At 38.3% G+C, this 230,686-nt stretch carries 208 protein-coding genes, 2 tRNA genes, 3 pseudogenes and 1 other annotated feature (2 of these 214 only partly in view); of the genes and pseudogenes, 172 read left to right on the top strand and 41 right to left on the bottom strand.

The features are described 5' to 3' along the window. Window positions 1–81, top strand: partial view of a DEAD/DEAH box helicase gene (locus EM4838_RS12420; RefSeq protein WP_071866483.1) — the final stretch only. The gene continues 3,114 nt to the left of window position 1, outside the view; only the last 81 of its 3,195 coding nucleotides appear in the window; the start codon falls outside the window, past its left edge; the stop codon is at window positions 79–81. Window positions 82–218: 137 nt separating this feature from the next. On the opposite strand, the gene EM4838_RS12415 is transcribed toward EM4838_RS12420, so the two are convergent. Continuing rightward, window positions 219–941: an HAD family hydrolase gene (locus EM4838_RS12415; RefSeq protein ID WP_071866482.1), complete on the bottom strand. Its 723-nt coding sequence runs from the start codon at window positions 939–941 to the stop codon at window positions 219–221. 753 nt (window positions 942–1,694) lie between these two features. On the opposite strand from EM4838_RS12415, the gene spxA reads away from it, so the two are divergent. From spxA to EM4838_RS12345, 14 genes are all read left to right on the top strand, one after another. Then, window positions 1,695–2,093 (top strand): transcriptional regulator SpxA, encoded by a 399-nt coding sequence (gene spxA / locus EM4838_RS12410; RefSeq protein WP_019723016.1) that lies wholly within the window; start codon window positions 1,695–1,697, stop codon window positions 2,091–2,093. A gap of 161 nt (window positions 2,094–2,254) precedes the next feature. After that, the gene (locus EM4838_RS12405) at window positions 2,255–2,905 is read left to right on the top strand and encodes an adaptor protein MecA (protein WP_071866481.1); all 651 of its coding nucleotides are present in this window, start codon (window positions 2,255–2,257) and stop codon (window positions 2,903–2,905) included. 119 nt (window positions 2,906–3,024) lie between these two features. Beyond that, a complete protein-coding gene (locus tag EM4838_RS12400) occupies window positions 3,025–4,020 on the top strand; it encodes a competence protein CoiA (protein ID WP_071866480.1) in 996 nt (331 codons plus the stop codon). A gap of 131 nt (window positions 4,021–4,151) precedes the next feature. After that, window positions 4,152–5,963 (top strand): oligoendopeptidase F, encoded by a 1,812-nt coding sequence (gene pepF / locus EM4838_RS12395; protein ID WP_071866479.1) that lies wholly within the window; start codon window positions 4,152–4,154, stop codon window positions 5,961–5,963. 1,905 nt (window positions 5,964–7,868) lie between these two features. Continuing rightward, window positions 7,869–8,897 (top strand): zinc-dependent alcohol dehydrogenase family protein, encoded by a 1,029-nt coding sequence (locus EM4838_RS12390; RefSeq protein ID WP_071866478.1) that lies wholly within the window; start codon window positions 7,869–7,871, stop codon window positions 8,895–8,897. Window positions 8,898–9,273: 376 nt separating this feature from the next. Beyond that, complete coding sequence (gene abc-f, locus EM4838_RS12385) at window positions 9,274–10,746, top strand: ribosomal protection-like ABC-F family protein (protein ID WP_071866477.1); 1,473 nt, start codon at window positions 9,274–9,276, stop codon at window positions 10,744–10,746. 297 nt (window positions 10,747–11,043) lie between these two features. Next, window positions 11,044–13,083: a BglG family transcription antiterminator gene (locus EM4838_RS12380; RefSeq protein ID WP_071866476.1), complete on the top strand. Its 2,040-nt coding sequence runs from the start codon at window positions 11,044–11,046 to the stop codon at window positions 13,081–13,083. Further along, a complete protein-coding gene (locus EM4838_RS12375) occupies window positions 13,080–13,361 on the top strand; it encodes a PTS sugar transporter subunit IIB (protein ID WP_071866475.1) in 282 nt (93 codons plus the stop codon). Before EM4838_RS12380 ends, EM4838_RS12375 begins: the two co-directional genes overlap by 4 nt. Before the next feature lie 26 nt (window positions 13,362–13,387). Further along, a complete protein-coding gene (locus tag EM4838_RS12370; RefSeq protein WP_071866474.1) occupies window positions 13,388–14,752 on the top strand; it encodes a PTS ascorbate transporter subunit IIC in 1,365 nt (454 codons plus the stop codon). A 12-nt stretch (window positions 14,753–14,764) separates the two neighbouring features. Continuing rightward, complete coding sequence (locus tag EM4838_RS12365; RefSeq protein WP_071866473.1) at window positions 14,765–15,619, top strand: transketolase; 855 nt, start codon at window positions 14,765–14,767, stop codon at window positions 15,617–15,619. Between the two features lie 6 nt (window positions 15,620–15,625). Beyond that, the gene (locus tag EM4838_RS12360) at window positions 15,626–16,573 is read left to right on the top strand and encodes a transketolase family protein (protein ID WP_071866472.1); all 948 of its coding nucleotides are present in this window, start codon (window positions 15,626–15,628) and stop codon (window positions 16,571–16,573) included. Between the two features lie 354 nt (window positions 16,574–16,927). Continuing rightward, window positions 16,928–17,194, top strand: a complete 267-nt coding sequence (locus tag EM4838_RS12355) for a hypothetical protein (RefSeq protein ID WP_019722328.1) — start codon at window positions 16,928–16,930, stop codon at window positions 17,192–17,194. Window positions 17,195–17,554: 360 nt separating this feature from the next. Next, entirely contained in the window at window positions 17,555–18,148 is a 594-nt protein-coding gene (locus EM4838_RS12350; RefSeq protein WP_071866471.1) for an RICIN domain-containing protein, read from the top strand. A 75-nt stretch (window positions 18,149–18,223) separates the two neighbouring features. After that, a complete protein-coding gene (locus EM4838_RS12345; RefSeq protein WP_071866470.1) occupies window positions 18,224–18,823 on the top strand; it encodes an RICIN domain-containing protein in 600 nt (199 codons plus the stop codon). Between the two features lie 101 nt (window positions 18,824–18,924). Here the strand turns inward: EM4838_RS12345 and EM4838_RS12340 are convergent, their stop codons facing one another. Together EM4838_RS12340 and EM4838_RS12335 are read right to left on the bottom strand one after the other, a co-directional pair. Further along, a complete protein-coding gene (locus EM4838_RS12340; protein ID WP_023520411.1) occupies window positions 18,925–19,593 on the bottom strand; it encodes a DsbA family protein in 669 nt (222 codons plus the stop codon). Window positions 19,594–19,707: 114 nt separating this feature from the next. Continuing rightward, a complete protein-coding gene (locus tag EM4838_RS12335) occupies window positions 19,708–20,283 on the bottom strand; it encodes a CYTH domain-containing protein (RefSeq protein ID WP_071866469.1) in 576 nt (191 codons plus the stop codon). Window positions 20,284–20,413: 130 nt separating this feature from the next. Between EM4838_RS12335 and yjbM the strand changes: the two genes are divergently transcribed. From yjbM to mgtE, 4 genes are read left to right on the top strand one after another with little or no spacing between them, the layout of a single operon-like run. Next, window positions 20,414–21,118: a GTP diphosphokinase gene (gene yjbM / locus EM4838_RS12330; RefSeq protein WP_019722324.1), complete on the top strand. Its 705-nt coding sequence runs from the start codon at window positions 20,414–20,416 to the stop codon at window positions 21,116–21,118. Next, window positions 21,096–21,893 (top strand): NAD kinase, encoded by a 798-nt coding sequence (locus EM4838_RS12325; RefSeq protein ID WP_010734258.1) that lies wholly within the window; start codon window positions 21,096–21,098, stop codon window positions 21,891–21,893. Before yjbM ends, EM4838_RS12325 begins: the two co-directional genes overlap by 23 nt. A 2-nt stretch (window positions 21,894–21,895) precedes the next feature. Further along, complete coding sequence (locus EM4838_RS12320; RefSeq protein ID WP_071866468.1) at window positions 21,896–22,795, top strand: RluA family pseudouridine synthase; 900 nt, start codon at window positions 21,896–21,898, stop codon at window positions 22,793–22,795. A 17-nt stretch (window positions 22,796–22,812) separates the two neighbouring features. Further along, a complete protein-coding gene (gene mgtE, locus EM4838_RS12315) occupies window positions 22,813–24,174 on the top strand; it encodes a magnesium transporter (protein ID WP_071866467.1) in 1,362 nt (453 codons plus the stop codon). Window positions 24,175–24,239: 65 nt separating this feature from the next. Here the strand turns inward: mgtE and EM4838_RS12310 are convergent, their stop codons facing one another. Beyond that, on the bottom strand, window positions 24,240–24,881 hold the full coding sequence (locus EM4838_RS12310) for a copper homeostasis protein CutC (RefSeq protein WP_071866466.1): 642 nt from the start codon (window positions 24,879–24,881) through the stop codon (window positions 24,240–24,242). A 193-nt stretch (window positions 24,882–25,074) separates the two neighbouring features. Here EM4838_RS12310 and EM4838_RS12305 point away from each other — a divergent pair, with 193 nt between their 5' ends. From EM4838_RS12305 to recD2, 4 genes are all read left to right on the top strand, one after another. Further along, window positions 25,075–25,932: a methyltransferase domain-containing protein gene (locus EM4838_RS12305; protein WP_071866465.1), complete on the top strand. Its 858-nt coding sequence runs from the start codon at window positions 25,075–25,077 to the stop codon at window positions 25,930–25,932. A 229-nt stretch (window positions 25,933–26,161) separates the two neighbouring features. Further along, entirely contained in the window at window positions 26,162–26,665 is a 504-nt protein-coding gene (locus EM4838_RS12300) for a tRNA (cytidine(34)-2'-O)-methyltransferase (RefSeq protein WP_019722320.1), read from the top strand. 317 nt (window positions 26,666–26,982) lie between these two features. Beyond that, window positions 26,983–27,636: a histidine phosphatase family protein gene (locus tag EM4838_RS12295; RefSeq protein WP_071866464.1), complete on the top strand. Its 654-nt coding sequence runs from the start codon at window positions 26,983–26,985 to the stop codon at window positions 27,634–27,636. Window positions 27,637–27,654: 18 nt separating this feature from the next. Further along, entirely contained in the window at window positions 27,655–30,201 is a 2,547-nt protein-coding gene (gene recD2 / locus EM4838_RS12290; protein ID WP_071866463.1) for an SF1B family DNA helicase RecD2, read from the top strand. A 118-nt stretch (window positions 30,202–30,319) separates the two neighbouring features. Here recD2 and EM4838_RS12285 read toward each other — a convergent pair whose 3' ends face one another. Further along, window positions 30,320–31,324, bottom strand: coding sequence for a diacylglycerol/lipid kinase family protein (locus EM4838_RS12285; RefSeq protein WP_071866462.1), 1,005 nt, complete (start codon window positions 31,322–31,324; stop codon window positions 30,320–30,322). Window positions 31,325–32,026: 702 nt separating this feature from the next. Between EM4838_RS12285 and EM4838_RS12280 the strand changes: the two genes are divergently transcribed. Then, complete coding sequence (locus tag EM4838_RS12280) at window positions 32,027–32,530, top strand: QueT transporter family protein (RefSeq protein ID WP_065096665.1); 504 nt, start codon at window positions 32,027–32,029, stop codon at window positions 32,528–32,530. A gap of 121 nt (window positions 32,531–32,651) precedes the next feature. Here EM4838_RS12280 and cbpA read toward each other — a convergent pair whose 3' ends face one another. Beyond that, a complete protein-coding gene (gene cbpA, locus EM4838_RS12275; protein ID WP_071866461.1) occupies window positions 32,652–33,296 on the bottom strand; it encodes a cyclic di-AMP binding protein CbpA in 645 nt (214 codons plus the stop codon). A gap of 158 nt (window positions 33,297–33,454) precedes the next feature. Here cbpA and rpmG point away from each other — a divergent pair, with 158 nt between their 5' ends. From rpmG to EM4838_RS12260, 3 genes are all read left to right on the top strand, one after another. Next, window positions 33,455–33,607, top strand: coding sequence for a 50S ribosomal protein L33 (rpmG, locus tag EM4838_RS12270; protein WP_005878997.1), 153 nt, complete (start codon window positions 33,455–33,457; stop codon window positions 33,605–33,607). 17 nt (window positions 33,608–33,624) lie between these two features. Next, a complete protein-coding gene (gene secE / locus EM4838_RS12265) occupies window positions 33,625–33,795 on the top strand; it encodes a preprotein translocase subunit SecE (protein WP_065096667.1) in 171 nt (56 codons plus the stop codon). A gap of 175 nt (window positions 33,796–33,970) precedes the next feature. Then, on the top strand, window positions 33,971–34,879 hold the full coding sequence (locus tag EM4838_RS12260) for a helix-turn-helix domain-containing protein (RefSeq protein ID WP_071866460.1): 909 nt from the start codon (window positions 33,971–33,973) through the stop codon (window positions 34,877–34,879). A 126-nt stretch (window positions 34,880–35,005) separates the two neighbouring features. Here EM4838_RS12260 and EM4838_RS16630 read toward each other — a convergent pair whose 3' ends face one another. Then, window positions 35,006–35,167 carry a hypothetical protein gene (locus EM4838_RS16630; RefSeq protein ID WP_169823215.1) on the bottom strand — a complete coding sequence of 54 codons (162 nt, stop codon included), beginning with the start codon at window positions 35,165–35,167 and terminating at the stop codon, window positions 35,006–35,008. A gap of 362 nt (window positions 35,168–35,529) precedes the next feature. On the opposite strand from EM4838_RS16630, the gene nusG reads away from it, so the two are divergent. Both nusG and EM4838_RS12250 read left to right on the top strand, forming a co-directional pair. Next, window positions 35,530–36,075, top strand: coding sequence for a transcription termination/antitermination protein NusG (nusG, locus tag EM4838_RS12255; RefSeq protein ID WP_010734272.1), 546 nt, complete (start codon window positions 35,530–35,532; stop codon window positions 36,073–36,075). A gap of 125 nt (window positions 36,076–36,200) precedes the next feature. Then, on the top strand, window positions 36,201–37,049 hold the full coding sequence (locus tag EM4838_RS12250) for an alpha/beta fold hydrolase (RefSeq protein ID WP_373865794.1): 849 nt from the start codon (window positions 36,201–36,203) through the stop codon (window positions 37,047–37,049). Between the two features lie 88 nt (window positions 37,050–37,137). Here the strand turns inward: EM4838_RS12250 and EM4838_RS12245 are convergent, their stop codons facing one another. The 3 genes from EM4838_RS12245 to EM4838_RS12225 form a co-directional block, all read right to left on the bottom strand. After that, window positions 37,138–37,773, bottom strand: coding sequence for an ATP-binding cassette domain-containing protein (locus EM4838_RS12245; RefSeq protein ID WP_071866458.1), 636 nt, complete (start codon window positions 37,771–37,773; stop codon window positions 37,138–37,140). Window positions 37,774–39,107: 1,334 nt separating this feature from the next. Then, window positions 39,108–39,959, bottom strand: coding sequence for a hypothetical protein (locus EM4838_RS12230; protein WP_071866455.1), 852 nt, complete (start codon window positions 39,957–39,959; stop codon window positions 39,108–39,110). Between the two features lie 210 nt (window positions 39,960–40,169). Next, window positions 40,170–40,496, bottom strand: coding sequence for a hypothetical protein (locus tag EM4838_RS12225; protein ID WP_130029207.1), 327 nt, complete (start codon window positions 40,494–40,496; stop codon window positions 40,170–40,172). A gap of 685 nt (window positions 40,497–41,181) precedes the next feature. Here EM4838_RS12225 and EM4838_RS12220 point away from each other — a divergent pair. From EM4838_RS12220 to EM4838_RS12195, 6 genes are all read left to right on the top strand, one after another. Further along, entirely contained in the window at window positions 41,182–42,018 is an 837-nt protein-coding gene (locus tag EM4838_RS12220; protein WP_065096675.1) for an ABC transporter permease, read from the top strand. Next, entirely contained in the window at window positions 42,011–42,790 is a 780-nt protein-coding gene (locus EM4838_RS12215) for an ABC transporter permease (protein ID WP_010734275.1), read from the top strand. The genes EM4838_RS12220 and EM4838_RS12215 overlap by 8 nt, the downstream gene beginning before the upstream one ends. A gap of 60 nt (window positions 42,791–42,850) precedes the next feature. Further along, window positions 42,851–43,891 (top strand): ABC transporter ATP-binding protein, encoded by a 1,041-nt coding sequence (locus tag EM4838_RS12210; protein WP_065096676.1) that lies wholly within the window; start codon window positions 42,851–42,853, stop codon window positions 43,889–43,891. Window positions 43,892–43,913: 22 nt separating this feature from the next. Beyond that, on the top strand, window positions 43,914–44,975 hold the full coding sequence (locus tag EM4838_RS12205) for an ABC transporter substrate-binding protein (protein WP_023520403.1): 1,062 nt from the start codon (window positions 43,914–43,916) through the stop codon (window positions 44,973–44,975). Window positions 44,976–45,084: 109 nt separating this feature from the next. Next, entirely contained in the window at window positions 45,085–46,809 is a 1,725-nt protein-coding gene (locus tag EM4838_RS12200) for an adenine deaminase C-terminal domain-containing protein (protein WP_065096677.1), read from the top strand. Further along, on the top strand, window positions 46,806–48,116 hold the full coding sequence (locus EM4838_RS12195; protein ID WP_071866453.1) for an amidohydrolase: 1,311 nt from the start codon (window positions 46,806–46,808) through the stop codon (window positions 48,114–48,116). The genes EM4838_RS12200 and EM4838_RS12195 overlap by 4 nt, the downstream gene beginning before the upstream one ends. Before the next feature lie 113 nt (window positions 48,117–48,229). Here EM4838_RS12195 and sdaAA read toward each other — a convergent pair whose 3' ends face one another. Both sdaAA and sdaAB read right to left on the bottom strand, forming a co-directional pair. Further along, window positions 48,230–49,102, bottom strand: coding sequence for an L-serine ammonia-lyase, iron-sulfur-dependent, subunit alpha (gene sdaAA, locus EM4838_RS12190; RefSeq protein WP_071866452.1), 873 nt, complete (start codon window positions 49,100–49,102; stop codon window positions 48,230–48,232). Window positions 49,103–49,117: 15 nt separating this feature from the next. Further along, entirely contained in the window at window positions 49,118–49,786 is a 669-nt protein-coding gene (gene sdaAB, locus EM4838_RS12185) for an L-serine ammonia-lyase, iron-sulfur-dependent subunit beta (protein ID WP_010734281.1), read from the bottom strand. A gap of 320 nt (window positions 49,787–50,106) precedes the next feature. Between sdaAB and rplK the strand changes: the two genes are divergently transcribed. The 4 genes from rplK (at window position 50,107) to rplL (ending at window position 52,626) form a co-directional block, all read left to right on the top strand. Continuing rightward, a complete protein-coding gene (gene rplK, locus EM4838_RS12180; RefSeq protein ID WP_010734282.1) occupies window positions 50,107–50,529 on the top strand; it encodes a 50S ribosomal protein L11 in 423 nt (140 codons plus the stop codon). A gap of 101 nt (window positions 50,530–50,630) precedes the next feature. Then, window positions 50,631–51,320: a 50S ribosomal protein L1 gene (gene rplA / locus EM4838_RS12175; protein ID WP_071866451.1), complete on the top strand. Its 690-nt coding sequence runs from the start codon at window positions 50,631–50,633 to the stop codon at window positions 51,318–51,320. A 79-nt stretch (window positions 51,321–51,399) separates the two neighbouring features. Next, window positions 51,400–51,525 (top strand) — a sequence feature (ribosomal protein L10 leader region). A 170-nt stretch (window positions 51,526–51,695) separates the two neighbouring features. Further along, window positions 51,696–52,199, top strand: coding sequence for a 50S ribosomal protein L10 (gene rplJ, locus EM4838_RS12170; RefSeq protein ID WP_071866450.1), 504 nt, complete (start codon window positions 51,696–51,698; stop codon window positions 52,197–52,199). A 58-nt stretch (window positions 52,200–52,257) separates the two neighbouring features. Further along, on the top strand, window positions 52,258–52,626 hold the full coding sequence (gene rplL, locus EM4838_RS12165; RefSeq protein ID WP_010734285.1) for a 50S ribosomal protein L7/L12: 369 nt from the start codon (window positions 52,258–52,260) through the stop codon (window positions 52,624–52,626). Between the two features lie 332 nt (window positions 52,627–52,958). Here the strand turns inward: rplL and EM4838_RS12160 are convergent, their stop codons facing one another. Continuing rightward, the gene (locus tag EM4838_RS12160; RefSeq protein ID WP_010734286.1) at window positions 52,959–53,216 is read right to left on the bottom strand and encodes a hypothetical protein; all 258 of its coding nucleotides are present in this window, start codon (window positions 53,214–53,216) and stop codon (window positions 52,959–52,961) included. Window positions 53,217–53,861: 645 nt separating this feature from the next. On the opposite strand from EM4838_RS12160, the gene EM4838_RS12155 reads away from it, so the two are divergent. The 9 genes from EM4838_RS12155 (at window position 53,862) to EM4838_RS12110 (ending at window position 63,402) form a co-directional block, all read left to right on the top strand. Then, entirely contained in the window at window positions 53,862–55,370 is a 1,509-nt protein-coding gene (locus tag EM4838_RS12155; protein ID WP_192923824.1) for an RNA-binding domain-containing protein, read from the top strand. 386 nt (window positions 55,371–55,756) lie between these two features. Beyond that, entirely contained in the window at window positions 55,757–55,951 is a 195-nt protein-coding gene (locus tag EM4838_RS12150; RefSeq protein ID WP_019722298.1) for a hypothetical protein, read from the top strand. A gap of 123 nt (window positions 55,952–56,074) precedes the next feature. Continuing rightward, window positions 56,075–56,425 (top strand): hypothetical protein, encoded by a 351-nt coding sequence (locus EM4838_RS12145; RefSeq protein ID WP_071866449.1) that lies wholly within the window; start codon window positions 56,075–56,077, stop codon window positions 56,423–56,425. Window positions 56,426–57,037: 612 nt separating this feature from the next. Continuing rightward, window positions 57,038–57,715, top strand: coding sequence for a TVP38/TMEM64 family protein (locus tag EM4838_RS12135; RefSeq protein WP_071866447.1), 678 nt, complete (start codon window positions 57,038–57,040; stop codon window positions 57,713–57,715). An 80-nt stretch (window positions 57,716–57,795) separates the two neighbouring features. Beyond that, window positions 57,796–58,989 (top strand): MFS transporter, encoded by a 1,194-nt coding sequence (locus tag EM4838_RS12130; RefSeq protein WP_071866446.1) that lies wholly within the window; start codon window positions 57,796–57,798, stop codon window positions 58,987–58,989. Between the two features lie 186 nt (window positions 58,990–59,175). Further along, a complete protein-coding gene (locus EM4838_RS12125; protein WP_071866445.1) occupies window positions 59,176–60,408 on the top strand; it encodes a Fic family protein in 1,233 nt (410 codons plus the stop codon). Between the two features lie 192 nt (window positions 60,409–60,600). Beyond that, window positions 60,601–61,302, top strand: a complete 702-nt coding sequence (gene nagB / locus EM4838_RS12120) for a glucosamine-6-phosphate deaminase (protein ID WP_023520342.1) — start codon at window positions 60,601–60,603, stop codon at window positions 61,300–61,302. Between the two features lie 142 nt (window positions 61,303–61,444). Further along, window positions 61,445–62,158: an MgtC/SapB family protein gene (locus tag EM4838_RS12115; protein ID WP_010734293.1), complete on the top strand. Its 714-nt coding sequence runs from the start codon at window positions 61,445–61,447 to the stop codon at window positions 62,156–62,158. A gap of 107 nt (window positions 62,159–62,265) precedes the next feature. Further along, complete coding sequence (locus EM4838_RS12110) at window positions 62,266–63,402, top strand: AI-2E family transporter (RefSeq protein WP_010734294.1); 1,137 nt, start codon at window positions 62,266–62,268, stop codon at window positions 63,400–63,402. Window positions 63,403–63,465: 63 nt separating this feature from the next. Here the strand turns inward: EM4838_RS12110 and EM4838_RS12105 are convergent, their stop codons facing one another. The 3 genes from EM4838_RS12105 to EM4838_RS12095 all read right to left on the bottom strand — a co-directional run bounded on the left by EM4838_RS12105 (window position 63,466) and on the right by EM4838_RS12095 (window position 67,403). Then, window positions 63,466–65,253, bottom strand: coding sequence for a glycoside hydrolase family 35 protein (locus EM4838_RS12105; protein WP_071866444.1), 1,788 nt, complete (start codon window positions 65,251–65,253; stop codon window positions 63,466–63,468). A gap of 12 nt (window positions 65,254–65,265) precedes the next feature. After that, entirely contained in the window at window positions 65,266–66,429 is a 1,164-nt protein-coding gene (locus tag EM4838_RS12100; protein ID WP_071866443.1) for a glycoside hydrolase family 88 protein, read from the bottom strand. A 266-nt stretch (window positions 66,430–66,695) separates the two neighbouring features. After that, on the bottom strand, window positions 66,696–67,403 hold the full coding sequence (locus EM4838_RS12095; RefSeq protein WP_029593931.1) for a GntR family transcriptional regulator: 708 nt from the start codon (window positions 67,401–67,403) through the stop codon (window positions 66,696–66,698). 216 nt (window positions 67,404–67,619) lie between these two features. Here EM4838_RS12095 and EM4838_RS12090 point away from each other — a divergent pair, with 216 nt between their 5' ends. The 5 genes from EM4838_RS12090 (at window position 67,620) to EM4838_RS12065 (ending at window position 74,950) form a co-directional block, all read left to right on the top strand. Then, on the top strand, window positions 67,620–68,543 hold the full coding sequence (locus EM4838_RS12090; RefSeq protein WP_081367413.1) for a PTS sugar transporter subunit IIAB: 924 nt from the start codon (window positions 67,620–67,622) through the stop codon (window positions 68,541–68,543). 17 nt (window positions 68,544–68,560) lie between these two features. Further along, a complete protein-coding gene (locus EM4838_RS12085; RefSeq protein WP_010734299.1) occupies window positions 68,561–69,358 on the top strand; it encodes a PTS mannose/fructose/sorbose/N-acetylgalactosamine transporter subunit IIC in 798 nt (265 codons plus the stop codon). Continuing rightward, window positions 69,351–70,151 (top strand): PTS system mannose/fructose/sorbose family transporter subunit IID, encoded by an 801-nt coding sequence (locus EM4838_RS12080; protein WP_029593929.1) that lies wholly within the window; start codon window positions 69,351–69,353, stop codon window positions 70,149–70,151. The genes EM4838_RS12085 and EM4838_RS12080 overlap by 8 nt, the downstream gene beginning before the upstream one ends. Before the next feature lie 137 nt (window positions 70,152–70,288). Then, window positions 70,289–73,306 (top strand): polysaccharide lyase 8 family protein, encoded by a 3,018-nt coding sequence (locus EM4838_RS12075; RefSeq protein ID WP_071866442.1) that lies wholly within the window; start codon window positions 70,289–70,291, stop codon window positions 73,304–73,306. A 777-nt stretch (window positions 73,307–74,083) separates the two neighbouring features. Beyond that, window positions 74,084–74,950 carry a helix-turn-helix domain-containing protein gene (locus EM4838_RS12065; RefSeq protein WP_071866440.1) on the top strand — a complete coding sequence of 289 codons (867 nt, stop codon included), beginning with the start codon at window positions 74,084–74,086 and terminating at the stop codon, window positions 74,948–74,950. A 221-nt stretch (window positions 74,951–75,171) separates the two neighbouring features. On the opposite strand, the gene EM4838_RS12060 is transcribed toward EM4838_RS12065, so the two are convergent. Then, a complete protein-coding gene (locus tag EM4838_RS12060) occupies window positions 75,172–76,080 on the bottom strand; it encodes a cation efflux transmembrane domain-containing protein (protein WP_071866439.1) in 909 nt (302 codons plus the stop codon). 171 nt (window positions 76,081–76,251) lie between these two features. On the opposite strand from EM4838_RS12060, the gene EM4838_RS12055 reads away from it, so the two are divergent. After that, complete coding sequence (locus EM4838_RS12055) at window positions 76,252–76,884, top strand: NAD(P)H-binding protein (protein ID WP_071866438.1); 633 nt, start codon at window positions 76,252–76,254, stop codon at window positions 76,882–76,884. Between the two features lie 320 nt (window positions 76,885–77,204). Here the strand turns inward: EM4838_RS12055 and EM4838_RS12050 are convergent, their stop codons facing one another. Continuing rightward, window positions 77,205–78,212: an NAD(P)-dependent oxidoreductase gene (locus EM4838_RS12050; protein ID WP_071866437.1), complete on the bottom strand. Its 1,008-nt coding sequence runs from the start codon at window positions 78,210–78,212 to the stop codon at window positions 77,205–77,207. A gap of 39 nt (window positions 78,213–78,251) precedes the next feature. Next, window positions 78,252–79,280, bottom strand: coding sequence for an AEC family transporter (locus EM4838_RS12045; RefSeq protein ID WP_071866436.1), 1,029 nt, complete (start codon window positions 79,278–79,280; stop codon window positions 78,252–78,254). 286 nt (window positions 79,281–79,566) lie between these two features. On the opposite strand from EM4838_RS12045, the gene EM4838_RS12040 reads away from it, so the two are divergent. Genes EM4838_RS12040 through EM4838_RS12030 form a run of 3 tightly spaced genes read left to right on the top strand, consistent with a single transcriptional unit; the run spans window position 79,567 to window position 83,089 of the window. Next, on the top strand, window positions 79,567–80,907 hold the full coding sequence (locus EM4838_RS12040; protein WP_071866435.1) for an aminotransferase class III-fold pyridoxal phosphate-dependent enzyme: 1,341 nt from the start codon (window positions 79,567–79,569) through the stop codon (window positions 80,905–80,907). A gap of 18 nt (window positions 80,908–80,925) precedes the next feature. Beyond that, window positions 80,926–82,026 carry an alanine dehydrogenase gene (ald, locus tag EM4838_RS12035; protein ID WP_071866434.1) on the top strand — a complete coding sequence of 367 codons (1,101 nt, stop codon included), beginning with the start codon at window positions 80,926–80,928 and terminating at the stop codon, window positions 82,024–82,026. Window positions 82,027–82,054: 28 nt separating this feature from the next. Next, the gene (locus EM4838_RS12030; protein ID WP_071866433.1) at window positions 82,055–83,089 is read left to right on the top strand and encodes an NAD(P)H-dependent amine dehydrogenase family protein; all 1,035 of its coding nucleotides are present in this window, start codon (window positions 82,055–82,057) and stop codon (window positions 83,087–83,089) included. Window positions 83,090–83,164: 75 nt separating this feature from the next. Here EM4838_RS12030 and nrdF read toward each other — a convergent pair whose 3' ends face one another. The 3 genes from nrdF to nrdH form a co-directional block, all read right to left on the bottom strand. After that, window positions 83,165–84,130: a class 1b ribonucleoside-diphosphate reductase subunit beta gene (gene nrdF, locus EM4838_RS12025; RefSeq protein ID WP_010734316.1), complete on the bottom strand. Its 966-nt coding sequence runs from the start codon at window positions 84,128–84,130 to the stop codon at window positions 83,165–83,167. Window positions 84,131–84,180: 50 nt separating this feature from the next. Next, complete coding sequence (gene nrdE / locus EM4838_RS12020) at window positions 84,181–86,340, bottom strand: class 1b ribonucleoside-diphosphate reductase subunit alpha (protein WP_071866432.1); 2,160 nt, start codon at window positions 86,338–86,340, stop codon at window positions 84,181–84,183. A gap of 181 nt (window positions 86,341–86,521) precedes the next feature. Beyond that, the gene (nrdH, locus tag EM4838_RS12015) at window positions 86,522–86,746 is read right to left on the bottom strand and encodes a glutaredoxin-like protein NrdH (protein ID WP_010734318.1); all 225 of its coding nucleotides are present in this window, start codon (window positions 86,744–86,746) and stop codon (window positions 86,522–86,524) included. A 646-nt stretch (window positions 86,747–87,392) separates the two neighbouring features. Between nrdH and EM4838_RS12005 the strand changes: the two genes are divergently transcribed. The 5 genes and pseudogenes from EM4838_RS12005 to EM4838_RS11985 all read left to right on the top strand — a co-directional run. Beyond that, window positions 87,393–88,211, top strand: coding sequence for a GH25 family lysozyme (locus EM4838_RS12005; RefSeq protein WP_071866431.1), 819 nt, complete (start codon window positions 87,393–87,395; stop codon window positions 88,209–88,211). Window positions 88,212–88,447: 236 nt separating this feature from the next. Beyond that, complete coding sequence (locus tag EM4838_RS12000; protein WP_010734320.1) at window positions 88,448–89,083, top strand: GntR family transcriptional regulator; 636 nt, start codon at window positions 88,448–88,450, stop codon at window positions 89,081–89,083. 196 nt (window positions 89,084–89,279) lie between these two features. Then, window positions 89,280–90,473: a quaternary amine ABC transporter ATP-binding protein gene (locus tag EM4838_RS11995; protein WP_019723090.1), complete on the top strand. Its 1,194-nt coding sequence runs from the start codon at window positions 89,280–89,282 to the stop codon at window positions 90,471–90,473. Further along, a complete protein-coding gene (locus EM4838_RS11990) occupies window positions 90,466–92,196 on the top strand; it encodes an ABC transporter permease/substrate binding protein (RefSeq protein WP_071866430.1) in 1,731 nt (576 codons plus the stop codon). Before EM4838_RS11995 ends, EM4838_RS11990 begins: the two co-directional genes overlap by 8 nt. A 55-nt stretch (window positions 92,197–92,251) precedes the next feature. After that, a pseudogene (locus EM4838_RS11985) lies at window positions 92,252–92,617 on the top strand (HAD hydrolase family protein); the annotation flags it as partial. A 203-nt stretch (window positions 92,618–92,820) separates the two neighbouring features. Here the strand turns inward: EM4838_RS11985 and EM4838_RS11975 are convergent. Beyond that, a complete protein-coding gene (locus tag EM4838_RS11975) occupies window positions 92,821–94,755 on the bottom strand; it encodes a BglG family transcription antiterminator (protein WP_071866491.1) in 1,935 nt (644 codons plus the stop codon). A gap of 247 nt (window positions 94,756–95,002) precedes the next feature. Here EM4838_RS11975 and EM4838_RS11970 point away from each other — a divergent pair, with 247 nt between their 5' ends. From EM4838_RS11970 to EM4838_RS16505, 12 genes are all read left to right on the top strand, one after another. Continuing rightward, window positions 95,003–95,464: a PTS sugar transporter subunit IIA gene (locus tag EM4838_RS11970; RefSeq protein ID WP_071866428.1), complete on the top strand. Its 462-nt coding sequence runs from the start codon at window positions 95,003–95,005 to the stop codon at window positions 95,462–95,464. After that, window positions 95,461–95,784: a PTS fructose transporter subunit IIB gene (locus EM4838_RS11965; RefSeq protein ID WP_005225262.1), complete on the top strand. Its 324-nt coding sequence runs from the start codon at window positions 95,461–95,463 to the stop codon at window positions 95,782–95,784. The genes EM4838_RS11970 and EM4838_RS11965 overlap by 4 nt, the downstream gene beginning before the upstream one ends. Before the next feature lie 18 nt (window positions 95,785–95,802). Then, the gene (locus tag EM4838_RS11960) at window positions 95,803–96,903 is read left to right on the top strand and encodes a PTS fructose transporter subunit IIC (RefSeq protein WP_010734326.1); all 1,101 of its coding nucleotides are present in this window, start codon (window positions 95,803–95,805) and stop codon (window positions 96,901–96,903) included. 218 nt (window positions 96,904–97,121) lie between these two features. Further along, window positions 97,122–99,797 (top strand): mannosylglycerate hydrolase, encoded by a 2,676-nt coding sequence (gene mngB / locus EM4838_RS11955; RefSeq protein ID WP_071866427.1) that lies wholly within the window; start codon window positions 97,122–97,124, stop codon window positions 99,795–99,797. 575 nt (window positions 99,798–100,372) lie between these two features. Further along, window positions 100,373–103,147 (top strand): sigma 54-interacting transcriptional regulator, encoded by a 2,775-nt coding sequence (locus EM4838_RS11950; protein ID WP_071866426.1) that lies wholly within the window; start codon window positions 100,373–100,375, stop codon window positions 103,145–103,147. Window positions 103,148–103,230: 83 nt separating this feature from the next. Continuing rightward, complete coding sequence (locus EM4838_RS11945; protein WP_066025589.1) at window positions 103,231–103,650, top strand: PTS sugar transporter subunit IIA; 420 nt, start codon at window positions 103,231–103,233, stop codon at window positions 103,648–103,650. 10 nt (window positions 103,651–103,660) lie between these two features. Further along, a complete protein-coding gene (locus EM4838_RS11940; protein WP_071866425.1) occupies window positions 103,661–104,131 on the top strand; it encodes a PTS sugar transporter subunit IIB in 471 nt (156 codons plus the stop codon). 17 nt (window positions 104,132–104,148) lie between these two features. Further along, a complete protein-coding gene (locus EM4838_RS11935) occupies window positions 104,149–104,934 on the top strand; it encodes a PTS mannose/fructose/sorbose/N-acetylgalactosamine transporter subunit IIC (RefSeq protein ID WP_066025554.1) in 786 nt (261 codons plus the stop codon). Continuing rightward, window positions 104,918–105,739, top strand: coding sequence for a PTS system mannose/fructose/sorbose family transporter subunit IID (locus tag EM4838_RS11930; RefSeq protein WP_066025588.1), 822 nt, complete (start codon window positions 104,918–104,920; stop codon window positions 105,737–105,739). The genes EM4838_RS11935 and EM4838_RS11930 overlap by 17 nt, the downstream gene beginning before the upstream one ends. 12 nt (window positions 105,740–105,751) lie before the next feature. After that, window positions 105,752–106,801, top strand: coding sequence for an SIS domain-containing protein (locus tag EM4838_RS11925; RefSeq protein ID WP_071866424.1), 1,050 nt, complete (start codon window positions 105,752–105,754; stop codon window positions 106,799–106,801). Between the two features lie 10 nt (window positions 106,802–106,811). Beyond that, on the top strand, window positions 106,812–107,819 hold the full coding sequence (locus EM4838_RS11920) for an SIS domain-containing protein (RefSeq protein ID WP_071866423.1): 1,008 nt from the start codon (window positions 106,812–106,814) through the stop codon (window positions 107,817–107,819). Window positions 107,820–108,149: 330 nt separating this feature from the next. After that, window positions 108,150–108,311, top strand: coding sequence for a hypothetical protein (locus EM4838_RS16505; RefSeq protein ID WP_157811376.1), 162 nt, complete (start codon window positions 108,150–108,152; stop codon window positions 108,309–108,311). A gap of 190 nt (window positions 108,312–108,501) precedes the next feature. On the opposite strand, the gene EM4838_RS11915 is transcribed toward EM4838_RS16505, so the two are convergent. Further along, window positions 108,502–108,574, bottom strand: a tRNA-Lys gene (locus EM4838_RS11915). A 381-nt stretch (window positions 108,575–108,955) separates the two neighbouring features. Here EM4838_RS11915 and EM4838_RS11910 point away from each other — a divergent pair. From EM4838_RS11910 to EM4838_RS11870, 9 genes are all read left to right on the top strand, one after another. Continuing rightward, complete coding sequence (locus tag EM4838_RS11910) at window positions 108,956–109,531, top strand: DUF1836 domain-containing protein (RefSeq protein ID WP_071866422.1); 576 nt, start codon at window positions 108,956–108,958, stop codon at window positions 109,529–109,531. After that, window positions 109,521–110,378, top strand: a complete 858-nt coding sequence (locus EM4838_RS11905) for a DegV family protein (protein ID WP_071866421.1) — start codon at window positions 109,521–109,523, stop codon at window positions 110,376–110,378. The genes EM4838_RS11910 and EM4838_RS11905 overlap by 11 nt, the downstream gene beginning before the upstream one ends. A 363-nt stretch (window positions 110,379–110,741) precedes the next feature. Further along, window positions 110,742–111,812 (top strand): baeRF3 domain-containing protein, encoded by a 1,071-nt coding sequence (locus EM4838_RS11900; protein ID WP_071866420.1) that lies wholly within the window; start codon window positions 110,742–110,744, stop codon window positions 111,810–111,812. 256 nt (window positions 111,813–112,068) lie between these two features. After that, window positions 112,069–113,076 (top strand): DUF1002 domain-containing protein, encoded by a 1,008-nt coding sequence (locus tag EM4838_RS11895; RefSeq protein WP_071866419.1) that lies wholly within the window; start codon window positions 112,069–112,071, stop codon window positions 113,074–113,076. Between the two features lie 301 nt (window positions 113,077–113,377). Continuing rightward, a complete protein-coding gene (gene yycF / locus EM4838_RS11890; RefSeq protein WP_019723593.1) occupies window positions 113,378–114,082 on the top strand; it encodes a response regulator YycF in 705 nt (234 codons plus the stop codon). Between the two features lie 4 nt (window positions 114,083–114,086). Beyond that, window positions 114,087–115,928: a cell wall metabolism sensor histidine kinase WalK gene (walK, locus tag EM4838_RS11885; RefSeq protein ID WP_071866418.1), complete on the top strand. Its 1,842-nt coding sequence runs from the start codon at window positions 114,087–114,089 to the stop codon at window positions 115,926–115,928. After that, window positions 115,925–117,232 carry a YycH family regulatory protein gene (locus EM4838_RS11880; protein WP_071866417.1) on the top strand — a complete coding sequence of 436 codons (1,308 nt, stop codon included), beginning with the start codon at window positions 115,925–115,927 and terminating at the stop codon, window positions 117,230–117,232. The genes walK and EM4838_RS11880 overlap by 4 nt, the downstream gene beginning before the upstream one ends. A 2-nt stretch (window positions 117,233–117,234) precedes the next feature. Further along, window positions 117,235–118,107, top strand: a complete 873-nt coding sequence (locus EM4838_RS11875; RefSeq protein WP_010736689.1) for a two-component system regulatory protein YycI — start codon at window positions 117,235–117,237, stop codon at window positions 118,105–118,107. 54 nt (window positions 118,108–118,161) lie between these two features. Next, the gene (locus EM4838_RS11870) at window positions 118,162–118,971 is read left to right on the top strand and encodes an MBL fold metallo-hydrolase (RefSeq protein ID WP_071866416.1); all 810 of its coding nucleotides are present in this window, start codon (window positions 118,162–118,164) and stop codon (window positions 118,969–118,971) included. A 172-nt stretch (window positions 118,972–119,143) separates the two neighbouring features. Here EM4838_RS11870 and EM4838_RS11865 read toward each other — a convergent pair whose 3' ends face one another. Then, window positions 119,144–119,806 (bottom strand): CPBP family intramembrane glutamic endopeptidase, encoded by a 663-nt coding sequence (locus EM4838_RS11865; RefSeq protein ID WP_071866415.1) that lies wholly within the window; start codon window positions 119,804–119,806, stop codon window positions 119,144–119,146. Between the two features lie 700 nt (window positions 119,807–120,506). Here EM4838_RS11865 and groES point away from each other — a divergent pair. The 6 genes from groES to tnpA all read left to right on the top strand — a co-directional run bounded on the left by groES (window position 120,507) and on the right by tnpA (window position 126,133). Next, window positions 120,507–120,791: a co-chaperone GroES gene (gene groES, locus EM4838_RS11860; protein ID WP_019723198.1), complete on the top strand. Its 285-nt coding sequence runs from the start codon at window positions 120,507–120,509 to the stop codon at window positions 120,789–120,791. 36 nt (window positions 120,792–120,827) lie between these two features. Next, window positions 120,828–122,453 carry a chaperonin GroEL gene (gene groL, locus EM4838_RS11855; RefSeq protein WP_010736685.1) on the top strand — a complete coding sequence of 542 codons (1,626 nt, stop codon included), beginning with the start codon at window positions 120,828–120,830 and terminating at the stop codon, window positions 122,451–122,453. 335 nt (window positions 122,454–122,788) lie between these two features. Beyond that, entirely contained in the window at window positions 122,789–124,195 is a 1,407-nt protein-coding gene (locus EM4838_RS11850; RefSeq protein ID WP_071866414.1) for a PTS sugar transporter subunit IIC, read from the top strand. 72 nt (window positions 124,196–124,267) lie between these two features. Further along, window positions 124,268–124,540, top strand: a complete 273-nt coding sequence (locus tag EM4838_RS11845) for a hypothetical protein (RefSeq protein WP_071866413.1) — start codon at window positions 124,268–124,270, stop codon at window positions 124,538–124,540. Window positions 124,541–124,556: 16 nt separating this feature from the next. Continuing rightward, on the top strand, window positions 124,557–125,480 hold the full coding sequence (locus tag EM4838_RS11840) for a LacI family DNA-binding transcriptional regulator (protein WP_071866412.1): 924 nt from the start codon (window positions 124,557–124,559) through the stop codon (window positions 125,478–125,480). Between the two features lie 197 nt (window positions 125,481–125,677). Continuing rightward, window positions 125,678–126,133 carry an IS200/IS605 family transposase gene (gene tnpA / locus EM4838_RS11835; protein ID WP_100917284.1) on the top strand — a complete coding sequence of 152 codons (456 nt, stop codon included), beginning with the start codon at window positions 125,678–125,680 and terminating at the stop codon, window positions 126,131–126,133. A 154-nt stretch (window positions 126,134–126,287) separates the two neighbouring features. Here the strand turns inward: tnpA and EM4838_RS11830 are convergent, their stop codons facing one another. Then, window positions 126,288–127,040 carry a MerR family transcriptional regulator gene (locus EM4838_RS11830; protein WP_071867836.1) on the bottom strand — a complete coding sequence of 251 codons (753 nt, stop codon included), beginning with the start codon at window positions 127,038–127,040 and terminating at the stop codon, window positions 126,288–126,290. A 191-nt stretch (window positions 127,041–127,231) separates the two neighbouring features. On the opposite strand from EM4838_RS11830, the gene EM4838_RS11825 reads away from it, so the two are divergent. The 3 genes from EM4838_RS11825 to nadE all read left to right on the top strand — a co-directional run bounded on the left by EM4838_RS11825 (window position 127,232) and on the right by nadE (window position 130,608). Next, window positions 127,232–127,591, top strand: a complete 360-nt coding sequence (locus tag EM4838_RS11825) for a DUF1827 family protein (protein WP_023520312.1) — start codon at window positions 127,232–127,234, stop codon at window positions 127,589–127,591. Window positions 127,592–128,295: 704 nt separating this feature from the next. Further along, window positions 128,296–129,768: a nicotinate phosphoribosyltransferase gene (locus EM4838_RS11820; protein WP_010736679.1), complete on the top strand. Its 1,473-nt coding sequence runs from the start codon at window positions 128,296–128,298 to the stop codon at window positions 129,766–129,768. A 12-nt stretch (window positions 129,769–129,780) separates the two neighbouring features. Beyond that, a complete protein-coding gene (nadE, locus tag EM4838_RS11815) occupies window positions 129,781–130,608 on the top strand; it encodes an ammonia-dependent NAD(+) synthetase (RefSeq protein WP_071867837.1) in 828 nt (275 codons plus the stop codon). Window positions 130,609–131,324: 716 nt separating this feature from the next. Here nadE and EM4838_RS11805 read toward each other — a convergent pair. Then, window positions 131,325–132,215: an ArsR/SmtB family transcription factor gene (locus EM4838_RS11805; RefSeq protein ID WP_019723205.1), complete on the bottom strand. Its 891-nt coding sequence runs from the start codon at window positions 132,213–132,215 to the stop codon at window positions 131,325–131,327. Window positions 132,216–132,418: 203 nt separating this feature from the next. Here EM4838_RS11805 and arfA point away from each other — a divergent pair, with 203 nt between their 5' ends. The 9 genes from arfA (at window position 132,419) to EM4838_RS11760 (ending at window position 142,917) form a co-directional block, all read left to right on the top strand. Further along, the gene (gene arfA, locus EM4838_RS11800) at window positions 132,419–133,924 is read left to right on the top strand and encodes an arabinosylfuranosidase ArfA (RefSeq protein ID WP_071867838.1); all 1,506 of its coding nucleotides are present in this window, start codon (window positions 132,419–132,421) and stop codon (window positions 133,922–133,924) included. A 13-nt stretch (window positions 133,925–133,937) separates the two neighbouring features. After that, the gene (locus EM4838_RS11795) at window positions 133,938–135,209 is read left to right on the top strand and encodes an ABC transporter substrate-binding protein (RefSeq protein WP_071867839.1); all 1,272 of its coding nucleotides are present in this window, start codon (window positions 133,938–133,940) and stop codon (window positions 135,207–135,209) included. A 213-nt stretch (window positions 135,210–135,422) separates the two neighbouring features. After that, window positions 135,423–136,319 carry a carbohydrate ABC transporter permease gene (locus EM4838_RS11790; RefSeq protein ID WP_010736673.1) on the top strand — a complete coding sequence of 299 codons (897 nt, stop codon included), beginning with the start codon at window positions 135,423–135,425 and terminating at the stop codon, window positions 136,317–136,319. 14 nt (window positions 136,320–136,333) lie between these two features. Then, window positions 136,334–137,197, top strand: coding sequence for a carbohydrate ABC transporter permease (locus EM4838_RS11785; protein WP_010736672.1), 864 nt, complete (start codon window positions 136,334–136,336; stop codon window positions 137,195–137,197). Between the two features lie 4 nt (window positions 137,198–137,201). Next, window positions 137,202–137,777, top strand: coding sequence for a DUF624 domain-containing protein (locus tag EM4838_RS11780; RefSeq protein WP_071867840.1), 576 nt, complete (start codon window positions 137,202–137,204; stop codon window positions 137,775–137,777). Then, a complete protein-coding gene (locus EM4838_RS11775) occupies window positions 137,774–139,306 on the top strand; it encodes an alpha-N-arabinofuranosidase (protein WP_071867841.1) in 1,533 nt (510 codons plus the stop codon). Before EM4838_RS11780 ends, EM4838_RS11775 begins: the two co-directional genes overlap by 4 nt. Next, a complete protein-coding gene (locus tag EM4838_RS11770; protein ID WP_071867842.1) occupies window positions 139,303–140,268 on the top strand; it encodes a glycoside hydrolase family 43 protein in 966 nt (321 codons plus the stop codon). Before EM4838_RS11775 ends, EM4838_RS11770 begins: the two co-directional genes overlap by 4 nt. Window positions 140,269–140,533: 265 nt before the next feature. Further along, window positions 140,534–142,390: an LTA synthase family protein gene (locus EM4838_RS11765; RefSeq protein ID WP_071867843.1), complete on the top strand. Its 1,857-nt coding sequence runs from the start codon at window positions 140,534–140,536 to the stop codon at window positions 142,388–142,390. Between the two features lie 95 nt (window positions 142,391–142,485). Next, a complete protein-coding gene (locus EM4838_RS11760) occupies window positions 142,486–142,917 on the top strand; it encodes a hypothetical protein (RefSeq protein WP_019723602.1) in 432 nt (143 codons plus the stop codon). A gap of 59 nt (window positions 142,918–142,976) precedes the next feature. Here the strand turns inward: EM4838_RS11760 and EM4838_RS11755 are convergent, their stop codons facing one another. Beyond that, window positions 142,977–144,134 carry an AI-2E family transporter gene (locus EM4838_RS11755; RefSeq protein WP_071867844.1) on the bottom strand — a complete coding sequence of 386 codons (1,158 nt, stop codon included), beginning with the start codon at window positions 144,132–144,134 and terminating at the stop codon, window positions 142,977–142,979. Continuing rightward, complete coding sequence (locus EM4838_RS11750) at window positions 144,134–144,496, bottom strand: PTS glucitol/sorbitol transporter subunit IIA (protein WP_071867845.1); 363 nt, start codon at window positions 144,494–144,496, stop codon at window positions 144,134–144,136. Before EM4838_RS11750 ends, EM4838_RS11755 begins: the two co-directional genes overlap by 1 nt. 136 nt (window positions 144,497–144,632) lie before the next feature. Between EM4838_RS11750 and EM4838_RS11745 the strand changes: the two genes are divergently transcribed. The 4 genes from EM4838_RS11745 to EM4838_RS11740 all read left to right on the top strand — a co-directional run bounded on the left by EM4838_RS11745 (window position 144,633) and on the right by EM4838_RS11740 (window position 146,497). Beyond that, the gene (locus tag EM4838_RS11745) at window positions 144,633–145,652 is read left to right on the top strand and encodes a lactonase family protein (RefSeq protein ID WP_071867846.1); all 1,020 of its coding nucleotides are present in this window, start codon (window positions 144,633–144,635) and stop codon (window positions 145,650–145,652) included. Window positions 145,653–145,663: 11 nt separating this feature from the next. After that, window positions 145,664–145,825, top strand: coding sequence for a hypothetical protein (locus EM4838_RS16625; protein WP_019724465.1), 162 nt, complete (start codon window positions 145,664–145,666; stop codon window positions 145,823–145,825). A gap of 98 nt (window positions 145,826–145,923) precedes the next feature. Then, window positions 145,924–146,094, top strand: coding sequence for a hypothetical protein (locus EM4838_RS16725; protein ID WP_161325703.1), 171 nt, complete (start codon window positions 145,924–145,926; stop codon window positions 146,092–146,094). Window positions 146,095–146,200: 106 nt separating this feature from the next. Further along, entirely contained in the window at window positions 146,201–146,497 is a 297-nt protein-coding gene (locus tag EM4838_RS11740; protein WP_071867847.1) for a bacteriocin immunity protein, read from the top strand. A gap of 132 nt (window positions 146,498–146,629) precedes the next feature. Here EM4838_RS11740 and EM4838_RS11735 read toward each other — a convergent pair whose 3' ends face one another. Beyond that, complete coding sequence (locus tag EM4838_RS11735; RefSeq protein ID WP_034686954.1) at window positions 146,630–147,250, bottom strand: NAD(P)H-dependent oxidoreductase; 621 nt, start codon at window positions 147,248–147,250, stop codon at window positions 146,630–146,632. 117 nt (window positions 147,251–147,367) lie between these two features. Next, entirely contained in the window at window positions 147,368–147,676 is a 309-nt protein-coding gene (locus tag EM4838_RS11730; protein WP_071867848.1) for a rhodanese-like domain-containing protein, read from the bottom strand. Between the two features lie 194 nt (window positions 147,677–147,870). Here EM4838_RS11730 and EM4838_RS11725 point away from each other — a divergent pair, with 194 nt between their 5' ends. The 27 genes and pseudogenes from EM4838_RS11725 (at window position 147,871) to EM4838_RS11600 (ending at window position 180,248) form a co-directional block, all read left to right on the top strand. After that, complete coding sequence (locus EM4838_RS11725) at window positions 147,871–148,515, top strand: TetR/AcrR family transcriptional regulator (protein ID WP_071867849.1); 645 nt, start codon at window positions 147,871–147,873, stop codon at window positions 148,513–148,515. A gap of 15 nt (window positions 148,516–148,530) precedes the next feature. Then, window positions 148,531–150,258, top strand: a complete 1,728-nt coding sequence (locus tag EM4838_RS11720) for an ABC transporter ATP-binding protein (RefSeq protein WP_071867850.1) — start codon at window positions 148,531–148,533, stop codon at window positions 150,256–150,258. Beyond that, entirely contained in the window at window positions 150,255–152,132 is a 1,878-nt protein-coding gene (locus tag EM4838_RS11715) for an ABC transporter ATP-binding protein (protein ID WP_071867851.1), read from the top strand. Before EM4838_RS11720 ends, EM4838_RS11715 begins: the two co-directional genes overlap by 4 nt. A 244-nt stretch (window positions 152,133–152,376) precedes the next feature. Continuing rightward, the gene (locus EM4838_RS11710) at window positions 152,377–153,231 is read left to right on the top strand and encodes a VOC family protein (protein ID WP_071867852.1); all 855 of its coding nucleotides are present in this window, start codon (window positions 152,377–152,379) and stop codon (window positions 153,229–153,231) included. A 194-nt stretch (window positions 153,232–153,425) separates the two neighbouring features. Further along, a complete protein-coding gene (locus tag EM4838_RS11705; RefSeq protein ID WP_071867853.1) occupies window positions 153,426–154,445 on the top strand; it encodes a serine hydrolase domain-containing protein in 1,020 nt (339 codons plus the stop codon). 45 nt (window positions 154,446–154,490) lie between these two features. Continuing rightward, entirely contained in the window at window positions 154,491–155,444 is a 954-nt protein-coding gene (gene manA, locus EM4838_RS11700) for a mannose-6-phosphate isomerase, class I (RefSeq protein ID WP_071867854.1), read from the top strand. A 278-nt stretch (window positions 155,445–155,722) separates the two neighbouring features. Continuing rightward, complete coding sequence (rbsK, locus tag EM4838_RS11695; RefSeq protein ID WP_071867855.1) at window positions 155,723–156,631, top strand: ribokinase; 909 nt, start codon at window positions 155,723–155,725, stop codon at window positions 156,629–156,631. A 22-nt stretch (window positions 156,632–156,653) separates the two neighbouring features. Further along, window positions 156,654–157,049, top strand: a complete 396-nt coding sequence (gene rbsD / locus EM4838_RS11690; protein ID WP_010736652.1) for a D-ribose pyranase — start codon at window positions 156,654–156,656, stop codon at window positions 157,047–157,049. 17 nt (window positions 157,050–157,066) lie between these two features. Further along, window positions 157,067–157,954 (top strand): ribose/proton symporter RbsU, encoded by an 888-nt coding sequence (gene rbsU / locus EM4838_RS11685; protein ID WP_071867856.1) that lies wholly within the window; start codon window positions 157,067–157,069, stop codon window positions 157,952–157,954. 230 nt (window positions 157,955–158,184) lie between these two features. Beyond that, window positions 158,185–159,792, top strand: a complete 1,608-nt coding sequence (locus EM4838_RS11680; protein WP_233433784.1) for a PTS transporter subunit EIIC — start codon at window positions 158,185–158,187, stop codon at window positions 159,790–159,792. Window position 159,793: 1 nt separating this feature from the next. Beyond that, window positions 159,794–161,824 carry a BglG family transcription antiterminator gene (locus EM4838_RS11675; protein WP_071867858.1) on the top strand — a complete coding sequence of 677 codons (2,031 nt, stop codon included), beginning with the start codon at window positions 159,794–159,796 and terminating at the stop codon, window positions 161,822–161,824. 14 nt (window positions 161,825–161,838) lie between these two features. After that, window positions 161,839–162,282, top strand: a complete 444-nt coding sequence (locus EM4838_RS11670) for a PTS mannitol transporter subunit IIA (protein WP_071867859.1) — start codon at window positions 161,839–161,841, stop codon at window positions 162,280–162,282. A gap of 156 nt (window positions 162,283–162,438) precedes the next feature. Next, on the top strand, window positions 162,439–162,576 hold the full coding sequence (locus tag EM4838_RS16885) for a hypothetical protein (protein ID WP_233433736.1): 138 nt from the start codon (window positions 162,439–162,441) through the stop codon (window positions 162,574–162,576). Window positions 162,577–163,438: 862 nt separating this feature from the next. Continuing rightward, window positions 163,439–165,592, top strand: a complete 2,154-nt coding sequence (locus EM4838_RS11665) for a SpaA isopeptide-forming pilin-related protein (protein ID WP_233433783.1) — start codon at window positions 163,439–163,441, stop codon at window positions 165,590–165,592. Beyond that, window positions 165,585–167,225, top strand: coding sequence for an immunoglobulin-like domain-containing protein (locus tag EM4838_RS11660; protein ID WP_233433735.1), 1,641 nt, complete (start codon window positions 165,585–165,587; stop codon window positions 167,223–167,225). The genes EM4838_RS11665 and EM4838_RS11660 overlap by 8 nt, the downstream gene beginning before the upstream one ends. Window positions 167,226–167,279: 54 nt before the next feature. Then, window positions 167,280–167,936, top strand: a pseudogene (locus EM4838_RS11655) (IS607 family transposase). Further along, window positions 167,872–169,071, top strand: coding sequence for an RNA-guided endonuclease InsQ/TnpB family protein (locus EM4838_RS11650; protein WP_100917283.1), 1,200 nt, complete (start codon window positions 167,872–167,874; stop codon window positions 169,069–169,071). The pseudogene EM4838_RS11655 and the gene EM4838_RS11650 overlap by 65 nt, the downstream one beginning before the upstream one ends. Before the next feature lie 178 nt (window positions 169,072–169,249). Further along, entirely contained in the window at window positions 169,250–169,459 is a 210-nt protein-coding gene (locus EM4838_RS11645) for a hypothetical protein (protein ID WP_373865796.1), read from the top strand. A 13-nt stretch (window positions 169,460–169,472) separates the two neighbouring features. After that, on the top strand, window positions 169,473–170,306 hold the full coding sequence (locus EM4838_RS11640) for a VirB6/TrbL-like conjugal transfer protein, CD1112 family (protein WP_071866875.1): 834 nt from the start codon (window positions 169,473–169,475) through the stop codon (window positions 170,304–170,306). A gap of 21 nt (window positions 170,307–170,327) precedes the next feature. Then, complete coding sequence (locus tag EM4838_RS11635; RefSeq protein ID WP_071866876.1) at window positions 170,328–170,711, top strand: PrgI family protein; 384 nt, start codon at window positions 170,328–170,330, stop codon at window positions 170,709–170,711. After that, a complete protein-coding gene (locus tag EM4838_RS11630; RefSeq protein WP_373865797.1) occupies window positions 170,695–173,097 on the top strand; it encodes a VirB4-like conjugal transfer ATPase, CD1110 family in 2,403 nt (800 codons plus the stop codon). The genes EM4838_RS11635 and EM4838_RS11630 overlap by 17 nt, the downstream gene beginning before the upstream one ends. Further along, on the top strand, window positions 173,094–175,019 hold the full coding sequence (locus tag EM4838_RS11625; RefSeq protein ID WP_071866878.1) for a peptidoglycan amidohydrolase family protein: 1,926 nt from the start codon (window positions 173,094–173,096) through the stop codon (window positions 175,017–175,019). The genes EM4838_RS11630 and EM4838_RS11625 overlap by 4 nt, the downstream gene beginning before the upstream one ends. Continuing rightward, entirely contained in the window at window positions 175,016–175,531 is a 516-nt protein-coding gene (locus tag EM4838_RS11620; RefSeq protein ID WP_071866879.1) for a hypothetical protein, read from the top strand. Before EM4838_RS11625 ends, EM4838_RS11620 begins: the two co-directional genes overlap by 4 nt. Before the next feature lie 60 nt (window positions 175,532–175,591). Next, window positions 175,592–176,605: a hypothetical protein gene (locus tag EM4838_RS11615; RefSeq protein WP_071866880.1), complete on the top strand. Its 1,014-nt coding sequence runs from the start codon at window positions 175,592–175,594 to the stop codon at window positions 176,603–176,605. Between the two features lie 255 nt (window positions 176,606–176,860). Continuing rightward, window positions 176,861–178,633, top strand: coding sequence for a PTS mannitol transporter subunit IIBC (locus EM4838_RS11610; protein ID WP_071866881.1), 1,773 nt, complete (start codon window positions 176,861–176,863; stop codon window positions 178,631–178,633). A 12-nt stretch (window positions 178,634–178,645) separates the two neighbouring features. Then, window positions 178,646–179,083 carry a PTS mannitol transporter subunit IIA gene (locus tag EM4838_RS11605; protein WP_019723779.1) on the top strand — a complete coding sequence of 146 codons (438 nt, stop codon included), beginning with the start codon at window positions 178,646–178,648 and terminating at the stop codon, window positions 179,081–179,083. 13 nt (window positions 179,084–179,096) lie between these two features. Continuing rightward, entirely contained in the window at window positions 179,097–180,248 is a 1,152-nt protein-coding gene (locus EM4838_RS11600; protein ID WP_071866882.1) for a mannitol-1-phosphate 5-dehydrogenase, read from the top strand. 86 nt (window positions 180,249–180,334) lie between these two features. Here the strand turns inward: EM4838_RS11600 and EM4838_RS11595 are convergent, their stop codons facing one another. From EM4838_RS11595 to EM4838_RS11585, 3 genes are all read right to left on the bottom strand, one after another. Then, complete coding sequence (locus tag EM4838_RS11595; RefSeq protein ID WP_071866883.1) at window positions 180,335–181,036, bottom strand: type 1 glutamine amidotransferase; 702 nt, start codon at window positions 181,034–181,036, stop codon at window positions 180,335–180,337. Beyond that, window positions 181,029–182,381 carry a Mur ligase family protein gene (locus tag EM4838_RS11590; RefSeq protein WP_071866884.1) on the bottom strand — a complete coding sequence of 451 codons (1,353 nt, stop codon included), beginning with the start codon at window positions 182,379–182,381 and terminating at the stop codon, window positions 181,029–181,031. Before EM4838_RS11590 ends, EM4838_RS11595 begins: the two co-directional genes overlap by 8 nt. Window positions 182,382–182,580: 199 nt before the next feature. Continuing rightward, a complete protein-coding gene (locus EM4838_RS11585; protein ID WP_066025797.1) occupies window positions 182,581–183,981 on the bottom strand; it encodes a TrkH family potassium uptake protein in 1,401 nt (466 codons plus the stop codon). Between the two features lie 360 nt (window positions 183,982–184,341). Here EM4838_RS11585 and EM4838_RS11580 point away from each other — a divergent pair, with 360 nt between their 5' ends. The 4 genes from EM4838_RS11580 to EM4838_RS11565 all read left to right on the top strand — a co-directional run bounded on the left by EM4838_RS11580 (window position 184,342) and on the right by EM4838_RS11565 (window position 187,567). Then, entirely contained in the window at window positions 184,342–184,815 is a 474-nt protein-coding gene (locus tag EM4838_RS11580; RefSeq protein ID WP_023520277.1) for a hypothetical protein, read from the top strand. Continuing rightward, window positions 184,812–185,591: a DUF6681 family protein gene (locus EM4838_RS11575; RefSeq protein ID WP_071866885.1), complete on the top strand. Its 780-nt coding sequence runs from the start codon at window positions 184,812–184,814 to the stop codon at window positions 185,589–185,591. Before EM4838_RS11580 ends, EM4838_RS11575 begins: the two co-directional genes overlap by 4 nt. Window positions 185,592–185,796: 205 nt before the next feature. Further along, window positions 185,797–186,366, top strand: a complete 570-nt coding sequence (gene lepB / locus EM4838_RS11570; RefSeq protein WP_010736630.1) for a signal peptidase I — start codon at window positions 185,797–185,799, stop codon at window positions 186,364–186,366. 235 nt (window positions 186,367–186,601) lie between these two features. Continuing rightward, complete coding sequence (locus EM4838_RS11565) at window positions 186,602–187,567, top strand: peptidylprolyl isomerase (protein WP_071866886.1); 966 nt, start codon at window positions 186,602–186,604, stop codon at window positions 187,565–187,567. Between the two features lie 123 nt (window positions 187,568–187,690). Here EM4838_RS11565 and EM4838_RS11560 read toward each other — a convergent pair whose 3' ends face one another. Continuing rightward, window positions 187,691–188,290, bottom strand: coding sequence for a class I SAM-dependent methyltransferase (locus EM4838_RS11560; protein WP_071866887.1), 600 nt, complete (start codon window positions 188,288–188,290; stop codon window positions 187,691–187,693). A gap of 178 nt (window positions 188,291–188,468) precedes the next feature. Between EM4838_RS11560 and EM4838_RS11555 the strand changes: the two genes are divergently transcribed. The 8 genes from EM4838_RS11555 to upp all read left to right on the top strand — a co-directional run bounded on the left by EM4838_RS11555 (window position 188,469) and on the right by upp (window position 196,043). Beyond that, complete coding sequence (locus EM4838_RS11555) at window positions 188,469–189,053, top strand: thymidine kinase (RefSeq protein WP_010736627.1); 585 nt, start codon at window positions 188,469–188,471, stop codon at window positions 189,051–189,053. Window positions 189,054–189,055: 2 nt separating this feature from the next. After that, complete coding sequence (prfA, locus tag EM4838_RS11550; RefSeq protein ID WP_071866888.1) at window positions 189,056–190,129, top strand: peptide chain release factor 1; 1,074 nt, start codon at window positions 189,056–189,058, stop codon at window positions 190,127–190,129. After that, on the top strand, window positions 190,122–190,958 hold the full coding sequence (gene prmC, locus EM4838_RS11545; protein WP_071866889.1) for a peptide chain release factor N(5)-glutamine methyltransferase: 837 nt from the start codon (window positions 190,122–190,124) through the stop codon (window positions 190,956–190,958). The genes prfA and prmC overlap by 8 nt, the downstream gene beginning before the upstream one ends. A gap of 192 nt (window positions 190,959–191,150) precedes the next feature. Next, complete coding sequence (locus tag EM4838_RS11540) at window positions 191,151–192,176, top strand: L-threonylcarbamoyladenylate synthase (RefSeq protein ID WP_071866890.1); 1,026 nt, start codon at window positions 191,151–191,153, stop codon at window positions 192,174–192,176. A gap of 189 nt (window positions 192,177–192,365) precedes the next feature. Continuing rightward, the gene (gene glyA / locus EM4838_RS11535) at window positions 192,366–193,610 is read left to right on the top strand and encodes a serine hydroxymethyltransferase (protein ID WP_071866891.1); all 1,245 of its coding nucleotides are present in this window, start codon (window positions 192,366–192,368) and stop codon (window positions 193,608–193,610) included. A 130-nt stretch (window positions 193,611–193,740) separates the two neighbouring features. Further along, window positions 193,741–193,986: a hypothetical protein gene (locus tag EM4838_RS11530; protein WP_071866892.1), complete on the top strand. Its 246-nt coding sequence runs from the start codon at window positions 193,741–193,743 to the stop codon at window positions 193,984–193,986. Between the two features lie 269 nt (window positions 193,987–194,255). After that, window positions 194,256–195,197: an alpha/beta hydrolase gene (locus EM4838_RS11525; protein ID WP_071866893.1), complete on the top strand. Its 942-nt coding sequence runs from the start codon at window positions 194,256–194,258 to the stop codon at window positions 195,195–195,197. Between the two features lie 216 nt (window positions 195,198–195,413). Then, the gene (gene upp / locus EM4838_RS11520; RefSeq protein WP_010736621.1) at window positions 195,414–196,043 is read left to right on the top strand and encodes a uracil phosphoribosyltransferase; all 630 of its coding nucleotides are present in this window, start codon (window positions 195,414–195,416) and stop codon (window positions 196,041–196,043) included. Window positions 196,044–196,142: 99 nt separating this feature from the next. Here the strand turns inward: upp and EM4838_RS11515 are convergent, their stop codons facing one another. Next, window positions 196,143–196,385 carry a hypothetical protein gene (locus EM4838_RS11515; RefSeq protein WP_019723878.1) on the bottom strand — a complete coding sequence of 81 codons (243 nt, stop codon included), beginning with the start codon at window positions 196,383–196,385 and terminating at the stop codon, window positions 196,143–196,145. 121 nt (window positions 196,386–196,506) lie between these two features. Between EM4838_RS11515 and EM4838_RS11510 the strand changes: the two genes are divergently transcribed. The 5 genes from EM4838_RS11510 to EM4838_RS11490 all read left to right on the top strand — a co-directional run bounded on the left by EM4838_RS11510 (window position 196,507) and on the right by EM4838_RS11490 (window position 201,584). Continuing rightward, window positions 196,507–196,579: transfer RNA gene (locus tag EM4838_RS11510), tRNA-Thr, on the top strand. Window positions 196,580–197,051: 472 nt separating this feature from the next. Beyond that, a complete protein-coding gene (locus EM4838_RS11505; RefSeq protein WP_071866894.1) occupies window positions 197,052–197,762 on the top strand; it encodes a glucosamine-6-phosphate deaminase in 711 nt (236 codons plus the stop codon). 191 nt (window positions 197,763–197,953) lie between these two features. Further along, window positions 197,954–198,745, top strand: coding sequence for a MurR/RpiR family transcriptional regulator (locus EM4838_RS11500; RefSeq protein ID WP_071866895.1), 792 nt, complete (start codon window positions 197,954–197,956; stop codon window positions 198,743–198,745). A gap of 90 nt (window positions 198,746–198,835) precedes the next feature. Then, entirely contained in the window at window positions 198,836–200,404 is a 1,569-nt protein-coding gene (gene malX / locus EM4838_RS11495; RefSeq protein WP_071866896.1) for a maltose/glucose-specific PTS transporter subunit IIBC, read from the top strand. Between the two features lie 19 nt (window positions 200,405–200,423). After that, window positions 200,424–201,584: a MalY/PatB family protein gene (locus tag EM4838_RS11490; RefSeq protein ID WP_071866897.1), complete on the top strand. Its 1,161-nt coding sequence runs from the start codon at window positions 200,424–200,426 to the stop codon at window positions 201,582–201,584. A 585-nt stretch (window positions 201,585–202,169) separates the two neighbouring features. On the opposite strand, the gene EM4838_RS11485 is transcribed toward EM4838_RS11490, so the two are convergent. Then, entirely contained in the window at window positions 202,170–203,078 is a 909-nt protein-coding gene (locus EM4838_RS11485) for an ArsR/SmtB family transcription factor (RefSeq protein ID WP_010734611.1), read from the bottom strand. Between the two features lie 245 nt (window positions 203,079–203,323). On the opposite strand from EM4838_RS11485, the gene EM4838_RS11480 reads away from it, so the two are divergent. From EM4838_RS11480 to EM4838_RS11450, 7 genes are all read left to right on the top strand, one after another. Next, on the top strand, window positions 203,324–204,565 hold the full coding sequence (locus tag EM4838_RS11480) for an extracellular solute-binding protein (RefSeq protein WP_071866898.1): 1,242 nt from the start codon (window positions 203,324–203,326) through the stop codon (window positions 204,563–204,565). A gap of 158 nt (window positions 204,566–204,723) precedes the next feature. Then, the gene (locus EM4838_RS11475) at window positions 204,724–205,599 is read left to right on the top strand and encodes a carbohydrate ABC transporter permease (protein WP_071866899.1); all 876 of its coding nucleotides are present in this window, start codon (window positions 204,724–204,726) and stop codon (window positions 205,597–205,599) included. An 11-nt stretch (window positions 205,600–205,610) separates the two neighbouring features. Continuing rightward, entirely contained in the window at window positions 205,611–206,444 is an 834-nt protein-coding gene (locus EM4838_RS11470) for a carbohydrate ABC transporter permease (protein ID WP_071866900.1), read from the top strand. A gap of 20 nt (window positions 206,445–206,464) precedes the next feature. Then, a complete protein-coding gene (locus tag EM4838_RS11465; protein ID WP_071866901.1) occupies window positions 206,465–208,258 on the top strand; it encodes a glycoside hydrolase family 2 protein in 1,794 nt (597 codons plus the stop codon). A 30-nt stretch (window positions 208,259–208,288) separates the two neighbouring features. Continuing rightward, window positions 208,289–209,689, top strand: a complete 1,401-nt coding sequence (locus EM4838_RS11460) for a glycoside hydrolase family 43 protein (RefSeq protein ID WP_071866902.1) — start codon at window positions 208,289–208,291, stop codon at window positions 209,687–209,689. Between the two features lie 668 nt (window positions 209,690–210,357). Further along, complete coding sequence (locus EM4838_RS11455) at window positions 210,358–211,353, top strand: hypothetical protein (protein WP_071866903.1); 996 nt, start codon at window positions 210,358–210,360, stop codon at window positions 211,351–211,353. Between the two features lie 124 nt (window positions 211,354–211,477). Beyond that, the gene (locus tag EM4838_RS11450; protein ID WP_071866904.1) at window positions 211,478–212,020 is read left to right on the top strand and encodes a hypothetical protein; all 543 of its coding nucleotides are present in this window, start codon (window positions 211,478–211,480) and stop codon (window positions 212,018–212,020) included. A gap of 925 nt (window positions 212,021–212,945) precedes the next feature. Here EM4838_RS11450 and EM4838_RS11440 read toward each other — a convergent pair. After that, entirely contained in the window at window positions 212,946–213,899 is a 954-nt protein-coding gene (locus tag EM4838_RS11440) for a glycosyltransferase family 2 protein (RefSeq protein ID WP_071866942.1), read from the bottom strand. 205 nt (window positions 213,900–214,104) lie between these two features. On the opposite strand from EM4838_RS11440, the gene EM4838_RS11435 reads away from it, so the two are divergent. After that, entirely contained in the window at window positions 214,105–214,569 is a 465-nt protein-coding gene (locus tag EM4838_RS11435) for a methylated-DNA--[protein]-cysteine S-methyltransferase (protein WP_071866906.1), read from the top strand. Window positions 214,570–214,655: 86 nt separating this feature from the next. Here EM4838_RS11435 and EM4838_RS11430 read toward each other — a convergent pair whose 3' ends face one another. Then, the gene (locus EM4838_RS11430) at window positions 214,656–215,699 is read right to left on the bottom strand and encodes a YeiH family protein (RefSeq protein WP_071866907.1); all 1,044 of its coding nucleotides are present in this window, start codon (window positions 215,697–215,699) and stop codon (window positions 214,656–214,658) included. A 122-nt stretch (window positions 215,700–215,821) separates the two neighbouring features. Continuing rightward, complete coding sequence (locus EM4838_RS11425; protein ID WP_019723785.1) at window positions 215,822–216,790, bottom strand: TDT family transporter; 969 nt, start codon at window positions 216,788–216,790, stop codon at window positions 215,822–215,824. 289 nt (window positions 216,791–217,079) lie between these two features. Here EM4838_RS11425 and EM4838_RS11420 point away from each other — a divergent pair, with 289 nt between their 5' ends. From EM4838_RS11420 to sufB, 12 genes are all read left to right on the top strand, one after another. Beyond that, the gene (locus tag EM4838_RS11420; RefSeq protein ID WP_071866908.1) at window positions 217,080–217,901 is read left to right on the top strand and encodes a LysR family transcriptional regulator; all 822 of its coding nucleotides are present in this window, start codon (window positions 217,080–217,082) and stop codon (window positions 217,899–217,901) included. A 187-nt stretch (window positions 217,902–218,088) separates the two neighbouring features. Further along, window positions 218,089–219,276: an FtsW/RodA/SpoVE family cell cycle protein gene (locus EM4838_RS11415; protein ID WP_010734630.1), complete on the top strand. Its 1,188-nt coding sequence runs from the start codon at window positions 218,089–218,091 to the stop codon at window positions 219,274–219,276. Between the two features lie 6 nt (window positions 219,277–219,282). Further along, complete coding sequence (locus EM4838_RS11410; RefSeq protein ID WP_071866909.1) at window positions 219,283–219,639, top strand: arsenate reductase family protein; 357 nt, start codon at window positions 219,283–219,285, stop codon at window positions 219,637–219,639. A gap of 1 nt (window position 219,640) precedes the next feature. Beyond that, the gene (locus tag EM4838_RS11405; RefSeq protein WP_010734632.1) at window positions 219,641–219,979 is read left to right on the top strand and encodes a glycine cleavage system H family protein; all 339 of its coding nucleotides are present in this window, start codon (window positions 219,641–219,643) and stop codon (window positions 219,977–219,979) included. Window positions 219,980–220,363: 384 nt separating this feature from the next. Continuing rightward, the gene (locus EM4838_RS11400; protein ID WP_071866910.1) at window positions 220,364–221,398 is read left to right on the top strand and encodes a methionine ABC transporter ATP-binding protein; all 1,035 of its coding nucleotides are present in this window, start codon (window positions 220,364–220,366) and stop codon (window positions 221,396–221,398) included. Continuing rightward, entirely contained in the window at window positions 221,391–222,077 is a 687-nt protein-coding gene (locus EM4838_RS11395) for a methionine ABC transporter permease (protein WP_010734634.1), read from the top strand. Before EM4838_RS11400 ends, EM4838_RS11395 begins: the two co-directional genes overlap by 8 nt. A gap of 23 nt (window positions 222,078–222,100) precedes the next feature. After that, window positions 222,101–222,949, top strand: a complete 849-nt coding sequence (locus EM4838_RS11390) for a MetQ/NlpA family ABC transporter substrate-binding protein (protein ID WP_065097060.1) — start codon at window positions 222,101–222,103, stop codon at window positions 222,947–222,949. A 212-nt stretch (window positions 222,950–223,161) separates the two neighbouring features. Next, on the top strand, window positions 223,162–223,935 hold the full coding sequence (gene sufC / locus EM4838_RS11385) for a Fe-S cluster assembly ATPase SufC (protein ID WP_019724376.1): 774 nt from the start codon (window positions 223,162–223,164) through the stop codon (window positions 223,933–223,935). A 14-nt stretch (window positions 223,936–223,949) separates the two neighbouring features. Next, the gene (gene sufD / locus EM4838_RS11380) at window positions 223,950–225,239 is read left to right on the top strand and encodes a Fe-S cluster assembly protein SufD (RefSeq protein ID WP_019724375.1); all 1,290 of its coding nucleotides are present in this window, start codon (window positions 223,950–223,952) and stop codon (window positions 225,237–225,239) included. Then, a complete protein-coding gene (locus EM4838_RS11375) occupies window positions 225,236–226,471 on the top strand; it encodes a cysteine desulfurase (protein ID WP_071866911.1) in 1,236 nt (411 codons plus the stop codon). Before sufD ends, EM4838_RS11375 begins: the two co-directional genes overlap by 4 nt. Continuing rightward, window positions 226,458–226,928 carry a Fe-S cluster assembly sulfur transfer protein SufU gene (gene sufU / locus EM4838_RS11370; protein ID WP_071866912.1) on the top strand — a complete coding sequence of 157 codons (471 nt, stop codon included), beginning with the start codon at window positions 226,458–226,460 and terminating at the stop codon, window positions 226,926–226,928. The genes EM4838_RS11375 and sufU overlap by 14 nt, the downstream gene beginning before the upstream one ends. 4 nt (window positions 226,929–226,932) lie before the next feature. Beyond that, entirely contained in the window at window positions 226,933–228,324 is a 1,392-nt protein-coding gene (gene sufB, locus EM4838_RS11365) for a Fe-S cluster assembly protein SufB (RefSeq protein ID WP_071866913.1), read from the top strand. 140 nt (window positions 228,325–228,464) lie between these two features. Here sufB and EM4838_RS11360 read toward each other — a convergent pair. Next, a pseudogene (locus EM4838_RS11360) lies at window positions 228,465–229,537 on the bottom strand (ISL3 family transposase). Window positions 229,538–229,802: 265 nt separating this feature from the next. Between EM4838_RS11360 and EM4838_RS11355 the strand changes: the two are divergent. The 3 genes in view from EM4838_RS11355 to EM4838_RS11345 are tightly spaced (at most 26 nt apart) and all read left to right on the top strand, a layout consistent with a single transcriptional unit that may run on beyond the window. Beyond that, the gene (locus EM4838_RS11355; protein ID WP_071866914.1) at window positions 229,803–230,189 is read left to right on the top strand and encodes a hypothetical protein; all 387 of its coding nucleotides are present in this window, start codon (window positions 229,803–229,805) and stop codon (window positions 230,187–230,189) included. A gap of 26 nt (window positions 230,190–230,215) precedes the next feature. Continuing rightward, window positions 230,216–230,620 (top strand): hypothetical protein, encoded by a 405-nt coding sequence (locus tag EM4838_RS11350; RefSeq protein ID WP_071866915.1) that lies wholly within the window; start codon window positions 230,216–230,218, stop codon window positions 230,618–230,620. Window positions 230,621–230,644: 24 nt separating this feature from the next. Next, a protein-coding gene (locus EM4838_RS11345) for an ATP-dependent nuclease (protein WP_071866916.1) crosses the window boundary here: on the top strand, window positions 230,645–230,686 show its beginning. 2,028 nt of this gene lie beyond the right edge of the window; 42 of the gene's 2,070 nt are visible here — the first part of the coding sequence; its start codon is at window positions 230,645–230,647; its stop codon lies beyond the right edge, outside the window.

Raw genomic sequence — 230,686 nt, 5'->3', positions numbered from 1 at the left:
CAAGGAAACGAAGAACAATTGACGAAATTAACAGAAGACGATATTCGTTTGATTCTAAGTATTGGTGAAAATGACGAATAAAGTGTAAAGATCATTTATTGAGTAATTACTCTCCTATACAGGAAACAGTAAATAAGCCAAGGAAGATAGCCTCGCAAATCTGCGCAGTTATCTTCCTTGTTTTTTTCTTGTTTATTTATTCGCAGATGCTTATTTGATCAGACAAGCTGAGCCTCTCCTACAGCAGTTTTTATAGCGGATAGTAGTTGATCGAATTCGTTGATCTCTACATCACACACCGGACGCTCGTTGATGGAACGCTTGCGGTGATTGAACCATAACGTCTGCCAATTGGCACTCTTAGCACCTAACACATCGTTTTCGTAATTATCGCCAACGTATAGTGTTTCATTAGGTGACATATTGAAAGTTTTCTCGGCTAATTGGAAGATTTCCTTTTCTGGTTTTTGAAAGCCAGTTGCTTGAGAAACTAGCATACAATCAGCAGGAATCCAATTTGTTAATTGAAGTTGATTTAATTTTTTTGTTTGATGATCAGTTGGTCCATTGGTGATGATCCCTAATGGAACATTTTTTTCTTTAAGAAAATCAAGTGTTTTTTTTACTTCAGGATGAAGAGAGATATTTGCTAGTTCCTCTTCGTAGACTTCTTGGAAAACTAAGCATTTTTCATCAGAGATAGGTGAATAACCTAGATCGATCAAGGACTGACTAATGCGGTGTGCACGCATATAATCAAGTGTCCATTCTCCAGCCATGACTTTTGGAAAATTCTCATCGCTGTGATGGCGGAAACGCATATATAATCCATGCATATCTTCTTCTGTTACTTGAGGTACCACACTTTTAACTGAATTCTTAAATGGTTGTTGCTGATCATACATTGTATCGTCAACATCAAATACAACTGATTTAATCAAATTATTACACGCCTTTCAAAATTCTATCTTTTCACAAATCCTCGCTTATTGTATCAAAAAAAAGCCAAGAAAAACGTTGGAATTTAAAGGTTTTTATTACTATATTTCTAATTACTTGACAGAATAAGGTTTGTGTATTTTAGTTTTTTTAACTAAAAATAATTAATTTTATTATAAAGAAATCTACAAATCTATTTCGACTTTGTCAAATGAATTATAATAGTAAAAATAAATAGAACAAAAGATAATTTGTTTTTTTAATACAGAAAAAATAAAATTAGTAAAATATAAAATAACGTCAGTGTGTAAGATAACGAGTGATTTTTCACTTCTTCAAAGAGGTTGTGGGTAAGATCAATTTTATTGTGGCTCTAAAATCAACATTTTATTAGTTTTACATATTTTCTGAGTTTTTTAAATTGTCTGTTATTAAAATAAATAAAAAACATTAAATGCGAAAAAAGCGTTCTCATTTTTTTACTTTTGGAAAAGATTAGTACAGTTTTAGATGCTGTGTTATGTGTTTGTAATATTGTAAAAGTATTTGAAAACTCTAATTTTTTAACTGATAATAAAGTAGAAACCTTGGTTTAACTGTATATCTATCTTAGATAACTTTCATTTTTTTAAAAAATAATTTTAAAAAAAGCTAGCTATTTAAATGTTGATTAGGTATAATAGAAACAGATGGAAGATATTCAGGATCTTCTGTTACAAAAATGTGGCTATAATCACAAAAAGGAGTGATGCACGTTGTTAACACTATATACTTCCCCAAGTTGTACTTCCTGCAGAAAGGCTCGTGCGTGGTTGCAAGAGCATCAGATTCCATTTGTAGAGCGAAATATTTTTTCAGAACCTCTTAATAGTTCTGAATTAAAAGCAATTTTACAAATGACGGAAGACGGAACAGAAGAAATTATTTCTACCCGTTCAAAAGTTTTCCAAAAGTTAAATATGGATCTTGATGAGTTACCATTACAAGAACTTTTAGAGCTTGTACAAAACAATCCTGGTTTGTTACGTAGACCAATTATGATCGATAACAAACGTCTACAAGTCGGCTTTAATGAAGATGAAATCCGTCGTTTCTTACCACGAGATGTTCGTCAATTAGAATTACGTCAAGCCCAGCTAATGGCTGGTTTATAGAAAACGCAGAATGAAACTTAGGAGGATGTGATGTCTTCCTGAGTTTTTTTTATTAAAATAGATTGTGTTTTTTGAGGACTTAATGATTTTTTCTTTACATTTATTCTTATTTCGCTACAATTAACCTATATGGATAGTTGGGATAAAGTGAGGTGTAGCAAATGGAAATGGAACATATCAATGAGAATACGATTCGTGTAATGATCGGTCATGAGGATCTAGAAGAACGTGGGGTCTCATTTTTAGATTTATTAGGTAACCACAGAGAAATAGAAAACTTTTTTTATAGTATTTTAGAAGAAGTGGATATTGAAGAGGAGTTCCAAAGTAGCGAAGCTGTCACTTTCCAAGTTTTGCCAAAAGGGGATGGCCTAGAACTGTTTATCAGTAAGAATATGCCAGACGAAGAGATAGGTCAAAACAATGAATCGACGTTGAATAGCGCAGATGTTAGTGAGTTTCTTCAAGGCCAAATGCTTGCGAATGAAGAGGAAAGCGACTTAACAGAATCAACTACTGCAAGTGAACAACGAGCAATCTTTGTATTCAGTGATTTTGAGCAAGTGATCCAGCTTGCGAATGATGTTCAATTAGAATCTGCTTGGACAGATCTATACCAATTAGAAGAACGTTATTATTTAGTTGTTCACTTTTGGATGGAAAATCTAAATCAAACAGATGTTGAAAATCAATATGCACGTATTTTAGAATTTGCTGAAAAAAGTGCACGAACCCCTGAAGCATTGAACGAATACGGACAGCAATTGATGGAACGTAATGCTCTGGAACGAGTAAAATTTTATTTTGAATAAAGCGTAGGATAAAAATACCTAGCGATAGTCGAAATCGCTAGGTATGTTTTGTCGAGGGTCTCAACATTCGTTGAGACTTTTTTTGTTGGCGTATTTACCCAGTGAAAGGGAGTGAGTCGATGCTGCTCGCCAAAGACAAAGAAGGGTCTGTTTTTTTAGCAACTGATGCAACAAAAGAGTGCGATTACTATTGTCCAAAATGTGGGAATCAAGTATTTTTAAAAAGAGGAATGAAGAGGGTCGCCCATTTTTCTCATCGCGATACTCCAGACTGCCAAGTGTTTAGTGAGGCGGAATCTAAAGAACATCTTTATTTAAAAACACAATGTTTTCAATGGCTGAAGAAGAGTTATCCAAGAGTAGAAATGGAAGGTTATTTATCGCAACTGATGCAACGTCCGGATATTTTGGTTGGTCATCATGCGTTTGAGATCCAATGCTCTCCATTGTCTTATGAGCGAATGATTGAAAGAACGATCAATTACAAAGCAAATGAGTACATTGTTTGGTGGCTATTAGGAATGAAATTTTTCAAAAAGAACGATCGGTTAAGTTTAGAAAAAAAGTTTTGCTACTACGACGATTTACGACAGCTCCACTTTTGGCAAATCGACTGGTCCACGCAAAAGGTTTACTTATATAGTCAGATCCTCACAGATTTATCGGGGAAAATCAGCTTTGAACGATTTTCTTGGTCTTTTTTTGAAAAGGAACTATTGACGATATTAGAAGTCGAAAGTGGCACATTACGAAAAATGCCAAGCTCTCCTTCCGTGAAAACAAAAGACTGGTTAGCAAAACAAATCATTCGAAAAAATAAAAAGGTATTAGGAGTACAAGAACAGTGCTACCTAAGAAAGAAGCATGTGCTTTATCTTGAGTCATGGATCTATGAAAACAGTGATTTCTTTTGCTTTTTTTCTGAACAAGTATTCTTTTATCGCTTGCTGTTTTCACAGATGAAATGCCAAGAGAGTGATAAGAAAACAAGTTCTTTCGATAAGTGGTATCAGGAAATCAAGGAATATAAAAATGAGTGGTTATTTCCTTTGATTGATGAGGAAAAAATATATCGCTTATTTTATGAAGAGTGTAAACGTTTAGTACAAAAATAATAATCAGTGAAGAATTCCATATACAAAACATGAAAGAGTTATGATAAACTCAAAAGAGTAAGTAAAAAAGTAACTATTATTTTTTATTCAGAAAAGCATAGTTGCAAAGATGAACAAAAGGAGTGGAACAGATGAGCGAAACAACGAAGTTACCAAATAGAGAAGATTTGCCTGAGAAATTGACATGGGACCTAACACCAATCTTTTCAAGCGATCAAGAATTTGATAAAAAGTACGAAGAATTGACTGAAGAATTAAAAAATTCTGAGCATTATAAAGGAACATTAGGTAATGGAGCAACAGCATTTTTGGAGGCGCTTGAATTTGTCTTAACAATGTATCGTAAAGTTGAGCTTATTTATGTCTATTCCCATTTAAAAAATGACCAAGATACGACAAATACGACGTATCAAGCATTGTATGCTCGCGCTGGAAGTTTACTTTCAAAAGTGAGTGAAGCAATTGCTTGGTATGAGCCAGAAGTATTGCAACTTTCTGATGAGCAAATTTGGCAATATTTTGAAGAAGAACCAAAATTAGAAGTTTATCGTCATTATGTCAAACAAATGGTTGATAACCGCTCGCACATTTTATCAGCAGATCAAGAGGCATTACTTGCTGGAGCCGGAGAAATCTTTGGTGCTTCAAGTGGTACTTTTGCAGTGTTGAATAATGCTGATTTAGAGTTCCCAACAATCACTGGTGAGAATGGTGAAAAGATCCAATTATCGCATGGTGTATATGGTCAATTATTAGAAAGCACCAATCGCGAAGTACGTGAAGCGGCCTTCAAAGGGCTATACAGCGTATATGCACAATTTAGAAACACCTTTGCTTCCACACTTGGAACACATATCAAAGGGCACAACTTCAAAGCAAAAGCACGTCAATATGCTTCTGCCAGAGAAGCCGCATTGAGCAATAACCATATTCCTGAAAGTGTGTATGATACTTTAGTTACTGTCGTGAACAAACATTTGCCGTTATTGCATCGATATATGGAACTACGTAAACGACTATTAAACGTAGATACATTACACATGTATGATCTGTATACGCCGGTATTAGGTGAAGCACCAATCAAATTTACGTATGAAGAAGCAGTAGAAAAAGCGATCGAATCACTTGCGCCAATGGGAGAAGAATATCTTGCTGTCGTAAAAGAAGCATTTTCAAACCGTTGGATTGATGTAGTCGAGAATAAAGGAAAACGTAGTGGCGCTTATTCTTCTGGTAGTTATGATACCAACCCTTACATTCTGATGAACTGGCATGATACGTTGGATCAACTATTCACTTTGGTCCATGAAATGGGACATAGTGTCCACAGCTATTTCACACGTTCGAATCAACCTTTCGTCTACGGCGATTACTCAATCTTCTTAGCCGAGATTGCGTCAACAACAAATGAAAATATTTTGACCGAACATTTATTAGCGACCGAAGAAGATCCTCGGGTTCGTGCCTATGTCTTGAATCATTATTTAGATGGTTTTAAAGGAACAATCTTCCGTCAAACACAATTTGCAGAGTTTGAACACTTCATGCACCAAGAAGATGCAAAAGGAACACCTTTGACGAGTGAGTACCTAAGTGAAAGTTATGGCGAATTAAATGCTAAGTATTATGGTCCGGCTGTTGAAAAAGATCCAGAAATCAAAGATGAATGGGCACGTATCCCACATTTCTACTATAATTATTATGTCTATCAATACTCAACAGGATTTTCTGCTGCATCGGCTTTAGCGAAGAAAATCTGGGAGAAAGAACCAGGCGCATTAGATGCTTACCTAACGTATCTAAAAGCAGGAAACAGCGATTATCCAGTAGAAGTAATGAAGAAAGCTGGTGTGGACATGACTCAAGCAGCTTATATTGAAGATGCAATGGCCGTGTTTGAACAACGATTAAATGAATTAGAAGCATTAGTGGAAGAATTATAGAAATCGTGTGTTGAGTGATCTATTGATCGAATCTTTTTAGATTCGTTCTGATACTACCAAAAACCGGAAAAGTGTGTGAGTTTCTCACTCAACGCTTTTCCGGTTTTTACTGTTAAAAATAACATGAAAATTCAAAAATTAAGGTTTAGATTTTCGGTTTATAGTATACTGACAGGGATAGTATAGTTTGTGCGGTGGCTAGCCTTAAGAAAAGAGGTGATGCCTATGTTGATCTGTGGCTTTCTCCTAGAAAGGAATAAGCATGTCTGTGTTTGAGGCATTGATGTTTGCATTGTCATTTGCAACATTGGTCTTGATCGTCAGCGACAAAGACAACAAAAAATAACCGCTCCTTAAACTCTGACCAGTTTAACGGTTATTTTTTGAATCGATATTAAGCTAGCCATTGTTTTGAACGATACTATCTGAAGGGGAGCTGTGATACAGCTCCTCTTTTCAAAACTATGATACCATAGCGAGTATATAAAAGCGAGTTCAATTTCTTTTGTTCTGATAGAAAAACAAAAAAGGTGAAAATAGCAATACAATAAATAACAAAAAAATCTAAAAATTAAGGTTTGTATTTTGGGTTTATAGTATACTGACAAGGATAGTAAAGTTGATGCGGTGGCTAGCCTTAAGAAAAGAGGTGATGCCTATGTTGATCTGTGGCTTTCTCCTAGAAAGGAATAAGCATGTCTGTGTTTGAGGCATTGATGTTTGCATTGTCATTTGCAACATTGGTCTTGATCGTCAGCGACAAGGACAACAAAAAATAACCGCTCCTTAAACTTTGGCGAGTTTAACGGTTATTTTCTGTAACTAACCAAGCTAGCCACCAGTCAAACGGTGCTATCTGGAGAGAGAGTTGTTGATGCAACGCTCTTTTTTCAAAGTCATGATACCATAGCGAGTATATAAAAGCGAGTTCAATTTCTTTTGTTCTGATAGAAAAACAAAAAAGGTGGAAATAGCAATAAAAAAATAACAAAAAAATCTAAAAATTAAGGTTTGGATTTTCGGTTTATAGTATACTGACAGAGATAGTAAAGTTGATGCGGTGGCTAGCCTTAAGAAAAGAGGTGATGCCTATGTTGATCTGTGGCTTTCTCCTAGAAAGGAATAAGCATGTCTGTGTTTGAGGCATTGATGTTTGCATTGTCATTTGCAACATTGGTCTTGATCGTCAGCGACAAAGACAACAAAAAATAACCGCCACTTAAACTTTGGATGGTTTAACGGTTATTTTTTGAATCAATATTAAGCTAGCCATTGTTTTGAACGATACTATCTGAAGGGGAGCTGTGATAAAGCTCCTCTTTTCAAAACTATGATACCATAGCGAGTACATAAAAGCGAGTTCAATTTCTTTTGTTCTGATAGAGAAACAAAAGAGGTTAAAATAGCAATACAATAAATAACAAAAAAATCTAAAAATTAAGGTTTGGATTTTCGGTTTATAGTATACTGACAGAGATAGTAAAGTTGATGCGGTGGCTAGCCTTAAGAAAAGAGGTGATGCCTATGTTGATCTGTGGCTTTCTCCTAGAAAGGAATAAGCATGTCTGTGTTTGAGGCATTGATGTTTGCATTGTCATTTGCAACATTGGTCTTGATCGTCAACGACAAAGACAACAAAAAATAACCGCCACTTAAACTTTGGAAGGTTTAACGGTTATTTTTTGTAACTGAAATAAACTAGCCACCAGTCAAACGGTGCTATCTGGAGAGAGAGTTGTTGATGCAACGCTCTCTTTTCAAAGTCATGATACCATAGTGAGTACATAAAAGCGAGTTCATTTTCTTCCGTCTTATTGGTAAAAGATTGGTTATAATTGTTTTTATTTGACTTGGAGTTGGCTCAAGGGGATATACTAGAAGCAATCAATCTAAGGAGTGGAAGCGATGAAAGCAACAGTATTTTTAGAACCAGGAAAGATGGCTATCAAAGAAATGCCTAAGCCAGAATTGAACCAAGAGAATGAAGCAATCATTCGTGTGGTACGCGCAAGTGTATGTGGTTCTGATTTATGGTGGTATCGTGGCATCTCTAAAAAAGAACCAGGGTCTGCTGCGGGACATGAAGCGATTGGTATCGTAGAAGAGGTAGCAGAAGGTGTTACAAATGTTCAACCGGGTGATTTTGTGATTGTGCCTTTTACCCATGGTTGCGGGGAATGTGAGGCTTGTTTAGCTGGGTTTGATGGCGATTGTTTATCAGATACTTCAGGTTCAACAGGCTATCAGGCAGAGTATATTCGTTATCGCAACGCAAATTGGGGATTAGTAAAAATCCCTGGTAAACCAGAAGATTATTCCGATGATATGTTAAATTCCTTTGTTACGTTGGCGGATGTGATGGCGACTGGCTATCATGCAGCAGTGAGTGCTGAGGTGAAAGAAGGAGATACAGTCGTTGTGATTGGAGATGGTGCTGTAGGGTTATGCGGAGTAATTGGAGCAAAATTGTTAGGCGCATCAAAAATCATTGCGATGAGTCGACATGAAGACCGTCAACAGCTAGCTTTGACATTTGGAGCAACGGATATCATTGCGGCTCGTGGAGAAGAAGCAATCGCTGAGGTCATGAAATTAACAGGTGCTGGCGCAGATGCAGTGTTAGAGTGTGTAGGAACGCAACAAGCGGTTGAAACGGCAGTAAAAGTTGGGCGACCAGGTGCAGTTGTTGGACGTGTGGGGGTTCCGCATGTAGATGAGTTGGATACGAACGCTTTGTTCTATCGTAATATCGGCTTACGCGGAGGGATTGCGGCTGTGACGACTCACGACCGAGCTTCACTATTAGAAGCAGTCTTATCAAATAAAATCGAGCCAGGTAAAGTCTTTACGCAACAATTCGAATTAGATCAAGTTCAAGCTGCTTATGAGGCAATGGATGAACGAAAAGCAATCAAATCATTATTAGTTATGTGATGGTTCCTCCGTTCGTCAAGTGAGAGGAAATCATTCTTTTCTCCATCCTTCAAGAATTGAAGGATGGTTTTTCAGAAATTTGATGTCTGTCACGCTTTTAAAATCGTTTGTCAAACGGTTTCAATCATGATAAAATAAATGTAATTAGAGAAAAGGAGCGATGTGCCATGTGGTTGTTTTATTTGGATCAAGTATTTTTAAACAATTAATTGAATCGTTTAAAAACAACTTGTAAATGACAATTCACGGGAACTTTGCTGTTTTTCTATGCTTTTTTAGTATGGACAAAATTCTTGAAGAAGCAGTCTTTCACAGGCTGCTTCTTTTTTGTGTTTCCGTTAGAAGGATGTTCATTTGCACAAAAGGAGTGCAAACAATGGAAGCATTAGCAATGCAATTAAAAGAGATTGAGATTACGTATAACGGAAAAGAAGTGTTAACAATTAATGAGCAAGCGATTTATGAGAATGCGCGGATCGGTATCGTCGGAGATAATGGTAGCGGGAAATCGACGTTACTTAAATTATTAGCTGGAGAAATCCTACCAGAAAAAGGAAGAATAGATCGAAGGGTTGATTTTAAATATTTTGCACAGATCGATACCCTTGATCAGCATCCAGTCGAAGAAATCGATTTTGAGTTACTCAGCCGTTTCCGAGTACCCAATCAACTGGCTCACTTTAGTGGTGGTGAAGAAGCGAAATATCGTTTGGCGCAAGTATTATCTACGTACACACCAGGTTTGTTGTTAGATGAACCAACGACTCATTTAGATCAACGAAGCGTGCAATTGTTGATTAAAGAACTTCGGTATTATTATGGAACCTTAATTTTTGTTAGCCATGATCGCTTATTTCTCAATGAATTAGCTGACAAAATATGGGAAGTATCGGGACATACGATAAATGAGTATCAAGGGAACTATGATGACTATCTAAAGCAAAAAGAGCAAGAAGTAATTGCTCAAGAAAGAGCGCATGATGACTATTTGAGAGAACGTAAAAAATTAGAAAACAGCATGATCAAAAAAGAGCAGCAAGCCAAAAAAATGGCACAATCTTCCAATCAAAAAAGCAGAAGCAATAAAAATAGTCGGAAACCTGACCGTTTGGCAGGAACAAAACAAAAAGAAAGTGGTCAAAAAGGCATAATGAAAGCGGCGAAGTCAATGGAGAAACGTTTAGAAAAATTAACGGCAGTCGCAAGAGTACAGAAAAAGCATCCGATTGATTTCCCGCAGACAAAAACAACTGTTTTACACAATAAGTTCCCAATCGCAGGTGAATCAGTGACGATCCATTACGGTGAAAAAATCCTGCTTGATGAAGTTAACTTTGCCTTTGCTCTAGGAAAAAACATCGCGATTATTGGTCCTAATGGGAGTGGGAAGTCTAGTTTACTCAGTCATATCTTGCAGCAAAACAATGGAATAAAGCTTAGTCCAAAAATTACTTTTGCTGTCTATGAGCAAATGGATTATCACTATGTTGAAGATATGACTGTCCTACAGTACATGATGCGTCAGACCGAATATCCAGAAAGTTTGATCCGAAGTATGCTTCACCATTTAAGCTTTTCACCGGAGGCTATCCAACAATCAGTTTGTTCGTTAAGTGGAGGAGAAGCTACACGGCTGTCACTAGCAACCCTGTTTGCTAAGACTTCAAATGTATTGATTCTAGATGAACCGACTAATTTTATTGATCTGCGGACAATGAATGCGCTAGAGTATTTTTTGAAACAATATCACGGAACAGTTTTGTTTACGTCGCATGATCCTTATTTTGTTCAACAAGTGGCAGATCAAGTCTATGAAATAAAGGATCGAAAACTGATTCGACGAGATTGAATCAGCATAAAACGAGTTTACTGTTGTTGCTAAGCGAGCGTCAAAGGGAGTGCCAAAAATAGGTAACTGAAATAAGCAGTGAAATCCGGAAATCGTTTTTCCTATTTTTGGATTTCGCTGTTTATTTTTGTAAGAATTTATTTCTGGCGAGTTACCTTTTTTATTTTAATTTTAATACACGCATGCGCCACTGACTTTGTTCGGTCCATCGAAATGGAAAAAGCACGAGTCAAATTGCGCTGAAGTGTGATAGCGTTTCCAAGGAAAAGTCATTATAGTTGAAATGGGGGGACAGGAATGATCAATTACCGCTTGAGTTATCTGTTTGAGGAAACGAACAGACAAAAATTGATAAAACTGACGAACTTGGAGGAAGAGACTCTAAAAATAGAATTAACAAAAATCAATCATTTTTGTGAAAAAAAGTTAGGGCAAAAAATAAACATTTCTGGAGAGGAGGTACGGGTTCCGGAGGTGATTCGGCGACGATGGTCTGAAGTCCTCTTTGAAGTGTCAAAACAGGAACTGTATTTTTCGGAAGAGGAAAGACAAGCCATGATCTATCTTCTTGCCTTTTCGATGGTTGATGACTTATCTGTTTATTATTTTCAAGAATTATTCAATGTAAGTAAGAATACAGTTTTGAAAGATGTCAGAAATTTAAGAATGAAACTTCAAGAAGAAGACATTCGCCTGATTTATTCTAGAAAAAAAGGCTTCTACATAGATGGCGCTGAACTTGATGTTCGCCGCTTAGCTTATTCAACTGTAGGAGTACTAACAGACACCAAGAACGGCCACTGGTTACTTTTTGAGGGGATCTATGGCATTTCTAGAACGAATTATGTTGTGGTGAGAGACCGCCTGCTTCGTATTTTAGAGGAATTTGATTTAATCATCGTTCCTAGTCGTTTTGAGGAAATGTTGTATTTTATTAGTTTTTTATTGTCACGGATCACAAAAAAAGCAGTTTTTCTAACTGAAAAAGACAAAGAGATGCTGACCTCTTTGAATGTCTATCAAGCAAGCAAAAAATTTTTAATAGATTTTGGTCAAATCAAAAATCAAGTAGAAGAAGAATGTTATTTGACTGTGCTGTTAAAGACTGTCTTACAAGGCGATATCGAGGATCATTCTGTAGAATTTTTATTGGAATGTGCAAGAGAGGTCATCCATGAGATGGAACGTTTATCCGCTGTCCGTTTTGTGGACTATCGGAAATTATTGATGAATTTCTTTTATCATCTTGTTCCCGCTTATTTTCGTATCCGCTATCGATTCACATTGAATAATGTGTTGATCGATGAAATCAAAACCCAATATCGAGAATTATTTGAATTGACTCGTTTAGCGCTTTATCCGCTCAAACAATTAGTTGGCGAGATTCCTGATACAGAAATTGGTTATTTTACGATTTTATTTGGTGGAGAGATCAGAAAACAAAAGGAGCGACATGATTACCAAAGATTAAAGGCGATGATCGTCTGTCCTAGTGGCATCAGCTCTGGCTTGATCATGGAATCGGAATTACAAGAGCTATTTCCACAAATCGAATTTTTGCCGGCACGATCAACAGAAGAATATCAGATGCTTCGTTTTTCGGAAGACATTGATATGGTGTTTTCCAGTGTCCCACTAAAAACACCGGTGACCAGTTATGTTGTGAAACCCATCATGACTCCTTTAGAAAAAAATGAATTAGTCAAAAAGGTCCAACAAGCATTTTATGTTTCAGGAAGAGGTGTGCATTCGATCGAAGAAATTTTGGAAGTGATTTTTCCATATATTGATTTGAAAGAAGGCATGACGAAGAGGAAACTGCGACAGATTGTCGAGAGAAAAATAAACAAAGAATTGAACAGAAGGGAAGATCAACGGCCAATGTTATCAGAATTATTAACAAAAGAAACCATACAATTTACGGACAAACAACTGACATGGCAAGAAGCCATCACCGAGGCAGCTCAGCCTTTGTTAACGACCAATAAAATCGAAGAAAAGTATGTGGGGGCGATGATCGAAAAGGTCATTGAACATGGGCCCTTTATCCATATTGGAAAAGGAATTGCTTTACCTCATGCACGACCAGAAGATGGCGTAAAAGAAATTGGGATGTCTTTACTGAAGGTAACTGATCCAGTCTTGTTGAGCGATGATGAAAAGCATCCTATCCAGTTATTTATCTGCCTAGCCGCGGTGGACAACGAGATGCACTTGAAAGCTTTAGCTAGCTTGACGAAAATTTTGTCGAATAAAGAACGTTTAACGTCATTACTCGAAGCGAAAGATGTAGAAGAAATCATCCATGTGATCAAAGAAGGAGAAGATGAAAAATGAAATTTGCAGCAGTATGTGGTTCAGGATTAGGATCAAGTTTTATGGTGGAGATGAATATCAATTCAGTATTAAGTGATCTAGGGGTAAGTGGAGTGGAAGTTGCTCATTACGATCTAGGAAGTGCAGCACCAGAATTAGCAGATGTCTTTTTTATTGGTAGAGATTTAGCAGATAGCGCACAACATTTAGGTGAAATCGTCGTATTGGAGAGTATCATCGATCTAGATGAATTGAAAGAAAAAGTAGCGGAGACATGTAGACAAAAAGGATTACTATAAAAAATTTTTTGGGGGAGGAAAAATAAATGAATAGTATTTTAGATCTATTGATCGATATTGCGAGTACACCAGCAATCTTAGTGGCATTGATTGCTGTATTGGGGAATATGTTGCAGAAAAAAGATGTGGCAACGACTGTTAAAGGCGGAATCAAGACTTTTGTAGGATTTCTGGTTGTGACAGCTGGTGCAGGAGTCATAGAAAGTTCGTTGGCGCCATTTGGAGAAATGTTCCAAGTCGCATTCAATATGCAAGGAGTTGTTCCTAATAACGAAGCGATCGTAGCGTTAGCTCTAACTACCTATGGAACATATACAGCACTTATTATGTTAGCGGGAATGGCATTCAATATTTTGATTGCGAGAATCACTCGGTACAAATACATTTATTTGACAGGGCATGCAACGTTATACATGGCATGTATGATTGCAGTCATTTTAAGTGTAACAGGCATGAGTACGTTTAGTCTGGTTTTATTCGGTGGGTTAGCGCTAGGCATCTGTAATACGATTTTTCCAGCAATCGCACAACCGTTTACACGTCAAATCACAAAAAATGACTCTGTAGCTTTAGGTCATACAGGGAACTTTGGCTACGCATTGAGTGGTTTGATCGGTAAGTATGTTGGAAATAAAGAAAAATCAACAGAAGACATCAATTTTCCTAAAGGGTTAGCTTTTTTACGTGACTCAACAGTGAGTATCACGATTACGATGGCAATCGTCTATGTGATCGTTGCGTTGTTTGCCGGAAGTGACTATATTACTACCACATTGAGCGATGGCACGAATTATATTATTTATGCTTTACAACAAGCGGGTTCATTTGCCGCAGGTGTTTTTGTGATCTTAGCCGGTGTACGTTTGATTTTAGCTGAAATCGTTCCTGCATTTAAAGGAATCTCTGAAAAATTAGTACCGAATTCGATTCCAGCGTTGGATTGTCCAATCGTGTTCCCTTATGCACCAAATGCCGTATTGATTGGCTTTTTAACAAGTTTTGTTGGTGGATTAGTTAGTTTAGTGATCATGGTCTTTACCGGGACAACAGTGATCATTCCTGGCGTAGTTCCTCATTTCTTCTGTGGCGCGACAGCCGGTGTTTATGGAAATGCCACTGGGGGTGTACGTGGCGCGGTCATCGGTTCCTTTGTCCACGGGATCATCATTAGCTTCATGCCGATCTTGTTGATGCCAGTAATGGGCGATCTTGGGTTCCAAGGTTCGACTTTCTCAGATACAGATTATGGTGTTTCAGGGATCTTTTTAGGAAACTTAGCAAATATGGGCGGACAAATTGCAGTTATTTCTGGTGTGGTCGCTGTACTTGCTGTTTTGATCGGTTTGACACTTTTAAAGAAAAGTAAAAAATCAGATACAGTCGCAGAGTAAGGGGGTATCATTTTGACCATCAAAGAAGAGCAACTAAAAGAACTGGAATTATTAGCAACTAAAATACGATTAGATACATTGATCAGTATCAAACATATGGGGCAAGGGCATTTAGGTGGTTCATTTTCGATCGTTGAGTTGTTAGCCGTCTTATACGGTAAGCAGATGAAGATCGATCCTAAAAATCCACAATGGGAAGAACGTGATCGGTTGGTCTTATCTAAAGGACACGCAGGAGCTGGATTATACAGTGCTTTAGCAAATGTTGGTTATTTTGACAAAGAATGGTTACTGACGATCAATGAAGGTGGAACAAGACTGCCTTCTCATCCGGATCGCCAAAAAACACCTGGTGTTGATGCAACTACGGGTTCTTTAGGTCAAGGGACTTCAATGGCTGCGGGGATCGCTACAGGTTTTAAGCACGCTAACAAAGACAACTATGTGTACTTGATCGTGGGAGATGGAGAGTTGAATGAGGGCCAGTGTTGGGAAGCATTCCAATATATCGCCCATTTTAAATTAAATCATTGTATCGTGATCATCGATGATAATAAAAAGCAATTAGATGGAGCCACAAAGGACATCCTTGACCCGTTCGATTTACAGAAAAAAATGGAAGCATTCGGTTTCTATACCTTAAAAGTAAAAGGTTCCGATATACAAGCCATTGATGCTGCAATCAACAAATGTAAAGAAGTAACTGATCAAGCAGTTTGTATTGTACTTGATAGCGTGAAGGGGCAAGGGGTTCCGTATTTTGAAACTTTAGCTGCCAATCATTCCGTGAAATTCAATACGGAACAAGTCAACCAAGCAGCAGATCAAGCAATCCGAACATTAGAAGAAAAAATCGAGAGGATGTGATAAGGGATGTTCCATTTAACTAAATCGACAGCGATCGAAAAAGAATTACGAACTTGTGTCGTGGAAACCATCAATGAATTGATGGAAAAAGACGAGAAAGTCATTGCGTTAGATGCTGATCTAGGTTCTGCAAGTGGTTGGACAGCGATTGGAAAGGAACGCCCTGACCGCTTTATCAATATGGGGATTGCCGAAGCAAATATGGTGGGCGTCGCAGCAGGATTAAGTTTGACGGGGTACACGCCATTTATCCATACTTTTGGTCCATTTGCGACACGCCGGGTATTTGATCAACTGTTTATTTCAGGAGGCTACGGCGGGAATACCATCAATATTTATGGTTCAGATCCGGGATTTGCCGCAGGGCATAACGGGGGAACTCATACGACTTGGGAGGATGTAGCCTTAATGAAAGCCATCCCTCATTCCGTAGTATGTGATGCGGCAGATGACGTACAAATGGCATGGATCATCAAAGAATTTCATCAACTGTCAGGAATCCATTATGTACGAGGAAATCGTAAAGGCGTCACGCCTGTTTATGAGAAAGGTTCAACATTTGTATTAGGCAAAGGAAATGTTTTGCGTAAAGGAACGGATTATCTGCTGATTGCAGCAGGGCAACTCGTTTCTGAAACATTACAAGTCGCTGAACAATTGATGGAAGAAGGAATCAGCTGTGAAGTGATCGATATGTTTACCATCAAACCGATTGATCGAGAGTTGATCCTCAGTGAAGTAATTGGTAAGAAAAAAATCGTAACCATTGAGAATCACTCGATTACTGGCGGTTTAGGTAGTTCAGTCGCTGAAGTTCTTGCAGAAGAAGGGATTGGCGTTCCGCTGAAACGAATCGGTGTCAATGAACGTTTTGGTCAAGTTGGCACACCAGATTTCTTGCAACAAGAATTTGGGTTGGATGTTGAGAGTATTAAAAAGCAAATAATGGAATAAGTCAGCGTGTTGAATACAATTATTTGATAGCGAAAAGGAGTAATGAAGGGTAACCCTTTTTTACTCCTTTTTTGAGTTGATGATCTATTAGTAGTACAATGGATTTGGATAGGATAAATATGTTGTCTTATGTTATAAATGTGAGGAAATGAAGCGTGTTGATTAACGAATAAGGAGATGATCTATGAACATCTACAGCTTTTCTAATTAGAACGAAACATGTACATATATTCTTTAGGATTTGTTATTTAGAGGTAAAATGCTTTCTGGCTAGAGCATAAAAAAATTTTATTGACCGATTATGGAAACAAAAAGAGAAACCCGATCAATAAATATTAGATGGAGGAACAGAAATTGTCGAAATCAATAAAAAATATCCTTATAGTAGGAGTAGGTGTGGCTATGTATTTATTTACTGCATATGTCTATCGCCATGTGAGCGTGTTTGCAGAGCCTTTGGATCAAATGTATCAATCGGATTCTACCATTGTTCAAGGGTTTGCCAATTTGATGATCTTTCTATTATTTACTCCCGCACTAAGAGTCATTAGTCTTCTTATCTGCTTGGTTTTGTTAGTTGTTGTCAATAAAAAAAGAAAGAAGGATCATTCTGCTGTTTAAGGAAGTTAGTCCGGCAGTGTGTATTATTTATAACTTAATAGAAGTAATTAGAGAATTGTAGGTGTTTCAAGTAGCCGACGATTCTCTTTTTTATACAGTTGGCAAACAATATATTTTTATGTTTAATAATAAAAATAAAAAAACATGAAAAAAATCATAGTAAATTTACTTTTTATTGTGCATGAAAGAGCAATAAAGCCTATAAAACAAGCGCTTTTTATTATAATTAACGCACTTATTAAATAAAAAATAAATAGTGTTGTATTACCACTCAAAATAAATTTACTAAATAAAAACATGGCATACTGTGTTCAACAAATCGATTTGTATCAAATAAAAAAACAAAAAGGGGAACAAAAAATGAAAGTGTTCACAAAATTATTGGTAGGAGCATTTGTAGCAACAACGTTAGGAGTAGTCGGAGGAAGTCAAACAGTCTCGGCAGATTTGGATCAAAACATACCAGGTTCTAATGTTGCGGACGCCTTTAAAAATAAAGTGGTGAGAATTGAAAGTGCAATGGATTTGGGAAGGACGTTAGATTGGGATCAATCCAATCTTGACCAAGTGATCATGTACAATAATACTGGCTCATGGAATCAAAAATGGAATATGTTTTATGATGCTAGTGCAGATACATATACTATCTCAACTGATCCTCACCAGATCAATGGCCATATCAGATCAGCAGAATTGGCTGTATCTGACAAAGTTTTTGATAGTCAAGGAAATCCAAAGATTGCTACGACTGGATTAAAAGTAAATTGGAAACTCTACAGAGTAGGTGATGCTGTGGGTGCGGGTGTTTATGTTTTAAAAAATGTTGAATCGGGTAAAGTATTAGATCTGGAAAATGGCAGCCCGTACGACACGAAAGGCCTAGTCGCACGTGAAGGACAAGGTACTGGAACTGCTAGTCAACGATTTGTTCTTAGAGTAGTGGGCAACCTTTGATCCTTAGCTAGCTTTATTTCATTTAAATTGAAGAAAAACAAAAAAAAAGACAAAAAACAAAAAGGGGAATAAAAAATGAAAGTGTTCACAAAATTAATGGTAGGAGCATTTGTAGTAACGACATTAGGAGTAATCGGAGGAAGTCAGACTGTCTCGGCAGGCATAGAAGAAAATATACCAGGATCTAATGTTGCTAACTACTTTAACAACAAAGTTGTAACGATTCAAAGTGAAATGAATAGAGGGAGGGTATTGGATTGGGATCAAAGTAATTTAGACCAAGTGATTATGTACAGTAATGCTACCTCATGGAATCAAAAATGGAATATGTTTTATAATTTTGCTACTGAGACGTACACTCTCTCAACTGATGCTCATCAGTTCAACGGATTTATCAAATCAGCATCCTTATCTGTATCTGAAAAATCTTTTGATAGCAAAGGAAATCCAAGAATTGCAACGACAGGTCTAAATTCAAATTGGCGATTGTATAAAGTAGGTGTAGATGATCTTTTAGGTGATGGACTTTTTGTATTACAAAATACTGAAACAGGTAAAGTACTGGATATTGAAAATGGCACTCCTTCACAAGGTCAGAAATTAGTTGCTACCGAAGGAGAGGGTCGTGGTACGTCAAGTCAAAGGTTCCGTATTCATATTGTAGGAAATGTTTAACCATATACAATATATTTGATTTGAAAAAATAGTAAAAAAGACATAAAACAGTTTACCTTGTTTTGTGTCTTTTTATTTTGTGTGATACACACATCTATTATTTAATTTGAAAGCAAAGATAAATGGCTATTTCCGGAATGAAGTTGTGGATTCGTTGCTTGCAATGGATGGCTTTCAAACAGCTGATAGCTGTCTTCTTTTCCTTGACAGATCGCCATGATTTGGCGAACACTGTTCATGCCTTCAACTAATACTCCAAAATTTTGTTCACGATTATAATTATAAACAACAGCAGATGGATGTTTCTTTATTCCCATTTCACGGGCCATTTTTTGGTCTGAGAAAAATGCTTCTTTGACAAATTCAGATTGGCGATCTTCTTTGAACATGTTTAGATCTCCAATTTCTGAAAAAATCGATTCAGAAAGCTGTTGAGAATATGGAATTTTTTTACAACTGACTGCTTCTTGTAATCGGCTAAGAAATTGTCTTCCTTTTTTCTTTCCTTGAAAATGCGCAGCTTTGCAATCTAATGCGGCTGAATAAGTAATGGAAAATAGTTTGTTGCGCTCTTCAAGATTAGTTTGAGAAATCCCGTTAGTCTGCATGACATCCCCGATTGTCTGCAAGTTAACTAGTGGAAGAAAACGAAATTGTACTTTGTCTTTCGGCTTCTTTCCATATTCCTCATCAATAAATTGAACGAGCTGTTGCTCTAAATGAAAGCAGTTTTTCCCCAATGGATTAACAAAAAAATAGATTTCGATCATACGAATCTCCCCCAAATTAGATTCTATGCAAATCATGAATAATATTCACAACGTATAACTTACCAGAAAATCCCGAAAAAATGAACTCATGAGCCTTATGAAAATGATAGAGTTCTAATTTTTGGCCTCAAACATTCGTTGGATTTTATTTTTTGAAGGATGATAAGGAATTCCTTGACGTTGAAGGAAGTGCTCAAATGCTACTTTTCCACTGGCAGCATCAGTGACTTCTAATTCTAATTCATAGTCGTGAAGTTGTTCCCCCCAACTTTCGTCAATGGCTAACAAGCCTTCATCAATAGGAAATTCAACACGCTTAGTCGTCAGTTCTCCGATTTTGAACAATTGATTGGAATCGATCGATAGCTCATGAAGTTTTTTTAAAACAGCGCCCGTTCGTGGCAGTGTCTGTTCCTCGATCATTTTAGTGGCTTCTTGGAGCGTATAGGTGTCTGTTGTTTCCAATTTTCCTTCTGTAGTTGGTGTTTTTAATGTGTACTCCGCATAGGTATCTAATAAGCGGATACGTAACCCACAACCACGCTGTTTTAATTGGAAATCAGGCGTATCATAATAAATATTGGTTTGGATATGGAAGGATTCCGTTGTAAGTTGATAGTGCGAAAGCAAACGCGTGTAATCTTCCTTAGTTAGCAATGTTTTAAATTCGATCTCTAACATTTCAGTCATTGGCTTCGCCCCTTTTCTTTTATTTTGCCTAATTTTTTGTTTTTGGTCAACTTCAAAGACAGAAGGTGCAAAAAAACTATGTTTATATGTTAGAATATCTATGAATGTTAACAAAGTAGAGGTATAGATTATGGAACGAGACTGGGAAGAGTTTTTAGCACCTTACGAACAAACAGTATCAGAATTAAAAGTAAAACTAAGAGGAATACGTAAACAATTTAGAGAACAAAATCGCCATGTCCCAATCGAGTTTGTGACGGGGCGGGTCAAACCGGTAGAAAGCATCGTTACCAAGTCTCAATTGCGTCATATCCCAATGGCGCGTTTAGAGGAAGAAATGTCAGATATTGCTGGGTTAAGAATCATGTGTCAATTTGTAGAAGATATCCATCAGGTGGTTGAGATCATCCGTAACCGAAAAGATATGAAAGTATTACAGGAACGGGATTATATCACCAATAAAAAAGCGAGTGGGTATCGCTCGTATCATTTAGTGATCGAATATCCAGTCCAATTGATCAGTGGTGAAAAGAAGATCTTAGCAGAAATTCAAATTCGAACGTTAGCGATGAACTTTTGGGCAACGATCGAACATTCGTTGAATTATAAATACCAAGGTGTATTTCCGGAAGAAATGAGTGAACGATTACAACGTGCAGCAGAAGCCGCGTATCAACTCGACGAAGAAATGTCGAATATCCGTGAAGAGATCCAAGAAGCACAACGGTTATTCTCACATGGCAGAGGCAAATCTGAAGATGCCTATTATCGCTCATTGATCAATCAAGAGAATAAACATGAGGAGGCAAAAGATGAAGGTAGCGATCGTTCATAACAAGGAACCAAAAACATTAGCAGTCACCGAACGATTGAAAAATCTTTTGGCTCAAGCAAATATCAAGATCGATGATCAACAACCAGAGTTAGTGATTTCAGTTGGCGGGGATGGGACGCTTTTAGCCGCGTTCCATCAATTTAGCCATGCTTTGAACGATGTGCGCTTTTTAGGCGTCCATACAGGTCATTTAGGCTTTTATACGGACTGGCGAGACTATGAATTAGAAGAACTAGTCGATAGCCTGAAAACCAATCGTGAACAAAGTGTCAGCTACCCGTTGTTAGATGTTCGAATCAGCTATTTAGATGATAAGCCTGATCAACATTTTTTTGCTTTGAATGAGTCAACAATCAAGCGTTCTAACCGAACGATGGTAGCAGATGTATATATCAAGAACGAACTATTTGAAAGCTTCCGTGGTGATGGTTTGGCGTTGTCTACGCCTACAGGATCGACTGCGTATAATAAGAGTGTTGGTGGGGCTGTGATCCATCCAAGTATCAATGCGTTTCAATTAGCAGAGATTGCTTCATTGAATAACCGCGTTTTTCGTACGCTAGGTGCGCCAATGGTCATTGCTCAAGATGAATGGGTAGAAATTCGTTTAGAGAATACCGCAGATTATTTGGTGACGATCGATCAATTGGACGTTTCAAAAAATAATATACGAGCCATTTATTATCGGATTGCAGAAGAAAGAATCCACTTTGCTTCTTATCGACATATGCATTTTTGGCACCGTGTGAAAGATGCCTTTATTGGTGAGGTTTAGCAATGGAGTTTACATGGATCTATGAAAAAGAGCAAGCGCAACAAGTAAAATATTTTTTAAAAGAAAAAGGGATCTCCAAAGGGCTACTAGCGAAAATCAAGTTTCAAGGCGGCACGATCATGGTCAATGATCAGGTTGAGAACGTCTTGTTTTCTTTGGCTCAAAATGATAAGGTAACCATTGTGATTCCAGCAGAAGGCGAGCATGAAACGGTTCTTTTAGACGAAACACCGATCGAGATCGTTTATGAAGATGAACATCTCTTAGTCGTCAATAAACCAGCTGGAGTATCCTCGATACCGGCACAATACCATCCTAACGGTACGATGGCGAATCGAGTGAAAGCTTATTATAAACAACAAGGCTATGAAAATCAGGTGATCCACGTAGTGACTAGACTAGATCGAGATACTTCAGGATTGATGCTTTTTGCAAAGCATGGTTTTGCTCATGCAAAATTAGACGTACAGCTTCGCGAAAAGAAGTTCGTCAAAAAGTATCAAGCCTTGGTCAGTGGCGATGTGGCTACGTTAAAAGCGCATGGGCAGATCGATTTACCAATTGCTCGTGATATGACATCATTATTAAAACGTAAAATTTCTTCTACGGGGAAAAGTGCGCAAACGGAATACTGGTTAGAAAACAGATCAGCAGAGATTGCACTCGTTGATATCCAATTGCATACGGGGCGCACGCATCAGATCAGAGTGCATTTTTCTGCGATCGGGTGTCCTCTTTTAGGCGATGACATGTATGGGGGAAGGATGGATCAAGACATAGTTAGACAGGCTTTGCATTGTTATGACTTACGGTTCTATCATCCGTTTACAGAAAAATTATTAGAATTCAAACAGCCTTTAGCAAAAGATATGGCAACAATAGTGAAACGATTTGAAGATTAAGGTGAGGTGAGATTGGTTTGGACGAAAATCAAGAATTAGAGGAAAGATTTGCCCAGTTAGCTCAAGATCTAAGAGAAAACAATATTCAGGATTTTAGAAATAACTTCTTGGAGATGCATATCTATGAACAGGGGCAATTCTATCAATCCCTTAAGGAAGCAGATCGTCAACAGATTTATACCTATCTTTCGCCAAAGGAATTGGCGGACATGTTCGATGTCATTGAAGAAGACAACGAATATATGAAGGAATATTTAGCAGAAATGCGTCCTAGTTATGCCGCGGAAATGCTCTCAGAGATGTATACCGATAACGCGGTCGATTTGTTGAATACATTAGATAAGAAACAAGTGGCGAAATATCTTAGCTTGATGACAGCAGAAGATGCGAGTGAGATCAAAGACCTCCTGCATTATGAAGATGAAACGGCTGGGGCGATCATGACGACCGAATTTATCTCGATCGTTGCGAACCAAACCGTTCGTTCGGCGATGTATGTCTTGAAAAATGAAGCAGATGTGGCAGAAACCATCTATTACATTTATGTAGTCAATCAAGACAATCAACTTGTTGGGGTTATCTCGTTGCGTGATTTGATCGTCAATGATGATGATGCGATGATTTCTGATTTGATGAGTGAACGGGTATTATCTGTTCACGTAGGCGATGACCAAGAAGATGTGGCACAAACTTTCCGTGACTATGACTTTCTTGCGTTGCCTGTCACGGATTATGATGATCATTTATTAGGGATCGTGACTGTCGATGATATCATCGACGTTATCGATGATGAAGCAGCGAGTGACTATTCTGGATTGGCGGGGGTCAACGTCGAAGAAATCAATGAGAATCCAGTAAAATCAGCTTCTCGCCGCTTACCTTGGTTGATCACTTTATTATTTTTAGGTATGTCAACTGCCTCTTTGATCAGTCATTATGAAGAATTAGTCAGTGAAGCAAGTATTTTAGCTGTCTTTATTTCTTTGATCACAGGAACGGCTGGAAACGCCGGTACACAATCGTTAGCGGTCGCTGTACGTCGCCTAGCGATTTCAGATGAAAAAGATCAGGGCTTTGTTCGGTTGATCGTGGCGGAAGTATTGACGGGTTTAGTGACCGGCGCTGTGACTGGCCTAACGATCTTCTTGATCGTAGGATTTTGGAAGCAGAACTTTATTCTAGGCTTTGTTATCGGTATTGCGATGCTATTTGCGATCACAGTGGCAAATCTTGCGGGAAGTTTGATCCCGATGTTGATGGATCGTTTAGGCTTTGACCCTGCCGTTGCCAGTGGGCCATTTATTACCACCTTGAGTGACTTGACCAGTGTATTGATCTATTTCAATATCGCTTCGTTGTTTATGGGGTATTTTATGTAAGATAATAGAGTAAAATAAGCGAAACGATTCTTATCTCAGACAAGAGTCGTTTCGCTTATTTTTGTTTATTCAGATAAAGGAACGATTTTGGTACCGTGGACTTCGTGGACTTCTAAAGCATCAGCAACTACTTGTGCATTTTCTGAAGTGATACCACCACCAGGTAAAATGATGATTCGTCCGTCTGCATGAGTGATCAACTGTTTTAAGTGTGCAAAATTATCTTCGATGTTTGTACCGGCAACACCACCATGTGTCAAGATACGATGAACGCCATGTTCAACCAACCAATCGATGGCTTCGTATTGACGTTCTTGAGGAATCGCATCAAACGCCATGTGGAAAGTGATCTGTAAGCCTTCTGCGGAGTCGATCAAGACTTCCAGTGCTTCTTCATCTAACCATCCAGAAGGAGTCAAGCAACCGATCACTACACCGTCAGTGCCTAGTTTTTTGGCTTCAATCAAGTCAGTGTGCATGATTTTCAATTCGATATCATTATAAACAAAATCGCCACCACGTGGTCGAATGATCGTCATGACAGGAACACTTTTTTCATTAGCGTAGCTCAATACTTCTTCAATGACACCAGTACTTGGTGTCGTGCCACCTACTGCTAGGTTGTCACATAATTCGATCCGATTGGCTCCATTTGCGATGGCTAACGGGATCGATGTATAATTCTCCGCACAAAATTCTTTGATCATATTCTTGCTCCTTTATTATGTCTACTTTTGTTGAAATTATACCATAGTTTTTACAGTTGCTAAAGCGCTCTTCAAACGGTAAGATGAAGGGGATAGCATGATAGGCAACATCGGATAACGAATGTTTTTAAAGAAAGTTTTTTATCTTTATATGACTATCTCACTACGTATTTTAAAGGAATGAATAATCACTATGTTAAAAAAAATAGACCAGAGTCGACTATTTTTATCAGAGAATGCCCAAATGTTCCGTTGCCCGTTATGTCAAGAACCCTTTTTATCGACCACGAATGGGCTTATTTGCCAAAAGAATCATCGTTTTGATTTATCTAAAAAGGGAACGTTGTATTTTTTATCTCACGCAATCAAAACCGAATATGATCAAGGCATGTTTGCTCCAAGAAGACGAATGATCCAATCAGGTATGTATCAACCATTGATCGAACAGTTAGCTAAGCATTTACCAAGTAATGCGACTGTTCTAGATGTCGGTTGTGGAGAAGGGAGCTTTTTGGCGGCCATCGATCAATTACAACCATTAAAACAAGCAATTGGCTTTGATATCGCGAAAGAAGGTGTCTATGCAGCCACTGAACAGCCGATGCAAGCATTTTGGTGTGTCGCGGATTTAACGAATTTGCCTTTTGCGGATCAACAATTTTCGACGATATTGAATATTTTCTCGCCTTCTCACTATCAAGAGTTTCAGCGAGTACTTGCAGATGACGGCATGGTATTAAAAGTCGTTCCACAATCAGGCTATTTAAAAGAATTACGCCAAGCTTTTTATCCAGATCAGCCAGAAAAACATCATTATTCTAACGAACGTGTTGTTGACAAATTCATGGAATCAATGGTGTCAGTGGAACGTCAACGTGTGACGTATGAATTTACGATTCCTGAAGAAAATCGCCGTGATCTCTTGGCAATGTCGCCACTGGAATGGCAAGTAGCAAAAGAAATAAAAGAGGCTCTGATGGAAGAACCCCTTAGAAAAATTACAATTGACGTAGAATTGTTAAAAGGAAATAAGAGAAAACGATTCCAATAAGAATATTATAGAGTTAAGGTTGCAAAAAGCGTTTAATGGTGATATAGTAGCAACAAGTTGTTTTTTCATTGGTTTTTATCAGGTTCCTGTTCTGATAAAAGATAGTGAAAAGAGCTTCACTAACGTAACGACTCGCAGTGACTGACACCGAGTTGATACGTTTTTTTTTATGCAAAAATCAAGATTTAGACTAAAATGGATTTCACATATACATGAGAGGATGGATAGTATGAACCACATTGTTTTATTTGAACCTTTGATTCCAGCAAACACAGGAAATATTGCACGAACATGTGCAGCGACTAACACACCGTTACACTTGATCGAACCACTAGGATTTTCAACAGATGATAAACAGCTGAAACGAGCGGGGCTTGATTATTGGCACGATGTGGATATCACGTATCATGCAGATCTACCAGCTTTTATGGCTTATTTAGGCGATAGAAAGTTACATTTGATCTCCAAATTTGCGAATAAAGTATACAGTGATGAAGACTTTGCAGATGGCGAAGAGCATTTCTTTTTGTTTGGGAAAGAAACAACTGGATTACCGGAACCCTTTATGCGCGAGCATGAAGAAAAATGCTTACGTATCCCCATGAATGATACACACGTCCGCTCATTGAATCTATCGAATACAGCAGCAATGATCGTGTATGAAGCGTTGCGTCAACAAGGTTTCCCAAATTTAGAGTTAACACATCATTACGAAAATGATAAGCTAGACTAAAGGTTGTGAAGAGAAGTGATGCTCCTATAAGAAAGCGAAGTTGAGAAAATAGTTTTTCTTGTTGCTCAACCTTCGTTTTGATAGAGTAGGAGCTTCCTTTTTCACACTCTTGATCAAGGGTGTGGATGAAATACGTGGATATTGCTGATCGAAAACAAGACTACATAAAGGATCGCACAGTTTTTTACAGTCGATTTTTAGCGATATTCAATTGGCGAAAGCCTCTATTTTTTAGAAACAAGCTTTTCTACACGGTCCAACGGGAAAATCCTATATGATAGTATATATACAAGTACGGAGTGAGGAGTCTAACATCTATGGAACTATACTTTACAAGACATGGTAAAACGGAATGGAATCTTGAAAGACGCTTTCAAGGAAGCCAAGGAGACTCACCGTTGTTACCTCAAAGCTATGAGGAGATCAAGACATTCGGCCAAATGGTCAAGTCTGTTCCTTTTGAAGCTATTTATTGCAGTACGACAAAACGTGCAAGAGATACAGCAAAAGGGATCAATCAAGAATTGGACCATCCGACAGAAATCATTTATACAGATAAATTAAGAGAATTAGGTTTAGGAAAACTGGAAGGACAGTCGATCGAAGAGATGTACAAAAAATTTCCAGAGAACTTACCTAATTTACGAAATCATTTAGATAAATATGATCCAACACCTTTTGAAGGAGAGCCGATCACCGAAGCAATCACGCGGATCGAAGCCGTTGTTGCGGATGCAGTCTGTCAACATCAAGGGCCTATTCTATTTGTTGGGCATGGTGCCTCTTTAACTGCTGCGATCCAGTGGATGACTGGTAAAGAATTAAGTCAGTTACGAGAAATGGGCGGTTTATTCAATAGTAGCTTGACGATTTTAGAAACAGGAGAACCAAACAATCTGTTACCATATGACCTTAAAGTATGGAATCAGGTGGATTTTTTAGGTAATGGACAGCCAGAGCCTTTACTATAAATAAAGGAGGCGGCCTCGATGGAGCCAGAAGAAATGCCTTATTTTGTCGGCACAGTTGCCGCTATCTTTTTTCAAAATCCTAGTAATTTTTATAAAGTATTGCTCATCCAAGTCAGTGAAACAAGTGTTGATTATCGGGAAAAAGAAATTGTCGCAACTGGTAGTTTTGGCGATATCCAAGAGAACGAAGTGTATCGTTTTTATGGTGAGCTAGTTGATCATCCCAAATATGGCAGACAGTTGAAAGTAGAGCGTTACGAACAGGAAAAGCCGACGACAGCCAACGGGATCGTCAACTACCTATCAAGTGACAAGTTTCCCGGTATCGGAAAAAAAACCGCAGAGAAAATCGTGGAACTGCTTGGTGAAGATGCGATTGAAAAAATCATCGAAGATCCTGCGCAATTGCAACAGATTTCAGGTTTAACGAAGCCAAAAAGAGAAATGATTGCTGAAACGATCCGTTTGAATCATGGAATGGATCAAGTGATCATGGGGTTGAACCGTTACGGATTTGGGAGTCAATTAGCCTTTAGTATCTATCAAGCTTACAAAAATGAAGCGTTGGATATCATTCAAGAAAATCCTTACCAATTAGTCGAAGAGATTGAAGGAATCGGCTTTAAACGTGCAGATAACTTAGCTGAACAAATCGGCATTGCTGCTGACTCGCCACGACGCATCAGAGCAGCGATCTTGCACCAGATTTTCCAACAGGCGATCCAAACCGGTGATACCTATGTGCCTGCTGAATCTTTATTGCAGCAGACGATCAAAATCTTGGAATCAAGTCGTCCAATCGAAATCGAACCGGATCAAGTAGCGACTGTCATTATTCAGTTAGTGGAAGAGGGAAAGATCCAACAGGAAGAAACGAATCTATATGAAAATAGTTTGTATTTTTCTGAATGGGGGATTGGCAATTCGATCCAACGCTTGTTGAGTCGAAAAAAGGAAATCAAGTACGAACCAAAAGAAATTAAAAAGAATATTCGACGAATTGAGAAAATGTTTGGTATCCAGTATGGGGATTCACAAGAAGAAGCGATTTCTGAAGCGATTCGCTCACCACTATTTATCTTGACTGGTGGTCCAGGAACTGGAAAAACTACAGTGATCAATGGCATCGTTCATCTGTTTGCAGAGTTAAACGGCTTAGATCTTGATCCGACGAAATATACACAAGAGATTTTTCCGATCCTCTTAGCTGCACCCACAGGACGGGCTGCTAAACGGATGAATGAAACGACTGGCTTGCCAGCTAGTACGATCCACCGACTTTTAGGTTTGAATGGTCGTGAGAAAACCCCGTCAATCAGTACAAAGGAATTAGACGGTGGCTTATTGATCGTCGATGAAATGTCGATGGTTGATACATGGTTGGCCAATACACTGTTCAAGGCGATTCCTACGAATATGCAAGTGATCTTAGTAGGGGACAAGGATCAGCTACCATCAGTAGGTCCTGGGCAAGTCTTGCATGATCTATTAGAAATCGATCAAATCCCTAAAATCGAATTGAATCAGATCTATCGTCAAGGCGATGGCTCAAGTATCATTCCTTTGGCTCATGAGATCAAAGAAGGAAGATTGCCAGCAGATTTTACGAAAAATCAAAAGGATCGCTCTTTCTTTGCAAGTGATGCGTATCAAATCGAACCATTGATTTCTAAAATCGTGGAAAAGGCGAAAAACAAAGGATTTACTGCACAAGATATTCAGGTGTTGGCACCGATGTATCGCGGTGCTGCTGGTATCGATGCCTTGAATAAAATGATGCAAAATATTTTCAATCCAGGCGGTGGAAATCGGAAAGAAGTTCACTGGAATGATACAGTTTATCGAATCGGGGATAAAGTACTCCATTTGGTCAATACGCCAGAATTAAATGTGTTCAATGGTGACATGGGGGTAATCACGGGAATTGTTTTAGCAAAAGATTCGGAAGATAAGGTGGACGAACTCGTCATCCAATTTGATGCCAATGAAGTGAGTTACAAACGAAATGAATGGAATAAGATCACCCTGTCTTATTGTTGCTCGATCCATAAATCCCAAGGTAGCGAGTTTAAGATGGTGATTTTGCCTATGGTCCATCAATACCAACGAATGCTCCAACGGAATCTGTTGTATACAGCGGTTACTCGTAGTAAGGAATTATTGATTTTGTTAGGGGAAGAACAAGCATATTTGACATGTGCAAAAAACGAATCCGCAGTTCGATTGACGACACTGAAGAAGCGGATCGAAGACAATGAAATGACTCTTAATCTGCGTACGAAATTAGCCGCCTATGAAGATTCCTTGACAGGTGATGATCCATTTGAAGAAGGAACGTATTCGGCAGCCATTGAACAAGTATCTGCGCCAACAAAACAAATAGAGCACCGGAAAGAGGAAACCGGCCAAGCGCAGGAAGTTTCGCTTTTTGCCATCGAAGAAGAAAAAAATGAAGTGAAAGAAGCTGAAACGCCAAAATCACCTGATAATTACATTCTCACAACCGAAGCTGTGGAACAGCAATGGATTGATCCAATGATTGGTATGGAGAACATCCGACCATAAACAGGCAACATCAGTTGGAAGTGTGAAGTATCAGCCCAGAAAAGACACCCGAAACGCTAACGTTTCGGGTGTCTTTTCATTGGAAAGGTAGACGCTCCATCTGAAAAACCTCCACAGATCAAGAGGTTGACTCTTCATCCCTCATTACTATTTTTTCACACCACAATAACTGTGTTTTATTTGTTAGTTGTAAATCAAACGATTGTTTTTCTAAATCTTCCCCATCTTCTTGACCATATTGGGGAATAGTAGAAACAATTCTAAGTTTGCTTGCTGTATAGTGATGGAAATACTTCGAGTGCATTTGCTTCTTCTGTAATAATAAAAGAAGCAACCAAGCAATTTTAAATAAATTTACTCGTTCGACAACCACGAAGTCGATCGTTGGTTTGGTTACATCTGCAGTAGGAACAATCGACACGCCTCCACCGAAATAGGGATGATTAGTCGCCGTACACAGAAAGGCCTTTTTAAAATTCACACGTTTCCCACCAATATCTACAAGAATCGGAAAGCCTTTTTGTGAGAAAAGAACATACAGTAAAGAAAAAATGTAAGAAAGCGAGCCTAAATTATACTTATTCAATCGTTTTTTTGCATTGGAATGATTCGTAGCATGAACGATTGCTGCATCTAAACCAATCCCAAAATTATTGAGTGCCAGACCTTCGCGATCGTTTACTTTTTCTTCATAATGCAACACATTTATTTTTTGTGGTTCTTTGGTTGCTAAAATCGTTTCTAAAGCTTTTTCTGGATCTCTACTTAACCCAATCCCACGAGCAAAGTCATTGCCTGAACCGGCTGGTATGAAGCCGACAGGAAAAGATACACATAAATGATGAAACGTATTCAGAACCTGATGAAGTGTACCATCTCCTCCAATGACGATGAGAAGTGGGTACCATCCGATAGTATCAGCATCGATATCCTCTTCCCATTCAATGAGGGTATCTTCGGCTAAATGTTCCGCTATAAGGGCATCGTGCCCTTTGTATTCACTATAGTGAACCGTATAGGAAAGTTTCTTTTTATCCAAAATTGGTAAAATCTTATCCGCTGTTTTCTTTCCGTTTCCGCTACCAGCAGCTTGGTTGATTAATAGGTGATAATGAAAATTCATTTTTTCCTCCTGGAATGCACCAAAGTATCGAATACTTGAGTTGAGAAAACAAGTCTTGTCGGGCTCCTTCATGAGTTCTCATTGGCATACGATAGCAAGGCGACATAGTCAAAAGGAGAGCAAGCAGTGTCAGATTTAATCAACAGCTGTGAATACTTGTGGTTTTAGTCATGTAAATAGATTAACGATGCTTCACTAAATCGTCTCACCATAAGTAAGCCGTGATTGTTTAATAGAATCAACCAGTGAAGGGTCAACAAAGCATCTCGTCATTATTGTCAAAAGAATTACAATCTTGGTTATTATAGCAGAGGTTTGGGGAAATGAAAAAGAAGTTAAGTTAGAAAATACAATAAAGAACAAACGAAAAAACGTAGGTAAAAGATAGAAACAAAGAATTGTCAGGGAAGTATTAGTCAACATTGACACTCATTTTTTTGATAAGAAGAGTGCGATTCCTTTATCTATCAAGCCTCAATCTCTCAACGATGCTGTTCAATAAGGTCTTGCGATAACTAATCGAGGTGTCTTACTTATTTTTACTTCTTTTATTTTTTATAACAATCTTTTCAGGTGAAGGTAAAAATGCTGAAATGCTGGGGTGGAGGGAAGGTTGTAATCTATAATTGTTATGTTATAATACGCCTTGCGGTTCGTCGACCATCCCGCATTAACAAAACTAGGAGAAATGAGGAATAGAATATGGAGAGAACAAAGAGTAGGCAACGACTGATGGTAGTTGTTGTCAATGGGCTGATCATGGCCTTGTATCTAGCGTTAACGATTTTGGTAGCACCTGTATCTTCAGGACCAATCCAATTTCGTATTTCAGAAAGTTTGAATCATTTGGTGGTATTCAATCGAAAATTATTATGGGGTGTCTTAGGTGGCGTGATCGTTTATAATGCCATTTATGGTTTTGGTGTCATGGATGTGATTTTTGGTGGTGGTCAAACACTACTCGCATTAGGACTAACTGCACTTATCCAAAATAAAGTGAAAAATGTCAAAGTGCGCTTAGCATTAAATACAGCGTTCTTTACAATTAGTATGTTTATGATTGCTTATATGTTAGTACCAACTGGCGGACAAGCGTTTTGGACAACCTATGGTACACTTGCGTTAAGTGAATTTATCGTGATGGCTGTTTCTGCGCCATTGATGTATTATCTAGACCAAGCAGTGAAATTCAACGATCGTGTATGATTGTTTTTAATAGAGTAAAAAGCCAGGAATTCCAAAAGTCTTAAATGATTTTGGGATTCCTGGCTTTTTTAAATATGATTTTTTCTAAATGATTAGTAAATATCAACCACTAAACAGGTTTTTATTTATTAGCATCTTGTAAATTTTCAATTTCGATCACTTTGTAATTTTTCTTTTCTAAGTGATTAACGATTGAATCACAGACACTTTTTTCTGTATGGGCTGGTAGAGTGATCAAGGTACGACGGATGTATTCATCTTTTTCGATGTCCAAAGTGATACAACTAGCAATGCTACTATATTTTGCGATGATCTTTGAAATCGCCGCTAAGTCACCTTGTTTACCTGTCGAAGCAATCGTCAAGACGTAGCTTCCTTGTTCTACGCTCCAAGACTGAGACAACATACCAAGTAAGGTACTGTGTGTCAAAATCCCATAGAAATGGTTTTGGCTATCAAGTACAGCAATGTATGGAAGCTCTTTGATCGTAAAGAATACTTTAAAGAAAGAAGTATCTAAATCAATGAATTTTGTTGCGTTTTTCAATAGATGAGTGACTGGTAAAGTCATATCGCCGCCATTTGCTTTGTGACGATAGATGTGCATTTTATAAATATTCCCACGGAAAATATTCCCGGAAGTATCAAGAATCGGTACACAACGGTAACCGGATGTTTCTAAAATTTCTAGTGCTTCTTCCAAGTTGCTTGTCTCAGAGACGGTAGTCAAATCTTTTTTCTTGTAAACAAGAGTTTTTAATAGCATAGTCATACCTCCAGATTGTTCATTTTTAAAATCCTTTAAGTAATCATATCATAACTAAAATAAAAACAGTAGAGCGTACGATCACTAATTGACATAAAATAATTTACATGATAATGTAGTATGGTATAAATTTGGTTTTCAGTGAGGAGGGGAAACGGATGGCAAAGAAAAAAGCGGCATTAGCATGTTCCGTTTGTGGTTCTCGAAACTATACTAAGTCGATTAGTGAAGGAAAAAGCGGCGAGCGTTTGGAAATCAACAAATTTTGTAAATATTGTAATCAATACACATTACATAAAGAGACAAAATAACAAGGAGGAGGCGTACGATGAAATTTCTTAAAAGTGTAAAAGATGAAATGAAACAAGTGACTTGGTCAAGTAAAAAACAATTACGTAAAGATACACTAGTCGTTATCGAAACATCGATCATCTTCGGACTAATGTTTTTCGTGATGGATACAGCGATTCAAAGTCTGTTTGCATGGATCTTGAAATAATTCAATAAGTTTATCTAAATAAAAGGCGAGCTATCCATGATTATCAATCAATTGGAAGCTCTATTTTTTTATATGTCACTTAGTTATTAAAATAAAAGGTGTGGCAATAGAAAGAATTTATTGTGAATAATTTAACAAACAACTAATCCATTAATTGATAAGTAAGGAGGGAACGATGGAAGTTCATGAATTATTAAAAAAAATGCGTGTGGATAGAGGCCTCTCTCAAAAAAAATTAGCCCATGGAATTGTTTCGCGGGAAACGTTAGCTAAATATGAGAATGGGAAAAATCATTTACCATTATTAGTCTTTTTAGAATTATTAGAACGATTGAATATGACGATCGATGAATTCATGTTTTATCTTGATGGAGATAAAGTATCTCAAAAAAATTTGAGTTTGAAGAAAATGTTCCGGAATCTAGAAAAAAATAGTGGTGCAATCAATTATCAATTAAAAAAACTAGCCCAAGAAGTAGAATACTCAGATGATTTAGTCGTCATAAGAAATTATCTTGCTGTCAAAACTTATAAATGGTATGAGGAAATCGATGGTGTAAAAAAATTAAATAAAAAAGATACTAACTATCTGAAAAGATTATCTGATTATTTAGAGAAAATCGATGAGTGGGGAAGATTTGAAATGACGACCTTTGCTACTCTCCTCTATTTATTTGAAACAAGTTACATCAAACAGCGATTAAAAGAAGTAGAAAAAAATGTGATGAAAAATGGAGAATTTGAGATCTTCCATTCCATATTATCAGGTATTTATAATAATGTGTTTTTACTGATGATTGAAAGAGAAGAGCTAAAATTAGCTAAGTATTATTTGGAAAAACTATTTGAGACTCGACGTAGAATTATTTTTCAGCGAGAAACTGAAATATATCATCGGTTTTATCAACTTTTACTTGCGCACATCGAAGGAGAGGCTGTCAGTAAAAAAATAAAGGATTATATTATGGGATTAGAATTGATTGGAGCGAGCAAGTTGAAGAATGAACTTTTAGCTGATTTACATAGATTTGAAACACAATACGAGATCGAACATATTTTTAATATATTAGATAAAAATTTTTAGAAGTAAACATAAACCGAAAAGTTTGCTATCTTTTCGGTTTTTTTTGGTTTATCTAGAAAGTGTTTGAACGGATCGGACTATCTGGAAATGTAGATATGTACTGATTTGAATCATACAACATGACTCTTATTTTGAATGGTTTTTAAAAGTATTCTTTAGTATTTTTACTTCTTTTTCCAAAGACGAGACTTTTAAGCTTAAAAAGAAAACAGTGATACAAGAGAGAATCAGTGTGAGAGAATCTAACCAATCAAAAATCGTTGCAATGAGTTGTCTTATTGTTTCCATCGGGATACCTCCTCTCGTAAATTTCTATAAAGCTCAATAAGATTCCTTACGACTATAATTGTACGTTGTAGGAATAAATAATATTGACTTGGGTATGTATTTTCCTATGCCTTTTTGTCTAATAACAAAAAATTTTTGATTCATCCTTATAAAATAAGCTTTTTAAGAAATTATTTTCAAAAAAAAAACAGTAGATAATACAATTTCTGTATCAAAATAAGAATAAATAACGCTTTTTAAATTACTAGGGAACAAAAAATAAGTCACTAGTAAAAACCATCAAACGGTGCTATAATCAAAGAGAGGAAAAGCTTCGGGGAACTGAGGTTTTTTTATTTTACAAATGAAATGAGGAGCCTTCAATGGAATCTTTTGAAAAAAATTGGTATGTATTACATACATACTCTGGATACGAAAACAAAGTAAAAGCAAATATCGAGTCACGTGCGCAAAGTATGAAAATGGCTGATTTTATTTTCCGTGTCGTTGTTCCTGAAGAAACAGAAACTGAAGTGAAAAATGGGAAAGAAAAAGAAATCGTTCATAAAACATTCCCTGGATATGTCTTAGTAGAAATGATCATGTCAGATGCTTCATGGTATGTTGTCCGTAACACACCGGGCGTTACAGGTTTTGTTGGTTCTCACGGAGCAGGAAGTAAGCCTGCACCTTTATTACCGGAAGAAGTAAATCATATCTTACGTTCAATCGGTATGAGTTTACGTCAAAACGAACTGAAAGTAGAAGTTGGCGAAGTTGTTAAGATCATCGAAGGAGCTTTTGCTGGATTAGAAGGTCAAGTGACAGAAGTCGATGAAGAAAAAGAAAAACTAAAAGTAAACATTGACATGTTCGGTCGTGAAACAAGTACAGAGCTTGATTTTGATCAAGTAGATAAAATCGACTAAACAGTGATCAGAATAATGGAGGAGTTGGGATGCCTAGTCATCTCAGCTCTTTTTTGTCTTGAATGAAAGGAGTGAGAAAAGTGATAAAACAAAATAAAGTGAATTTTAATCGGGTACTAAGTCGCATGGTGTTGCTGGTACTGCTAATCCTCTCTGGTTGTCAAACGCAAGAAAACAAGAGCCAAAAAGAAACTGCCTCCACGGAAACAACGAGGACAAGCCAAGTGAAATCTGTAGAAAAGGGGACTGTGCCTACCTTATTTGTTCACGGATATAAAGGAACAGTGAATTCATTCAAAGGAATGATCGATCGATTAGAAGGAGAAAGCAAAGGGCAACAAGAATTGACATTGACTGTAGATACCAATGGAAACGTTCAAGCGCAAGGGGAATTATCAAAAGAAGCAACCAATCCAATGATCCAAGTGCTTTTCGAAGACAATGAAAATAATGAGTGGAATCAAGCAGAATGGATTCGTGCATGTCTGGTTTATTTGCAGACAACTGATCAAATCAACAAAGTGAACATTGTCGGACATTCAATGGGTGGGGTCAGTGGCCTCCGTTATCTAGTCACGTATGGCCAAGAAACAACTTTACCGCAAGTTGAAAAGTTTGTAGCGTTAGGCGCACCTTTCAATGATTTTGTGGATGATAGCGGTCAGAATTTAGCTGATTTACTCGAAAATGGTCCGACAGTAGTGTCTTCAAGGTATCAAGATTATCAAACAATGATAGGGAATCTCCCTACCGACACACAATTTTTATTAGTTGCAGGGCAGTTGAGTGAAGTAGAGCTAAGTGATGGAACTGTTCCACTGAATAGTGCATTAGCAGTTTATGCCTTATTGAAACAGCATGGTAACCCTGTAATGGAAAAGGTCGAAGAAGGGGAAGGTGCTTCACATAGTATGCTTCATGAAAATGAAGAAGTGGATCGAGAAGTTAGTCGATTTCTTTGGGATATTGATTGAAGAAGAAAAAGCTGCATTCAGATGATCCACTAATAATATCAGATTTTTTTTAAATCCAATAGGGTGCATGCTATATAAATTTATTTCTTCATTTTATTTGAAGTAGCGTTTGATTTTCAAGTTCGTAGATATGATCTGCAAAGTCTTCCATCCTATCGTTATGACTAGAAAAAATTAGAATTCTTTGAGCATTTTCACTAAGGTAATTGTCTAACAAATTCAAAACATTTTCTCGACTGTTTTTATCAAGAGCATCAAAAGGTTCGTCTAGAATTAAATAGGTAGGTTCATCCATAAGCGCTTGAATGATTCTTAATTTTTGTTTCATACCAAGTGAATAATGTTTATACTTTTTATTCAGATCTTTTTCTAGATTCAATTGACTTGCTAAAAAACGAATTTTTTTTTCATTAGCTATTTTGCGGATATTTGCTAAATACAACAAATTTTCTGCACCAGTCCAACTTTTAATAAAATCAGGTGCGTTAATGAAAACTCCTGCATCAGGTATAAAATCTTGATCTAGGCCTATTATTTTTCCAGCAACTTTGACCATCCCGTTTGTTGGGGTAGAGTATCCTACAATGAGCTTCATAAGTACACTTTTTCCTGAACCATTTATTCCTTTAATAAAAGATTTTTTTCCTTCATTGAAGATAACATTCACATCTTGAAATAAAATTTTTTGCTTATATTGTTTTCCCAGATTAATTAATTCAATCAATAAAATTCATCTCTTTTCTTAAATCTAAGATTCAAAATCGTCATAGAAATACCTAGTATCGTTAAATCACAAAGCAAGTACAATAAATTTTCTATTGTACTATCTGAGATACGAATCAATCCAAAATTTAAAAGTAGATCTACTATCAAAACTGATAATAATAAAAAAGTTGATACTGGAAGAATAACTATATTATTTGATTTTAGCTTAAAGTAATCATAGTAAATTAGGAATATAAATAGTATGGTGAAATATTTAAAAAATAGGATAGTAAAAGTTATAATATTGACGTCTGAAGCTAGGCCATATATATATCCCCAAAAAAATAAAGTACTAAAAAAGCTTATAAATTGAATTGCGCTATTTAATAAAAGTACAGAAAAAATGTGTTTTATCCTTAGTAAAAAAAATCCTGATTTTTTATCTCTATATAAAATCATGGAATACATCGAAGCTGAAGATGTCAAATTATCTATAGTGAACAGTAAGGTAAATATATTCACTAAAAGATAAAAAACAATGAGTTTAGGATTTACTAATTCGATCAAGAACTTCTGATAGACAGACGAATTAAAAGTAATAATGCTGAATACTTCCTGTAAAGTGATATTGCTAGAAAAAATATAGATAACATAGATCACTTCTAATGAATAAACAATTGTGTAACATACTATTTTTTTTGTCATAGATCGATCTTCCGAGCTTTGATATGAAAAACAAGATGTCCAAGTCCCCAAAAAAGTAAATTTGAGAATAGAAAACCAAATATTCCAAAATGACTAAAATAGGTAGGTTCAGTTCCGTATCCTTGAAATTCGCTGAAACTTGTTATGTACGAAATAAAAGGGTTAAAGAAGGGTGATAAATTTATATTTACAAACGCATAAAAATAAAAACTATATATCATAATAATAGTAATGTACGGTGCCCAAATATTTTTGAAGGAAAAGGACGTTACTAACATGAGATACCCTGATAAGGATAATAATAAGATCAACGCAAGAGAATAGATTGAAATTATTTTGAAGTCCGCATTGCCAATTTTAATGTAACTTAATGTTGTAAATGTGATAGAGAGTATCGCCGTGTAAATGACATTACGATTAAATAATATAGCCAATTTATACCGGAAAAAACGAAAAATACTCTCGCATTTCACTACTTCCATTTGAATAAAACTATGTTTTTCAAATAAGTAAAAAAAGGATATCGTAAGTATTACTGACATTGATAGGAAATTAGAAAAAATCCATCCTGTAGTGATAATGGTTTTAGGCATAAAACTGACAAATAAAATTATTATTAAAGAAGAAATAGTCGGATAAATCAAAAACTTATAATTCAACATTCTGACTCCTTCCGTAAATCAATACTATACCAATAAATAATGGGATAGAGTTTGCAAGTAACAGAAGATATGTGTTAAATGTATAATAATCACCAGACGCCATAATCACTGTAGGATTAAAATACAACGAAATATCTTCAGAAAAAGCTGTCATCCCTGTACCGATAGCCGACATGCTATAGTAATATAAAGGTGCGGCTAATAAATATATTTTCGCTTCGGAAACGATCAATGAGATAGAAGTACCGAAGATAGTATATATAAATGGTATCCAGAAAAAACGAACAACTCCTTCTAGAAAAGACTGCAAAAACCTATGATTGACATAAAAATTGGATCCGAAAATATCTTCAAACATTGGACGTATCACAGTATCGTTAATAGAATCATGTAATGGAATAAAGCAAAATAAGTAATAGATAAAGAAGCCAAAAAATGTTGCCAATGCTATTTTTGTAGCCGTTGATAATATTTTCTTATAAACAAAATTTCTAAAATTTAAAACATGATAAATTTCAAATTTATAAATGGTTTGCCATTTTTGAGCAAATATTGCCGTTCCAATAGAAGCTACTAAAGGGATGAACATTTGAAATAAATTCGTTCCAAAAATCAGGCTATAATCAAAAGACCAAACAGACTCTGTTAAACTTCTCCAAAAGAAATCAAAAACATTATTAAAGGTTTGACCTTGATTCATTTCTTGTCTAAATCCTAAGTTTGTTACATAAAGAAAGGCATTTGAAATATATTCATTTAAAATAGAGAATACCATTATGAAAAATATGACTAAACTAAGTGAAATGTGGTATTTATTTAATCTCCAAAAATTATTCAAACATACATCTCCTTTTTTCAATCGGTATGTGACAAGAAGACGGTGTAAAAGTGTTCAGCCTCTATAAATAGGACGTAATCTCCAAAAATTTCTCTTTGAATGTTTGAGATTACGCCTTATTTAAAGAAGGCATCTCCTTTCTCGCTATTTATTTGATCTTAAGAGAAAAAATAGCGAAGTTATTTTGGCACGGATTCTTGACCATCATCTTTAAGGGGTCCATGTTCCTGAAATGTAAGTTGTAGGGTCAATGATGTTTTCTCTTTGTGAAGCTAAATGGACAGTTGAACCTGCTGAACCATTCCCAGGAAATGCAGAATTTGTAAGATAATTAAATAATCCTTGTCCTTTTCTTGACCCATTCTGATAAAGAGCAAACCATTGTTTGTGACTTTTTTGGTTGGAACTATTCCAATTAACGTATGTAGTAGCACTTGATGAAGTTTTGGTTACATTTGCAGATACTGCTGTATACGTATATGCAGTTGTTCCTCCAAAAGATTCAGCTTCAACTCGTTTTGTAAAATTTAAAAGCAAAATTCCTAAAATACTTGTCATTGTGACTAGTAATAGTTAGTTTTTCTTTGATAGAATTATGTGCTTGACCTCCAGTTAATTTTAGGATATATCCAAAAAAAATATATCATATCAATATAAAAATGCAAACCTTTCCATTGTGTTTTTTTGTTTTTTTTAATCTTTTTAACATGTATTTGTTATTGATATATTAGTTTTAGAGAAACGCTATTGGTAAATCTAATTGTTGTTTTATAAATGGATTTAACGTTCTGGAATAATGAATACCTCAAATGATTAACGACATGTAGATGCCTCGCGAGGTCGGGACAGAAGTGGATCGAGAAGTTAGTCAGTTTTTATGGAAGAGTTGAGTCTAATAAAAAGAGTAATTAACGAACGTTTTTGGATGAATGTTCGGTAATTGCTCTTTTTTGTTTTCCAGAAAACTGATTTTCTCTTTCAACTGAGATGTATTACTCAACACTTTTGATAATTAACTCGCATTAATTACGAATAATCGTTTGGAAAATAAACATAGATAACTAAAATAAATACAATTTTTTTGTATAAAACGGATAAACGCAGGTTTTTTACAATGTTTTTCATATAACTCATGTTTTTTTCTGAATATATTACAAAGTTTTCTTGAAAATGTTCGTATTTTTTCTTATAATGAGACAGAACACGAATGAGGGGGAGAACAATGAGGAAGAATGTTCCGTATTTGATCATTGCGCCGGGAACGATCTTATTACTATTTTTTATGATTTTGCCATTGGTCAATATTATATGGCCAACTATTTTTACTGAAACAGGTGCTAGTCTAAGTGCTTACACCAGTTTTTTGACAGATGATTTCAATTTGAAGATTTTTCTTCGAACAATTCGCGTTTCTGTCATTGTGACATTGATTTCTGCCGTTTTAGGTATTCCAACAGCTTATTTTATTGCAGGTGTGGGTAAAAAGTGGAAAAGTTTATTGATGGCAATGACGATGTTTCCATTATTGACCAATTCAGTCATCCGTAGTTTTGCCTGGATCAACATTTTAGGAAGGACAGGAGTGATCAATAATTTCTTGATTCGTATAGGACTGATCGAACAACCCATCGCCTTACTATATACGGAGTTTGCAATTATTATTGGGTCTGTCTATTTGTTCTTACCTACCATGGTCATGACACTTGTCGGCGTGATGGAAAATATTGAGAAAGAAACACTGGAAGCTGCCGAAACGTTAGGTGCGAGTCCGTTTAAAACGTTCTATAAAATCGTCATGCCACTTTGTATACCTGGAGTGATCGTTGGCAGTATTTTAGTCTTTACAGGCACGTTGACGGCTTATACGACACCACAACTTTTAGGTGGGAACCAAAATATGATGATGGCGACTTTCTTATACCAAAAAGCATCGACTTTAGGTGATTGGACTTCAGCAAGTGTCATTGCATTGATCATGATCGTTACGACTCTGATCGTGAATAAAGGATTGAATATGATTGCTGCACGTTTAGATCGGAGGGAAATGAATCATGCGTAAGCAAAAAGGGATGACGATCATCGCAGTATTAGTTTTTGCGTTTTTGTTTTTACCATTAGTGATTATTGTTGTAACGTCTTTTGGACAATCATCGACGATACAATTTCCGATTGATGGATTCTCATTAGAATGGTACAAGAAAGCACTAAGTTCTGAAACATTTATGAATAGCTTTAAATTGAGTTTAAGTATTGGCGTAGGGGCTACTCTGTTAGCTTTATTAGTAGGCGTGCCGACTTCTTACGCACTTTCTCGTTACCACATGAAGAGTAAACAGCTTTTTAAAAATTTCTTTTTGTCACCAACGATGATTCCGGGTATCGTTGTCGGCTATTCCTTGTTCCAATACATTGTGATCAAGTTTAACTTGCCGGTGATCCAAGCTTTATTGATTGGTCATTTTTTGATCAGCCTACCGTATATCATTCGCGTCGTAGGTTCAAGCATGGAGCAATTAGATTTTTCGATCGAAGAAGTTGCTTGGACATTGGGTTGTACCAAAACCCGCGCTTTTATGCAAGTCGTCTTACCAAATGTTTCTTCTGGAATATTTGCGGCGTTTATGCTGGCTTTTGTCAACTCATTCAATAATGTACCAGTTTCAATGTTTTTATCTGGACCAGGAGTAACGATGTTGCCCACTTCATTGTTGAGCTACATTGAATATACGTATGATCCGACTGTGTCGGCGATTTCAGTAATGATCATGGTATTAACCGTTTTCTTGATGTTTATTATTGAGAAAACGTTAGGATTGGCTTCAATCGCTTAACTGTTGAGTGAAGAAATCGAACGTACTTGAGAATGACTGGAAACTATGAGGGGGAGAACCGTGAGTTTTGTAAATTTGAACAATATCCGTGTGAGTTATGACGGAAAACAAAATATATTAGAAGATTTGTCTATTTCAATGGAAAAAGGAGAGCTAGTTTCTTTATTAGGCCCTAGTGGTTGCGGTAAAACAACGACGCTACGTGTGATTGCTGGATTGATTTCGCCGAATGAGGGCTCTTTTGTTCTGGAAGATCAAGAATTAGTGAAAGTTCCTGTGCATAAACGTAATTTTGGTATGGTATTCCAGAGCTATGCGTTGTTTCCTCATCTAACGATTGCTGAGAATGTCGCTTTCGGTTTGAAATTGCGTAAAGAAAATAAAGCGGATATCGCCAAGAAAGTAGCTGATATGTTAGCAATCTGTGGCTTGGAACAGTTGGGTGATCGTTACCCGAAACAACTGTCAGGTGGGCAACGTCAACGAGTGGCTTTGGCTCGAGCATTGGTTATTGAACCTAAGTTACTATTGCTAGACGAACCATTAAGTAATTTAGATGCGAAACTACGTGTCCAAATGCGGATCGAGATCAAACGTATCCAACAACAACTTGGTATTACAACAGTTTTTGTGACCCACGATCAAGAAGAATGCTTTTCGATCTCGGATAAAGTCGCGGTCATGAATAATGGCGTTATCGAGCAATATGATACACCGGAAACAATCTATCGACATCCAAAAACTCGTTTTGTTGCACATTTTATCGGTTTTGAAAATTTCTTTCCAGTTGAACAAATCGAAGGCATCCGCTATCAAGCTGCAGGGAATGTCATTGAGACACCTTATGAGCAACCGATAGCAGAGCGATTAGTAGCGACGATCCGTCCCGAAGATATTGAGATTGCCTCTGATGCGACACATAATCTTGTAAAAGGTGAAGTGAAAGTCAGAACATTTTTAGGGAAAAGTTACCAGTATGAAGTGACAACGGCTTTAGGTAAGTTCTTAGTAAACGGTACGGATAAACAAATTTACCAAGCAGGGGATCAAATCAACCTGCATTTCCCAAAAGATAAAATCGTTCTTTTGGAAGATAAATAAGTAGAGAAAAGGGGAAAAATCAGTGAAAAAAGGCTTTCTAGTAAGTTCAGTAGTTTTAGCAAGTATGTTTGTATTGACAGCTTGCGGTGGAGGATCTGAAACTAATTCTTCCGAAGCGAAAGAGTCAAAAGATCTAGTTGTATCAACATTTGGTTTAAGCGAAGATATCGTGAAAAGCGATGTGATGGATCCTTTTGAAAAAGAATTCGATGCGAAGATCACAATGGATCTAGGAAACAGTGGCGACCGCTTCAACAAATTAATCAGTAATCCTAGAGGAATCGACGTGATTGAGTTAGCGCAAGCGAACTCAGCGGATGGCGCTTCTCAAGAATTATTTGAAAAACTAGATGAATCAAAAATCCCGAATTTAGCGGACTTAACTGAAGGAGCGAAGGAAGTCTTTGATAGTGGTGCGGGTGTTCCGATTGCTGTAAACAGTGTAGGTATCGTTTACGACAGAGAAAAAGTTGGAAAAGAAATTACTAGCTGGTCAGATCTTTGGGATTCAGCATTAGAAGGAAAAATCTCGATCCCGGAAATTACTACGACTGCCGGTCCTTTGATGATGTATATTGCAAGTGATCATGCGGGTGTAGCGATTGAAGATGACAATGGCGAGGCAGCATTTGAAGCCTTAGAAGAATTGAAACCAAATATCGTTAAGACCTATGCAAGATCTTCTGACTTAGCAAACATGTTCCAAGCAGGAGAAATCGAAGCAGCGATCGTGATGGATTTTGCTTATGATATCGTCAAAGGGGATTCTGACACGATCGAATACGTGGTCCCTGAGAGTGGCACATATGCGAACTACAATACGATTAATATTCCAAAAGAAGCAGCGAATAAAGAATTGGCTTACTCATTCATCAACTATAGAATTAGCGAAGAATCACAAAAAACAAAGGCACTTTCATTAAATGAAGCACCGACGAATGATAAAGTGGAGTTGAGTGAAGAAGAAGCTGGTAATATGACGTATGGGGCAGTTGCTGATCGTGCAAAAAATATTGACTTTGATTTCGTGAATAGTCAAATGACTGACTGGATCGATCGTTGGAATCGTTTGATCAACCAATAAACATTTTCCTATCAACGGAAATCATTGAAAAAATAAACATTGGGGTGGTTGTGTCGGAAACGCACAGCCCCCTATTCGTGTCTAAGGACAATAAAAGTGAGGGAAAAATGTGAAGATTGACTTATTGATTAGAGATGCTCAAGTGTATAACACAGCCAAACAATGTTTTGAGAAGAAACATGTCACAGTCAGCGGTGAAAAATTTTATTACATCACAACAAAGGATCTGAGTCACTTGGAGATCCTTCATGAAATTGATGGCCGAGGGAAATACATGATTCCTGGCTTGATTGACAGCCACATGCACATTGAGAGTTCAATGACTACGCCAAGTATTTTTTCAAAGGCCGTTTTACCATTTGGTGTGACTACAGTGATTGCGGATGCGCATGAGATGGCAAATGTTTTTGGGCTTGAAGGGTTGACTGAATTTATGGCTGCAGAAACGGAATTAGATATTTTCCATGCTATCCCATCGTCCGTTCCTTCCACTACACCTGAACTAGAAACTACCGGTGGCATCATTGGGTTAGCTGAAACAGAAAAGTTGTTAGACAATCCAAAAGTGATTTGTTTAGGCGAAGCCATGAATTTTCACGGCATTGCCCATGAACCAACTTCGCTGATTCGCCAAATTATTGACCTATGTAAAGAAAAACGTCCGACGATGCCGTTAGAAGGACATTGTCCTAAAATTTACGAAGAAGAATTGGCAGCATTTATGTATAGCGGGATTTCTTCTGATCATACGCATCAGTTTCCAGAATCCTTAGCAGAAAAAATTGAGAACGGCATGTTTATCCAATTTCAAAACAAGTCGATCACACCGGAAAATATGGCGGTGATCACAGAAAATGAATATTATGACTATGCTTGTCTGATCACTGATGATGTGATGGCAGACGATTTACTCACTGGTCACTTAAATGAAAATTTGAGAAAGGCAGTAGAGGCGGGGTTACCGGTCGAACAAGCGATCTATATGACGACTTATACGCCTGCACGTAGAATGGGTTTGAATGATCGTGGATTGATTGGACCTGGACGAATGGCTGATTTTATTTTGTTAGATGATTTATCTACATTCGCTATTTCTGCGGTCTTTAAATCGGGCAAAGAAGTCTACAGGCAAGGTGAGGCGATCACTTATCCAGAAAAAATCGAACAATTTCCTGCTTCATACAGTCAAACGGTCCATTGTAAAAAGCTTTCTTTAGATGATCTAAGGTTGCCAGTCAAAACGGATTTGGCAAGTGTTCGTTGTAATGTTATTCGTAAACATGAGGTTGGTACGTTTACAGAACGGATCACGAAGGAAATTCCGGTGAAAGATGGATACCTCGATTGGGAAAATTCAGATTGCGCCTTATTGCTCGTGATGGAACGTTATGGAAAGAATGGCAATGTGGCGTATGCTTTGATGGAAGAACCCATTTCAAAACCAGGAAGTATTGCGACGACTTGGGCGCATGATCATCATAACGTGATGGTGATGGGGAATAACTGCCAAGACATTCTGCTGGCTCAGCAAAAATTGTTGGAATTACAAGGTGGCTATGTGGTAGTTAACGAGGGCAAATTAACAGCAACTTGCCCGCTACCGATTGGCGGGATCGTTTCACAAGCGCCAATTGAAGAGTTAGGCCAAGATTTAAAAACTGTGCGTAGAGAAATGCAAAATCTTGGCTACAAAAATATGAATGAGATCATGTCATTTTCTACGTTGTCATTACCAGTTTCACCTGCAATCAAAATGACAGATAAAGGAATGATGAATACGAAAACACAGGAATTTTATCCGTTGGTTTTTCCAAGTGATGGTGTTTTGTTATGAGTACATTGATAAAAAATGTCCACGTTCTAACGATGGATGATCAACTGACTGAATACAAAAACGGGTATGTACGGATTGAAGAAAATCGCATCATTGAGATAGGAGAATGGCGGAAAGGGATAGCGTCTGCGGAGGAAGTCATCGATGGAGCAGGGGGTATCTTGTTGCCGGGTTTTGTGAATACACATACCCATGCTGGGATGATTCCTTTTCGATCTTTAGGAGACGATGTACCAGATCGATTACGTCGGTTCTTATTTCCATTAGAAGCGTTCATGACCCCAGAGCTAGTGGCAGCTAGTACAGCCTATGCAATCAGTGAGATGTTGCTTAGTGGTGTGACAGGTTTTTGTGACATGTATTATTTTGAAGATCAAGTTGCGCAAGTATGTGATCAGTTTAAGATTCGTGCGATTCTTGGTGAAACGATCATTGATATGCCTGTGTGTGATAATGTAGAGCCTTCTGGTGGTTTGACTTATTGTGAGACATTCTTGCCAAAGTGGAAAGATCATCCATTGATTACGCCTGCGTTGGCTCCTCATGCGCCGAATACCAATACCTATGAAGGGTTGAAGCGGACAGTCGAATTGAGTGAACGATACGATGTGCCGATCACCTTGCATGTGGCAGAAATGGACTATGAAATGCAGGAATTAGCGAAGCAGTATCAACAAACCCCATTCGAGTTGTTGAAAGACTTAGGTTTTATGAACAGACCGTTGATCATGGCCCATTGTATCCATATGACAGAAGCAGATATTGCTTTAGTCGCTACAGCAGGAGAGCAAGTCGGAATTGCGCACTGTATCGGTGCGAACACAAAATCAGCGAAAGGTGTAGCGCCAGTTAAAGCGATGCTTTCTGCGGGTTTAACTGTCGGTTTAGGTACAGACGGTCCAAGTAGTGGCAACACTTTAGACCTCTTTGCACAAATGAAGCTATTTGCCAATTTTCATAAAACCTTTGAAAAAGATCGTGCGCTTTTCCCAGCGAAGGAAATTGTCCGTTTAGCCACTAGAGGTGGGGCGGAATTGTTAGATTTTAAAGAAACTGGCCAGCTTGTTGTAGGGAACAAGGCAGATTTTATTATCGTTGAGACGCAGTCTGTGAATATGTTTCCGATTTTTGATCCTTATTCTGCCTTAGTCTATTCAGCGAATGCTTCCAATGTGGCTCATGTGTGGGTGGATGGCAGACAGCTCGTACGTGATCATCAGTTAGTCCATCATGACTTAAAACAAATCAAAGCGGACCTCTATGAACAAATGGGGCAATTTGTGTTTGAAGCAAAGCGAAGGATGTAAGAAACAAACCGAATAACCATGGCAGCAAATTTGCTGCCATGGTTATTCGGCATATCTTTGGCGATAATGAATTTTTGTGCATTGTCTGATTCAGCTTTTGATATAAGAAGTAACTATGTTTGTTTTTCTAAGATTTCTTTCGTTAATCGTTTCGCGGTAGGTGTCACTGCAAGTCCGCCTTCTGCGGTTTCTTTGAAAATCGAAGGCATTTGTCTGCCCACTTGGTACATGGCAGCGACTACTTCATCAGGTGGGATCACGCTTTCGATGCCAGCTAAAGCCATATCAGCTGAGATGAATGCTTGTGACGAACCTAAAGCATTTCTTTTAACGCAAGGGACTTCGACGAGACCAGCTACAGGATCGCAGATCAAACCCATCATATTTTTAAGCGTGATTGCCACAGCTTGGGCGGCTTGGTGAGCTGTGCCGTTTTTCGCACAAACCAAGGCAGCGGAAGCCATCGCACTCGCCGATCCGATTTCTGCTTGACAACCACCTTCAGCCCCGCTGATCGATGCGTTGTTTGCAATGACCAAGCCAAAAGCGCCAGCTGTAAATAAGAAGTCGAGTTGTTGTTCATGGGTTAATTGCAAACGATCACGTACGGCCATCAAGACACCAGGGACAACTCCTGCGCTGCCCGCAGTAGGCGTTGCGCAGATCAATCCCATTTTGGCATTGACTTCGTTCACAGCAATCGCATTACGAACCGCGGTCAAGATTGTTTCGCCACTAAGGAAATCAGCGTGAGAAAGATAGTTGTCCATCTTTTTGGCATCGCCGCCAGTAATTCCTGTGACAGAAGTTACGCCGGCATTTCCTTCTGCGATAGATTGTTCCATCACGAGTAGATTCTTTTCCATGATCTTGATGATCTGCTCACGAGAACGACCGCTCATCTCCATCTCAACTGCGATCATCAATTCGGCAACGCTAGGGTAGTCTTGTGCTTGTTGGACTAATTCTTCAATTGATAAAAACATACCTCGTCTGCTCCTTTACTCGAAATAATTGACACTGTCAATATTTGGTAACTGTTTTAGTTTTTTTACGGTATCTTCTACTTGAGGATCGTCCACTTCCATGATCATAATGGCATTTTCGCCTTTTGACTCACGAGTAACTGTCATTGTACCGATATTGGTGTTGGTTTCTGAAAGAATATTGGTGACTTTAGCAATCATGCCAGGAACGTCTTGGTGGACGATGATCAAGGTCGGTGTTCCCATGCTTAATGAAATCTTGAAGCCGTTCAATTCAGAAATCTGGATGTTGCCCCCACCAATTGAGATACCTGTAACCGAAAGCTTTCGACTGCCTTTTTTCAACAACATTTTGACGGAATTAGGATGATCGGCTTTTTCACTTTTAGGTACGAATAATACTTCCATACCTGCTTCATGAGCCAACCTTAACGAATCTGCTAAACGAGAATCATCAGGTTCCATGCCTAATAATCCTCCAACTAAGGCAATATCAGTACCATGTCCACGATAGGTTTTGGCAAAAGACTCATATAGGTAGATGTCAACAGAATCTGGTTGATCACCAAAAATACTACGGACGATCTTTCCGATTCTTGCTGCTCCAGCGGTATGCGAACTGCTCGGTCCAATCATGACAGGACCAATAATATCGAATACACTTCTGTATTTTAGATCTTTCATTATTTCACCTCATTAGAATAGAAGAACTTATTTATTATATATATTATGTATTAGGTTCATACAGGCGTAAGTTTAGCATAAATAAGCGATTTATAAAGAGATTTCTTCACGTTTTAACCAGATATTTAGCTTTTTTTTGGATAAAGGTGAAAATAATCAGAAAAAATTGTTGAAAAAAAAGAATAATTTGCTATACTGTATCAGTGTGCATTCGTTATGTACATGATATGTCAATTGATTTTAAGATCAACTGACAATACGTGGGAGGAGAAATATGCATCTCCAATTAACCACATCACGGACTTAAGGAGGTATGTCTCGTGGCAAAGAAAGTAGAAAAAATCGTTAAATTGCAAATTCCTGCAGGTAAAGCAACTCCAGCTCCCCCAGTAGGTCCTGCACTAGGTCAAGCGGGTATCAATATCATGGGATTCACAAAAGAATTCAATGCTCGTACAGCTGATCAAGCAGGTTTGATCATTCCAGTTGTGATTTCTGTATACGAAGACCGTTCATTCACATTCGTTACAAAAACACCACCAGCTGCAGTATTATTGAAAAAAGCAGCGAAAATCGAAAAAGGTTCAGGCGAACCAAACAAAAATAAAGTTGCTAAAGTTTCTAGCGATCAAGTAAAAGAAATCGCTGAATTAAAAATGGAAGACCTAAACGCAGCTAACGTTGAAGCAGCAATGCGCATGGTTGAAGGAACTGCACGAAGCATGGGGATCACTGTAGAATAATCTGCACCCTAAGAAAGTAGCTTCTCAGTTGGCCCTGTATTGAAAGGTATAGGACACGTGGGAGGTACAACCGTTATAACCACAATCAAGGAGGAACCAAAATGGCTAAAAAGAGCAAAAAAATGCAAGAAGCATTGAAAAAAGTGGATTCAAATAAAGTTTATTCTGTCGCTGAAGCAGTAGCATTAGCGAAAGAAACAAACATTGCAAAATTTGATGCAACAGTTGAAGTTGCATACCGTCTAAACGTAGACCCTAAAAAAGCAGACCAACAAATTCGTGGAGCTGTTGTATTACCAAACGGAACTGGTAAAACACAAACTGTTTTAGTATTTGCTAAAGGAGACAAAGCAAAAGAAGCTGAAGCAGCTGGTGCAGACTTCGTTGGTGACGACGACATGGTTCAAAAAATCCAAAACGGATGGTTTGACTTTGACGTAGTTGTTGCAACACCTGACATGATGGCTACTGTTGGTCGTCTAGGACGTGTATTAGGACCTAAAGGCTTAATGCCAAACCCTAAAACTGGTACTGTAACAATGGACGTAACAAAAGCAATCAACGAAGTAAAAGCTGGTAAAGTAACTTACCGCGTTGACAAAGCTGGAAACATCCACGTACCAATCGGTAAAGTTTCTTTCGACAACGAAAAATTAGTTGAAAACTTTGCTGCGATCCATGATGTATTAGTGAAAGCTAAACCATCTGCAGCTAAAGGTCAATACATGAAAAACATTACTGTAACAACAACATTTGGACCTGGTATCCATGTAGACCAAGCTTCTTTCTAATCCAACGATTAGGACGTTGATTGATCCAACTGAAAAATAATTCTTGACTCAACTAGTTTAGCGTGCTAAGCTAGTTGAGGTTAATAATTAACTTGTACCGAAGACAGTAGGTGGCTTAGCCTTAATTTCCTACCGAGGACGTTTATTGAATATATTCAATAGTCCCTCTATGTCTACGGTGGCATAGAGTTTTTTGTTGTGAATCACTAAGAACGAAGTGATTAGATGATGAACAATACTCGTTGAGTTGAGCGAAAGGAGTTTCCTTTCGAGCGCAAGCGAGTAGAATCACTAAGAACGCAGTGATTAGATGAGGCACAAACGATTCAGTCGTAAAAAACTCTTCCATCAAAATTCAGGAGGTGAAACTCAAAAATGAGTGAAGCAATTATCGCAAAAAAAGCAGCAATCGTTGACGAAGTAAGTGCAAAATTTACAGAAGCAGCTTCTGTAGTCGTAGTTGACTACCGTGGATTAACTGTTGATGAAGTAACACGCTTACGTAAACAACTTCGTGAAGCTAACGTTGAAATGAAAGTTATCAAAAACTCAATCCTTTCACGTGCAGCTAAAAAAGCCGGCCTAGACGGCATGGACGAAGTTTTCACTGGCCCTACAGCCGTTGCATTCAGTAACGAAGATGTAGTAGCACCAGCGAAAATCATGGACGAATTTGCTAAAGATGCAAAAGCATTAGAAATCAAAGGCGGTATCATCGAAGGTAAAGTATCTACATTGGAAGAAATCACAGCATTGGCAAAATTGCCAAACCGCGAAGGACTTCTATCTATGTTGCTATCTGTACTACAAGCGCCAGTCCGCAACGTGGCTTACGCTGTCAAAGCAGTCGCAGACAAAGAAGATGGAGATGCAGCTTAATTGCCGCATAGCATAAACAATAAATAAAAAAAGAACATTTAAAATGGAGGAAACAAAAATGGCATTGAACATTGAAAACATCGTTGCTGAGTTAAAAGAAGCAACTATCCTAGAACTTAACGACCTAGTTAAAGCTATTGAAGAAGAATTTGGCGTATCTGCTGCTGCTCCTGTAGCTGCAGTTGCTGCTGGTGGCGGTGCTGCTGCTGAAGAACAAACTGAATTCACTGTAGAATTAACTGCAGCTGGAGACCAAAAAGTTAAAGTTATCAAAGCAGTTCGTGAAGCAACTGGCTTAGGCTTGAAAGAAGCTAAAGCTGTAGTTGATGGCGCTCCTGCACCAGTTAAAGAAGGCGTTTCTAAAGAAGAAGCTGAAGAATTAAAAGCTAAACTTGAAGAAGTTGGCGCTTCTGTAACAGTTAAATAATTTTATCGATTTTTGATTGGCTAAAAACCTTATTGATTAAGGTTTTTAGCCTTTTTTTGTTTCTTGAAATGCGCTGTGTTTCTAGTATAACTCGTGGCAACACAAGTAAAAACGTAAAAACCATTTGATCATGAGTAGTAGCAGAAAAGAAAGATGTTCATCAAGTCTATTGCTAAAACTTATTCGTGATTAGATATAGTTGGCGATAGATGATAGTAGCTAAAAGGAATTTGGGTACGTGTATAATCTTCTCGTAACTCAACTATTATCCAGAAGCGTTCTGGTAGTGTTTTTGTATAAAAAAACGACTCAAAATGAGTCGTTTTAACAGATTATTGTAATAGATCATTAATTTCTTTAAATTCTTTATCAAGTTCTTTTTCATCATATTTTTCGTATTTATCAGCTTCATGAAGAATTTTTTTGATTTCATGAATCGCCTTACGTTCAACTAACCATTTTTTTAGGTTGTGTTTTTTTTCTGGATTTTCAGATAACGTATCAAGTTCATTTAATTCTTTATCCAGTTTATTGACTGTAGCAACAATTTTGTCTAAAGCTTTTTCTTCTTTGTGTTCTAAATCTGACATTTATCTTCACGTCCTTTTTATTTGATAATTTAAGTATAGGACGTTGCCATAAATTCTTCCAAATAAAACCCTTATATATGCTTATTTGCATAATAGAGAAGAACATAATAAAAGTATATCATACTATATGTGAACAGCTTGTATGAACTAATGCTTATTGACGAAGTTAAAAATCATTCAACAAAATATTTTTGTCATTATATACAAAATAATCAATTTCATAACCGTCCATACACGTACCTTTATTATGATAACAAGTTTGTTGCCGCGATTTCTCATTTACATACTCAAAAATAAATTAGTGGTAACAACCTGTACCTTTAGCTCAGTTAGATAGAGTATTTAGCTCATAATAGAAGATGTGTAGGTTCGAGTTCTAGAGTATACAAAAAAACCTTTCATTAGAGTTATTCTCTATCTAATGATGGGCATAATATTCAGATTAAAATATATTAAACCTAAATTATATCTCGAATTTTTATATTGTCAATTCTTTTGAAATACTTTTGATTTATCTAGACTATTGAGCATAATTATATTGGAAAGGTTGAAATAGCAACATTTTTTAAAGAAGAATACTTTTGAAATACTTTTGAAATGCTTTTGAATTAAGATCAGGGGGTGTAAAAAATTAAGTTTATTGAATTGAAAGATGAAATCTTCACAGAACCAAAAGAAAATTTCCAACTTGAGTTTAAAAAGTCTCAAACTAAACTATCGAATGATGTATGGTCAACTTATAGTGCGTTTGCAAATACTAATGGCGGAATTATAATTTTAGGTATAGAAGAGCTAGTATCTAAAAAAGAATACCAAGTAGTTGGAGTCGACAACCCAGAAAAAGTTATTACGGAATTTTGGAATTGTATCCATGATAAACAAAAAGTTAGTGTTAATTTACTTACTAATGAAGATGTTCAAACATTCAAAGTATCAGGTAAATCTATTATAGAAATAAATGTACCCAAAGCACCGTATGAAAGAAGACCAGTTTATATAAACAACAACAAAAGTAAAACATATATTAGAACAGACGATGGTGATCGTATTGCAGATGATGCACAATTTAAATATCTAATCGTAGACTCGCAGAATGATATTGATAGTGAGCTGTTGCAAAACTATGACATAGACGATTTAAATCTTGAAACAGTGAACGAATATAGAAATCTACTTTATAAAAATACGAATAATTCTAAATATTTTGAGCTTAGTCATGAAGAATTATTAAAGAATATTGGAGTATTAAAAAAAGATAGACAAGATTCTAAGTCGCCATATAGACTAACAATAGGCGGATTATTATTTTTGGGCAAATATAATTCTATAACTGATAGATTTAAAAAATTTCAATTAGATTATTTTAAAAAACAAAGCTTTTTAGATACTGACTGGCGAGATAGGGTATCAAGTGGAGATATGAATTATCCTGAGATGAACTTGTTTTCGTTCTACAATTTAGTTATTCAAAAATTAGAACTCAGTGTGCCTGATTCCTATAGACAAGAAGAAAATATGACGAGAGGGTCCTATAGAACAGACTTATTACTTGCATTAAAAGAAGCATTAGTAAATACATTAATGCATGCTTATTATGTCTCTGATAAAGTAATTAAAATAATCAATTGTGATGATTACGTAAGTTTCTACAACCCGGGAGAAATGAAAGTTTCTAAAGATGAATTTATAAATGGAAGTTTTTCTGTAACAAGAAATTCGATTATCTCAACGTTATTTAGAAGAGTTGGAATTGCTGAAAAAGGAGGATCAGGAGGACCTAGAATTTTTGAGGTAGCTACAAAGAACAGCTTGCGTACTCCAGAAGTTGATACCAATTTTGATTCTACTGAAGTCAGGATATGGAAAATAAATATGTTAGAAAGTTTAAGTGGTCTGAACGAAGTAGAAACTAGCATAATTAAATATGCCATGGAAAAACCTGCTTTTAAAATTAAAGATATAGTAAATTCTACAAGCTATAAAGATCACACTGTTAGAAAAAATGTAAATAACTTAGTTGAAAAGGAGATGCTACAAAAGATAGGTAATGGTAAAGCCACCATGTTTGTTTTAAGCTCTTCTGAGGAAACTGGGGTGATGACGTTTAAAAGATTACTGAAAGAAATAGAAGTTGGTTTTATGAAGAGTAAGTAGATAAAAGTAAAATCTCCCTCAATGACACTTGTGAGATATTTTCCGTTTTTCAATTAATGTTCTGAATAATTTTTTATACTAAAATCACCGCGCAAACCAACTCCTAACTAAATGCCATTCCCATCCACCTTCGGGTGGTATTTTTTATAGCAGATATAAATAAAACGAATAAAAAAACTTTTTTTTATAGATTATAATTATATTGTGTTACATGATGTTAATCTGTTCTGCATTTACATAATCTTCTATCCAACTTGTTGGACAAAAGGCTTGTCGTTGTAACCCTCAATTAATATCGCCAGATCTTTTGTGTTTTCTGCCACTTTTTTCTAAGTTGCTTGAAAGAGTAGCCTTTACATAAATAATTTAACAAAGAAGGTATAGTTATGTATTATGTAGAAGTCCAAACGCGAGGAGTAAAAAATAAACAGTATGTTAAAACGGTACGCCATAATTATCCATTGTTAGGATCATGGGAAGAGGCTGAACCATTTTCAAAAGAATGTGCATTGCAAATAAAGTCAATATTAGAACAAGAACTAACTTGTGGAAAAGCAAATGTCACTATCATAGAAAAGTAAAAATGATTGAAACTTTAACCAGGCAAAGTAATAGAAGGACAACACGTGCTTAATTTCATAAAGCTTATCAGTGAGAAAGTGTGGATAGATAGACTTTAAAAATATATGTAAGAAGGGATAGGCATGACATATGAAGTTAAAGTCAGTAAAGAAATTCTGAATATATTTTCTGAGAATCAATCAAAAAGGTATCAAGAAATAATCTTATATAAAGTGAATGAGTATTTGACACACAACTTTTATCGAATCAAACTTGTTGATACACCTGTAAAACCATCGATTTATGAAATGAAAATCCGTTTAGGAAAAGAAAATTTTCGAATTGCTTTTATAATAGAGGATAAGGAGGTACAAGTTTTTTATATTAGTCGAACGTTAAAAAAAGAATTATTTGATAAAGAAGTAAACAGATTTGTTCATCGATTCAATAAAAAACACAGAATTACTAAGTCTATGAAGAAAGTAGAGGCATAGTAAAATGAACATGATTTGTAAAAAGCAATTAAAGCAATTTTTGAAAAGAGAATTTAAATCGAAGGATTGTTTTAAGTTAAAAATTCTTACGTTCAAAAAAGATCGCTATTTACTTATCAGTTATGATCAAGAACGATATACAATAGTTGAAGATGGATTCGAAAAGAGTAAGTATCAGTTCGACTTTTCAGATGAAGCAATAAAAGCAGTGATGAAAATGGCAAATATTGAATTTAAACGTAGCTATAGACTTTATGTACAATAAATCCTCTGATAGTAAAGTCTGGTGAATCGAAAAAATCCTCTTACGATGTAGAAACAAATAGGAAATATTAATGAAAAATTAGAAAGCCAGATATTAAAGCCACCAAGGTAAACTAAAAGCAGTGAATTATTGCAAAGTAAAAGTAATTAAATCTTTTCTATTCATTATTATGCACCGAAGCCTTTGATATGAGTGGTTTCGGTATTTTTTGAGCGAATTGTTTTGCCTTCAGCAAGTTTAGAATAATAGTGATAGAAAGTCTGGTATTTTAAGTATCACGTTTGTTCTGTTTCCTCATCTAATGATACACTAACAGTGAGTAAGTCTGATGAGAGGAAGAAGTCGCTATGAAAAAGCAATATATACGTAATACATTGATTGGTTTAGGATTACTGCTGATTTTGTTTGTTGGCTATCAACTTTATTTAGAGTATCGACCAGATATCCACTTATTGCTAGATCCACAGGCAAGCCGCAAAGAATGGATGCGAGAAATTCGTTCACACGGAGTATCTGCGGCGTTTATTTTGACGCTGTTGATCAGTTTGATGTGTGCGGTGCCAGGTATTCCTACTTCTGTGATCGGTGTGGTCGTCGGCCTAAGTTATGGTCCATTTCTAGGAACAGTTATCAATGTAACAGGCAATGCACTTGGAAATATCTTATCGATCATTTTGATGCAACATTTATCCTTTATGGATCATAGTAAAAAAGAGAATCGTTGGGTCAAAGCAATACGTCGGATGAAGCATCCAAAAATAGGAGTCATGATCGGCTATATGGTACCGGTGATTCCGTCTTCTGTCGTGAACTTTGCCGCAACCTCCTTAAATCTTTCGGTTCGTGAGTTATTATTATCGATCCTTATCGGCGTAGTGCCATCTTCCCTTTTATATGCGTGTGGCGGAGAAGCATTGTTTCATGGGGAACATATAAAAGCACTTGTTTTGGTCGCTAGTGTGTTAGTTTTAACAGTATTGGTGGTCATTATCTATCGTGATCGAAGAAAACATTTAGTTAAATAACCTTATTTATTTTATTTGAGCCTCCCTGTTTTCAATTATTCTAAGAAGTTGTAAACTAAGAAAGGAAATGGGGGAATCCGATGGAAATGAATAAGCAAACACCGCTTTCGAAATCATTGATTTTATTATTAGCGATCACCTGTGGGGTCGTCGTCGCAAATATGTATTATATCCAACCAATTGGCACAAAAGTAGCGGCAAATTTATCAGTCAATACGAGTGCTGTGGGTTTGTTGACGATGCTGACTCAATTAGGCTATGCATTAGGATTATTATTTTTAGTTCCATTAGGGGATGTTGTCGATCGACCTAAATTGATCATTCGCATGGCGGGATTATCTGCACTATCCTTATTAGCAGCCTTTTTTGCACCAAACTTTGCTTTATTTGCAGTTGCTTCTTTCTTGATTGGTCTACTATCGATCGTTCCGCAAATCATTATTCCTTACGGCGCCGTACTTGCAGGACCAGCAGCGCGAGGAAAAACCATGGGGATCTTATTGAGTGGTTTACTAATGGGCATCTTGCTCTCTCGAACTGTTTCAGGACTTCTTGCTAGTTGGTTTTCTTGGCGTAGTGTTTACCTATTTGCCCTTTGCCTAGTTGGAGCGCTAACTGTGCTACTCTATTTAAAATTACCGAGAACACAAGGAACGTTGGAAAAAGAGTCAACAGTCTCTTATCTTGCCTCACTAAAAAGTTTACCGAAACTCGTCAAAGAGCAACGATTGTTGCGTGAAGCTGCAATCAATGGCTTTTTTATGTTTGGAACGTTTTCGCTTTTTTGGTCAACGCTGATCTTTTATATCAGTAGTCCAGCTTATGGATGGGGAACTTTTGAAGCAGGGATCTTGGCAATCTTTGGTTTGTCGGGAGCAGTAGCTGCACCGATCGTTGGTCGCTTGGCGGATACTTATTCGGAAAGACGAATCGTTGGTATGGGCTTAGTGATGCAGACAATTAGTTTTCTCGCTTTGTTTGTTGCGGGTGACTATGTTGCCGTCCTATTAGTTGCAATCATTTTATTAGATGTTGGGAACCAGTTCGGGCAAGTAGCGAATCAAAGCAGAGTACAAGGGCTTGGCGAAGCAACAAGTAATCGCAACAACACGATTTTTATGTTTATGTACTTTATCGGTGGAGCAACAGGCTCTTTATTAGGCTCAGTGATGTGGCAGCATTATGGTTGGGTAGGTGTGACTGTTACGGGACTGATTTTCCAATTGTGCGCGTTTTTCTTTCAAGCAATTATTTATCCTGATAAAAGAAAATAAGATAGAATAAATTAATTAACTATATAAATTTCGTATACCAACTAAAGGAGAGGATAGGTTCTTTTTAGTTGGTATATTTTGTTATAGCATAATTATGGATTTAGATGTTGGTTATCAAGAAAAAATTGCATTCTATTTTAATAAATGGTATTTTTATTAAAATAGAGTGAAGGAGAAGTGGTGAAAATGAGCTATAAACCATTAAAAATTACTTTTTATGAAAATAGAAACGAATTTGAGGAAGAGTATAACTCTAGATTTAACTTTTTTTCTACTTTTAAGACTGGACTTAAAATTCATCCTTTTGATCGAGAGCAACGTATCACAACAGAAAGTTATGAACTATTTTACATACCATTATTAGAACATGAAAACTTAAAAGAAAGAATTCAAAAAAATTCATCAGAAATTGAAAGATACATTAGTATGCTTCCGCCGATTATCCAGAGAAACATCTTTAATTCGCAAATCATTGATGAAATAAAATCAACAAACGATATTGAAGGTATACAAAGTACAAGAAAAGAAATCGGAACAGCAATAAAGAAAAGAAATAGTGATGAAATAGTTAGATTTAAAGGAATAGTAAATATGTACATGAACTTGGGTGAGTCTGAGTTTGAGGAGATTCACGATATTGTGAAAATACGAAATATATATGATGAATTATTTCGTAAAGATATTCCAGAAGAGGATCAACCAGATGGACAGCTATTCAGAAAGGAAGTAGTCTATATAGGTTCTGAGAACAAACGAGTTCATCAAGGTAATCCTAACGAGGAAACAATCATAAGAGATTTAAATAATCTCGTTTTATTTATGAACAGAAAAGATATTCCTTTTTTATTAAAATGCGTGATTACCCATTACTATTTTGAATATATCCATCCTTTTTACGATGGAAATGGTCGGATGGGGAGATTTTTAATTTCAAATTATCTTTCTAGAAAATTAGATTTTTTAACTGGGATCACAATTTCAAATGCAATCACACATGACAAAAAAGCTTATGGAAAGTTATTCGAAGAAGTTTCAAATCCGAGAAATAAAGCGGATTTGACTCTGTTTGTACAAAATATGTATCAATTGATTATTGATGGACAAACTAAGGTGATTGAAGAGCTACAGATAGCAAAAGCCAAACTAGATAATGCAATTAATAATCTTAAAAAATTGGATCTGAAAGACAAAGATATGGTTGAAGTATTATTTGTATTGATTCAAGGTCATTTATATAATGAGGTAAATGAATATATTACGGACATTGAATTGAGAAAACACCTTAATATATCTTATCCTAAATTAAAACAAATCAATCAATATTTGATCGCTAAAAAGCTCATTGTACAGATTAAAAAGAAACCCTCAATCCATATCCTTTCAACAGAATTTCAAGAGAGGCTAGAGTCATTTTCATAAGAACAAAATTTTGTGACATGTTTTATTTACCTATTATTTATTTTCAAATTTGTAGGTGATCGTTTTGGTAAACGGAATAATGATAGTTAAACCTTAATAAATGATTTTTTTATATTTGGTCTATACAGATATTGTCATTTTGAAATAAAGGTGCTATAATTGGGCTATACCAAAACAAAAGGAGTAATCGTTATGGAAATCATTCGTGTGAAAAATGCTGAAGAAGGCGGAAAAAAAGCTTTTGAGATAATTAAAAATGGAATGGAAAATGGTGCGAAAGTTCTAGGTTTAGCAACAGGGAGTACGCCAATCACTTTATATAAAGAAATGACTTCAAGCGACATGGATTTCAGTAACATGACTTCTGTTAACTTGGATGAGTATGTTGGACTAGGTGGCTCAGATGATCAAAGCTACCGCCATTTTATGAATGTTGAATTATTCGACAAGAAACCATTTAAAGAAACATTCGTACCTGATGGAAAAGCAGCTGATTTAGATCAAGCTTGTCAATCCTACGACCAAATCATTGAAGAACATCCAATCGATATCCAAATTTTAGGGATCGGTCAAAACGGTCACATCGGTTTTAATGAGCCTGGTGCTCCATTTGATGGAAAAACAAGTGTTGTCGATTTAACTGAATCAACAATCAATGCCAATAAACGTTTCTTTGATAAAGTGGAAGACGTCCCAACGAAAGCAGTTTCTATGGGAATCGGCTCAATTCTAAACGGTAAAAAAATCGTCTTGATGGCTTATGGCGAAAGTAAAGCAGAAGCAATCAAAGGAATGATCAACGGACCTGTTACCACAGATATGCCAGCAAGTGCTTTGCAAAATCATGATGACGTGATAGTCATTGTTGATGAAGCAGCAGCAAGCAAATTATAATAGAAAAGGTTTCAGTCACTGGAGATCATCTGGTTTTTATCAGATGATCTGGCACAGTGGCTTTTTTTTAGGTCATAAAAAATAGTTATATTTTGTTTGTTTTTTTTAGTCGTGCTATATTTGATAAGAGGGGGGGATATTCATGGAGGATATGGTTTTATCCATACCAGAAATTATTATACGATTGAGTATCGCATTGCTTTTTGGCGGAGCAATTGGTTTTGAGCGACAATATAAAAACCGTCCAGCAGGGATGCGTACACATATTTTGGTTTGTATGGGGGCTTGTATTATTGCCTTGATCCAAGTGGAAATTGCTAGTGGTGCGTTGAGAAATGCATTAGAGTATCCTGAATTAGTTGGGACCCTCCGTTCAGATGAAGCTCGCTTGATTGCACAAGTTGTCAGTGGCGTCGGCTTTTTAGGAGCAGGTACGATCATTGTTACGAAACAATCAGTGACTGGGTTAACGACCGCAGCATCACTTTGGGCAATCGCAGGATTGGGTATTGCAATCGGAATGGGTTTTTATGCCATTGCACTCACTAGTTTCGTCGGTATTGTGTTTGCATTGACTGTAGTGAAGCGCATCATCCATGTACCAACAACAAAAAAATTAGTGATCCAATTTATTCATCGAAAAGAAACCAAGGATTTCTTGAATGATTATTTTGAAAAAAGAAACATTACGATCGAGGATGTCAATTTTGATGTAAAATTTGTGGATGATTACCGTATTTATAAAAACGTGTATACGATCGATTTACCAAAAGGATTGACGTATGCAGAAGTGATCGAAGAATTATCCACGTATAAAAATATTACTAACTTACATCTGGTTAGTTTATCTACCTGAGTAACCACTTTTTTTAAATAACAAGAAATAAAAGAAAAAATAGCGCTTTACCGATGAATAAATGATAAAATAAGAGTATCTGTAAGCATGAAATTTGGAGGATATCTATGTATTCAAGGTTCAAAGAGTCAAAATTGTTATTTTGGACAGTGGAATTAGTCTTAACGATTATTGGCGTTTTCTTTATTTTACGTATGCCAAATGTGTTTCACCCGATTTTGAGAATGGCATCTGCAATCATTATGCCACTGATCATTGCTGGATTTTTCTATTACATGTTTAATCCAGTTGTCTTATTTTTAGAAAAACATCGAGTACCACGCGTGTTGGGCTATCTATTGACATTGATTGTCTTATTAGTGATCGTCTTTTTGACCATCATGAACATCTTGCCTCAATTGGTTGATCAAGCAGTGCAATTAACTAGAAGTATTCCTGCGTATGCAGACGAAACTAGTCGTTGGTTGACTGAGATCATGCAAAGAGAAGAGTTTCGTTCATTGAATCTAGAAGAACAGTTTGCGTCTGCCAACTTGTCGTTGAGCAACTTGTTCAATATCTTGTTGGTTAGTCTGACAGGGAGCGTTTCAAGAATTCTTTCTTTTATGATGCAATTCTTTATTTTATTGTTTACTGTCCCATTCATCTTATTATTTATGTTCAAAGATGGACATAAATTTATCGATGCGTTGTCGCCTTTCTTTCCTCAAGCAATTCGAGGAGAATTACGCCAAACGGTCAGAGAGTTGAATGAAACGTTATCTGCTTATATCAGTAGCACGATCGTGGATGCAGTGATCATTGGCGTGATGAGTTTTATTGCAATGACGATTTTCAAGCAGCCATATAGTTTGTTGCTGGCAGTCGTTTGCGGAGTGACGAATATCATACCGTACGTTGGCCCTTTTATTGGTGCAGTACCAGCTATTATTGTCGGACTGTTTATTTCGCCATTTCAAGCACTCTACATGGCGTTATCCATTCTTGTTATCCAACAATTGGATGGCAATGTGATCAAGCCATTACTCTTCGGAAAAACAATGAACATTCATCCACTAACGATCATTTTAGTATTGATCGGTGCAGGAAGTGTTGCTGGGATCATGGGAATGTTAATCTGTATCCCTGTGTATGCGGTGATCAAAACATTAGTATTGAATATTCGTAAGATTTATTTATTGCGGAAGTTTGAACAAGTTCCAGCAGAAGAACAACCCAAGAAAATTGAATTAGAACATGAATAACTGTCAACGAAAAGAGACGAGGGTCATCAGATGATGACCCTCGTCTTTGTTTAGTTATCATTATCAAACACTTTGCTCAACTTTCGGTTCTATGAGAAAATCTAAAGAGTGGATCTCGACACCTTCTGTTTCGAAGATCACCACTTCATTTGCCCCTTGGTTAAGGAAATCTTTTGGACAATAAAGTGAATAGATGGGGCCACGATTCCAATAACGCCCTAAGTTGATCCCATTGACAAAAACAACACCTTTTCCATATGCGGAACAATCAATATACGTATCTACAGGTTCTGTTACATCAAATGATACCTGGTAAAACGAAGGGTGAGCTGGATTTTTGCCAGCTTGATAATCGATCAGCTGAAGTTGCTCGGCTGATAGTGGCAAAGGATAATGTAGATAGCCTTGATGGAAATGGATATCTTGCATGATTCCGCCACGAATCCCTTTTGTTTGGGTCGGGTTATTCAATTTTGAGCCATAATTGACTCTTCCATGATTTTCTACTAATACATCTAATTGGATTTCTTCGCTTTCTGTCTTTCCTTGGATCATGAACTCTTCACCGATCGTTGTTTGGTCTTGCGTCAATTGATAGGTTTCGTCCACATAAACGGAAACTCGATCACTTGCTTCGATGATCCGAACTTTGTTTTCATGGTAATAGTTTTTCAGCACTAAGGAATATAAGACATAGCCATATCCATTGCTGACTTGTTCCATCGTCATAGGATATGCGGTAGGTACCGCTTTTGCTAGTGTTTCTTTTGTATTTAGTAAAGAAACGCTAGTATCAATTGGGTAACTCCCAAGAGAGTCTAATTGTTTTGTACGTGGTTCTGCTTGCCATACGTCGGGGCAAACTTCTTTGATTGCTTGTTGGACAGCATAATATTTTTCTGTAGGTTCACCAGCTTCAGTGAGCAACGCATCGTAGTCATAGCTTGTCAATTGCGGTAAGTCGGTATTTCCACGAGCAGAACAGCCATTATAAAAACCAAAATTGGTGCCTCCATGGAACATGTACAGATTCAAAGAACCAACTTTTAACATATCTTTGACTTCATTCGCTAGGTCTTGAGCATCTCGTTTGATGATCGGCTCGCCCCAGCGATTGAACCAACCATCCCAATATTCCATACACATCAAGGGCCATTTTTTCCCATGCTTCTCAAAAAAGGCTTGCAAGACCGCACTATTCTCTTTAGAATGACTACCAAAATTACCAGTGACGAATACATCATCTTCAATCAGCGTTCCAGCATCCAATACTTCATTCCAAGCACCATCAGAAGTAAATAGAGGAACAGTGATTCCGGCATTCTCTAGTAGTTGCTTCGTTTCACGTAGATACGCTTTTTCCATTCCATAAGAACCATATTCATTCTCGATTTGGATCATGATAACAGGGCCACCGTTTGAAATCTGCAAAGGTAGGATCTTAGGCAGTAAGGCATCATAGTATTTTTTGACTTTTGTCATAAATCGTTCATCCGTCGAACGCAAACGAATACCTGGTTCTTTTAATAACCAAGCGGGTAGACCGCCAAACTCCCATTCTGCACAAATGTATACAGAAGGACGTAGGATCACCATTAGTCCGAGTTGTTGAGCAAGTGCAACAAAAGCAGTGAAATCATTCATTCTTTCGAAGTTGAATTCGCCTTCTTTGGGTTCATGGATATTCCAAGGAATATAGGTTTCGACAGTATTTGCGCCCAATGCTTTCAAGTTATATAAGCTATCTTCCCATTGTGATTGAGGAAGACGAAAATAGTGAATGGCGCCACTGATCAATTTGATCGGTTGCCCATCTAAAAGAAAGTCTTCTTTTATTTCAAAAGTTTGCATGTTGGTTTCTCCTTACCAATATTTTTTCCACGAGGGTTTTGCTAAACGCATCAGAGCTTCTAGGTAGAAATAATCGCCCCAAAGATTAGGTTCATCGATTCCTTTACCTTCTGCATGGGCATATACCCCATGTAGTAGTAGACCTTCATTATCAGGTTCGGACAAGGATGTGTAATGTTCGCCTAATTGGTAGAGCATTCCTTTCGCTAATTCTTCAGACTGAGGATACGCTTCCATTTTTGCGGCTTCTAATAATCCACAGGCGGTGATCGCTAAGGCTGAACTATCTTTGTCCGAAGGGTGTTCATCTGTGAAATCAAAATCCCAATAAGGAACAAGGTCTTCTGGTAAATGTGTCAAAAAGACATCAACGATTGCTTCATAATTTGTAGGTAAAGACGAAGATCTTAAATAACTTTCATTTAAAGGAATCCCAAGAACAGCCCAACTTTGTCCACGTGCCCAAATCGACGCATCGCTATTTCCCTGATGTGTGGCACCGTGAGTTGGTGTACCAGTTGAAGGATCAAAATAATACGTATGGAAAGTTGTTGCGTTTTCTCTAACAACGGTACGTAACACTGTTTCGTAATGTTTCTTTGCTACTTCTCGGTAATGATCATTACCTGAAATCTCAGAAGCTTGGAATAATAAAGGTAAGTTGATCAATGAATCGATGATCAAGCGATATTCTTTAGGATCGCCGTATGCGCCCCAAGCTTGAATGAATTGTCCTTTTTCTTGGAAACGTGCAAGTAAGACATCTGCGGCTTGAAGCAATTCTTCTTTGCATAATAAGCTGTTGGTCAAACGATAGCCTGCACCAGCAGATAAACTATATAAGAAACCAATATCATGATGATCTAATACGTGATGTGTGGTTAAACGCTCTTTGAAACTATGGATATTTTCCATGGCGCGTACGAGAAATTTCTCTTTGCCAGTCCATTCATAAGCCAACCATAACATGCCAGTCCAAAAGCCATTCGTCCAGTCATCATTAGGTTTGATCCGATAGATCCCATTTGTTGCGCAAGCCGACGGAAAATCTAGACCGTAGCGTGTCATATTATGTTCGATTTTTTTGCAACACCAATCAATTTGTTTCGCTAGCCAGGCGCTATCGACAGACTTGCTTATGGAAATAAGGGAATCTTTTGTTTGTTGTAATCCCATCATACCACTCCTCTTAATTTGTTAACATATTAACTTTAAACTAGTATAACCTAAATAATCAGAAAAAGCGAATGGCAAAATAAAAAAACAGAAAAATCGGAAAATAAATAACCTTATTTATTTTTTAAGTAGGTAACTCTGATCATGGATAGATATATATAGTTAAGAAGGAATCCACAAAACGTTCAAAGAACGGTCTGATGGATTCCTTCTGGTTTTGCTTATTTAATTCAATGGATGCGAAATTACGGCTATTACCGTTCTACTTATTCTGCTTCTACTTCGATTTTTGTTTTGAAATATTTCCAGTGTTTGTAACTGATGATATATTCGGCTACGCTACGGTCAGCTAGGAAAGAATGCTTGACTTGTTTGACGACTGGTTCGCGAAAGCTTAACTTTAACAAGTTCAATAATTCTGGATCATCGGGAAAGACGATTTCATTCGTCTCAACAGATGAAAGAGAGAAGAGGTCGATCCCAAAATCTTTTCTCACTCTCTCGTAGATACTGGAGTATTGAGATAAGTCTTTACTAATAGGTTCCTTGACCAAACGTTTTGGCAGATGAGTGATATGCACAAGGAAAGGGATATCCTCAAAATACCGCACTCGTTTGATGCGATAATAAGAACCATTTTTCGGTAGTCCAAGTTCTTCTAAAATGTCAGGTTCTTGCGCTTCTTCTATCGAAACGACCTTGACCTTTTCTTTATCTAATGAATGTAATTCGATATCAGAGAATTTGACTGATTGAGAGACTTTTGATTTAGAAACAAAGGTACCTTTTCCTTGGACGCGATAGAGATAGCCAGCGGTTGTAAGTTCGTTCAATGCTTTAACGGCTGTGATCGAGCTTACAGAATATTTTTTCTTGATATCTGCTTCTGAGTAAAACTTATCTCCAGGAACAAATAAATGATTTTTGATTTCAGCTAATAATTCTTGCTTAATTTGTTCATATTTGGGAATCACCACATGAGACCTCCTTTTTTGCGGTATTCAATTAATCTTACCATAACATGTTAACTTGTTTGTGGCAATGGATTAATTTTGGAACTAAATTTTTTAAGAAAAAAATATAATATGTTAAGATGTTAGGTTTACGTTTGAGTTGATATGTGATATAGTGTACGTAATCAATAGCTAACATGTTAAGTAGCTTAGATGTTTATTTAAGGGGGAAGAGAGATGAGAAATATCTTATTGGTCAGTCATGGTAGCATGGCCGATGGAGTCAAAGCCAGTTTAGAGATGATTGTTGGCGTGCAAGAACATGTTCATACACTTTCTTTAAGACCAGATGGCGATAATTTGCAATTTGAACATGAATTAACTGAGAAAATGAAAGCCCTTAACGGTTCGACCTTGATTATTGCAGATCTGCTAGGTGGGACACCATGCAACACAGCGCTAAAAAATTACTTAGAAGATGAAGAAGTTACAATTATTGCGGGGATGTCTTTACCTTTAGTCATGGAAGCGACCCTTAATCCACAAGCAACGATCGAGGCGTTGATCGATTTGGCACGCGGGGGTATCGTAGATGTCAAAAACAAGATGATCGCAACGGAAGCGGAAGAAACGCAAGTGGCAGAGGAAGATCTAGCACAATATAAGGAATTTAAAGGCAAAGCGAATATTGTCAATGTACGGATTGATGAACGCTTGATTCATGGGCAAGTGGCAGGAATTTGGTCCACAAGTTTGAATACACAACGGATCATCGTGATCAATGATGAGGCGGCAATGGATTCTTTACAAAAATCTTCATTAAGAATGGCAGCGCCTACATCTATGCGGCTATCCGTTTTAACTGTTGCTGCGGCGGCAAAAAATGTTCAATCTGGAAAATATGGCAAGCAACGTATTTTTTTACTTTTTAAAAATCCAACAGATGTCTTGCGGTATTTAGAAGCGGGCGGTGAGCTGGCTGCAATCAATGTAGGAAACATGAGTCACAAAGAAGGTGCGAGAGAAATCACGAAAAGCATCAAAGTCATGAAAGAAGAAGAAGCAGTGTTTGAAGCGATCGCAGCTAAAGACATAAAAGTGACCGCTCAATTGGTACCAAATGATCCAGTCGTCGATTTTATGGAAAAACTAAGAAAGTGATTTAGGAGGAAATAATCATGCAACATTTAGCCATGTATCAAATTATTCTTATTACAGTTTATGCTTTTATTGCAATCAATGATTCACTTATTTCAAATACGTTGACACAACCAGCCATTGCGGGAATGATCTCCGGGATGATCATGGGAGATTTAGAAACTGGCTTGATGGTAGGGGGAACCCTTCAATTGATGCGTTTAGGGATTGCGGCTTTTGGGGGCGCATCTGTACCCGACTTCTTTACTGGCGCTGTATTAGGAACGGCGTTTGCTGTCATTTCTGGTAAAGGCGCGGAATATGGGATCGGTCTAGCTGTACCAGTATCATTACTGATGCTACAGCTTGATGTCGTTGCTCGCTTCTGTAATGTCTTTTTGCTACACCGTGTAGATCGTGCGATTGAAGATATGCGTATCAACAGTATCCCACGGTTAGTATTATCTGGTTCATTCCTATGGGGGCTTTCTCGAGCAATCCCGATCTTATTGATGTTACTAGTCGGAGATGCGGCAGTCTCAACAATCACAGAAAATACACCTGAATGGTTGATGAATGGATTACGTACAGCAGGTGGCGTACTACCAGTTGTCGGTGTGGCCATCCTTTTACATTATTTACCAGCAAAACAGTATATTCCTTACTTACTTTTAGGTTTCTTCTTATCAGCATATCTACAAGTACCAATGCTTGGGATTTCAATCGTTGGTGTTATTGCTGCATTGTTAGTATTCAAACGAGATAACGAAAAAGAAGCAACTGCTCAAACAGTGACAACCACTGGAACACTTGAAGGAGGTTTTGATGGCGATGAGTAATCAAAAGTTAACGAAAAAAGAATTGAATGTCATCAGTTGGCGCTATATCCTTGGTAGCCAATTGAATTGGAACTATGAGCGTATGATGAGTACCGGTTATCTCTATGGTATTTTACCTGTACTGAAAAAATTCTATGGGGAAGACAAATCACAATTACAAGATATGATGAATACCCACAATCAATTTTTCAATACGAATGCGATTTTTGGGAACTTGATCATGGGGATCGATGTGGCAATTGAAGAAGAAGATGGTTACAAAGCAAAAGATACGATCGTCGCGTTGAAAACAGCGTTGATGGGTTCATTGGCAGGGGTAGGCGATTCATTATTCCATGTCATCTGGGGAACGATTTTTGGTTCAATCGCGGGTACATTAGCACAAAGCGGATCAGTCGTTGGCTGTGTGATCTGGATCATTGCCAATATCGCTTTACTTTTTGGACGAGCAGCATTATTACCACTTGGCTATAAGCAAGGAGTTAAATTAGTTACGACTCTGAAAAATAAACTAACAGCATTCACCAACGCAGCAACTGTTTTAGGGATCACAGTTATTGGTGCCTTGATTCCGTCAGTTATCAAAGCAACGGTTCCTTTCGTTTACAAACAAAATGGGGTGGAGTTAGTTGTTCAAGATACATTAGATGCGATCTTACCTTCATTAGTACCGGTTTTATTAGTCTTATTGACTTACTGGATGTTAGGTCAGAAGAAATTGAATTCAACTCGCGTGATCTGGATCATTTTGATTCTTTCGATTGCATTAAGTGCTGCCGGGATCTTAGCTTAAATGATTCATAAAAAATGAATGAAGTGATCGCAAGGTCGTGATCCGATCTGCAAGAAAGAATCGTTCGAAATAAGAATGCGCCTTTCTTGCAGATTTTTTTAGTTCAAAAAATATCTATAATCAAAAAGGAGAACAAAATGAAGCGTTGGTCAACAAAATTAGTGGTGACATTAGGGTGTAGTTTATTCGTTGGTATTGGGTTAGGGTACAGTCAACAAGTAGGTGCAGAAGGAACACAGACTGACATGCAAAAAAATACGACATCAGGAAACTATGAGTCAGATTTTTCGCAGCATTTGGGTACTTGGCAAGACATTGTTGGAAAAGCAGATAAATATACCAACGAGAATGGGTTACAGATCGCAAACCAGAAAATCAATCAACAATTTGAGTCTGTGTCGTTATTATTAGATGCAGGTGTCCGTAGCTCAGGTGATCTAGAATACACGTTTCTATATGAGGGACAGACCAATTTTGGACTAGTTTTTCGAGGAAACGATCAGACGACATCGAACTGGCAATCGTTTGCCTATATGCGCGATGGTGAATGGCAATTGGGGCAACCTGGGGGAAAGTGGTTGACAGCCATCAAAGGCCCTACACTGATTTCAGGACAAACCTATAAATTGTTACTAAGATATGAAGGAACATCGTTCCAAGCATATTTGAACGACCGTTTGTTGTATGAAAATCAAGAAGTTCTTTATTCTGATGGGACAACGATCAATGGGGACTGGTCAGGTTATTCAGGGATTCGGTTATTTGGGAATGAGAGTAAATTAACGATTTATTCCATGCGTAGTGGAGCGGTCAATAGTCTACAAGTGGAAGAACCGACAGAAGAATTTCAAACAATGAAAGAAAACTGGAAAGATCAACTTGTGTCAACAACGACCGATTTAGCTAATCCAGCGATTGCCAATTATGTAAACGCTCTTTCTAACGAAGCAGAAAAACTTTACGAGACAATGAATCAAGATCCTGACCGCACTTATCTATGGCCATTAGAATCTGGAAATACCGCTTCGGCAGATTTAACCACGCAATTTACAAAGTTGCAAAAACTAGCGTTAGCATACGGAACGAATGGGACAAGTTTTTATCAAGATGAAGTCATCAGTCAAGCGATTCAAAGTGGGTTAGATTTTATGATCACAAAAAAAGGCTATGATGGAACAAAGTATCATGGCAATTGGTGGGATTGGCAAATCGGAGTAGCTCAAAAATTTGTGGCGATTTTGATGGTACTGGATGAAGACGTGCCAGAGGAGAAACTTCAAGAGTATACGACTGTGTTGAGTAAATATGTACCCGATCCATTTAAACAACTCTACACAAAATCACAAGGAACTTTTGTCGCGCTTGATTTTATACCAAATTTTTCAACGACTGGTGCGAATCGCACAGATTTAGCGCAAACTGTCTTAGGACTAGGGCTCTTACAAAATGATCCAGCGAAAGTGACACAAGCAGTTGAGAGTATCACAGATGTCTTTAAATTGGTGACCCATGGCGATGGATTTTATCAAGATGGTTCATTTATCCAGCATGAAACGATCCCTTATACAGGCTCTTATGGGAATGTACTAGTCAAAGGCGTAGGCCAAATTTTATCGATCGTCAAAGAATCTCGCTATACGTTGACAGCTGATCAAATAAAGTCCTTTGTTGATAACGTACAATCGGCATTTATCCCATTAGTGTATCAAGGTGAAATGTTGCCTTTAGTCAATGGACGCTCCATTTCTCGAACGCCCGCTGCGACAAAAACGGGTTACGGATCAACAACGATGTATAATTTAATGATCGTGGCGAAATTTGCACCTGAAACACAGCAAAAAGCATTAAAGGAAGCAGTGAAATATTGGATGCTGTCTAATCCTGACTATTATTTGACAAATACGAGAGATTACAATGATTTGATGATGACAACGGAGCTATTGGCTAATACCACGGTGATGGGTAAGCAACTACCGTTCATCGGAACAAAGATGTACCATGCAATGGATCGATTTGTCCAACGAACAGAGAATTACCATTTAGGATTAAGCATGTATTCGAAGCGAATCTCTTCATTTGAAGCAGGAAATCTGGAAAATCAACGAGGCTGGCACACGTCTGACGGGATGATTTATCTTTACAATGATGACCAAGTCCAATTCGGTTCGAGTTATTGGCCAACAGTCGATCCTTATCGTTTACCTGGTACGACCATCGATACGGTACCTTTAGCAGATGAAGTTTCAGCATTTACTACAGTGACTTCAAATGAAACATGGGTAGGCGGTGCCGCGGCTGGAGATCAAGGTGTGGTAGGAATGGCTCTTAACAAAGAAGGAACAAAGAATAATGGAACGCCCTTACCGATGAATGTTCAAGGGAAGAAGTCATGGTTTACATTGGATGGGCAAATCATTGCCTTAGGTGCCGGTATTACAGGAGATACAACTGCCTCAATTGAAACAATCGTTGATAATCGCTTATTAAATGATTCGTATACGTATCAAGTGCTTTCGGATAAAGGAATGATTGATCAGTCACAACAAACGAAGGAAGCCTCTTGGTTATTGTTAGAATCAGATCATCAACATGCGTCGATCGGTTATTATTTCCCACAGAAGGAAACAGTCGATGTGATCAGTGAGACACGTACAGGTACTTATCGAGAAATCAATGAAGCATTTCCTAGTGATACACCATATACAGGTGACTACCGCACCTTCTCAATCAATCATGGACAGCAACCAAAAGATGCAGAATATGCTTATGTGATGTTGCCCGGCAAGACTCAATCGGAATTAGCAGATTATGCAGCAAAACAGCCAGTTGCGATTTTGCAAAATACCAAAGAAATCCAAGCAGTCGAAGTGAAAATATCTGGTTATTTAGGCATCAATTTTTGGCAAGAACAAGGCGGAGAACTGGTAGGAATCAAAACGAATAAACCAATTTCTTTACTAAAACAAACGAAGGCAGAACAAACAGTTTATACAATTGCCAATCCAACGCAACAAACTGAACCAGTAACACTTCGTGTACCAAGTGATTTTACTGACGTGGCGTCTACGAGTGAGGGGATTGTCTATGATAGTCAAACCAATACGTTTACCATTGATTTCGGTCAATTTGAAAGCAAAGAGATTGTTGTCAAATAGATCTACCTTTCTAGGTCATAATTAAACACAGATCAATTGAAAAAAACAGAAGCTTCCCAATCGTTTTCGTATTGGAGGAGCTTCTGTTTTTTATAAAGTATGCTCTTTCTTAAACCCACTTGAGATCACCGATGTCTGCATAAGAAAAGATCACTAATGGAACACGAGAAAGTCACTCATGGTCCATTAGTGAAGTTATATTTTTAATATTTCAGTACATATTCCTTATTTGAGAGAATTGACTGTAGATGATATAAAGTAAAATATTGCTATTAGTGATAATAATATTTCCAAAGTTATATAAAAATACTTTTCTATAACTTTCAGATTGTAATATCTAAGAATATGCAGAAAGCAGACACCGAATAATAGATTGAGGTAAAGTAATCCGCCACTATCTTTCAGATTAGTAACAAAATTTCCGACAATATTTATAATAATTGATAGTTTTAATAGCGCTAAAAACATTTCATTTTTAGTCCAGTTTTTATCGTGTACCAAATGTCCACCTACTTCTTTATAATAAATTCATATATAGCATCTATAGACTTTATACCTACTATTTTATCTATGGTCTTTCCTTACATAATCATCTAAGCCAAATAATTTAAACATTTCACTTTTACTATTTTAAAATAATCAACCTACATCGATTACTCCCAACAATTCTCCTTTCCTTTTTTCTACAAACATATAATATATTAAAAAAATGGTATAATTTATCGTGTGGCTCAAAGTCACATAGTTAGAAAATTCAGAGAAAGTGAGAAGAAAATCATGATTTGGAATTATGGAAATGTATATAGAATGATAAGAAAATCTAAAGGTATCTCACAAAATAATATATGCAATGGAAATCTAGAACGTTCAACCCTCTCTAAATTTGAGAGTAAGAATAGAGTACCGTCATTCGATACAATGCAGTACCTATTAGAACAAGTCAATGTATCGTTTAATGAATTTGAATATATTTGTAATGAATATAATAATAGTGAAAGACAAGAAATATTAGTTGATTTTTATTCCTTGGTATCTAATGCGCAACGAAGTAAGATAGATATGTTAATTAAACGATGTGAACGATATTTACAAAATAATAATGATTATAAAATTAACGAGATAAATCATATTTTACATATTTTTATAGAACTAAATGAATTAAATAAATTAACCGTTTCAGACATAAGTATGAAGTTGGCGACTATTGTGTGGGATAGGATTTCTTTGATTGATACTTGGACATACGATGATATCAGGACCATCAATTTTATTTTTTACTTTTTACCTTTAGAAACGATCAAAAGCATTGTTCCAAAAATGTTACGAAGTTTGGAGAAGTATAATAAATTAAAGGAAATATCAATTTTACGTTTGTCAATATTAACTAATTTTTCAACAATATTTTTAGAGAACGCTATGTATACTGAATGCAAAAATATACTAGATTATGCACATAGTTTTGCTGAAAATGCGAAAAGATATGATTACCTTGGGATTATTATGGTTAGAAAATCCATCTGTGAACAAAAGTCGGAAGAAGTGACTAAGTGGCTAGAATTTTTATCTATGGCGAGTGAAGAAGAAGTTGTTACCGAATTGAAAAAAGAAATCAGCCGACATTTGGTAAGGGGGTCTTCTAAATAAGGTTAGCTGAAATAAATCTGACATACAAGATAATTTTTTAACTAAATATAGTAACGTGGTTTTAAACAATGTGAATCATAAACTAATTTATCTGTATTCGGTGAGGAGAATATATGAATCTTAAAGCATGTAGTCAAACACAGATCAATTGAAAAAACAGAAGCTTCCCAATCGTTTTCGTATTGGGGGAGCTTCTGTTTTTTTATAAAGTATGCTCTTTCTTAAGCCCACTTGAGATCACCGATAAAGTTGATATTCAGCCATAAAGAATAGTCAGAGAAACCTTCAGTTACTTTGCGGTTGAGTTTATCTCTTAGATGATCTTGCGCGCGGATACTATCTAATTCACTATCGGGTAAAATCACGATATCTAGTTCAAGAATGACTTGATCCCCTACTTTTGCGATTCGTAAGACATAGGTTTCGATGGCGACATTTTGCAAGAGCTTATCAACTACTAACAATATTTTTTCGCGTAATTCATATTTTGGGGGTGCATAAGTAAGTTCTAATGTGGCATTTTTGATTTCAGTCACCGATAGATAAATATAAAAAATGGTGATTCCAATAGAAATCACTGGGTCAATCAGTTGTGCGATGGCAAGATATGGCGTTCTTGCTAGTAAACCAGAGACGATGATCGAGACCACGACTCCTAAACTGAATAGAAAACCGAAGCGCCATTGTTCCAGCTCCACCTTATAAAAGGAATGATTGATCGGATTTTTTTTCAAATAAAGATAAAAGACGAAACAAAAGAGTGTCCCAAACAAAGAAAAGGGCAAGCCAATCGCCAAATCAACATAGGTATCTGCATAAAGCAAACTGAAAAAAGACTCAATCAGGCCATAGGAAGAAATCAATAGGATGACACTGTATTGGATAAAAACAACCAAGGGCATCAGTGATTCCTTTCCAAATGGAAAACGTTCAAAATCTTGTGTCTGGATAAACTTAGCAATATATAATGCGATCAGAGACATCAGCGCACCGACCATCGTATAGACACCATCAAGCAAGAGGACATTGTAATTGATCATCAATCCCGTAAGTAGCGCTAAAAGACCATAAACGGTTCCTGCAATGATGGAGGCAGTTAATATTTTTTTTATTTTTTGCGTATTTTTCATATAACTAAAACCCTTTCTGGAATAGATGCTTTTTTGAGAATCATACTGATTGTAATAAAAGAGGCGAATAAATACTTGCGGTTAGAGTCGTTCTAAGCCTTATACTTTACTCATCTTATCAAAGGAGGAGCGTTGTACAAGTAAAAAATCAAAACTAGAGGTGGAAATAGATTGAAAAAGAACGTATTGATCCTTGGTGCATCAGCACCAATTGCTAGATATAGCTATGAATTTTTAAAAAATGATCCTACGGTGAATGTAACTTTATTTTTAAGAAATCCGGATAAAGTCTTTGATAAGGAGCGAAGTATCATTGGTGATGCGACGAATCTAGATGATTTGGTTCATGCAATGAAAGGCATTGATATCGTCTACTCTTGCTTAGGTCCTTACAACATGGTGCTTTTAGCTAAACATGTGATCGAGGCGATGAACCAGAATAAGATCAAACGCGTATATTGGATGGCAACACTTGGGATCTACGGTGAAGTTGACTTCAATGACGAAGAAGCAATTGCAGAGTTGGGCGACTATCGCGATCCTGATACTTATTTAGGGGATCAGCGTATTGCAGCAGATTTGATTGAGAACAGTCATCTAGACTTTACCATCATCCGCCCCAATTGGTTAACCGATAAAGAGATCATTGAGGATATTCGTATCGAGAATAGAAACGGAAAAAGTCTCATTGGTGAAATCAGCCGACAAACTGTAGGGAAGTACCTAGCAACTTTGATCAACGAGCCAACTACTCATATGTATGACTCTATTGCATTAACAGCAAAGGGAAAAATACACGAGTAAAAAATAATTGAGGTTTGACAGAAATTTTCAGCTTTGAAATAAGGCAGGACCCCCAGAAAGTATTCTTTGATTTTCTGGGGATTCTGTCTTACTATTTTTTGTGATGATCGAAAGGAAAGTAGTTAAAACAAACGTAAGATTCACTTTTGTCTGTGACCATACAAACAAATCAACGGCGGGAATCAAGTAGTCTCTTTTAAAATAAGGCAACTACCACAAAAATTGGAAGAGCAATTTTCATGGTTGTCGCCTTATTTGTTGAGGGGAAACACTTCTGTCCCAATATCGGATCGCTAGTTCTTTGCTGTCAATGCTCCAGCCTAACTAGAAAGCATGTTGGCACAGTCCAATTGATTGAACATTTTATAGAGATTGTCAAAACTTGTTTCGATCATATTTGATACTGCTTCATCGGTATTCGAACCAATATGTGGTGTAACGATCACTCGCGGATACATATCGATCAGCGCCTTAGCTGTTGCATCGATCAATAACGGATCTTCATCAAAATTTTTGTTGAAAATCAGCGCTTCATTAGGCAAGACATCTGTACCAAATCCAGATAGTTTTTTGCTCGTCAACGCATCAAGAATTGCTTGATTATCCTGTAATTCTCCTCTAGCAGTGTTGATCAAAATCGCATCATCCTTCATTTTTTCGATAAAATCTTTATTAATGAAACGTTCATTTTTACCGGGGATGTAAGGAATATGGATACTGACGATATCACTTTCTGCCAGTAAGTCATCAAGAGACTTAAATTCGATGGCTGCTTTTGCTTCTTCACTTGGATATAGATCATTCCCAATCACCGTTGCGCCTAATCCTTTGAAAAGTTTTGCTTCTGTTAGTCCGATGTTCCCCACGCCAACGATTCCAACTGTACAGTTTCGGACTTCTTTACTGAACATAAAGCGATCAATCGTAAAATTATAAGAAGCTGTTTTATTCGTTGTATGAGTTGTTCTACGTAAAAGCATCATTGCTAAAGTAACAGATAATTCAGCGATTGCATTTGGTGAATAAAATGGTACATACGCGACTTGCATTCCATGATCGTGAGCTGCCATTAAATCAATATGATTTGTCCCAACTGTACGTGTGAGTAGGAACTTGATCCCAAATTGGGCAAAACGTTCGATATTTATGCGATTTGCTAAACAGTTACCTCTAAGAATGACGGCATCCATTCCTTTTGCTTCTGTATAGTTTGTCTCATTCAATAAATCTTCTACGAGATTCAAATTGAATCCGTGGATATTCAACTGCTGAAAGAGAGATCTTTCAGCAGGACGAACACCATAACATACAACATTTAAATTTTTCATAGTATAGTTTCCTTTCGTTAATTAATTATATAATGTGGGTTAATTTCCAAGCAAGTTTAAGACGATGATCCAGATAGGGATCAACACGATCGAGAAGAGTGTAGAAAGCAAGGAGGCGTTAGAGGCAAGTACTGCTTCTTTTTCAAAGTTGATGGCATAAGCAACCGCAACTGTTGCAGCCGGAGTAGCCATCATAATGATTATCGTACTTAGACCAACTGCGTTCACTGGTAAAATATTCATTGCGTTCAACAGTAAAATTGAAAGTAAAATCACAAGTGGGAAGACAATGACTTTGATGAATGAATAGTACCAAGAGGTGTGACTGCTGAGGGTTTTTCCGAATGGCAGATCGCCTAATGTGATCCCGATTGCCAACCAAGCGAGTGGGGAGGCTAAACTAGAGAGGAACGTCAAAGGTTTAAATAGCCATGGCAACGTCTGATCGATTCTTAAAAAAGCAACAGATTCAGAACTAGACTGAGCAATTTGAGGTAAGCTATCTTGGAAGAGCCAAATAAATAATCCGATAAAAGTTGCCAATACGATTGGGTTCAAGATCATTTCTTTAATATTCTTGCGTGCCATTTTCAATCCACTCATTTTTAAATAAGCATAAGAGTATAAAAAGATACGATAACCAATGTTAAAAATCGATGCGTACAAAATCCCTTCTGCGCCAAAGACTGCACCGACAACAGGAATACCGAAAAATGTTGTTGACCCGAAAATAGAGAGTACACGCAATGTGTCTTCTTTATTTGGTGCATATCTAAAAAAGAAGAATTTACTTAGAAAAATCAAGAAAACGTGGACCAATATCCCAAGAATCAAAATGTTGATTCCTTGATTCAATACTTCATCATTCAAGTCCTGCATAAACGAATTAAAAGCTAATGCAGGAATTGCGACAGTTAAGACGACCTTAGACAATGTCTTTCCGACATCTGATGAGAAAATCTCGTGCTTTCTTAAAAAGTAACCTAATAATATAATAAACAGTGTGGAAGTGATCGCACTGATAATTTCCATGTTGATGACATTGCTCAATGTTTCTGATAGTGACATTTAAATTTTCCTCCTCAATTCTTGTGAATGTTTTAATTTGTTTATTTGAATCAGCTGTGCATGTTTACCAATCCTCCTCAATCACATCCTAGAGGTTAGAATCGTTCTAAGGTCAATATGCTTTACAAATAAAATTACAAAAGTATTTTTTCTTCTATATAAGTGATTTTTTACTTTTTTCAATGTAAGCGATTTTATTAAAATAATAAAAAAAGATTGACCTTAGAGTAGTTCTACCCTTTAGTCTTAACATGTAAACAGGAAAGCAGATAAAGGAGAGAATAATATGAACAATCGCAAGAAAAAGTATTTTTGGCATCCGATGACGGATACCCGAGCAAGTGAAGAAGAAACGATCGTTATCGAACGTGGAGATGGGAATTTTATCTATGATGATACAGGGAGAAAATTACTCGATGGTGTCGGTGGATTATGGTGTATGAACGTTGGTCATAATCGCCCTGAAATGAACCGAGCAATTGCTGATCAAATGGAAAAATTATCTTACTATCAATTGTTTACGAATATTGCCCATCCCAAGGCATATGACTTGGCAGAAAAAATCATTCAAATGACGCAAGAAGAAGAGATGGCGAAAGTATTCTTTACTTCTGGAGGAAGTGATTCAGTAGATACTGCGTTGAAAATAACAAGACAATACTGGCAAGCAGTAGGTAAACCGACAAAGAAAGTATTTCTGTCATTGGAAAAAGCCTATCATGGGATGCATTATGGTGGAACGTCGATAGGTGGTAACCCCATCTATCGGGAATTTATTGGTCCAGGTTTACAAGATTGTGTACGTGTTTCTTCTCCACATTTGAAGAAAAATAAATGGAATTGCCAAGATCCAGAAGAATTGACAAAACTCTGTATCGCTGAACTAGTTGAAACGATTGAACAGATTGGCGCAGATCATATTGCTGCATTTATTGCTGAGCCGATCCAAGGTGCTGGCGGTATCATCGTTCCACCAACTTCTTATTGGCCAGCTTTAAGGGAAGTTTGTGATACTTATGATATTTTATTGATTGCAGATGAAGTTGTGACAGGTTTTGGCCGTTCAGGATATCTTTTTGGTAGTCGTGGCTGGGGCATCAAACCAGATGCCATGGTTCTAGCAAAAGGATTATCTTCTGGGTATGTTCCACTAGGGGCAACTGTTTTTAACAAACGCATTGTTGAAGGCATCGAATCAGCGACCAATGGAGCTAATGTCATTATCCATGGGCATACTTACGGTGGACACCCGCTCGGCTGCGTGGCAGCATTAGAAGCTTTACGTATTGTGGAAGAAGAAAACTTAGTTGAAAATGCTCGTGAAGTCGGTGCATATTTATTGGAACGTCTAAAAGGTATTGAAGGAAAATATGACTGCATTAGTGATGTTCGTGGAAAAGGCTTGATGATCGCTATCGATTTTGAGAATACAGGGAAATATGATGTGGAACAAACAGCAAAAAATGTGCAAGCAGTTGCTGATTATGCCATCAATGCAGGTGTCTTGCTCCGTGATGAATTACAAACGATTATCATTTCACCATCGTTGACCTTTTCAAAGGAAAACGCAGATCAACTATTCGATGCGATTCATATGGGCTTTGAGGAGTGGCAAAAGCAACAATAATTCAAAGGAGGATATAATATGACAATCATTGGTGTACCAAAAGAAATCAAAAATTCAGAGAAACGTGTAGGCGTGACACCTGCAGGAGTAAAAGAGATAGTTACAGCTGGTCATACCGTTTATGTGGAAGAACGTGCAGGGGAAGGGTCAGGCTTTACAGATAGTCAATACCGTGAAGCTGGCGCTCAAATCAAAGCTGATCCAGAGACAGTCTGGTCGGCAGAAATCGTCGTGAAAGTCAAAGAACCACTAGCATCGGAATATCAATATTTTAGAAAAGACTTGATTTTATTTACGTACTTGCATCTAGCCGCAAATCTTGAATTGACCGAAGCGTTGATCAAGTCTGGGACAACCGCAATTGCCTATGAAATGGTTACGAAAAACGGAGCATTTCCATTACTCGCACCAATGAGTGAAGTCGCTGGCCGTTTAGGGGGTCTATTGGGTGCGGAGATTTTAGCGAAGCAAAGTGGAAAATTGATTTCAGGTGTAACCGGTGTTTTACCAGTTCAGGCAACTATTTTAGGTGGTGGGATCGCCGGAGTGAGTGCCGCGCATTACTTGCACGGATTAGGGGCAGATGTGACGATCTTAGATATCAATGTCGACCGCTTACGTGAATTGTCAGAGATGTTTAATGGGCAAGTAAAAACCCTCTACTCAAGCCCAACGAATATTGAGAAAATGGCATTGACTAGTGATATCGTGATTGGTTCAGTCTTATTACCAGGTAAAAAAGCCCCACATCTTATCACAGAAGAATTAGTGAAGCAAATGAAAGAAGGAACGATCTTGGTGGATATTGCGATTGACCAAGGGGGCTGTTTTGAAACGAGCCAGCCAACCACCCATGAAGAACCGACTTTCGTTAAACATGGAGTGATCCACTACTCGGTTGCGAATATGCCAGGTTTAGTTCCTCAAACGTCTACGTTAGCTTTAACGAATGTCACGATGAGATATATCAAAGGATTAGCCTCTCAATCACTGACTGACGTGATCCAAACCTATCCAGAAATCATTCCAGGTATCAGTACGTATAAAGGAAGACTGACCTGTCCTGAAGTAGGTGAGGTGTTTGAGCGAACAGTAGTTGATGTTCGTGAGCTTGTTTAAAAATCTTTAAAAAAAGTGAGGGAATAAAATGACTAAAAAAATTCGTATGGTCCAAGTCGGCTGTGGAAAAATGTCGAAAGAGATTATCAAATATGCCTTGGCAAAAGATATTGAAATCGTTGGAGCTGTAGACAATCGTCCAGAGGCAATCGGTCAAGATCTAGGCTTATATTTAGGCTATGAACAAGCCTTAGGTATTAAAATCTCCAGCGATCCTCATGAAGTATTTCAAAACTGTGATGCCGATGTCGCTTTAGTCACGATTGCTAGTTATATCAAAGATTTCATGCCGAGTTTAGAGATACCCTTGACCTATGGAGTCAATGTTTTAACGATCGGTGAAGAAGCTTTGTATCCTTGGACGACTTCGGTTGCAGAAACCAATCGTTTAGATAAAATCGCAAAAGCCAACAACGTGACGATTTCAGGAACAGGAATGCAAGATATTTACTGGGTGTCGTTTCCAACGCTGCTGGCTGCTGGCGTGAATGATGTACAAAAAATCAGTGGGGAAGTTAGTTATGATGTCGAACACTATGGAAAAGCGTTAGCGGAAGCGCATGGTGTGGGCTATGATCAAGAAAGATTTGACAAAGAAATTGCCAATGCAACCGATTTGCCTTCCTATTCTTGGATGACCGCTGAAGCGATCTGTGCCAAAATGGATTGGTCGATCAAACGCATTTCTCAAAAAAACGTTCCAATCATTTTAGATAAAGATATTCCGTCAAAAACCATGGGGCGGACAATCAAGGCAGGCGAAGCAATTGGGATGTCTGCCGTTGCAACGATCGAAACGGTACAAGGACCAGTTGTGGAAGTCGGTTGTACTGGAAAAGTCTATCAGACAGGTGAAGGAGATCTATGTACTTGGTCGATCGAAGGAACGCCAAGTATGCAATTTGAAGTAACCAAACCAGATACACCAAAGCATACGTGCGCTACGTTGATCAACCGGATACCGACAGTGATCAATTCCAATGCAGGCTATGTCACGATCGATCAATTGCAACCTGTCGAATATATGACGTATCCAGCACATCTTTATTTAGATAAAAAATAGGAAGAACTAAGGTTGTCAGTTGGTTAAAGAGAAACAAAAAAAGAGCGAGGATGCAATATCCAAGCTCTTTTTCGTTTAGTCTAAACCAATCAAGTAATCTTCATCTTTCATCGCTTCCACGTTACCTAATAGGTAGCCGTTTCCGACTTGAGAGAAGAAATCGTGGTTACTTGTACCAGTAGAGATCCCATTCATCACGATTGGGTTGACATCGTTTGCTGTATCAGGGAATAGTGGGTCCATTCCTAGATTCATCAATGCTTTATTTGCATTGTAGCGCAAGAATGTTTTGACTTCTTCCGTCCAACCGATTGGATCATATAATTCTTCTGTGTAGCGCTCTTCGTTTTCGTATAATTCATATAACAAATTATACATCCAGTCTTTCAATGTTTCTTGTTCTTCTTCAGGTAATTCGTTGTAACCTAGTTGGAATTTATAGCCAATATACGTGCCATGGACAGATTCGTCACGAATGATCAACTTGATGATCTCTGCCACGTTGGCTAATTTATTATTTCCTAAATAATAAAGTGGTGTATAGAATCCTGAGTAAAATAAGAAGGTTTCTAAAAAGACACTCGCAATTTTTTTCTCTAACGGCGTACCGTTTTTGTAGATCTCATTGATACGCTCAGCTTTTTTCTGTAAATAAGGATTGGTATTCGTCCATTCAAAGATTTCTTCGATTTCTTTTTTCGTATTCAATGTACTGAAGATCGAAGAGTAACTTTTCGCATGGACAGACTCCATGAATTGGATATTGTTCAATACCGCTTCTTCATGGGGCGTGCGGACATCTTTACGTAATTGATCCATCCCGCTTTCTGATTGGACGGTATCAAGTAAAGTCAATCCACCAAATACGTGACCAACTGTATCTTTTTCTAATTGGGAAAGCGTACGCCAGTCGTCTAAATCATTTGACAAAGGGATACGTGTGTCTAACCAAAATTGCTCAGTTAATTTCTCCCAAGTCGATTTATCAATGATATCTTCAATTTCATTCCAGTTTATCGCTGCATAATAAGTTTCTGACATGAGAATGCTCCTTTATTAAAATCCAGTAACGGTTCTATCACTAAGTGAAATTAGATCACACAGCTTTCACATTGGTTGCTGCCGATTTCTTCTGCATCGTCTGTAAACGTACGTACATAATAAATCGATTTGATTCCTTTGTGGAAAGCATAGTGTCTTAGAATATTTAGATCACGTGTGGATTGTTTTGTCGTTTCTTTCCATTCGTACAAACCTTCTGGGATTTCTGAACGCATAAACAACGTCATACTCATTCCTTGATCCACATGTTTTTGTGCTGTGGCATAAATATCGATCACTTTACGCATATCCATATCATAAGCAGAAGTGTAATACGGGATTGTTTCATTTGATAAATAAGGCGCTGGGTAATAGATTTTCCCAATTTTCTTTTCTTGGCGTTCTTCGATCATACGAGTGATCGGATGGATACTTGCACTCGTATCGTTGATATAAGAAATAGAACCATTAGGTGCTACAGCTAAACGATTTTGGTGGTACAAACCATCTTTCATGATTGCTTGCTTCAAGTTTTCCCAGTCTTGGGCAGTCGGAATAAAGATACCATCAAACAAAGCAGCAACTCGTTCAGATTTTGGTTGGAATTCGCCAGTGACATATTTATCAAAATAAGTGCCGTCTGCATAAGCTGATTTTTCGAAATTATGGAAGACTTGTTTTCTCTCACGTGCGATATTGTTACTTTCAACAAGTGTCCAGTAATTCAACAACATGAAATAAACATTGGTAAAATCAATTGATTCTTCGGAACCATATTCCATTTGCTCTTTGGCAAAATAAGTATGAAGTCCCATAGCACCAAGTCCGATCGTATGGTTCAATTTGTTCCCGTTTTGGATCGGTGGAACCACGTCAATGTCTGAAGCATCTGTGATATACGTCAATGCACGAGTCATCGTGCGGACAGAACGACCAAAGTCAGGGCTGTCCATCAAATTGACGATGTTTGTAGAACCTAAGTTACATGAGATGTCTGTCCCTAACTCTTCATATTCTTGCTTGCCATTGATGACAGAAGGTGTCTGTACTTGTAAAATCTCAGAACATAAGTTACTCATGATGATTTTACCGTCTACAGGATTTTCACGATTTGCTGTATCAATATTGATGATATACGGATAACCAGACTCTTGTTGTAATTTAGAGATCTCGTTTTCTAAATCACGGGCTTTGATTTTTTGTTTACGGATATTTGGATTTGCTACCAAGTTGTCATATTCCGCAGTGATATCTACATAAGAAAATGGCACACCATATTCTTTTTCCACACTATAAGGACTGAATAGATACATTTCTTGATTTTTACGTGCTAATTCATAGAATTTATCTGGGACGATCACACCAAGTGATAAAGTCTTCACGCGAATCTTTTCATCTGCATTTTCTTTTTTTGCTGAAAGGAACATCATGATGTCTGGGTGGAAGACGTTTAAATAAACGACACCCGCACCTTGACGTTGTCCTAATTGGTTCGAATAACTAAAGCTATCTTCAAACAATTTCATTACTGGAACAACACCGCTAGCTGCACCTTCGTATCCTTTGATCGGCGCTCCGGCTTCACGTAGGTTAGAAAGAGTGATCCCAACACCGCCACCGATTCGTGAAAGTTGTAAGGCAGAGTTGATCGAACGACCGATCGAATTCATATCATCCGTTACTTGAGTCAAGAAACAAGAAACAAGTTCACCGCGACGTTTACGTCCAGCATTCAAAAATGAAGGGGTTGCTGGTTGATAACGTTGGTGGATCATTTCATCAGCTAAAGCTAAGGCTAGTTCTTCGTCGCCATTCGCAAAGTACAACGCATTGAATGCGACACGATCTTCATAAGATTCCAAGTAGGCAGAACCATCATTTGTTTTTAACGCATATTGAGAGTAGAACTTATAGGCTGCCATGAATGATTTAAATGTAAAGTTTTGTTCGAATAGGAATTGATAAAGTTTTTCAATAAATTCACTACTATATAATTGAATGAACTCTGCTTCTAAATATTGGTTGTCGATCAAATACTGGATTTTGTCGATCACTGTTGGAAACATCATCGTATTTGGTTTGACATTTTCTTCAAAAAAAGCAGCTAAAGCTTCTTTATCTTTATTTAAAGGGATTTGCCCGTTGACTGGTCGATTGATTTCATTATTCAGCTTAAAGTAGCTGACATCTTTTAGATTTTTAAGACTCATACATACGCCCAACCTTCTTTTTGATTTTGATGATACATGTTTGACCACAAGATATAGTGGTGTTCATTGCTGTAAAAAAGGATTTGGGGAGGTTACGGAGAATATCCGTAAGTCCATCAAATCCATGGTGGCAGAGGATCAAGTAAATCCTCGATCTATTTGACAACTGTTTGAATGATTCTTAGCTAGCTAAGTGACGTAGTTGATCTGGTCTAAAACCAATGACAGTCGCTGCGTCAGAAGTGATGACCGGAACACTTTGGAATCCTTGGTCTTTTAACCATGAGATTGCTTCAGGTTGTTCATCGATATTTACTTCTTCAAAGTCGATTTTATTTTCAGCTAAAAAGCGTTTCACCATTTTACATTGCATACAATTATTTTTTGAAAAGATTTTTACGTTCATTATTATTTGCCTCCTGCCCATGTGTTTTCTCTATAATCAATAGTATAAATCTATTAGTAAAAAAGTCAATCAACAAACACTACATCTTGTGTTGTGGAAATTGTGGAATACTATGTTTTGTGGTTTTTGAAAAACAATGAAAACAAGTATCTCGTGCAGATTCGCTTGTATTAATACAGAAATGCTTGTGGAAAACTCCGTTAAAAAATATTTTTTTAACCTTTACTTGCCAATAAATGAATGTTCGATCGAAAAATCACAAACGAAAAAGGTATGCAAAAAGATGGAAAGAAGAAGAGAAATAATTGTAGATCAAAACCAGAAGAAAAAGGTATTTATACATTTTAGAGATAGAAATTTTTTCACAAAATGAAAAATGATCATGAAGCGTCTAGGGATCATCGAAAAGAGAAACTCGAATCAAAATAGCAAAAGTCAAAAGAGTACTTACTATATATAGTAGTAAGATGATAAATATTGTAAAAATTGAACTAACAATATTTTTATTTTTTAATAACAATGTTATGTTTAAAAATTAGTTAATTGTCATGTTATCTGTTTTTTTATTTCTTGATTTTTGGTTAAATGGAGCCAACAGGACGTCTTGTTGATGCTTTGAAAATTCAATAAAAGGAAGCGATCCAAGATGCGTACAATGATCAAATGGGTAGGTGTTATTTGTTTTACTTTACTAGTTTACGTTGGAGGAACAGCACAGGCAACTTTGATTCCAATCAAGCCTATGATTACTGAAAAAAATCAACATGAGTTAGGTAGCAGCAGCCAATTCTCAGAATCACTCACTCGAAGTCTGACAGACGATTCTGGAATCTCCGCTGCCGAATCAGGAAGACCAGCTAAAGATTTTATTGACATATCTTCTAATAACGGCAAGATATCGAGTGAAGAGTTTCAAACGATGAAAAACTATGGCATTAAGGGTGTAGTCGTGAAATTGACTGAAGGAGACTCGTATAAAAATCCGCTTGCTCCTGAACAGATTGCTTCAGCCGTTGCAGCAGGTCTAAAAGTAAGTGTCTATCATTATGCGTGGTTCAATGAAGAAGCTGATACAAAAGGGGAAGCCCAGTTTTTATTGGATTATATGAAAGAGTTGAACCTGCCATCATCAACTGTGGTTGTCAACGATAGTGAAAATCCAAAGATGAACTTGGACAAAGTGACAGATAATGCGTTGATTTTCCAAAAAGAGATCCAACAGGGAGGCTATCAAAACGTCATCCACTATTCGAGTGCTTCTTGGTTTACCGAAAACAAGCTAGATATGACACGTCTAGGAAAAGAAAATTGTTGGGTTGCACAGTGGCCGTATGATCCTTCTGATAAAAATCCTTTGCATACAGATACAGCAGCATGGCAGTGGGCAAGTGATCTGTATTTCCCAGAATTTCCTGCCCGTCATTTTGATGTAAGTACTGACTATTTGAAAAAATTTACAAGTTAAATGAAGTTTGTTTTTTAGCGTAAGAAACAAAAAGACAACCACGAAAATTTTTTGATTTTCGTGGTTGTCGCTTTATTCTCAAAGTGTGTGATACGAACTGTTTAGTTTGGAAAAATCAACTGACAACTACCGGATTTCTTGTATAGAAGAAAAAAATAAAACCAGTTTACTTTTGCTTCTTTGAAGCGTCCATAGTAAGATGTTAGCTGACAAGTAGATGAAAGAGGAAGAATAAAATGAGTGAAAAAACCAAACTGGTTCGCCCACGTTATCAACAGATCGCCGTTGACTTGGCTGAACGAATCGTAGAAAATCGTTATCAAATCGGCGAGAAGATCCATGCAAGATCCACTTTAGCAAGCACATATAACGCTTCTCCAGAGACGACTCGTAAAGCAATCAATGTTTTGGTCGATCTGGGGATCATGGAAGTCCGTCATGGCAGTGGTGCGTTTGTAGCATCTAAAGAAAAAGCAAAGGATTTCCTTTTACAATACCAAGATGTGCAATCGATCCAAGAAACAAAAGCAGAAATCATGGAAAGCGTGAAAAAACAACAAGAAGAGTTGAATCATTTTTCGCAACTATTGGACCAACTTGTTAGTCAAACGAAACGAATACATAAGATGAACCCACTTCTGCCTTTTGAACTTGCTTTGACAGAGGAAGCGGCTCACTTAAACCAATCCATCAGCGAATTGAATATCTGGCAAGCAACTGGTGCAACAGTGATTGCTATTTCCCACGATCAAGAGCTGTTGGTCTCTCCTGGCCCATATGCTAAATTCTCAGCGGGCGATACCGTCCACTTCATTGGGAACGAGTATACGCTGCAACGAATGACAAACTTTTTTTATCCAGATGGGCAGTGAACGATCGGATAAGAAAAATCTCATTTAATTCTAATTTTGGTCAATCCCTATACTGATAAGGGATTGGCCAATTTTTTGTGTAGTTTCCCTAAGAATACAGATACTTGAATTTTGACAAAGTGACTACATGGTGTTATCGTAGTGTGGTCACTTTTTTCAGAAAGAAAAATGAATTTACATACAAAGGAGAATTTGTTTGGTAAAAGTAGAAGTCAAAAACTTAACGAAAATATTTGGTAAACGAACACAAACTGCTTTGGAAATGATGAAAAAGCACCAATCGAAAACAGAGATTTTACAAAAAACCGGCGCAACTGTCGGTGTATATGAAGCGAGTTTTGATGTACAAGAAGGTGAGATCTTCGTGATCATGGGACTTTCGGGGAGTGGGAAATCAACCTTGATCCGTCTGTTAAATCGTTTGATTGAACCAACATCTGGCAATATCTTGATTGATGGAGAAGACATCTCAACACTTAGTAAAGAAGAACTTCGTGAAGTTCGTCGTCACAAAATCAACATGGTGTTCCAAAACTTCGGTCTCTTCCCGCATCGTACGATTTTAGAAAATACAGAATACGGACTTGAAGTTCGCGGTGTTCCTAAAGAAGAACGTCAAGCAAAAGCAGAAAAAGCGTTAGAGAACTCAAGCTTGTTATCCTTTAAAGATCAATATCCTAGTCAATTATCTGGTGGGATGCAACAACGTGTAGGGTTAGCCCGAGCATTGGCAAATGATCCAGAGATCCTATTGATGGATGAAGCTTTCTCAGCGCTTGATCCATTGATTCGTCGTGAAATGCAAGATGAATTATTGGAACTACAATCCAATGTGCAAAAAACGATCATCTTCATCACACATGATTTAAATGAGGCCTTGCGTATCGGGGATCGCATTGCGTTGATGAAAGACGGAGAAATCATGCAAATCGGTACTGGGGAAGAAATATTGACCAATCCAGCCAATGATTATGTGAGAGAATTCGTGGAAGAAGTCGATCGCTCGAAAGTCTTGACGGCGCAAAACATCATGGTTCCTGCACTAACAACAAACATTGAATCAGATGGTCCAAACGTTGCATTGACACGTATGCGTAATGAAGAAGTCAGCATGTTGATGGCTGTTGATAGAAAACGTAACTTAAAAGGGATCATCACAGCAGATCAAGCATTAGAAGCAAGACGTCAAAAACGTCCATTGATCGATTTCCTTGATGAAAATGTTACAGTGATCGGTAAAGATATGTTAGTTAGTGATATCTTCAATATTATTTATGATTCGCCGACGCCATTAGCCGTGGTTGATAATGGGAAATTAAAAGGTGTTATTATCCGAGGTAGCGTAATCGAAGCATTAGCAGCAACAAGTGAGGTGAGCGAACATGAATAATCTATTGAACTATCAAGTACCCGTCGCTGACTGGGTCGAAACGATCACTGATTGGTTGACAACAACGTTCGCAGGACTGTTCTCATTCCTTCAAACGATTGGTCAAGCAGTGATGACAGCTATCACGAATCTTTTATTAGTGATACCAGCACCACTATTTATTCTTTTAATGGCAGTTGCAGCGTTCTTTATTTCAAAAAAACGTCCCGGATTGACATTATTTACGTTGATTGGCTTATGGTTCATTTATAATCAAGGGTTATGGACAGATTTGATGAATACTGTCACATTGGTTTTACTATCTAGTGTGATCTCGATCATCATTGGTGTACCTCTTGGTATTCTCATGGCAAAAAATGATAAAGCGCAAGGAATCATTAAACCGATCCTTGACTTTATGCAAACAATGCCTGGTTTTGTTTATTTGATTCCAGCGGTTGCCTTTTTCGGAATCGGAATGGTTCCAGGGGTGTTTGCCTCAGTGATTTTTGCCTTACCACCAACGGTTCGATTTACGAACCTAGGTATTCGCCAAGTACCGAAAGAGTTAGTAGAAGCTTCTGATTCATTTGGTAGTACGAGTTGGCAAAAACTAGTGAAACTTGAATTACCACTAGCAAAAGGAACGATCATGGCAGGGATCAATCAGACAACTATGCTTTCTCTTTCAATGGTCGTGATTGCCTCAATGATCGGAGCGCCTGGTTTAGGTCGTGGTGTCCTTTCTGCTTTACAACGTGCACAAGTCGGAAACGGTTTTGTCAATGGGGTAGCATTAGTGATCTTAGCCATTATCATTGACCGTTTTACGCAACACTTGAATCAACCAAATGATCAAAAAGCAGCAGGTACTGCGAAACAAAAAAATAAAAAGCGCCAAGGAGTGATCATTGGTGCAGTAGTCGTCGTTTTATTAGGTGCGATCGGTGTTGGAAGTTTTAGTTCTTCAACAAAAGAAACAAACACGATCAATCTTTCTTATGTGGAATGGGATACAGAAGTTGCTTCAACGAATGTCGTAGCAGAAGTCTTAAAAGAGATGGGCTATGATGTGAAAGTGACGCCTCTTGATAATTCGATCATGTGGGAATCTGTTGCAAAAGGAGAATCAGATGGAATGGTGGCTGCTTGGTTACCTAAGACTCATGGTTCTCAATATGAACAATACAAAGATCAAGTCGATGATCTAGGTGCAAACTTGAAAGGTGCCAAAGTCGGATTAGCTGTTCCAGCATACATGGATGTTAACTCGATTGCGGATCTAACCGATGAAGCAGGCAAAAAAATCACCGGTATCGAACCTGGTGCAGGTGTGGTGAATGCTGCAGAAAATACGATTGCCCAATATCCAAATCTGGAGGGTTGGACAGTTGAAACCTCTTCTTCTGGTGCGATGACGGTTGCATTAGGACAAGCAATCAAAAACCAAGAACCAATCGTCTTTACTGGTTGGACGCCACACTGGATGTTTGCGAAGTATGACTTGAAATATCTAGAAGATCCAAAAAATGCGATGGGAGATGCGGAAGAAATCCACACCATCGTTCGCCAAGGCTTAAAAGAAGATCAACCAGAAGCATATGCTGTGTTGGACAAATTCAATTGGACAGAAAAAGACATGGAAGAAGTTATGTTGGAAATCAACAGCGGCAAAGACCCACAACAAGCAGCAAGAGAATGGATTGATAAGAACCAAGAAAAAGTTGCTAGTTGGAAAAACTAAGTAAATAAAAAAAATCGACTTTACTGAAACAAAAACTGTTTCGGTAAAGTCATTTTTTTTTAAAATCACCGTGTTTGATCCGCAAAAAAATTGTTTTGACCATGTCAAACAATTGGAAAAATTTAAAAAACAAGCCTATATCGTTGCTTCAGAAGCCGCTTGGTTCGATATCTCAAATCATAATGTCCATAAAGGAACAACAGTGACAGAATTGCAAAGAATTCTCCACGTCACACCAGAAGAAACCATGGTATTTGGCGATGGTCTAAATGATGTCGAATTATTAGAACGTGCAGCTTACAGCTTTGCGATGAGCAATGCCTTTGAGCAAATCAAAGAAGTTGCACAATTTGTGACAAAGTCGAACGATGAAGATGCGGTGCTCCATACCATCAAAAAAATGATTGCTTTACAAGCATGAAAACCCAGTGAGTTGATTTCAGAGAAAGAGCCTTCAACCATTTAATTGGAAGAAGACTCTTTTTTTGTCTGTAAATATTTAACGAATTCATCCAGTGTTACATTAACCGCTTTAGCTAATAAAATCATTGTGCCAAATTTTACACTGTTCCAGTCATCTGATTGATTTAGACGTGTAAAGCTACTAGCAGTGATCCCATTTTTTTATAATTGTTTCATATAACTCAAAAAGTTGTGATAACCACTTTTTTGCAAGATTGCTTGTTGAACATCTTCACGATCCATCAACTCTAATAAAAGATTATAGATTTCTTCGGTATCTTCATATTCGTCTTTTTGAATCGCAAAGAGAAAGACAAATCTAACCAAGTCACCATTTCCCCAATCAACGCCATCAGGAATGATTGCCACTGAAACAACCGAGCGTTTCGCCATCAATGTCATGGGATGGGGGATAGCTAGCCACTCGTTGATATTTGTCTGATTGATTGCTTCTCGTTTCTTCACACTGTCATAAAAATCTTTTGGCACAAAATCTTTTTGGTACAATTGCTGTGCCATTTTCTCTAACAGGGTCTCTTTATCTGCATGATTTTCATGAAGAAAAAATGCTTCTTGAAACAATGAATAGATGCCGTTTTTTGCTTCGCTTAGTGTTTCAATGAACGATTCGATTTTGCTGATTTCCTTGTCTAGTTGTGCCATGTTGATATAAATTGAAGGAACAGAAAACTGCTCTAATGGAACGGTTGTGATTACAAAATCAATTGCAGAAAGATCACATTGTTGTAGTTCAACATAAGAAAAGCGATCAACGACTTCGATCGTTTCTTGATAGTGCTTGATGATTTTCGCTTCAATAATACGGCTCATGGCTCGACCGGTTCCACAAACAAGGATGACGCGATGTTTATGATGATTTCTGATGGAACTCCTTTCCATAGCACCTGCGATGTGCAAAGCAATATAACCGATCTCATCAGAAGAAAAATAAAAACCATGTTTCATGCTTACCGTTTCTAAATGGGTCAAACATAAATCATAAGCCTGTGGAAAAGATTTTTTGATCGTTGCCAGTAATGGATTGCTGCGGCGTGCATCCATTAGATTCATATTGATAAAACCTTCTATATGAGAAGTCAGATCTTCTATTAGCATCTTATCTGTCTCTAATGCATAGTTTGACGTCTGTTTGATCGCAGTTAGTAATTCTTCGACGATAGCTTTAGCAGTTTCTGTGGAAGAATCGTTTGAATCGCCAGTTTCAACTAAACGTGGTGCATTCATCGCAAGATAGTAAATAAAGTATTGTTTTTCTCCTGCAGTCAATTGTATATCAAATGCATGATCGATTTCTTCTAAGAAATGACCAACTACTTTCTGGGCGTCTTTTTTGAGCGCAGGCACGTGCAAGGGAAATTCGTTGATCTCATGGCCAGCTATAAAGCGGCTGATTGCTAAAGCAAAATGAGAAAGAATGTTTTTATGATAGTAGTCAGAGTCTAACAAGTCTAAGGATGCCAGATGATTTAATGCCAATTCTTGTAAGTGGACTAGATTGATCGTATCAAACAACTCAAGTTCCATTTCTGTAAAACCGATCAAGTACTCTTGTAGATCTTTTTCAATCAACAGATCACTGATAGCCTGACGCTTGGCGAATTCGTTACCCAAGACTTCAAAGCCAATATTTGGACGATTTACTATTTTTAAGTGATAGGCGGCTAAATTGTCTCGAGCCGTTTTTAAGTATGAGTAAAATGTGTTTTTACTAATAAATAACCGATCGAGAAAATCATCCAGGGATAAAGGGTTTTCATTCTTGAATAATAGGAAAAGTAGGTAGGTTTGTCGTTCTTCACTAGTGGTTAGAAAGGACTCTGTGGTTGACATACTTTCTGTCCACCAGTCATGAAATTGTTCTTTTGAACCAATGGACAACAAATAGCCTTGCCCTCGAATCAACTTGATGGAGGCTCCCACGTTTGTTAATAAATCATTTAAATTCGCAATGTCTGTCCGAACCGTTCGTTCAGAAATCGAGAAGTTTTTCGTTAACTCCTTCATTGGTAGCGGCACCGTTTGTCTAGTTAATACTTCCAATAGATCATCTAATCGTTGATAAGCAAGTTTTGACAATTGTTTCACCTCCGTGCTCTTCCTCATCATACAATAGAAAGAATAAGAATGAAATGTTTCACTAGTACTGAAAATTTCCAGAAGAGTTGGCAGTCATTTTGGAAAACGCTTTACTAATGATTGCCACTTGAATTGGAAATTTGGTGTGTTTACATCGTGTATCAGAAACCGTAAATTAAACGTGTACAGAAAATAAACCACACGAATTACTATGATGGTTTCAGAATAAAGGAAAGGAGCAGATGAGATGGACTTTCAGGAAAAAAATATTCTCTTGAATGTGGCTGTTAGATCAAAAGAAGAACTGTTTCACGTGATTGCGAATCATGCCTATGAATCCGGAATCGTTACCGATGCAGCAGACACATGTGCGGCATTCATTGAACGGGAAGCACAATATTCAACCGGCTTACAAGAAGGCTTTGCTATTCCGCATGCAAAAGCTGAACCGGTTTTGGAACCGACCGTTTTGTTTATTCGCTTAGAACAAGCCATCGAATGGGAAACCTTCGATGATTCTGCAGTCAAAAATGTGTTTGCTTTGATGGTTCCTAAAAAAGATGAAGGAACGGTGCATTTGCAAATGTTGAGTCGCCTAGCAACAGCGTTGCTTGAAGATACATTCATCCAGCAGATTCAACAATCAAAAGATAAAGCTTATTTAGCAGAATTGATCAAAAAGGAAATGATGGGAGAGAAAATCATATGAAAATAGTAGGGATTTCCGCCTGTCCAGCAGGATTGGCACATACACCGATGGCCGCAAAAGCTTTAGAAAAAGCTGGTGTGAAACTGGGCTATGAGGTCAAAATTGAACAGCAAGGTTCGTTAGGGCAAGTCAACGAGATCACTGCAGCAGAAGCAAAAGAAGCAGATTTCTTGCTTTTAGCGACTGATCAAAAAGTTGTTGGGATGGAACGGTTTGAAGGAAAACCGCAAATTCGGGTAAATATTAATACGTGTATCAAAGCACCGGAAGCGGTGCTAAAGAAATGTGTCGCAGCTGTGGAACAAAGAAACGCAAACTAAAGGAAAGAGGCAAGGATGATGAAAAGAGTTCTAGCAGATGTAAAAGGCCACTTGATGAGTGGAATTAGTTTTGTACTGCCGTTGATTATTGGCGCTTCACTAGTTGTTGCCATTCCGAAAATGATTGCTCTTGGTATGGGGATAACAAGCTTAGATCCTTATGCTGGCACTGAAGGCTTTAAACATGCGCTTTATTTGATTGAACAAGTAGGGTGGACAGGAATCGGTTTGATCAATACTGTCTTAGCTGGGTTTATAGCGTATTCTGTTGGAGATAAAGCTGCTTTAGGGGCCGGCTTTATCGGCGGTGCGGTCGCTTCTAGCACAAATGCTGGTTTTTTAGGGGCAGTTATTGCTGGGTTCTTAGCAGGATACTTAGTGAAGTGGGCTAAAGAACATATCAAATTACCGGAGTCATTTGCTGGAGTGATGCCGCTGGTCATTTTACCCTTGATTGCTACATTATCCGTAGCGATCGTCATGGGCGCATTACTCTCTGAGCCATTGGCATGGATCAATACTAGCTTGGTTGAATGGATTCGAACCATGATTGAAAACGACGTCAACAAAATTTTGCTTGCAGTCATCATGGGGGCAATGATTGGCTCTGACTTAGGGGGGCCTGTAAACAAAGCTGCTTGGATGGCAGGAAATGTTTTACTAGCTGAAGGTGTGTATTTACCAGCAATTATCGTAAATGTTGCGATTTGTGCGGTGCCATTTGGATACGCCTTAGCAACTTTATTCCACAAAAATCGATTCAATAAAGAGCTATTGGATGCTGGCCGTAATAACTTTATTATGGGCTTTATCGGAATCACAGAAGGAGCAATTCCTTTTACATTAGTCAATCCATTACGGCTTGTACCGATCAACATGTTGGGAGGAGCAATCGCTTCAGGTTTGGGGATCGCGTTAGGAATGTATGACAAAATGCCGCCTGTTGGAGGGATTTATGGCTTCTTCACTGTTGGGAACGGTTGGGCGTATTTGATTGGACTATTTGCAGGAGCTGCTTTCATCGGTTTTGTCGCTCCTTTATTTGTGAATTTCAATAAGCAAGAAGAACAAAAAGAAGACATTACGCTTGATGATATTGAATTGAGCTTTGAAAATTGAGTAACAAAGCCGATTAGCTAAATAGTAGCGAAAGAAAAGGCACGAGCAGATGATTTTCTAAGAACGCTTTTAGCTTGTACGAAAATGGCAAAATTCGAAATATTTTACGTAAGGAACAAATTATGCGTACCAGATGGTAAAAAAATTGAGAAAAATTAATAGGCACTAACGACAACCATCGTTACGTGCCTTTTTTATAACGGGAGAGGAATGATTGAATGAAAAAAACAGTACATGTCGTACCCCACAGTCATTGGGATCGCGAATGGTATTTTACTACAAGTCGCTCGAAAATCTATTTGATGCACAATTTAAGAAAAGTCATTGAACAACTAGAAAAGGATGATCCCTATGAGAGCTTCATTTTAGATGGACAGGCTTCGCTGTTAGATGATTACTTGAAGTGGCGTCCGCAGGACAAAGAAAGGATTCAACAACTTGTTCAACAAGGGAAGTTGATCATTGGCCCATGGTACACTCAAACCGATCAATTAGTGATCTCGGGAGAAAGCATTGTTCGGAATATGTTATACGGCATGAAAATTTGTGAAGAATTCGGGACATACATGAATGTTGGGTACGTCCCAGATTCTTTCGGCCAAGCAGCCAGTATGCCACAAATCTATCGTGAGTTTGGTATCAATGATACGATGTTTTGGCGTGGTGTCAGTGATGACGACGTTAAACATACAGAGTACAAATGGCGTGGAGAAGATGGTTCGGTGGTCAATGTCTACCAGATCCCAAGTGGGTACTACATTGGCGGTGCCATTCCTGAACGAGAAGCAGAATTAGCAGAGTTCTTACATCAAGAACCGTTTAAAACGACTTGGGGACGCAGTGCTACGGATCAAGTGTATTTTCCAAATGGTTTCGATCAAGCACCAGTCAGAGAAAATCTTCCAGAATTGGTTGATCGAATGAATCAACTTTATGAGGATGAGTATGAGTTACAATTTTCAACGATTGAAAAATACATTGCCGCAGTCAAAGAACGCCATCCTGAGTTGGAAGAAATCGCCGGTGAACTGATCAATGGCAAATTGATGCGAATCCATAAAACGATTTTTTCTTCACGTCCTGATTTGAAGGCAATGAACACTCAGATCCAACATTACTTAGTCAATGTTATGGAGCCTATCTTAACGATGGCCATGCAATTAGGATTTGAGTACCCCGTGGAAACAGTCATAGAGATTTGGAAGTTAATGTTTGAAAATGCGGCGCATGATTCCATTGGTTCTTGTGTTTCTGATACGACCAATGAAGATATCTATATGCGCTATAAGCAGGCGCGAGATATTTCCATGAATCTTGTCGAATTGACTTTACGACAGATTTCTACTGCAATCAATAACCCACAAGCACAAGAAATTACTTTCACACTCTTCAACACCTATGATACAAGACGCAATGGGGTCATTGAAGCAGAAGTTTATTTGCCACAAAAAGAGTTTGCGATTCTTGATCAAGCTGGTCAGGCGTTGCCTTATACGATTTTAGAGCTTACCGACCAAACGGAGTATGTTTTGAATCAAGGAAATATTTTAAATCCAGTCAAGGAAATCTATTTGCCGGAGAAAGTCTATAAAGTGAAGATTGCCTTAGAAACGACGGATGTGCCGAGTATGGGTTATACCCAGCTGACGGTTGATTTGAAAGGTGATACAAGCGCACCATTGCAGGAGGTAAAAACCAATACGGTTGAAAACGAGTACTATCAGATCACTGTCAATAACAATGGTTCTTTGGATATTCTTGATAAAACCAATGAAGTGCTTTACAAAAACCAAGGGATCATTGAAGAAAATGGCGACGATGGTGATTCATTCAATTATTCACCACCTGTGAAAGATTTTGTGATTTCATCAATTGATGCGCAACCAACGATCACCATTCAGCAATCAGAAATCTACCAAAAGATCCATATAGCTTTCACGTTGAAGGTTCCGAAGGATTTAGCTGAACGTGCAGAAAAGAAAGTCTCGTCTTCACTGCCGATCCAATTGACGATGGTGTTGAAAAAACAATCACAACAAATTGATTTCAAATTAACGGTTGAAAACCAACAAGTTGATAGCCATCGGGTATGTGTGCTATTTAATACTGGGATTGCCTCGAAATTTTCGCTTGCTGACCAACAGTTTGGTACGTTGGAGCGTCCAGTTGTATTTGAAAAAGAAATGGCCCTTTGGGAAGCCAATAAAGAGCAATGGAATGAGCAACCGATTGCCATAGAAACTTGTCAATCCTTTGTCGGTTTATTCGATGCGTCCCATGGCGTAGCAGTTATGCCCCAAGGGGTACGTGAATATGAGATTGTGGGGGAAGCGTTTGATACGATTCGCTTAACGATTTTCCGGACCTATGGCTTCATGGGGAAAGAGAATCTACTGTATCGCCCAGGGCGTGCTTCAGGAGAATCAGTGATTGAGACACCAGCTGCACAGTGCCACAAAACGATGCATTTTGATTTCTCCATTGTTTACTTTGCTCAGGGATTTGACCAAGCAAATGTCGCACAACGTGCCAAACAAGCAGTAACACCGATCACTCTTTATCAATACGCAGAATTCCTGAATTCCCGATTGATTTTTACTTTAGGATCGGTTGAGCCAACTTTGCCGACAAACTTTAGTCTTTTTGAGATCAATGGCAATCTAACCTTGAGTGTATTGAAAAAGGCGGAAGAGCGTTCAGGTTACATTTTGCGTCTATACAATGGGCTTTTAGATGAAGTGGGACATGCGTCTATCACATTCAACCATCCAGTGAACGTAGTAGAAACAGTCAATCTAAAAGAAGCTAAGAAAGAAGCACTTTTGGTGGAAAATAATGCCGTCACTCTTGAAAAGATTAACCATGCAAAATTTGTGACATTGTATGTGGAATGATCGCTACTGAGAAAAAGTGACGCGAAGTAGTGAGTCCGCTTATGAGACAGAAAAGTGAAAAAGGTTCGTAAGTCCTATTAAAGTACTTACGAGCCTCTTTGTTTACTAATGCGAAACAAGCAAGAATCTGGCTCTTTGTCAATAAGGACTAATAAGTTGTGTAAAGTCAAATCTGGAAAGCGTAACTAGTTAACTTATGTCACGTGCCCATGACTTCAGCACAAAAATAACTGAAAAAAATGGGTCGAACTCTAATAAGGGTAATTGGCGCTTGGATCAAAAAAAATAAGGGACCACTGATCCTCACCAATATGGTAAAAGATGGAGTTGAAGTGGTGAATAGTACTATCGGATCGAAATTAATAGTGTTAAGCGAACATAAATGAATCGAAATAGTAATACAACTATTTACTGACTGTAACATAAGTATTATATATACAGAATAAAAGTGGCAATCGTTGTTCAGGATGCTACTTTTTGTGGTTTAAAAGAATAATTACTCTATTATGCATTGTATAGCAAGTCTTAGCCTTTTAAGTTATGATAATCAGATAAAGAGGACAAGGAGAACGACGATGAAAGAACAATTACTTGCTTACTTACAAAATCAAACAGCTTTTTTCTCTATCGAAAATGTAAGCGATATTTTCACCGCGAAGGATATTGCTGAGAAGTTTTTAGTCAAGAGAAACACGATCAGTCACTATTTAAATCAGTTAACGGAAGAAAGACATCTAGTAAAAATTACTACCCGGCCAGTGTATTTTTTTCATAAACAGGCATTTGAAATCCAAAATTACCCCTTAACCCAAAACGTATATGATAGTCTAGCTGCTGTTGGAGCAGAAAAGCCCTTTTTTGATCGAAAAGAAGATTTCTTTTCCAGTGTAATCGGCAGCAAAGGCAGTCTGGCAGAAGTGATTGAACAGGTCAAGATGGCAGCCTTCTATCCAAATGGTGGGCTTCCCTTCTTGCTGACGGGGGAAAGTGGAACTGGGAAGAGTTTTCTTGTAAAAATGTTCCATCATTATTGTGTGGAAAATGAATTATTAGAGAGCGATGCTCCGTTGATCACGATCAATTGCGCGCAGTATGCCAACAACCAAGATTTATTGACGAGTAATTTATTTGGACATGTGAAAGGAGCCTTCACTGGAGCAGAAGAAGATCGTAGAGGTGCATTTGAAGCAGCAGCCGGCGGGGTACTATTCCTAGATGAAGTTCATCGACTGAATGCCGAAGGACAGGAAAAATTATTCACTTTTATGGATCAGGGAGTTATCTATCGAATGGGGGATAAGAGCCGGTCAATCCCAGTGGATTGTCGGCTGGTGTTTGCGACGACCGAAGATTTGAAACAAACATTTCTAACAACCTTTTTGCGACGAATCCCAATTCAAGCAACACTGCCTGCTTTGGAAGAACGGACGATTTCCGAACGGAAACAGCTGACCTTGCAAGCATTCTTTGACGAGCAAAAGCGTATTGGCCTGCCCTTGGAGCTCTCGCCCCAAGTAATCGAAATATTAACGACTAGTCATTTTTCTGGGAATGTCGGTGAATTGAAAAGTATGATTAAGATTATTACAGCTAAAAGCTATACAGCCAGTCTAAAACGGGGGGTGAAAAAAATAGTGGTCACTGTGTATCATTTACCAGAACAGTTATTGCAGTTGACAAAGGAACCCAATGAATTAGTGATGATGCAACCGATTCTTATTGATGGGCAAACGCAAATCCAGCAACTAACTGCGGAAAGTGAGCCAGAACAGCAAAAAATCATTCAAACGTATGAACAGATTTTGTTCAATTATGTCCAAGCGGGACAGGACTTTGCAACAGCTGTCCCTCCTATTTCTAAAGTGATTGAAAGGCTGTTTGAAAATTTATTGTTTGACCATAAGCAGGAACAAAAACAGCGGACAATGATTTTTGTGACAGAGCATGTTCAGCGAATGATGGAGCAAATCGAGCATTCTTTCCAAATTAACTTTAACGGTAGTATGGTTTATACGATCAGTTATTATTTGTGGCTGCGCAGAAATGTGGAGTGGCTGCCAGATGATCAAGACAAACTTTTATTGACAGAAGACCTGTTGAAAAGTGTTAAGAAGCATTATTCTACAAGTGATCGCTACACAGAAAATCTGATAGGTTTAGTACAAAACGCATTGGATATTGAACTAACGAGTATGGACCGAATCATTTTTACACTTTATATCAACGATATGGGATATTCCAAAGAAACGTTGCTTCCACGAAGCATCATAGTAGCCCATGGCTATGCAACTGCTAGCAGTATCGCAAATGTTGCGAACCGCTTACTGAATGAATCGGTTTTTCAATCTTTTGATATGCCATTAGAAGTTACTCCTAAGCAAATTGCGGAAAGAGTCACCGCATATATTCAGAAAAACGACGTATCTAATGGACTAGTTGTCTTGTTCGACATGGGTTCTTTGAAAGAAATCTATCAATATATTCCAGAATTGAAGGTACCGATTGTCATGATGAACAATGTAACGACAAGTGTAGCCATCGCTGTCGGAGAATGCATTCAGCAGAACGTTTCGTTGAGAGAGATTCCTGAGCGGGTAAATGCTTGCCACCAAAATGAATGGGAGATCATTCTTCCGAAAGTTAAAAAAGAGAAAGTTGTCATTACGACTTGTTCAACTGGAATTGGAACCGCTGTTCAAATCTCCACCTTATTAGAAAAAAGTATTCCTGATCATTTACAGATTCGGATCCTTCCTTATGAATTCAACCAGTTGGAAAATAGTGAACATATGAAACAGATATTAACATCTTATGATGTTGTTGGTATTATAGGAACCACTAAACCTCGCCAAGAGCTGGCACCTTTTATTTCTTTAGAAGAACTGATTTCAGGCGCTGGGACAGAAGTGTTATTAAGTTGGTTAAAGGAAGAATTGGATGAAGAGATGATCGCCTATGTGAACAATCAATTAGTAAGAAACTTTTCATTGAATCGAGTGATTCAATCGGTAACGATTCTAGATACAGAAAAAGTAATTTCCCAAATGGAATTTTTCGCGGGAGATCTGGAACGCATGTGGCAGCAACGGATCACCAATGATCGCAAACTTGCGTTGTTTGTCCATACGAGTTGCTTGATTGAACGTCTTATTCGAAACGAAGCCATTGATAATTATCATGCTAGCAACACATTACTCCAGTGTCATGAAAAACAGCTGAATGAAATCAAAAAAGCGTTTAGTGTCATTGAGAAGGTTTACAGTGTCGCGATACCGGAATCTGAAGTTTGCTACATTTATGATGTTTTATTTGGAAACACTGATTATTCAATGGGTGAAGCGGACTTTTAATCAATAAGAAAAGCGTGCCACTTTTTTTGGCACGCTTTTTGCGTTTAGTAAGGTGTAACTTGGAGCAAAGTGAGGTGAAAGCAGTGGAACAAATCGTTATTTTAGCATCACACGGAAGATTTGCATCAGGAATCTTACATTCGTTAGAACTTATCTGCGGTAAAAAACAATCAGTCGTTGCGATTGACTGCTATGTGGAAGAAACATTTGATCTGACGACAACGGTGGATACCCTGATGCAAACATATAAACATTCTGAAGTGATCGTTATCACAGATATTTTCGGCGGTAGCGTGAACAATGAATTTTTGCGTTATATCCAACAACCAAATTTTTACTTGATTGCAGGCTTGAATTTGCCATTGTTGATTGAATTGACGACACAATTTCAAAGAGGAGGTGCAATCTCAGAAACGATCCACCAAACGCTGGCCAATTCGAAAGAGATGATCCAGTTTTGTAATGATAGTGTAGAAAAAGAAATCGAAGAAGAAGAATTTTAGGAGGGACAACATGATTATTTTGACACGAGTCGATCATCGACTATTACACGGACAAGTCGCATTTTCCTGGACGCAAAATTTAGGCGCAGATTGCATCTTGATTGCCAATGATGATGTGCCGACAAATGATATTCGTAAGACAGCGATCAAACTAGCAAAACCGCAAGGCATCAAACTGGTGATTAAAACAATTGAGGATTCCATCCAAGCATTACAAAGCGGCGTGACCGATAAATACAAATTGTTCATCGTAGTAGATTCCATCGAGGATGCCTATAGATTAGCAGAACACTATCCAGAAATCACTAAAGTCAATTTGGGTGGGATCAAAGCCAAAGAAGGAACTAAGAATATTGGAAAGGCAGTTAATATTTTACCTGCGGAAGAAGAAATTTTGAAAAAAATGATTGCTAAAGGAATTGCTGTCGATATCCGTCAAGTACCTTCGGATAAAAAAGTCGCTGTCGAAGATGTTTTATAAAGAAAGGAGCAAAAGAGATGCTGCAAGCAATATTACTTGGAATTGTTGCATTTATTGCGCAGTCTGAATACGCATTGGGAACGTCATTACTGTCGCGTCCGATTGTTACTGGGTTGTTTACAGGAATCGTATTAGGGGACGTAAACACAGGAATTATTATGGGTGCCACACTGGAATTAGCTTTTATTGGTTCGTTTTCTGTAGGTGCTTCTATCCCACCAGATGTTGTAACAGGAGGAATTCTTGGCACAGCATTCGCAATTACAGCTGGAGCGGGAACTGAGACGGCTTTACTATTAGGACTTCCAATCGCTACATTAACGCTAATCCTGAAAAATGTATACTTAGGACTGCTTATTCCAATGATGAACCAAAAAGCTGATTTATACGCGACTGATGGGAATTACAAAGGCGTGGAACGAATGCACTTATTAGCCGGTTTTGGCTTGTCTTTGATGTTAGCCCTTATAGTTACGATTTCCTTCATGGTGGGCAGCAATACGATTAGTAAGTTATTGGAGATGATTCCGGTATTTGTACAGAATGGATTATCAGTTGCAACTGGTTTGATTCCAGCCTTAGGGTTTGCCATGTTGGCTCGGTTGCTGATCAACAAACAAGTTGCTCCTTATTTCTTTTTAGGTTTTGCATTAGCAGCTTATTTAGAGATTCCTGTTACGGGGATTGCGATCTTTGGAGCGATAACTGCTGTTGTAGTTGTGAATTTAAGAAACATTCGTGAACAAGGGCAATCTGTTCAAATGACTTCAGGGGAGGTACTTGATGATGAAGAAGACTTCTAATGAGAAACCCGAGATTACCAAGAAAGAGTTGAATCATGTCTTTTGGCGTTCATTTCAAATGGAGTTCTCATGGAACTATGAGCGACAAATGAATTTAGCCTATGTCTATGCTATGATTCCGATTTTGAAGAAACTCTATAAAACAAAAGAATCTATGGCTGATGCGTTGAAACGACATCTGGAATTTTTCAACACGACCCCGCATATCGTCACGCTTATTTTAGGAATCAACGCGGCGATGGAAGAAGAAAATAGCAATGATCCGAATTTTGATTCATCAGCAATCGAAAACATCAAGACTTCTTTGATGGGGCCTTTAGCAGGGATTGGCGATTCTTTCTTTTGGGGAACGTTACGGTTAATTGCCACAGGGGTAGGAACTTCATTGGCATTACAAGGGAATATACTAGGTCCGATTCTGTTTCTATTGATTTTCAATGTCCCACATCTACTATTTCGTTATTTTGCGACTGGTTGGGGATATAAACTTGGATCGGGATTTTTAAAGAAAATTCAGGAAAACGGTTTGATGGAAAGCTTAACCTATGGCGCGGCGATTATTGGGTTGATGGTCGTAGGAGGAATGACCGCTACGATGATTGATATCAACATTCCGTTGCAGATCGGTTCAGGAGAGAATGCGGTTACGGTACAAAGTATCTTTGATGATATCGTACCGAAAATTTTATCATTAGGTGCATTTGGCGCTGTCTTTTATCTTTTGAAAAAAGAAGTCAAACCGTTGATTATCCTGCTTGGATTAGCAGTCTTAGGTATTTTGGGATCCTTGATTGGACTCTTTTAAGGAGGAATTGTTGTGGCAACAATGATGGACTATATACAGGAAGAGCAAGCAACATTAGTTAAGATCTTGCAGGAATTTGTTCCTAAAAAAGAAGAAAAAAGAGCTGCGATCGAACATCTATTGATTTTGGCAACAGGTTCTTCTTCAAATGCCTGTTTAGCAGCAAAGTACGCGATGGAGAAATTAGCGGGGATCACTGTCACTATTGAAGAGCCATACCACTTTAATCATTACGGACATCTTTCTAAAGAAATAGAGACAGTTTTGGCGGTTTCTCAAAGCGGAAAAAGTACCTCTACTATAGATGCAGTGGCGCATTTGTCCGAACAAGGTTTTTACACAATCAGTTTAAGTAGTGATTCCCAAAGTCTTCTGGCTCAAAAAGCAAACGAAAGAATTGATCTAGGAACTGGGATCGAAACCGTTGGATTCGTGACAAAAGGATATGTAGCAACGGTATTACAACTCTATTTAATGGGGGTATCTATTGGTTACAGTAAAGGAATACTATCCGATGAACAAGTGTCGATGACCAAAAACCAGTTAGAGGAGATGATTGAGGCCATTCCGCAAGTTATAGCTAAAACGATTGATTTTTTTGAGAAAAACGCAAGCATCTTTAAACTAGCGAATCGGTTTGTGGCAGTCGGTTATGGACCAAACTGGGGAACCGCTAAAGAATTTGAAACGAAATTCACCGAAACCATTCGAGTGCCTTCTCAAGGGTTTGAATTGGAAGCTTATATGCACGGACCTTATCTTGAAGCCAATCATCAACATGTGCTCTTCTTTATAGAAGCACCAAGCTCGAATCAATCAAGAGCCCAACTATTGCATGATTATATAGAATCTCATGTAGGAAAAGCTTATACGATCACCACAGCAGTAGCAAAGAATCCCGATACACTTGGGCTGGATGTAGCATGTGAAGAAACTTTTTCTTCTTTGCTTTTAGTTATTCCGTTCCAAATTTTCTCCTATCTCGGGGCAGGTGCTAAAGGGATCGATTTGAATAACCGTATTTTTGATGACTTTGATCAAGTTTTAAAAAGTAAAATTTAGAGGTGGAAAAATGCTTAAATTTAATGAACAACAACAAATTGATGATATCCAAGGAATGTTAGAGCTACGTCCTGAAATTGAAAAAATAGTCGATTTCCTTGATGAACAAGGCTTTGATGCGATTTATTATCTAGGGATTGGTGGTACGTATGCTTCTGCCATGCAAGCAGTTACCTACATCAATGGAAAAAGCGACCTACCAGTTTACGTCCAACATGCGGCAGAATATTATACAACCGGTAACCGTCGTTTGACTAAAGACTCGTTAGTTATCTTGTCCTCTGTTACTGGAACGACACAAGAAGTGGTTAAATCAGTTGAAGAAATCAAAAAAGTAGGAGCAACCTTATTAGGGTTTATTGATACAAAAGGCAGTATTTTGGCGGAACAATGTGACCATATCATTACGTATCCTGCAGCAGGAACAGAACAAATAAAATTCTTTATGGTGGCAGATCGGTTAATGAAAAACCATGGAGATTTTCCTGATTACGAAGCCTACTATCAAGAATTGGAACAATATTTAGCAAAAGGATTAGTAGAAGCTGAGAAGCAGGCGGATGAATTTGGGCGAGGATTTGCGGAGAAACATCGTCATGATGCCATGCATTATTTCATCGGTGCGGGAAATCAATGGGGTGCAGTCTATTCTTACGCCATGTGCTACTGGGAGGAACAAAGCTGGTTACGTTCAAAATCGATCCATGCTGCTGAGTTTCTTCACGGAACGTTGGAAATCGTTGATGAAACTACACCTGTCACAGTGTTTTTAGGAGAAGACGAACAACGCCCATTATCAGAAAGAGTCGCTAAATTGTTACCAAGAATTTGTGCAAACTATACATTGATCGATACGAAGGACTATCCTGTTTCAGGAATAAGTGAGAAATATCGTGGCCGAGTGCTTTCTCACTTATTGATGCATTGCGTGACACAGCGGATTGATGCCTATGTCGAACAAATGAATTGCCACCCGCTGGAAATTCGACGCTATTATCGCCAATTTGAGTACTCATAGAAAAAAAGGGTAAGATGATAGAGAAAAAGACAATTTTAATGGATCTCAGAGGGAGTCTGAAACATAATTTTTCTATGGAGTAGATAGGGAATCAATCTGAATAAGAGAAAGTGATCTATCTTTAAATGATATAATTGAACAATGTATAGAGCGTTTCGTTAACCAAATGTTAATGGAACGCTTTTTTGGTATGTTTTTGGGGGACAAAAAGAAGAAAATGTTTAGTTTGGGAACGCTATTACAAGTACTCGATGAAGAGGATGAGACGATTAGCGAGGGAAAGAAGGCAATTAATTTAGTTTAAAGTTAACTGGAAAAGGAGGGGGTTTTTTGAATCAAAAGGTTCCTAATATTTTTGAAAGATATGGTGGCAATCTATCTTTGAAAGATACCCGAAAAGCGGAAATTCTTTCTAAGAATTTAGACAGAAATATTTTGATTCTTGAAAAGAGCATAGATCATCTACTTAGAGGCGAAGCGTTTTGGGAGTAAATAGATAAGTGGTGAAGATAATGATAATCACGTAAGTATCCCAATAATCAACAGGAGAGAATAAAACCCTTGTACGCCTTTTTAAAGGTGATAAAAAAATGTTTAAAACAAAAAAATGCCACCACGTACACTCTTTTCCAAACTACCGAAGTAGCCAAGAGTGTACTGGTGACGTGGGTTTGGCACCCAATGGGCCGTGAGGGGCTCGAACCCGCGACCCGCTGATTAAGAGTCAGCTGCTCTACCAACTGAGCTAACGGCCCATATGAAAAAGTACTTTATTATAGTAGCACTAAGCATTTTAAAATGCAAGGTACGTACAATAAAAAATCTACGAAAACTTTACTACTTCCTAGAAATTCATTCATAGTTTATTCATAAATGACCGTTATGATAAATGTATCCCAACCAACAAAGTTCTTGCAAAAGAACAACCCATAACACTTTTTCATTTTTTTACTCCTTTCCCGTCATGAAAATGGCGGGTCTTTTTTTATTTCAAGAAGAACCTAGAACAATCCTCGTTTAAACACTTGTTATTGATGTTTATTTTTGTTATTAATTTATCTAGTTTGAGTAACTAGATTGAATGTTTTTGAAAACTTTGATAAGATATTAATGAGAACATTAAAGGAGCTTTCATAATGGAAAAAATGCGCCAGCAATTAATTGATTGGGCTGTCAGTATCGAAACGTTTCGTTTACCTCATTGGGAAGAACTTCCAGACTTGGAGCTATACATGGATCAAGTTAAGACCCTGGTGGATCGTCACTTATCACCAGTGATCCAAGGAGAAAAACATCCTTTGTTAACTTCTTCAATGGTTAATAATTATGTGAAACTAGGTTTGGTACCGGCGCCAATCAAAAAGCGATACAACAAACAACATGTGGCATTTCTGATTGCTATCACAACGCTTAAACAAGTGTTGACGATTCCTGAAATCAAAGAAGGAATTTTGTTTCAAGGAAAAACAGTGGGCATCCGTGAAGCATACAATCTTTTTTGTGATGAACAAGAAAATGCAATACGAATGGTCAGTCAATTAGCCCAAGGAAAACAACATGAACAATTATTGAATCAAGAACTTCCATTAGAATATGTTGCTGTACGTTCAGCGACGATTTCTTTTGCAATGAAGCTACTAGCGGAAAAAACGATCAGCCTAGAAAGCGAATATTTACAAGAGACAAAAAAGGAGAAAGAAAATGAAGAATAAGATTGCGATTTTAGTAGACTCAGGAACAGATGTGCCACAAGAAATCATCGATATGTACAATATTTATGTGATCCCTTTGAAAATCATTTATAAAGATAGAGAATATACAGATAAGGTCGATATCACTCCTGAAGAGATTTATAAGCGTTTACCTGAGGAAATTCCGGGTACTTCGTTACCTGATGGAGAATCAATCACTAAAATTTTTGATCAAATCAAAAATGATGGCTATGATAAAGTTCTAGCAATCACTATTTCAAGTGGTTTGAGCGGAACGAATAATGTGGTTCGTCTTGTTGCGCAAGAACAAGAAGGAATCCAAACACATGTATTAGATACTAAAAATATTGGGATCGGTGCTGGTTTTACAGCAATCCAAGCCGCAAAATGGATCGAAGAAGGCATGGAATGGGAAATGCTGATCGATGAATTAGTTGCATTAGCAGAACGGACGAAAGTCTTTTTCAATGTAGCAACACTTGAATACCTGCAAAAAGGCGGACGTATCGGTCTAGTTGCCTCAATTTTAGGAAATGCCTTAAAATTGAATCCCATTATCTCTTGTAATGAAGAGGGCATCTATTATACAGTAGGTAAAGCACGAGGCAGAAAGAAAAGTTTAGACAAAACAATGTCCTATGTGAAAGAAACTGTCGGGGATGCGAAAGTCTTCAACTTGGCAGTCGCACATGGTGCAGCGGAAGAAGAAGCAATTGAAATGAAAGCTCGCTTTGAACGTGAATTCCCAAATGCCCAAGAGATTTATTTTGGACAAATCTCACCGGCATTGGTTGTCCATACTGGCCCAGGTTTATTAGGGATCGGTGTACAAATACTTGAAGCATAATATGATCAAAGCGAAGTGATCATCAAAGAACAAATTTATTTTTTATCTAAAATAATTAGAAAAAAATAGTGGACAGGAAAAGAATCGTAAATAGAATCCCGCTCTTTAGAAGTTAGATATTGATCTGACTTCTCTAGGGCGGGATTTTTTATGGGGAAATTTAATTTTTGAATTTAATGGAACATGCTTCAAGAGTTTTTGGAGAAGAAAAAACACTATTCCGGCATTTTTGATTTTGTATAAAACATTAGGTTGACCTTAGAATCGCTCTAACCAATATCATTAAAGTAGGCATAGAAATGCGGATCATATCGATTGATCACTATGCCAGTTTATTTTTAGGTAGAAAGAAGGAGTTTAAAAATGAATTATTTAGAATTAAGTGCCCACAGAGAAAATCCAGCGGTAACGATCATGTTAGGGATGCCAAATGACGAGAAAAGTGCTGAAAAATATAAACTAGTGTTAAAAAATCTAGTCAAACAGATTATTTTAGAGTTGGAAGAAAGGGAAGGAACAGCGGCGAGAACAATGATTCGTAAAATCGATCAAGTGTTAAAAGGCTTTCAACCTACGCATAAAAGAGGAAGCATTGTCTATTTTATTTCGCCAAGCGTCAATGAACAAATCGAAGTACCGTTTGTGTTGGAGAGTCAATTTTTTATTGATGCGTATTTCCATACAAAAGAAATCTTACGAAGTGAAAGTAAAATGAACCATTATTATGTGTTAACGATTGGGATGGATTGTTCACGTCTACTAGAATATGTAGATGATACGCTGATACAAGAAGTGAAAGACGCACATTTCCCAATCAGGAATAAAGGCTACTGGACAAAAGACCGCGTATTGAATTCAATGGGAAGTGTTCAAACGAATTACAAAAAAGAGTTCTTCAAATGGATTGATTCTGAGTTACAACCTTATTTGAATCGTCATCCACACCCAATCATTTTAGCTGGAACAACAGAAAATATTGCGACATATAAACAGATGTCACATAAAGATGAACGGATTGTTGGAGAAATCTATGGGAACTTTACAGTTGATAGTGGCGAAAATGAGTTGGCAATAGGAGAGCAAGCAAATCAGGTGATTCACGAATACATTCGTCATCAAAAAGAGACGATACTACACACTATAGTAGGGATGGAAAACCAAGGGCGTGTAGAGCGTGATGTAGCCAACATCTACAGACAAGTAATTAAAGGAAAAGGGCAAAAATTGATTGTGGATCACGCTTACTATCAAGAGGCAGTGATTAGAGATCATCAAGTCAAATTAGTAGATATCTCACCGAGTGACGAAGGCTATGTCGAAGATATCATCAATGAAATCATTTATGAAGTCATGCGTTACGGAGGAGAAGTTATCTTTGCCGAAACAGAAGTATTAGAAAATCAATCGCCGATCCTGCTGCAATTACGCTATTAAAAATCGATTCATACAAATGGGAAACTAGGAAGCTTAGAAGAATAAGGAGATAGCCCAAGCTCAACACTCGGATACATTCGGAGGTTGGGCTTTTTGATGAAAGATAAAGTCTAAAAAGTTTTGAATAGCTAAGAAAACACCCGTAATCTTAAAAGATAGTATAAGATTCTTTTCAAATCAGCCTTGAGGCGTAGGTTATCTTATTGACCTTATAGTACAATGTTTAAAACAGAAAACAGCTACATGGAGGTTATGTATGAAGAAAACAAAACTTATTGCCACTCTCTTGGTCTCAAGCCAAGTTTTACTAGCAACACCAATCGTATTAGCAGACGAGACAGCAACAACGCAAAGTATTGTCCCAATTTCAGGAACGGTCGACTCGACAGTTGCTACGGATTCCTCCGAGTCAACAACGACAACCAGCTCTAGTGAACGATTACAGATCAATGCAGTAGCAATCGGTAATGCGTTAACGAAAGAACAAGAAACTTATACATTAGATAAATTAGGGATCAAAGGAGAAACACCGATCTATAAAACGTCCGGTACAGACTTGATGTCCTATATTCCTGACGGTGGATTTACCAAGGACTGGGCAGTTTACAGTTCTGTACGTATGCAGACGCTTGCTGAAGGCGAAGGGATCACTGTTGATATCGCGACACCAGAAAATATCACACGGATCACAGCCGCTCAGTATCAAAATGCAGCGTTAACAGCTGGGATCACCGATGCAAAATTGACGGTCGCATCTGCAGTACCAATCGATGGTTCAGGTGCTTTAGCTGGTGTGTACAAAATCGTAGAAGAGTCAGGGGGCATCATTAATCAAGACCGTGTCAGCGTGGCTCAAAATGAGATGGATGTTTTATCGTCTATCACAGAAGAAAACAAAGACAAAGATGGCTATTCCGATGAAGCATTAAATAAAGCACAGGAGCAAGCGAAAGAAGAATTAGCAGCTAAGACTGCTGATGGCAAAGAGCTGACACAAGCGGATATTCAAACGACAGTAGAAAAAGCTCTGAAGGATAATGGACTAGAAGATGTAATGACAAGCGATCAAGTCACAGAAATAACTTCGTTGATGAGTGAAATGAAAGATAAAAATATTTTTGAAGACTTCGTGAAGGAATTAGACTTGACTGAGGCAAGCAAGCAAATTCAAGAAAAATCAAAAGGGCTTTGGGAAAATATCAAAGGATTCTTTAGTGGCATATGGGATTCGATCACTGGCATGTTTTCTGGTGACTCTCAATAATCGAAATAGTTTTTTATATATGAAATATTTGATTTGAGCTACCCTATACGGATCTTTAATAGATGAAGCAAGAATAAACCGCTGTAACTTTTCCGAGTTAGCGGTTTATTTTTATAATCATCTAATCGCATACTTTAATAAGCTACAAGTGGGATTCGTGGAGGTTTGTAGGAATCCGAATCCGCCTGTTCAATCATGCAAATTTTATCAATAACGTCCTATTTTTTTAGAAAGATGAAACCTGATAAGAAATGCGGTATAATGGAACAGAATGACAATACTAACTAAGAGGTGGCTCTTTATGAAAAAAATACTAGTTGTCGACGACGAAAAACCGATTTCGGATATCGTCAAATTTAACTTAGCAAAAGAAGGTTATGACGTCTATACAGCATATGATGGGGAAGAAGCTTTAGCAAAAGTAGCCGAAGTGGAACCTGATTTGATTTTACTAGATTTGATGTTGCCAAAGATGGATGGCTTAGAAGTGGCTCGTGAAGTACGAAAAACGTTTGATATGCCGATCATCATGGTGACAGCTAAGGATTCTGAAATCGATAAAGTGTTAGGCTTGGAACTGGGAGCAGATGATTATGTGACCAAACCGTTCTCTAATCGTGAATTAGTGGCACGTGTGAAAGCAAATCTTCGACGTGGCGCTTCTGCTACCAAAGAAGTGGAAGAAGTCACACCTTCTGAACTGATCATCGGGGACTTAACGATCCATCCCGATGCATATATGGTGACGAAACGTGGCGAAACGATTGAATTGACTCACCGTGAGTTTGAACTGCTCTTTTATTTAGCAAAACACATTGGTCAAGTCATGACACGGGAACATTTGTTACAAACCGTCTGGGGCTATGATTATTTTGGTGATGTTCGTACAGTAGACGTGACCGTTCGTCGTTTGCGTGAAAAAATCGAGGATAATCCAAGTCATCCTAGCTATTTAGTTACACGCCGAGGCGTAGGGTATTACTTGCGTAATCAAGAACAGGAGTAATTGGATGAAAGGAAAAGTCCGTTTTTTTCGATCAGTAAACTTCAAAATAGCTATTACATTTATTTTGATTTTACTGATCTCAATTGAAATTATAGGTGCTTACTTTATTAGAGGATTGGAACGTTCAACGATCAATACCTTTATCAAAGATATGAACCAAACAGTCGAAACATTAGCGACAACGATCAGTCCAGAACTGAACGGGAAAAGCAATGAAAGTGCGACTATCGATGATGTCAATGGGAATATCAAGCGTTTTATTGAGACCAGTGCTTCAAGTGATATCATCGAGATCCGTGTCGTGGATGAAAAAGGCATCATTCGAGCAACGACAGAGGTAAGCGAACAAGGTTCAGTCGGCAAAAAAAATGATTACGTCGATATGAATGATTTTACAACCAAACGCTATGTCGCATTAGATGATGACGGAAAACGAGTAAATATCAATATTCAACCGATTTTGTCCCCGACCGGCGACGCCGTCATCGGGGCTCTTTACGTCAAAAGTGATATCGAACAAAAATATTCAGAAATCAATAATACAGCACTGATTTTCTTTACGGCTTCGTTAATTGCTGCATTTATCTCAATGGTTGTGTCTGTTCTGGTCGCACGTTCCATTACGCAGCCAATCGGTGAAATGCGTGAGCAAGCGATCCGCATTGCTCGTGGTGATTATAGCCGTAAAGTAAAGGTCCATGGTCAAGATGAATTAGGTCAGTTGGCTGAAACGTTCAACCAATTAGCAGAACGGATCGAGGAAGCGCAAGATACGATGGAAGCTGAACGAAATCGGTTAGACAGCGTCTTGTCACATATGACAGATGGCGTTATTGCAACCGATCGTCGAGGGAAGATCATTACGATCAATGATATGGCTGTCTCATTATTAGACTTGAAAAAAGAAGAAGCAATCGGACAGTCAATCTTGACTCTTTTAGCAATTGAAGAAGAATACACGTTACGAAAACTGTTAGAAGATCCGAATGAAATGATTTTAGATCGATCCACTGGAGCGAGAGAAGCTGACCAGATGATTTTACGCGTCGATTTTTCGATGATCCGTCGAGAATCTGGCTTTATCAGTGGGTTGGTTGCAGTTTTACATGATGTAACGGAACAAGAGAAAACAGAACGGGAACGTCGTGAGTTCGTATCGAACGTTTCCCATGAGTTGCGTACGCCTTTAACAAGTATGCGTAGTTATATCGAAGCACTGAGTGAGGGTGCTTGGAAGGACGAAGAAGTCGCACCGAACTTTTTAAAAGTGACCTTAGATGAGACTGATCGTATGATCCGCATGATCAATGATCTACTGAATCTATCTCGCATGGATACGGGGAATACCCAATTACAATTAGAATATGTCAATTTTAATGAACTCGTTAATTTTGTGTTAGATCGTTTTGATATGATGGTTGGTAATCAAGAAAAAAATTATACGATCCGTCGAGAATTTACGCAACGAGATCTGTGGGTCGAGATCGACACAGATAAAATCATCCAAGTTATTGACAATATCATGAACAATGCGATCAAATATTCACCCGATGGGGGAGCAATCACTTGCCGGTTGCTTGAAACACATAACAATGTGATTTTAAGTATTACAGACCAAGGACTAGGTATCCCTAAAAAAGATTTGAATCGTGTATTTGAACGTTTCTATCGAGTGGATAAAGCAAGAGCTAGAGCGCAAGGTGGAACAGGATTAGGCTTAGCAATCTCTCGCGAAGTAGTGAAAGCACATCGTGGCGCAATCTGGGCAGAAAGTAAGGAGGGACAAGGTTCAACCTTCTATATTTCTTTACCTTATGAACCGTATGAGGAGGAATGGTGGGAATGAAGATTTCTGAAAAATTTATACGAATTGGTTTGATCTTGATGGTTGCATTAAGCCTGTACTTCTCTTATGCAATTTGGTTGAGTCCAGCAGGGAAAACTTCAATCAACTTAGAAGAGAGCAATTCACAAGTGATTGAATCACAAAGCTATCGTAAAGCATCAGAAATTTATTTGCCTTTACACCTCACATGGTTTCAAACAGATACAGTGAAAGAAACGAATAGTGAGAACCTGATTTCTCAAATACATGGGTTGATCGAAGGTGCTCGTTTTGGCAAGCTGACAGAAGTCGTGGAAGCAGACCAAGAGAAGTTCAATCAAAAGAAGTCTCTCAATGAAGGAATCGAATTCTCTTATAACGCACCTTATCTACTCAGTGGCTATGTGAAAGCATTTGGTTTGAATATTGATCTAGGTTCAGTCCAAAATGAAGATGTCTATTTTACGAGTGTCCAATTTGATCTAAAAGACGAAAAAGTTAGTTTTATTGATTATGATCAGCGGACGATTTACGAAGCCAGTCTATCGATGGATTGGAAAGAAATAGAACATGATTTGAATTCTTCAGATGTCAACTGGACACCTGTATTCAGAACGCCAGAAAGTATTGAGACACAGCACAGTATCAAAGAACCAATGAAACTAAAAAAATACAGTTATATCTTATCTCAGCAACCATACACCGTCTTTCGGAATGCTTTTTTTTCCCAGCCAGACGCGGTTAAAAACAATGATGAAAGTACGGAATTGATTTTTTATGATGGCAATGAAACAATGACGATCCATTCAGAAAATCAGATCGTCGATTTTAGAGGAGATTTACCGACGATTGATGAACCAAATAATATTTTTACGGACAGTTTTCCTTATGTCAGCAAACTAGGTGGCGCGTTAGGCAATGTTCGATATTTTGATCGTAACAAGAATACAATCGATTATCGTATTTTTGTAGAAGGATTTCCCGTATTTGGTTCAGATAGTAAAGGAAAAGTTGGAATCGAAATCGGTAATGAGCAAGTGAATAATCAAGTAAGTATCCAAACGAGTTTAAATACCATCCAAGTCCCGATTCCTTCAGATGAAGAAGTCGAGTTGCCTAGCACCGACGATGTATATCAGGAATTAGTAGATAATGGGGCAGAAGAATCGAAAATCGAGTTGATTATTGTTGGCTATACATGGCAAAACATCGAAGAAACGAATCGGGTGGTTGATCTATTCCCAGAGTGGTATGTGAAATATCAAGGAGAATGGTATTCTGCAAATGACTTATTGACCAAACTACCTGAGAAGGAGGCGGAGTAACTATGGATTTCAAAAAAATTGAATGGATTTTCTTCGTCGCCTTTTTAGGATTGAATGTTTTTTTGTTTAGTAGTTACCATGAATCGATCAACCAAGAGCATACGGTAATACGCTCAGATCAGACAGAATCGATCAAAAAACGGTTAGCAAATGATGATATTACTTATACGGGTGATTTTTCTTCAGAAAGTAAGCAAGGATACTATTTAAGTGCGGAGGAAACGGAACTGAGTCAAACGTTGTTCAAGTATCGCCAAGATAATAATCGACGTGGTTTATTAGAGAGTGGCGTTTCGATCAATGATAATATATTGACTAAAACGTTATCGGACTCTGAATCTGAAAGCAAAGTGCTTGATCCAAATCGCATAGCAAGTTCACTCAATGACTTTTTAGATAACGAGGAAGATGTTTTATTTGGTAATGAGTATATCTATATGAAAAATTTCTCTGTATTAGAAGGTGATTCTCCTGAAATCACAGCGAGCCAAACGTATGAAGGATTGCCATTCTATGATGATACAGCTAAACTTATTTTTTCCCTCGAAAAAAAGGGGGATGAGTATCGCATTTTGAAGTATACTCAAACCCATTTAACGAATATTGAACAGTTGCGAGAAAAAACAGAATTGCATACGGAAGAAGAAGCCATTAATACATTGTATGTAAATAATAAAATCTCTCGAGGATCGAATATCCTTTGGCGTCAACTGGCTTACTCTCGTATTTTGAAAGTACGAGAGAAAAATGTGTATGTACCGGTGTGGTATGTCGCAATTGAAACGCCGGATAAGACCTATCAGATCGAAACGGTCAATGCATTTAGTAATACGATTATTACAAATAATTCGATCCCAAAGGTGGAAGATCATTAAAAAAGTAGGTATAATGAAAAAAGTTTACAAAGTAAGAAGGGAAGTAGTAGTAAAATGGCTGAAGGAAATACAGCTTTTAAAATCAGTATCCTTGCAAGTGGGAGTTCAGGAAACTCATTATATATCGAGAGTGACAAAAAGCGACTTCTGGTAGATGCAGGACTGAGTGGGAAAAAAATTACTTCCTTAATGGCACAAATCGGTCGGACGCCCGATCAATTAGACGGTATTCTTGTGACACATGAACATCGAGATCACATTCATGGGGTAGGTGTTTTGGCGCGTAAGTACCATTTAGATATCTATGCAAATGAAAAAACATGGGAAGCAATGGCTCCGATGATCGGAAATGTCCCAATCGAACAAAAACATTTATTTCAGATGGGGAAAGTCCAAACATTTGGCGATTTAGATATCGAGAGTTTTGGTGTTTCCCATGATGCAGCTTCACCACAATTTTATCGTTTCCATAAAGAGAATCGTTCGTTTGTCATGCTGACGGATACAGGTTATTGTAGTGATCATATGCGAGGGATCATTGAAAATGCTGATGGGTACTTGATGGAAAGCAATCATGATCTAGAGATGTTGCGTATGGGACCTTATCCTTGGAATTTGAAACAACGTATTTTAGGCGATCGTGGTCATTTATCGAATGAAGATGGTGCGTTAGTGATGACTGATGTAATTGGCGATCGTACAAAACGAATCTATTTAGGCCATTTAAGTAAAGAAAACAATATGAAAGAATTGGCCCATTTGACTATGGAAAATATTCTTAAGGAAAAAGATCTAGGTGTGGGATATGATTTCAATGTGTACGACACTGACCCGGATGCTGCAACAGAATTATTTTCAATTTGATCAATCAGTTGTGACGGAAGTGAACAGCTCATAGAAATAAGCGGTAAAGTCCGAAAATTTGAAGGAATTTTTGGGCTTTACCGCTTATTTCATAAGGAGTTACCTCCTGAATGCTATTTATTTTATTATAGGGAGTGCCTGATGATGAAAGTCACAGGTTTTTTTTATTATATTACAGTAAACCTTGTTGCAATGCCAATTGTACAATGACAACTAGAGTATTCATACCAATATGGGTGATCATTGGTGCCCAGATTCGCCCAGTGGATCGATATAGTAAACTAAAGAAAAATCCTAAAAAGAAGTAGACGAGTAAATGCCCATCATTGTGTGCTAATGCAAAGAGCAAGGAACTAACACTTGCACCTACCCAAAAGTTAGTATAGTGACCAACGATGCCAAGAATACTCCGACGAAATACAAATTCTTCCATGATTGGTCCGGCAATAGTTGTAGCAATAATAAAAGCAGGAGTATCTAAAATCAGTTGGATAATATTTTGCGTATTTTCAGATGGAGAGACTTCTCCAAAAAAGAAACTCTCGATCATAACCGCAATACTTTGTAAAATCAGAGCGATAAAGATACCAATGACTCCATATAAAATGATTTTTGAGCGAGAAGCAACTGGTACGTTTGCTTCGATTTCAATCGGTTCTTTATGCTTGAGGTACAAGAACCACAGAATGATTGCACCTAAGATATACGTAACTGTTGTTGCATTGATCAAACCTGACGTTGAATTTACAAGTCCGACAGATGTCAGAAGTAAAGGCGAGACAAACACTAGTCCGTAACAAAAAATGCTAAAAAAGCTATATTTTTTTAATGACATATGAAACCTCCTTGAGCTAAGTGAAAAGCCAAGTATAACTTTCTTTCTTGCTCTAATAATATAGGAAAAGCAACCTTTCGTTGAACTTTAAGTGAAGAAACTTAGTAGCTTAATCAACTTCTGTGTTACTAAACACTATCCATTATTCATTATACCATATCAAGATGTTTCTCTGATCAGTTAGTATTGATCGGCTTTTTCACGACCTGATAAACGGTGTTCAAGAAGCAACACTTCAACAATAAGTCAAAAAAATCCAAAATGTAAAAGCCATTTTTGATTTTTCTGTCTTATTACTCAGTGCTGAGCGCTTCTTTCACAACCTAGATAAACGGTGTTCAAAAGCCAGCTCCTTCAATATTAAGTCAAAACTTGAAAAAATATGAGAAGCTATTTTCTCAAATTTTTCCTTAACACTTGGAGCTGATTGGCTTTTTCACAACCTAGATAAACAGTGTTCAAGAAGCAACACTTCAATAATAAGACAAAAAAATCCAAAATGAAAAAGCCATTTTTGATTTTTCTGTCTTATTACTCAGTGCTGAGCGCTTCTTTCACAACCTTCTTTAAAAATTTTTTTTCTATGATTTAAAAAGCTTGCAAAAGAATAGGAGAATGAGTATTATTAAAAATGTAGGTTAGCACTCGATGTGATAGAGTGCTAACGGATTCAAAAAAAGAGTTATCGGAGGGATTTATCGTGTTAAAACCATTAGGTGATCGCGTCATCATTGAAGTCGCGCAAGAAGAAGAAAAAACTGTTGGAGGAATCGTTTTAGCTTCATCAGCGAAAGAGAAACCTCAAACTGGAACAGTTGTAGCAGTGGGTGAGGGACGTTTGCTAGAAAACGGCGAAAAAGTTCCTGCAGCTATTAAAGTAGGCGACCAAGTAATGTTTGAAAAATATGCCGGTACAGAAGTGAAATTTGAAGGAACAGAATATTTGATCGTCTCTGGAAAAGATATCATGGCGATTGTTGAGTAAGTACAAAACAAAAATAATTGATGAGGTGACGAAAAAATGGCAAAAGAATTGAAATTTGCAGAAGATGCACGTGCAGCAATGTTACGTGGTGTAGATAAATTAGCAGATACAGTAAAAGTGACATTAGGACCAAAAGGCCGTAATGTTGTTTTAGAAAAATCATATGGTTCTCCATTGATCACAAATGATGGTGTGACGATTGCAAAAGAAATCGAATTAGAAGATCATTTCGAAAACATGGGTGCAAAACTAGTTTCAGAAGTTGCATCTAAAACAAATGATATCGCTGGAGACGGTACAACGACAGCGACTGTCTTGACTCAAGCAATTGTCCGTGAAGGTTTGAAAAACGTCACAGCTGGTGCTAACCCATTAGGTATTCGTCGTGGGATCGAATTAGCCACTAAAACAGCAGTGGAAGAATTACACAACATCTCAACTGTTGTTGACTCAAAAGAGGCTATTGCACAAGTTGCTGCTGTTTCTTCTGGTTCAGAACAAGTGGGCCGTTTGATTGCAGATGCAATGGAAAAAGTCGGCAATGATGGTGTTATCACAATTGAAGAATCTAAAGGAATCGAAACAGAATTAGATGTCGTAGAAGGTATGCAATTTGACCGTGGTTACTTGTCACAATATATGGTAACAGACAACGACAAAATGGAAGCTGTTTTGGAAAATCCATACTTGTTGATCACTGACAAGAAAATTTCAAATATCCAAGATATCTTACCTTTATTAGAACAAATCTTACAACAATCACGTCCTTTATTGATCATTGCTGATGACGTGGATGGCGAAGCGTTACCAACATTGGTATTGAATAAAATCCGTGGAACATTCAATGTTGTTGCTGTAAAAGCACCAGGTTTCGGCGACCGTCGTAAAGCAATGTTAGAAGATATTGCTGTCTTGACTGGTGGTACAGTGATTACAGATGACCTAGGATTAGAATTGAAAGATGCAACAATCGAAAACTTAGGAAATGCTTCAAAAGTAGTTGTGGATAAAGACAACACAACAATCGTTGAAGGTTCAGGCGATAAAACAGCCATTGATGCACGTGTTCAATTGATCAAAAACCAAATCGCTGAAACTACTTCAGACTTTGACCGTGAAAAATTACAAGAACGCTTAGCGAAACTTGCTGGCGGAGTAGCAGTCGTAAAAGTCGGAGCAGCAACTGAAACAGAATTAAAAGAATTGAAACTACGTATTGAAGATGCGTTGAACGCTACTCGTGCTGCTGTTGAAGAAGGTATGGTCTCTGGTGGTGGTACAGCATTAGTGAACGTGATCAACAAAGTAGCCATGATCGAAGCAGAGGGCGATGTAGCAACAGGTATCAAGATCGTTACTCGTGCATTAGAAGAACCAATTCGCCAAATTGCTGAAAATGCTGGTTATGAAGGATCAGTTATTGTTGATAAATTGAAAAATGTTGATTTAGGAACAGGATTCAATGCAGCAACTGGTGAATGGGTAAACATGGTGGAAGCCGGAATCGTTGACCCAACAAAAGTAACTCGTTCAGCATTACAAAATGCAGCATCTGTATCTGCATTACTATTAACAACTGAAGCAGTTGTGGCAGATAAACCAGAACCAGCAGCACCTGCTGCACCAGCTATGGATCCATCAATGATGGGCGGCATGATGTAATAACTCCAGAAGAACCTTGTTCAATCAAGGTTCTTCTTTTTTTTGTCTTCTTAGAAAAAAAGCATAAATAGAGCAAAATACGAGTGTATAGTAATGAGATTGTGCATTCATATTGTTTAGATAGAAACGATATAAACCACTGAATAGATAATCAAATCATCATCGTTTTTTGTATGTTTATTTCGTAAATATTACCTTTGACGGAAATTTCATTTCTCTTGACATTTCTTTCACTCTTTCGCTAGCGAAGTTCACAAAGTTATGCTATATTTGTGATATCATTATAATGTATACGCATTCATAGTGATAGGAGATCGAATTGTAGGAGGATGAAAATGAATAAATTGATGGAATGGATGGAGAGATATATCTTGCCAGTTGCCACGAAGATTGGTTCGGAAAAGCATCTGGTTGCTTTACGTGATGCGTTTATTGGAACCATGCCGGCAACGATGGCTGGGGCAATTGCTGTGCTATTGAATGCGTTTATGCGTGATTTTCCTAACACGTATCTAGGTGACGGGAATGCCATTACGACTTTCTTTACACCAGTAATTGGTGTGAATGGGTTGATTTGGAATGGTACGCTAGCGATTATGGCGGTCGTATTCGCATTGTCACTAGGTGCAAATTTGGCAAAGGCATATGAAGTGGACCCTGTATCAGGAAGTATTGTATCTTTAGTTGCATTTATTATTGGATTACCTGATGCTGCCACAGCTGTTTTGACGTTGCCAGAAAAATTGTCACAAGATGCGATGGACATGATCACTACAGCAGGCGGCGTGATTGCTGATGGTGCTGATGGTGGACAGACGCTTTCAATGGGCGCTTGGGGTTATTTCAACTTTGGGAAATACATGGGCGGTTCTGGTCTTTTTACAGCTATGATCTTTGGTTTTATTTCTGTTATCATTTTTGCACTATTGATGCGTAAAAAAATTATTATCAGAATGCCAGAATCAGTGCCACCAGCAGTTGCACGTGCTTTTGCCGCAATCATTCCTGCAGTTGTTTCTTTATATGTTGTGGGAACGATCAATTATATCTTCCGACAAACAGCAGGAGTACCATTGATTGACTGGATCTCTGAAGCGATTCAAAAACCTTTGATGAATTTATCGCAAGGGTATGGTGCAGTATTTATTATCGTGTTACTTGTTCATGTGCTTTGGTTCTTTGGATTACATGGAACAAACATCATGTCACCAGTATTACAGACACTTTATGGTACAGCGATGGTCGAAAATACCAATGCTTTTCAAAATAATGAACCAATCCCTTTCAAATGGGTAGCAGGTTCATTTGAAGCATTCGTATGGCCTGGTGGTGCCGGCGTAACGTTGGTATTGATCGTCATGATTTTATTTTTATCAAAACGTGCCGATTATAAAACAGTTGGTAAGCTAGGGATTGCTCCTGGTTTGTTCAATATCAATGAACCAGTGATGTTTGGTCTACCAGTCGTATTGAATCCATTGTTGATGATCCCATTCATCGTCGCACCACTTGTAACGGCAACCATCGCTTACTTCGCGACAATGGCCGGACTGGTTCGCCCAGTGGTGGTAAATGTGATTTGGGTCATGCCAACGATTATCAGTGGGTTCTTAGCAACCGCAGGTGACTGGCGTGCCATCGTCTTGACGATCGTCAATCTCTTAGTCGCTGCTTTGATTTGGGCACCATTTATCTTGGCTGCAAACCGTTTAGATCCTAATCTAGGTGAACCAGAGGAATAAAAGAAGCAAACTCCTTGCTATGAGACGCGTTTCATACCGTATACTCAAAGCATAAATAAAGGAGGGCTTCTTATGAATACCTATATCAAAGCAACGCAAGGCACAAAGGATCAATGTTTTTACGCATTTGTTGAATTTAAAGATTCCATGCTCGTGTTGTCTAGTTTTCAAGGCCTTAATCGATCGGTGATCAAAAAAATCAATTTAGCAGATATTTCTGGTTTGACCAAGGATAATTATTGGGGTGGTCAACGAATCAGTTTCTACGACCAAGGAACATTGTATCAATTTTTCGAATGTGGACCCGCTGTGGTAGACTATCTACAAGAAAATCTTTTTGTATAGGTGGCGAACAGTAGTCATGGCAAACATCCGAGATATAGCCAAACGAACAGGATATTCTGTTTCGACGGTATCCCGTGTCATCAATCAACATCCTTATGTCGATGAAGCGAAACGAACAGAGATCTTGAAAGTGATCAAAGAATTAAATTATGTACCGAATGCCAATGCCAGACAACTAAGTTCTGGAAAAACTAAAAATATTGGTGTCATTTTACCTTACACAAATCACCCATATTTTGATCAGTTGCTCAGTGGAATCATTGAAGTCGCTTTTAGTGAGGGCTATAAAGTGACATTGTTGCCAACAAACTACCAAATAAAACGGGAACAACAATATTTAGAAGAGTTTGCGGCGAAAGCATTTGACGGATTGATCATTACATCAAGAGCAAATCCCTTAGAGTTGTTGCTTGATTATCAACGCTATGGCCCTATCGTCTTTTGCGAAAAGATCGAAGACTTGGAAGTAACGAGTGTCTATATTGATCGGAAACAATCGATTACTGATGGCTTATCCTTTTTAAAAGATCAAGGTGTCAAACGTGTAGGTGTCACCTTAGGAAGAACCGGTCGAATGAGTTACAATTCAAAAATCACATTGAAACTGTGTAAAGAGATTTTTCCTGAATTTAATGAAGCTGATGTCTACTGGCAGTGTATTGATACCGAACATGGGAAACAAGCAGGGGGATTTTTTAAGGAACGAGGAATTGATGGCATTTTCACGAATTCAGACACAGTAGCAGCCGGAGTTCTCCAAAGTTATAAAAACCAAAAAATACCGATCGTTGGTAGGGAAAATATGCTGATTAGTGAATTATTAAATTTTTCAACAATTGATCACCATCTGAAACAATGTGGTGAAACCGCTTTTCGTTTGTTTTTGAATGATACAGTCGAACAAGTAAAGATTCCGTATACTTTTATTCAACGTCCGTAAAATAAAAAAGACAAATCCACAAAAAGGATTTGTCTTTTTTTATTATTGTCTTTAGACCAAGTTGAGCTCGCAAAGCGAGTGAAACAGAAAACCACCTGCTATGCGGGTGGGGAATAAAAGGTTCTACCAAAAAGCCCTTCCTATCGTTAAAATATGATTGTTCAGGTCATATTGATAACGAAAGGAAGGGAAAAGAAATGGCTAATAAAGCAAATAGTTTAGCCCATACAAAGTGGCTGTGCAAATACCACATTGTATTCACACCAAAGTATAGAAGAAAAATCATCTATAATCAATATCGAGCAAGTATTCAAGAAATTATCAAACGACTATGTAAGTATAAGGGAGTAGAAATCTTGGAAGGACATATGATGCCAGATCACGTCCATCTATTATTGAGTATCCCACCAAAAATAAGCGTGTCAAGTTTTATGGGTTATCTTAAAGGAAAGAGTGCATTGATGATTTTTGATAAACATGCAAATTTAAAATATAAATTTGGCAATCGACATTTTTGGGCAGAAGGATATTATGTAAGCACAGTGGGATTGAATGAAGCGACCATAAGGAAATACATTCAAGAACAAGAGAAACATGATATAGCGCTAGATAAATTGAGCGTTCGAGAATACGAGGACCCTTTTAAGGGTTAGAGAGTAGAACAAACACCTTTTTAAAGGTAGGCAAAAGTGACAAAGGCAATATGGCTTGAACATGAAATGAGAAAGCCAGCGTCTTTAGGCGCTGGCCGGTGTTAAGGGCTTATAGCCCTAGAGCAAACCACCCTTTTGAAGGGTGGTTATGATTTTATGCATGAGCTTGGATGATCTCATTCAATGCTACAGCGGCGCCTTTACCACAACGAGAATCATAGTATTCAGTAAAACGTTCATCTGAGATATACAGCATACCTAATCCTTTGTGGGCTTCTGCTTGATACGTGGGCCAACTAAATGATAGCCATTTTTTATGTGCATCAAAAATTTCTTTTGCACGTGCCTGATTTGATTGGTCAGACAGATAAGACGTTAAGTTCGTTAGTAATTGTTGCTCAACTTCTTGCATTTCTTGGTATTTTTCTTGGGAAAGGTTTTGCCATTGTTCGTTCGCTTTATCGATCGTTTCTTCTCCGTATTTTCCACGGATCTCTGTGCCATAGTTTGTTTCATTTTCAGTTATTTTTTGTTTTTTAAATCCTTCAAATTTTTCTTGGTCAGTCATCTTTTTTCCTCCTTTGAATTGTGCTAATGTTTGTTGGACGGTTGCCAGGAGAGTATCAATTTCTGCTCGTTTCTCTAGTAGTTTTCTCTGATGTTCGATGAGTGCATGTTGATGATCAAAGGTAGGATCATCTAATAATTCGCGAATTTGGTTCAGTGGAAAATCTAAGGATCGATAAAATAAAATTTGTTGTAGACGATCGATTTCTTGAGAACCATAGATACGATAACCAGCTGAATTGATCCGTTTGGGTTTGAGTAAATCAATTTCATCGTAAAAACGTAGTGTACGACTACTTACTCCTGAGAGCTGTGCCATTTTCTTAATTGTGTATTCCATTGTTTTCCCTCCTGACAAAACTAGCATAATCCTTGACGTAACGAGAAGGTCAAGTGAAAAATCATCTTTTTTATCTAATTGATTATATGTTATACTATTAAACGAAGAGAGGGAAATCAAATTGTTTTTTTATCGTCTTTATGAAAGCGATTTATTTTGTTGATTAAAAAAATTAAGAAAAGAGGAAAAGTATGAAACTGATTGAAACCCCGATTACGAGTAACTTGAATATCAAAACTTTTTATCCAAAAATCGTTGATTTCTTTTTTAGAAATTCTGCTATTCGATTTTATAAACTATTTTCTTTAGATCGTACACAGATTTTGTTGATCGATACCTATAATCAAGTCCAATTAGTGATGATCAATACAAAAAAGAAAATCACTAAACAGGAAATTGATTATGCAATCAAAAAAGTGTTGAAAACAGAACGCTCAGCGGTCAATATCCATGTAGGTGTCAAGCAAGAATTAGAAGAAGCGGGTGTTCAGTTCAAACGGCCGAATAAGGACATCGTCATTGTAGAACAAGCCATTGCAACGATTGCATAGCTCGATCAATACAGCAAGAAAGTTATGGATGATCTTAAATTGAATAAGCGATAGGAAGTAAAGCGCCTAAATTCCAAGATAGTTTGATTTTTGGGATTTAGGCGTTTTTTTACAACTTAGATAAACGGTGTTCAAGAAGCAACACTTCAATAATAAGCCAAGAAAATCCAAAATGAAAAAGCCATTTTTGATTTTCCTGTCTTATTACTCAGTGCTGAGCGCTTCTTTCACAACCTGGATAAACGGTGTTCAAGAAGCTGACCTTCAACAGTAAGATGAAAAATCAAAAAATATGAAAAACTATTTTCTGATTTCTCATCTTACTGCTCAGGTCAAAACGCTTCTTTTACAACCTAGATAAACGGTGTTCAAAAAGCAACACTTCAATAATAAGCCAAGAAAATCCAAAATGAAAAAGCCATTTTTGATTTTCCTGTCTTATTACTCAGTGCTGAGCGCTTCTTTCACAACCTAGATAAACGGTGTTCGAAAGCCAACTCCTTCAATAGTAAGGCAGAACTTGAAAAAATATGAGAAGCTATTTTCTCAAGTTCTGCCTTACTACTTGGAGCTGCCCGGCTTTCTCACAACCTGTCTCTTATTTCTTTACTTTGTACAAAATAAAACAAGATTTCTTTTACTAGGGTATTTTTTTGTTATAATGGATAAGAAATGAAAATTGGCTAAGAGGAGCAATAAAAAAGATGACGACAACTTACTCAGATGACAGTTTGACGCTACATACGGATCTTTACCAGATCAACATGATGCAGACTTACTGGGAACTAGATAGAGCAGATAAACATGCAGTTTTTGAATGTTACTTCCGCGAGATGCCATTCAACCATGGTTATGCTGTTTTTGCAGGGTTAGAACGATTAGTAGATTATTTAGAAAATTTGACATTTACAGATACAGATATTGCGTATCTTCGTGAGATGGCTGTTTATCCGGAAGGTTTTTTGACGTATTTACGTGAATTCAAATTTAAAGCGACTGTCCGTTCCGCTCGTGAAGGAGAACTTGTTTTTGCGAATGAGCCATTGATCCAAGTGGAAGGTCCATTAGCCCATTGTCAATTAGTAGAAACAGCCTTATTGAATATGGTGAACTTTCAAACGTTGATCGCGACGAAAGCGGCTCGTATCAAATCAGTGATCGGTGACGATCCATTATTGGAGTTTGGTACACGTCGTGCGCAAGAATTGGATGCTGCGGTTTGGGGGACTCGTGCTGCTTACATTGGTGGAGCAGATGCAACGAGCAATGTTCGTGCAGGGAAAATTTTCGGGATTCCAGCAAGCGGTACCCACGCTCATTCTCTTGTTCAAAGTTATGGGAATGACTATGAAGCATTTATGGCGTATGCAAAGACACATAAAGATTGTGTTTTTCTAGTGGATACTTACGATACCTTGAAATCGGGTGTTCCTAGTGCGATCCGTGTGGCAAAAGAACTTGGCAACAAGATCAATTTCCAAGGTGTACGTATCGATAGTGGCGATATGGCGTATATTTCGAAACGGGTCAGAGAACAATTAGATTCCGCTGGTTTTACAGAAGCGAAAATCTATGCCTCAAATGATTTAGATGAAGCGACGATTTTAAACTTAAAAATGCAAAAAGCGAAAATCGATGTTTGGGGCGTGGGAACAAAGTTGATCACCGCCTATGACCAACCGGCTTTAGGTGCAGTCTTCAAACTGGTATCCATCGAAAATGAACAAGGTGAAATGATCGATACGATCAAATTGTCTAGCAATGCTGAAAAAGTTACTACACCAGGTAAAAAACAAGTATGGCGTATCACTCGTAACTTTGATGGAAAATCAGAAGGCGATTATGTGACGCTATGGGATGAAGATCCTCGACAAGAAGAAGAGATCTTCATGTTCCACCCGACACATACCTTTATCAATAAAACCGTTCGTGATTTTACAGCTCGGCCAATTTTACAAGATATTTTTGTTGAAGGAACGAGAGTCTATGACTTACCGACATTAGAAGAAATCAAAGAGTATACCAGAGGAAACTTAGATTCTCTTTGGGAAGAATACAAACGTGATTTGAATCCGCAAAAATATCCTGTGGATCTATCAACAGATTGCTGGAATCATAAGATGGCAATCATGGAACGAATGAAAAAAAGCGTCACACAATTAACGAGTGAACTATAGGAGGAATGGAAGATGAATCATTTACAACAAGCAATCATCGAAGAATTAGGCGTGAAATCAGTCATCGATCCTCAAAATGAAATTCGTGTGAGTATCGATTTCATGAAAGAATATTTGAAAAAGAATCCCTTCTTAAAAACCTTGGTTTTAGGTATCAGTGGAGGACAAGATTCTACTTTAGCTGGACGCTTAGCTCAATTAGCAATGGAAGAAATGCGGGAAGAAACGAAAGATGACAGTTACCAGTTCATCGGTGTACGTTTGCCTTATGGAGAACAGGCAGATGAAGAAGATGCTAAAGCTGCGTTAGATTTTATCCAACCAGACGTCCAATTACGTGTAAATATCAAACCTGCAGTAGATGCGCAAACGCAAGCGTTGATTGAAGCAGGTGTAGAAATCAGTGATTTCAATAAAGGAAATATTAAAGCGCGTCAACGAATGATCACGCAATATGCGGTTGCAGGACAACGCGCAGGGGCTGTGATCGGTACCGACCACGCAGCTGAAAATATTACTGGCTTCTTTACGAAATATGGTGACGGTGGGGCAGATATTTTGCCATTGTTCCGCTTGAATAAACGCCAAGGAAAAGCATTGTTGAAGGCTTTAGACGCGCCAGAACATCTCTATACCAAAGTGCCAACAGCTGACCTTGAAGAAGGCAAGCCGATGATTGCTGATGAAGTCGCATTAGGTGTCACATATGATGAAATCGACGACTATTTGGAAGGAAAAGAAATTCCTGCAGATGCACAGCAAAAAATCGAGCAATGGTGGAATAAAACACAGCATAAACGTCATTTGCCAATTTCGATCTTTGATGATTTTTGGAAATAAATGAAGTGAAAAAATAATCAAATAAACCGTGAATCCTTTGTTGATCAAGGGATTCACGGTTTGTTTTTGTTTGTATTCGTTTTTTGCTCTCCAGTGTATTTTCAAGATGGAAATTTTTATTGCTTTGCTTCATTCTCATAGAAAAGAATGCTTAATAATCAAATTGTCCACATTAGAAGAGTCAATATTGAAAGAAACAAAATAGGATTGGCTATCCTTGATTGGCACTCTTTGGCAGTCTGAAACAAATCGATGTTCCTTAAGAAAATCATTTGATAGCGACAATAGCATCTATTTCTACTTTGAATCTTGGATCAATCAATCCAGCTACTATTACTACTGTCATTGCCGGTTTATTTTCTCCATACAGTTTTATAAGTGTCGTCCTATCAATAATAAGCCAAAACCATCAAAAATGAAAAAGCCATTTTCGATGGTTCTGTCTTATTACTCAGTGCTGAACGCTTCTTTCACAACCTATGATAAACGGTGTTCCAAAAGCTGACCTTCAACAGTAAACTGAAAAATCAAAAAATATGGAAAGCTATTTTCTGATTTCCCAGCTTACTGCTCAGGTCAAGACGCTTTTTTCACAACCTAGATAAACGGTGTTCAAGAAGCAACACTTCAATAATAAGCCAAAACCATCAAAAATGAAAAAGCCATTTTCGATGGTTCTGTCTTATTACTCAGTGCTGAACGCTTCTTTCACAACCTTAACTATAATACACCTTCATCTTGATATCTTGATCGTAGTTGCCGAAGCCTTTGCCGAATAGGGTGCAGCCACCGACGTTTTTGGCGTCTTCTTTGACTTCGATGCGGAAGGTCCAGACGTCTTCGTTTCTTGGGATGTCATTGATCGTGATTTCAGATAATGGTTCGCCGTTGATATTGGTCAAATGTTTAGTGATACGGATTGTTTTCAATAGTCCGTATTGATTTAGATTATCTGGGTACCAGTCTGGGGTATGTTTTCCACGAATGTCTGCGAAATCTCCTGGGCTTGTCCAGTTACCTAATTCCACGCCGTTTAGGCTGAAAGTGATATCCGATGGCCAATTGTCGTTCGAAAAGGGAAACTCGGAAGACAGCTCAACGGACAATTCCAACATTTCCAAAGTATCTTCTTCGTTTAGGAAGTTTGGTGTTTGATATTCAACAAATCCGCTTGTAAACCACAGAATCCGTGCATCCATTCGTCGTGGATCGGCAAAGTAACGTGGTTCATCGACTTTGCCGATAAAATCATGGATCGTTGCCAGACCGCATGTCGGCTCGATTGAATAGCGGGTATAATGACCGATAGGGATCGATGTTTCTTTCGTATCAAAGGCATTGAAGATTTTTTCTGGAAACGTGATGTTGATTTTATCGACACGTAAGCTGGAAATTTTTTTTTGACCTATTTTTTCAGATTTGATGATATTTGCTTCTTCAAGTTTTTTTACATGCATTGTTGTAATCGCACTACTGATACCGAGTGCTTGGGCAAGCTCTTTGATATTCATTTTGTTTTTTGAAAGTAACTGGATGATTTTTATCCTTGTTTTACTAGCTAAAGCTTCATAAACAGGTAATGATTCTTCATTGATTTGGAGTTGCATGATTTTTCACCTCTTATTTAGGTTTTTGTTTAACTATATATTAACATAAATATTAATTTATAGGTTAATATCATAAAACTAATATATATAATTAATATTTATGTTAATTATAATGTAAAAATATTTTTATATTTAATAATATTATTATTGACAACGCTTTCAAAGAAAGATATGATTCATGTATAAATTAAAGGAGGGGACATATGGAAGCTGTAATGTCAGTTAGTCGTGTGCAAAAGATAGGGGAAATCGATCGTCGTTTGTATGGCTCGTTTATTGAACATATGGGACGTGCAGTGTATGGAGGGATCTATCAACCGGATCATCCGACTGCAAATGATAAGGGATTTCGCCAAGACGTCATGGAGCTGGTCAAAGATTTATCGGTACCATTGATCCGGTATCCAGGTGGGAATTTTGTTTCTGGGTTCAATTGGGAAGATAGCGTGGGTCCTATAGCGGAGCGGCCGAAAAGATTAGACCTTGCTTGGCGATCTTTAGAAACAAATCAAGTGGGTGTGCATGAATTTGCTGCGTGGTGTCAAGAAGTGGGCGCTGAGATCAATATGGCGGTCAATCTTGGAACACGTGGCTTAGATGCTGCAAGAAATCTAGTAGAATATTGCAATTATCCTAGTGGTACTTATTGGAGTGAGCAAAGAATAGCAAATGGACAAACCGAACCTTTTGCGATCAAGACGTGGTGTTTAGGCAATGAAATGGATGGTCCTTGGCAAATCGGTCATAAGACAGCAGCGGAGTATGGACGGCTGGCAGAAGAAACAGCGAAAGCAATGAAACTTGTCGATGAATCGATCGAAGTCGTTTTATGTGGCAGCTCGAATAGTCAAATGCCGACATTCGGTGAGTGGGAATTGACTGTATTGGATCAAGCCTATGAACAAATCGATTATCTTTCATTGCATCAGTATTATGGCAATCAAACAAATGATTTGAAAAATTATTTAGCTCGTTCAGTCGATATGGATCAGTTCATCTCTGGTGTTGTTGCGATGTGTGATGCAATCAAGGCGAAAAAACACAGCAAGAAACAAATCAATCTATCTTTTGATGAATGGAATATTTGGTATCATTCGACAGAACATGATCAAACAGTCAAGCCATGGCAAGTTGCCCCACCTTTATTAGAAGATCACTATAATTTTGAGGATGCTTTAGTATTGGGCTGTTTATTGATCACTTTGTTAAAACATTCTGATCGAGTAAAAATTGCTTGTCTGGCGCAGCTAGTCAACGTGATTGCTCCGATCATGACAGAAGAAGACGGTGAAGCATGGCGTCAAACAATCTATTATCCGTTTATGCAAGTCGCGACTTTAGGACAAGGTATTGCTTTACGACCTGAAATCACTGTCGATACGTATGCAACGAGTGAGTTTGATACAGTCCCATATTTAGAAAGTATTGCAGTGCTTAATGAAGAAAAAAATGAGTTGGTGATCTTTGCAGTGAATCGTGGAGAAGAAGAGATGAGTTTAGATCTACAATTTTCTGACTTAAAGATTGAGGAAGTCATCGAGTTTTCAGAGATGTCTGGCTATGAAATCAAAGCGGTCAATCAAGCAGGAAATGAGCAAATCAAACCTGTGTCTTCAAAAGCCTACGAACATAAAGAAAATCAGTTGAATTGCAAATTGAAACCGTTATCTTGGAATGTGATCCGTACAAGCTTGACCCCGAACAAATAAGGAGGAGATAGAGATGCGAGGAAAAAAATTGATTATTGGTTCATTGTTGTTGGCTGCGACTGGAATATTAGGTGCTTGTGGCGGTGGTGCTTCTTCCCAAAGTAAAAATGACGGAGAAGTCACACTCTCTTTTTGGAATGGGTTTACAGCTTCTGACGGGGAAATCTTACAAGAAATCGTCAATGATTTTAATAAGAATAATGACAAAAACATCACGATTGAGATGGATGTGATGACATGGGCTAATTTGAATGAAAAATTACCAACGGCTATTTCTTCAAAAAAAGCGCCAGATTTTGTTGCACTGAACTACGCTGATTTTGCTCAATATGTGGAGAATGGGGCTGTGCAGCCTGTAGATGATTTCTGGGAGTATGACGGTGTGGATAAAGGAGATTTCAAAGATACTGCGGTAGATCTAGGAATGGTGGATGATCAGCAATATTTTATTCCGATGCAAGTACAAGGGATGTATATGTATTGGAACAAAGAATTATTCAAACAAGCTGGCTTGGATGAAACAACACCACCAACTACTTGGACAGAATTAACAGAGATGGCTCCGCAACTGACCGATAGTAGTAAAAATGTCTCAGGTTTTGTCTTCAATAAAGATGGTACTGCGCCACTTTATAACTGGATGAAGGCAAATGGAGGAAAACTTGTCAGCGATGATTATACAAAATCTGAGTTCGCTTCACCAGAAAATCTTGAAACACTAACAGCCATCCAAAAAATGATCCATGTCGATAAAGCAGGACCAGAATCGATTTCAGGAGCAGAGATGGATAACTTGATGAACGCTGGGCAATTATCGATCATCATCAACGGACCGTGGTTGAATAACGGCTTGAAAGCAAACGAAATCGATTATGGTGTAACGACATTACCGCAAGCAAGTACGGACGGTGAAAAAACAGCGATTTTAGATGGTGTTGGTTATGCCATCCCAGCAAGTACAGATAGTGATAAAAAAGAGGCAATCTATGAATTCCTAAAATACTGGAACACAAGTGAAATCGGTAAAAAATGGAGTATTGAAAATGGCTTCCCTGCCTACTTATCATCAGTTGCAGAAGATGAAGAAGTGAAGAATGATCCTATCGTATCGGAACTATCCAAACAAATGGAATATGCTGAACCTTATCTACCAGGATTCACGAAAATCGCAGCAATCAATAATGATATCATCAATCCATTGATCGAAAAATTGTTGGCTGGTGAAGATCCAGAGCAACTCATGAATGATGCAGATGATCAGATCAATGATCTATTGAAGGAATAATCGAGTAACAGTTCACAATGAAATCAAAACAACAAAGGAAACAGAAGTAATCTCGTAGAAGATAAGGCGAAAGTCTATAAATTGCAAAAACATATTTATCGCTTTCGTTTTCCTTTTTCGAGAAAAACTTCTTTCCTTTCTTGGTCTGATTTTTTATCGCTTGAACTTTTCATCAAGGAATCCATCGAATAAGAAAGAGGGGAAATAGACGAAATGAAAGCATTCACCAGATACTGGAACCGACCGGATCGAGCGGCTTATTTGTTTTTAGTGCCATCCTTTTTGATTCTACTGTTATTCACAGTGGTGCCACTGATTGGTACATTTGCGATCAGTTTTACTGATTTGAACATCTTTTTTACTTCAAGAGAGTTCGTAGGCATGGATAACTTTTTGCGGATCTTTGGGGATGAACGTGCGGTCAATTCACTTTTCCATACGTTGTATTTTACCTTACTTGAAACACCAACACAGATTATCGTTGGTTTATTAGCTGCGGTGATCTTGTCAAAGAATACTCGTTTCAATCGCTTTTGTCGCTCAACTTTTTATATCCCTGTTATTTGTTCCTTAACATCCATTGCAATCATCTTTTCAATGTTGCTTGACCCAAACGTTGGGGCTATCCCTTACCTTTTCTCACAAGTAGGTTTGCCGATTCCACAATTTTTCCGTGATCCAACATTAGCAATGCCAACAGTTGCGCTGATGACGGTTTGGAAAAATTTCGGTGTCACAATGACGATCCTGATCACTGCTATTCAAGGAATCTCCCCTTCGCTTTACGAATCAGCGCAAATGGATGGAGCAACCAATCGTCAACAATTCTTTAATATCACGTTACCGCAGATCGTCCCATCTCTTGGTTTTTGTATCTTGACCAACTTGATTGGTTCCATGCAAGTGTTTGACCAAGTATATGTGGCAACGAACGGCGGACCACAATTCAAAACGGAAACAGCTGTCCAATACATTTATAGTCGCGGCTTCACCGCTCCATATGAGTTAGGCTATGCTTCCGCATTATCTTCAGTACTGTTTGTCATTGTAGCTGTGCTGGCAATTTCGACCAATTTATATATGTCAAGAAAAGAAAAACAAATGAAATAGGGGGGAGTAATAATATGCTTTCGGAAAGTTATACAGCAGTTTCAACGAATCGTCGGAAAAAGTTTGATGGAAAGAAATGGTTACGTGTCGTCGGAATGTTACTCGTATTATTGATTATCGCTTTTCCTTTTCTATGGTTGATCATTTCCTCGTTCAAATATGAAAAAGACATTATTTCTTTTCCCCCGAGAATTTTTGCAGATGAATATACCTTTGAGAATTATATCAAGGTTTGGACGACTATTCCGTTGTTAGATTACATCAAAAACACAGTAATCTTTGCAGGTGGGACAGTGATCACTTCTGTTTTCTTTGATTCTCTTGCAGGGTATGCTTTTGCTCGGATGCGCTTCAAAGGGAAATCGGTGTTGTTTTACTTTGTTTTGTTAACGATGATGATCCCATTTCAAGTCTTCATGATCCCACTGTTCATCCAAGCAAACTTTTTAGGTATGTTAGATACGTATGCCGGATTGATCATTCCTCGGATGACTACTGCTTTTGGGATATTTATGATGCGGTCGTTTTTTGTGACTTTACCAGATTCATTGGAAGAAGCCGCACGTATTGACGGGTTAGGTGAGTTCAAGATTTTCTTGAAGATCATGTTGCCTTTGAGCAAGCCAACACTTCTATCACTAGCAATCTTTACGTTGATGAACAGTTGGAATGATTTATTGTATCCACTGATTTTGACAACAAGTTCGAAAATGCGGACGTTACCTGCAGGATTAGCTTTATTCACTGGACAAAATATATCATTTTATGGACCGGTGATGGCAGGAACAGTTATTTCGATGTTGCCATTGTTGATCATTTATATTTTTGCTCAAAAATACTTTGTACAAGGAACTGCAATGTCTGGCATGAAAGAGTGAGAAGATGAAATTAGTCGAAACAAAATGGTATGGTCAATTGATCCAAATTTCCGATCATATCTTATTAGGGATTTTATGGGTCGTCGTTTCTTTGCCTTTAGTCACAGTAGTACCAGCCACAACAGGGGTCTTTACAGCGTTGAATAAATGGAAGAATGGCGAATCAGGGCATGTTTGCTATTCCTTTTTTCAGGGCTTTAAGCGTAAGTTTTTCCTTCAATTAGTGATGAGTGGCGTGACCATCATCAGTTATTTTGCGATGAATCTTATTTTGCAAGAATCTGCTATTTGGTTAGTGATTTGTGGGTATGTAACAATGTTGGTTTTTACGATGTTTTTACTTTCTTGGTGTAGTTCTCTTGCCCAAAATGACGCTCTTTCCGGAAAGGAACTTTTTCAAGAAAGTACGTTGTGGGTGTTGACCAACTTTTTGAAGAATCTTGTATGTTGTGGCATATTATTAGTTTTTCTTGTGCTTGTGTTTATGTTTCCACCGATTATTTTTGTATTAGCAGGTGGGGTTTGGTGGTTGATCAATCATTTAGTGGGAAACATAAATAGGAAAGGAGTGTGGCAATGAAAAAAGTTGAATTAAAGGTACGTCAAGGATTTTCTAAAGGAGCTATCAGTCCACGACTCTTCGGTTCTTTTGTTGAACATATGGGAAGTGTCGTGTATAACGGAATATTTGAACCAGGACATCCGACCGCGGATAAGAATGGCTTTCGACAGGACGTGCTTTCTTATGTAAAAGAACTGTCTTTAGGGGTGATCCGTTATCCTGGAGGGAATTTCACTTCAGGATATGACTGGCAAGATACGATTGGTCCAGTCACCGAGCGTCCAAAAAAAATCGATCTTGCATGGCAAGGAATCGAACCAAATACATTCGGGCTACATGAATTTTTCAAATGGTTAGACATGGTAGAAGCGGAGCCAATCATGACGGTGAATCTAGGCACAAAAGGAATCGATGATGCGCGTAATCTAGTAGAGTATTGTAATTTTCCTGAAGGAACCTCTTGGAGTGAGTTACGCAAACAAAACGGACAAGAGCAACCTTTTAACGTGAAACTTTGGTGCTTAGGAAATGAGTTAGACGGTCCTTGGCAAATTGGCGCAAAAAGTGCCTATGAGTATGGCAGGTTAGCCAATGAATCTGCCAAGGCGATGAAATTAGTCGATGAATCGATCGAAACGATTTTAGTCGGTAGTTCGACGCCACGCTTAGCGTCTTATCCTGAATGGGACCGAATCGCCTTAGAAGAAGCATATGAAAACGTAGATTATATCGCTTTGCATAATTACATCGATAAATATGACGAAGAAGATTTGACTAAACCTCCAAAAAATGAGCGAGCAGATACCAAAACTTACTTAGCTAAAGCGGAACGGTTTGATCGACAAATCGAAGAAATCATTGCGACGTGTGACTATGTGAAAGGCTATCTACGCAGTGACAAGACGATGTACTTAGCTTTTGATGAATGGAATGTTCATAGCCAACCAGAACAAACCTATCAAAAATTCCAAGAGGGGTCACCAATCGATTGGTGCCAGTTCACTATGGAAGATACATTACTGTTCGGCACATTGGGTCTTGCGATTTTACGGCATGCAGATCGTGTCAAAATTGCTTGCCAATCGCTTTTAGTCAATACCATCCCGCTTATCTTAACAGAGAAAAATGGGATCGCATGGGTAAATCCGACCTATTATGTGATGCAACATCTGGCAAAATATGCGAAAGGCACTGTATTAGATCAACAAACGTTTTGTCCCACTTATGACTGTGATACTGGAAAAGAAGTGCCGATCATTGATAGCGTCGTTGTCGAAAATGAGCAAGAAATCGTACTGTTTCTAGTGAATCGCACAGAAGAGAAAGTGTCCATTACGACAACGCATGATTTTGAGCTAGAGACTAAAGCAGTCCAACTAGTCGTAAAAAGTGATCATTTGCTTGATAAAAATACGAAAGACGCACCGAATACGATCCAACCGATAGAGCATGTAATCGATGTAAATGAAAAGAACACGATCCATATGGTGCTTGAAGCATATTCTTGGAATGTCATCAGACTAAAAAAATGTGAGGAACCTTTATGAAAAAAACAACTTATGCTAATCCAATCGTCCTTGAACGAGCCGATCCTTGGATCTACAAACATACGGACGGCTACTATTATTTTACGGGTTCTCTACCTGGTTATCAGTCCATCGAATTAAGACGTGCGAAAACGATCGATGGCTTGAAGCATGCAGAAACGTTACTGGTTTGGCATGCACCTAAAACTGGACCCATGAGTCAGTTGATCTGGGCACCAGAAATCCATTATATCCAAGGAAAGTGGTATATCTATTTTGCAGCCAGTGATCATGCAGAGATTCGTGATCGTGATCATCACCATCGGATGTTCGTTCTTGAAAACACGTCAATTGATCCAATGAATACTGAGTGGGAAGAAAAAGGGCAAATCAACACGGCTACAGATACGTTTAGTTTAGACGGCACGACTTTTACACATCAAGGAAAGTTGTATTATGTTTGGGCGCAATTAGACCCACGCATTCCGGGGAACTCCAATCTCTATTTATCAGAAATGGCAAATCCTTGGACACTGACCGGGAAACAACTATTATTAGCCATCCCAGAATTTCCTTGGGAAAAGCAAGGATTTGCAGTCAATGAAGGACCAGCCGTACTGGTTCGTAATGGGAAAATATTCATCACTTACTCAGGGAGTGCCACTGATGAAAATTATGCGATGGGTTTGCTGTGGGCAGAAGAGTCAGCGGATCTACTTGACGGTTATTCTTGGCATAAAAATCCTGAACCTGTCTTTGTCTCTTCGGAGAAAAATAAGCAGTTTGGACCGGGACATAACTCCTTTACTCGCTCAGAAGATGGCAAAGAAGATGTATTAGTTTACCATGCACGACCAGAAAAAAATGAAGGAATCGATCCTCTGAACAATCCCAATCGTCATGCCAACGCACAAGTATTTTCGTGGGACACAGAGGGGTTCCCAGTTTTTGGTGAACCAGTTGCGTATTCGGCTGATATTTGAGCATCATTTCAATCAAAGTGACATAAAGCCCTTCAAGAAATAAGCGGTAATAGCCACAATTTGTTGTTCAAAATTGTGGCTATTACCGCTTATTCTTTGCGAGTTGGAGAGACTAAGACACAGTTTCATTCCTTTTGTTTTCTATTTATTTTTTTATAAAATTGGTCGTTCAGACTACTTGTTTTTTGAACTTTACTTTCATTTGTGAAGCGACTAGAATAAAATAGGCGTTAAAGTAGTTTAGAAAAAGTGAAGGAGCGCTCTCTTGAACAAACATTTAGATAAGCTTTCAACCAAACAACAAAAAATTTTACGAATCACTACTCTGGGGGTAGTAACAGTCTTAGTGATACTTATAAGCAATTTGTATTTACAATGGTGCCAGAATAATCTTTCAGTTGATTTAGCCTTGAAATTTGCTTTTTCATGGCACACAGAAAAATTTTTACTTGCTTGTTTCGTATTACTTACTGTCTTCTTATTTATGGTCGCTTTCGCGGGTTCTTACTTATTTGGTCTGCTTTTTTATCTCGTAAGTATCGGTATATTAGGTTTTGCAAATTACTTGAAAATGAGCTATCGTCAAGAACCCATCTATCCAGATGACTTAAAGATGATCACAGAGTTCAATTTACTCAAAGACATGACCGGAACACCGATTTTTATTGGGTTGATGCTAATAGCGGCACTTGCCTTTGGTGGAGTGGTCTGGGCAATTGTCCGTAGTTTCAAAAAAGATCGAACATTCCAAATCTATCGTATCTTGACTTTAGTCATGACCGTTGCAATGATGGGCTATTTCAGTAACTTCAATAATCCCAATAATTTGTTGCGTAAAGCTTATAATCAAACGGCTTTGTGGATTCCTTATAGTCAAAAAATGAATTATTATAATACAGGATTCATTGGTGGCTTTTTGTACAATCTAAAAGTTGAACCGATGGAACGACCAGAAGGTTATTCAAAAGAAAAAATCAATGAAATCACTGAAAAATATCAAGCAATCGCAGACGAAAAAAATCAAACGGCAAGCGATGAGCAGCCAAATATCATTTATGTGATGAGTGAAAGCTTTTCTGATCCAAGTCATCTAAATGGTGTCACGGTGACCGGTGATCCCTTAGCGGATTATCGTGAAGTGGCAAATCAAACCTATAGTGGGCGAATGCTTTCGCAAAATTATGGTGGTGGAACAGCAAATATTGAGTTTGAAGCCTTAACGGGTCTATCCATGGCATTATTCAATGGTCAAATGACCACACCATATACGATGCTCGTTCCCAAGCTGGATCAATTACCATCGCTTGTTTCCACGCTTAATGCACAAAACTATCGAACAACGGCGATCCATCCTTATAATACATCGATGTATAAACGTGAAGATGTCTATCAGACGCTAGGGTTTGATACGTTTATCAGCGAGGGAAATATGACTTACACCGATACTATTGATAATAATCCATATATTTCAGATGAGTCTGCCTATAAAGAAATTTTAGACTTATTAAAAGATGAGGAAACGCCTCAGTTTGTCCATCTGGTCACGATGCAGACCCATATGCCTTATGCAGGCAAGTATTCGCAATTAGATTTTTCGGCTACAACAGAAGATGATACTGGAACAGACACACTCAACAATTATTTGCAAGATATTGCTTATAGTAGTCAAGCATTGAAAGCATTCACTGAGGCGCTGAAAGATACTCCAAGAAGAACGCTAGTCGTTTTTTGGGGAGATCATTTACCAGGGATCTATTCGGACGAGATCAAAAATAAAAATGAGAAACAAGCCTTACATCAGACAGAGTTTCTCATGTTCGATACAGCAGGTGAGTTAGAGAAACGTGAAACCAATGATGCTGTCACTAGCCCTTTTTATTTTGCAGCGAATCTTTTAGAACAAACGAATCAAAAGACCACTGGTTTTTATCAATTACTGCTTGAAATGGAGTCGGCTATTCCCGCGTTTGAACGAGAACTGTATTTTCAAAATGGCCAATGGGGAAAAGAAGCACAGTTGAATCAGGCGCAAGAGGAAGTATACGAGGCGTATCGCTTGATCCAATATGATCTAGTTTCAGGAGAACAATATAGTTTAGATGCAGGATTTTATGAAAAATAAACGATAAAAATAACATTTTATTGATGTAATGACTTGTTTTCTACTAGAATAAACAGGTAAAATAGAGAAAGAAAAAGAAGAAAGTAGGAAAACCTATGTTACCGAATCTCGGTTATTACGTGCAGACAGTCGATAAAATCGTGAAAGAAACAGAAGCAATCGGCGAAACGATGCACCCAAAATATGAAAAAATCAGAGAAGCAATCGATCAAAAGAAAACAGCTGAACTAACGCAAGCCGAGCTTGTTGAGACGGTTGAGTTATTTGATCAAGGTACTGAAAAATATCGTAATATGCTAAAGAAAATCAGTACGTTGCGTCCACCAGCCAAAGTAATGGGTATCCATAAGAACTTTGAAAAAGCCTACAAAAATTATGTAGCTGGTTGTGAAGAAATGACTCAAAGCATCCAACCAGAAAAAGGCATCGATGCTGAACAATTTGATGCGTCAGAAGCAAAACAAGACCAAGCGACAGATGATATTTCCGCAGCGATCCAAAAAATGACTAACTTATTGATGAAATAATCAAAAAGCCGAGACGACTGAGAATAGGTTTCCTATTCTCGATCATCTCGGCTTTTCATTTATTCTTGTTGCTTTTCTTCATAAAGAGAAGAAATCGTAGTGTACCATTCAAAAATGTGAGAAATCAATACTTTCGCTGCGGCATAGACAGGTATCCCTAAAATCACACCGACCACACCAAATAATTTTCCAGATGTTAATAGGACAAGTAAAATCGTCACTGGATGGATCGACAACTGATTGCCAAGTACAAGTGGCGAGATCAAACGGCCTTCGATGGTTTGCTCTAAGGCGAAAACGATCAATACTTTGACCAACATGATTGGTCCTGCAACGATGGCTAAAAATACCGCAGGGATCATCGCTAAAAATGAGCCTAAGTAAGGGATCAAGTTCAAGAAACCGGCAATGATACCTAAAGTGACAGCATAATCTAACCCAATGATCGCAAATCCGATCATAAACATGATTGCAACCGCAAAAGCGACAGTCAACTGTCCTCGAATATATGAAGAAACCTGATCATTCATCTCACCTAAGACTTTCAAAGTGGGGACTCTCATCCGAGTAGGTAAGAATTTCACCAAATAAGGCGCTAATTGTTTCCCATCTTTCAACAGATAAAACAAAATAAACGGCATCGTCAATACGGCAACAACGATCGTAGCTACAGCACCAACAAAACTACCTAAACTTTGAACCGTGCTTTTCGATAGATTTTGTAAAATATCACCAGCAGAATTCATGAATTGGTCGCCTGTATTTTCCAGTTGCTCTCTGAATTGGCTGAATAGTGGATCACGAAAAATCTCGGTTAATTTGTCATCGATGGTCTCGACGTATTGTGGAAAATTGCTGACAAAGCTGACGGTTTGTTCCTGGATTTTCGGAATGATCACTACACTTCCCCAGACGATCAAAGCGACTACAAGTATAAATAAACCGATGATGCTGTAGAGCCTTGGAATCTTTTTCTTTTCAAAATAATCGACGACAGGATTCATCAGGTAATATAGAATACCCGACAGAATGATCGGTAAACCAACGATTGCTAGAAACTGCCAAATTGGTTCAAAAAGATAAGAAACTTTCGTAAACAAGAAAACGATCAGTAAGACCAAAAGAACGACTAATAAAGCCGTGACTACTTGATTATTCAAAAACCAACGCCAAAACCATGAAACAGGTTTGATTTTTCTCTTTTTATCCTCTTCCATTAGTTCACCTGCTTATAATCGATGGTCGTGCCAACAGCGATTTCTGGTAGTTGATAGGGGGACAAATAGATTCCATTGACGATTCTGTCACCTGCTGGTGGTTCTTCAAAAACTAGAGTCACATGACCAACCGTTGTTAAGTTTTCATTGGCCAAAGGACCAACATGTTCGATAGTATATTCTTGCTGATCAAAAGAAATTTGATCACCTTGATTAAGTGAAAAATTCTCTTTTGTACTAAATTCTTGAATGATCGTATAGTCACGCAACGCGGATGTTGCCGACTGATCGAATAAAATCAGCATAGGTTCCTCTGAATTGATTGCTGAGGTGCCAATTTCTGATATCGTTGCTTGAGTCATCTCATTTCTCTCCTTTACTCCTAAAAAATCAATGATTCTATGGTTACAAAAACAGTATAACATATTCTCTTTGATTAACGTCATGAATGGATGTATGATAGAATAAATTAGAATTCTTAATTTGAGGAGGATCAAAATGATAAAAAAAATCATTCTAGGAACATATACAAGACGAAAAAGTGAAGGGATTTATCAAATCGAATTAGATACAGATAAAGGAACTTTAGAGAATCTAACATTAGTTGCTAAAGAAAATAGCCCAACGTATGTGGCAAAAAGTCAGGCAGGCAATCTGTATTCAGTAACCAGTGTTGATGGCTTAGGTGGGGTAGCTGCATATGATGATTCTTACAATTTTTTGAATGCGGTAACAGAAGCAGGCGCACCTTTGTGTTACGTGACAGTCGATGAGCAACGCCAACTGGTTTATGGAGCAAATTATCATAAAGGGGAAGTCAATGTTTACCGTATCACTGAAGACGGTAGTTTAGAGGCGACAGACGCAGTCTTTCACCAAGAACCGACTGGTCCACACAAAAACCAAGATCATGCCCATGTCCATTACACAGACTTAACACCTGACCAACGATTAGCGGTCTGTGATTTAGGAACTGATCGTGTGTACACATATGATGTAGATGAAAATGGTAAGTTAGCTTTAAAAGCTGTATTAGAAGTAGAGCCAGGAACCGGCCCACGTCATTTAGTTTTTCATCCTAATAATCAATTCGCCTATTTGTTTGGTGAGTTAGACAGTACAGTTCGTGTTCTTTCCTATGATAAAACAACAGGCGAATTCAAAGAAGTACAAAAAATCAGTACATTGCCTGAAGGATTCACCGAAGAAAATGGTGGTGCCGCCATCCGTATTTCAAACGATGGACGTTTTGTCTACGCATCAAATCGGGGACATAATTCGATTGCTGTATTTGCTGTGAATGAAGAAGGTTCACATGTAGAACACGTACAAACAATTTCAACTGAAGGAGATTTCCCAAGAGATTTCGCCTTAGATCCAGAAAATGATTACGTGGTATCTGCCAACCAGAATACGGATAATCTTACCTTGTATAAACGTGATGCTACAACTGGAGAATTGACATTGATCCAAAAAGACATCTATGCACCTGAGTGTGTCTGTGTTTACTTTGATTAAGGAGTAGTGACATGAATAAAGAAGAAGTGTTAGACCGTTTACGTGAAGAATTAGAGATTCCGTTTTTTCAAGGAAAAATCGAAGACAAAGAGTATAGTGAAGAAGAATACCAAAAGATCAAAAATGATTTGATCCAGTATTTTGATGACTATGTTCGTAATGTTGAAAATTAAAGAAGGAAATATAGCCTAGAGTAAAATGATTTCTATCTTATCTTGAACCAACACGCTAGCATGCCAAAGCTGTTTAGTGGGATAAAAATGGGGGACGTATGAAAGAGTTGAAAATGATTTTTAGTGCGTTTCTTTTGTCGCTACTTTTAAACTGGGGCTTATCCTATCTATTAAATCGTCCATTCAAATGGTGGATTACTTTAGGTATGTTCATAGGATTCTCCATTGCTTATTTAGTTGGTTCAAGAAAGAGTTCAAAAAACAAATAGATGTTTTTTGAACTCTTTCTTTTATTAACATCTGATTTCAACCAAAGTTTATTTTGCGTAAGACTATAGTAATATTCCTTGAAATTAAGAGAAGGAGCAACAGTAAATGAGTCATCTAAGATGGTTTTCTGGTGGAAACGATCGACGTAATAGAGCAGAAACAATCATTAATGAATTGATAGCTGATTTAGCGTTAGACCTTGGAAATGAATCTCTTAGAGAGGTTTTACAAGCTTATCTAGAAAAATTACAAAATGATGGAGCATCAGTGCCGTTCATTCTAAGCCGTATGAATTTAGATATATCCGATGCATTGAAAAAAGCTGGTGTATCTCTCAACGAGTATCAATCCGAAAAGCTACATGAACTGATGGCTATTTCTAGTATTAGATATGGTTATTAATTACTTTAAGCGTCGCCGAACAGCCACTTTACAACAAATAAAAAAGGATTTCACGAACATTCGCAATGAATGTTTAGTGAAATCCTTTTTTCTTTTCTCAATATTTTTAGAGAAATGTTTATCTAATAGTGACTAGAAGTCTTTACCAAATGCAGTTGCTTTATCTAAAGCAGCTTGCATCAATTCTTCTGCACGATCAGGTGTATAGTCGATCCCTTCGATAAATAATTGGTCGACTTGTTCAATACCGACAAAATTCAAGATTGCTTTTACATATTGAGAAGCAAAATCTTGACCATTGTAGATTCCGCCGTTTGATTGGATGTGTAGTGCTTTCTTACCAGTAACTAAGCCAACAGGACCATTTTCAGTATACTTGAAAGTTTTACCAGCAACATTGACAGTATCAAACCAAGCTTTTAATTTTGTAGGAATGTTCAAATTCCATAAAGCATTGGCAATAACGATTTTATCTGCTGCTAGGAATTGCTCTGTCAATTCATTGAAACGAGCAATTTTTTGTTGTTGGTTTTCAGATAGACTAGAGAAATCTGCACCTGCACGAAGCGCTTCCCATCCAGAAAGCAATTCTTCATCAATTTCTGGGATATCATCACGATAAAGGTCTAAAACAGTTACCTCGTCGTTTGGATGATTTTCTTTGTAGCTAGTTAAAAAACTAGTTAATGCGTTAACTGAACGTGATTCTTGTGCAGTTAATGGATGTCCTTTGATTACTAATACTGATGCCATAATCTCTCTCCTTTAGTCGTAATTGTTAACTTTACTGCTAACAATACCAGTTTACTTGAAACAGAAAAGGCTATCAAGTATTTTTACTGATAAAAAGTAAGTTATTTTCCAGTACGATCAAAGAGGACTAGTTAATTCACGATTTTCAAATAGTTTCATGTTGTCAACGACATAAGTCGCTTGCAGACCATTTTCTATTAGGTAACTAGTAACTTCTTGTGCTAAATGATTCGCTGCCCCAACAATATAATACTGTTTTTTTGTATCAAGATTATTTAATTGAGCGGATAAACTGGTAATAGGAATGGATATTGAATGACTTAAATGTTTTTTTATATACTCGTTCGTTTTACGGACATCTAAGATCACTATATCCCTTTTTTGATAGACGAAATAGAGTTCGTGGACGGTGATTGATTTGTTCATGGCATTCTTCCTTTTTATATAATGATCCTATTTTAGATGCATAGAATAGTAGAAACAAATCTTTTTACTCGATTTATTCTTTTTTTAATAATTATGAAAAAAGAATGTAAATGACTTGCAAAACAATCGGATGGTGTTATAATGACAAGGTGTCATATGACAGAGTGTCATTTTTATGTGGGGAGGAATCAACGATGCCGACACAGACTTTTTTTCATCTACCTGAAGAAAAACAGCAAAGACTTTTAGAAGCTGCCAGGGTCGAATTTTCAAGAGTGCCATTGAATGAAGCTTCGATTGCACAAATCGTGAAACTTGCGGGGATCTCTAGAGGTAGTTTTTATCAATATTTTGAAGATAAAGAAGATCTTTATTTTTATTATTTTGAAACCGTTCGTAGTGATAGTACAAAAAATATGATCCAACTAATCAAAGAATCGAACGGAGACTTATTTATCGGTTTTGAACTTTATTTTGGGAAAATGATTCGAGATATTCTAGAAGGTGAAAATGCCGCGTTTTACAAACATCTTTTTATGCACATGGATTACCGTGCCTCACGAAAAGTCGTGCCGCATCCACAAGGACATCGTCCATCACCACATAAAAATCATAAAAAAGCGTCCAAAGAGTTGATTGGTTTGATTGATCGTTCCAATCTTAGAGTAAAAGATGACCATGAAATGGAATTATTGTTTCAGTTAGTCATGAGTACACTATTTACAACGATTGCTCATGCCTATAAATCATTTTCAACCTCTGAGGAGTATTCTGTTGAACAAGCCATTGCAGAATTCAATCTAAAACTGTCATGGATAAAAAATGGCGCTTATAAATAGAAAGAAGGGGAACGAATGCTAAAAATTGTCAAACGAATTTCATTGACCTCAGCAATCGCTGCAACGGTTTTTATGATTATTCAAGTGTTAGCAGATCTTTATTTGCCAACGTTAACATCTAATATTATTGACAAAGGCGTAGCAAAAGGTGATGTCGACTATATTTGGCAGACGGGATTTGTCATGATCGGATTTTCTTTGATCAGTATTTTAGCCGCCATTGCCAATACGTTTTTTGCTACACGAGAATCTCAAAAGTTAGGAAAACAATTACGAACAGAAGTCTATCAAAAAGCCGAAAATTTGACGAAAGACAAATTCGACAAGTACGGAACAGCTTCATTGATCACTCGTACAACGAATGATGTGACGCAGATCCAATTGGTGATGCAAATGTTTTTACGGATGATGATCAATGCGCCGATCACTCTTGTTGGGGCAAGTATCCTTGCTTATCAAAAGGACCATCAACTGACAAGGATTTTCTTAGTCGTGATTCCTGTCATGATCATTTTGATCGGTGGTATCATGTATTTTGCTGTTCCGCTATTCAAGAGTATGCAAAAGAAAACGGACCGCTTAAACCTTGTTTTTCGTGAAGGATTAACCGGTGTACGTGTCATCAGAGCGTTTGACAAAACACGTTTTGAGGAAAATCGTTTTGATTTAGCGAATAAGGATTATACAAATACGGCAATCAAAGTCAACACGATCGTTGCATTGATGATGCCAATGATGACGTTGATCATGAGTGGGACGAACGTAGCGATCACATGGTTTGGTGGGCACTACATAGCGGATATGACCTTAGAGGTCGGAAATCTGATTGCTTTCATGACTTATGCGATGCAAATTTTGATTAGTTTCATGATGTTATCAGCGATCTTTATCATGGTTCCTCGTGCCCAAGCTTCGGCTGATCGGATCAATGAAGTACTTGAAGAAGACGCAGGTATCGTTGACCCAGAACAACCAGAAACGGTTGCTTTAGCTGGAAAAGACGCAAGTTTGTCATTCAAACAGGTGAATTACCGTTACCACGGTGCAGAAAAACTAGCGTTGGAAGATATCAACTTTGAAGCTTCATCCGGCGATATCGTAGCTATCATTGGTGGTACTGGCTCAGGAAAAACGACTTTAGTGAATCTGATCCCACGTTTGTATGATATTGAATCGGGCGAGATCGCGATCAATGGAACGAGCATCACTGATATGACGCAATATAACTTGCGTGAATTGATGGGATTTGTTCCCCAAAAAGCTGTCCTTTTTTCTGGAACGATTCGTGAGAATATGCAATATGGGAAAGAAGACGCAACAGATGAGATGATTTGGAAAGCATTAGAGATCGCCCAAGCAAAAGACTTTGTTTCTGAAATGGAAGATGGTTTAGATAGTCATGTCGAACAAGGTGGCGGAAATTTCTCTGGTGGACAAAGACAGCGATTAGCTATTGCGCGTGCCTTAGTAAAAGAAGCCGACATCTATGTCTTTGATGATTCATTCTCAGCACTAGACTTCAAAACAGATGCGAAACTCCGTCAAGCACTAAAAGAAAATATGACAGAAAGTATCACCGTTTTAGTGGCGCAACGAGTAAGTACCGTCATGGATGCAGATACGATCTTAGTATTAGATGAAGGAAAACTTGTTGGAAAAGGAACGCATAAAGAATTACTAGCAACAAATGAAACATACAAAGAAATCGTCAACTCACAATTGAGAGAGGAGGATTTAGCATGAGTAAAGGAAACAATCGATCTCCTCAAGGACCAATGGGTGGGGGACCAGGACGTAACATTGGTGCTAAAGGAGAAAAACCAAAAAACTTTTGGGGCACTGTTCGTCGGTTATTCGGCTATATGTCTAAGCGTTTAGTAGCGATCATTGCTGTATTTGTCTTAGCGATTGCAGCTGTCGTCTTCCAAATCCAGACACCAAAAGTATTAGGGAAAGCAACCACAGAAATTTTTAACGGTGTGATGCTTGGCGCAAGACAAATGCAAGAAGGGCAACAAGTCACTAAATTCCCAATCGATTTTGACAAAATTGGTCAAATCATTGCGACAGTGATTGTTATGTACTTGATTTCTGCCGTGTTCAACTTCTTGCAACAGTTCATTATGACTCGCGTGTCGCAACGTACGGTATATGAGTTAAGACATGATTTAGAGACAAAAATGAATCGTGTGCCGATCTCTTATTATGATACACATACGAATGGGGATATCATGTCTCGAGCAATCAACGACATGGATAATATCGCCAGCACGTTACAACAAAACTTGACTCAATTTGTCACAAGTGCGGTCACACTGATCGGGGTCATCGTCATGATGCTATCCATCAGCTGGCAACTGACATTAGTGGCGTTGTTGATGATTCCATTGAGCTTGATCATCGTGATGATCGTTGCACCGAAATCACAAGTTTTCTTTGCGGATCAACAAAAGAGTTTAGGATTATTGAACAACCAAGTCGAAGAAACCTATGCTGGACATACGATCGTCCAAACGTTCAACCATACAGCAAAAGACCAAGCAGTTTTTGAGATTGAAAACCAAAATTTATATGCCTCTGGTTGGAAAGCGCAGTTTATTTCTGCAATCATCATGCCATTGATGAACTTCGTCAAAAATCTAGGGTACGTCTTTGTGGCTGTACTTGGTGGGATCAAAGTAGCCAATGGGAATATGGCATTAGGGGATGTGCAAGCATTCTTACAATATACGACGCAATTTTCTCAACCAATCACACAATTGGCAAGCTTGATGAATACGATCCAATCAACAGTCGCTTCGGCTGAACGTGTCTTTGAAGTCTTAGACGAAGAAGAGATGACCAATGAAAAATCTGGTTTACCAGTCGAAGAAAATACACCGTACAAAGTTCGTTTTGAAAATGTGCAGTTTGGTTATACGCCAAATCATTTATTGATGAAAGATTTCAATTTGGATGTGAAGCCAGGTGAAATGGTCGCTATTGTCGGTCCGACTGGGGCTGGTAAAACGACTTTGATCAATCTATTGGAACGTTTTTATGATGTTTCAGGCGGAAGCATTCGGTATGACGGTGTCGATACGAGAGATGTTTCTCGTGATGTATTACGTGCGCAATTTTCAATGGTACTCCAAGATACATGGTTATTTACTGGAACGATCTATGACAATATCAAGTATGGAAATGATGATGCAACGGATGAACAAGTGATCGAAGCTGCGAAAGCTGCCCATGTCGATGAATTTGTCCGCAAATTACCTGACGGTTATGATACGATCTTAAATGAAGATGCAAGCAATATCTCACAAGGTCAACGTCAATTGATTACAATTGCCCGAGCATTCTTAGCAAATCCAGATGTCTTGATCTTGGATGAAGCAACCTCAAGTGTCGATACTCGTACGGAGATTTTGATTCAAAAAGCGATGAACCGTTTATTGAAAAATCGTACAAGTTTTGTAGTTGCGCATCGCTTATCAACGATTCGTGATGCGGATAATATTATCGTGATGAACCAAGGATCGATCGTTGAAACAGGAAACCATGATACACTCATGGAAAAAGATGGGTTCTATGCTGATCTGTATAATAGTCAGTTTACAGAAGAAGCTTCATAATAAGATAAAATAAGTTATAATAATCTTTATAGGATTATGGGAAAGCGGCGTTTAAAAAAATAAAAAAGTTTTATCAAAGATTCGCCGCTTTTCTTACATATAGAATGATTTTCCCTTCCCATTCTGATAATTAGCTAAAAAATAAGACAATCTAAGAATTAATTCAACAAAAAATAAGATATTGCTTGAAAGAAAAGAGAAGCATCGTTAAAATAAAGCTTAACGTAGAGGGGAGCAAGAAATTATGAAAGTTTTTGATTTGGGGTCTACTACTTATTTGAAAAGTATTGCGATACGTGTAAAAGACCGTGATAAAATGATCGAGTTTTATAGAGACACGATCGGTTTCGATTTAAAGAGAGAAGAAAATGAATTAGCGATTTTCGGTACAGTAGAAAATGACAGCGAGATGTTATTATTAGAGGAAAGTCCACGAGCAAATGATCACTTTGGGGAAATCAAAAAGCTCAATCGCTTTTCTTTGATCATTCCGACATTAGAAGAAATGGCAGATGTGCTGTATCGCATTCGCCAAACGAATCAAACGATCGAAGAAGCACTGGAAAGTGATGGCAGAATCGGTATTTTAATGAAAGATCCTGAAGGCAATATGTTAGAGATCTATCATGAAGAGACTCACACTTCACAACAACAAGCGGTGGAACAATTAGACCAAGAAGCGCTATTAAGACAATCAAATGAACGCTTTAAGAAATTGTCTGCTGGTACTTATTTCCAAAAAGTCCACCTAAATGTACTAGATATGGAAAAGGAACGAGAATTTTTATCAGAGCTTTTAGGTCTGACTGTGCATAAAGAGGAAGAGAAAGAATTTATCTTGAATAAAGGTGATTTTCATGTAGGACTGACTCAAGCTGAGAGTCCAGTGATTGCCTTACCGACTGATGAAATCTTAGGATTAGACTTTTTGAAATTTGTTGTTGATCCAGAAAGTATGCAACGTCTGATTGCACATTTGAACACAGAAACGATCGATTTTTACATTGACAAAAAACAAAAAGTTTTGACTTTGTATGATGCAATTGGCATCGAATGGTGGTTCGTGGACGAAACAAAAGCAACTAATGTTATCCAATGAACAGTGGCTAGGATCAGTCGATTGCTCGACCGTTGGAAAAAGCAGGAAAAGTTCAGCTGATGCTGAAAGTTTCCTGCTTTTTTATGTCAGCCACTAAATACTGGGATAAATGAGAAAAACAATTGATTCTTATGGAAGAAAGAATTATGCTTGGGGAGCAAACAAGCATATCCAGAGATAAATAAGGAGAAACTATGTACGCTAAAACGAAAGAATATATACTAAAAAAAATGAATGAGGGATATTATCCAGGGGTCGTCGCTGCTTTTATGAAAGAGGATCAGATTGAAAAAGTGATCGCAGGTGATGCGCAGATCATTCCTACAATCAGACCAATGACCGAAGATTTGCTCTTTGATGCAGCCTCCCTGACAAAAGTGATTGCAACGACAAGCCTTGTCTTGCGATTGATCGAAGACGGGAAAGTTGAATTAGATGAACCTTTGCATACGTACTTGCCGACTTTTGAGAATCAAACGATCACGATTCGCCACTTATTGACACATACCTCAGACATCCAGACATTTATTCCTGATCGAGATCATCTATCACAAACAGAATTGATTGAAGCTTATTTGAAACTTCAACCAGGCGATCAATTAGGAATCGAAGTTCGCTATACGGATGCAGGCACGATTCTTTTAGGATTGATGTTAGAGGAGATTTTCCAGGAAGAGGCGGTCGAGCTTTTTGAAGAGCAAGTACTAGCACCGTTAGGAATGATGAATAGCTTATTCTTACCACGTCCTTCAGAACGGATCGTTCCGACTGAACAACTTCCTTCTGGTGAGGTGATCCATGGCTTGACACATGATCCAAAAGCACGAGTGTTAGCAGAACATGCAGGTAATGCTGGTCTATTTATTGATCTTGCGGATTGTGAGAAGTTTGTCCGGATGTATCTGCAATACGGAAAGTTAGATTCTGGTCATTTTTTGGAAGAGACAACTATCCGTTCCTTATTGGCTGATCATACGCCAACTGGTAAAGGTGGTCGCTCACTCGGATGGGATTTAAAACAAGATAAAAAGGATGGGCATCCATTACTATTCCATACAGGCTATACAGGGACATTTCTATTGATCGACCCAATCGATCAAGAAGCCTTCATCTTTCTATCCAATCGCCTACATCCAAACGATCATCGTGAAGAATATCTAAAATGTCGGGATGAAATCATTGAAATTTATTTACAAGAGAAAGCGTTACACTGAAAATAATGCTATAATAGCAATTGAAAATCGAGAGGAGTTTGACGTATGCAAGAACCATTATTTTTAAAACCTGTTTTTCAAGAAAAAATCTGGGGAGGCAGTCGCTTACGTAGTGTGTTTGGCTTTGATATCCCTAATGATAAAATTGGCGAAGATTGGGCGATCAGTGCGCATCCTCATGGCGTGAGTGTCGTTGAAAATGGTCCATTCAAAGGTTGGAAACTAGATGATCTATGGAAAGAACATAAAGAATTATTTGGTCATCCATCAGAACCAGTTTTTCCGCTATTGATCAAAATCTTAGATGCAGAAGATGATCTATCTGTCCAAGTTCATCCGGATGATGCTTATGGTATGGCACATGAAGGAGAGCTAGGAAAAACAGAGTGCTGGTACATCATTGATGCCGAACCAGGTGCAGAGATCATCTATGGTCATCATGCAAAAACACGTGAAGAGTTAGCCGAAATGATCCAAGATAGTCGCTGGGATGATTTATTGAAAAAAGTTCCTGTCAAAAAAGGTGATTTTTTCTACGTACCAAGTGGAACGATCCATGCAATCGGTAAAGGGATCATGATTTTAGAAACACAACAAAGTTCAGACACAACTTATCGTGTTTATGATTATGATCGCAAAGACGACCAAGGAAACACTCGGGAATTACACATCCAACAATCAGTCGACGTAACAACAGTACCAGCAAAAGCTCCTGAATTACAGATCAAAGAGATCCGTCAAGGGAACTCTTCGATCGTCACTTACGTAGAAACAGAATTTTTCAACGTCTACGAATGGGACATCAAAGGAATCACATCCTTTAAAAAACAAGCACCGTATACATTGATGACAGTTATTGATGGTGCGGGAGAATTGGTGATAGACAACCAAACATACCCATTAGAAAAAGGAACAAGTGCGATCTTACCAAGCGATATCACGGAGTGGAAAGTTCAAGGAGAACTTTCGATCATCGCTTCTGAGCCAGGAAAAAAATAATAAGATAAAACTGTCGTTGCTAGGTTCAGCGACAACAATAAAGCGTACCAACCGAAAATGGACTTGCTATTTTTGGTTGGTGCTTTTTTTTTAGATCAGTGATTGGCTATCATTGATCTAGTGATATAAGAACAAAGAAGGTACAAATTACAGTTAGTTTTATAGTCGAAAAGTTGCTTGTTGAAATCACTTACAAAATATGTTATATTCTTCTCGTAGAGTTAAAACGTTTTAATAGAACGTTAAAATGATTTTCTTGTTAAAGGAGAGGGAAAACGATGAATACTGTTACAGTTATCGGAAGTATCAATTTAGATCGAACCATCCGTGTGACTTATATGCCAAAACCTGGAGAAACGATCCATACGAAAGAAACTTTTTCAGCTGGTGGAGGGAAGGGAGCTAACCAAGCGGTTGCTGCTAGACGTTCGGAGGCAAAAACTTACTTTATTGGTGGAGTGGGTAAAGACGAAGCAGGAAAAACGATGACAGAATTACTTGAACAAGAAGAAATCGATTTATCTGGTGTAGCGACATTAGAAAATCAAGCGACTGGACAAGCGTATATCATTGTTGATGACCAAGGTGAAAATAGTATCATGATCCATGCTGGTGCAAACAATGCGTTTACCGTAACACAAGTGCAAGAAAACAAAACAATCATCCAAAAAAGTGATTTTATTATTGCTCAGTTTGAAAGCGCTATAGAACCAACGATCGAAGCATTCAAAATCGCTCGAGAAGCTGGCGTGAAAACGATCTTGAATCCGGCACCTGCGCTAGAAAATGTTCCGGATGAGTTATTAGCAGTGACAGACATGATCATTCCGAATGAAACAGAAACGGAGATCTTAACAGGCATCACTATTACCGACGAAAAAAGTCTGAAAGAGGCGGCACAAGTCTTTCATGGATTAGGTATTGAAGCCGTGATCATCACGATCGGAAGTAAAGGCGCTTATTATGATATTGCTGACGGCGCTAGTGGGATCGTACCAGCTTTTAAAGTCCATGCAGTGGATACAACGGCTGCTGGGGATACCTTTATTGGCGCGATGAGCAGTATATTAGCCAAAGACTTCAGCAACCTAGAAGAAGCAATCAATTATGGTAATAAAGCCTCTTCTGTGACTGTTCAACGTTTTGGTGCTCAACCGTCTATTCCATATAAACATGAATTAATCTGATTGCGGAAAGGATGAACAAATAATGAAAAAAACAAAAGTAATCAATTCTGATATCTCACGAGTGATTGCACAAATGGGACATTTTGATAAATTAAGTATTGGCGATGCAGGAATGCCTGTACCTATGACCACTGAAAAAATCGATTTAGCAGTCACGCAAGGGGTTCCTAGCTTTATGGAAGTCTTACGCAATGTGTTGTCAGAATTAGAGGTGCAACGTATTTATCTAGCAGAGGAAATCAAAAAAGAGAATCCTGACATTCTTTTAGAAATCCAAAAAGAAATGCCGGAGACACCGATCACGTTTATTCCGCATAGTGAAATGAAAACTGAGTTAAACAATTGTCACGCATTTATTCGCACAGGTGAGATGACTCCTTATGCGAATATCTTGTTAGAAAGTGGCGTCGTATTCTAAAAAAGGAGATGTAATAAATGAATGCAACAGCATTATTGATCGGATTAGGACCATTACTAGGTTGGGGACTTTATCCAACGATTGCTTCGAAGATCGGTGGCCGTCCTGTGAACCAGATTTTGGGATCAACAATAGGAACTTTGATATTCGCACTTATTTTTGCCCTGATCAATGGCATAGCACTGCCATCTGGAATGGATCTTGTCTTTTCTATTCTTTCCGGTGTGGGCTGGGCGACTGCTCAAATCATTACTTTTCAATCTTTCACACTGATTGGCTCGTCACGTGCAATGCCTATCACCACAGCTTTTCAATTACTTGGGGCTTCATTATGGGGTGTTTTTGCGCTAGGCAATTGGCCAGGAACGACAGCGAAGATTCTTGGTGGATTAGCATTGATCTTGATTATTTTAGGCGCATGGATGACTGTTTGGACTGAGAAAAAAACCAAAGAAAATAGCAGTTTACTGAAAAAAGCGGTTTTATTATTAGCAGTCGGAGAGATTGGGTATTGGGCATATTCCGCAGCACCTCAAGCAACAACCATCGACGGAATGCACGCTTTCTTGCCACAAGCAATGGGGATGGTCTTAGTGGCGATCATCTACACCGCTGTATTAAGTATGAGAGGGCATGAAAAATCAGCATTTACGGAAGTTGTTTCTTATAAACAAATTTTTTCTGGCTTCTTTTTTGCCTTTGCTGCATTGACCTATTTGATTTCTGCACAACCAAATATGAATGGTTTGGCAACGGGCTTCATCTTGTCGCAAACTTCTGTTGTTCTAGCAACCTTAACTGGTATCTGGTTCTTAGGACAAAAGAAAACGAAAAAAGAAATGACTGTCACGATCATTGGGTTGGTCCTAATCTTAGCGGCTGCAACGATGACTGTTTTGATATAAGTGTTATTTTTAAAGAATTGGGAAGTAACTGCGGTTACTTGCCCAATTTTTTTTGTGGAAAATAGATAACGGTAACTGTTAGAATAGAGCTATCTGAAAAAAAGCATAAGCGCAGTCTGCTGAAGTAGAAAGGGCAGGTGATCAACGTGGGGGAGAATTTGAATGCGCTTCCTGCTAATGCAGTGGCGAAATTAACCTGGTTTCGTCAATTACTACATTATTTCAAACAAATGATCATGCCAAATCTAAGTATTTTTATTGCTTGGGGTTTGTTATCGATTGTATCAAATATCGTATCAGGTGATTTGCGCCAAACGCTTGTACATGTCACTGACTGGCTGATTTATCTGTTATTGCCTATTTTGATCAGTTACTCTGGAGCAAAGATTTTTGATCAAAAAGCAGCTGTAGCAGGTGGGATTGCTGTCATCGGTATGATAGTAGTTTCTGATCTTCCACAACTATTCGGAGCGATGATCATCGGTTTGATCACGGGAGGTATTTTTCATTGGGTAGATCGTTGGCTGGCGCCGAAAATCAAGCCTGGGTATGAGATGTTGCTGAATAACTTGATGATCGGTCTAATCGGTGGGGTTGTCTGTCTATTAGGCATACTGGTCATACAGCCACTTGTTGAAGGTAGTTTGTCTTATGTTGGACGCTTTGTTTATTGGCTCATTGAACAACATTTGTTACCAGTTGTCAGTTTAGTGTTGGAACCGTTAAAGGTCTTATTTTTGAACAATGTCATCAATCACGGCATCTTGACACCTTTAGGAATGGAGATGGCACAACATACGGGGCATTCGATCTTATTTTTAATGGAAGCCAATCCTGGGCCAGGAATAGGGATTTTGAGTGCATTTTTATTTGCTGGTGATCGAGAAAAAAGTGTCAAAGCAGGTGGAGCATTGATGATCCAAGCAGTGGGAGGGATCCATGAGATCTATTTTCCTTTTGTTTTGATGCAACCTGCGCTTTTTTTTGCAGTCATGGTTGGGGGAGCGACTGGAACGTTTGTGTTCCAACTATTTGCTAGTGGGTTGAATGCTCCGGTTTCACCAGGTTCATTGGTGATTATTTTAGGGAATACACCACCCTCACAATTAGCAGGTGTCATTTTAGGTATTATTCTCAGTGCGATTGCTACATTTGTTTGTGCCATACTGTTATTGAAAAAAACGAAACCTGTGGAATCGATCCTCCAAGAAAGGAGCCAACTAATGAATCATGAAGCGGTCAACCAAATCATCTTTGCTTGCGATGCCGGGATGGGTTCTAGTGCAATGGGCGCAGCCATTTTGAAGAAAAAACTGCATGCGCAAGGGATAGATATACCTATAAGCTATACATCGATTTACGATCTGCCGAATCACAAGAAACAATTGGTGATCGTACAAAGCGCCTTTCAATCTTTGGCGCAAGAAAAAGCCAAAGAAAGTCAGATCATTGCTGTCGATCATTTTTTAGAAGTTGAGTCGTATCTACCATTGATCAAGCAGCAACTTCATGAAATAAACATTGAACCTCAGATCAAAAAACAACAAGAAGTTGAACAACCTAGAACCAGAGTTGTGTTTTTATACCAAGGAAATCGACGAGGCTCACAAACGATGGGGATGACGATTTTAATGAAGCTAGCCAAGGAATATCAGTTCGATCTATCTGTAGAAAAAACAGCCATCGAAGACCTAGTACCTGAAAAAGAAGTGGTATATCTTGCGAATGAAAGTATGGCAAAGGCGTATCAACTGGAACAACAAGTGGAGCATTTGTTGATCATTGATCATTTTGTCAGTACCAAAGCCTATCTATCATTAGTAAAGGAAGTGGACTAAGATGTATTTGTCACCAAGGGAAAAAGAATTATTGACAGAACTCATCAATAGTCCAGCACCTGTATCTATACAAAAAATGGTCAATGTTTTACGTGTCAGCAAACGGACTGTATACCGCGAGTTGGAGCAATTAGAACGATCGCTCGAGGAAGTAAATGCTTCGCTGAAAAAAATAGCCCGAGGGTCATTTGCGATTGAAGCAACACCTGAAACAATGACACAATTGCGCCAACTATTGAACGAAAAAGAGATGGAACTATCGACAACCGAAAGGCAACATGCGATTTTATTAGAACTATTACTTACGAAAGAACCGTTGTCTTTAAGTTATTTTTTAGAAAAGTATTTGATTAGTAATACGACTTTTTATGCTGATATCAAGCAACTTGAAACCAGTATGAAACAACTGCCATTGTCGATCACGCGTAACCGTGGCTATGAAATCACTGGACCGGAAAAATACCGCAGATTGCTGATAGCGAATATCTTAGAGTTGGAGATCAATGCGTATGAAATATTTCACTTGCTGGAATTTGATACGACAACGAATTTCTTTTTTCAATTTATCACGACAGATAGTTTATTACTGGCGCGTCAAGTGGTACGAGAAGAATTGGTTCAACAAAAGAAAGAATTAAGTGACCGGAAACTGGAACATTTAGTTTTGATACTCAGCATTACGATCGACCGTGTCAAAAAAAATCAAGTGCTGACGAATGAAACCTACACTGGACTAGTGAATAAAGAGTTATTACGTATCGCCAAAGCTTTATTTTCTAAAATCGCTAAGGAAACGCAACAACTTTATCCAGTCAATGAAATCGTCTTTTTTGCTAGTCTATTAAATGATTTCTCGAATTCCTTTGATCAGGATTTCTTTGAAGAAACATTTGATACGCAACTCGCTTATCTTGTGAAACAATTGATCCAAGTAGTCAGTGAAGCAACAAATAATCCATTCTACCAAGATGAAACACTCTACAAAATGTTGTTGACCCATTTATCAGGAGTATTTTCTCGAGCGGTACTTCAAGAAGAACAATTGACTAATCCAATCTTGGAAAAAATCATGGTCCAGTATCAAGAGATCGCCCAAGCCATCCGTCAAGGAATCGAGCAGATTTTTCAAGAAAAGAAACTATCCGAAGAAGAAATTGCTTATATGGTTCTTCACTTTGCGAACTCGTTAGAAAAAACACCAAAGGACAGCACGATCAAAATCGCTGGTTTTTCACCTAGTGGCTTAGCTTCGACAAGTATGCTTGAGTTAAAACTAAAGAGATACTTCCCATTTGTTCAACATATCCATTTTTATCGAATTGCTGATTTAAAGAAAATCAATTTAGAAGAAGAGTATGATCTCGTCATTTCTACCTCGATCTTAAGTGGCTATGAGGGGAAATATCTATTAGTTTCACCATTACTTCTTGAGGAAGAAATTAAACAATTAAAAGCAGAATTTGCTCGTTTGACAGCACATCGAACGGAGCATATCCGGTTAGCTGATCAACCTTCTGTTATCGAAGATACTTATGAAGAAACGGTGTTGATGATGAGTAAAATCAATCAGCTACTCCAGTATTTCTTCATTCAAGAATTAGACAATCCAACGACAGTAGAAGCTACGTTGAAGGATATTTTCGACTATTTACCTACAGGGGTGGTCCAAGATAAAGAAAAAGTCTATCAGCGTTTAATGAAAAGATATCAACAAGCGCCGATCGGGTTACCTCATACCAACATGGGGCTTTTCCATACCTCTAGTTCTGAGATCACGGAACCTTTATTCTGTATTTTTCAATTGAAGCAAGTATTGGAGATCGAGGGAATGGACAAAACGAAAGTTGATTTATCAAGAATGTTAGTGATGCTAGCACCTTCCCCTATTGACGAAGCTACTGGAAAATTACTTGGAAAAATAAGTGGTGCATTGATCATGAATGATTTGAATACTGAGATTTTTCGATCAGGAAATGAGGCAATCATCTATCAGTTGTTATCTAAAATTTTGATCGATGAAATAAAAAAATAAAGGGGGCTCTATTGATGCTTGAGATTTCATCTGAACATATTTGGTTGAACCAACAGTTTGGTAGCTGGCAAGAAGCCATTCAGCAGATTGGTGAACAACTACTTGAAAAAGGAGTCATCCAAAAGGAATATATCGATGCGATGGTTGCTCGCCAAGAAGCAGCAAGTGTCTATATCGGTAACTTTGTGGCACTTCCTCATGGAAAAGCAAAAGATGAACAGATTGTTGAAGAGGGTATTTTTTTGTTCCAAGTACCTGATGGCGTTGACTTTGGTATCGACGAAGAAAAGAAAGTCGCAACGATTTTATTTGCAGTGATCATGCGAGAAAACCAACAATTAACAAGTTTACAAGAACTTGCCTTTTTTTGTTCCGATGTCGATCAAGTGATGGCATTGAGCGATGCCCAAACAGTAGAGGAAATCCAACAAATCTTAAAACAAGCTGAGGAGTTTTGACGTAAAATACGCGACGACCAATCAATTGATTGGTCGTTTTTTTTTCTATTTTTTTGGGAGAATCTCGCCAAAATCGTAATTATATAGTGAAGGAGGTGCGAGGAGAAGACATCACGTTTTCAGTTGATTTATCTCACTAAGGAAAGGAGTCAAAGAATGAAGAAATCCTCTGAATCACTATTTTTGATGCTACCGATCATTATTTTAATCACGATTTTTTTTCAAATGAAAGTAAGACCAGTCTCGGCAGAAACATTGCCTGACCTCCCCACGTATCAACAAATCACTGCCTGACCTCCCCACGTATCAACAAATCACTGCATCAGCCCCCAATCAAACTTTACTTACAGCTGAACAATCAATCCCACCAGATAATAGCTGGACAAGTTTCAAAAAAAACTATCAATTAGTCCAAAGGGCCAATGGGAAATTGATTACTATTGGCTCGACGAATTATATTGAAGCGGCGATCCATGAACATTCTCCAAGATTGGCTGATCCATTTGCAAATGAAAGTGTCGTTGTTGATCCAGCGATCCATATCCCTCATATCGATATCCATCTATCTAATGGTGGCAGAGAAATTGGTTGGTACGGCAAGCGAGTGAAGGGAGAGATTGCGCTTTGTCTGGAACAAGGAGTAGCGCTGAATATCGGAGAAAATAGCGGGTATAATTCAAGTATTCAAAATACAGAATTATTGAAGAAAATTTCTTTGATCAAATACTATGGGGTGATTGCGACAAACTACACGATGGAAAAAGAATTGATGACGCAACTCCTTGCTTGGGAGCAACAAGGAATCACCCCCACCAGTATTTCTGGTGTTTTGACAATGAACGATTACCAAACATTCAAACGAACAGTGATGGAACAAGTGGAACGGTTCTATACCCAACCGAGTTTTGATGGACAAATATTGGATATAAAAGCTGGCGAAAGCCAAACATTGACCGACACAACAGGAGCATTTTCGAATTATAGCTCATCGCCTGTTCAACAAATCAATGGAGTAACCATTGAAAAGCAAGGGAATCAAGTAACTGTCACTGCATCGAAAGAGGCGTCGGCGACAAGTGAGATCGCATTTGATTATCATATCCCCAGTAGTTATCAAGGAGCAATCGTCGTGTACCAACATCCTTATACACAAAATATGGTAGTCGGTAGAGTGCCGCAGCTGACAAGAACTTCCTTTCAGTTACGCGTGCAAAAATATGGACATGCAGGTATCCGCAAAGTCGATCAACAAACAAAACAACCATTAGTAGGCGCCGTTTTTCGTTTCACGACTGCGGATGGACAGATAAAAGAATTGACGACAGATTCTGATGGTGTTGCTATTTGGCATGATCTACTCGTTGATACGGTTGTTACGATTCAAGAAATCAAAGCGCCAGAAGGCTACGTTTTAAATCCAACGCCCCAGACTATCACTGTCAAAGTGAATGAATTAACGAGTATCACGTTAGCTAATCAAGAACAGACAGCTAATTTGATGGTCATCAAAGAAGATGCAGAAACAGGCAATCAGCCTCAAGGAGGTGCCCAATTGATCGGAGCTGTGTATCAATTAACGGCCAAAGACGGAGAAACAGTTGCGGAATTGACGATGGAAGAGGTTAATGGAAGTGCATCAGCTGAGCTAAAAGGGTTAAGACTAGGAACCTATTATTTACAAGAGACCATTCCACCGAAAGGCTATAACTTAGATCCGACGATCTACCCTATACATTTGACCTACGCAGGACAAAATGAAACAGTGGCTATCCATAGTAAAACAGTCACTGATCGCGTCATCAAGGGTCATGTCGAAGGGTATAAATTTGGTTCAAAACCTCTTATCCCCACTTCTATCTTCGAAATTTTACACGCATTAACAACCAATCAAACGAATCATAAACCACCACTCGAAGGAATCGAACTAACAGCCACCGCTCATACCACAGGAAAAGAATATGTCCAAGTCACTGAAAAAAACGGCTACTTTAAATTTATCGATTTACCCTATGATACGTATACGATCACTGAAACAAAAGGAACGGATGGCTATTTGATCATTGAACCATTTGAAGTGACGATCAGTGAGGAAGATTATACACATTTCTTTTTATTAGAAGATGAAATCATCGAATCACGCGTACATCTCATCAAGATCGATCAAGAAACAGGACAACAAATTCCCTATGCTGGCGCACAATTCAAGATTTTTGATACTTGGGCGAATGATGGACAAGGGGCATTTGTAGCAATGACGCGTCCGAATGATACAGAAAAAACTGAGATTTTTGAAACGAATCAAAAAGGGGAATTAGTGACAACTGAGAGCTTACCTTGGGGCGTGGATCGCTATGAGCTTCATGAAGTCAAAGCGCCAGAAGGCTATCTCCCGTTAGAAGAACCATTGATTTTCAGTGTAACAGTGGAAAATCATAGTGCATTGATTCGCTTAGAAGTCCCTAACCGTTTAGCAAGACAACCCATTGAGTTGATCAAACGAGATCGCTTGAATGAACAACCTTTGGTGCAAGTACCATTTGGCCTATATCAAGTAGAAAAATCAGAAAATGGCGAGGAAAATCTTCAATTTATTGAAGAATATCTCACGGATGATGAGGGGAGAATCGAAGTAGGCGATTTGCCCTATGGCACCTATCAATTTATTGAAGGAAAACCATTAGAAGGGTATTTACCATTAGAAGAACCTTTAGACTTTTCAGTAACTGTTGAAAAAGATGGTGAGTTGATCGTATTAGAAGCCTATAACGAACGAGAAAAATTAGCATTGACGAGTTTGTTCACATCTCTCGATGGAAGCAAGGAGCTTGACCCAACCAAAGACAATCAATTGAAAGACGTAGTCTGGATCAAAGGAGCAGCCATTGAAGTCGGTCATACGTATACCGTAGTGACGCAGTACCGAAAAGGTGACACCGGAGAAGTCATCAACGAAGCAATCTCAACCTACACAGCAAAGAGTAAAGAAGATCAGTTTGAAGTTTTTCTGGAACTGAAAGCCAATACGCTAAAAGCCAATGATCAGCTGATTGCCACTCATATTTTGTACTACGAATCTGAACAAGAAAATGAGGTTGCACGTGAAGATGATCTGACTAATAAAGAGCAGACTGTTTATTTCAATACACCAAAAAACGAGAAAAAAGAAGAAGCGAAAAAGCAGGATAATACTCGGAATTTACCTAAAACGAATAGTCGTACTTCTGTCTCTCTAGTAGGGCTAGGTAGCTTATTTCTAGGAGTGAGTGGTGTTTTGATCTATCAACAAAAAAGGGGTGGGTTGAATGACTAAAAGGAAAAAATACATGAGATTTGGCTTGTTCATATTCAGTTGTTCAGTTGTTTTATTAGTTACTGGTTGTAAATCACAACAAACAGAAGTCTCACCAACAGTGGGGCCCGCTTCAAACAAAACGAAACAGGCAATCAAAGTGAAAACACCAGAGGAGAGCCATCTGAAAAAAGAGGAGAACTCTTCTCAATTGTTTGAGTTTGCTTCTCAATTTCGAAAACCATTGGCTCTCCCCGCTGAAGCAACAATCAAGGATGAAACCAATCAGCTGAGGATCGCTTACCTTGAAGCAACAACAGTACCTCAAAGTCTAGAAAATTCAGTATCAAGAAGCAATCTCACGCATCGCCTCGCAGAAGACGAACAAAAAGTTACGCTATCGGAGGTTGTAGCAATTCCAGAGAGCGACAATCACTGGCAAAGTCCCTACGTGCATGTAAACGACCCATTGCAGATCTTACCAAGAGGAACAGCAATTGATCCCTTTACCTATTTTACTGTTGTTCAAGGAAGTGATCCCGTTCCAGTGATCCATTATACGCCCGTCAATCCTAACGAATCTGGCTATCAAGTGATGCAGATCACAGCAACTGATTCAAAAGGGAAAGTGAGTGTTGCGACAGTCACATTTCTGTTTAATCACTCCCCGACCATTCAACAAGTAAGACAAAGTCATCACGCTACGATCGGTTCAAGTATTGACTTATTGGCTGGCATTTCCGCTCACGATGAAGAAGATGGTGAATTGACCGCAGAGGTTCAAGTACAAACCACACTCCAGACAGAAAAAGAAGGAAGCTATGAAGTGATTTATTCTGTGAGTGATCAATTTGGAGCAAGTGCCAACCTGATAAGTAATATTACGATCACCAATGAAGCACCAATAATAAGTGGGCCGAACCAACTGATTTTACCTGTTGATCAATCATTCTCTTTATTTGATTATTTCTCCGTAAATGATCAAGAAGATGGTGCCATCAATCTTACTTCGGAAAACATCTTAGCATCCAATCTTGTCCCCTATGTACCAGGAAACTACTTCGTAAGAATTGGGAATGTCATTGACCGTTATGGCAAACGAGCGGCAGAGCGTACAATCTATGTTCACCTAACAAATGAAGCGCCGACTGTTACAAATACGCATATGACTCTTCCTGTATTTAGTGAACTGAATAAAGAAAGCTATCTAGCAAAACTATTTCTTGCAGATCGTGAAGATCCGGTTGATCAATTACAAGTGGCAATCGATCTGCCCTTTTGGGAGAAAATCGACACTTCCCGATTAAATACCTATCGTTTTCCTCTTCAAGTCCAAGATACGCATGGAAAAATCACCAAAACCTTTGGGAGCATCCAAGTAATCAATGAACCACCTGTATTTTCTGGGATAGAGGATAAGAGAATCATTGTAGGCGAAGAAAAGCCAGATTTATTAGCAGGGATCTCCGTGTCGGATCGTGAAGAGAGTATTGGAATAGAAGATGTTGAGATCATAGAAGAAATCGCTTGGGATACACCTGGAAGCTATCCTGTTTATTTGACGGTCAAAGATACATTTACAGAAACGACAGTATCTTTTCATGTCATTATTCAAGACAACAATCCAGAAATGCCAGAGAAATTGGGAGAATAAGGAGAAACTAAACAGCAGTGATTTTTATATACAAATATCCACAAAAGTAGTTTTATGTGCTGTGGTTTTTATGAGAGGAGAAATAATGATGGAGCACCAAAGCATATGGCAGAAAGATTAGGGGGTTCTGTGCAAACGCTACAACGTTGGGCTAACGATGGTATGTTAAAAGCACATCGGACACCAAAAAATCGAAGATAGTATACAGAAGACCAGTATTTAACTTACATCAAAGGCGATAAAACAAGTGGCAAAAAGAACATTGCTTACGCTCAATTGTCTAGTGTCGGACAAAAAGATGACTTGAACAATCAAGTGGAGTTTTTGAGAAATTATGTAAATGGAAAAGGCATAAATTTAGATGATGTATTTGTGGATATTGGCAGTGGTCTTAATTACAAGCGCAAAAATGGAGTCTGTTGTTAGACGAAGTAATGGCGGGAAACATAGACACCATTTATATCACATCCAAAGATAGATTTGTACGGGTTAAAAACATGGGCAAAGTTTCGTATGACGATTATTGTATGTTATAACCCAGATTATAGCCACAACAGGAATTAGTTGAAGATTTAATTTCAATCATTCACGTTTTTAGTTTCCGTATTTATGGAACTCCGTAAGTATAAAGATGAGATTGAAGGTGATGAAGTTGTTAGTGGCATACAAAACGGAAATTCTTCCAACAGAAGAACAAAAAGAAATTATTAATCGAACCATTGGCGTTGCACGTTTTGTAAAGAACTTTTACATTTACCACAACCAAGAAGTTTACAAAGCAAACGGAAAGTTTGTATCAGGTATGGATTTTTCAAAGTGGTTAAATAACGACTACATTCCGAACCATCCAGATAAGCTGTGGATCAAAGCTGTTTATGCGAAGTCAACGAAACACGCGATTATGGAGACAGAAAAAGCCTTTAGAAAGTTTTTTCAAGGAAGAGCTAATTTTCCTAAATTTAAAAAGAAGAAGCACCAAGATGTATCGATGTATTTCGTGAAGAACGATAAAAAGACAATCATCCGTTGTGAGCGTCATCGGATAAAAGTTCCCTCTTTGAATTGGGTAAAACTGAAAGAAAAAGGCTATATTCCTAAACACGATGACAAACATATCATAAAGAGTGGCACCATCAGCCAACAAGCAAACCGCTACTACCTGTCGGTCATCGTGGAACAGGACTGTACCGCTCAAGTACTGAACGATACTCCTACCGAAGGCGTGGGTATCGACTTAGGATTAAAAGATTTTGCGATTCTTTCCACAGGGAAAACCTATAAAAATATCAATAAATCAGGAAAAATTCGTAAAATCGAAAAACAATTAAAACGACAACAACGCAAGCTGTCGAGGAAATACGAAAGCGAAAAAAAGCGTGTCAACGAAAAACAATCAAAGAGAGGAGAAGCTACTCGCAAAAATATTGAAAAACAAGTCTTGAAAGTACAAAAACTTCATAAACGGTTGACAGATATCCGTAGGGACAGAGTGAATAAAATTGTGTCAGAGCTAGTAAAAACCAAACCAGCTTATATCACAATTGAAGATTTGAATGTCAAGGGGATGATGAAAAACCGGCATCTTTCAAAAGCTGTGAGAGAGCAATCTTTCTATGCTTTTCGTAAAAAATTAGCAGATAAATGTAAAGTCTATCATATTGAGTTAAGACTAGTCGATCGATTCTATCCTAGCTCGAAACGATGTCATGAATGTGGGCATAAGAAAGTGGATTTAAAGCTATCTGAGCGTACCTATCACTGTGAGAAGTGTGGATATGTAGCAGATAGAGATTATAACGCGAGCATGAATTTGAAAGATGTGAAGGAATACAAAGTGATTGCATAAGATCGGAACTTTGCATATGTACCGATGGCTTAGTCGGGAATTAACGACTGTGGAGAATGAGACAAACCGTAGTAGTGTGGAAGTGACGAGGCGGCATTCGATGAAACAGTAATTCTAACTACGTGAAGTAGTAGAGAAATCTCGATATAGATATATTTGTCTATATTTTGAGTAGCAGATGCAAATGGATTATTTCAATCAAGCAATGTCTTTATTTTCCAACGGGGTGATTACTGCAGGAAGCTTACTGACCGTTTGGGGCATTATCCAATTAGGCGTTGCAATCAAAGAGCATAATGGGCCAGGGATGCAACATGCCATTTTTCAAATCGTTGGGGGTGCTGTGATTTTAGCTGCTGGTGCGTGGATCACGAATATTTCAATGTGAGGAGCGAAAAAGGATGGACGGTGCGATCGAATTTTTACTACAAACGATTGCAGAACAATTAAGTTTATCGACGAATCATAAAAATAGTCTTTTACAAAATCTCGAACACTATTTGCCGGAAATCTATCATTACAGTGTGACGATCATGGAAAGTGTCATCAAACCTATTGCTTATTCCCTATTAGGTTTTCTATTGTTGATCGAATTTCAACAACTCGCACATCGACTATATGGCAAGCAGTCAGAGTTTGGTGGACTGGATCTTTTCTTGCCATTGTTTATCAAAATCGGATTGACCGTACTGCTTTTACGTCACTTGATGGTTTTCCTCAATGCCATTATGGATGTAGGTATTTTTGTTAGTCAAGGAATCAATCAATTGGAGATCCGAGGTGTGACAGATCAGACAATGGATATCTTCAACGTGATGGAGCAGATCGATCAGCTAGGTTTTTTTGAAAAAATGGTGTTGTTGATGATTTTACTCGTTCCCTTGATTCTATCGATCATTGTTAGCGTCCTTGCTCAAGTGCTGATCTTTTTACGTTTTTTAGAAATGTATCTTTATTTGAGTATCTCACCTTTACCGATTGTCGCTTTAGTGAATACAGAACTTGGTCATGTTGGAAAGAATTTTTTTAAACTATTTGGTGCGGCATCTTTACAAGGTGTATTGCTTTTTATCGTTTTGAACATCTATCCATTATTAGTGAGTACTGTTTTTTCATTTGATGAGACGCAGGGGATGATTGCAGTGATCAGTGCGATTGTCGGTAATTGTTTGGCACTATCCATGTGTTTGTTTTACACCATGAAATGGTCGAAAGCGATCATCGTTGCGGCCTGAGTGAGAAAAGGAGTGTGAAAAATGGCAATTGAAGTCGTGATCAGAAAAGAAATCAAAGAATATCAAGAGAAGATCTTTTTTGGCTTCTCTTTAAGACAGGTTATCGTTATCGCATTAGCTTTAATCGTGATTTTACCGGTCGGTCTAGTTAATCATTTTATTTGGGGATATTCAATTGATGATCTAGGAATTGTATTGATGTTTTTTACTAGTCCGATTTTATCGGTGGGGTGGATCAAAAAAAATCAGTTGCCTTTAGAAAAATATCTTTTTATTCGTTGGCGCCATCTTATCGCAACAAAGCACTATCCATATCAAAATGCTCGGTTGGAGGAAGATCATGAAGGGATTTCAACGAGGAAAATCAGTAAAACAGAGAAATATCGAAGTGAAAAAGGGAATTAAAAAGTCTTCCTTAACCAAACTATTACACAAGCAAAAGAAAAAAAGAGGAAAAAAAGAACGAAAATCAGCACCAGCCAAACATGCACAAAGGAAGATTCGTTATGAAAAAATGTATGAAAGTGGAATTTGTGAACTCACTTCTGGACGATATTCAAAAAGTATCCAGTTTTCAGATGTCAATTACCAAATTGCACCTGTAGAAGACCAACAAGCTATTTTTCAAGGGTATTGTACCTTACTAGATAGTTGTGATGACCGAACACATCTAACGATTACCTTGAAAAAAAAGCGAATGGAACAAAAGGAACTTGAAAAGCAATTGTTCTATAAAGAAACAGGGGAGAGACAGGACATCTACCGTCGAGAATTGAATGAAATGCTTCGACGAACCATAACAGAAGGAGGAACGAATTTTAGCAAACAAAATCTATTGACCTTCAGCACGCAGGCCACTGATTATGACCAAGCCAAGCATTCCTTGACACGTATCGAACAACAACTTAGTCATAGCCTTTCGGAAATCGAATCAAGTAGTCAAACACTTTCTGGCAAAGAACGGTTGCAACTGCTCCATGAATTGATCAAACCTAATGAATGGTTTCAGTTCAATTATACAGATTTAGTTTATAGCCGTTTGTCGACAAAGGCAGTGGTTACCCCTGCAAGTTTTAGCTTTAAAGCAAAAGACTATATCGAAATTGGCTCAGACTATGCCCAAGTCCTTTATTTGAAAGATTACCCCACCAAACTTTCAGATAAATTGATCTTAGAATTAATGGATATTGGCGAAGAGTTGTGTTTATCGATCCACATTGAACCAGTGGATTCTGAAAAAGCAAATCAGTTGGTTCAAATTAAAAAAGCTTATATGGAAGGAGACAAAACAACTGCTGAAAGAAAAGCGACACAAAAAGGCTATGATCCTTATTCAAGTATTCCGTATGAATTGACCAATAGTATCAAGGAAGCCGAAGCTTTATTAGACGATCTAGTCAAAACCGGCCAAAAATTATATTTTGTTACCTTACTCGTTTATTTCCGATCTCAGACCAAAGAAAAACTAGCTGATATTGCGGAACAAGTCCAACATGTTGGACGTAAAAATCGTTGTCATTTCAATGCATTAGACTATCTACAAGATGAAGGATTCAATTCAGTCTTACCTTTAGGCAAAAATTGGATCGAACAACAACGGACGCTGACGACAGAAAGTACAGCAATTTTTATTCCATTTTCAGCGCAAGATCTTGATCATATAGATGGCAAATATTATGGGCAAAATGAAATGACCAAAAATAGTGTAAGGATCGATCGTAAGCAACTAAACACGCCGAGTGGCATGATTTTAGGTAGCTCTGGTTCAGGCAAAGGTGTAGCAAAAAAATATGAAGAAATCACGACGTTACTTAAAAATCCCGAAGATGAAGTCATTTCGATTGATCCGGAAGATGAGGATACGATCATCGGCAATGATTTTGAAGCTCAAATCATCAATATCGCCCCTAATACCAATACATTCATCAACTTACTAGATATTTCAGAAGACTTGAGAGGAGAGGCAGATCCAGTAAAATTGAAATCTGACTTTTTGTTGACTGCTTGTGAAGCTTTGATCGGTGGTCCAACTGGTTTAAACTCAGCACAACGATCGATCATTGACCGTGTCACGCGATTGACGTATTTCAATTTTCAAAAAAACTCAGAAAAATCAGCACCGACATTGGCGGAAGATTGGTTTCCGCTTTTAAAAGAACAACCGGAAAAAGAGGCGCAGACATTGGCGTTAGACTTAGAGTTATATATCGATGGTTCACTTTCGATGTTTTCTAAACCAACTAATGTTTCTTTAAATAAACGTTTTGTGATTTACAATACGAAACAACTAGGGAACCAATTGAAAACTTTTGGGATGATGGTTGTTTTGGAACAAGTGTGGAATCGGGTCGTTCGCAATCGAGACCGAGGAATCACTACTTGGATCTATATTGATGAAATGCAACTCCTGTTAAATGATCCCTACTGTGAAAATTATTTTTTTGAACTATGGAGCCGAATCCGTAAATGGGGCGCGATTGCCACTGGTATTACCCAAAATGTCGAAACCTTATTATTATCAGATAAAGCACGCCGAATGTTAAGTAATACTGAATTTATCATTATGTTGAAACAAGCGAAAAGTGATCTAGATGAGCTGTCTTCTTTGTTCAATCTTTCGTATCAGCAACAAAAACAATTGCTCAATCCTATCAAAGGGGCAGGGCTGATACGCGCAGGCAACGCCATCGTTCCCTTCTCCAATACTGTTGATCCAACAACAAAACTTTATGAATTGATCACCACTGATCCTGTCGAACGTCACAGATTACGACAGGAAGTATCGCCATGAAGAAACATCAAGTAGGCATTGAAGAGACCACGAAAGCACGAAGTAAACGAAGGAGTAACAGACATTTTCTGCGTAGAAACACCAAAGATCCTCGCAGAGTCATGCTTGACTACCAGAAAAAAATAGTTGATTTCTCTTTACTTGGAAATAAAACTTCGATCAGTAGTAAAGTCAGCCTTTACCTATTTGTTGGTGTTAGCATTCTCATATTTTTTCTCTTTTTCAGTATGATCGGCTTCGTTTCGTCTGCTACGATCAAAATCAATGAGCTTGAATTGACGAAGGTCTGGAAATATTTGACCGAATTGGATGCGGAATTGACACTAGAATTAAACTCAACTAAGAGTTCGATTCTAGTAAATGAACGAGTAGTGGCTGCAAATGAAGTCGTGATCAGGACTGACATTGAAGAGGTGCTGATTTATTTAGATATGGTTTATGGCGATGACCAATTAGGAAATCCAGATGTTCTCAAAGAAACGATCCAAGGATTGCATGAGCAGATGTGGCAAGTAGACAGTGACGGGAGACAAATCGAAGTAACATCACAGCCATTGTCGCAAGTGATCACTTGGACGCCAGAGTGGAAAGAACGTAGACAGCTGTTAGCAGAAATTGGTCTTTATGCAAGTTTGACTGAATTAAGCAATCCATTGAAAGAAACAGACTCTTTACGCATAAAACAACGCTTTGGGTATTACGTAAGCAATCAAGAAAAAAGCTTACTTGAAGGACTGCTCATCCAGACAGAACCGAAAGAAAGTATAGTCGCTGTGATCGCTGGAGAAATTACAAGAGACCGAGAGAACGTAACCATCACAATGGACGATCAAACCATTACTTATCATGATGTAGATCTAACAGCTACTGAAGGACAGATGGTATCGGTGGGTACAGAGATTGGGCGAGTAAAACAAGAGGAACTGCATCTGTCTTACCAGAAAAAAGGTGAAACCGTCAATCCAGCTTTTTATCTCCCCAATGTAGTCGATAACAATGAGACACAGCTTGATCCCATTGAAACAGATACTGCATTCAATGAACAGAAATTTCGAGAAGTGATTCTACTACATTGTCACGCATTTAGTGATCATGCAGAAACAATCATCCAAGAAGCTAAAAAGAATAATATCTCCCCCATTGTTCTAGCAGCCATCATGATCCACGAAACTGCTTGGGGGACGAGCGAAGGAATTCGAGAAAAGAACAACCCCGGTGGCTTGATGCGAGAAAATGAGTTGCTTTCCTACGCCACACTTGAAGAAGGGATTGCCGCCACCGCTCGAACACTAAACCAATTGATCGTGAACCAAAGACTGCTGACAGTCGAGCAACTCGGAAGTGTGTATTGTCCTGTAGGTGCAAGTAATGATCCCCTGGGATTAAACCAATACTGGGTACCGGCGATCAAAGAATTATTTGTGCAACTGGGTGGCAGTAAAGAGATGAGCTTACTCTGGCAATCGAATCACACAGTGGGTCAAGAGGTGTTGACACAAGCCAGAACATTGTATCGTCAAAACGTTCAATACTCACAAGGCTTTGAACGAGGCACCTTTCCTTATCATGATTGCTCTTCTTTTGTTTTATGGGCGATGAGAAGTGTCGGCTTGCCTGTGCCACTAGGTAGCACTGAGACATTGTATTCTTTGGAAGGGACACTCCTGGTACCGATCAGTCGAGAAGATGTCAGAGCCGGTGATTTGTTTGTATGGGGGAAGAAAGGCCACTCTTTAGGTAGTTATGGGCATACAGGGCTATTTTTAGATGATGGTGGTAAAACGATCCTTCATTGCACACCTGCTACTGCACGAGGGTATGGTCAAGAAGGCGATATCGTCATCACTCCATTTGAAGGCTATGCGGGTGATCTCCAGCTGGCGCCTGTTTATTTCTATCGATTGTTGGGAGAAAACAAATGAACCCGAAATCCAGATTTCTTTATCTTATTATTGTTTTCTTACTGTTTAGCAGTGTGACTTTTAGTGTTGGCCGGTCTATAGGCTTTCGTTCACAAGAGTCTGAACAGAAAGCTGGCCCAGTTTCGGAAGCACAAGTCAGAGAGTTTTTACAAGCTTATTATACGTTTGAAACAGTCGGCGACAATTACTCTGCATATGTTGATGCTCTTTCTAACAAGATGAAAGATAAAGTAAAAACAGAACAAGGTAAAAAAACGCATAGTCCGCAGCGTTTTGGCTTCAGTCGCTGGCTCAAAAGCGAGCATTATTTTAAACAAACGAACGAGGAAATGGTTGAAGTCCTCTGTTTGGTTGATTTTACAACGTCTTTATTGAATGAAGAAGGCGGAGTTGTAAAAAAAGATATTCGCCATCGTGAGGGTGTCAAACTGACTTATCTCTACGACACTAAAAATCATCGCTATGTCTTGGATGATCTCGAACAGCTGTCTTCTTTTATGGAAATACAATGATTGAGTAAGGAAGACCTTACAAATGGACGCAACAAAAATGAATGAGGGGAGTGACAACGTATGGCGAAAGAAACTGTAATCATCGATCAGATCCATCACTTACAAGTAAAAGAGACTCAGTTGGATTTGTTTCAGGCTTTGGAAGATTTAGAAACTGAAAATCGACGAGTCTTGCTGGCAAACACACAAGGACAATGTCGCATACGTATTTATGATCGTAAGGGAGAAATGATGATAGAAAAAGTGCTGCAATTTCCTTTGACAGAGGAGATTGAAGAGATCTTAAGTCAACACTGGGAGCAAGAAACAGCCAATACAAAAAAGAAGAGTCAGTTCCCTCATTCAAGCAACACGCTGAAAAAAAATCAGTTGTTACAAATCGATTGGAAAAAAATCATCAAGCGATTACTTCTTAGTGGAGTAATCGTTTTTGCTGTGGTTCAAGGCAACATGTGGATCGAACAAAGAACGAATAACGAGCAAGCGACAACCAAAGAAAATCAGAAAAGTTCATGGCAGTCATTGGTAGAACTAGGTGCATATGAAGAAGCAGCTGAAGAATATCCCGCTCGGTATCAGCGATTGATCGATCACTTAGTAGAAGAACAGGAATTTTCTTGGGTAGAGAAGTTGAATGAGCAAAAGCCAACAGGAAATGCCACCTTTGATTTGGCTTTTTATCAAAACGATTGGGAAACAGTAATTGTGACCCACGTGGAACAATTGACGGAAAAGCGCCAAGTCAAGTTAGCGATTGCTTATTTGAAGCTAGAACAAGTACAAGAAGTCGTTGTCTTGAATCGCCACTTAAAACATCCGGAGGTCACGTTAGCACTGGATCAGTTTTATTTTGAAAAAAGTCTTGATTGGTTGAAAGTAAAAGAAATGGAAAAAGCGAAAGACGCATTTGAACAGATCCAAACGGAAGAATTAAAAGCGGTGATGGCGGCATACATAGAGCAAGGAACGATTATTTTAGATTTCATTACATTCTATGAGGCATCGTCCAACACGTCTGAAAATGTAGCGCTTTGGGAAGAGCGACTGGCTCGATTAGGAGAAGCAACGGAATAAAAAACTCACTTTGCAAAAAAGAGTCTAAAAGATCACGAGGATGCACTTTTTCGTAGGTATCTACAAAAAAAAGCTCCCTTAAATGAAGAAAATAATTGTTTCAGCGTCTCTAATCGGTACCAGAATCCTTTCATCAAATCACTCATTTTGCTCACTCCATGTTTTGGCACAAATGATTGTGACAAAATCCGACTATTTATCTAAACGGTAAGCGGATACAATTTGGTTAAAGAAAGAGATAAAGGAGCGATTGAAGTGGAAGAGACGATACCAAAAAATAAAATTTCATTCAAAGCAAAAGTACAAAAGTTAGGAAGTACCTTATCTAGTATGGTGATGCCGAATATCGGTGCGTTGATTGCTTGGGGTGTTTTGACTGCCTTATTTATTCCAGATGGCTATTTACCAAACGAAGCGTTTGCTACGATGGTCGGCCCAATGTTGACGTATTTAATTCCTTTATTGATCGGCTACACCGGAGGGAAAGTCATCGGTGGTGATCGTGGTTCAGTCGTCGGAGCAATTGCGACGATGGGTGTGATCGTCGGGACAGATATTCCAATGATGCTAGGTGCCATGATTATGGGGCCGTTAGGTGGCTTTGCCATCAAGAAATTCGACCAAGTGTTTCAAAAACATATCAAATCAGGGTTTGAAATGTTGGTCAATAATTTCTCCGCAGGATTGATCGGTTTTGCGTTAGCATTGATCGGCTTTTCTGCAATTGGTCCAGTAGTGGATACACTGACGCAAGCAATGGCAACAGGTGTTGAAGCAATTTTAAATGCAAATTTGATTCCATTGACGAGTATTTTTATCGAACCAGCGAAAATCTTGTTTTTGAATAATGCGATCAACCATGGCATTTTGACTCCTTTAGGAACAGAACAAGTGGCTACAGCCGGTCAATCGATCCTATTCTTGTTGGAAGCTAATCCTGGACCAGGTCTAGGTGTATTGTTGGCTTTTACATTATTTGGCAAAGGCGCGACAAAATCATCTGCACCGGGTGCAATGATCATCCATTTCTTAGGTGGAATCCATGAAATCTATTTCCCATACGTAATGATGAAACCGTTATTATTCTTATCAGTGATTTTTGGTGGGATGACGGGTAGTTTCGTTTTCCAATTGATGGATGCAGGATTACGTGCGCCAGCTTCACCGGGTTCGATCATTGCCATTTTAGCAATGGCACCGTTGAGTGCTTACTTACCAGTTATTTTAGGGATCGTCGCTGCAACAGCCGTTTCTTTCGGGATCTCTGCAGTCATTCTAAAAGCTGATGCGAAAGAAACAAGTGAAGATTTTGAAAAATCAGTGGAAGCGACTCGTCAAGCGAAACAACAAGCGAAAGGAACTGGAACAACTAGTCAGGGACAACCAGCTTTATCAGCGATCAAAAAAATCATTTTTGCCTGTGATGCTGGAATGGGGTCAAGTGCGATGGGTGCTTCCTTGTTAAGAAAAAAAGTCCAAGAGCATCACTTACCTCAACTCGTGACGAATCAAGCCATCAGTCAATTATCTGATGAAGCAGACGTATTGATCGTGACTCAAGTTGAGTTGCAGGAACGAGCAAAACAAAAAGCGCCACATGCTCATTTTGTTGCAGTAGAAAACTTCTTAAATTCACCAAAGTATGATGAGATCATCCAAGCATTAGGAAGTAAGGAAGAAACACAGCCAAACCAACCAGTCTCTACTACTCCAACAGATGATTTGGATTTATCTGAATTAAAAGATATCAAAGAGATTTTACTTGTTCATGACGATCGTGCAGGATCAGCGACAATGGGATTGTCCTTATTGAAAGATATTTTGAAGAAAAACCAACTGGAGATCCCTCTGAAAAAAATCAATATTGATGAGTTGACGGAGCAACCGAATACACTGATCGTTTCAAGAGAATCCTTGTCTGAGGAAGCACGTTCAGTGGCACCGCATTCACTTCATTTTTCAGTGGCGACGATGGTCAGTCCACAAAAATATGAAACGATTGCTCACTATTTGAAAAAAGTAGCGTAAGGAGGAAATAAAATGTCTGAATTAGCATTTGATATGATCGAGTTGAATAAGGCTTTTGCCACAAAGGAAGAGGCCATCCGATACTGTGGAAGAAAATTAGTGGAAGCCGGTTGTGTCGAAGAACCCTACATTGACGCAATGGTGGAACGTGATGCGATGTTATCCGTTTATATGGGGAATTTTATCGCGATCCCTCATGGAACAGATGAAGCCAAAGCATTCGTAAAAAAATCAGGGATCTGTGTGATCCAAGTGCCAGATGGTGTCAATTTCGGCACTGAACAAGAAGAGAAGATTGCGACAGTCTTGTTTGGTATCGCTGGCGTAGGTGAAGAACATTTGCAATTAGTGCAACAAATCGCTCTTTATTGTAGCGACATGGACAATGTTGTCCAGTTAGCAGATGCACTAAGTAAAGAAGAAGTCACACACAATCTAGCAATTGCCTAAGGAGAGAAGACGAATGAGAGCAGTACACTTTGGTGCCGGAAATATCGGCAGAGGATTTATTGGAGAAGTTTTAGCTGAGAATGGGTTTGACATCACTTTTGTTGATGTCAACGAACAGATCATCGATTCATTAAATGAAAAAGGACGTTATACGATCGAACTAGCTGACGAATCGAAAAAACAACTTATCGTTGAACGCGTTCGCGGATTGAACAACCAAAAACAGCCTGAACAAGTGATCAAAGAAATAGCACAAGCAGATCTTGTGACCACAGCGATTGGTCCCAATATTTTACCATTTATTGCTGAACTGATTGCAAAAGGGATCGAGCAAAGAGAACAAGAGGGCAATCAGCAACCACTAGATATCATCGCTTGTGAAAATATGATTGGTGGCTCTGAGCATCTAAAAATGGAAGTCTATAAATATCTGTCAGATACTCGCTTTGCAGATCAATCCATCGGATTTCCGAATGCAGCAGTGGATCGCATCGTGCCGATGCAACAACATGAAGATCCTTTGTTTGTACAAGTGGAACCTTTTAAAGAATGGGTCATTGATGATACGCAACGAAAAAATAAAGAGATTTCGTTAAATGGCGTACTATACGTCAAAGATTTGGAACCATATATTGAACGAAAACTATTTAGTGTGAACACAGGGCATGCGACTGTAGCTTACACCGGTGCATTATTAGGATATGCAACGATCGATGAGGCAATGCAAGATTCATTAGTCGTTGCCCAACTAAAATCAGTGCTACAAGAAACAGGAAGCTTACTGGAAGCAAAATGGGGCTTTGATAATAAACAACATGAAGCCTATATTGAGAAAATCATCCAACGTTTCCAAAATAAATATATCTCAGATGCCATCACTCGGGTAGCTCGAACGCCTTTACGTAAGTTAGGCTATCAAGAACGCTTTACTCGTCCGGTTCGGGAATTGCAAGAATACAATTTGACTTGTCCACATTTGACAGCTACGATGGGGATCATTTTCAACTATTATGATCCTGAAGATGAGCAAAGTCGTGAACTGCAAGAGATGAAAGTGCGAGAAAATATGGATCAGTTGATCCAAGAAGTCACAGGTATCCATGATCCGACAACGATCAGTAACATCAAGCAAAACGTGATGCGTTATGCGAAACAAGTGGCTTGATTCTTGATATGATCAATGGAATAAACAAGTGGATTGTAAAAAAACCTCTCAAAATATCTTAGATATTTTGAGAGGTTTTTCGCTGTTTACTTGATTGGAGCTGCGGCAACTGTTGGTAGATCAAGTTCTTTTCCATAACGTTTCTCTAATGCTAAGCGAACCAAACGCTCCGCTAAATGTTCATTACGTGCTAAGATCGGACCATGGAAATAGGAGCCGTAAACGTTGCGGTAAATGACACCTTCTGATTGATCTTCCCCATTGTTTCCTTGACCTTTGACGATTTTTCCCAATGGGCGTTCGCCTTCGCCAAGAAATGTTCGACCATTATGATTTTCAAATCCATAATAGGTTTCGTTGAACTCTTCGTTGTGGATCACGATGTCACCAATGAAGCGATTATTCTCTTGGCTTAAAGTGTAATGATCCAACGCACCGATTCCTTGGATTTTTTCACCGTTTGCGTCCATATAATAATGCCCCAGTAGTTGGTAACCGCCACAAATCGCAAGTACGACACCATCATTTTCAATATAATGAGTCAATGATTCTTTCTTTTCTTGAATATCTTTTGAAATGATCATTTGTTCAAAATCTTGACCACCTCCAAAGAAAACTAAATCATATTTCTCTGCCTCAAAGGGTTCATGGATGCTGACGATCTCAGTATGAGAAGTGACCCCCATTTTTTTGGCGATATATTGGAGCATCAAGAGATTGCCATTGTCACCATAAGTATTCATCAGATTCCCATAGAGATGGGCAATGCGTAATTCGTAGTTAGCCACGATTCATGCCTCCTTTGATAAAGCCTTGACTCGCTAATTCTTTTCGTAATTGTAAGACAGCTGTATAGGTCGCTAAAATATAGACATGATCCGTCGGTAGTTGCTTGATTTTCTCAATGACATCAGTCAATTCTTTTGATTGAGTCAATTTATCTTCAGCGATACCCGCTACTTTCAAACGTAGTGCCATATCTGTGTGGCGATCGCCACCAGCAATCACAGCAGGGATCTCCATATCTGCAAAGCGTTCAAATTCTCCGTCCCAGATCCAACTCACATCGATGCCATCTGCGTAGTTCGCATTCAATAGGGCAACTAGTGAAAATGGATACGGTGCATGTCCCATCATGTCGATGACTTGGTTGATCCCTACAGGATTTTTGACTAGGACTAAGGTACAGGACTTGCCATCGATTTCGATGACTTCTTGACGACCAAATACTTTTTCGTCATACCCTAAGCCTTGTCTGATTTTTTCAGGAACAACACCATAATATTCAGCCACCGCAGTAGCTGCTAAAGCATTATAGACATTGTACATGCCACCAACTTCGATGCCATATTCATTGCCATCAATGACGAAATCAGCTGATTTGTTGTCCATTCGTTTCATTTCTGTCAAACGATAATCCAGTTCTGGACGTTTAAAGTCACAATTTGGACAATAGTATTTACCTAAGTTTGCATAAGTGATCATTTTGTAGTGCAAGATGTGATGACATTTCGGACACAACACGCCATCTGTATTGTAGTGGGCCATCTGTTCATGATCTTCTTCGTGATCAAATCCATAATATCTTCTAGGGTTGACGGTCTCAACTGAATTGAAGATCGGTGAATCGCCATTACTGATAATCGTAGCATTTGGTGATTTTGCGGCACCATCTACGATCATTTTATAAGTGGTATAGATTTCACCGTAACGGTCCATTTGGTCACGGAAAATGTTTGTAAATAAAAATAGCTCAGGTTTGATGTATTCAGTCACTCTGCTTAGACTGGCTTCATCGATTTCTAATACCGCAAATTTCTTTTGGCCTTTTCCGGCTTTTGCTTGTAAAAAAGTCGAAACGATTCCTTGGACCATGTTTGCGCCAGTAGGGTTCGTCAAGACTTCATCAAATTGTTGTCGTAAGATATTGACGGTCAAAGCGGTCGTCAATGTTTTTCCATTTGTTCCAGTTACGACGACGACTTGATAGTCTTTTGCTAATGTATCTAAAATATGAGGATCGATCGATAAAGCAAGTTTACCAGGTAAACTTGATCCTCCTTTAAAAAAGGTTTTTAGTCCCCATTGTGCGGTTTTACCAACTGCAATCGCAAATTGACTGCGTATTCCCATTATGTAACCTCCAAAACGTCATAATTACAAATAAATTCAACTAATCATACCATATGTTGAAAAAAAGGTTAAATTGCTTTGTCTTATTTTACAAAAGTTTATACTGTTCGCAAAACAAAAAAGAAAGAAGCAAGAAAACGAAAAACGATCGCTTCCTTGCTTCTCACATATCGGTTTTTTTAGGTAACGATAGACTGGCTTACCCGATAATGATTTTCTCTGTAGGATATTCATAACCTAAATCTCGTGTTTCTTTTGGCACAAATAACATTAATGTATACAACATCCCAATACGTCCAATAAACATCAAAGCACCAATCGTGATTTTACCGACTGTTGATAGATCACCGGTAATTCCTAGCGATAACCCCGTTGTACCAAAAGCAGAAGTCACTTCCACGATAATCGAGATCAATGGTTGTTTCTCCGTGGCAGATAAAAAAAGAATACAGAAGAAGCACATCCCTAAGGAGAGCATAAAAACGACTACTGATTTTCGGACATCATCTTCGTCGATTCGACGACCAAAAATATTAATGTTATCTTCACTTTTCAAAAATGAGTAAAGATAAAGACCAATGATCGCCACAGTCGTGGTTCGGATACCACCACCGACAGAACTCGGACTACAACCAATGAACATCAATAAGGAAAAGACGATTAAGGTGGTGATTTGAAAATCTCCTAGATCATGGATCTGTAACCCCGCATTACGAGTTGTCATGGAATAAAACATTGAATTGATCCACTGGACACTAGGATGGAGATCTTTGAACAGGTGATTTTTTTCAAGTAGAAAAATCAAGACAGTCCCGCTGACAAATAAAATGACAAAGGCGAGGACGGCGAGTTTTGTAAACAAAGAGAAACGAAAAGGAATCTTGGCTTTCGTTTTTCGATACAAGCGCCATTCTCGAAACTCCATCAATACCGGAAAACCGATTCCACCAATGAAAATCAGGAACATGATCATAAATAAAAAAGGATAGTCATGTTCAAATGGCTTGATCGACTCACCAGTAATATCGAATCCCGAATTTGTGACCGCGGAAATAGCTTGATAAAATCCATGGAAAACGGCTTCGTGCCAATGATCGAAATAGCCGCGAATATAGAAATAAACGGAGAACAAGGCACCAAATAGCAATTGGAACCAGAGCAATATGACAAAAGTGATCCGAATCAAACGAACGATACCAGATAAACGTGGTTGGTTCATATCTGTCATGATCAATTGTCTTTGACGTAATGTGATCCGTCGCTTAGAAAAGATAATAAATGCCGTTGAGATCATCATGATCCCTAAACCACCCACTTGAAACAACACTTCGAGTAAAATAATGCCATTGTTATTAAAAATCGCGTGGATGTCAAATGTCGAAAGACCAGTGACACTGATCGTACTGATAGCCATAAAAAGCATGTCAATAAATGAAGCATGACTACCCGGATTTCGGAAAAATGGGATGTAAAACAAGCCCAAAGAAATCATAGTCATTAAAATATAATAAAATACGATAATTTGAATAGAAGAAAAGTGACTAGAAGCATATCTTGCACTACGCCTTCGCCATTTCCGAAAAAAAAGATTCAATTGCACAAATTCGATCCTCCTTGTTAGATGTTTCTTCCAGTATACCGACAATAAAATAAATACACAAAGAAATAATAAAACTAAAATTTACTAGGATTTTAGTTATTGGAAAAGTGTCTTATAATAAAGATGACTTTACGAAAGAACTTGGAGGGAGATCCATGATAAAATGAAGTGTATCAACCAGTCATAGACTGTCTGATTACGACTAAAGCATCATTCGAGTAAATCTACACAAAAGTTTCATGAAAAAATAAGAAAAAAATAAGAAATTTATGGTAAAACTAAAGAATACGTGTGAGAAAAACCAATTTTTGCCAAACGGATCAAGACTTCAAGCGGCAACAAGGAAAAGGATGAGAGAATATGCGAAAAGTAGCACCTATATTAAAGCCAATCGCTGTATTGACGATTTCGACGATTGTTGCTACCACAACAGGCATTGTTAATAGTTCTAGCTATCGTGCACCAAGTCGTTCCACAGAGACTACGACGACTTCTACCAATGAAGGAACAGGGCAAACGAATGACACGGTAGAAACAACACCAACGACTGTAGAACAAGACACAACCAATTCTACATACAACCAAAACTCAATACCAGAAAGTTCCGTGGATGAAGGGAATACAGGATATACGACCGATTCGACTAGTCAAAATCAAGGGGACGACAGCGGTTCAAGTACGACGCCAAGTGCCACTACACCAAGCAGTACGACGCCTAATACAACGCCAAGTACTTCTACGCCAAGTGAAGGCAATCTAAATGAAAATAATGCACCTACAGAGCAATCCGCTGAAACACAGATGTATAATCAACAGGCAGGTGATGAAGAATGACATTTATATTAGATATCATCAATGGGATACACAAGTTTTTAGGATATTTAGATATCAGTCCTAAATATTTGAACCGAGGCTATACTATATTAAGTGTGATTCCGACCGTTTACCTTTTACGGATTGTTTATGGATTATGGCAAAATCAAAACTATTTACAATTCTTTTTATACGGATTAGGCTTTTTAGTTCTTTTATATTTCACTGTTCTAAATGTGTTTTATTACTTTTTTGATAAAAATTCAAAAGCCGATGTGACCCAAGTGATCGTGAAATATCTACCTGATGAAGCATTCAATATTGAAGGAGAAACGGTTCGCGGGAACAACGGCAATATCGACAAAGTCAATACAGAAAAAGCCAATGTTCTATTCGATGAAGACTACCAATTGAAACTAGCAGAGAATATGCGCTATTTGATTGAAAAAGGGGAGATCAAGGTCAATGAACTTGGTCGAATGGACGGGTTCTTGATTGATCGAAATACACTTTATCCGTACTATTATGTGAAAAAAATCTCCAACAAAACTTATCAATTAAGTATCGGTCGTAATTATTCCAGCATGGAAAAAGTAGGGACGATCAAGGTCGACTCGCCAGAAGATCATATTGAACCCGTAGGCTTATTCCTTGCAGGCGGTGATTTTGTCAAAGATGGTCTTAGATACCATGAACCTTATCGTTTGAAGTTGATCATCAAGAAAAATCAACCAAAAGAACAAGAAGGTGAAGTGACATATAGTCGAAGCCAACGAAGAAAAAAATCAAAAGTGTAGGATAAATCTTCTCCATCGAGTATTTATTTCGCTCTAATATGAAAGATACATGAAGTTCAAAAAAACATTTCTAAAAAAAACGGATTATTCCCAACACGATCCGACACTTATTCTTTCTTTTAATCGATAAAAAATGTAAAATAAAGAATAGCTAACAAATAAATAAAAAATAACATAAAAATGTTTGGTTAATAGGAGGTATAAAGTGAAAAACTTTTTAAAAAATTGGGGAATCTTGATCGTTGTTTTAGCCGCTATCATTTTGGCAAGAGTCTATGTATTCACACCAGTCACAGTGAGTGGTCATTCCATGGACCCTTCGTTACATGATGGACAACGTTTGATCTCATCTAAAATCTCAGATTTTGATCGCTGGGATATCATTACAACAAAAGAACCTGGGGACGAAGAACGGATGATCGTCAAACGAATCATTGGGATGCCAGGGGATACTGTCAAAATGGAAGATGATCAACTATACATCAATGGGGAAAAGCAAGATGAACCCTACTTAGATGAGTATAAAAAAGAATTTTCAGAAGACAAACTACAAGAGGAATATTCTTATAATTCAGCCTTCCAATCGCAAGCTGAAAATGCTGAAACGTTCACCAGTGATTTTGAATTCACTGTTCCTGAGGGACAATACTTGGTACTGGGCGACAATCGTTTGATCTCAAAAGACAGCCGCATGTTTGGTTTAGTCGATGAAGATTTGATCCAAGGCAAAGTCGTTTTCCGTTACTGGCCGTTGAATAAGATCAATATCATTTAATCAATACTACGTAAAGTGGTAATGATATAACTCTAAAAAGTAAAAACATACCCTGAAAAACCTCAACATTCGTTTGGAATGTTCGAGGTTTTTTTGTTATATAAACTACATCAACAGTTGATCAATTATAATTTTTTTATAAAATTACGTTATTTTCAAAGTTTGTTCATAAAGTAAGGCTAAAGTGAAAGGCACATAGATATAAATAACTATTAAAATATATAGGAGTGACAGCATGAAAAAATTTATCTCAATATTAGCTGTATCATCAGGACTGGTTTTGTTTTCTGCATGTTCAACAAATCCGTCAGATCAAGCTGCAGTGACGTATAAAGGTGGTACGATCTCAGAGCAGGAATTAGTGGACCACCTGAAAAAAATCAAGGGTGCGGAGACCGCTGTCCAAGATTTGATCATCTTCCAGATTTTTGAAGAAAATTACGGCGATAAAATTTCAGCTGAAGATGTAGATAAAGAATACAACGCTAGCAAAGAAGCACTCGGTGATTCTTTCGATTCGCAATTGAAATTAGCGGGCTATACGACTGAATCTTATAAAGAAGAAATAAAAAGAGGGTTAGCTTACAAAGCAGGTTTACGAGCGAATGTCGAATTGACGGATGAAGATCTTAAAACAGCATGGGAAAACTTCCATCCAGAAGTAGAGGCACAATTGATTAAAGTAAGTAGCGAAGATGAAGCCAAGGAAATTAAAAAGTCACTTGATGAAGGGGGCGACTTTGCTAAAATCGCCAAAGAAAAATCGACCGATGAAGCGACAAAAGAAAAGGGTGGAGAAATCACCTTTGACTCGCAATCTACAAGTGTGCCAGCAGAAGTCAAACAAGCAGCGTTCAAGCTTAAAAATGAGGAAGTATCTGATGTTATCACAGCGACTAATTCCTCTACGAATGCAACCGAATATTATCTTGTGAAAATGGTCAAACAACAAGAAAAAGGCAATGATATGTCGAAATATAAAGATGAATTAGAAAAAATAGCAACAGAGACAAAAATAGCAGATCCAACATTCCAACAAGAAGCTGTGCGTAATGAATTGAAAAAAGCAAATGTAAAAATCAAAGATGAAGATTTCAAAAACGTACTAAGTGGCTTGATGACGGAACCATCCACAAGCGAAAGTTCGACCGATGCTTCAACTGAAGCTTCGACAAGTACTTCGACAGATAGTTCAAACTAATTGATCAGTGGAAGAACTAAACAAATACGAACTCAATTAAAATAAGCAAAAACCCGAGAATAATTTTTTTATTCTCGGGTTTTGCGTATTTATGAAAGGTTTTTTTATAGAAATAGAAAATGCTTATTCTTTGATTGCTATAGCCAAAAACAAAGAAGCATCTTGTTTCATAAACAAGTTTTTTCCGTGATGGAATGTTTCAATTGAGAGTGGTTTAAATCCAGCAAGCTTCAATTGTTCTCTTAGCTCCTCGTGGTTAAAACCATTATGGACGTTTGGATGCTGGATCTTTTCGTTCTTATCGAAGTCAACGATATAAAGTTTTCCGCTTGGATGAAGCATTTGCGAAAGTTGTTTTAAAATGACTTTCGTTTCTGGAATATGCAACAAGACTAAAGATAGTAAGATGATGTCGGCTTTCTCTGCCGGCAAATCCCTTGTAGCATCCAATTCAAGTGTTCGTACATTTGCTTGTTTTGCTTCTTTGATTTTTTTATCAGCCATCGCCAGCATTCCTGCGGCTGAATCTATGATGATTACTTCGTTAAAACGTGAGGCAAAGGGTAACGTGACAAGACCAGTTCCCCCACCGTAATCGATCAATTTCTGGTCATGAGTCTGTGCAGAAAATTCTTTTTCAACAGCTGAACGAATCGTTGCTGCTAATTGGATTCGCTCGGGGGTGTCATAATGGTTCGCCATTTGGTGGAATATTTCGGACATAAGTGCCCTCCTTCATTTTTCATTCGATTATACCAAAAGAAGTGCGGGTAGTTTATTGTTTTGTAACAAAAATAGCAGCATATTCACTAAGGAAATCTCGCTTCGAAAATTCTCACTGTAAAAATGATTGAAAATCAAGTATAATACCATAGGAACAAACTGGAAGGTGAATGAGGACATGGCACAACTATTTTTTAAGTACGGCGCAATGAACAGCGGCAAGACAATCGAGATCTTAAAAGTCGCACATAATTATGAAGAACAAAACAAACCGGTTGTTTTGATGACCAGCGGAATCGATACAAGAGATGGTGTTGGCGTAGTTTCAAGCAGAATCGGGCTGAAACGTGAAGCAATTCCCATTTTTGAAACGACCGATGTATTTGAAGTCATCCAGCAGATGGAACATCCACCATTCTGTGTATTGATCGATGAAGCGCAGTTCTTAACAAAAGAACATGTCTTAGCATTCACGAGAATCGTTGATGAACTCAATATTCCGGTGATGGCGTTCGGATTAAAAAATGATTTTAGAAATGAATTATTTGAAGGATCGAAATATTTATTGCTTTATGCAGACAAAATCGAAGAAATGAAAACAATCTGTTGGTTCTGCCATAAAAAAGCAATGATGAATTTACATTATATAGACGGAACACCGGTGTACGAAGGAGATCAAGTCCAAATTGGTGGCAATGAAGCCTATTATCCCGTATGTCGAAAACACTATTTTCATCCATTGATGATCACAGAAGGAGATTAAGCATGTACGATCAATTACAATCAATCGAAGACCGTTACGAAGAGCTTGGGGAACTACTGAGTGACCCAGAAGTGATTTCAGATACGAAACGTTTCATGCAGCTTTCAAAAGAAGAAGCAAGTACACGTGAAACGGTCGAAGTTTATCGTCGTTACAAGGAAGTTGTTCAAGGAATCAAAGATACAGAAGAATTACTCGGCGAAAAGTTAGACGACGAAATGGCAGAGATGGCTAAAGAAGAATTAGCTGATTTGAAAAAAGAAAAAGAAGAACTAGAAGAAAAAATCAAGATTTTATTGCTTCCCAAAGATCCAAACGATGACAAAAATATCATCATGGAAATTCGCGGAGCCGCTGGTGGTGACGAAGCTGCACTATTTGCAGGGGATCTTTTCTCAATGTATCAACGATATGCAGAGGGTCAAGGCTGGAAGACAGAAGTCTTGGAAGCAAGTGTGACAGGGATCGGTGGCTATAAAGAAGTCATCATGATGATCTCAGGTGAAAATGTCTACTCGAAATTAAAATATGAAAGTGGCGCACATCGAGTTCAACGTGTCCCTTCAACAGAATCTCAAGGACGTATCCATACATCAACGGCAACCGTCGTTGTCATGCCTGAAGCAGAAGAAGTAGAGATTGATTTGGCTGACAAGGATATCCGCGTAGATATTTACCACGCTTCTGGAGCCGGTGGACAGCATGTCAATAAGACAGCTTCTGCGGTACGTTTGACTCACTTACCAACTGGAATCGTGGTGGCAATGCAAGATGAACGTTCACAATTGAAAAACCGTGAGAAAGCGATGAAAGTCTTACGTGCGCGCGTCTACGACAAGATCCAACAAGAAGCACAAAGCGAATATGATGCGAACCGTAAATCTGCGGTAGGGACTGGGGATCGTTCAGAGCGTATCCGTACGTATAACTTCCCTCAAAATCGCGTAACTGACCACCGTATTGGCTTGACGATCCAAAAATTGGATCAGATTCTAGCAGGAAAACTAGATGAGATCGTCGACGCATTGATCGTGTACGACCAAACATCTAAGTTGGAAGAGATGCAAAATGGATAAAACCTATCGAGAAGTCCTCACACGGGCTTCTTCTTTTTTAGAAGAACAAGGAGTAGAAGGGTATAATATCCAGTTTGTCTTTCTTGAACGAAAGCAGTGGACGAAACTGAATTGGCTCATGCGAATGAATGAACCGATCACAGCCGAGGATCAAGCCATGATCGATTCAGATATGCAACGACTAGTACAACATTATCCGCCCCATTATTTATTAGGTTATGCTGAATTTTTTGATCACCGCTTGAAAGTCACGGAAGCAACCTTGATTCCTCGACCAGAAACCGAAGAATTAGTCGCACTATGTTTGGCAAAAACAAGCGAAGAAACCTTAAATGTCGTGGATATTGGTACAGGAACAGGAGCAATCGCCATCAGCTTGAAAGCCGCTAGAAAAAATTGGCGGGTCTCAGCAACTGATTTATCTTTAGAAGCACTAGCTGTTGCTAAGGAAAATGCAGAACATGAACAAACGACGATCAATTTTTATCATGGTGATACGTTGGAACCTGTCATGGATCAAACCTTTGATGTCATTATTTCTAATCCCCCTTATATTAGTCGAGCAGAATGGTCGGTGATGGATCAGAGCGTACGGACCTACGAACCGAAAATGGCATTGTTTGCTGAAGAAGATGGTTTAGCGATCTATCAGAAAATCGCAAAGGAAGCTTCACAACTATTAGCTAGCGATGGACAACTTTTTTTAGAGATTGGTTTCCAACAAGGAGCAGCTGTCAAAGCAATCATGGAACAAGCCTTTCCCACAAAAAAAGTACGGATCAAAAAAGATATGGCAGGCAATGATCGGATGATTTTTGTTACCAATTAGTTTGTGGATGAAAAAATTTTTTTCTGTTTTTTTATAATAAAAAAACACTGATTTGATAAGGATGAAAACGAATATTTTAGTTATCAACATACTTATCCACTATTGACAAACTAGTTATCAACAGATTGTGTATAACTGCCAAAAGAAATGGAATGAAACAAGGATTTTGAAAAAAGAGGATGTGGATAGACTGTGGAAACAATTAAATATGATGAAACACAACTGAATGAAGCTGCGAAGGAATTAGCAGTAGGGAATCTAGTGGCTTTTCCAACGGAAACTGTCTATGGATTAGGGGCTAATGTCCTTTTGCCAGAGGCTGTCAAACAGGTCTTTACAGTGAAAGGTCGACCACAAGACAACCCATTGATCGTCCATGTCGCCTCCTTCGAGCAAGTAAAAGAGTATGTGGACAACTTTCACCCACTAACAGAACAAATTGTGAAAAACTTTTGGCCAGGACCACTGACTTTGATTTTTCACATCAAAAAAGGTAGTTTACCAGGGATTGTCACTGGTGGTTTATCCACAGCTGCTTTTCGCATGCCAGATAACAAGAAAACGTTAGAATTAATCCAATTAGCAGGTGTACCACTTGTCGGGCCAAGTGCCAACACTTCAGGTAAACCGAGTCCAACAACAGCAGACCATGTCTTTCATGATCTAAAGGGGAAAATCACAGGAATCATTGACGATGGTGCGACGAGGATCGGTGTGGAATCAACGGTACTTGATCTGAGTGACCCATCTGCACCGCCGATGATCTTACGACCAGGAGCAATCACGAAAGAGCAACTAGAAGTTGTCATTGAAAGTCCAGTGGCGACAGACCGCCATTTGGTCAAAGAATCTGAAACACCGAAATCTCCGGGGATGAAATACAAACATTACTCACCTGATACTCGAGTACTGATGGTTGAAAAAACGGATTGGCCAGAGGCGATCATCTGGACAAAAGAACAAAAACTACGTACCGGTGTTTTAGCTGGACCAACAATTGCTGATCAAGTACGCAAGGATGTCGCCGCGGTGTATATGTATTACGATGATTCAGTAGAGGCAGCAACGAAAGGGTTGTTTGCGGGGTTACGCGGCTTAGATGATGATCGATTAGCTCTTGATTTGATTTTAGTACAAGTTGCACCCGAAGAAGGTCTGGGCATTGCGTATATGAATCGGTTGAAAAAAGCCGCAGGACAAAATTATTATAAAAAATGATCCAGAAGTGATTGCTGCAAAATCATTCTGTGATACAATCTAGGAAACAAACTAAAATAGCTATTTATGAAATAATGTTCGTATTCTTAGCTAGTAATGTTTGGTCAACATCAAAAAAAGACAAATAAGCTGAACAATCATTTGAAATTTAGAGAAGTTGACACATAAATAAATAAGGAGTTGTTGTTTGTGGTAGACTACAAAACGTTTGACCCTGATTTATGGGCAGCAATCGCAAAAGAAGAGGAAAGACAAGAAAACAATCTGGAGCTGATCGCTTCTGAAAACTTTGTCTCTGAAGCTGTGATGGCAGCACAAGGAAGTATTTTGACGAATAAGTACGCAGAAGGGTATCCAGGACGTCGCTATTATGGTGGGTGTGAATTTGTGGATATCGTTGAAAATCTGGCGATCGATCGTGCCAAAGAATTATTTGGTGCCGATTTTGTCAATGTTCAACCACACTCTGGATCACAAGCCAATACAGCTGCATATCTTGCGTTAGTTGAACCGGGGGATACGATCTTAGGAATGGATCTTTCTGCTGGCGGACATTTGACACATGGCTCTCCAGTCAATTTTAGTGGAAAAACGTATCACTTCGTTGCTTATGGCGTAGATCCGACAACAGAAGTCATTGATTATAATGTCGTACGCATCTTAGCGAGAAAACATCAACCAAAACTGATCGTAGCAGGAGCAAGTGCCTATGGTCGAACGATCGATTTTGCAAAATTCAGAGAAATCGCGGATGAAGTCGGGGCAAAATTGATGGTCGATATGGCACACATTGCAGGTTTAGTTGCAGCGGGTGTTCATCCAAGCCCAATCCCTTATGCCGATATCACAACAACTACTACTCACAAAACATTACGAGGACCTCGTGGTGGGATGATCTTAACGAATAATGAAGAACTGGCGAAAAAAATCAATAGCGCAGTCTTCCCAGGCATCCAAGGTGGCCCCTTGGAGCATGTGATTGCCGGAAAAGCTGCTGCCTTTAAAGAAGCATTGACGCCTGAATTTAAGGAATATAGCGAACAAATCATTGCCAATGCAAAAGCCATGGCAAAAGTATTCAATCAATCGATTGGTACCCGAGTGATTTCAGGTGCCACAGATAACCATTTGATTTTGATCGATGTACGTGACTTAGAATTGAACGGAAAAGAAGCAGAAGCAATTTTGGACAGTGTTCATATCACCGTCAATAAAAACTCGATTCCTTTTGAAACACTAAGCCCATTCAAAACAAGCGGTATCCGTATCGGGACACCAGCAATTACGACCCGTGGCTTCCGCGAAGAAGATGCGGCAAAAGTAGCTGAATTGATCGTCAAAGCTTTACAGGCAAAAGATGACGAAGCACAATTAGAAGAAGTGCGTACAGGCGTCCGTGAATTAACAGAGCAATTTCCATTATATAAAAAATAAATAGTTGAGTTATCAATAAGAAGGTAAGAGAATAGAAAAAGGTGAGACAATCAGGCATGTAGCTGTTTGGTTGTCTCACCTTTTTTCTGGTTGTTGAAGTGTTAGATGGCTCTCTGGAAACTAAAAAAATATGAAAAGCTATTTTCTGATTTTTCATCTTACTGCTCAGGTCAAAGAGCTTCTTTCACAACCTAAGATTAATGGTGTTCGAAAGTCAACTCCTTCAATAATAAGCCAAAACTTGAAAAAATATGGGGAAGCTATTTTCTCAAGTTCTGTCTTATTATTCGGAGCTGAGCGACTTTCTCACAACCTAGATAAACGCTGTTCGCAAGCCAGCTCCTTCGATATTAAGGAAAAAATTGAAAAAATATGAGAAGATATTTTCTCAATTTCTGCCTTAATACTTGGAGCTGAACGGCTTGCTCACAACCTAGATAAACGGTGTTCAAGAAGCAACACATCGGTCATAAGCCAAAAAAATAAAAAATGAAATAGCCATTTTTAATTTTTCTGTCTTATGCCTTAGTGCTGAGCGCTTCTTTCACAACCTCTTTCAATCTGATTTTTTGACTTTTGTCTGGTTGCTCTCTAGTATATGAGGTGTAATTTTATTTGTTGCATTCAATTTAGGGAGGAATCCGTATGACTGATCGAATTTCATTAGAAAAAGAAGCAATTGAGTTTAGTGATGCTAATGCACCGCACCCGCGTATCTATGAATTACCTCCGGAAGAAGGGCGTGATCTTCTAGAAGAAGTTCAAAGTTCTTCTGTGGAAAAATTACCTGTGGATATCGAGGATTTGAAAATGGATACCAATGATTGGGGACAAATCAATGTGCGTTTTATCCGTCCTGAAGGAAATGTAGAAAAATTACCTGTCATTTTTTATATACATGGTGCTGGTTGGGTATTTGGTAGTGCTAAAACACATGACAAATTGATTCGGGAATTGGCTGTTCGTACAAATTCGATCGTGATTTTTCCTGAGTATAGTCGTTCACCAGAAGCAAAATATCCTACTGCCATCGAGCAAAACTACGCGATTTTGCAAAAACTTGCGGAGCTTTCTGAGTCGAAAGGCTTGGATCTTGAAAACTTGACAGTCGCTGGGGATTCCGTAGGTGGGAATATGGCAACGGTGATGACGATCCTTACAAAGCAACGTCAAGGATTACCAATCAAAAAACAATTACTATATTATCCTGTAACTGATGCAAATTTCGATACAGATTCGTATAACCAATTTGCAGAGAATTACTTCTTAACAAAAGAAGGGATGCAATGGTTCTGGGATCAGTATACGACAGATGAAAAGAAACGAGCAGAAATCACTGCCTCACCTCTACGTGCAAGTAAAGAAGAATTGACAGGTTTACCGCCTGCAATGATTTTGACTGGTGAAGCGGACGTGTTAAGAGATGAAGGAGAAGCATATGCTAGAAAACTTCGTGAAGCTGGTGTGGAAGTTACGCAAGTACGTTTCCAAGGGATCATCCATGATTTTGTCATGGTAAATGCGATGGACCAAACCAATGCGACACGAGCAGCAATGACTCTTTCCACAGAATGGCTAAAAAAATAGTTGTTTTTTGTCATCTTTATCCATTAATAAATTAGAAAAATAACAAAAAACGTCTGATTTTCAGGCGTTTTTGTTATTTTTTGCTGATTTTAAAAAGAACACCGCTTTGTTTTTTTATTTCTTTGATTTTCTTTAGGAAAATGACGGGTTAGACTAGTCAAGTCAGTGATTTTGTTTTACAATTAAAAAGAAACGAGAGAAAAAGGAGACAAAAAAATGGGCAAATTTCAAGTAATCGACCATCCATTGATCCAACACAAATTAACGATTATTCGCGACAAAAATTGTGGTACAAAAGTTTTCCGTGAGGTTGTTGATGAAATCGCTATGCTGATGGCATATGAAGTATCACGTGATATGCCACTTGAAGACATTGTCATCGAAACACCGATCACAGAAACAACACAAAAAACATTGTCTGGTAAAAAAGTAGCCATTATCCCAATCTTGCGCGCAGGTATTGGAATGGTTGACGGAATCTTAGAATTGATCCCAGCAGCTAAAGTCGGCCACATCGGATTATACAGAGATGAAGAAACATTGGCACCGCACGAGTATTTCGTTAAATTACCGGAAGATATCGACGCACGTCAATTATTCGTAGTTGATCCAATGTTAGCGACAGGTGGCTCAGCGATCATGGCGATCGATGCTCTGAAAGCACGTGGCGCTTCAAACATTAAATTTGTTTGCCTTGTTGCAGCTCCAGAAGGTGTTAAAGCCTTACAAGAAGCACATCCAGATATTGATATCTATACTGCTTCATTAGATGAAAAATTAAACGACAAAGGCTATATCGTTCCTGGTCTAGGCGATGCCGGCGACCGTTTATTTGGTACTAAATAGGAAAAATGAGCTATACAAAAAAATCTGGGGTCTTCCCAGATTTTTTTTATTTCATTCAGCCAAAATAAAAACCATCCACTTGATGGATGGTTGAAAAAACTAAATCTTACTCATATCTTTGTAATTGATAATGACGACGCCTTTACTTTGGGTCATCAAATCGGCATTCTCATTAGTTTCATCAATTGCAACAACAGCAGAGTTTTTCAATTGCTTGGAAATCGTTCCGGTTTGCGTTTTTCCGTGAATCATAAAGGTAACATGTGTATCAGTGGTAAATTTTTCTCCAAATTCTGACGGTTCGACCTTTGTTTCAAATTTTCCAAAAGTTGCCATTTTCATAAAACCTGCCTTTCATCTATAATTATAGCACATTTTTTGAAAAAAATCATGAAAGTAGAAAAATCTTCCACATTACCCCTTTACATTTCTTAACATAACGACTATAATTTCTCTTGGAAACGCCAGCTTAGCTCAGTTGGTAGAGCAACGCACTCGTAACGCGTAGGTCACAGGTTCGATCCCTGCAGCTGGCATACTAGATAAACGCCGTCATATCAAGGTTTATACCGAGATATTGACGGTGTTTTTTTAATAGTTTTCGTTTTCGTGGGCAGAAACGTGGGCAGAGATTTTAAAAAATGGAAAAATAAGTAACAAGTAGATATTGGACTAGGATAGAAAATAATCACTTACGCTCTTTATTTTTTTGAAATTAGGTTAGAATTATTAATAAACGACAATTTATTGACAGTAGTTTTTTTAGTGATAAAATTTAGATAATCATAAAGAAGAGTTGCTGTGCGGCTAACCAAAAGAGTCTGTCATTTATTTGATAGACTCTTTTGTGTTATAAGGAAGAGAAATCATTGAAATTACTAAGGAAGTTAGAAAAGTAACTAGTATTTCTATTTCGAAATTTTTTTCACATACAAGAAAACGCTATCAAAAACACCGCCACACTGTTACACTTTAACTAAATGATTGATTGAAAGGAAGTGGACAGCAATGGATTTAGTGATTGCGAAGGATTATGAAACGCTTAGTAAAGTAACGGCGGGGATCGTCTTGGAAAAAATGTTGAAGAAAAAAAGAGTGAATTTGTCTTTGACGACAGGAAATTCGCCTAAGATGGCCTACGAGATTTTGGTGGAGACGCTTAGTAAACTACAGATGGATACATCGATGATCCATTATTATAATTTTGATGAAGTGGCGTTAAAGGACAAGCAGTATGGTCTGACTATGTCAGGACTGAAAGAAGCCCTTTATGATCCTATAGGGGTCTCTGCTGAGAATATCCATGAACTGACTATTGATAATTATCAAGAGGTGGATAAACGAATCGCTCAAGCGGGTGGCTTGGATCTAGTCTTGATGGGGCTTGGGGAAGATGGTCATTTTTGTGGAAATATGCCTGGATATACGGATTTTAGTAAGAAGACTTATAGCATTCCAGTCATTCCAGGAGATCAGATGTATGAATCGTTAAAAGAACATCTGGGAGAAGAACCTGGTGATTACTTTGTGACATTTGGACCAAAGACGGTCATGGCAGCGAAACAGTTAGTATTTATCGTTAACGGGGAGCATAAAGCAGAGATCATCAAACAAGTGATCGAAGGACCAGTAACAGAGGAGATTCCTGCATCGATCTTGATGACTCATCCCAATATCACAGTGATTTTAGATGAAGCAGCTGCAAAATTATTAAAATAAATAGGCATATCAATGGATTGTTTCAAAGAGCAACACAGAATCCACGAAAATCATATTGCCGATTTTTGTGGATTTTTTTGCATGTCTGAATTTATCTGTAGACTCGTTTTTCATCGTATTCTCCGGTAAAATAGATAAGAAAACAAACCATATTGTTCATTGGCGAAAAATTGCCAGAATAGGAGAAAGAGATGAATCAATTCTATAAGAGAATCCAATATAAATTTTCTGAATTAAATCAAGTGGAAAAAAATATCTTAGATTATTGTTTGCATCAATCAAGAAAAGTTTCCTCCATGACAGCCGAAGAATTAGCGAGTGAAACATTTACCAGCCAATCGACTATTACTCGAATGGCAAAAAAGCTTGGCTTTAAAGGATTTCAAGAATTTAAGTTTGCCCTTAAAAGTTATCGGTCATTAGAAGAAACGAGTGATTCTAATGATGTGTCGGATGAATTCAAACCATTGATCAATGAAATCCTTCGTCAGTTTACGGAGACGTTAGAAAAAATCGAACCGAAACAAATCGATCGCGCAGTCAATATGATTAAAGAAGCAAAACGTATTGAACTGTTTGCTGTAGGGCAAAGTATCCCGGTCGCTGTTTCCCTGAATCGAAAATTGCATTTTCTTGGTAAAAATGTGGGGCATTCAACCGATTGGGACGAATTGCTAGCAGTGAGTAAACAACTAGGAGAAGGAGATCTTGCTATTTTTATTAGTCATAGTGGGGAAACATTAGGAATGCTCGATTATGCTAAACGACTAAAGGAGCGAAATGTTCCTCTGTTGTCTTTTATTGGTCAACCGACAAGTTCTTTAGAAGAATTGTCGACGGTCGCATTTATTGCAGAAATGTTGACGATCTATCATCAGAATATTGATTTGAGTCCAAGAGTTTCAATGGATATCTTGTTAGATATTTTGATGATCCATTATGCGAAACAAGTCACTTCTCAGAATGGAGATTCTAATTTATGAATGCCCATTCTACATGGACAGGAAGTATTGCAACCGCCTTTGTCATCGCTTACATTTTAAGGGTAAGAAATAGAGTAAGGGGGAAAAGGGATGCAAAAAGGGAAGAAAGCAAGTTGGATGGAAATCTTTCAAGGGTTAGGCAAAACGTTCATGTTACCAGTCGCACTGTTAGCTTTCATGGGATTGTTCTTAGGAATCGGGAGTGCGTTCTCCGCTGAATCAGCAATCACTGCTTTTCCATTTTTAGGTGCTGCTTGGCTACAGGTGATATTTCGTTTTATGTCGACGATCGGAGGGTTTGCTTTTAGCTATTTACCTGTGATGTTTGCCATGGCGATACCTTTAGGCTTAGCTCGTAAAGAAAAAGGCGTGGCTGCTTTTTCAGGATTTGTTGGGTATGTAGTGATGCAATTATCGATCAATTTTTATCTGCAAGAAACGAATCAATTGGCAGCAAGTGAACAATTACGTGAAGCTGGTCAAGAAATGGTTTTTGGTATCCAAACATTATCTATGGGGGTTCTGGGAGGGATCATTGTCGGGCTGATCGTTTATCAGCTCCATACGCGATTTTATCAATTCCAATTACCAGATAGTTTTGCCTTCTTTTCAGGGACACGTTTTGTACCCATCATTACTTCAGTAACTTTAGCAATTGTTGGCGTGTTGATTCCGGTGGTTTGGCCACTTTTTGCCATGTTGATCACTGGGATCGGAAATTTGATCCAACGCTCTGGTGCATTTGGCCCGTTCTTATTCGGTTCTGGAGAACGACTCTTATTGCCATTTGGCTTACATCATATTTTAGTATCGATGATCCGGTTTACAGAAGCTGGAGGAAGTCAGGTCATCAATGGGCAAGAAGTCTTTGGCGCACTAAATATTTTTTATAATGAATTGCAACAAGGATTGGCGATTTCACCTAGCGCCACTGCTTTTCTTTCACAAGGGAAAATGCCGACATTCATGTTTGGCCTTCCCGCAGCGGCTTTAGCGATGTATCAAACCGCAAAGCCAGAGAATCGTGCAAAAATAAAAGGATTATTGATTTCAGGTGTGATTGCGACTTTTGTAACAGGAATCACTGAACCAATCGAATTTCTCTTCTTATTTGTCAGTCCTCTATTATGGGGATTCCATGTGTTGATGACTGGTGCCGGATTTATGGTCATGAGTTTGTTGGGCGTAACGATTGGGAATACTGATGGCGGAATCTTAGATTTTATTATTTTCGGGGTCATGCAAGGGACTTATACTAAATGGTGGTTGGTTTTACTTGTGGGTGCTTGTTGGTTTGGTATCTATTACTTTACATTTAAAACGGTGATTTTACGCAAAAACTTAAAGACCCCTGGACGTGAAGAAATGACAGCTGAGACAGAATATACAGACGAAGAAGTAACGTATAAAGGAAAAGGCACAGTTGATGCACGAGGAATCTTGGCTGCTTTAGGTGGTGCTGAAAATATTACTTCTTTAGATAATTGCATCACACGTCTAAGGTTAGTCGTGAATGACGGTTCGATCGTTGATGATGACCGACTGAAAAAATTAGGTGCATTAGGCGTGGTCCATTTGGATGATACGAATGTACAAGTCATTATAGGAACAAAAGTGACGACTGTTAGAAATCAACTGGATGACATCTTGTCGTTCTGAAATCGGGAGAGTGTAGAAGATGTCTTTCAATGAACAAATTGATCGTAAAGGGACGTATTGTACGCAATGGGATTATATTGAAGACCGCTTCGGTAAAAATGATCTCTTGCCATTTACGATTTCTGATACAGATTTTAAAGTACCAACAGGCGTCGAAGCTGCCCTCCAAGAAAGGTTAAGACATCCAATTTTTGGCTATACTCGTTGGAATCACGCAGATTTCAAATCAGCAGTCACTCACTGGTACAAAGAACGTTTTGGACACCGGATCGACGAGGACTGGTTGGTTTACAGTCCTTCTGTTATCTATAGCATCAAGCAACTGATTTGTTTATTAAGCGAACCTGGAGAAGGTGTGATTATCCAAACGCCTGCTTATGATGCCTTTTATAAACTGATTGCTGGAAATGGACGCAAACTGGTAAACAATGAATTGATTTATCAAGGAAGCACCTATCAATTGGATTTTGAGGACTTGAGGCGCCAATTTGAGCAACCGGAGAATAAAATTTTGTTATTGTGTAGTCCCCACAATCCAACAGGTAGAGTGTGGACCAAAAAAGAATTAGTAAACATCATCGAGCTTGCCCAAAAAAACGAGGTGTTCATTATTTCGGATGAGATCCACATGGATATTCTCAGAAAGGGACAACACCATCAACCACTGACGGAATTGATCCAAAAAAATGTCGCAGTCGTCACATCAGGAAGTAAAACATTTAATTTTCCTGGATTGATTTTTTCTTACGGATTGATTCCAGATTCGTCCTTGCGCCAGCGGTTTTTGCAACAGATGAAAGAAGCCGATGGACTCGGTTCTACGAGTATTTTTGGATTAGTTGCTACGATTTCGGCGTATGAAAAAGAAAGCAACTGGGTCACTGAACTCAATCAGTACATTGATGACAATATTGCTTTTGTCACTACGTACCTCAAACGACATCATCCAGAAATCATCGTGACCAAAAGCGAAGCCACCTACTTGATGTGGCTCGATTGTGCCCGACTCCCATTCACTATGGAAGAACTTCAGCAACGAATGATCGAACGAGGCAAGGTTGCAATCATGTCAGGCGAAGTATATGGGAAAGCTAGTCACAATTTTTTGCGATTGAACGTGGGATGCCCACGTAAGAAATTGGAAGAAGGATTGCGGCGATTGACGGAGAGTTTGGGGTAGATGGGATAGTAACAAATACAAATAAATGGAACTTAGTATAATAAACGAGATAAAAAGTTAAAGGTAAGCGGGTATCTGGCTTATGTTTAAAAGTTCACGCGAATAGCTTATATGTATAGGTTCAAGAAGTTGAAAAAATATGGAGAAAGTGCGTTTCCTGAAAAAAGGAGCGCACTTTTTGGCATCCATTATGAAATAAAGAAACTAGAACAAGAAAGTCGTTGCCTAACAGAGGAACTAGATTTATAAAAAATTCAGGACTTCTTGAACCCAAACAAGAAGTCCTATTTCTATTCTTAAAAAGAACGTAAAATGAGTTGGATATTTGAAGGGCTTTCCAAGCATTGGTCGTTTCAAGCAATAGAATTGGCTAGGAGAGATTATCTACATTCTTCTGAAAGAAGTCCATTCTTTTAATTAACCGTTTATTCGGTTTAGGTGGTGCAAGAGGACTAATGTCCCAGACACGTTTCTTCGTTGATATACATTTAATAAGTAGATATTTTTTTTATTTTATCTCGGCTTGTTAGGTCAGTTCTGATCACTTTGCTGAGTCCTTTTTTTGTTGGATAAAGAAAAAATAGGTCATTCAGATACGTAAAAATTAAACAATAAATCTTGAGGATAGTTCCCCCAACGATCGCCGAAGATAGTCAAACCACCAGCATTTTCAGCAGTGGCAGGCGCAGCGATTTTAAAGGTGAAAAAGTCACTATGATCTAAGTCGATTTCATTAAGGTTGTGGTCTGTTAATTTCTCTCCATCGAGTGAAGTGTCATAGCGATTGATGCGTAAATGCTTAAGTAATCCATATTGACTAAATTCATCGATCCACCATTTCGGAGTCAAGGAACCTCTAACATCTGAAAAGTTCCCTGGAATGGTGTATTTACCAATGCAGTGGTTGTTTAAGTAAAATGAAAGATCACTTGGCCAATAGTTATTAGAAATTGGGAACTCAGAAGCGATTTCCATGCTGATTTCCAGTAACTCGATTTTTTCACCAGTTTTCAAAGGATTTGGAATTTTGTATTCTAGAAACCCATTATTTAGCCAGATGATGCTCGCATCAACACGATCTTGGTCAAGAAAAGACTTAGGGTCGTCTAATGCGCCAATCAATCGATCTTTCGTCGCCATACCGCAGGAAGGCTTAGCTTCAAAATCGGTAAAGTGGCCTATTTTCACTGATTGGGAGGTTAAATTCATTTGTGGAAACACTTTTGCGGGGAAATTGATATTAATGAAATCAGTTTTTAGAGATAAGTATTTTTTCTTCCAGTCTTGCCCCGATCCTTTTTCTGTTTTGATCAACTGTGCTTGTTCAAGTTTTCGGATGTGCTTTGTCATCAAAGCATTGCTGATCGCTAATTTTTGCCCAATTTCACTGATGCTTTTCTTACTATCTCCTAATTCTCTTAAAATCGCTAAGCGAGTTTCATTTGCGAGTGCTTCGTAGATCGGTAAAGATGCTTTCGTTAAATCCAATTCCATAGCTATCACCTCGTTATACTAATTAGTTTAATGAAAAGATGGATTAATTATATCACATGCTTTTGGATTTACAAAATTGTAAAATGATGGAATTTACCGTAATAAGCTTGCTAAAATAATATTGATAGCGCTTTATTTTTATAGTAACTTTACGGTGTAAACATTGATAGACGATAGTCTAACAATTATGTTTATTGATAATCAGGTATCATTTTACTTTTTAGTTAAATAAAGGGGTGTGGAAATTGAAAGTAAAAAAATTAATTGTTTTAGTAGGAACAAGCTTATTATGTACGTTGTTGTTAGCTGCTTGTGGTGGAAGTAATAGTTCAAGCAATGATTCGGAAATTTTGCTTTGGTCTTCGACGACGGGACCGGACGGTGAAAAAATCCAAAAAACGGTTGATCAATACAATAAAACAAATCCAGACTTTAAAGTAAAGTTAGTTAGTATGCAAGGTGACACCTTTACTTCGAAGTTGACGACTGCTGGAAAATCTGGCAAAGGCGTCCCAGATTTAGCTTTGATCGCATCGGAAGCTTTACCCACGTATAAGAACCAAGAGATGCTTGAGACTTGGGATGACATGATCGAAGGAACTGAATTGACACGTGGAAATTATGTAGAAGCTGCTTGGGATACTGGTGTGGTGGAGGATAGTCAATATGGGATTCCAGCAACGATGGGTTCGTGGGTGATGTATTACAACCAAGATTTGGTGGATAAATATGTTCCAGGAGCGTTGGATGATGGCGTAGTGACATATGAAGAAATCAGACAGGCTGGGGAAAAAGCAAAAGCAGATGGTATTTATAGTTTTGGCTATACATGGGGCATGCAAAATTATTCTAATCTTTACCAGCAAATGGGTGGAGAATGGCAAGATGCACAAGGAAACATCACTATCGATAATGATATTTCTTACAATGCCGTCCAAGAGTTTAAAACGCTATATGATGCCGGTTATATGGTCCCAGATGGCGAAGATGCAAACAAACTTTTTGCAAATCAACAGCTGATTTTTCTTCCAGAAGGAACATGGATGTTAAGTAATATGGAAGGAATAAGTGACTTCACTTGGGGTCAGACATTTACTCCGCAATGGGATGCTGGACATATCGTTCAAGGTTCAGGCGTCGATCAGTTTGCGATGCTTAAAACGAGCGAAGAACGTACGGATGAAAAGAAAAGTGGTATGATCGACTTTCTCACTTGGTTACAAGCAAACCAACTAGAGTGGGTCAAATCAGGCGCAAATCCAACTTCCTTAGCAATGCTAGACAATGAAGAATATGTGGAGATGCCACAATCATTCTTGTTGAAAACAGAAAAAGGACAAGCGGCAATTTCTGTCAACACGGTGGATGGCTTATCTTACATTTTTAGTGAATATGATAATCGTTCATGGGATATGATCACAGGAAAAGCAGATATCCAAACAACTTTTGGTGAGATCCAAAAAGTCGTAGAAGAAAAGATGAAATAATATTTTCACTTGGAGACTGTGGCAGAAGGAAGGGTGACCGTAAAAAGAATTCAGTCGGTTTTTTGATGGGCTAGGAATTCTGATGGGTAGGCTAAAATGCTGTCACAGTCGTTTCTTGTTGAAGGGTTGACTAGAAATACAGAGAAGGATGTGTATTGATGAAAAAAAGATTAAATGCCTGGCCAGTCGTTTTTATTGGTCCGCATATGCTCCTTTTTCTTTTATTCTTTTTAGTTCCTGCAGTTATTGGGATTTATGTTTCTTTTACTGAATGGGATTTGTTCAGTACGCCGGTTTTTATCGGATTTGATAATTTTAAAACGATTTTATTTGATCAAGACTCGTTATATCATACGCAATTTTTTAATGGAATGAAAAATACGCTGTTTTTTGCGGCAATCTCAGTTCCACTATGTATCGCGATCCCTTTATTGTTAGCAGTTGCGTTGTCTACTAAACCAAAATGGATGCGTTTTTTTCAATCGATTCTTTATTTGCCAACATTATTTGCAATCTCTGCGGTCATGATCATTTGGGGATTTCTTTTGAGTAAATCATTTGGACCGATCAAAGAAGTATTCGGTATCGATATCAATTTTGTGGGCACTCAACCATGGGCTTGGATCGCTATTTTGATCGTGACGATTTGGTGGACATTAGGTGGGAATCTGATTATTTATGTGGCTGCATTAAATGGCGTCTCAAAAGAACAGTTAGAAGCAGCGGAATTAGATGGTGCGAATAGTGTTACTAAATTTTTCCGTATTTCTTTACCTAGTATTCGCAACCAACTCATCTTTACAACGGTCATGACGACCATCGCTCAGTTTAATATCTATGGTCAGCCACTAATGTTGACGGGAGGCGGACCCAATAATTCCACTCGGGTGTTGATGATGTATATCCAAGAAAATGCCTTTGGTAGCAGCACCTCGGTTGCGGGCATTTCTTCAGCGATGGCCATTCTATTAGGTTTTGTGATCATGGCAGTTTCGATTGTGCAATTTCTGGTCATCAAAAAAATGGAAAGATAGGAGGGAAGAAGATGCGAGAAAATAAACTAGGGAAAAGGATTGCCTTTATTTTACTAGCAATCGTGTGCGTTATTTGGATCTTTCCTTTGATATGGGCAATTTTCACCTCATTTAAATCAGAGGCAGAGATTCAAAAGGTTGGGTTCAGTTTGCTTCCACAAGATTGGACGCTTGCTAACTTTTTGAGCTTGTTACACGGCAATGATTCTTCCCCTGTGTTCCGCTGGTTTGTGAATTCCATGATTATTTCAACTTCACATACCCTATTAGTTATGGTGATCGTCTCGTTTGCGGCCTATGGCTATACACGACTCACTTTTAAGGGCAGAGATTTTATTTTTGCTTTATTGTTAGGAACCATGATGTTTCCCGGAGTGGTCAATTTGATCCCGAACTTCAAAATCGTTGATACTCTAGGTTGGACAAATACATTTCTAGCAGTCATCGTACCTGGAGCAGCAGGTGTTTATAACATTTTCCTCGTTCGACAGTTCATTTTAGGAATTCCCAAAGAATTGGATGAATCGGCTGTGATCGATGGGGCAAATGAGTTTCAAATTTTTTATTATATCATTTTACCGCTGATCAAACCTGTATTGACTGTGGTTGCATTGTTTAGTTTTACTGGCTCATGGAATGACTTCTTGTGGCCTTCGATCGTGATCAACGATATTGATAAATTACCGATCACACCGGGGTTGCAATTGCTGCAAGGTCAATACATGACCTATCCAGGAATTGGAACTGCTGGTGCAATCTTGGCGTTGATCCCTACCTTTTTATTGTATTTGGTGGCGCAAAAGAGCTTTATGGCGTCGATGTCGTTGCAAAGTGGTATAAAATAATTTGTTTTTTTGGAGGAAATATGATTAGAGAAGAATACCCGAGACCGCAATTTGAGAGAGGGAATTGGTTAAGCCTAAATGGTGAATGGCAATTTGCCTTTGATGACCAAAATCTTGGTTTGAAAGAAAAGTGGTACACAAATAAAGCAAATTATGCTTACAAGATCAATGTTCCTTTTGTCTATCAAAGTGCATTAAGTGGCATTGATCAGCGAGAAGTTCATGATATTGTCTGGTATTATCGGACCTTCAATGTACAGGTTCCTGAAGAAAGCCGTGTCCTTTTGCATTTTGGTGCAGTGGACTATGAGGCAGATGTATTTGTCAATGGACATCATGTGAAAAATCATTGCGGGGGGCACACCTCTTTTGATATCGACATTACGGATGCTCTTGTGGCGGGAGAAGAGCAGATACTAAGTGTGCGAGCATTCGATCCGCATTTTGATGAAAGCATCCCACGAGGGAAACAATTTTGGGAAGAAGAATCAGCAGGGATCTGGTACACAAACTCAACGGGGATCTGGCAGCCGGTCTGGCTAGAAGTAGTTGCTGCGACCCACTTGCAACAAGTGAAATTTACTAGTGATTTTGATGCTGGCGCCGTGATGATCGATGTTGAATTGAATCAGTTAAAGCCACAATTAGTGTTAGAGTATCAAATCTATTTTAAAGGTGCTTTAGTCATCAGTGGGGCTGCAGAGTTTGTGACTTCTAAGTTGAGTTTTGCAGTCGATATTTTTCAACAACAAATTTTTCGGACCAATTTTCATCACGAGGGCTGGTCTTGGACGCCCGAAAATCCACAATTATTCGATGTTGAATTGACTCTTAGGGAAGCTGGAAATGCGATTGATCAATTAAAAAGTTACTTTGGTATGCGTAAAATACAGACAGAAAATGGCATGATCTACTTAAATAACAAACCTTACTATCAGAAATTGGTTCTCGATCAAGGCTATTGGCCTAATGGCTTGTTGACTGCCCCTACAGATGAGGCATTTAAACAAGATATCTTATTAGCAAAAGAAATGGGTTTTAACGGTTGTCGTAAACACCAAAAAACAGAAGACCCGCGCTTTTTATACTGGGCAGATAAATTGGGATTTCTGGTTTGGGGCGAGTGTGCAGCACCGGCGATCTATACCGACCTTTCTGTGACGCGCTTGATGCAGGAGTGGGCAGAGATCATTACTCGTGACTATAGCCATCCTTCGATCGTCACTTGGGTACCGATCAACGAGAGCTGGGGTGTACCAAAAATCTCTTTTGATCGCCAACAACAGCATTTTTCTCAAGCAATGTATCACTTCATCCATTCACTAGACCAGCAACGATTGGTTATTTCAAATGATGGTTGGGCGATGACGGAGACAGATATTTGTGCGATCCATAATTATGCTCATGGACAAGAATCCGAAAGGCAAAAATATCTTTACTTTAAAGACAGTCTCAGTACGAGAGAAAAATTGGTGAATCGAGTATCAACACCATGGCCGATTTTCGCTGGAGGATTTTCTTATCAGGATCAGCCTATTTTATTAACCGAGTTTGGCGGTATTGGCTTTGATGTTTCTGGGCAACCAGGTTGGGGTTATACCTCAGTGGAGAATAAACAAGATTTCTTGAAGGATTATCAACGAATAATGACGGCTGTTTATGATTCTGTCGGACTTTGGGGGTATTGCTATACCCAATTGACAGATGTCGAGCAAGAAATCAATGGGTTACTGACCTATGACCGACAACCGAAAGTTGATTTAGCAGCTATTAAAGAAATCAATGATCAGTTCCATCCAACGCAGGTGGAATAATCCGATTGTTGTGGAAAGGGGCGATGTCTGATGGGAAAATCAGTGGTTTGGCTCAGTAGTGTAAGTGTCCTGTTTGCTGCACTTGTGATAACAGGTTGTGGGGCTGGAACTGATGCGGGGGAAGAAGTGTCCGATTTTACTTCTATTATCGATAATGATGGAGCGGATCCTTGGATCTTGCAAACGGAGTCTTACTTTTATTATACCAAAACGACTGGGAATAATTTAACGCTATGGCGTGCTGAAAACCTCTCTCTCGTGGCAACCGGTGAAAAAAAGATCATCTGGGAAATGCCAGAAGAATTTGAAAGCATCTGGGCGCCGGAGCTTCATTACTTAGATGACCATTGGGTGATGTATTTTGCAGCGAATCGCCCTTCAGAAACCCACCGAATGTTTGCATTAGTTAATCATCAAACAGATCCATATATGGGTGACTGGCAATTGGAAGAGATCAAAGGGATGGATGATAAATTTGCGATTGATGGCACCGTCTTAGAGATAAGTGACAAACGCTATTTTCTTTGGTCTGGTTGGGAAGGATATGAAAATATTGCTCAAAATCTTTATTTAGCAGAAATGGTTTCTCCTACAAAAGTAGTTGGTGAAAAACGGCTTATCTCAAAACCAGAATATGAATGGGAAATGCGTCAAACGCCATTAATCAATGAAGCCCCTCAAGTGATCATCAAAGATAAGACAGTCAATTTGGTATATTCTGCGAGTGGGAGCTGGGACAACGATTATGCGCTAGGTCTTATGACCCTAGATGTAGCTGATGATCCGCTAGAAAAAGCCAATTGGCAAAAGAAACCAGAGCCAATTTTCCAACAGACAAACACTGTCTATGGACCCGGGCATAATGGATTTGCTAAATCAAAAGATGGCTCTGAAGACTGGTTGATTTATCATGCTGCTCGATGGGATCATTCGGGCTGGGAACGTTCGATCCGCTTGCAAAAGTTTGGTTGGGATCAAGAGGATAAGATCCTGCTGGAACCTCCCTTGGATGAACGGTGCGTTCAATCGTTGCCAAAAGGTGAGCCGAATCGGATGAGATTACCCGCCAGTCGTGCGTTGCTTGAAGGTGATTTAGCGATTGTCGAGGATGATGCGGCACTCTCTAAGAAAGTCGTACAAGGATTTGAGTCAATTACTGACAAAATTATTTTTACCCCGCAGATCGAGAAAGCAACTGAATCTCTAGTGATTGTCTATGTCAAAACGAACGATCCTCTTATCATGAATGAACCGATCCGGATCAAGATCGAAACGAAACAAGCAAGTCAGTTGGTGGATGCGTATCCTTCCAAATATTATCAACCGCTACAAGTCCGTATGAAATTACCAAAGGGAGAGCAGGAAATCATGATTTCGTCCGAAATTGGGGTTGATACCCTGAGTATTGATCGTTTAGAAATCGTAAAATAAAGAATATGGAGGAATTCTTCTAACTAACAACGATTGGTGACACTCATTTGGTTCATACTAATTTGTCTTTATATGATCTAGCATGAGTCTTAGACTGTAGACAAACTCTTAAAGCTAGAGTTTTGTTTATAGTCTTTTTTATGTTAGTTGTATAAATAAGTTGGGTTCTTTGTCAAACGATGTAAAGAGAAATCTTAGAATGATTGGTTGATCTGAAACAAAAGCAAAAATTAACTTTTGTCTTTCACCTTAAAACCGAATAAATGACAGAAACAGAAGTGACCTCTTTTTTATTTCATTAAAAATCCTTTCCTGTGCCGTATCAAGACTCGCAAGTTAAAGTGATAAAAACTTCGAAAACCATTGGCATTTTTTTGATTTAGGAAATATGAGTGAGAAATTTCTATATCAGTATCAAAAGCCATTATTTTTTATACTGATACTAGGCAGTGTGTTTACATAAAAGTAAAATAAATGAGCGAAAATGAACGGAAAACAGATGAATTTTAAATAACTAACATCACATATTTATATTTATATAAATATGCCCAATAAGAAGTTAGATTACATTTGGATACTCTATTCTATTGATGAAGCTATCCTCTGAAATAAAAAATATAAACATGCTAGGCAATGCATCATAAGTCTAGATTAAGGAGAAAATCAAAATGAAAAAAATTCTATTATTCGTTGGGGTGTTTGGAATAGTAACATTAGGTGATGCCGTTTCTGCGCAAGAAATCAATCCATTGAGCGAGCAAGAAAGGGAAATTGCTAATAAGGTAGTTAATTCAGTCGATTTTTACGATAAGGTAAGTATATCCTTTCGAGAAAAATATGGGAATTTATCTGACAGGGAGTATCAAGTACAAGCAAAACTAGACTTTTCTAAAGGTATTCTGGATGAAGAATTTGTTGAGGTATTTGAAAATGAAACAACGGGTGAGCAAAAAGCAATCATCTATGATAAGTCTAAAAATAAAAATTTAGTTGATGTGAATTTTAAAGAAAACGATTACTTTGTAAGTCAATATAACGTTGATATTGATCGAGCCAATAAGGGTAAATCAATTGAAAGCCGATTAACAAAAAATGGTTTAGGAGAAACGGTTTTGAATCAACGAGATTCTGTTTTACCGCTATCTATGTCAGCAGATGCTGTCTTTTCACAACTTTATGGTGCCCAACTTTTTTCTCTCTATAATCATTGGGAAATCATTCGGACAGAAAAGCTACTGGGAAGGGACGTTGTTTTTCTTGAAGGAGAGTATCCAGAGGAATTTGGGTCAAAAGTAAACGCTCAAACTTTTAAAGCATGGATCGATGAAGCAACAGGAATTATTCTTAAGTTTGAAGGTTTCGCTGATTCCATCATGACCAATTATTTGATCGTGGATACGATCGACTTTGATTCAGAAGTAACGATCAGAAACATAGAGGAAATAAAAAAAGATAATTTTGATGAATATAAATTTCCAATAGAAAAACAGTATTCCGGAGATGGAACTTTAATTAGTGTAAAAAAACCTAATTTAGCGGAGCAACCACTGGTTGATTTATTTGTTCTTGATAATGACCACTTAACCGGTCAAGGAACAGTCACTAATGAAGGCTTCAACTGGATTTCAAATGCATCTATATTTTACGGGAAGAAAGATATGTGAGTAGAGATAGTCAAGCTTGGTACTTATATTAAATGGTGGCCATACCAATTATTCGCGTATGTTCAACAAATCATGTAGTAGTCCTTTTTATTTTTTGAAAAGATAGGAGAGTGAACAAACTAGAATGAAGAAACGGATAGTATCTATCTTGTTGTTTGTATTACTAATTACTGGTTGTAGTAACGAATCAAGTACAGGACAATCTCAAACAAGAGACAGCATGGAGGAAACAATAGAAAGTACTTCTTTACAGGAAATAACTGATTCAGACCATTTGACATTCGAGGAATATAAAAAAGCATTTCCTGGTCCTGGACAAGTCGATGAAGCCTATCAGAAATTAAAAATAAAAAGTGATATCTCCCACGACCAGTTACAAGATCTCTTGATCAAGTATTCTTGGAAACTGGAGGGTGGAGGTATCTTGATCTTCAATGAATCAGGTGAAGTACAGCGAATCAATCTGTCTGGGCTGACAGAGTATGCTGGAATATATTCAGTTAATCAAGATAACTTCTATTTAGAACCAGATCCAGCAAGTGTGAACTATGCGAATGTGATCAAAGATCATAAGTACAGGATCGAAGCAGATAAATTGTTTTTATTCAGCGAGGAAGTGAAAGAACATCAAGTCATTATGTATCCTATGAAAAAAATAATTCCATAAATAACTGTTTTTTATCTCTGTTTTTTATGGATATAAACCTCAATCGCTTATAATTATTGATTAGGGTCAAAGTACAAAGGAACTATAAGAAAAAAATTGGTATAAGGACCAAATATAATTTTTATTCTAAGTTTACGTTTGATATGCTATAAAAAAATGATATCTATCGTAAAAAAACGCTAGAACCATTAATAAAGGAAATATTACTAGATTGTTTTCATCAGTAAAGTTGAGATCAAGAGTAACATATAAAAGAATAAAGTGAGATAAAGTGAAGAAATCATTTTATTTTGCCAAGATAAAATGATGTTTTGCTGTTTTTGATTATTAAAGTAGTATATCAAATATGATTTATTTTTAGCTATAACCAGATATCCTTGGCTAATGCTCTCTTTAGAGTAGAAACATGTAGTTAAACTCAACAACAAGAAGAAGATTCCTAAAATTAAAAAAAAGGTAGAAAGATTCAAGATGTTCTTTGAAACTAGCACATTTGAAAGGATAAATGAAATTGAAGTCAAAAAAATGTATTGATTACTTTTTTTTAACATATGAATGTATATTTCTGTTTCATCAGAAGCTGCAGAGAAAATTTTTTTTGAATATATGTATTGTTTAAATAATTCTATTCGATTACTGATTAATATCAAAGATACAAGTGAGATTAACATAAGACCTAGAATACCGAAGTTAAGTATGTCTAAGTAATGATACATAGTATTGCCTCCTTTAGTATTTATGTAGCTTAAAAATGCTATCAGATATAATTAACAAATAGAAACATTATCATCTATAAGTATACGCAATGAATGGATAGATAAAACGCAATCAGCTAAAATAACTTTCTATAATGAGAGTTATTTTAACTGGCTATCATAAAAGAAAAAGCTACCCTCTAATTTGAAAGGATAGCTTTATTCATTGCTTATTTGTCTGTTTGTTCACCAATTTGGTGGGCTTTTTGTTTTTCAGTTTCCCTGACGATATAGACTGGGCGTTTTTTCGTTTCTAGGAAGATTTTTCCGATATATTTCCCAATGATACCAAGAGAAAGAAGTTGGATTCCGCCGATGAATAGGACGATTGAGACGAGTGAAGGCCAGCCGGATGTTGGATCACCAAATAATAACGCACGTAAAATAATAAATAAGATGGCGATTCCTGAACCGATACATGATAGTGCGCCAACAAATGAGGCGATGTTCAATGGCGTGTCAGAAAAATTGACGATCCCATCGATTGAATAGTTGAATAATTTCCAAAATGACCAAGACGTTTCACCGGCAACGCGTTCGCGATTTTCAAATGAGAGATACTCTGTTTTGAATCCTACCCAACTGAATAGTCCTTTTGAAAAGCGATTGTATTCCGCTAATTCTAAGACCGCATCCACCATTTGGCGAGTCATCATGCGATAATCTCTTGCACCGTCAACCATTTCAGTATCACTGATTTTATTGATCAATTGGTAAAATTTCTTCGCAAAGAAACTACGGATAGCTGGTTCACCTTCACGAGTAGAACGGCGTGTACCGATACAATCGATATCGGAGTTGATGACTTTATCGATCATCACTGGTAATAATTCAGGTGGATCTTGTAAATCGACGTCCATGACAGTGACAAGGTCTCCTGTAGAGGCTTGCAGGCCGGCATATAGTGCGGCTTCTTTTCCGAAATTTCGTGAAAAAGCGACAAAACGAACGGATTCATGTACATTCGCTAATTTTTTGATGGCAGCTAATGTACCATCACTTGACCCATCATCGATAAAAAGATACTCGAACTCGTAATCGCCACGAAATTTTTCGACTTCATCAAAAAAAAGTGGGACAGTTTTTTCTTCATTAAAACAAGGGATAACAATTGATATTTTCATGTTTTCGTTCCTTTCAAGCATGTTTTCTCCTATAACTAGTATAAATAAAAGTATGTTTAAATAACAATGATATAAGATAATTATCTTTATTATAAGTGCCGTATACAGTGTACCATCTCTATGTCATTAAATAAACTTTTAGGTTGATTTTTTTCGAAGAATCATAGATGATAAATAAAATAAGTGATGAGGAAGGCGGACAAAAATGAAAATTGAAACACCAATCGGTCCTTTATGGCTTGATGCCGATCAAAAAGGATTAACAGCTGTCTCTTTTGAACGAATTTCTGAAAATGAAGAAGCAAATGCTCAGATTTTATCCTTGGCAAAACAACAGCTGCAAGAGTATTTTTCAGGTGAAAGACACGTTTTCGATGTACCTTTATCTTTCCAAAGAGGAACAGCCTTTCAACAAAAGGTTTGGCGAGTGCTCACAAGAATCCCTTATGGACAAAGTCGCACATATAAACAAGTGGCACAGGCAATCGGACAACCAAAGGCAGCTCGTGCGATTGGTCAAGCCAATCGTTTGAATCCTCTACCAATCGTTATTCCTTGTCACCGAGTGATTGGGCAAAATGGACAATTGACTGGGTATATGGGGAAAGCTGAAAATGGGTTAGTGATCAAACGGCAACTATTAGTGCTTGAAAATATTTTAGCTCATTAGGCTGTACTACTAGCTGACAATACAGATAAATAAGCACCAACACCTCGAAATAGAAGATCTTTCCGAGCTGTTGGTGCTTATTTTACTTATAGTTTGATCAACCAAATAAAGAATAAAGCCATGATCGTTTGTAAAAGTCCCACAGTCAATCCATACGTCAAGAATCGTTTTCCTTCTTTCATGAACTTTGCAAAATCCAAACGTAAGCCAATCGCGGCTAATGCAGTGACCTCAAACCACCCACTAATAAAACTAGCGCTTTGATCGATCACATGGGGAATGGTGAAGAAGCTGTTGATTAAACACACGATCAAGAAGCCTAAAACGTACCAAGGAAGTGGCATTTTTCGTTTGTGGTTTTTTGGCGTATACGTAGAAGAGACGGCCGGCTGTTTTTTTGTCATAAATTTTTCAAAGAGGAATACCACGACCACAAGCATCATGATCCGCATGATTTTAAACAGCATCGCAAATTGCACGACTGAAGCATCTAATAGACTTGCTCCAGCAACCACTTGTCCAACGGATTGTAAAGTACCACCTATAAGCGCACTTTTTTCGATCAGTTGATCACCAAATAGTTGGAGACCTAAAAAGGGAAGTGTCAACATCATCACTGTCCCTAAAAGATTGACCAAGGTAATGACTTGGCCCTTTTCTTCTTCATCTGCATGGATCACTGGAGCAATCGAAGCAATGGCTGAAGAACCGCAAATGGCGTTCCCGCCTGCCATCATCAAGGAAAATGTATCGCTGAACAATAGTTTTTTTCCGATGAAATAGGCACCAAGAATCGTGACAGTCATTTGGAGTAACACGAAAGTTACGCCTTTGATACCAATCTGTGCAATCGTTTGGATCGTCACAGTTGCACCAAGCAAGAAAACGGAACATTCTAATAGTTTACTTTCGGCAAATTTGGTGCCCACCGCAAGTTCAGGTTGCTTAAACAATGTGTTTCCTAAAACGATGCCAAGTAAAATCGCAATGGTTCCTGCACCGAGTTGTGGGACGAAGGGTGCCAGTAGCCGACTAATGACTGCGACGGAAAAGGCGAGTAGTAGTCCGGGTAAGATTTTTCGACCACCAAATTTTTTCAACGTTTTTATATAAGTGAATAAAGCATTCATTTGATTCTTTCCTTTCATGTAAGAAAAAGTTTATCTAAAATATAGTATCATTTAATTGTTTCCTCGTGAATACAAAAAAACCTTCTGCCTTTTTACTAAGTGAAAAAGACAGAAGGTGAAGTCTATTCTATCAATCCCTTTGAAAGGTGATGTTTATGTTGACTGTGTTCTTTAATCAAGTAGATGGCATAGTGTCCTAAGACGTAAGCGATCATGCCACAGGCAATCAAACACTCGATGACTTTCAATCCATCTAAGATCCCTGTAGCAAACCCTAGTTGATGGAAATAAGCAGTGGCAGTAGAGATTGCTGTAGCAGAGATCACCAATGGGAAAGTAAAGGCTGCAAAGCTTGGATAAAAATCAAGCAATAACAGACGTGGTAACATGGCTAAAACGATAAAGTAAAGTACTTGCGAAACAAGGAACAACGTCATGACTAAGGCCAAATTTGGGTCTTCAAAGTTTTTTAAGTACCCTGTCAGGCACAAAGAACCAGGTGCTGCAAGAATCGCAATCAATGGCAAGGTTGGTTGCGCCATATTTTTGACAAAGAAAATTCGATGGATGATGATTGGTAGTAGTACTACATAACAAGCTAACGAAAGCCAGAAGAAGATCTTTCCAAGAATCGGAGAAAAGTTTCCAGCAGTTACTGTGATGACACCAAAACCAACATACACGATAAACCAGCTTGGAAAAATTGCTTCTATTGACAAGTCTGCTTTAACTACATGATGGTAATTAAAGTACAGAACCAAGATGATTTGGAAGATCACTGCGGCTAACCAAATCAATTTGACAATTGGCGCAATTGATTTGAAAGAAACAAAATACGTACAGATGACCATCAAAGACATCGTAAAGGTCGGCGAGACGGAAGCGACGATTGGATCATATAGATGTTGCTTCGTGTGTTCAAATAAAAGGATCAGTTTGCCGATGATCAACAGCATCAAAAGCATACCGATCGCGCCTACAAAATTTCCTAAATGCGTCAAATGATAGTCTTTTAAAAGATTCCCTAAAGAAGTCAATCCAAGGATCAACCCACAAATCGGGATCGGAACAATCTTCAAGAAATGCTTCATACATTACTCTCCTTTTTATTGATAATCAAGGACAGACTCGTTGCAACGATAAGTAGCCAACGATGAAAACTGCTTGTTACGAAGAATAGTAAAGTTTTTCAATGGGAAAAAACAAATCGCATGGATGCTTCTCCTTATCGTTGCAGTAAGCTGTCTGGAAGGTTGTGAGGTGTGTGTAACTGAAGGTCCACAACCTGTTCCTTACACTTTTCATTATAGAGTCTTTTTGATATATTTAAATCAAATAGTTATTATAGTTACTATAAAAAAAGATAATGGAAGTGGTTAGATGTTTAAGTTATTAACAACCTTTCGTGTCGTTTATGAAACAAGAAATTTTTCGCGAACCGCTGAATTACTCTATTTGTCTCAACCTGCGGTGTCCAATCAAATCAAACAATTGGAGCGGGATCTTGGAGTTGAACTTTTCCAACGCAATGGACGACAAGAGATGAAACCGACAAAACAAGCGGATTTGCTTTATGAACGAACATTGGTTTTATTGGAAGAATGGGAAACAACACAACAACAATTAGCGGATGAAAAAAATGAAGAAGAAGTGTGCCGGATCGTCGCTTCCCATACATTTGCTGTGTATTTATTGCCTCAATTGATGAAAGAGTTGATCGTGCGTTTTCCAAAAATCAAGTTTTCGATTGCTTTTGCGAATTCTCATGAGAGTTTGGAGCAAGTGGCAAAACATGAAGCTGATTTTGGTTTTATCGAAAAACCTTTAGAAACAACCGGCGTACAACGCTTTTCTTTACTTGAAGATGCGTTGGTCGTTGCAGGTGATCCTAAGAGTGAGCTATGGCTAGTCAGGGAATCTTCTTCAGGTGTGTTCCATTACACGCAACGTTATTTTGAAGAAAAGAATATCCAAGGAAAGAAAATGCTTGTAAAAAGTAATGAAGTCATTGTGGCGATGTTGAAAGAAGGAATCGGCCGATCCATATTATCCAAACGAGCAGTACCAAAAGGGATACACGTTGAACCTTTAGCTGAATCTCGTCAGTTCTATTTGATCCAACGGACCCATTTGACCTCTGAACGGTTATTAGAAGTAGGAAATGAGATCTTGGATTTCTATAAAAAGGAAAAGAAAAATTGAAAAATATCAGACGGAATCAATAGAACTTCTCCCTTGAATAAGCGTTTTTTTCGTTTTTATCTTAAGAAAGGATAAAGAGAAATGAATAAGATTAATTTTTCGCAAATCTCATTTGCTTTGGCTTTCATTTATAGAAGGAGACAGCTATAATATAGGGCAGTATGGTTTTTAGGAAAAGGGATGAAAAATGGAAAAAAAAATAAAAACTTCGAATGATAACCGCATCGATTACGGAGTCATTCTACCAGTATTTTTATTATGTTTGATTGGGATTTTATCCTTATATGTTGCATTGACACATGATCCAAACGGTCCTTCTGTGACAAGAGGTGTCGGGATGCAGATCATTTGGTACCTTGTGGGAGCAGTAGCGATTGCAATCGTCATGCGAATCAATTCAAAATGGATCTGGAAATTGACACCTTATCTCTATGGATTAGGATTGCTTGTCATGGGGTTGCTCTTACGATTTTACGACCAGAATCTGGCGGCAAGTACCGGTTCAAAAAACTGGTTCCGTTTTGGAAGTGTCACATTTCAACCAGCCGAGCTGATGAAGATCGCTTATATTTTGATGCTGGCGTTGATCGTAACGAAGCACAATACGCAAGTCAAAGTTCGAACAATCAAATCTGATTTTTGGCTGATTGCAAAGATGTTGATCATTTCGATTCCTGTGATTGCGTTAGTCATGGCGCAAAAAGACTTTGGGACGATGCTCGTCTTTCTGGCGATCTTTGGTGGCGTCTTTTTGATGTCAGGGATTTCTTGGAAAATCATTGGCCCGATCTTTGCTTTAGCATTTATTGTGGGGGCAGGAACGATTTTCCTTGTGACCACAGAATCAGGAAGAGAATTCCTGTATACTGTTGGGTTCAAATCTTACCAATTTGCCCGAATCGATTCTTGGCTCGATCCATTTCATGATACGTCGGGCTTTAGCTTCCAACCCGCCCAAGGGATTTTAGCAATCGGAACAGGTGGGATGTTCGGAAAAGGCTTTAACGTCAGCAACATTTACGTGCCAGTCCGAGAATCGGATATGATATTCACTGTCATCGGCGAGAATTTTGGCTTTATTGGTGGCGCATTTGTCATTTTCTTGTATTTTGTATTGATTTATCGTATGATACGTGTCTGCTTCGATACGAACAATGAGTTTTATGCCTATATCGCAAGTGGATTGATCATGATGCTCTTATTCCATGTCTTTGAAAACATTGGCGCAAATATCGGCTTACTTCCATTAACTGGGATTCCATTGCCGTTTATCAGTCAAGGGGGTTCATCGATCTTAGGGAATATGATTGGGATCGGATTGATCTTATCTATGCGTTATCAAAATGAAGCACCGGTAAAAAATTCTAGGAGGTAACGCAAGTTGTTTACTTTTTATGAGTACCCAAAGTGTTCCACTTGTCGAAAAGCCAAGGCTTGGCTCGACAATCATCAAGTAACGTATCAAGCGGTCGATATGGTCAAAGATACGCCTACGGCAGAAACGATCGAATCATGGTTGAAGCATTCAGAAGTGCCGCTTCGCCGTGTCTTTAATACAAGCGGGATGAAGTATCGTGAACTTGGTCTAAAAGATCAAATCGATGAATTATCCCTCACAGAAGCAAGTCAGCTGTTATCTACGGACGGCATGTTGATCAAACGACCATTGATCGTCAAAGACAATCAACTGGTCACAATCGGTTTTAATGAAAAAATATACGAAGGAGCATTCAATTAAAATGGCTGGGAAACACTTAAAGAAGAAAGATAACCTTTGGATTTTATTTAATGGAAAAGAATACTGTGTAGGTTTGACAAAAGAAGCGCAAGAAGATCTAGGTGAGATCACGTTTGCCAACTTACCAAAAATCGGTAAAGCCTATCAAGCAGGCGATGCACTAGTTGAAGTAGAAGCAGAAAAAGCAGTCACTGAATTTGCAAGTCCATTATCTGGAACAGTCTCATCTGTGAATGAAAAAATCAGTGAGAATATCGCTGTTTTGAACGATGAAGATGAAATGACTGCGTGGTTATTGAGTTTTAAAGATGTCGATGCAGCAGAATTCGACGCACTTTAAGAAACACGATGTTCAAATTAACGTTTGACACTGATTCTTGTAACTGCTATAATCATAAACAATCATATTGAAAGCTTTGATAAGAAGAGTACATGTCACGGATGTTTCAAGAGAGCCCGGTTTGCTGTGAAAGGGTAACGGAAATGAGATGGAAGATGGTCTTAGAGCAGAGTGAGTGAGCGCAAGCAAACTGACTACGGGCGTGCCCGTTATAGCACAGCAGTATGCGACTAGCGTCAAGTACTGAACGAGGTTGTTATTGTGAAATAGCAGCGAATCAAGGTGGTCACACGGAAGTCTAAACTTTCGTCCTTTTGCTAAACGCAAAGGACGAAAGTTTTTTTGTTGTCTAAGAGAAAATAAGTAAAGAAAGATGTGAACGATATGTCATTGATCCAATTGACGAATGTCAAGAAAACATTTGGCGGAAAACATGGGATGATCCACGCTATCAACGACGTTTCACTACAAGTGGAACAAGGCGACATTTACGGCATCGTCGGTTATTCCGGTGCTGGTAAGAGTACGTTAGTTCGTTTGTTGAATGGCTTGGAATTACCTACAGATGGTCAAGTAATTGTCAACGACCAAGACATTACTAAATTAAAAAATAAAGAATTACGCGTTTTTCGTAAAAAAATCGGTATGATTTTTCAACATTTCAATCTATTATGGTCACGTACCGTACTAGAAAATATCCAACTACCTTTGGAATTAGCCGGTGTACCGAAACAACAACGGAAAGAAAGAGCAGAAGAATTGCTCCGTTTAGTCGGTTTAGAAGGACGAGGACAAGCTTATCCGTCCCAATTATCTGGTGGACAAAAGCAAAGAGTCGGGATTGCTCGTGCGTTAGCCAATGAGCCAGAAATCCTCCTTTGCGATGAAGCGACAAGTGCATTGGACCCACAAACGACGGAAGAGGTCTTAGATCTATTATTGGCAATCAACAAAAAATTGAACTTGACGATCGTTTTGATCACTCATGAAATGAACGTTATCCGTAAAATCTGTAACAAAGTAGCGGTGATGGAACGTGGGCAAGTCGTGGAAGAAGGCGATGCGTTGACCGTTTTTCGCAATCCACAACAAGAAGTCACGAAACGCTTCGTCCAACAAGATATCGAACCAGAAGCTGAGTCAACTGAATTATTGGCAGAGTTGATCAAAGAAAATCCTGACGGTCGCTTAGTGACATTGACCTTCAACGAAACGAATGCCAATGAACCAGTGATTTCTCAAGCCATTCGTCGTTACAATGTGGATATCAATGTCGTATATGGGAAAATCAAGCAAACCAAAGAAGGCTCGTTTGGTTCGCTGACTACCTTGATGATCGGAGAGGAAAACGAATTGGACCAAGCAGAAAACTTTATCAAAGAGCAAGGCGTTGGAGTGGAGGTGATCCATCATGGATAAAAGCTTCACAGAAACCTACCTTGATTTTAGCCAAATCAACATGGAGACGATGCAACAAGCCATCATGGACACGTTATACATGACGTTGATCTCCATGGTCTTAGTAACCATCATCGGTTTGATCCTTGGTTTGATCCTTTACTCGATCGGTCGCAAAAACAAACCGTATGCGCGGATCATTTACGGCATCGTTTCGATCATTAGTAATATTTTCCGATCGACACCATTCATGATCTTGATGGTCTTGATCATTCCCTTTACCAAAGCAATCGTGGGAACGATGTTAGGCGCACAAGCAGCGATTCCAGCTCTCGTGTTGTCCGCTGCTCCTTTTTACGCTCGACTTGTAGAAATCGCGTTTCGCGAAGTCAGCCCTGGGGTCTTAGAAGCCGCAGATGCGATGGGCGCGAGCTATTGGGAAATCATTTGGAAAGTCTTGATCCCTGAAAGTGTCCCAGCTTTGATCTCAGGGTTGACTGTAACGACGATCTCAATGATCGGTTTTACTGCCATGGCAGGAGCAATCGGTGCCGGCGGTCTAGGTGGCTTGGCTTGGCAAGAAGGCTATCAACGTGGTAATTTAACAGTGACTTTTGTCGCTACCTTGATTATTTTAGTCATCGTATTTATTGTTCAAGGAATCGGGGATTTCTTAACGAAGAAAACAGATAAAAGATAGTAGGAAATAGGAGGATATAGGATATGAAAAAGAAAATTTTTGGATTTGCAGCAACGCTTTTACTGACAGTTGGATTAGCCGCATGTGGAAACGGCGGAAGCAGTAGTGACTCATCAAACGCATCAGACGATACAACCTTGAAAATCGGCGCATCACCAACGCCACATGCGGAAATCTTAGAACATGTGAAGCCGCTTTTGAAAGATGAAGGCATTGATTTGGAAATCGTCAAATTTGACGACTATGTCTTGCCAAACCAGGCATTATCAGAAGGCGACATTGATGCGAACTATTTCCAACACATCCCTTACTTGAACAAAGAAATCGACGAAAAAGGCTATGATTTTGTCAATGCCGGTGCTGTCCACATCGAACCAATGGGCTTGTATTCACAAAAAATCAAAGACATCTCTGAATTAGAAGATGGTGCAACGATCATTACTTCAAATTCAGAATCTGACTGGGGACGGATCATCACGATCTTGAAAGATGCTGGTTTAGTGACAGTGAAAGATGGCGTTGATTTAGAAACAGCCACATTTGATGATATCGATGAAAATCCTAAAAACTTGAAATTCAATCACACGATCGATCCAGCATTATTGGCTTCCACTTACCAAAATGACGAAGGCGATCTAGTAGCTATCAACGCCAACTTTGCTTACGGCGCTGGATTGAATCCATTAGAAGATGCGGTATTATTAGAAAAAGACAACTCACCATATGTCAACATCATTGCGACACGTAAAGGTGACGAAGACAGCGACAAGATCAAAAAATTGATCGAAGTCTTACATCAAGAAGATGTTCGTCAATGGATCGAAGAACAATGGGAAGGCTCCGTAAAATCTGTCGATGCGGATGCAAAATAAAACCTGTAAAGTCTGGGAATGATTCCCAGACTTTTTTTGAGAAAAAACGAACAAAAATTATTTTATTCAGTTTATAAAGATTATCAATTGAAAATGATGTTTTATTTGCAATAAATCAAAATTATGACATTTTTAACTGGTCGGGGCGTTGCGCTTCATTCTCAATTAGTCTAAAATGAGTGAGAACGAATCAGAATATGGAGGGGAACTACATGTCTGTCTTAGAAATAAAAAACCTACATGTGTCGATTGAGGACAAGAAAATCCTTAAAGGCGTGAATTTAACAATGAAAACAGGAGAAATCCATGCCATCATGGGACCAAACGGAACAGGTAAATCGACCTTGTCTGCTGCAATTATGGGAAATCCGAATTACGAAGTAACTGAAGGAGAAATCCTTTTTGATGGGCAAAATGTGTTAGAGCTAGAAGTAGATGAACGTGCACGTTTAGGTCTGTTTTTAGCCATGCAATACCCAAGTGAGATTCCAGGGATCACGAATGCCGAATTTATGCGTGCAGCTATCAATGCGACACGTCCGGAAGACGACAAGATTTCTGTCATGTCATTCTTGAAAAAGTTAGATGAAAAGATGGGACTCTTGAATATGCCAGAAGAAATGGCTGAACGTTATTTGAACGAAGGCTTTTCTGGTGGAGAGAAAAAACGTAATGAGATCTTACAACTCTTGATGTTAGAACCAACTTTTGCGATTTTAGATGAAATCGATTCAGGTTTAGATATTGATGCACTAAAAGTCGTGGCAAAAGGCGTGAACGAAATGCGCGGCGACAACTTTGGTGCTTTGATCATCACTCACTACCAACGCTTGTTAAACTACATCACACCTGACGTAGTCCACATCATGATGGAAGGTCGTGTCGTGATGACTGGCAGTGCAGATTTAGCAAAACGCCTAGAAGCCGAAGGATATGCAGGCATCAGTAAAGAATTAGGAATCGACTACAAAGAAGAAGAAGCGTAAGGAGGAGCACATCTATGAAAGACATTAAATGGCTCGATCATCTTGACGCTGTTACAGATTTTTCATTCAGTAAAGGTGAACCGGAATGGATGACGACGCTTCGTCAAGAGGCGCTGAAAAAAGCAGATGAACTACCATTGCCCCATATCGAACGTGTGAAATTCCACCGTTGGCCATTGTTTTCAATCAATGAGTTGACTGATCAGACACCTGAATCTGGAAATGTTGCGGCATTTGATGCGATGAAAGACAATCCATTAGTCGTGCAACAAGGCACCTTGACTGTCTTTGAGCAATTATCCGCAGACCTTGCAGAACAAGGAGTGATCTTTACAGATCTATTTACTGCAATGCAAGAATACCCTGAATTAGTCCAAGAATATTACATGACGAAAGCTGTTGAAATGGACGAAGACCAATTGACTGCGCTTCATGCCGCATTTATGAATAGTGGATTGTTCTTATATGTACCAAAAAACGTAGTCATCAAAGAACCGATCGAATCCCTGTTTATCCAAGAAGGAGCATTTTCGCAACACTTCTTTAAACACGTCTTGATCGTCGCAGATGAACACAGTGAATTCTCTTACTTGGAACGATTCCAAACAACTGGAGAAGAATTACAAAAAGTCTCTGGGAATATCATTGTTGAAGTCATCGCCAAAGCCGGTGCCAAAGTCAAATATGCAGCAGTCGACCAATTAGGCGAAAATGTCACAGCATATATGAACCGTCGTGGACATATCTTGCGGGATGCTTTTGTGGACTGGGCAATCGGAGTGATGAATGATGGCAATATCGTCGCTGATTTTGATTCAGATTTAGTGGGTGAAGGCGGACATGCGGAAGTCAAGATCGTGGCAATCAGTTCAGGAAAACAAACACAAGGAATCGATACCCGGGTGACAAATAAAGCCCCACATACGATTGGACATATCTTGCAACATGGTGTGATCCGCGAACGTGGCACGTTGACATTCAACGGTATTGGACACATCTTGAAAAAAGCCAAAGGTGCCGATGCCCAACAAGAAAGTCGTGTCTTGATGCTTTCAGATAAAGCACGAGGCGATGCCAATCCGATTCTCTTGATCGATGAACACGAAGTTACAGCAGGACATGCCGCAAGTGTTGGACGTGTCGATCCGGAAGAAATGTATTATTTGATGAGTCGAGGTTTACGAAAAGAAGAAGCAGAACGTTTAGTCATTCGTGGCTTCTTAGGGTCTGTCTTAACTGCAATCCCAGTAGAAGCGGTGCGCAAAGAACTAGTGGCAGTTATTGAAGGGAAGTTAAATGTATGATTTCTCCAGAACAAATCCGTCAAGATTTCCCGATCTTATTTCAGGAAGTCAATGACGAACCCCTGGTGTATTTAGACAATGCAGCGACTACGCAAAAACCCAAACAAGTGTTAGCGACTATGACACATTATTATTCCGCAAACAATGCCAACGTCCATCGAGGCGTGCATACGTTAGCCGAACGAGCAACCCATGATTACGAAGCTGCTAGAGAAAAAGTTCGTCGCTTTTTGAATGCCCAAGAGACCGCCGAGATCATTTTCACACGTGGAACGACCACAAGTTTGAATTGGGTAGCGCAAAGCTATGGCGATGCCTTTGTCAAAGCCGGTGATGAGATCGTGATCTCTTATATGGAGCATCATTCGAACATCATCCCTTGGCAACAGTTGGCAAAACGAACAGGTGCTACTTTGAAATACATCGAATTGACCGAAGAAGGATTTCTTGATCTAGAACATGCCACTTCGATCATTTCAGAAAAAACCAAAATCGTGTCGGTCGCCCATGCCTCTAATGTATTAGGTGTCATTAATCCGATCCAAGAATTGGCGACGATCGTTCATGAAAAAGGTGGTATTTTAGTGGTAGATGGTGCACAATCTGCTCCACACATCAAAATCGATGTCCAATCACTAGACTGTGATTTCTTTGCTTTTAGCGGACATAAGATGTGCGCAACGACCGGAACAGGTGTATTATATGGAAAACGGAAATGGTTGGAACAAATGGAACCCGTTGAATTCGGTGGAGAAATGATCGACTTTGTTGGCCTACAAGACAGCACATGGAAAGAACTTCCATGGAAATTCGAAGCAGGCACACCAAACATCGCCGGTGTGATCGCACTCGGCGCAGCCATTGATTATCTTGAATCCATTGGTTTAGCAGGCATTCATCAATATGAAGAAGAACTTGTTGGTTATGTCTTACCAAAACTCCAAGCAATCGAAGGCTTGACGATCTATGGACCAAAAGACCCGACCCAACGTACAGGTGTGATTTCCTTCAACTTAGAGAACCTACATCCCCATGATGTAGCGACTGCTCTTGATATGGAAGGCGTCGCTGTTCGTGCCGGTCATCATTGTGCCCAACCATTATTGAAGTATCTAGGGGTCGCTGCGACAGCTCGTGCCAGCTTTTACGTTTATAACACAAAAGCAGATGCCGATCGTCTCGTCCAAGCAATTCTCGCAACAAAGGAGTTTTTCCAACATGGCACTATCTAAATTAGACAATCTTTACCGTCACGTGATCTTGGACCACTCATCACATCCACATCATCGTGGCACGTTGACGGAATCAACGAATAAGATTGAAATGAACAACCCCACCTGTGGGGATGTCATTGAATTACAAGTCGAGATCAAAGACGGCAAAATCAATAATATCGCCTTTGACGGCAGTGGTTGCTCTATCAGTACAGCCAGTGCCTCAATGATGACCGATGCTGTCATCGGCAAAACAATTGCAGAAGCAGAGCAATTGACGGACGACTTTTTACTGCTGGTCCAAGGAAAAGAAGTCGCAGATCTTGAACCACTAGGGGACGCTGCCATGTTAAGTGGTGTCGCAAAATTCCCCGCGCGCATCAAATGCGCAACGCTTGCCTGGAAAGCACTAGGCAAAGCAATGGAAGAAGACGGTACTGCAACCGTCCATCATGAGCACAAGGAAAAGGAGTGAGCAAATGGGCGTACCAGAATTAGAAGAATATAAATTTGGCTTCCACGACGACGTGGAACCCGTTTTTAGTACAGGAGAAGGCTTGACTGAAGAAGTCGTTCGGGAAATGTCACGGATCAAAGAAGAACCAGAATGGATGTTGGAGTTCCGTTTGAAATCCCTGGAAGCATTCAACAAAATGCCTATGCAAGACTGGGGACCAGACTTATCTGACATTGATTTCAATGCCATCAAATACTACCAAAAACCAAGTGACCGACCTGCTCGCGATTGGGATGACGTACCAGAAAAAATCAAAGAAACCTTTGAACGAATCGGGATCCCAGAAGCCGAACGTGCTTATTTAGCCGGCGCTTCAGCCCAATACGAATCAGAAGTCGTATACCACAACATGAAAGACGAATTCGAAAAACTCGGCATCGTCTTTACCGACACAGATTCTGCATTGAAAGAGTATCCTGAACTATTCAAAGAATACTTTTCAAAACTCGTGCCACCAACAGATAATAAACTAGCCGCACTAAACTCAGCCGTTTGGTCTGGAGGTACGTTTATCTATGTACCAAAAGGCGTCAAAGTCGATGTCCCATTACAAACCTACTTCCGAATCAACGCCGAAAACACCGGCCAATTCGAACGTACGTTGATCATCGTGGACGAAGGCGCCAGCATCCACTATGTCGAAGGCTGTACTGCACCAACCTATTCAACCAACAGTCTACACGCAGCTATCGTGGAAATCTTTACCCGCAAAGACGGCTACTGCCGCTATACAACGATCCAAAACTGGTCAGACAATGTCTATAACCTTGTAACCAAACGAGCAAAAGCCTACGAAGGCGCAACCGTTGAATGGATCGACGGCAACTTAGGAGCCAAAACAACCATGAAATACCCAAGTGTCTACTTAGACGGACGAGGCGCACGAGGCACCATGCTATCCATTGCATTTGCCGGAGCCAACCAAATCCAAGACACAGGCGCAAAAATGATCCACAACGCACCAAACACTTCAAGCTCGATCGTCTCGAAATCAATTTCAAAAGACGGCGGCGAAGTAAACTACCGAGGCCAAGTCACCTTTGGAAAAGACAGTGCCGGCTCGATCTCTCATATCGAATGTGATACCATCATCATGGACGAATGGTCCAAATCTGATACCATCCCATTCAACGAGATCCACAACAGCCAAGTCTCGTTGGAACACGAAGCAAAAGTCTCCAAAATCTCAGAAGAACAACTCTACTACCTCATGAGCCGCGGCTTGACCGAATCCGAAGCCACAGAAATGATCGTCATGGGCTTCGTCGAACCATTCACAAAAGAACTACCGATGGAATATGCGGTAGAGTTGAACCGGTTGATTAGTTATGAGATGGAAGGGTCTGTGGGGTAAGTGAATTGCTTAAGCTGGAAATGCCTATTTTAAGGTGCTTCTGGCTTTTTTATTTTGGCTCTTTGTCAATAAGGACTTATGAGTTCAATCAAGTGAAATCCGGAAGAGGAAGTGAACACTTCTTTTCGGGATTTTCTTCGTTATTTTACGTGAATAACTTGATTCGTCAAAAAGATTCGGATGCGCATGTTCTCAAATGATTTAAAGCCATAAGACACTCGTTTGAGTGTTTTGATATGGGTGTTCTTTGCTTCGATTTTTCCATTAGAGTAAGGATAGATCAAGGAATGACGGATGCCTTCTTCATAGTTTAGAAGATTTTGTAGTTTTAGCCGAAATTCTTCATCTAATGTTTCTGGTAACTGATACAAGAGAGTGAAAAAAGACTCGTGCTCTTTGTCACGAAAAGTATCCGCTAGATCATGGAAAATGTTATAAACGGCTTTTAAGGCTGTAGAAGCACCTAATAAGCGATCAAGCACCATGGCTTCTGTCAGATAAGGATACTTTGGGGCACGAAAGCTACGCCAAGTTTTATATTCTGTGTGGTTGATATTCTTCCGATTTTTGGTGAGTAAGCGCCAATGGCTTTTTAACTTTCTTGCATTGTCTGATTGCCCAAGGCCATCAGGCGTTTCATTTCACGGACACGAAAATCTTGGAACGCTTGATTCATGTGTTTGACCACATGAAAATGAACAATGACCATTTTGGCATGAGGAAATACTTTTTTTGTTAGTTGAAAATACGCCGCATTCATATCGGTGACTAGATAGTTGACGTCAGAGGGGTTCACACATGTCTGGAATTAAGTGGTCAACCTAGACAATTTTCGAGTGGGTAAGATATTAACTAATTGCCCAGTTTCGCCATCGGCACAAATAAAACTCATCTTGTCTTCTGCGGACACATGGGAACGAAATTCATTGACCATTCTACAGTGATAACGTTGTTTCTTCAGTCGCATGATCATCGGTAAATGGTTGAATTGATCGAAACGAATACAGGTCATTTTCTTGCCATTTTTGACAATGACCATTTTCCCCTCCGAATCTCTCGCGGTAGAACCACAAGTCAAACAAGCAGAAAGTGGTGGGGCTAGTTCCGCCTTAATGACTAAAGTATTGGTTTGATGGAACATTTCATAAGAAACACCTTGAATGGTTAAATATTTATCTGTTAATCGGAGCATTTTTTTGATAGAATTTTCCATAGAGCATATCGTCCTCTCAGTTGTTTATTTTGTGGTGATTTAATCAGACTAGAGAACGATATGTTTTTTAATATCCAAAAAGAAAAAGTGGGCTGACGAATCATCGTTGATTCATCAGTCCACTTTATTATAGAACCGATTATTTAAAGAACACATAAATGACTCAGATATTTATGTATTGAAAAATTATTAGAATAGTAATTACTAATAATACTTGTGATAAAATGAACTTGGATTTGTTCTATTTTGAAAGAAGGTCAGTTAAATGAGAATTAATAAAACTTGTTGGAATTGTAAGTTCAATTTTGATAGTGTTTGTTCAGGAAATGAATATGACAAGATATTATCTGATAAATCTTACTTTTGTGAGAAATGGACAATAAGCTACAATTGCTTTTTTAAAATAAATGATAGAATACCTGGGTATATCCTAGATATGTACAAAGAAGGTTTGAGTATCGAAGAAACTATACAACTTATTGATATCGATGAATCTGGTGAGAAAGTTGAGCTTAATCCAATAAAAGTAATAAAGAAGTTATACAAGATTAAGAATAATGAACTTTCTGTACTTTTTAATGTTTCGGCTTCAGTAGTTCGTTCTGCTGAAGTAAGAAAAGTTCCGCTAAAAAGAAATTTGCTGATGCATTAATGCGTCCGGGAAAGTACTTATTATAAATGACAAATTTAGATATTCCTAAGATAGAGAAATATGTGGAAAACTTTTGGAAACACAATAGGAAAAATCATCTAGAATTGATTAACCATGATTTTAGGTACATAAACAGGTCATTTTTGCAAAAGGAAATCAGCAACTACCTATATTCGAATGGTATAACGACCAGAGAAGCAAGTTTTCTTGTTGGTAGAAATGAAAGATATTTTGAAACGTCCATACTTGCTCCTAGGCAAAAAGACAGGATGGATAAAATAACTAGAGTTTTTGAAGAGATAAAGATTGCTGTTACTGAAGTAAAAATGAAATATGAGATAAATGGAGGTAAAGAAGAATTAACTGAGATGGTAAAATTTTGGGGAATACGAAAAAAGGAAGGAATCAACGACTTAAATTTAGGCATTTAAACTAAAAAGTTAAGGAGCAAAAAAATGATTATTGAAAAAGTTAGGGTGGAAAACTTCAGATTACTT

The sequence above is a fragment of the Enterococcus mundtii genome, assembly GCF_002813755.1.
Taxonomy (GTDB): domain Bacteria; phylum Bacillota; class Bacilli; order Lactobacillales; family Enterococcaceae; genus Enterococcus_B; species Enterococcus_B mundtii.
The sequence above is the reverse complement of the archived record's forward strand: the minus strand, read 5'-3'. Positions and strand labels throughout refer to the sequence as shown.

Bases quoted from the DNA above. Each gene is read 5' to 3' on its own strand.
- EM4838_RS12305 (WP_071866465.1), top strand. From the start codon at position 25,075: ATGTTAAAAAAAATAGACCAGAGTCGACTATTTTTATCAGAGAATGCC.
- EM4838_RS11355 (WP_071866914.1), top strand. From the start codon at position 229,803: ATGAGAATTAATAAAACTTGTTGGAATTGTAAGTTCAATTTTGATAGT.
- secE (WP_065096667.1), top strand. From the start codon at position 33,625: ATGAAATTTCTTAAAAGTGTAAAAGATGAAATGAAACAAGTGACTTGG.
- EM4838_RS11565 (WP_071866886.1), top strand. From the start codon at position 186,602: ATGAAAAAATTTATCTCAATATTAGCTGTATCATCAGGACTGGTTTTG.
- rbsD (WP_010736652.1), top strand. From the start codon at position 156,654: ATGAAAAAAACAAAAGTAATCAATTCTGATATCTCACGAGTGATTGCA.
- sufB (WP_071866913.1), top strand. From the start codon at position 226,933: ATGGGCGTACCAGAATTAGAAGAATATAAATTTGGCTTCCACGACGAC.
- EM4838_RS11735 (WP_034686954.1), bottom strand. From the start codon at position 147,250: ATGGCATCAGTATTAGTAATCAAAGGACATCCATTAACTGCACAAGAA.
- EM4838_RS12060 (WP_071866439.1), bottom strand. From the start codon at position 76,080: ATGAAAAATACGCAAAAAATAAAAAAAATATTAACTGCCTCCATCATT.
- EM4838_RS12345 (WP_071866470.1), top strand. From the start codon at position 18,224: ATGAAAGTGTTCACAAAATTAATGGTAGGAGCATTTGTAGTAACGACA.
- EM4838_RS11450 (WP_071866904.1), top strand. From the start codon at position 211,478: ATGAAGAAACGGATAGTATCTATCTTGTTGTTTGTATTACTAATTACT.
- EM4838_RS11910 (WP_071866422.1), top strand. From the start codon at position 108,956: ATGGAAAAAATGCGCCAGCAATTAATTGATTGGGCTGTCAGTATCGAA.
- EM4838_RS11580 (WP_023520277.1), top strand. From the start codon at position 184,342: ATGCGAAAAGTAGCACCTATATTAAAGCCAATCGCTGTATTGACGATT.
- EM4838_RS11575 (WP_071866885.1), top strand. From the start codon at position 184,812: ATGACATTTATATTAGATATCATCAATGGGATACACAAGTTTTTAGGA.
- EM4838_RS12300 (WP_019722320.1), top strand. From the start codon at position 26,162: ATGAACCACATTGTTTTATTTGAACCTTTGATTCCAGCAAACACAGGA.
- EM4838_RS12250 (WP_373865794.1), top strand. From the start codon at position 36,201: ATGGTGTTGCTGGTACTGCTAATCCTCTCTGGTTGTCAAACGCAAGAA.
- EM4838_RS11675 (WP_071867858.1), top strand. From the start codon at position 159,794: ATGTATTTGTCACCAAGGGAAAAAGAATTATTGACAGAACTCATCAAT.
- rplL (WP_010734285.1), top strand. From the start codon at position 52,258: ATGGCATTGAACATTGAAAACATCGTTGCTGAGTTAAAAGAAGCAACT.
- EM4838_RS12405 (WP_071866481.1), top strand. From the start codon at position 2,255: ATGGAAATGGAACATATCAATGAGAATACGATTCGTGTAATGATCGGT.
- EM4838_RS11465 (WP_071866901.1), top strand. From the start codon at position 206,465: ATGATTAGAGAAGAATACCCGAGACCGCAATTTGAGAGAGGGAATTGG.
- EM4838_RS11710 (WP_071867852.1), top strand. From the start codon at position 152,377: ATGAAAGTTTTTGATTTGGGGTCTACTACTTATTTGAAAAGTATTGCG.
- EM4838_RS12215 (WP_010734275.1), top strand. From the start codon at position 42,011: ATGCGTAAGCAAAAAGGGATGACGATCATCGCAGTATTAGTTTTTGCG.
- EM4838_RS12085 (WP_010734299.1), top strand. From the start codon at position 68,561: ATGCAACATTTAGCCATGTATCAAATTATTCTTATTACAGTTTATGCT.
- EM4838_RS11780 (WP_071867840.1), top strand. From the start codon at position 137,202: ATGAAATTAGTCGAAACAAAATGGTATGGTCAATTGATCCAAATTTCC.
- EM4838_RS11420 (WP_071866908.1), top strand. From the start codon at position 217,080: ATGTTTAAGTTATTAACAACCTTTCGTGTCGTTTATGAAACAAGAAAT.
- EM4838_RS11795 (WP_071867839.1), top strand. From the start codon at position 133,938: ATGCGAGGAAAAAAATTGATTATTGGTTCATTGTTGTTGGCTGCGACT.
- rplA (WP_071866451.1), top strand. From the start codon at position 50,631: ATGGCTAAAAAGAGCAAAAAAATGCAAGAAGCATTGAAAAAAGTGGAT.
- EM4838_RS11645 (WP_373865796.1), top strand. From the start codon at position 169,250: ATGCAAATGGATTATTTCAATCAAGCAATGTCTTTATTTTCCAACGGG.
- EM4838_RS16630 (WP_169823215.1), bottom strand. From the start codon at position 35,167: ATGGAAACAATAAGACAACTCATTGCAACGATTTTTGATTGGTTAGAT.
- malX (WP_071866896.1), top strand. From the start codon at position 198,836: ATGCAAAAAGGGAAGAAAGCAAGTTGGATGGAAATCTTTCAAGGGTTA.
- abc-f (WP_071866477.1), top strand. From the start codon at position 9,274: ATGGAAGCATTAGCAATGCAATTAAAAGAGATTGAGATTACGTATAAC.
- EM4838_RS11825 (WP_023520312.1), top strand. From the start codon at position 127,232: ATGAAACTGATTGAAACCCCGATTACGAGTAACTTGAATATCAAAACT.
- EM4838_RS11900 (WP_071866420.1), top strand. From the start codon at position 110,742: ATGAATTATTTAGAATTAAGTGCCCACAGAGAAAATCCAGCGGTAACG.
- EM4838_RS11760 (WP_019723602.1), top strand. From the start codon at position 142,486: ATGTTACCGAATCTCGGTTATTACGTGCAGACAGTCGATAAAATCGTG.
- pepF (WP_071866479.1), top strand. From the start codon at position 4,152: ATGAGCGAAACAACGAAGTTACCAAATAGAGAAGATTTGCCTGAGAAA.
- EM4838_RS12005 (WP_071866431.1), top strand. From the start codon at position 87,393: ATGCGTACAATGATCAAATGGGTAGGTGTTATTTGTTTTACTTTACTA.
- EM4838_RS11920 (WP_071866423.1), top strand. From the start codon at position 106,812: ATGCTTAAATTTAATGAACAACAACAAATTGATGATATCCAAGGAATG.
- EM4838_RS11775 (WP_071867841.1), top strand. From the start codon at position 137,774: ATGAAAAAAGTTGAATTAAAGGTACGTCAAGGATTTTCTAAAGGAGCT.
- EM4838_RS12390 (WP_071866478.1), top strand. From the start codon at position 7,869: ATGAAAGCAACAGTATTTTTAGAACCAGGAAAGATGGCTATCAAAGAA.
- EM4838_RS11640 (WP_071866875.1), top strand. From the start codon at position 169,473: ATGGACGGTGCGATCGAATTTTTACTACAAACGATTGCAGAACAATTA.
- EM4838_RS11435 (WP_071866906.1), top strand. From the start codon at position 214,105: ATGAAAATTGAAACACCAATCGGTCCTTTATGGCTTGATGCCGATCAA.
- EM4838_RS11660 (WP_233433735.1), top strand. From the start codon at position 165,585: ATGACTAAAAGGAAAAAATACATGAGATTTGGCTTGTTCATATTCAGT.
- EM4838_RS12280 (WP_065096665.1), top strand. From the start codon at position 32,027: ATGGAGAGAACAAAGAGTAGGCAACGACTGATGGTAGTTGTTGTCAAT.
- EM4838_RS11965 (WP_005225262.1), top strand. From the start codon at position 95,461: ATGAAAATAGTAGGGATTTCCGCCTGTCCAGCAGGATTGGCACATACA.
- EM4838_RS16885 (WP_233433736.1), top strand. From the start codon at position 162,439: ATGAAGAAATCCTCTGAATCACTATTTTTGATGCTACCGATCATTATT.
- EM4838_RS11350 (WP_071866915.1), top strand. From the start codon at position 230,216: ATGACAAATTTAGATATTCCTAAGATAGAGAAATATGTGGAAAACTTT.
- prmC (WP_071866889.1), top strand. From the start codon at position 190,122: ATGGATAAAACCTATCGAGAAGTCCTCACACGGGCTTCTTCTTTTTTA.
- EM4838_RS11590 (WP_071866884.1), bottom strand. From the start codon at position 182,381: ATGGGAATACGCAGTCAATTTGCGATTGCAGTTGGTAAAACCGCACAA.
- EM4838_RS12045 (WP_071866436.1), bottom strand. From the start codon at position 79,280: ATGTCACTATCAGAAACATTGAGCAATGTCATCAACATGGAAATTATC.
- EM4838_RS12335 (WP_071866469.1), bottom strand. From the start codon at position 20,283: ATGACTGAAATGTTAGAGATCGAATTTAAAACATTGCTAACTAAGGAA.
- EM4838_RS12080 (WP_029593929.1), top strand. From the start codon at position 69,351: ATGAGTAATCAAAAGTTAACGAAAAAAGAATTGAATGTCATCAGTTGG.
- EM4838_RS11485 (WP_010734611.1), bottom strand. From the start codon at position 203,078: ATGGAATTGGATTTAACGAAAGCATCTTTACCGATCTACGAAGCACTC.
- EM4838_RS11840 (WP_071866412.1), top strand. From the start codon at position 124,557: ATGGCAAACATCCGAGATATAGCCAAACGAACAGGATATTCTGTTTCG.
- EM4838_RS11785 (WP_010736672.1), top strand. From the start codon at position 136,334: ATGCTTTCGGAAAGTTATACAGCAGTTTCAACGAATCGTCGGAAAAAG.
- EM4838_RS12400 (WP_071866480.1), top strand. From the start codon at position 3,025: ATGCTGCTCGCCAAAGACAAAGAAGGGTCTGTTTTTTTAGCAACTGAT.
- EM4838_RS11715 (WP_071867851.1), top strand. From the start codon at position 150,255: ATGAGTAAAGGAAACAATCGATCTCCTCAAGGACCAATGGGTGGGGGA.
- EM4838_RS12105 (WP_071866444.1), bottom strand. From the start codon at position 65,253: ATGCAAACTTTTGAAATAAAAGAAGACTTTCTTTTAGATGGGCAACCG.
- EM4838_RS11865 (WP_071866415.1), bottom strand. From the start codon at position 119,806: ATGTCATTAAAAAAATATAGCTTTTTTAGCATTTTTTGTTACGGACTA.
- EM4838_RS11390 (WP_065097060.1), top strand. From the start codon at position 222,101: ATGAAAAAGAAAATTTTTGGATTTGCAGCAACGCTTTTACTGACAGTT.
- EM4838_RS11930 (WP_066025588.1), top strand. From the start codon at position 104,918: ATGAAGAAGACTTCTAATGAGAAACCCGAGATTACCAAGAAAGAGTTG.
- EM4838_RS11635 (WP_071866876.1), top strand. From the start codon at position 170,328: ATGGCAATTGAAGTCGTGATCAGAAAAGAAATCAAAGAATATCAAGAG.
- rpmG (WP_005878997.1), top strand. From the start codon at position 33,455: ATGGCAAAGAAAAAAGCGGCATTAGCATGTTCCGTTTGTGGTTCTCGA.
- EM4838_RS11830 (WP_071867836.1), bottom strand. From the start codon at position 127,040: ATGGAATACACAATTAAGAAAATGGCACAGCTCTCAGGAGTAAGTAGT.
- EM4838_RS11470 (WP_071866900.1), top strand. From the start codon at position 205,611: ATGCGAGAAAATAAACTAGGGAAAAGGATTGCCTTTATTTTACTAGCA.
- ald (WP_071866434.1), top strand. From the start codon at position 80,926: ATGACAATCATTGGTGTACCAAAAGAAATCAAAAATTCAGAGAAACGT.
- EM4838_RS11935 (WP_066025554.1), top strand. From the start codon at position 104,149: ATGCTGCAAGCAATATTACTTGGAATTGTTGCATTTATTGCGCAGTCT.
- sdaAA (WP_071866452.1), bottom strand. From the start codon at position 49,102: ATGTTTTTATCAATTGAAGAATTAGTCCAACAAGCACAAGACTACCCT.
- EM4838_RS11790 (WP_010736673.1), top strand. From the start codon at position 135,423: ATGAAAGCATTCACCAGATACTGGAACCGACCGGATCGAGCGGCTTAT.
- EM4838_RS12125 (WP_071866445.1), top strand. From the start codon at position 59,176: ATGAGCTATAAACCATTAAAAATTACTTTTTATGAAAATAGAAACGAA.
- EM4838_RS12150 (WP_019722298.1), top strand. From the start codon at position 55,757: ATGTATTATGTAGAAGTCCAAACGCGAGGAGTAAAAAATAAACAGTAT.
- EM4838_RS12050 (WP_071866437.1), bottom strand. From the start codon at position 78,212: ATGAAAAATTTAAATGTTGTATGTTATGGTGTTCGTCCTGCTGAAAGA.
- EM4838_RS12295 (WP_071866464.1), top strand. From the start codon at position 26,983: ATGGAACTATACTTTACAAGACATGGTAAAACGGAATGGAATCTTGAA.
- EM4838_RS11400 (WP_071866910.1), top strand. From the start codon at position 220,364: ATGTCATTGATCCAATTGACGAATGTCAAGAAAACATTTGGCGGAAAA.
- EM4838_RS12030 (WP_071866433.1), top strand. From the start codon at position 82,055: ATGACTAAAAAAATTCGTATGGTCCAAGTCGGCTGTGGAAAAATGTCG.
- EM4838_RS11845 (WP_071866413.1), top strand. From the start codon at position 124,268: ATGAATACCTATATCAAAGCAACGCAAGGCACAAAGGATCAATGTTTT.
- prfA (WP_071866888.1), top strand. From the start codon at position 189,056: ATGTACGATCAATTACAATCAATCGAAGACCGTTACGAAGAGCTTGGG.
- rbsK (WP_071867855.1), top strand. From the start codon at position 155,723: ATGAATACTGTTACAGTTATCGGAAGTATCAATTTAGATCGAACCATC.
- EM4838_RS12325 (WP_010734258.1), top strand. From the start codon at position 21,096: ATGAAGGTAGCGATCGTTCATAACAAGGAACCAAAAACATTAGCAGTC.
- EM4838_RS11740 (WP_071867847.1), top strand. From the start codon at position 146,201: ATGAGTCATCTAAGATGGTTTTCTGGTGGAAACGATCGACGTAATAGA.
- sufD (WP_019724375.1), top strand. From the start codon at position 223,950: ATGAAAGACATTAAATGGCTCGATCATCTTGACGCTGTTACAGATTTT.
- EM4838_RS12375 (WP_071866475.1), top strand. From the start codon at position 13,080: ATGAAATTTGCAGCAGTATGTGGTTCAGGATTAGGATCAAGTTTTATG.
- EM4838_RS12065 (WP_071866440.1), top strand. From the start codon at position 74,084: ATGATTTGGAATTATGGAAATGTATATAGAATGATAAGAAAATCTAAA.
- EM4838_RS12110 (WP_010734294.1), top strand. From the start codon at position 62,266: ATGTATTCAAGGTTCAAAGAGTCAAAATTGTTATTTTGGACAGTGGAA.
- EM4838_RS11505 (WP_071866894.1), top strand. From the start codon at position 197,052: ATGGATTTAGTGATTGCGAAGGATTATGAAACGCTTAGTAAAGTAACG.
- EM4838_RS11705 (WP_071867853.1), top strand. From the start codon at position 153,426: ATGTACGCTAAAACGAAAGAATATATACTAAAAAAAATGAATGAGGGA.
- EM4838_RS11895 (WP_071866419.1), top strand. From the start codon at position 112,069: ATGAAGAAAACAAAACTTATTGCCACTCTCTTGGTCTCAAGCCAAGTT.
- EM4838_RS12100 (WP_071866443.1), bottom strand. From the start codon at position 66,429: ATGGGATTACAACAAACAAAAGATTCCCTTATTTCCATAAGCAAGTCT.
- walK (WP_071866418.1), top strand. From the start codon at position 114,087: ATGAAAGGAAAAGTCCGTTTTTTTCGATCAGTAAACTTCAAAATAGCT.
- EM4838_RS11670 (WP_071867859.1), top strand. From the start codon at position 161,839: ATGCTTGAGATTTCATCTGAACATATTTGGTTGAACCAACAGTTTGGT.
- EM4838_RS12130 (WP_071866446.1), top strand. From the start codon at position 57,796: ATGGAAATGAATAAGCAAACACCGCTTTCGAAATCATTGATTTTATTA.
- EM4838_RS11850 (WP_071866414.1), top strand. From the start codon at position 122,789: ATGAATAAATTGATGGAATGGATGGAGAGATATATCTTGCCAGTTGCC.
- EM4838_RS11960 (WP_010734326.1), top strand. From the start codon at position 95,803: ATGAAAAGAGTTCTAGCAGATGTAAAAGGCCACTTGATGAGTGGAATT.
- nadE (WP_071867837.1), top strand. From the start codon at position 129,781: ATGAATCATTTACAACAAGCAATCATCGAAGAATTAGGCGTGAAATCA.
- EM4838_RS12145 (WP_071866449.1), top strand. From the start codon at position 56,075: ATGACATATGAAGTTAAAGTCAGTAAAGAAATTCTGAATATATTTTCT.
- EM4838_RS12195 (WP_071866453.1), top strand. From the start codon at position 46,806: ATGAGTACATTGATAAAAAATGTCCACGTTCTAACGATGGATGATCAA.
- EM4838_RS12340 (WP_023520411.1), bottom strand. From the start codon at position 19,593: ATGATCGAAATCTATTTTTTTGTTAATCCATTGGGGAAAAACTGCTTT.
- EM4838_RS11600 (WP_071866882.1), top strand. From the start codon at position 179,097: ATGAGAGCAGTACACTTTGGTGCCGGAAATATCGGCAGAGGATTTATT.
- nagB (WP_023520342.1), top strand. From the start codon at position 60,601: ATGGAAATCATTCGTGTGAAAAATGCTGAAGAAGGCGGAAAAAAAGCT.
- sufC (WP_019724376.1), top strand. From the start codon at position 223,162: ATGTCTGTCTTAGAAATAAAAAACCTACATGTGTCGATTGAGGACAAG.
- manA (WP_071867854.1), top strand. From the start codon at position 154,491: ATGCAAGAACCATTATTTTTAAAACCTGTTTTTCAAGAAAAAATCTGG.
- rplJ (WP_071866450.1), top strand. From the start codon at position 51,696: ATGAGTGAAGCAATTATCGCAAAAAAAGCAGCAATCGTTGACGAAGTA.
- nrdE (WP_071866432.1), bottom strand. From the start codon at position 86,340: ATGAGTCTTAAAAATCTAAAAGATGTCAGCTACTTTAAGCTGAATAAT.
- EM4838_RS11905 (WP_071866421.1), top strand. From the start codon at position 109,521: ATGAAGAATAAGATTGCGATTTTAGTAGACTCAGGAACAGATGTGCCA.
- yjbM (WP_019722324.1), top strand. From the start codon at position 20,414: ATGGAACGAGACTGGGAAGAGTTTTTAGCACCTTACGAACAAACAGTA.
- EM4838_RS11990 (WP_071866430.1), top strand. From the start codon at position 90,466: ATGAATAATCTATTGAACTATCAAGTACCCGTCGCTGACTGGGTCGAA.
- EM4838_RS11440 (WP_071866942.1), bottom strand. From the start codon at position 213,899: ATGAAAATATCAATTGTTATCCCTTGTTTTAATGAAGAAAAAACTGTC.
- EM4838_RS11970 (WP_071866428.1), top strand. From the start codon at position 95,003: ATGGACTTTCAGGAAAAAAATATTCTCTTGAATGTGGCTGTTAGATCA.
- EM4838_RS12160 (WP_010734286.1), bottom strand. From the start codon at position 53,216: ATGTCAGATTTAGAACACAAAGAAGAAAAAGCTTTAGACAAAATTGTT.
- EM4838_RS11620 (WP_071866879.1), top strand. From the start codon at position 175,016: ATGAACCCGAAATCCAGATTTCTTTATCTTATTATTGTTTTCTTACTG.
- nrdH (WP_010734318.1), bottom strand. From the start codon at position 86,746: ATGAACGTAAAAATCTTTTCAAAAAATAATTGTATGCAATGTAAAATG.
- EM4838_RS11430 (WP_071866907.1), bottom strand. From the start codon at position 215,699: ATGAATGCTTTATTCACTTATATAAAAACGTTGAAAAAATTTGGTGGT.
- EM4838_RS11625 (WP_071866878.1), top strand. From the start codon at position 173,094: ATGAAGAAACATCAAGTAGGCATTGAAGAGACCACGAAAGCACGAAGT.
- EM4838_RS11560 (WP_071866887.1), bottom strand. From the start codon at position 188,290: ATGTCCGAAATATTCCACCAAATGGCGAACCATTATGACACCCCCGAG.
- nrdF (WP_010734316.1), bottom strand. From the start codon at position 84,130: ATGTCAGAAACTTATTATGCAGCGATAAACTGGAATGAAATTGAAGAT.
- EM4838_RS12115 (WP_010734293.1), top strand. From the start codon at position 61,445: ATGGAGGATATGGTTTTATCCATACCAGAAATTATTATACGATTGAGT.
- EM4838_RS12000 (WP_010734320.1), top strand. From the start codon at position 88,448: ATGAGTGAAAAAACCAAACTGGTTCGCCCACGTTATCAACAGATCGCC.
- EM4838_RS11500 (WP_071866895.1), top strand. From the start codon at position 197,954: ATGAATCAATTCTATAAGAGAATCCAATATAAATTTTCTGAATTAAAT.
- EM4838_RS12320 (WP_071866468.1), top strand. From the start codon at position 21,896: ATGGAGTTTACATGGATCTATGAAAAAGAGCAAGCGCAACAAGTAAAA.
- EM4838_RS12310 (WP_071866466.1), bottom strand. From the start codon at position 24,881: ATGATCAAAGAATTTTGTGCGGAGAATTATACATCGATCCCGTTAGCC.
- tnpA (WP_100917284.1), top strand. From the start codon at position 125,678: ATGGCTAATAAAGCAAATAGTTTAGCCCATACAAAGTGGCTGTGCAAA.
- EM4838_RS16625 (WP_019724465.1), top strand. From the start codon at position 145,664: ATGAATAAAGAAGAAGTGTTAGACCGTTTACGTGAAGAATTAGAGATT.
- EM4838_RS11750 (WP_071867845.1), bottom strand. From the start codon at position 144,496: ATGACTCAAGCAACGATATCAGAAATTGGCACCTCAGCAATCAATTCA.
- EM4838_RS11805 (WP_019723205.1), bottom strand. From the start codon at position 132,215: ATGCAACTCCAAATCAATGAAGAATCATTACCTGTTTATGAAGCTTTA.
- mngB (WP_071866427.1), top strand. From the start codon at position 97,122: ATGAAAAAAACAGTACATGTCGTACCCCACAGTCATTGGGATCGCGAA.
- EM4838_RS11515 (WP_019723878.1), bottom strand. From the start codon at position 196,385: ATGAAAATGGCAACTTTTGGAAAATTTGAAACAAAGGTCGAACCGTCA.
- EM4838_RS11405 (WP_010734632.1), top strand. From the start codon at position 219,641: ATGGCTGGGAAACACTTAAAGAAGAAAGATAACCTTTGGATTTTATTT.
- EM4838_RS11720 (WP_071867850.1), top strand. From the start codon at position 148,531: ATGCTAAAAATTGTCAAACGAATTTCATTGACCTCAGCAATCGCTGCA.
- cbpA (WP_071866461.1), bottom strand. From the start codon at position 33,296: ATGCTATTAAAAACTCTTGTTTACAAGAAAAAAGATTTGACTACCGTC.
- groL (WP_010736685.1), top strand. From the start codon at position 120,828: ATGGCAAAAGAATTGAAATTTGCAGAAGATGCACGTGCAGCAATGTTA.
- EM4838_RS11555 (WP_010736627.1), top strand. From the start codon at position 188,469: ATGGCACAACTATTTTTTAAGTACGGCGCAATGAACAGCGGCAAGACA.
- EM4838_RS12360 (WP_071866472.1), top strand. From the start codon at position 15,626: ATGTTCCATTTAACTAAATCGACAGCGATCGAAAAAGAATTACGAACT.
- EM4838_RS11605 (WP_019723779.1), top strand. From the start codon at position 178,646: ATGTCTGAATTAGCATTTGATATGATCGAGTTGAATAAGGCTTTTGCC.
- EM4838_RS11725 (WP_071867849.1), top strand. From the start codon at position 147,871: ATGCCGACACAGACTTTTTTTCATCTACCTGAAGAAAAACAGCAAAGA.
- EM4838_RS11755 (WP_071867844.1), bottom strand. From the start codon at position 144,134: ATGGAAGAGGATAAAAAGAGAAAAATCAAACCTGTTTCATGGTTTTGG.
- EM4838_RS11375 (WP_071866911.1), top strand. From the start codon at position 225,236: ATGATTTCTCCAGAACAAATCCGTCAAGATTTCCCGATCTTATTTCAG.
- EM4838_RS11395 (WP_010734634.1), top strand. From the start codon at position 221,391: ATGGATAAAAGCTTCACAGAAACCTACCTTGATTTTAGCCAAATCAAC.
- EM4838_RS12370 (WP_071866474.1), top strand. From the start codon at position 13,388: ATGAATAGTATTTTAGATCTATTGATCGATATTGCGAGTACACCAGCA.
- EM4838_RS12380 (WP_071866476.1), top strand. From the start codon at position 11,044: ATGATCAATTACCGCTTGAGTTATCTGTTTGAGGAAACGAACAGACAA.
- EM4838_RS11425 (WP_019723785.1), bottom strand. From the start codon at position 216,790: ATGAAGCATTTCTTGAAGATTGTTCCGATCCCGATTTGTGGGTTGATC.
- yycF (WP_019723593.1), top strand. From the start codon at position 113,378: ATGAAAAAAATACTAGTTGTCGACGACGAAAAACCGATTTCGGATATC.
- EM4838_RS12090 (WP_081367413.1), top strand. From the start codon at position 67,620: ATGAGAAATATCTTATTGGTCAGTCATGGTAGCATGGCCGATGGAGTC.
- EM4838_RS11950 (WP_071866426.1), top strand. From the start codon at position 100,373: ATGAAAGAACAATTACTTGCTTACTTACAAAATCAAACAGCTTTTTTC.
- EM4838_RS11650 (WP_100917283.1), top strand. From the start codon at position 167,872: ATGAAGTTGTTAGTGGCATACAAAACGGAAATTCTTCCAACAGAAGAA.
- EM4838_RS12075 (WP_071866442.1), top strand. From the start codon at position 70,289: ATGAAGCGTTGGTCAACAAAATTAGTGGTGACATTAGGGTGTAGTTTA.
- EM4838_RS11940 (WP_071866425.1), top strand. From the start codon at position 103,661: ATGATTATTTTGACACGAGTCGATCATCGACTATTACACGGACAAGTC.
- EM4838_RS12040 (WP_071866435.1), top strand. From the start codon at position 79,567: ATGAACAATCGCAAGAAAAAGTATTTTTGGCATCCGATGACGGATACC.
- EM4838_RS11615 (WP_071866880.1), top strand. From the start codon at position 175,592: ATGGCGAAAGAAACTGTAATCATCGATCAGATCCATCACTTACAAGTA.
- EM4838_RS16725 (WP_161325703.1), top strand. From the start codon at position 145,924: ATGAAAGAGTTGAAAATGATTTTTAGTGCGTTTCTTTTGTCGCTACTT.
- recD2 (WP_071866463.1), top strand. From the start codon at position 27,655: ATGGAGCCAGAAGAAATGCCTTATTTTGTCGGCACAGTTGCCGCTATC.
- EM4838_RS11490 (WP_071866897.1), top strand. From the start codon at position 200,424: ATGTCTTTCAATGAACAAATTGATCGTAAAGGGACGTATTGTACGCAA.
- EM4838_RS11665 (WP_233433783.1), top strand. From the start codon at position 163,439: ATGGTAGTCGGTAGAGTGCCGCAGCTGACAAGAACTTCCTTTCAGTTA.
- EM4838_RS12285 (WP_071866462.1), bottom strand. From the start codon at position 31,324: ATGAATTTTCATTATCACCTATTAATCAACCAAGCTGCTGGTAGCGGA.
- EM4838_RS11680 (WP_233433784.1), top strand. From the start codon at position 158,185: ATGATCATGCCAAATCTAAGTATTTTTATTGCTTGGGGTTTGTTATCG.
- EM4838_RS11525 (WP_071866893.1), top strand. From the start codon at position 194,256: ATGACTGATCGAATTTCATTAGAAAAAGAAGCAATTGAGTTTAGTGAT.
- EM4838_RS11460 (WP_071866902.1), top strand. From the start codon at position 208,289: ATGGGAAAATCAGTGGTTTGGCTCAGTAGTGTAAGTGTCCTGTTTGCT.
- sdaAB (WP_010734281.1), bottom strand. From the start codon at position 49,786: ATGAAAGATCTAAAATACAGAAGTGTATTCGATATTATTGGTCCTGTC.
- EM4838_RS12350 (WP_071866471.1), top strand. From the start codon at position 17,555: ATGAAAGTGTTCACAAAATTATTGGTAGGAGCATTTGTAGCAACAACG.
- EM4838_RS11820 (WP_010736679.1), top strand. From the start codon at position 128,296: ATGACGACAACTTACTCAGATGACAGTTTGACGCTACATACGGATCTT.
- EM4838_RS12260 (WP_071866460.1), top strand. From the start codon at position 33,971: ATGGAAGTTCATGAATTATTAAAAAAAATGCGTGTGGATAGAGGCCTC.
- EM4838_RS11875 (WP_010736689.1), top strand. From the start codon at position 117,235: ATGGATTTCAAAAAAATTGAATGGATTTTCTTCGTCGCCTTTTTAGGA.
- EM4838_RS11475 (WP_071866899.1), top strand. From the start codon at position 204,724: ATGAAAAAAAGATTAAATGCCTGGCCAGTCGTTTTTATTGGTCCGCAT.
- EM4838_RS11730 (WP_071867848.1), bottom strand. From the start codon at position 147,676: ATGAACAAATCAATCACCGTCCACGAACTCTATTTCGTCTATCAAAAA.
- EM4838_RS11870 (WP_071866416.1), top strand. From the start codon at position 118,162: ATGGCTGAAGGAAATACAGCTTTTAAAATCAGTATCCTTGCAAGTGGG.
- arfA (WP_071867838.1), top strand. From the start codon at position 132,419: ATGGAAGCTGTAATGTCAGTTAGTCGTGTGCAAAAGATAGGGGAAATC.
- sufU (WP_071866912.1), top strand. From the start codon at position 226,458: ATGGCACTATCTAAATTAGACAATCTTTACCGTCACGTGATCTTGGAC.
- EM4838_RS11415 (WP_010734630.1), top strand. From the start codon at position 218,089: ATGGAAAAAAAAATAAAAACTTCGAATGATAACCGCATCGATTACGGA.
- EM4838_RS12135 (WP_071866447.1), top strand. From the start codon at position 57,038: ATGAAAAAGCAATATATACGTAATACATTGATTGGTTTAGGATTACTG.
- upp (WP_010736621.1), top strand. From the start codon at position 195,414: ATGGGCAAATTTCAAGTAATCGACCATCCATTGATCCAACACAAATTA.
- rbsU (WP_071867856.1), top strand. From the start codon at position 157,067: ATGAATGCAACAGCATTATTGATCGGATTAGGACCATTACTAGGTTGG.
- EM4838_RS12220 (WP_065096675.1), top strand. From the start codon at position 41,182: ATGAGGAAGAATGTTCCGTATTTGATCATTGCGCCGGGAACGATCTTA.
- EM4838_RS11880 (WP_071866417.1), top strand. From the start codon at position 115,925: ATGAAGATTTCTGAAAAATTTATACGAATTGGTTTGATCTTGATGGTT.
- EM4838_RS11770 (WP_071867842.1), top strand. From the start codon at position 139,303: ATGAAAAAAACAACTTATGCTAATCCAATCGTCCTTGAACGAGCCGAT.
- EM4838_RS11745 (WP_071867846.1), top strand. From the start codon at position 144,633: ATGATAAAAAAAATCATTCTAGGAACATATACAAGACGAAAAAGTGAA.
- EM4838_RS11530 (WP_071866892.1), top strand. From the start codon at position 193,741: ATGAAAAGCTATTTTCTGATTTTTCATCTTACTGCTCAGGTCAAAGAG.
- nusG (WP_010734272.1), top strand. From the start codon at position 35,530: ATGGAATCTTTTGAAAAAAATTGGTATGTATTACATACATACTCTGGA.
- EM4838_RS11455 (WP_071866903.1), top strand. From the start codon at position 210,358: ATGAAAAAAATTCTATTATTCGTTGGGGTGTTTGGAATAGTAACATTA.